Here is a 230,686-nt window from a genome sequence, read left to right as displayed (position 1 = left end):
ACCCCGTCGACGCCGCCTCCGCCCCGCAGGTGCAGGACTGGGTCGACACGATCGCCGACACCCACGGACGCATCGACGCCCTGGTCAACAATGCCGGCATCATCCGCGACAACCGAATCGAGAACATCACTGTCGAGGACTGGCACGCCGTCATCGACGTATCGCTCACCGGATCGTTCCTCTGCGCCCAGGCCGTCCTGCCGCACATGCGCGCCCGCACCTACGGACGGATCGTCTCGTTCAGCTCGATGAGCTGGCGCGGGAACTTCGGATAGGCCAACTATGTCGCCGCCGAGGCCGGCATCGTCGGCCTCACCCGAACCATCGCCCTCGAAGCCGCACGCGACGGCATCACCGCCAACGCCATCGCCCCCGGACTCATCGAAACCCCGATGCTCGCCTGCATGAACGGACCCGCCCGCGACAAACTCGTCTCCAAAGTCCCCCAGAAACGCACCGGCGACCCCACCGACATCGCCGAAGCTGGTAGCGGGCGAAGTTACGTCCGCTGTACCTCCCGTAGGCGTAGTCGCCTTTGAGCTGATACAGCCGCGGCCTCTGCACTGTCGGTTCCCGGGTGAGGGTGTCCCACGCGTCGACCGTGGCGTTGCGGGCAGTGGCCAGCAGATCGGTCCACCCTTTCTCCGCGTCGCGGGTGGCGAACACCAGCTGCCATTCGGTCCGTTTGGCCGGACGAGGAACCGCTCCGCCCTTCCTGCTCACGCGTCGCGGACCGGTTCCGTGACCACCTCGGGAACGTCGAGGTACTCCAGATCAGAGCCGTCGGCGGTCAGGCGCGGGTCGGCATACGCCTCCGCTGTGGCCTGCCATGCCTCGAGCAGAATCGCGAGCCGATCGAAGCTGGCCACCGCGATGCAGGCCCGCGCGATGGCCTGGAACTCGGCGATGAACTCCGCGTGCAACCCCGCCGGCAGCAACCCGATCCACGGCAGAGCCACCGCAAGGCGGGTGGCGACCCGATCGAGCGCCGCCTCGTCCAGGGAAGCAGCGAAGAGCTGCCCGACAACGCCGAGGGTGCTCAATTCCGCGCGGCTCGCCGATTCCTGGGTCAACCGCAAAGCCAGAGCGTTCCGACGCGTCAGCACCACCTCACCATTGTCCTCGAGAACGCCGAGTACCTCCTTCGGTGCCCTCAAGAAGGCGGAGAACGTTGTGGTAACCGGCGACTTGCCCATACCTACCACTACATCAGAACTAGTTCAGATATTCCGCCTCGTCAGGAGTTACCCGGGCCCATCCGTTCGCACGTCAGACCGGCGTCACCGATCCGTACCACCGCGTGTTCAACTATTCGGGCCTATCGATCGTCGACGGGTCCGCAGTGAGCGCAAACCTGGGCGTCAATCCGTCACTGACTATCACCGCACAAGCTGCGCGCGCATTCTCGTTCTGGCCCAACAACGGCGACGCCGACCCGCGGCCGCCACAATCCGAGCCATACCGTCGGCTTGCCCCCATCACACCCCGGTCGCCGGCCGTTCCAGCACACGCCCCGGCAGCGCTGCGCCTGCCACTCACTGCGACCAACGACTCTGCAGGAGGCCGCAGGCTTGATCAACCGCCCAGATGAAAGCGAGTCACTCAGTCAGCGAACTGGCCTTCGCAGCTTCTTGCGCTCGTCCTCGGTGTAACCACCCCAGATGCCATGGCGTTCGGAGGATCCGAGTGCATATTCGAGGCACCGGTCCCGCACGGGGCACCGCCGGCAGACCTGTTTGGCCGCACGCACTCGACGCGCACGGGGTTCGCCTCGTTCGTTGTCGGGGTGAAAGAACACCGCGGGGTCGGTGTCCCGGCAGGCCGCGGACAGCTGCCAGTCCCACTCCTCGGCGATGGGGACGGGCAGCCGCACCGTCAGGGCAGGCAACTGCGTTCCTTCCTCGCTCGCCGGTAGAGACGAATCAGACTGGCGGTGGAGCTGTCCCCGACCTCCGGTGCGCCGCCCTGGTCCCACAAGGCGGGACCCAGTTCAAGAGCCGACGTCTTACCGAGCTCGACTCCCCATTGGTCGAACGAGTCGATTCCCCAGACGACGCCTTGAACGAATACCTGGTGTTCGTACAGGGCGATCAACTGTCCGAGGGTCGATGGCGTGAGCTTTGTGCCCAAAATGGTTGTCGAAGGCCTGTTTCCGGGCATCACCTTGTGTGGGACGAGCTCGGCGGGTGTCCCGTCTTCGGCGATCTCGGCCTCGGTCCTGCCGAACGCGAGAACTTTCGATTGTGCGAGGAGGTTCGCGGTCAGCACATCGTGCATGGATCCGATGCCGTCGAGGGTGGGTAGATCCTCCACCGGCTCCGTGAATCCCACGAAGTCGACGGGGATCAGATGTGTGCCCTGGTGCAGAAGCTGATGGAACGCATGTTGCCCGTTCGTGCCTGGTTCTCCCCAGAAAACCTCGCCGGTGAAGGTGCCGACCGGAGTTCCGTCCGCCCGCACCGATTTGCCATTCGATTCCATGGTCAATTGCTGCAGGTACGCCGGAAACCTGGCCAGGTCGTTCGCGTACGGCAGCACGGCCCGCGAGTCGGCACCGAAGAAACTCGAGTACCACACACCGAGCATGCCGAGGATGACGGGCGCATTCGATTCCAGTGGCGCAGTGCGGAAGTGCTCGTCGATCGCCCGCATCCCGCCGAGGAACTCGGTGAACCGTTCCCGTCCGATCGCGATCATGACAGAAAGCCCGACGGCGGACCCGACCGAGTACCGTCCGCCCACCCATTCCCAGAAGCCGAACATGTTGTCGGCGGTGATGCCGAAGTCCGTGACCCGTGCAGTGTCGGTGGACACCGCGACGAAATGGCGGGGCACCGCATCCTCCCCCAGTGCGCCGGTGATCCAGCGCCGGGCAGCGGATGCGTTCGTCATCGTCTCCAGCGTGGAGAAGGTCTTGGAGACAACGACGAACAGTGTGGTGCGCGGGTCCAGGTCGGTCAGATTCGACAGCAGATCGGTGGGGTCGATATTGGAGACGAACCGCACCTCGGGCCCGTCGACGTAATGGCGCAAGGCGCGATATGCCATGGCCGGACCGAGGTCGGATCCACCGATCCCGATGTTGACCACCGTACGAATGCGCTCGCCGGTGGCCCCGCGCCACACGCCGGACCGGACACGGTCGGTGAACTCACCCATCCGCCCCAGCACCGCGTGCACGTCCTCGATCACGTTCTGTCCGTCGAGGATCAGCTCGCGCTCGGGGTTCGCGCGCAGAGCAGTGTGCAGAACAGCCCGGTCCTCGGAGGTGTTGATATGTTCGCCGGTGAACATCGCCTCACGGTGGTGTTCCACTCCGGCGGCCCGGGCGAGGTCGAGTAGCAGGCCGACCGTCTCGCGCGTGACACGATGCTTGCTGTAATCGATGTAGAGATCGCCGGCCGTGACGTTCAGATCTTCGCCCCGATGTGGGTCGGCGTCGAACAGTTCCCGAAGGTGCGTGGCCGCGACTTCCCAGTGGTGATCGGACAGTTTGTTCCACAGCGGCGTAGTGGTGACGTTGTGTGTCATGCGAGTCCTCGCAACCGCGGGGCAAGGTCTTTCTCGAACAACTCGAGGAACCGCTTCTGGTCGTGTCCGGGCGCGTGGAACACCAGATGATTCAACCCGGCGTCGAGGTACGGCTTGATCTGCGCCACCGCCTCATCCGGATCCGACGCCACGATCCACCGCTTCGCGACCTGCTCGATCGGCAACGCATCCGCCGCCCTCTCCATCTCGATCGGATCATCGATCGAATGCTTCTGCTCCGCCGTCAACGACAACGGCGCCCAGAACCGGGTGTTCTCCAACGCCAACTCCGGATCGGTGTCATACGAAATCTTGATCTCGATCATCTTGTCGATCTCCGCGACATCGCGCTCCGCCTTCGCCGCCCCCCTCCGCCACCGCCGGCAGCAACTTCTCCGTATACAACTCCATACCCTTACCCGACGTACAAATGAACCCGTCCCCACTGCGCCCGGCATACCGGGCCACCACCGGACCACCCGCCGCGATATACACCGGGATCCCGTCCTCGGGCACGTCGTAAATCGACGCCCCCTTCGTGGAGAAAAACTCGCCCTCGAAATCGACCCGATCCCCGAGCCACAGCTCCCGCATCAACCGCACCGACTCCCGCAAGCGCGCGAACCGCTCCTTGAACTCGGGCCACTGCCCCGCAAAACCCGTCGCGATCTCGTTGAGCGCCTCACCGGTACCCACCCCGAGCATCACCCGACCCGGATACAGACACCCCATCGTCGCGAACGCCTGCGCCACCACCGCCGGGTTGTACCGAAACGTCGGCGTCATCACCGACGTCCCCAACTGCAACCGCTCCGTCCGCTCCCCCCACCGCCGTCATCCACGCAATCGAGAACGGCGCATGCCCACCCTCGTGCCGCCACGGCTGGAAATGATCCGACACCGTCGCCGAATCCATCCCGTGCGCCTCCGCCAGCACACCCAGCTCCACCAACTCCCGCGGACCGAACTGCTCCGCCGACGCCTTGTATCCCAGCTTGATCACGACTGAACCGCCTCCATGCTCCGAACCTGATGTCCACCGAATTGTTGCCGCAGAGCCGAAACCGCCTTCATGGCAGGTGAATCCGGCTGGCGGGAGGAGAAACGCGCGAAGAGGGCAGCCGAGATGACCGGGACCGGCACGGCGTGGGAGATGGCCTCTTCGACCGTCCAGCGCCCCTCGCCCGAATCTTCCGTGTATCCGGATATCGAGCTCAATCCCGGGTCCTGCCGAAGCGCAGCGACGAGAAGGTCGAGTAGCCAGGAGCGCACCACGGTGCCCTGCCGCCACGCACCCATCACAGCGTCGGGGGCAGTGATGCGGGGTTCGGCGGCCAGAAGTTCGTATCCCTCGGCGTACGCCTGCATCAATCCATACTCGATACCGTTGTGCACCATCTTGGCGTAGTGGCCGGCGCCGACGGGCCCCGCATGCACGAAACTGTCCTCTCGCTTCCCCTCGGGCGTGAGTGCATCGAAGATTGGCATGGCGCGTGCAACATCGGCGTCGTCACCGCCCACCATCAGCCCGTAGCCCTCGTCCAGGCCCCATACTCCGCCCGATACGCCGCAGTCCAGATAACCGATTCCGCGCTCACCGAGCACAGCGGAGTGGAACTCATCGTCCGAGAAGCGCGAGTTTCCGCCCTCGATCACGAGATCTCCGGGCCCGAGCAGCCCGCTCAGCTCGGCGATCACCGAGCGGGTCGGCTCACCGGCAGGAACCATTACCCACACCACCCTGGGGCCACTGAGGCGAGTGACCAATTCGGCCACCGAGTCGACGTCACGCACGGTGGGATCGAAATCGAAGCCGACGACCTCGTGACCCGCGGCACGAACACGCTCGCGCATGTTTCCGCCCATCCGCCCTAGACCTATCACACCCAACTGCATCGGGAACTCCTTGACGTTTGCTCGACCGCCGACCCAAGCCACAGACCCACGTCTGCACGATATCGCGCAGCAAGTGCGTGCAATCATGCCGTTTGCGCGTTCGGACTGTCAATAACCGCGCATGAGACGGTAGGATCCGGGCAGACCTGATCCGCGAGTGCATCGAGCCGAGTTCCAAGGAGTGTTTCTTGTCCGCAACCACACGACGTGGCGAAATACTCCAACGCCTTCACGTCGACGGCTATGTCGAGGCGAAGGTTCTCTCACGCGAGCTCGGCGTGGACGCGTCGACGATTCGGCGTGACCTCGACACGTTGGTTCGTTCCGGCCAAGCCGAACGAACGCACGGCGGAGCGCGGCCCGTCACAGGCGCATCCTCCGAAATCCCCTACGCGGTAAAGAAAACCGAGCGACGACCCGAGAAAATCGCGATCGCACGGCGCGCAGCGCAGCACGTGGCCGATGGCGACACGGTCATCCTCGACAGCGGGTCGACCACCTACCAGGTCGCTCTGGAGCTTCGTCACAAAGCTGACTTGACGATCATCACCAACGACCTTCGCATCGGCAAGTACGTAGCCACCATCCCCGCCGTCCGCCTGCTGGTCACCGGTGGCGAGCTACTCGGATCCGTCTTCACCCTGGTCGGCGAACGCGCCGTCGACTTCCTCTCCGACTACTCGGCCGACTGGGCCTTCCTCGGAGCAGACGCCATCGATCCGACTGCAGGAATCACCAATACCAACACGCTCGAAGTACCGCTCAAACGAGCGATCATCTCGGCTGCGGCGCGCACCGTCGTCCTCGCGGACAGTTCGAAGTTCGGACACCGTGCTCTCGCCAAAGTCGCAGCGATAGACGAGGTCGAAACGATTCTCACCGACTCCGGGCTTCCGAGCGATCAGGCCGAACAGTACGGCGGCAAAGTCGCCCGAGCGATTGTCGCCGACGACTGACGGTTGCGCGTCCTGACGCTGACAGCATCGGGGTCACCGTGAGAACGGTGCGCGGCTGACGTCAGGCTGCGGATCCGCCTACGACACTGTCGAGGTCGGGGAGCGGACGGCGGCTGACTCCGCGAGCGTCGTCCGGGGTCAACCCGAAGGTGCGCAGCAGGTCTTCGGCGAGTGCGTCGGTGGCCTCGGCGGCGTCACGGTCCGGGCGAGCGTGCAGTAGCTGGCCGAGCCCGATGAGCGCTCCGGCGGTCAGGACCAGCGCCAGTTCCGGGTCACGAACGGTGAAGCGTCCGGTCGCGGTGGCTGCCTCGATGTCGCGAAGGGCACGGGGGGCGAGTCCGCGGTCGGCGGTGATCAGGTCGGGTGCGTTGTTGAGCAGCACGCGGCTGAGGTCGGGCTCCTTGCGAAAGAGGCGGCCGGTGAGCCGAAAAGCCTGCGCGAACGTCTCGGCGGGGTCCTCGAGGTCGCCGGTGAGGTGATCGAGGAGTTGGCCGTGCGCTTCCAGGGCGGCGTCCATCGCTGCCCGGTAGAGCTCTTCCTTGCTGTCGAAGTGGTTGTAGAACGAGCCCATTCCGACGTCGGCGGCCTGGGTGATCTCGAGTACGGGAACACTGAGATTTCCCTCGGCGATGAAGGTTTGTGCCGCACGAATGAGAGCCGCCCGCGTGCGTGCTTTTCGTCGTTCCAGTCGACTCGCTGGTGCATCGTCGGTGGTCAAGGGTCGTGTCACCGCCTCTGTTGTGTGTAGACCCGCCCACGATAACACCGACGCTCAGAAATGATGATTTCGTCAGGATCCTTGACTGACGGTCCACTCATGAGTGACGATATCGTCATTCACTTGAGGAGAGCTCATGAATAGACACATCGACGCTCACGCCGATCTGCACAGCGAACAGGGCGCACGGCGCGGTGAACACCCCGGCCGGGCGCCGAACCCGATCGTCAAGGTGCACGATCTCGCGTGGCTGGAATTCGCGAAACCCGACCTCGACCGGGCCGAAATGTTCGCTCACGCCTTCGGATTCACCACCGCCTCACGGACCCGAGATGAACTGCAGCTACGGGGAACCGACGCTGGAACGCCGTGCGTGATCATTAAGAAGGGCCCCCGTTCCCGATTCCTGGGAGCGGCGTTCCTCGCCGCCGATGACGCGGACGTGCTGCATCTGGCCGAGGCCACCGGCCGTCGTGTCGACCGGCTGCCCGAGAGCCTGGGCGGCATCGTCGTCGAGTTGGCCGACCCGAATGGGAGTTCGGTGCGCGTGGTCTCCGGCGTGCGCCGGTTACCCGCACTGCCCGCGCAGACTCCGGTCACCCTCAACGTCGGACGCACGGCGGAACGGACTAACGCGACGCAGCGCCCACCACGGGAGCCGGTGTCGGTGCAGCGGTTGGGTCACGTGGTGCTGCAGAGCACCACCTACCTCGAGACATTGAATTGGTATCTGCAGCATCTGGGAATGATCGTGAGCGATTTCCAGTACTACCCCGGCCAGCGGCAGCGCGGGCCGGTGATGAGTTTTGTCCGCTGCGACCGTGGCGACACTCCCGCCGATCATCACACCGTGGCTCTCACCCTCGGCCCGTCCAATCGCTACATGCACTCGGCGTACCAGGTCTGCGACCTCGACACCTTGGCTGCAGGCGGCGAATACCTGCGGGAGCGGGGTTACCGTCGCTCGTGGGGGATCGGCCGTCACATCCAGGGCAGCCAGATTTTCGATTACTGGCGCGACCCGGACGGTTTCCTGGTCGAGCATTTCAGTGACGGTGACATGTTCGACGCCGCCCTCGAACCCGGCTGGGCGCCGATGAGCGCCTCCGGTCTGGCGCAGTGGGGCCCGCCGGCGACCAGCGATTTTCTCGGTACCGCTCCCGGCCGGGAGTCCCTACGCGAACTGCGCGCGACAATCTCTTCGCTCCGCGGAGACAACGAGTTCGACCTCCAACGCCTTCGTGGCCTGTTGAAAGTAGCTTCTTCATGAGTATTTCCGTCCTCCGCACCCACGACGGCTGGTGGGTGCAGACCCCGCGCGGCGCCACCCAGGTCGACTCCGCTGCCACCACGACGGCCGCACTTCTCGCCGATCGGGCGGCGATCGAGGCCGCTGCCACGGCCACGGCCACGGTCCCGATCGACACCTTGGAGCTGCTCTCGCCGGTCACCTCTCCGTGCCGAGTGGTGGCGCAGATGACGAATTACGTCTCGCACGTGAAGGATTCGGGAATGAACCCGGATACCGTCCCGTTGACGTTCTTCCGAAAGGCGTCCGGTTCGATCAGTGGCCCGTCCGCGGACGTGATCAAACCCGACCATGTTCGCTTCCTCGACTACGAGGTCGAGGCGGGACTGGTGTTCGGCCGACCCGTTCCGGTGGGTGCCTCGATCGACGAGCACAACATTGCAGACTTCGTCGCCGGTCTCGTCATCGCGAACGACGTGTCGGCCAGGGACGTGCAGCTCCCGAAAACGCAGTTCTACGAAGCGAAGTCGTATCCCACCTTCACCCCGGTCGGCCCGGCTTTGGTGCTGCTGGAGGAGGGCGACTTCAAGCGATTCGATGATCTTCGACTGCAGCTGCGCGTCAACGGCGAGGTCCGGCAGAACATGACGGTCGGGTCGGACATGATCTACCGGCCGGTGCAGGCGCTGCAGGCATTGACCAAGTTTCAGCGACTCGATGCCGGAGACCTGCTGCTCACCGGCACTCCCGGAGGTACCGCTCTGAAGGCGCCGTCCAAGCCGGTCGAGATCATCGGCTCGCTGCTGCCGCCTGCGGTCAAGTGGAAGTTCTTCTTCAAGGCTCAGGCGAAGAACCCCCACTACCTGCAGGACGGCGATGTCATGGAGCTGTCGATCGCCACGGACGACGGTGTCCTGGACCTGGGGATCCAGCGGACCGTGGTCAGGTTCGCCCGGTGAGTGCCCTGGCCTCGGTGACCGGGATCGGCCACATCGGCGCGATCGTCGAGGACGGTTCGGTGGTCGTCACCGTCGCGGCGGCCGCTGGTGCCGCCGTCGGACCCGCGCTCGATCGCTATCCACTGGTCTGGCGGCTGGAGGTGACGGCATGAGCGTGGAGCGGTACCCGGTCGTCGTCGTCGGAGCCGGACCCACGGGAATCACCGCCGCCACCCTGCTGGGGCAGTACGGCGTCGACGTCCTGGTGCTGGACCGGTGGAATGGCGTCTACCCGCAGCCGCGGGCGGTACACCTCGACGATGAGGTCTACCGCATCGTCGCCCGACTCGGGCTGGCCGAGGAGTTTGCCGGCATCTCCCGCCCGGCGCAGGGTTTACGGCTCGTCGACCGCGAGACGAGAACGCTGGCCGAGTTTCGTCGCGACCCGGCAAGCAGCGCGCACGGCTTCCCGCAGGCCAACATGTTCGACCAACCGGAATTCGAACAACTGCTGCGCACCGGGCTGGCCAGGTACGACACCGTGCGCTTGCGCGAAAACAGTGCCGTCACCGTGGTCGTACACGAACGCGACTGTGCGCGAGTGGCATTCACCGACCATCTCACCGGTGAACGTCATTTCGTTCGAGCGGGGTACGTCCTCGGCTGCGACGGCGCGAACAGTGTGGTCCGGTCGTCGATCGGCTCGCGCATGCAGGATCTCGGATTCGAGCAGCGCTGGCTTGTCGTCGACATCGCCACCGACGCCGACCTGCACCAGTGGGAAGGTGTTCATCAGGTGTGCGATCCGGTCCGCGCCGCGACGTACATGCGGATCGGTGGCAACCGCTACCGGTGGGAGTTCCGGCTCCGGCCCGGGGAGAGCGCAGCGGACTTCCAGGACCTGGGGGCACTGCGGCCCCTGATCGCTCCCTGGACCCGGCAAGTCCCTGATACCGACCTCGAACTGGTCCGGGTCACCGACTACACCTTCAAGGCGCAGGTCGCCGACCGGTGGCGCGACCGCCGCGTCTTCCTGCTCGGCGACGCAGCGCACCTGACGCCCCCGTTCGTCGGACAGGGGATGGGGGCCGGACTTCGCGACGCCGCGAACTTGGCCTGGAAGCTCACCGGCGTCCTCGACGGCACCCTTCCCGACAGCTGCCTGAACACCTATGAGCAGGAACGGAAGCCTCACGCCCACCACATGATCCGACTCGCGACTACGATCGGCTGGGCAATGACCGAGGGCGGTCGCGTCGGTAACGTGGTACGAAGGCGCCTCGCTCCCTTGGCCGGACGGGTACCGGGAGTAGCCGCGAAGATCACCGACAGCACCACCCCAGCGCTGCGCCGCTCAGAATTCGTCCACCGGCCCGCGCCCGCATGGGGGCTGGCCGGAAACCTGTGTCCCAACCCAATTCTCGACGGTGACGGCCGTCGACTCGACGACAGCACGCCCGCACGGTTCCTGCTCGTCACCACGATCGAGCCGTCCGCCGGCCAGCGTTACGAGATCGAACGCCGCGGCGCCGTCGTCGTGCCCGCCCCGCCCAACTCCGACCTTGGTCGCTGGCTCGCCGACGGGTACGCGACCGCGGCGATCGTGCGACCCGACCGCACCGTCATGCAGGCCGGGCGATCCCTGGCCGCAATTTACACGGGAATACCGGCTTTCAGGTCGCGCACGTAGAGACCGGGTGCGTCGCCGAGGACGGTGTGCTCGTCGCTGCCCAGGCGTGTACTCGCGGCGATGCGCTCGCCGGCCCGTTCCGAGACCCAATCGGCCCAGGATTCCCACCAGCTGCCGGTCTTCTTCGTCGACGCGGCGAGCCACGCCTCGGGATCGGGTCCCGGCTCTCCGCCTTCCCAGTAGTGGGACTTCGGGTTGCCGGGCGGGTTGACGAGGCTGGCGATGTGTCCGGAGAAGCTGAGCACGAACTTGGTGTCGCCCGACAGCAGTTGGGTTGTGCGGTAACAGTTCTTCCAGGAGGTGAGGTGGTCGGCAATCGCGCCGGAGACGAAGGTGGGGACGGTGATCCTGCCGAGGTCGACGGGCGTGCCGAGCGCGGTCATCGCTCCCGGCGTCGCAAGTGTGTTGTTCTCGAAGATGTCGAGGAACTGGACGTGCAGCGCTCCGGGCAGATTGGTGCCGTCGGCGTTCCAGGAGAGGATGTCGAAGGCCGGCGGCGTCCGTCCCATGAGGTAGTTGTTGACCACGTAGTTGAAGACGAGGTCGTTCGGGCGCATCCACGTGAAGGCGCTGCCCATGTCGCGTGCCGAGATGATGCCGTTTCGCCGGGACCGCCCCTTCACCAGCTGCAGCAGTCTCGGTCCCGAGAACGCCGCGAGGCCGGCCGGGTCCGCGAAGTCGAGCATTGTCACGGCGTACGACATGCTGTGCACGCGGGTGTCCCCGGTGGCGGCGAGGTGGTTGAGCAGGGCGGTGGTGATGAGGCCGCCGGCGCAGAAACCGATCACGTTGACGTCATCACTGCCGGTGATTTCCCGGACCTCGTCGATCGCGTCCGACACACGTTGCGCGTACGTGTCGAGGTCCCAGTCACCCTGTTCTGCTTGCGGATTACGCCACGCCAGCATGAACGTCTGCAGTCCGCGGGACACAGCGTGCTCGACGAAGCTGCGACCGGGGCGCAGGTCGAGGAAGTAGTAGCGGCCGATCGGTGGCGGCACCACGAGTACGGGGCGCTCGTATACGGTCTCCGTGGTCGGCGTGTACTGCAGCACCTCGGCGACCTCGTCGCGGGCGACGACGGCACCCGGCGTCACGGCGAGATCGACGCCGACCGTGAAGGCGTCGGGATCGACCATCCGCGGCATCCCACCGTTGTGGCGCAGGTCGGACACATAGTTGCGGGCGCCACGAACCAGGCTCATCCCACCGGTGTCGAACGCCTCTTTCACCGCCGCCGGGTTGGTGGGCAAGTAGTTCGTCGGTGCGAGCGCGCTGGTGAGGACGGTCGATACGAACGCCGCTTCCCGCGCGTGGCGGTCATCGACCCGTCGGCCCAAGTCTTCGACGACACTTTCGACCGCGTCGACGGATGCAAGGTAGGTCTGTTGCACGCGGCGGTAGATCGGATTGTTCGTCCACGCCTGATCGGTGAACCGCCGATCGCCCGCGGCCGGCCCTACATCCGAGCGGCCCACGGTGATCTTCGTCAGCTCGCGCCCGAGGCGGAGCGACTCCTCGAGGACCACTCGACCCTGCCCAACGACTCCCGTCACTGCGTTCAGCGCGTTCCATGCGCCGAACCCGCCGGCACGGTCCTCCCCCTCAGGGGTGGCGTCGGGTATCACGAGTGCGATCTTCGGCTCCGCCGTCTTGGTCAACGGTTCTCCTTCGTCTGTACCAGGACCAGCACCCCGTAGCGGGGATAAATCCCAGTGTGGACCGCAGCATAAACAGCTTTAATGGTTACTCGCGCGTAATACAGAATTTCGAGCAAGATCATCTTCGACACCGTTGGCACTTGTGTCGAATTCAAGTACTCGAGGCGAGTTTGTGCCCGAATAATGTTCGGCAACGGGCCTTTTCGCGTCGCAAAACACGAATACATGAAACCGCCGGGTACGGGTAAGTATTCGGCGGCGAGTGTTACTGCGCGCTACGCAAAAAGGTATTCCGGAACGCCCCATCACCGATAAGAACCGAGGTGCGGTTTCCGGTACCCGTTTCGATGCTTGCGACGCTCGGCCCGCTCTCGGTCACCCGACGGGCACCTGCGGATGTGCGGGTGCCCGCGCGCAGTGGTGGCGCATTTTTGCGCACCCGGGTAGCGGATCTGGTGATTGACCCGCGCGTACTCGCACCGCATCGTAGATGTATCACCCCTCGCCATCGGAGTTTTCGACGGCGATTCACTGACTTACGTCCTGCCCGACGCATGAACCGTGCTCATGCTGCCCGCGCACGATACAGCTAGGAGACGCCATATGACTTCCACCCAGACCTCCCTCGCGGACCTTCAGATTCCCGAAGCCCGCGACTACCCGATGTTCGTCGACGGGGCGTGGGTGGAAGCTCTCGACGGTCAGTGGAGTGAGGTGACCACTCCTATTCTGCGGAAGCACGTGATCGGCCGTGTGCCGACCTCGAGCGCCGAGGACGTCGACAAGGCCGTCCGTGCTGCCCACAAGGCCTTTCCGCGTTGGAAGTCTCAGCACTTCACCGCCCGCGCCCGGATTCTGTCGAAGATCGCCGACGCCATCGACGCCCGCGCCGAGGAGCTCGCCCGGCTGACCGCCCTCGACACCGGAAACGCGCTGCGCACTCAGGCCCGCCCCGAAGTGCAGACCCTGGCGAATCTGTTCCGCTACTTCGCCGGTGTCGCCGGCGAGATCAAGGGCACGGTCCTGCCCGCTGGGGATGACCAGCTTCAGTACTCCCGCCAGGAGCCGCTCGGCGTCATCGGCTGCATCCTGCCCTGGAACTCCCCGTTGATGATCGCCGGATTCAAGATCCCCGCTGCCCTCGTCGCGGGCAACACCGTCGTGGTCAAGGCCGCCGAAGCAGCCCCGCTGAGCGTGCTGCTCCTCGCCGAGATCTGCGCCGAACACCTGCCGGCCGGTGTCCTCAACGTCATCACTGGAAAGGGCTCTGTGGCGGGCGAAGCGCTGGTCCAGCACCCGGACGTCGACAAGGTTTCCTTCACCGGCTCCACCGAGGTCGGGCGACGCGTCGCCCGTGAAGCGGGTGGCCGCCTCGCACACGTCTCCCTCGAACTCGGCGGTAAGAACCCGTCGATCGTCTTTCCCGACGTCGATATCAACGACGACTTCATCAACCAGCTGCTGCTCTCGACCCGCGTACACAGGCAGGGCCAGAGCTGCACCGCCGGCTCCCGGCTGTTCCTGCACCAGGACATCTACGACAACGTCCTCGACCGGCTCGTCACCACCCTGGCCGGGCTGAAGGTCGGCAACCCGTTGGACGAGGCCACGGACATGGGCGCCATCATCAACGAGGCACAGTTCGCGTCGGTCTGCGGTTTCCTCGACGACGGCCTCAGCTCGAACAAGGTCTCGACGGTCCTCGACGGCTCCCCCGACAAGGTCGGCAAATCCGAGGGCTACTACATGGGCCCGACGGTGTTCTCCGGAGCCGACAACTCCTGGCGCCTGTCCCGGGAGGAAATCTTCGGACCCGCCCTCGTCGCCATCCCGTGGACCGACCACGCCGACGTCGTTGCGATGGCCAACGACTCGCACTACGGGCTCGCCGCCTACGTCTGGACACACAATCTCGATTTGGCGCTGTCCACTGCCCACGCCCTGGAAACCGGGTGGGTGCAGGTCAACCAGGGTGGCGGCCAGATGGTGGGTCAGTCCTACGGCGGCTACAAGCAGAGTGGCCTGGGCCGCGAGGTGTCACTCGAGGGCATGATCGCCGGTTTCACCCAGACCAAGCAGGTCAACGTGCGCCTGCGCACACTCTGACCCCTCGCTTCCTTACTCTGGACTGAACGGAATTCCATGACTGTCGGACCACTGAACGACATCCTCGTGCTCGACCTTTCCCGTGCGCTTGCCGGCCCGATCGCCGCCATGATGCTCGGCGATCTCGGGGCCCGGGTGATCAAGGTCGAAGCCCCCGGCACCGGCGACGACTCCCGCACCTGGGGACCGCCGTTCGTCGGGCCGCAAGACGACCCGCAGTCGTCGTACTTCATGTCGGCGAACCGGAACAAGGAATCGATCGTCCTCGACCTCAAGAGCGAGGACGGGCGCGAGGCGCTGCGCAGGCTGATCCGGCGGGCGGACGTGCTGATCGAGAACCTCCGGCCCGGAGCCTTCGACCGCCTCGGCTTTCCGACCGACGTGCTCGAGGAGCTCAATCCACGGCTGATCACGTTGTCGATCACCGGATTCGGCCACGACGGCCCGGAAGGATCCCGCGCCGGCTACGACCAGATCGCCCAGGGCGAGGCCGGCCTGATGTCCGTGACCGGAACCCCGGACGGCGAGCCCACCCGTATCGGGGTGCCGATCGCGGACGTCCTCGCCGGCGTGCACGGAACCGCGGGGGTGTCGGCGGCGCTGGCATCCCGGGAAAAGACCGGCAAAGGCATGGTGGTGCGCACGTCGCTGCTGGCCGCGGCGGTCAGTGCCCACACCTTCCAGGGCACCAAGTGGACGGTCGGCGGACAGGTCGCGCAGCGGTCCGGCAACCACCACCCCCAGATCGCACCGTACGGCAGCTTCCGGTGCGGCGACGGATACGTGCAGATCGCGGTCGGCAGTGAGGCGATCTGGGCGAAATTCGCTCCCGTCGCCGGGCTGTCGGCGGATGACCCCCGGTTCACCGTCAACCGGGACCGGGTTGCCAACCGCGACACGCTCATCGCCGCTATCGAAGCGGACTTCACCAACCGCACCAGGGCCGAAGTCCTCGCCGCCCTCGAAACAGCCGGTGTGCCTGCGGGATCGATCCGCACCATCGACGAGGTCTACGAATGGGAACAAACCCGTAGCCAGGGACTCCTCCTCGAGGTCGACCACCCAGTGGTCGGGCCGGTGCAATTACCGGGTCCCTCGCTGCGAATGGAAACCGCGGACGGACAGTCATTGGTCCGTACTCAGCACGCTGCCCCTCCGGTTCTCGGTCAGCACACCGAGCAGATCCTCGACTGGATCGGCAGTGGCAGTCTGGTCGACCAGTTCGACTCCGAGGTCACCACGCGGGCGTAACAGATGCGGTAGTCGGTGGGCGGCGTTGCAGGAGACAGTGTCCTGCAACATCGTCCATACGGCGCCCCACCCTGCCACCGATCACGAGGGGGCGCGTGTCACTGCGATGTGTCGGGGCCTGCGGGCTTCGGGTGTCGCGGTTCCGGGAGCAATTCGTCTCGGCGGCTGAGGATCTCTTCTTGGAGTACGCGTCGAACTGCTTGCACGGCCGGATTTGTCAGGCTTGCCCTGCGCGCCGCGATGGAGAAGGAGAGGCGGACGTCGACCAGGTCGGCCATCACCCGGCGAAGGTCGGGATGCTGGTCGGCCATGAATGCGGGAAGCAAACCGATACCGCCGCCGGCGCGTGTTGCCGAAACGTGGGCAAAGATGTTCGTGGACATGAATTTAGCGGTCACGCCGGGCAGGTGCCGCTCGAGGTCGAGGTCTCCCACTTGCAAGAGGGAGTCGACGAAGAAGATCAGCGGGTGGGCTGTCAGCTCGTCCATGGTGGCGGGTTCACCCTGATCACGTAGATATTGTTCGCTGGCGTACAGGCCTAGCGAGTATTGGCAGATACGTTCCGAGACAAGCCGACTGCTGATCGGGGTTCCGACAGCGACGGCAATATCGAATCCCGCCGGTTGCAGATTCAGTTGCCTTGTTGCGGTGATGAGTTCCACAACGAGATTGGGGTGGTTCATGCGAAGTTTAGCCAGGGCCGGGGCGACGAACATCGGTCCGAACCCGTCCGGTGCAGTGACGCGAATTGTGCCGCGGAGCGTATTTTCACTGATACCGGCGACCACATCCGCGGTTTCCTGGACTGCTTCCTCGATGAGCCGGGCCTTTTCTGCGACGGATCGCCCGACGTCGGTCAATTCCCAGCCGTCCGCGCTGCGCTGTAGCAGACGAACTCCTAGAGCCTTCTCCAGTGCATTGACACGCCGCGAGACAGTGGTGTGGTCGACACCCAGGTCCTTTGCCGCCGATCGACGGCGTCCGCTCCGCGCGACCGCGAGCAAATACCGAAGGTCATCGGATCGAATGCCTCTCGCATCGATCGTGACCGGCGGGGCGGCCTCGGCATTGCCCTTCTCCGATGCCTGCTCGTGCCGACCGTCGTGGCCGTCAGCGCTGGTCATCGTGGCCGTTCCCCCGAACGCTCTCGGCGGTGTGAGCCGACGGCGCGGTGCCTTGCCGTGCTTGTGTATGCGAAGTTGCGACAAGCAGCGTGTGCAGGTCGATGCTCAGACGACGCAGCACTTCAGGATCCACGGCGGAGACATCGTCGACGACCCGTGCGGCCGACACCGCCGCAGCCCGCCCACGATCGGTGATGGTCACGAGGGTCTCGCGTCGGTCGACGGGGTTGGTCGAACGGGTGACCAACCCGGTGCGCTCGAGTCCGTCGATCAAGGACGTGATCGTGGTGGGATGCCGGTCCAGGGTGCGGCACAGAAGCGCTGTGGATATGACTCCATTCGGTGCCGCGTCGACCAGCGACAGAACCTCGTACCGTGGAAAGGACAGCTTGAACGGACTGAGGGTGGCATCAAGCTTGCGAACGATCAGTTTTTGCGTCTGCAGGACCGCCGCGATCAGTGCTGTCCCCGAAAATTCCGTTGCATCAGAACAGGATTGCTCTGTTGCTGCCGGTTCCGTAGCGGTCACGAAAGGTCTCCTTTTTCACCAATGCTCGAGTCGACGAACTGCACGCCAGTGGCCGGCAATCGACCCAAATGAGACCAATTGCCCTGCACTCCGACCTCCGGGACGACTTCCCATCCCACACTCGGAGGATCCGGCTTTTCGCCGCCCGTGCCGGACGAGGACTAGCAATGTTCGTGGATGTCCAACTATAGTACTTCCAACTTCTCCGATCTGAAAGGGTCGAATCGTATGTTTACCTTGACCGATGACGAGCGGGCGATCAGTGAGACGGCCCGTGACTTCGCGGCCGAGCATTTGGCGCCGTTTGCCGTGGAGTGGGATCAGTCCAAGCATTTTCCGGTGGATGTGCTGCGTAAGGCGGCGTCGTTGGGGATGGGTGGGATCTACATTCGGGAGGATGTGGGTGGCTCGGAGTTGAGCCGGGTGGACGCGGCCCGGATCTTCGAGCAGCTCGCGAGGGGGTGTCCGTCGATCGCCGCGTATATCTCGATCCACAACATGGTGACGTGGATGATCGACAGGTTCGGCACCGAGGAGCAGCGCCGTGCGTTCGTGCCGGGGTTGTGTGCGATGGATCAGTTGGGTAGTTACTGCCTGACCGAGCCGGGTGCCGGGTCGGATGCGGCGGCGTTGAGCACCCGGGCGGTCCGCGACGGTGACGCTTACGTCCTGAACGGGGTCAAGCAGTTCATTTCCGGGGCGGGGACGTCGGATGTGTATGTGGTGATGGCCCGCACGGGAGACAGCGGGCCGAAGGGGATTTCCGCGTTCATCGTTCCGAAGGAGTCGGCGGGGCTCTCGTTCGGGCCGAACGAGGTGAAGATGGGCTGGAACGCCCAACCGACCCGGCAGGTGATCTTCGAGGATGTGCGGGTGCCGGCGGCGAACCTCCTCGGCACCGAGGGGGGCGGGTTCCGGATCGCGATGGCCGGTTTGAACGGGGGCCGGCTCAACATCGCGGCGTGCTCGGTCGGCGGTGGGCAGGCGGCGCTGGAGAAGGCGGTCGCGTATCTCGCGGACCGGAAGGCGTTCGGTGCGCCGCTGCTCGACTCGCAGGCGTTGCAGTTCCAGCTCGCCGACATGCGCACCGAACTCGAGGCGGCCCGCACCCTGTTGTGGCGGGCCGCGGCCGCCCTCGACGAGGGGGCTCCGGAGGTGGTGGAGCTGTGTGCGATGGCGAAGCGGTTCGCCACCGACACCGGTTTCGAGGTCGCCAACCGGGCGCTGCAACTGCACGGCGGGTATGGCTATCTGGCCGAGTACGGCATCGAGAAGATCGTCCGGGATCTGCGGGTGCACCAGATCCTCGAGGGCAGCAACGAGATCATGCGGGTCGTCATCGCCCGCAGCATCGTCGGAGGCGCCGGACACGGAAAACAAGGAGCGGCATGAGCGAGACAACCACCACGACCCCCGAGGTCCTGATCGACACGAGCGGCGGTGTGGGCCGGATCGTGCTGAATCGGCCCAAGGCGATCAACGCCCTCAACCACTCGATGGTGCGGCAGATCGCGGCAGCCCTGGCCGCATGGTCCGACGATGATCGGTTGCGGGCGGTGCTGCTCACCGGGGCCGGTGAACGGGGCCTGTGCGCGGGCGGCGACATCGTGTCGATCTACCACGACGCCCAAGAGGGCGGCACCGGGTCGCGGGAGTTCTGGCGCGAGGAGTACATCCTGAACGCGGCCATCGCGAACTACCGGAAACCGTATGTGGCGATCATGGACGGCATCGTGATGGGCGGCGGCGTCGGGGTCTCCGCGCACGGCAGCGTCCGGATCGTCACCGAACGGTCGATGATCGGGATGCCCGAGACCGGGATCGGGTTCGTCCCCGACGTCGGCGGCACCTACCTGTTGGCCCGCACCCCCGGGGAGTTGGGCACCCACATCGCGTTGACCACCGCCCGCCTCAGTGCCGGGGACGCGATCGCGTGCGGATTCGCCGACCACTACATCCCCTCGGAGAAGATCGACAGCTTTATCGAGGCACTCGCGCAGACCTCGGTCGACGAGGCCCTCGCCCGGTTCACCGAACCCGCCCCGCCCTCGGAGTTGCTGGGCCAGCAGGGGTGGATCGACGCCGCGTACTCCGCGGGCAGTGTTCCCGAGATCGTCGCCCGCCTGCGCGGCAGCGGGGTGCCCGAGGCTCAGAAGGCGGCCGAGCAGATCCTGTCGAAGTCGCCGACCGCGTGCGCGGTCACCCTACGGTCGTTGCGCCGGGCCCGGGCGGCGGGCAGCCTCGAAGAAGTGCTGAACGAGGAGTTCCGGGTGTCCGTCGCCTGCCTGAGCTCCCCTGATCTCGTCGAGGGCATCCGGGCGCAGGTCGTGGACAAGGACCGCAACCCGCAGTGGTCACCCGCCACGATCGACGAGGTGACCGACGAGGACGTCGACGCGTTCTTCGCCCCGCTCGGGAACCTCGAACTCGGCCTCACCCCACCCACCCCCGCCCCGACAGCCGCAGCCGTCCCGGCAGCGGCTTCGACCAGCGACACGCGTCCAGGAGGGACTGCATCATGAGCACGATCGGATTTCTGGGACTCGGCCACATGGGTGGTCCGATGGCGGCCAACCTCGTCAAGGCGGGGCACACGGTGGTCGGTTTCGATCTCGCGCCCGCCGCCCTCGAGCAGGCCACCAAAGACGGTGTCACCGTCGCCGAGTCGGCCGTCGACGCCGTCCGCGAGGCGGAGGTGGTGATCACGATGCTGCCGAACGGCACACTCGTCCTCGGCCTGTACAAGGAGATTTTACCGGCCGCGAAGCCGGGCACCCTGTTCATCGATTCGTCCACCATCGACGTCGCGGACGCCCGCGCGGCGCACGAGGAGGCCGTCACCGCCGGGCACCGCTCGGTCGACGCCCCCGTCTCCGGTGGCGTCGTGGGCGCGGCCGCGGGCACCCTCGCGTTCATGGTCGGCGGCACGGCGGACGACTTCGAGTCCGCGAGGCCGCTGCTCGAGGTGATGGGCAAGAAGGTTGTGCACTGCGGCAACCCGGGGAACGGTCAGGCCGCGAAGATCTGCAACAACATGATTCTGGGGGTGTCGATGATCGCCATCAGCGAGGCATTCGTCCTCGGCGAGAAGCTGGGACTGAGCAACCAGGCCCTGTTCGACGTCGCGTCCAACGCGTCCGGCCAGTGTTGGGCGCTGACCACCAACTGCCCGGTGCCCGGACCGGTCCCGACCAGCCCGGCCAACAACGACTACCAGCCCGGCTTCGCGGCCGCGCTGATGGACAAGGATCTCGGTCTCGCCGCGAACGCGCTGAAGACCAACGGCGTCGAGGCGGACCTCGGGCTGCGTGCCGCCGAACTGTACAGCCGGTTCCACGCCGCCGGTGGTGGTGGTCAGGACTTCTCGGCCATCATCAACGACATCCGCGACCGTTCTACCAAGGGAGACCAGTGACCGACTTCGAGACCATCCTGCTCGACCGCAAGGGCCGGGTCGGGATCATCACCCTGCACCGTCCGAAGGCGCTCAACGCCCTGAACTCACAGCTGATGCGCGAGGTCGTGTCGGCGGTGGAGGAGTTGGAGAAGGATCCGGAGATCGGGGCCATCCTGATCACCGGATCGGATCGGGCCTTCGCCGCCGGCGCGGACATCAAGGAGATGCAACCCAAGTCGTACATGGACGTCTACCTCGACGACTTCTTCTCCGCCTGGGACAAGGTGGCCGCGGCCCGCAAGCCTACGATCGCCGCGGTCGCCGGGTACGCGCTCGGCGGTGGATGCGAGTTGGCGATGCTCTGCGACATCCTGATCGCCGCCGACACCGCGAAGTTCGGGCAACCCGAGATCAAACTCGGGGTCATTCCCGGGATCGGCGGCTCGCAGCGGCTGACCCGGGCGGTCGGCAAGGCCAAGGCCATGGAACTGTGCCTGACCGGCCGGAACATGGACGCCGAGGAAGCCGAACGCGCCGGACTCGTCTCGAGGATCGTGCCCGCCGCGGACCTACTCGACGAGGCCCTGCAGACCGCGACCACCATCGCCGACATGTCGCTACCGGTCGCGATGATGGCGAAAGAAGCAGTCAACCGGTCCTTCGAAACCACCCTCACCGAAGGAATCCGCTTCGAACGACGAGTCTTCCACTCCACCTTCGCCACCGAAGACCAAAAAGAAGGCATGACCGCGTTCGTCGAAAAACGCCCACCGGTCTTCAAACACCGCTAGTGAGGCGGCTCCGCCGCCCGTGCGTGGTCCGCGAGTGCATAAACTCGTTAACCACTCACGGGCGCGGAGCGCCTATGTTTTACCCATCCTGCGGAAAGGTGACAGCTAATGGAGAATTCCGTTCCCGTCGTGAGGGTCGAATCCGTCGACCTGGTCCGTGACGGTAGGTTCCTCCTGCGCGACGTCACTCTGCAGGTCCGGCGCGGCGAACACTGGGTATTGTTGGGCGCCAACGGTGCAGGCAAGAGCACGTTGCTCTCGCTGCTCGGAGCAACCGCGCACCCCACGGCCGGCACCGTCCACGTTCTCGGTCACCGGCTGGGCCGGGTCGACATGCGGGAATTACGAGCGCACATCGGTCACGTGAATCCGCGCCATATGGTCCGGGCGCCGCTGACCGTGCGGGACGTCGTCCTCACCGGCCTGACCAACACCCCCGAGTTTCCACCGCGGTGGGCACCGACCGACGCGCAGGTTATGCGCGCGGAGGAACTCGTCCACGCCCTTGGGATGGGGTCACGGTTGAATCTGCTGTGGCCGACCCTGTCCCAGGGTGAGCGCGGCCGCGCCCTGATCGCCCGCGCCCTCATGGCCGAGCCCGAACTCTTACTGCTCGACGAGCCGGCGACGGGCCTCGATCTTGCGGCGCGCGAACAGCTTTTGACTTCGCTCGACGATCTGCGCGCCCAGGACCCCGACCGCGCCAGCATTCTTGTCACGCACCACCTCGAGGAAATCCCCACCACGACCACACATGCCGTTCTCGTGCGGGAAGGTGTCATCGTCGCGCAGGGCCCGGTATCGGACGTTCTCACGACCGCCAACATCAGCGACTGCTTCGACCACTCCATCACCATCTCCAACGAGCACGGGCGCTGGGTGGCGCAGACACGGGTTCCCGTAACCGTCGGCTGAGTGGCTGGAACATCGCCGTCGCCGGCGGCCGCTGACGCTACCGCGCCCGGGAGCCGATCCGCGGGACCAGCATCGGCACCCGCGAGCGGTAGGTGCGATAGTCGTCGCCGAACGTATCCACCAGGTCATGCTCCTCGAAGCGCACCGCCACCAGGATGAACCCGGTGGTCCCGACAGCGAACAACAGTCGGCCCCAGGACATCGTCGGCGCCACCCAGAACGCGATCACGAAACCCGCGTACAGCGGGTGCCGGATCACCCGGTACAGCATCGGCGTCCGAAAGGCACTGGGAAGAGCCGACTTACCGCTCTGATTCCGCAGGACCTGGCGCAACCCGAACAGGTCGAAGTGATCGATGGCGAACGTTGCCGCCAGTACGAGAGCCCATCCGCCGAGCGACACCGCATACAGTGCGACGCGGACCGAAGTGTTCTCGACGTTCCAGATCTGCTCGGGCAGCGGACGCCACTGCCACATCAGCAGCGCCAGCGCCGCCGTGGCGAACAATACGTATGTCGAGCGCTCCATCGGCTGTGGGACGATCCTCGTCCAGCGTCTCTTGAACCAGGGCCTGGCCATCACCGAATGTTGCATGGCGAAGACCGTCAATAGCGCCAGGTCGATGACCACGGCGACCACGACGGGGGCGTCGGGACCATCGTCGATCGTGTGAGGCACGACGAGCCCCTCGACCCATCCGATCGCATACACGAACACGATCAGGAATATGGCGTAGACCACCATTCCGTATGCGGTGATCAGGGTGCGGGCGACTCCCCGCGTGTGCGGTGCTCGCGGCTTTTCGACCATCTCGGCCATAGTGTTTCTCCGATCGCTGGATTTTTCCGACGCACCGAAGTCTCCGATTGGGCGAGGAGTGGAACAAGGAACCCTGGGGTGAAAGTCACTGCACCCTGTGGAGGTCTGAAGACAAGCGGAATCTTGGATCGCGCGCTCAAAGATTCTCTCTGCGTTGTTCGACAACCCATGCCGCGATCTGTGTGCGTGAGGTGAACTCCAACTTGGTCAGAATATGTTCAACGTGCCCCTGAGCGGTGCGAGGGGAGATCACCAACCGGGTGGCGATCTCCTTATTCGTCAGTCCCTCGGCGATCAGTTCGGCGACCTCCCGCTCGCGCTTCGTCAGGTGTGCGGCAAGAGCGGAAGGTGGAGGTTCAGCCGGCAGCTGCTCACCTAAGGCGTAGGCGATTGCGTCACCGAAACTCAGACCCGCCCCGTCCCGATGAGCGGCGGCGAACGTCTCCTTGCTCAGAGCATGTCGAGTCGCGCGTTCGCACGCTTCCTGGTACTCGCTCATATTGGGCAAGACGACGATCGGACTTCCCACGGACCGGCTGAGCTTTTCCGAGGCTGCCAGCAGCACGACCGCACGTCGCGCGTTCTGGTCCTCGGCGGCGATCCATGCCATCGCCTGCAGGCTGAAGCTGGCGTTGAGCCGGTCGTTCACCTCGAGGTCGGCCCGCAGTGCCTGTTCGAGTAGTCGGACCGCTCGTTCACGCTCACCGCGTCGCCATACCGCGACCGCCAGCCCCCACAAGCAATACGACCGAAACACCGATTCACCCCGTGCATCGGTGATCACCAGAACGCGCTCATAGCATTCGATGGCGTGTTCGGTGTCGCCGAGGAACTCGTCGGCCAAGCCGAGACCGACGAGCGCTACAACCTCGACGACATCGTTACGGCCGGCGTAGGTTCGGACAGCCTTCTCGAGATAAGCACGTGCGTCGAGAGGTTGTCCACCGAACAGGGCAGCGTAGCCCAGTGCACTGTCGATGTGTGCGCGTACCAACGGATCTCGTGTCCGAGCCTCGAGTTCGTGTGCATCCTCCACCAGGGCGGCCGCCGCCTGCAGGTCGCCCTGGACGCCAGTCATCATGCTGCCGACGTAAAGTGCTTTGGCGTGATCGACGGTCGGCTGGGCCGGTTGACGGGCGAGGAGTCGGTCGAGCCATCGCCTGCCTTCGCTGAGCAAACCCCGGGAAAGCCAGAATGGGTACAAGGCGGCCACGATCCGGAGTCCGGAGGCTGGGCTCTCGGAGACACAGGATTCCAATGCGTCCCGAATATTCGGGTGCTCCCGCACGAGTACGGTGATCAACGCGAGCTCGCGGGAGCTGATCCACTGCGATTCCGTGTCGAGTACCAGGCGCTCGCACCAGTCTCGGTGTCGCTGACGCAGTTCGGCATGCTCGCCGCTCTCCTGCGCCTTTTCTCGGCCGTAATCGCGCACGGTCTCGAGCATGCGGAACCGCATCTCGGCACCGGCCGGCTCCCGTATCAGAATCGACTTGTCGACGAGGTAGGTCACCGTGTCGAGTATTTCCTGCGCGGGCAGATCTGCGCCGCACACTTGTTCGGCGGCGTCGAGGTCGAAACTACCGGCGAAGACCGACAGCTGCGACCACAGCCGCTGCTCAGCCGGTGTACACAGGTCGTAGCTCCAGTCGATGCACATCCGGAGCGTTTGTTGTCTCGACGGCGCATCCCGGCTGCCATGGGTCAACAGTACGTACCGGTCGGTCAAGCGTTGCAGTATTTGTTCCGGCGTCATTGCCCGCAACCGAGCGGCGGCAAGCTCGATGGGTAGCGGGAGCCCGTCCAATCGCTGGCAGATCCGAGCGATGGTGACCTTGTTCTCCTCGGTGACCTCGAATCCCGGGGCGGCCGCGGCTCCTCGTTCGGCGAACAAGGTGATCGCATCGTTGCCCGCCATCCCTCGCGGTAGGTCGTCGGGATCCGGGACGCCGAGCGGCGGCACAAGCAGCACCGCTTCCCCGCTGATGCCGAGTGGTTCGCGACTGGTGGCGAGAATCCGCAGCCGTGGGCATGTGCGAAGCAGGGTCTCGGTGAGCTTGGCGACCGCGGACACCAGTTGCTCACAATTGTCCAGTATCAGCAGCTGTTCGCGCCCGGCGAGGAACTCGACGAGCACCTCGGGTATGGGTCGCGCCGATTGGTCACGTAATCCCAGCGCGTTCGCCACCACACCCGCCAACAGCAACTCGTCACGCAACTCCCCGAGCTCCACCAGGGTGGTGCCATCGGCGAAGTCCCGGCGCACCTTGCCGGCGATACGGAGCGCAAGACGGGTCTTTCCGACCCCACCGGTGCCGGTCAGGGTCAGCAGCCGCGCGTTCGACAACGCGTTCCTCGCCTCGGTCAACTCCGTGTGGCGGTCGACGAAGCTGGTCAACTCCAGCGGGAGTTGACCCCCTCGCCCCGAATCGGCCGACCACGACGGTACAGGCCAACCACCTTTTTCGGGAGGGGCATCGGTCGCGGCTCCCGACTCGGTGGTGTGCAGAGCGATATCCTCGACCGCGAATCCATGCCGTAACTGGGCTTCGCGCAGATGTTGACTCAGCTCCGCGGCAGATGGGCGCGTCTCGGGATCACTGGCCATGGTCTGTTCGATGATTGCACTGACGTCCTCGGGAACGCCGTGCTCGCGGGGGTCCGGTACCGGCTCGGATGTGATCCGCACGAAGTGTGCCATCAATTGCTCGCCGCTGCGGCGTTCGAACGCGGCATGGCCGGTGAGCGCCGCGAACAGGGTGGCGCCGAGCCCGTACACGTCCGCGGACGTGCTCGGAGGGCGTCCGGCTACGACTTCGGGGGCGATGAACGCCGGTGACCCGGTGACGACCCCGGTGGTCGTCTCGAACCCGCCGGTGATGTGTGCGATGCCGAAATCCGTCAATGCCGGCTCGCCGTAATCGGTGAGCAGTATGTTCGCGGGCTTGATGTCGCGATGGAGGATGCCGACCTTGTGCGCGGCGTCCAAGGCAGCGGCCATCTTCACCCCGAGCCGGAGCACATCGGCCAGCGGAAGCGGGCCGTGGCGCCTGATTCGGGCATCGACGGAGCCCCGAGCGCAGTAAGGCATCACAATGAACGGGCGACCGTTGTCGGTCACATCGGCATGGAGAATGTTGACGATGTTGGGATGACCGGTCAACCGGCCCGCCGCCCGCTGCTCTCGCACGAACCGTTCCCGGTTTTCCTGGTCGAGATCCGCAGTCAGGACCTTGACAGCCACCGAACGTTCGAGCGACGCCTGCGTGCACCGGTACACGATCCCGAACCCGCCACGACCGATCTCGACAGCATCCTCGAACCCCGCCGCCGCGAGCTCCGCCGTGACCGCACCGGACACGTCGCGTTGGGTCGCGAATGGATCCACGTTATTCATCGACACATCTCTTCACGGTGCACGTCGACCTGCCCGAGAACCTCTCGAGTAACACCTAAGGATATCGCCAGGCGGCCTCACCGCGGTCGAATCCGATACCGAAAGTGATGAGCTGCGATGACGAACGATGCGCGCTCGAACCACCACGCTCGTCACCGGCGAACCAATCTGGCTGCGCAGAGCCAAGACTGGCGGGAACATGGCACTGTGACCGACCGGACCAGACCCCTTACGAACTGACCATGCTCGCTAACGTGCGCGCTACCTCCGGGATCGCCGCATGTGAAGGCACTGACCCACGTCAGCGTTCTTCGTGGCAGTCAGGTCTCGTCGACTTCACCTGGGAAGGGTGATGCCAGGGGCGCCGTCGAATCAGAAGACTGGGGGCCGTGGGTGCGGAACCCACCACAACCCTTTTTGCGAGGAGTGCCGATGTCCGCCGATTTCGCCGATCGCACCGATTTCGACAATGCCAACCGTGGTCTTGTCGCCGTGCTCGAACCTGCGCAGGTCCGCGCCGATGACGGCCGGGTGGTGTACGACGCCGAGGGCTTTGCCGCGGCGACCACCGGTGACTGTCCCGACACGGTGAACCCGAGCCTCTGGCGCCAAGCACAGTTGACTGCGATCCACGGACTGTTCGAGGTCACCGCGGGGATCTATCAGATCCGTGGCTACGACCTGTCGAACATGACGCTCGTCGAGGGCGAGACCGGGGTGGTTGTGATCGACCCGTTGGTCTCTGCCGAGTGCGCCGCGGCCGGGCTCGCGCTGTATCGCGCGCATCGTGGCGACCGCCCGGTGACCGCTGTCATCTACACCCACTCTCACATCGACCACTTCGGTGGCGTACTCGGTGTCGTCGACGCCGACACCACCGTGCCGATCGTCGCCCCCGAACATTTCTTGGAGCACGCGGTCTCCGAGAACGTCTACGCGGGCGGTGCGATGCTGCGGCGCGGCATGTTCCACACCGGAATCGTGCTGCCCGTCGGCGCGACCGGCACCCTGGGGGCGGGCCTCGGGCCCAGCACATCGAACGGAACCGTGGGACTGCTCGCACCCACGCTCGATATCACCCACACGGGGCAGGAGGAGACGCTCGACGGCGTCCGCATGGTGTTCCAGGTGACGCCGGGAACCGAGGCCCCGTCGGAGATGAACTTCTTCTTCCCCGACCATCGCGCGCTCTGCTTGGCGGAGAACGCGACCCACAATCTGCACAATCTGTTGACGTTGCGGGGCGCGGAGGTGCGCGACGCACGCAACTGGTCGCGGTACCTCACCGAGTCGATCGAGATGTTCGCATACGACTCGGACGTCGCCTTCGCCTCGCACCACTGGCCGACCTGGGGTACCGACGAGCTGATCGGGTACCTCACCGAACAGCGCGACCTCTATGCCTACCTTCATGATCAAACGCTGCGCCGCCTCAACCAGGGGCAGGTGGGCACCGAAATCGCTGAAGACTTTCCGATGCCGCCCGCTCTGGACGCCGCGTGGCACACCCACGGCTACTACGGCTCGGTCAGCCACAATGTGAAGGCGATCTATCAGCGCTACCTCGGTTGGTACGACGGCAACCCGGCGCACCTGTGGCAGCACCCCCCGGAGGCGGCAGGCGCCCGCTACGTCCGTGCGATCGGTGGAATCGATGCCGCCGTTGCGAGGGCCAGGGAGTTCGCTGACGAAGGTGATCTGCGTTTCGCCGCCGAACTCGCGAGCCATGCGGTGTTCGCCGAGCCGAATCACGCCGGTGCCAAAGAAGTGCTCACCGACGTGCTGACCCGACTCGGCTACGGCTCCGAGTGCGCGACGTGGCGGAACAACTTCCTCGTCGGCGCAAGCGAGGTCGATGGCCCGCCGCATCCGGCCGAGGTCAGTGCGGCGGGCATGGCTACCGCGCTCACCATCACGCAGATCTTCGACAGCATCGCGATCCGCATCGACGGTCCGCGGGCCTGGGATGTGTCGGCGACGATCCGCTGGCACTTCACCGACGTGGACGAGACCTACCGCATCGAGTTGTCGAACGGCGTGTTGATCCACTACCCGACAAAGCGGTCCGATCCGGCCGACCTCGTGGTGAAGCTGACGAAGCCACAGTTGCTCGGCCTGCTGGCCGGATCCGGAACCGACACCATCACTATGGACGGCGACGCGACAGCCATCACCAGGATCGTCGAACTGACCGACGCCCCCGACCCGGCATTCACCATCGTCACCCCGTGATCGCGTCGAGTACCACCGATCGATTGCCTGAAGCGCCCGGCGAAAGTCCTCGCCGGGCCGCGGCATACCGTTCGAGCACCTAATTCTCCTGTGGCGCTTGCTCACCAGGTGAAGGTGCGGATCGGTCGGTCACCCACGCGCCCGGTTCGGAAGGCTTGCGGTTCGGTGGTAGTGCCCACGCGACCCGACACCGATCCTCACCGACACAGCGAACAACGGGGCCAACTGTCTTGCTACATCGTCCAACTGGTGGACATACTTGACGTGATGACAATCCCGATTACGTGTGAGAGCCTCCGGAAGGGTGCGATTCCGATGCCAGCGAACCAGCCCGCCTCCTCCCCTGTGCAGCTCTACGCCGACTTCCGCCGCCAACACCCCCACACCGCGATCCCGGCCGACTACGTCGCCGAAAGCGGGTTCCACCTCGGTCGTTGGCAACACCGCCAGAGGGTGGCGCACATGCTCGGCACCCTGCCACCGCACCGCATTGCGGAACTCGATGCGATCGGGTTCGTGTGGAGCGACGACGACACCCCTCTGCCTACCGTGTCCCGGATCGACGGCAAGCGGCGGCGAATGCTCACCGAAATCGCCGCGTACCGCGAAGAGCATGGGAACGCACTGGTTCCCGCGAACTACGTCACGGCGGACGGGGAGCAGGTCGGTCAATGGCTCTATCGGGCGGTGAAGAAGTGGCGGGCCGACGCACTCCCGGACGACGAGCGTGGCCCGCTCGCCGTTCTCGGGGTCTCCCCCCAGTCCGCGCCCGCGGGGGCCGCGCACATCGGCCCAGCGCACCGGATCGGCGGTCCGTCACCCTGGCCGGCGGCCACCAGCGCGGATCTGAGCACCAATCCGGCTGGCCGCACGCACGTTGGCCTGTCACTCCCGTCAGGCGAGGGCGACCGCCGAGCGTCCGTCGATGGCCGATTGCACCAGGTTGCTTTTGGGCAGCGTCGAGTCCGACGTCAGCGCTTCGATCCACTGCGCAGTGGTCGACACTGCGGCGAAGTTCGACTGCAGCAACACCATCAGAGCCGTGTGCAGGGACTGCGCGGAGATCGTGCCGGCCTCGTTGGCCAGATTGATGGCACCCGTGGCGTCGGACAGGATTTCGGTGGCGAACCCGAGCCCTTCGGCCTCCACCGCTGTGGCGAGGTCGCAATTGTTGGTCATGTATCCGACGATCGTGATGGTGTCGATGTTGTGCGCGTGTAGCCATTGCGCCACATCCGTACCGGCGAACACGCTCCCGTACTGCTTGTGCACCCGCTTGGTAGCCGGCTCGATGCGCCGTTCGATCTCCGGATGAAGCGACCACCCCTTCGTGCCCTCGACGAAAACGGGGGGCGCCCTGCGGCATGTGATGCTGGACAACGAGAACCGGAACGTCACGGGCGGTGGCAGTCTCCACAGCGTTCACGATGTTGGCGAGTGACTCCGCACGCGGTGGGTACTGGATCTCGAGTGGTCCCTCGAAGTACTCCTGCTGGACATCGACGACGACAAGGGCACGGCGGGGTGCAGTCATCAGTTGCTCCTTCAGCTTCGTTGATGGCGTCGCGCCGCCATGGTGTGGACGCGACCCGTCCCAGTGTTCGGCACATCGGTTTCCACTACGAGTGGCATGGATGCATACTCTCGATGGAATTAGGCCAACCTCGGAGGCATCATGCGTATCGCTGTCTACGCGTTCGACGACATCACGATGTTTCACCTGGCGGCACCGCTGATGGTGTTCGGCGAGGTGGGCCGCCTCGGGCTTGCACCGGACTGGCAGACGCGACTGTGGTCGGATCGTGCAGGAACCGTTCGCACCATCGAGGGATATCCGATCGGCGAGGTGCAGGGCCGGACACCGTCGAGTGGGCCGACATCGTCGTCATCCCCTCCTGGCCTCAGTCCTCACACCGGTCAACGACGAATTGAAGAACGCGATCACGACCGCGCATGCCCGCGGTGCTGCCATTGTCGGCCTGTGCCTGGGCGCTTTCGCTCTCGCCGACACCGGCCTGCTCGGGACGTTCCGCGGTCACGCACTGGGAGGTGATGCCGATACTCGCTGAACGCAGCATCGGCAGCAAGGTCGACTCGTCGGTGCTCTACATCGATCACGGTGATGTCCTCACCTCCGCGGGAACGGCCTCGGCGATCGACGCCTGCCTACATCTGGTTCGCAACACCTCGGGTCTGCCGTCGCTACCCGGATCGCCCGCAGCCTGGTCGTCGCCCCTCACCGGGAAGGAGGGCAGGCACAGTACATCGATCGCCCCCTGGCTCAACCGGTATCCGACACGACCATGGCCGAAGTGCAGGAGTGGGCACTCAGCCATCTCGACGAGTCGCTCACCGTGGACCGACTCGCCGATCAGGCACGGATGAGCAGACGCAGCTTCGTACGCCACTTCCAGCAATCCACCGGAACGACACCAGCACGCTGGATACTCGAACACCGCCTGCAAGAAGCTCGGGCACTACTCGAAACAACCGACTGGGGAATCGACTCCATCGCCGGGAAATGCGGCTTCGGGAGCAGCGTCACCCTTCGGCAGAGGTTCGCCGCAGCGTTCGCGATTTCCCCCTCGGCGTACCGGCGGCAATTCGCGGACCAGCGCGGCAGCATTGCCGACACGACACCGAAGGGACACCAGATCTGACCTCCCAGTCTTGTGCCCAACTCGCCGTCACACCTGCAGGAACCGTTGCCGCCCGTGCGTGTGGAATTCCTGCTCCAGCGCGCTCTTCTCGCTCTCGGTCATTTCGTGGTATTCGGGAGCGCCGCGTCCGACCCATCGGAAGACCGGATCGTCACACCGCCAACCCTGTTCCTGCAGAGCACGTTTGAGTACCTTGTTCGATCCTGTCACGGGCAGGTCGGTGGACACGCGGATGAAGCGCGGCGCGGACTTCGTCCCCAGGTCGTCCTGGCCGGCGAGGAAGGATGCGAAGTCCGCGGGGTCGAAGTCGCTGGGGTCGGACATCTCGACGGCGGCCATCACCTGGTCGCCCGACCGCGGGTCGGGAACGGCGTAGACGCCGGTGGCAATCACCTTGGGATGGCGTCGCAGAATCCGTTCCACCATCAGTGCGGAGGTGTTCTCCCCGTCCACCCGGATCCAGTCACCCTTGCGGCCCGCGAAGTACAGGAACCCCTCCTCATCGAGGTAGCCGAGGTCACCGGTCCAGTACCAGCCGTGCCTGATGCGGTCAGCGACGGCATCCTCGTTCTTGTAGTAACCCTCGAATCGCCCTGCTCCGGCCTTGTCGACCATCTCACCGATCGCCTCGTCCGGGTTGAGGACGCGGCCGTGTTCGTCGAGCCGGGCCCGGGCTTTCTCCTCGAGGGTGTCGGGATCGACGATGACGATGTTCTCGTGAGCGGGTCTGCCGAGAGCACCCTCGGGGGCGGCGGGGTCGAGCGTCACCGAGCCGGCGCCTTCACTGGAGCCGTACCCCTCGTACAGTTCGGCGCCGAACCGTCGGATGAACTCGGCCTTGTCCTCCGGTGAGGCCTCCGTGCCGAAGCCCCGTACGAGCGTGTTGTCGGAATCGTCCGGCAACTCCGGCGTGGCCATCAGGTACGCCAGCGCCTTGCCCACGTAGGTGAAGAAGGTGGCGCCGAAGAACCGGACGTCGGGCAGGAATCCCGAGGCCGAGAACTTACGCGGCAGACACACGGTGGCCCCGTTGGCGAGTGCGGGCGCCCACAACGCCATCAGGGCGTTGCCGTGGAACAGCGGCATGCAGCAGTAGTCGACGTCCTCCCGCACGTGGCCGTACTTCACCGTGTTGGAGTAGGCGAGGCGCGCCAGGCGACCCTGGCTGCACCGCACGGCTTTCGACGTGCCCGTCGTGCCCGAGGTGAACAGCAGCAGAAACAGCGTCGAGACGTCGATCGCCGGATCCGCTGCGGGGTGCTCCACCCGGCAGGACGCCACCCGATCCGCGTACATCGGATCGTCCACGAGGAGGAATCGGTCTTCGGACAATCCGAGGTCGAGACCGGTGAGCTGCGCCTTGCCCGCGGCATCCGTGACGATCAGCTGGCAGTCGACGTACCGGATCTCGGCCTCGAGTTCGGCCCCGCGGCGGGTGGGATTGATGCCGACGATCGTCGCTCCCCCGAGCGCCGCGCCACCCAGCCAGAACAGGAACTCGGGGGTGTTCTCGAGCAGCACACCGATGTGGAACGTACCGCCGCGCCGCAGCGACGCGGCGAGCGCGGCACGCGCCGCGCTCTCGTGAACCACCGCGTCCCACGTCCAGTCCTGCTCGCGGGTGCGGACTCCCAGCCGTTCGTCACCCAACCGGTCGAGGAGCATCTGGGCGATCGTTCTGCGTTCCAACTCGAGCTCTCCTCTCGACGGCGTGTGCGTGGTCATGGCTTCCGAAGCACGCAATGGGTGCCACCGTAGATCGCCGTCATGCACTTGTTGCAGTGATTGCACAGTCCCGGTCTGTGGGTCTCCGCGGTGATGCGGTTGACCAGATCGGGCTCACGCAGCAGTGCGCGCGCGATCGCCACGAACTGGAAGCCCTCTTCCATGGCGAGATCCATGCTCGCCTTGCCGGTGATACCGCCGAGAAGCACCAGCGGCATGGTGACGGCCGCCCGGATCTGACGGGCGTCGTCGAGCAGGTAGGCGTCGCGATAGGGGTACTCCCTCAGGAAATGCTTGCCGACGAGCTGGATGCCGAGCTTGGTGGGTTGCGGCATGGCGGCCGCGAATTCCCGCAGCGGCGCATCACCTTTGAACAGGTACATCGGATTCAGCAGCGAGCTGCCCGCCGTCAGTTCGAGTGCGTCGAGCGAGCCGTCCTGCTCGAGCCACTGCGCCACCTGGATGGCCTCGTCTACCCAGAAACCGCCCGCCACACCGTCGTCCATGTTCAACTTGGCGAGGATCGCGATCCGATCGCCCACCGCGTCGCGGACAGCCCGCGCGGTCTCACGGGCGAGCCGCGCGCGGTTCTCGAGGCTGCCGCCGTATCGGTCCTTGCGCCGATTGGTCCGGGGGCTCAGGAACGAGCTGATGAAGTAGTTGTGCCCGAAGTGCAGCTCGATCGCATCGAAGCCGGCCTCGATGGCCCGCTTCGATGCGTCGACGTGCTGCGCGGTGATCCGCTCGATGTCGGCGACGGTTGCCGCGCGCGCCAAGGTCTGCGTCGTCAGACGGAACTGGGTGCTCGGCGCCAGCGCGGGGGCGCCGTTGTATTTGGCGCCGGCCACCGGCCCTGCATGCCCGATCTGTGCAGACACCGCCGCCCCCTCCGCATGGATGGCGTCGGTCAGCTTCCGCAGTCCCGGCATCGCGTCGTCACGCCAGGTGATCTGGCCGGGAGCCGTGCGGCCGTCGGCGGCGACGGCGCAATAGGCGACGGTGGTCATGCCGACCCCACCCGCCGCCGGCTGCCGATGAAACTCGATCAGTTCGTCGGTGACCAGACCCTTAGGCGTGAGTCCCTCGTACGTCGCGGCCTTGATGACGCGATTGCGCAGAGTGATCGGCCCGAGCTTGGCCGGCCCGAGTGGATCGACCTTCACGGTGGGCGGGTCGAGATCTATGGTCATTAGGTGTCCCTCCAGCTGCGATTCGCTGACGAACGTAACGGCGCGGAGGCACCGCGGATCGGGCCAGTCTCGGTGAGTGGTAACCGCAACCGAAGCCCTGCCACAGCGTGCCATCTTGTGTCGGTACGAGTGCCCGAGGACGAAAGGCCGGCCCCATGACTGCCCCTACAGATCCACAGCTGCACCTGGATCAGGTGATGTCCCGCCTCACCGGGCCCGGTGGCCGGTTCGAGATCGTCGAGGAGCCCGTACTGGGCACACGCATGCCGGTGATGAAGAACCGCGGACGGGCGGTGGGCGACCTGCTCGCCACTTCGTTGCAGTGGGGGGACCGGGACTACCTGGTGACCGCCGACCGTCGACTGTCGTACACCGAGCACGCGGCGGCGGTGGCGGCACTCGCGACCGCGTTGCGCGATGAGCACGGTGTCCGCAAGGGCGACCGGGTCGCGATCCTCGCCGCCAACACTCCGGAATGGGTGATTGCCTTCTGGGCCACGCAGGTGCTCGGCGCCATCAGCGTGGGGCTCAACGGCTGGTGGGTACCGCGTGAGGTCGAGTACGGGCTGACGCACAGCCGCCCCACTGTCGTCATCGCCGACGCGAAGCGGGCAGAGACGCTCGCCGCAGCCGGAACGGAAATCCCGGTTCTCACCATGGAAGACGATCTGCCCCGGATCTTCGACCGGTACGCGGGCGCCCCGATGCCCCACACGGACGTCGACGAGGACGATCCGGCCGCCATTCTCTACACGAGCGGCACCAGCGGCCGCCCCAAGGGCGCATTACATTCGCAGCGCAACATCCTCGCGGTAGTCGACTACCACCGGTTCAGTGACGCGGTGGTCGCCGAGTTCACGGGGTCTCCCGCCGACCCGGCCGTCCCGAGCCCGCGGCGCTACCTGTTGACGTCCCCGCTGTTCCACATCGCGAGCCTGCACAACCTGGTGGTGCCGCGGCTCGCCACCGGCGGCGCCGTCGTCATGCATCAGGGCGGATTCGACGTGGACGCCGTGCTCGGCCTGATCGAGCGGGAACGGGTCACCAACTGGGGTGCGGTCCCCACCATGGCGTCGAGGTTGGTCGAACACGACAACCTGGAGAAGTACGACCTGTCCTCGCTGACGGCGTTCTCGCTGGCGTCGGCACCGTCGTCGGTAGCTTTCAAGGAACGGCTGCGGGAAAAGGTGCCGTTCGCCCGGGACGCGCTGGTGGACAGCTACGGTCTCACCGAATGCAGTACGGCCATCGCCGTGGCCGCCGGCCCCGAACTCGAGCAGTACCCGGGCACGCTGGGCAGGCCCATCATCACGGTCAGCATGGAGATCCGCGATCCGTACGGGAAGTGGCTCCCGGACGGAGTCGAAGGCGAAGTGTGCGTGCGCAGCCCCTTCGTGATGCTCGGCTACTGGGAGGACGAGGCCGCCACCGCCGCGGCAATCGCACCGGGCCGGTGGTTGCGCACCGGTGACTACGGCGTCGTCGAGAACGGCCGGCTCCGGCTGACGGGACGTCGCTCCGATCTGATCCTGCGCGGCGGCGAGAACGTCTACCCCACCGAGATCGAACAGTGCCTCGACGAACATCCCGGTGTCCTCGAGTGCGCGGTGATCGGCACGCCGCACGAGGATCTGGGACAGGAGGTGTCGGCCGTCGTAGTGCTACGGCCCGGTGCCACGACCACCGAAGCGGAGTTGCGGGACTACGCGGCCGAACGTCTGTCGTACTTCAAGGTCCCGACCCGCTGGCGAATCACCACCGACCTCCTGCCGCGCAACGCGACAGGGAAGATGCTGCGCCGCGACATCGCGGTCTGATCCCCCTCGGGAACGCCGAATGCCCCAGTGGTGCAGCAGAACTGCGCCACTGGGGCATTGGACGATATAGAGATCAGCGAATGAGGTTGCCGAGATCCGCCGGAATCTGAGCACCGGTGATGTATTTCGCTTCGTCGGAGCACACCCACGCCACCACGGCTGCGACGTCCTCGGGCGCGAGGATGGTGTACGGCAGTGAATTCATGTAAATCGGTCCGAGCGTGGGCGCGAACCGGCTGATCAGCGGATGCTGGTCGTTGACCTTCATGCCGGTGTCGACGCCCGCCGGATGCACGGTGATGACGTCGGCACCTAGGAGCGCGAACCGCACCGCCTCGGCCCGGCCCTGACCACGCGCAGCGCCCGTCACGACCTTGTTCTCGAACCGTAGGACTTCGGTCATGTCCTGCATCCTGCCCCTCTCAGCGCGGCCTGGGGACAGTCTTGTCGATGAACAGTCCCTCGACCGACACGCACACTTGCCCGTCCGCGGTCCTGATGTCGCCCACGGTGGAGATTTTCCGCCCGTCGACGCCGATCAATTTCCCGGTCAGGGTGAGCGGTTCGAACAGCGGGGTCGGACGGTGGTACCGCGTGCTCAATTGTGCTGTCATGCCTGATTTTCCGCCCCACGCGTTGGCAACACCGAGCACGTGGTCGAGCAGCAGCGCCGAGACACCACCGTGGACATGCCCGGGTGGACCCTGGTACGGGATGGTCAAGGTGACGGTGCCCTGCACCGAGCCGTCCGCCAGGCCTTCGAGGATTACGGGTGGTGCCAGCGCATTCTCCGGTCCGGTCACCGGATCGTGCCGGGTAACGCCCTCCCCGTTCCACATGTCGATCAGCCGTTCGGCCACCGCGGGTGCGTGCTCCTCGAGGTGCTCGGCGATGCTGTTCAACTCCTCGGCCACTCGCTCGAGGTTGGCGTTGGCCCGGTCGGTGCGCAGCAGGGCGTCGATCACGCGGCGCGCCGCCTCGGTGGCTCGATCGACCGCGGCTCCGTCGGAGGGAGACGTCAACACTGTTCCCGCGGTGCTGTTCTCGAAGGTGGGATGCGTACCGGTGTTCACGGGCGAACCTCCATCGTGGCGTGCGTGAGGACGGGCTGTCCGTTCCGTTCGGGACACGTCGCGCGCAGCGTGAGCACGTCGCCCTCCCGCCAGGTCGCGATATCGATCGTCTCACCCGGATAGAGGGAGCCGGCGAACCGCACCGAGTACGTCCGCACTCGGGTGGGGTCGCCGTCCAGCATCCCGTCGACGACGGCCTTACACACCACTCCGTACGAGGCGAGCCCGTGCAGGATCGGGCGGTCGAACCCTGCAGCGGACGCGAACTGGGGGTCGGCGTGCAACGGGTTCATATCGCCGCTGAGCCGGTACAGCAGCGCCTGTCCCGTTCCGGTGCGTGACGTCAGCACCGTGTCGGGTTTCCGCTCCGGCAGCGTGGCCACCGACTCGGGCCCAGGGGACCCGCCGAACCCGCCCTCATCACGGGCCCAGATCTGCATCCCCGTCGTCCACAACGGGTGACCGTCGTCCGAGTCGGTGGCCGTCTGCTCGAGCACGATGACGGCAGCCTTGCCCTTGTCCCACACATCGGCCACGCGCGAGGACACCCGGGCGGTGCCCGAGGACGGGATCGGCGCGTGCACCATCAGTGTCTGCCCGCCGTGCAGTATCTTGCGCAGATCCACATCGATGCCGGGCATGGTCAGCCCGGCACTCGGCGCCGATCCCGAAGAGATACCCTGCCCGGCCACCAGTGCGAACGTGGGCAGCACCCGCATGTTTTTCTCGTACACCCACCGCAGTTCGGCGGGGTCCACCGCGTTGCCGCCCGCCCCGACGCCGAGGTGATAGAGCAGGACGTCGCGTTCGGTCCACGACGCCTCCCGAACTGCCGGTTCCGCGGTCAAGGCGACGTTCACATCGATACTCATGTCAGGTCACTTTCCGGGCTCGGGGTCGCGGGGCAGACCTAGGAGGCGTTCACCGATGATGTTGAGCTGGACGTTGGTGGTGCCGCCCGCGATCGACATGCATTGCGCGTTCAGGAACATCTGGGTGTCCGACGTGCGGGCGTGCTCGCCGAGCAGGGCGCGTGGTCCCGCCCAGTCCATCGCCACCTCCCACACCTGCTGGATGTGTTCGACGCCGAGCAGTTTCGCGACCGAGGACTCGGCACCCGGCTGCCCACCGGCGATCGAGCGCAGGGTGGTGCGCAGTCCCATCAGGCCACCGGATTGCGCATCGCAGAGCACCTTGCCGAGCACCGTCAGCTGCTCGTCGTCGATCCCACCGGGCAGGTCGGCGGCCAGAGTCAACAGCGCCTCGCCGCCGGATCCGAGGGAGGAGTCGTGCGAGAGCGAGACCCGCTCATTGGCCAGTGTGGTGCGGGCCAGCTTCCAGCCGTCGCCCGGTTCACCCACCAGCAACTCGTCCGGGACGAACACGTTGTCGAGGAAGACCTCGTTGAACAGCGCCTCACCGGTGATCTCCCGCAGCGGCCGGATGTCGAGTCCCTCGCTGGACTTCATGTCGATCAGAAAGTACGACAGTCCCTTGTGTTTCGGCGCATTCGGGGCCGTCCGCGCCAGGCAGATGCCCCAGTGCGCGTCGCGGGCCATCGACGTCCAGACCTTCTGGCCCTGCAGCACCCAGCCACCGTCAACCTTGGTGGCCTTGGTGTTCAGTCCGGCGAGGTCGGACCCGGCGCCCGGCTCCGAGAACAACTGGCACCAGACGAGTTCACCGCGCAACGACGGTGGCACGAATCGCTGCACCTGGTTCTCGTTGCCGTGTGCGATCAGTGTGGGGACCACCCAGTTGCCGATGATCATGTCGTGTGGCTTCACCTGAGCGGCGCGGAGTTCCTCGGCGATCACGAGTTGTTCGACGGCAGCTGCGCCTCTCCCCCACGGTGCAGGGAGATGCGGTGCCGTATAGCCTCTTTCGGCCAGGTAGCGCTTGCGCTCCTGCTCGGCCAGACCGACCGCCGGAGTCAGCTCGGCACGCACATCGGCGCGGATGCGGTCCGCCTCCGGTGGCAGTTCGATCCCGAGCACGCGGCGGCTGCCGTCGAGGGTGGCGCGGGCGACCCGACGCCGCCACGACGCGGTGGACCCGAGCAGGATTCGCAACGACTGCGCCCGTCGCAGATACAGGTGAGCGTCGTGTTCCCAGGTGTAGCCGATGCCGCCGAGCACCTGGATGCAGTCCTTGGTCACCGAGAACGCGGTCTCGGGTGCGGCGGCTCCGGCTACCGCCGCGGCCAGCGACGCCTCGGCGGGATCAGTGTCCGGGCTCATGGCGCGCGCGGCGTCCCAAGCGCACACCCGGGCCTGTTCGGCGAGGGTGAGCATGCGGGCCACCCGGTGCTTGACGCCCTGGAATTGGCCGATGGGTCGGCCGAACTGCTGCCGCGCCTTCGCGTAGTCGGCGGCGGTAGCGACGGCCCAGTCGGCGATGCCCGACGCCTCGGCGGCGAACAGGGTGGCCGCGAGATCGAGGACGCGCCGCGAATCGATCGACAGGACCGCGTCTTTCGCCAGGGTGATGCCGTGTGCGGCGGCGACGGCGTTGCGGCGCACCACGTCGTGGCTCGGCAGGTCGGTGACGTCGAGGTGCTCGCGTGGCAGCACCACGAACATCGTCGTGTCGCCGTCCCGCGCCGCCAGCAGGAACAGATCACCCACCTGACCGCCGAGGACGTACCCCGACTCGCCGTCGAGGATCACCTCGTCGCCGTGGCGGGAGATCCGCAACGAACCCGGTTGCAGGGACACGGCTCCCAGCACCGAACCGTCGGCCAACCCGGACAGCCGGCCGCTGTGGCCGCCTTCGTTCAGGACGGCACTCGTCAACACGGTCGGCAGAAACGGTCCGGGAGCCAGAACCCTGCCGAGCTCTTCGGCGACCACCGCGAGCTCCACCAGGCCGCACCCGGCGCCGCCCACCTCTTCCGGCAGGTGCAGCCCCAGCACGCCCAGACCGGCGAGCGCGTTCCAGAACAGCGGTCGCTGTTCGGTTTTCGCTTCCACCGCTTGCCGCAGCACGTCCGGCGTCACGGTTCGAGCGGCCCATCCCCGCACCGAGTCGCGCAGGTCCCGCTCTTCTTCGGTCAATCCCATTGTCATGTCGGCCTCGTCGAGTTTCTCGGGTGTCAGATGCGTTCGATGATGGTTGCGGTAGACAGCGCCCCGCCCGCGCACATGGTGATCAGGGCGGTGGATTTGTCTGCCCGTTCCAGCTCGTGCAGTGCCGTGGCGATCAGTCGCGCACCGGTCGAGCCCACCGGATGCCCGAGGGCGATCGCACCACCGTTGACGTTCACCTTGGACAGGTCTGCCTCGTGAACCTGCGCCCAGGACAGCACGACCGAGGCGAATGCCTCATTGATCTCGACGAGATCGATGTCTGCCAAGGACATTCCGGCCCGGTCGAGGACCAGTGCGGTCGACTCGATCGGTCCGTCCAGATGAAAATAGGGGTCGGAGCCGACCATGCCCGACGCGACGATCCGGGCGCGTGGACGCAGCCCGAGTTCGCCTGCCCGTTCCTCGCTCATGAGGAGTACGGCCGCGGCGCCGTCACTGATCTGCGAGGAATTGCCTGCGGTGTGGATGTGCCCGTCGATCACCGGCTTCAGTGCTGCCAGAGCCTCGGCCGTCGTCTCTCGCAGTCCCCCGTCCCGGGTGACCACTGCTTTTTCACCCGTGCGCACGCCCTGCTTGTCCACGACGGGCGCGGTAACGGGAACGACCTCGCGGTCGAACCGCCCCTCGGCCCAGGCCTGAGCGGCGCGGCGCTGCGATTCGAGGCCGAACGCGTCGACATCGCGTCGGGTGATGCCACGCCGTTCCGCGATGCGCTGCGCGGACGTGAACTGATCGCCCATGTCGATCGACCAGTCGTCGGGATAGGGGCTTCCCGTCTCGGGGGTCAGCGCCTGACCGAGGAACACCCGGCTCATCGCCTCCACACCGCATCCGATGCCCGCGGTGACCTGCCCCGAGGCAATCAGGCCGGCCACCAGGTGCACGGCCTGCTGCGACGACCCGCACGCACAGTCGATGGAGGTGGCGGCAGTGCCATACGGCAAGCCGGCGTGCAGCCATGCCTGCCGGGTCACGTTGTTGGATTGTTCACCGGCCTGGGTGACGCAGCCACCGACGATCTGACCGATGTTTTCGGCGGGGACTCCCGCCCGCTCGAGGACGCCGCGTTGCGCCGCTCCGAGCAGTTCTGCCGGATGCAGTCCGGACAATGCGCCGCGCCGGCGACCTATCGGTGTCCGGACCGCGTCGACGATGACTGCGTTGCCCATTGTTGGCTCCTTCGCTGAGCCGCCAGGATTCGTGCCAGGCGGCTTTCTGAAACGTATTCTATTTGTGAGGACAGATCAATGCGCTGGCTCGGCACTAGCCGTGCAGACACGTCGAGAATGAATTGCACCCCGTTAGGCGTGGCGGTGCGCGACCCCCGTGCCGAGAACGATCAGCGTCGGGAGAGACCGACGAGCAACAGGTCGCAGCCCTTGCGAATATCCGATTCGGCGTCGGGAATCGAGATCCGGCCGTTGAGGCACGACTGGACCACCCCGAACCACAGCTGCACCACGAGGCGGAGCGCGGTCAGATCACCTTCGGTCGGGTGTTCGATCCCCGCCGCATCGAGCATGATCTGGCGGAAGGCTCGGTCGACCTTCCCGGCATCCGGGACGGTGGCGACATTCGCGGTGCTGGTGGACTGAATCATTGCCGTGGACAGCGCAGGCCGGCGCAGGAGGCCACGAGTTGCCCGCACCAGCACGTTGTAGACGGCGTCCTGGGGAGTGGTGTCCGAAGCGACACCCTTCGAGAATCCGGCGCCCATCTGATCGATCTGGTCGACCATCACCGCGACGAACAGGTGCGTCTTCGACGGGAAGTACCGGTACAGCGTGCCGATGGCGACCCCGGCCCGCTTCGCCACCTCGTGCATCTGGACCCGGGCTAGTTCCTTCTCGGACGCCAGCTCGGCGGCCGCCTCCAGCATGCGCACATGGCGCGCCCGCTGTTCCTCCGAACTGGGTTCGGCAGCGTCCCTGACCTCCGCGATTCTCGGCACCCTCGATCCCCTTCTCCCCGAGCAGCCTCGGATCCAGCCCAATTCTGGCATTCGATCGCGACGGCGCAGAAATGCGTCCGGTGAGTGGGACCAGCGGTGCCTTCCGTCGCCCGAATGCGATTGCGTGGACGCCACGACTGGGCGTCAGTCAACACCCACAGGCATCACCCACCCCAACGGAGGACACGACGATGCAGGACTGGACAACGGAGTGCGACGTTCTTGTAGTCGGCTCGGGCGGCGGCGCGCTGACCGGCGCATATACGGCCGCCGCGCAGGGATTGCGCACCCTCGTCCTCGAGAAGACTCCACTCTTCGGCGGCACCTCCGCCTACTCGGGCGCCGCCGTCTGGCTTCCGGGCACAGCTGTCCAGGAACGCGCCGGCATCGGCGACTCCACCGAGTTGGCTCGCACCTATCTGCGCGCCGTGGTCGGCGACTCCGAGGTCGAACGCCAGGAGGCGTACGTCGCCACCGCCCCTGAGGTCGTCGACTTCCTCGAGCAGAACCCGCACCTCGACTTCGAGTGGCGTCCCTTCCCCGACTACTACAAGGCGCCGGGCCGCATGGACGCCGGCCGCGCGATCAATCCTCTCGATCTGCCCGGCGACGAGATCGGTGACCTCCGTGAGGTCATCCGTCCGGAGGCCGACGTCGATCGCGCCGGGCAGCCGCACCCCGAGGGAACTCTGATCGGCGGCCGCGCGCTGATCGGGCGTCTCCTGATGGCGTTGTACGGAACCGGGCATGCGGAGCTCCGCACCGAGACCGCGGCCCACACACTGATCGTCGAGGACGGTCGTGTCGTGGGTGCCGAGGCCACCGACGCGGCCGGGCAGCCGATCCTCATACGTGCGCGGCGCGGCGTTCTCCTCGCTGCCGGAGGGATCGAGGGCAACGCCGGTCTGCGCACCGAGAACGGCACACCGGGCAGAGCCGAGTGGAGCATGGGACCGCGGGGGGCGAACACCGGCGACCTGCTGACGGCGGCCGTGGAGGTCGGCGCCGACACGGCACTCCTCGACGAGGCCTGGTGGTGCCCGGGTGTCGAACTTCCGGACGGCTCAGGCGCTTTCATGGTGGGTGTGCGAGGCGGAATCCTGGTGGACGACACCGGGGAGCGGTACCTCAACGAGTCGCTGCCGTACGACCAGTTCGGCCGCGCGATGATCGAACACCGGAGTGCGAACTCTTATCTGGTCTTCGATTCCGGGGAGGGCGGCCCCGTTCTGCCGGCCATCTCCATCCCGTCGATTCCGGCGCAGCAGCACCTCGAGGCGGGCACCTGGGTCACCGCCGACACCATCGAGGAACTCGCAGAGAAGATCGGCGTCCCGTCCGACACGCTTCGGCGCAGCGTCGAACAGTTCAACGACTACGCGAAGCACGGTGTCGACGAGGCGTTCCACCGCGGCGAGGATCCCTACGACGCCTTCTTCTGCCCGCCCGGAACGGGTGCCGATGCACCACCGAATCCGGCGCTCGGACCGATCGCGCAGGGGCCGTTCTACGCTGCCCGCATCATCCTCAGCGATCTCGGCACGAAGGGTGGCGTCCGCACCGACGCCGATTCCCGCGTGCTTCGCGCGGACGGCAGCCCGATCGAGGGGCTGTACGCGGCAGGGAACACCAGCGCCTCATTGAGCGGACGCTTCTATCCCGGTCCCGGGGTCCCGTTGGGCACCGCAATGGTGTTCTCCTACCGGGCAGTGCAACACATGCGGAACTGATCAGACGAGGTTGTCCTCCACTGGAAGTCCGAACGCGCCCCTGCCGAACAGTGCAAGGGCGCGTTCGGGTTCGTTGGCCACATGCACGCTGCCCGCGTGAGCGTCGCGCCAGGCCCGTTCGATCGCGTTGCCCCGAGACAACGAGCTGGCCCCGGCCGTCTTGAAGAGCAGGTCGATCGCGTCCAGCGCCCGCTCGGTCGCCCGCACCTGGTCGCGACGGACTCTCAACCGCAGCGCCATCGGAAGTTCCTCACCCGCGACCGCGAGCTCCCACAGTTCACGGACGTTACGGTCCATCTGCAGGATCGCTGCATCAATTTCGGACGACGCCCGGGCCACCGACACCTGGGCGAACTGGTCCTCCACGAAGCGGCCACCCCCGAGGCTCAGACGCACGCGTTCACGCATCACCGTCAGGAACCGCTCGTAGCAGCCGGCCACCACACCCACACCGGGGGCGGTGACGGCCGTGGTGAAGATGGTGGCGAACGGCAAGCGGTAGAGCGGTCCCCGGTTCACCTTCTGCCCCGCTCCCCGTAACTGCGCGGTCTCGAAGTTGCGTTTGGTCCGGTAGTCGGGCACGAAACAGTCGTCGACGGTGATCTCGTTACTGGCCGTCCCCCGCATACCGACCACGTCCCACACGTCGTGGATGCGGTAATCCGACCTCGGTACGAGCACGGTGAGGAAATCGACCGGCTTACCTTCCGTTCCCACCACCATCGCCCCGAGCAGCGCCCACGACGCGTGCTCGCAGCCCGAGGAGAAGTGCCAGTCACCGGACAGCCGATAGCCTCCGTCCACAGGCGTCAGCCGCCCCACGGGGGCGTACGCGGACGACAACAGCACCGAATTGTCGTGTCCCCACACGTCGCGCTGAGCGCGGTCGTCGAACAGCGCCAGGTGCCACGGATGCACACCCAGCACCGACGCGAGCCAACCCGTCGATCCGCAGACCCCCGAGATCGCACGCACCGTCTCGTAGAAGTGAACGGGATTGCACTCCGCACCCCCGTATCGCTTGGGCTGCAGCATCGCGAACATCCCGGCGTCCCCGAGTTCGCGGATCACCTGTTCGGACACGCGTCGCGATTCGTCCACCTTGTCGGCGCGCTCCGCGATCATGGGCAGCAATTCACGGACCGACAGCAGCACCTCGTTGACCATCTGCGGAAGGGTATTGCGCGATCCGGGCACCGTGGACGACCGTCTCGCTCAACGGGAAGCGTGCGCACACCCACCGCACACTAACCGGTCCCGTCCAGTGAGACGTCTCGGATCGGCCTCCGCCCACTGACCTAGCGTGCTGAACACCACAGGTACGAACGAGCAGGAGAGGACGGGACGCATCGTGAGCACCCAGCAGTCCGACAGAGACGAGGTCCGCGAGATCGTTGCGGGCGCTGCACCGACCCGATTCGCCCGCGGCTGGCATTGCCTCGGTTTGTCCCAGGATTTCCGGGACGGCAAGCCGCATTCCCTCGAGGCCTTCGGCACCAAACTGGTGGTCTTTGCCGACAGCGCTGGCGAACTCGCCGTACTCGACGGCTACTGCCGGCACATGGGCGGCGACCTCAGCCAGGGCACCGTGAAGGGTGACGAGGTCGCGTGTCCGTTCCACGACTGGCGCTGGGGCAGCAATGGGCGCTGCAAGAAGATCCCGTATGCCCGCCGCGTACCGCCGCTGGCTCGTACCCGCTCGTGGCACACCCTCGATCAGGACGGGATGCTGTTCGTCTGGAACGACCCGGAGGGTAACCCGCCGCCGGCCGACGTCACGATTCCCCGAATCGAGGGGGCGCTCGACGACGACTGGACGGACTGGGTCTGGTACCGCACCACGGTGAATACGAATTGTCGTGAAGTGGTGGACAACATCGTCGACATGGCGCACTTCTTCTACGTCCATTATTCGTTCCCCACCTATTTCAAGAACGTCTTCGAAGGCCACGTCGCCAGCCAGTTCATGCGCGGCCAGGCCCGCGAGGACATGCGCCCGCACGCCTCCGGACAACCCAAGATGGTGGGAAGTCGTTCGGATGCCACCTATTTCGGCCCGTCGTTCATGGTCGACGACCTCACCTACCAGTACGAGACCCACTACGTCGACTCCGTCCTGATCAACTGCCACTATCCGGTCAGCGCAGACGAGTTCGTGCTGCAGTACGGGATCATCGTCAAGAAGTCGAAAGAACTCGAGGGTGATGCCGCCACCGAGATGGCGAAGAACTTCGGCACCTTCATCGCCAAGGGATTCGAGCAGGACATCGAGATCTGGAAGAACAAGACCCGCATCGAGAACCCGTTGCTGTGCGAGGAAGACGGCCCCGTCTACCAATTGCGCCGGTGGTACGAACAGTTCTACGTCGACGCCGCCAACGTGACACCGCAGATGACCGAACGATTCGAGTTCGAGCTCGACACCACGCGCCCGGTGGAATCGTGGAAGAAGGAAGTGGAAGACAATCTCGCACGAAAGGCGCTGGAATCCGATGCAGCCGCTGCAGTGCGCTGAGTGCGGTGCGCGGGTGCTGGTCCAGAAGAACAGCTGGGAGCACACCTCCGTGCAGTGGGACGACCTCGCTCGCGGCCGGTGCCACCAGATCGCCGGCTCCGGCGACGGCCGTCCCGGGTCTCCCCGGAAGGGCTGTGACGCACTGACCACATCCATCGTCCGAGCGGCGGAGCGGGGCGACATCACGGTGCGCGACCCCGATCCGGTTCCCACCCCTGTCGTCGTCCCCTGAATTTCCTTCGAAAGGACACCCCATGATCGACACCCACCAGTACGGGCCATGGGCCGTGATCGCCGGCGGGTCGGAGGGCGTCGGCGCAGGTTTCGCCGACGAACTGAGCCGCGCCGGAATCAATCTCGTGCTCATCGCCCGCAAGCCGGAACCACTGGAGGAGACGGCCGCGCAGGTTCGCGCGAACGGTGTGGAGGTCCGCACGCTCGCGCTCGACCTCCTCTCGGCGGACGCCTTCGACCGCATCCGCAGCGACACCGACGACGTCGAGGTGGGCCTGCTGATCTTCAACGCCGGGGCCAACAGCTACGGGCACGAATTCGTCAGTGGCGACCTGACCGGATTTCAGGGTGTCATCGACCTGAATATCACGTCGCAACTGCAGCTTTCGCATCACTTCGGCGCGAGAATGAAGGAACGCGGGCGGGGCGGCATCATGTTGGTGGGGTCGCTGGCCGGATATATGGGTTCCGAACACCAGAGCATCTACGCGGCGTCGAAGGCCTTCGGGCGCATCTTCGCGGAAAGCCTGTGGCTCGAACTGGCACCGTTCGGCATCCACGCACTCGAACTGGTCCTGGGCGTCACCCGCACCCCCGCGATGGTGCGGGCCGGACTGAACTTCGACCTCCCCGGCATGAACGTCGCCGAACCCGAAGACGTCGCGCGTGAAGGACTCGCACACCTAGCCGACGGACCCGTCTGGGTGGCGGGCGGCAACTACGAAGCAGCCCAGAAGCGGAGCGGATTCCCCCGCGACACCCTCGTGCAGGGTGCCGCCGCGGGTATGCGGAGGCTGCTGGGTCGCGGGTGATGGTGGGCGCCGACCGAAACGATGCCGGCTGCGCCGCAGACGAGTAGTCTCAGCGACGAAGAGCCCAGGCCACGGCGTTGCCCTCGTACGGCGGTTTCGTCGCGTCGTGCGACAACTCCTGCGGCACGGTTTCATCCTTGACTCGGGAGACGAGTGATGCGACTTCTTCATCGAACTGTCATTGCCGCATGCAACCCTGTAGCGGCCGGACTGTGAATGCATCAGGCCGACCGGCGGCGAACAGCACGGGCCTAGCCCACCGGGTAAAGAAAATGGCCGGCCGTGATCCGCACGAGGAACACCGTGCGGCAACACCGTTGGAGCTGCTGTTCGATCTGACGTTCGTTGTCGCGTTCGGGGTCGCAGGGGATCAGTTCGCGCACCTCGTCGCCGAAGGACACGTCGCTGCCGGACTGGCGGGATTCGCGTTCGCGATGTTCTCGATCATCTGGGCGTGGATCAATTTCTCCTGGTTCGCTTCCGCCTACGACACCGACGACTGGATCTACCGGGTCACGACCATGGTGCAGATGATCGGCGTCGTCATCCTGACACTCGGCATGCCCCCGATGTTCGCGTCGATCGACCGCGGAGTCGAACTCGACAATTCCGTGATGGTGTCCGGGTACATCGTTATGCGAGTCGCCATGGTGTTCCAATGGTTGCGCGCGACCAAACACGATCCCGAGCATCGTTCCGCCGCATTGACATACGTCACGACGCTCGTCCTCGCGCAGATCGGCTGGGTCGGACTGGTGATCGCGCCCCTCACAGTCGAGTACGCGTTCGGCCTCGGCGCGATACTCATCCTGATCGAGCTCAGTGGTCCCGTCATCGCCGAGCGGTACAAGGGCGGAACACCCTGGCACGCACACCACATCGTCGAGCGTCACGGCCTGCTCGTCATCATTGCCCTCGGTGAGGGCGTGATCGGCACGGTGGCCTCTCTGTCCGCCGTCGTGGAGCACCAGGGCTGGACACTGGACGCAATCCTGGTCGCTGGCGCCGGCATCGGACTGACGTTCGGACTGTGGTGGGTTTACTACATTCTGCCGTCGGCCGAGGTGCTCGAGATATACCGCAGCCGATCCTTCGTCTGGGGCTACAGCCACATCGCGCTCTTCGCGTCACTGGCCGCGGTAGGGGCCGGACTTCACGTGGCGGCGTATTACATCGAGGACGTCTCCCACATCGGCGCGACGGCGACGGTGCTCTCCCTTGCCGCGCCCGTCGCGATCTTCCTCGCAGGCGTGTACCTGCTGTACACGTACTTGCTGCGGGTGCCCGACCCATTCCACGTCCTGCTCCTCGCCCTGACCGCGGCCACCATCGCGCTTGCAGTGGTGCTGGCGGCGCAAGGCATGTCGATGGCGTGGTGTCTGATCGTGGTGATGCTGGCACCTGTCATCACCGTAGTTGGGTACGAGTTGCTCGGTCACGCGCACGAAGCCCGTGCGCTCGACATCGCCCTCGGGCACGCAGAGCCCAGTGGCCGCGAGGAGTACTAGGACTGTTCGAACAGCACTCGGCCTGTTATCGCACCAGGCCGAGCGAAGCGATGAGGTCTTCGTGGAATTCGAACCAGACACCGTGGCAGGAGTCGCGATCGGTTGCCGTGATCCACGACGGATCGGTGCCCGCCCGCTCGAGGGGGCCGGCGAACCGCCGGTGATAGCCGGCGAACCGGTTCATGCCCGAGACCAGGCGCGTCTCGAGTTCGGCCAGGGCGTCCGCCGCAGTCTCGAGCCGAGTGATCGTCTCGTCGATGGTCGTAGTCGTCCCGCCGAGACCCATTCCGGCCAACTGCCAGGCGGTACACGCATCCGCAACAGCAGCGTTGTGCGGCAGGAAGTCCTGGTGCACCTGGACCACCTCGTTGCGAAACCCGCACTGATCGAGCTCGGCGGTCAGCACTCGCTCGCCGTGGATCTTTCCGATTTCGGTCAGAGACCAGCCACCGTCCCCGGCGAAGTCGGTATGGGTGACCCACCCGGGCTTCGGCATCGAGCAGGTGCTCTGCGACCAGTTCTACCGGTAAGACGTACCGGGCAGCAATGCGCGCGGTCTCCGCGTAGCCGAGGATCCGCACGGCGTGCAGCACCAGGATGTCCGATGGGGTGCGGTGCGACATCAGTTCCTCCCCGTGTTCTCGGTGACGACACCGACGCGCCCGTGGGTTCCGTCGACGCGAACCAGCCCGCCCTCCGTCAGCGTGGTTCTGGCGCCCGCCGCCGCCAGGACGGCCGGGATGCCGAATTCGCGGGCGACGATCGCGGCGTGCGCGAGCAGACAGCACGTCGTCTTCACGAAAGCGTGCGAAGTCGTCGAGGCTGTCGATGATCCGCGCCGGCCCGACGGCCGGTGCCCGGGCTGGCTGCGACCCCGGTCAGTACCACCTCGCTGGGTGTTGCTCGCACTGGCGGTGCGGTAGCGCCAGCGGTCGTGATCGGCCGGGCCTGCAGGACCCAGATGTCGTCGCCGTCGATCGCCCACTCGATGTCCTGCGGGCGCCCGAACAGTCTCTCGATATCGCGTCCCAAAGTCGCGAGGGTGAGGGCCTGGGCAGTGGTCAGCAGCTGCGCGCCCCGACGCCGCACGACCCGCACCTGCGCACCGTCGACCAGGTACGCCTCCGGAGTGACGGTCCCGGCCACGACTGCCTCGCCCAAGCCCCGTACGGCCTCGATCACCACCTGCTCGGCCCCGGTGACCGGGTGCCGGGTGAACAGAACTCCGGCCGCCGCGGGTCGTGCCATCACCTGCACGATCACCCCGGCCGACGTCGGAGCCTCCCGGTCGGTACGCGCGGCGTAGGCGACCGCTTCGGGCGAGGAGCCCGACGAGGCGCTGCGATACACCGCCTCAATCACCTCGGCGGTGGTAGTGAGCCCGAGCGTCGTGGCCAGTTGTCCCGCGAAGGAGCGCTCGACGCCATCCTCCGCGAGGGCGGATGAGCGCACGGCGAACGGACCCGGATCGAGACGGCGGAGAGCGGCTACGATCTCCCTCTCCCACCCCGGATTTCCGAGCGGGTCGGGTATCACGAATCCGTTGGGCACCCGGAATCCGGCACGCAGCAGCACGCCGAGGTTGCGGGCCTTGGCACCGCAACGCTCCGACGCTTCCGCGAGGGGGACCACCGCTCGAGCATCCGCGTCGCGGTCGTCGGGTGCAGGGTCGTCGATAGTCACCCGTCTACCCCAGGCCATCACCAGCCGGTTGTCACACTTCCTTGGCGGTCGTGGTGTCGAGGCCCGGCATCCTCAGCGGTCCAGGATGCCGTTGACGAAATTCTGCGCGTCCGCCTGCGAAGCCCCGATGGTTGCCCGGTGGTCCGCACCCTCGTACGTCACGTACTCGAGGTCGTTCCCCCTGTCCCGCAACGTCTTCACCATCAGATCTGTCGACGGCTTGGCCACCACCCTGTCACCGGAACTCTGCGTGACCAGGGTCGGAACCTGGAGGAACGCATCGACCGACGTCACGAATTTCCTGGCGCCTGTAGAGACTGAGCGTCCGTACCACGGTGTGTCAGGGCGTGGTTCGCCGTGATTCCACTACCCATGCAGCGATCTGGGCACGCGAGGTGAAGCCCAGCTTGGCAAGAAGGTGTTCGATGTGCCCCTGTGCGGTACGCACAGATATCGTCAAGCGGGACGCTATCTCTCGATTGGTCAACCCCTCGGCGACCAGCTCGGCGACCTCACGCTCCCGCTTAGTCGGTCCGGCCTGTCCAGTGGTCGGTGTGTATGACGCCGGACTTTGCTCACCGAGTGCGTAGGCGACCGCGGACTCCACTCCCAGCTTGCTCCCTTTTCTTTGAGCTGCGGCAAATTCCTTTTCGCTCAGCTCCCTCCGTGTATCCCGTTCATATCTCTCGCGGTACTGGACCAACCCAGAGACGAAGATCGGGGAACTCTCCATGGCATTGCTCAGGTTCTCTGCAGCTGAGGTCAACACTACGGCTCGTTCGAAAGCACCTTCCTCGGCCGCGATCCACGCGAGTGCCTGTAGGCACATGCTGATGACGAGCCGCTCATTGACTTTCCGAGCAGCGCGAAGTGCCTGTTGGAGTAGGTCCTTCGCCCGCTCCGTATTGGCGTGTCGCCACACCACCACGGCCAGGGCCCACAGCAAATACGACCGATGCACTGCTTCACCGCGCTCTTCGGTGACCGCGAGTGCACTCTCGTAACATTCGATGGCGCGCTCCGTGTGATTGAGCAACTCGTACGCGAACCCGAGACCCTGCAACAAGAGGATGTGGAGGGCAAGTGCACTCGGCACGGCGGCGTAGGTTGGTCGTGCGGCTTCGAAATGGACTTGTGCAGAGTCGACGTCGCCGCCGTACAGGGCCCGGTAACCTTCGGCAAGGTCGATGTGCGCCTGCAGCAGAGGATCGGCCGATCGATCGGCGAGCGTCCGTCCGGCGTGGATGAGGATAGTCGAGGCCTGCAGGTCGCCCTGCACTCCCGCCATCACGCTGGCCCAGAGTATTGCTTTAGCGCGGTCAACGCCTACGGTGCGGGGCGACAGAGCCAATAGTCGATCGATCCAGCGCCGTCCTTCGGTCAACAAACCGCGCGATAGCCAGAGAGGGAACAGCGCTGCGGCCATGCCAAGCCCGGACTCGGGGTCTTCGGAGAGACAATATTCGTGTGCCTGTCGTAAATTCGGCAGTTCGGCGACCAATCGTGTCAGCCACTCGAGTTGCCGCGGGCCGACCCAGTCAGCCTCGGCGTCCAGGGACAGCTGCACGTACCAATTTCTGTATCGGATGCGCAGCTCGGAGTAGTCGGCGCCGGAACGGACCTTCTCCCGACCGTAGTCGCGCACCGTCTCGAGCATCCGGAACCGAGCGACCGGAGCCGACTGCTCTCGAATGAGAATCGACTTGTCGACGAGAAAGGTGACGGTGTCCAGGAAATCGTCAACGGTCGGGTCCTGCCCGAAGATCTGCTCGGCCGCATTGAGTTCGAAGCTACCTGCGAACATGGACAGACGAGCCCACATCAGTTGTTCCAGGGGTGTGCACAGGTCATGGCTCCAGTCGATGCACATCCGCAGGGTCTGTTGCCGCGACGGAGCGTCTCTGCGTCCGCGAGTCAGGAACCGGTAGCGGTCGGTGAGTCGCTGCAGAATCTCCTCCGGGGAGATCGCCCGAAGTCGCGCCGCGGCCAGCTCGATCGCCAACGGCAGGCCGTCGAGGCGCTGGCATATCCGGGCGATGGTCACCTTGTTGTCGCCGGTGACCTCAAAGCCGGGCATGACCGCGGCGCCCCGCTCGGCGAACAGTGCCAACGCGTCGTTGCCGGGCAACCGTCTCGGCAGATGGTCGGCGTCGGGTACCGCAAGCGGGGCGATCGGTAGCGCTATTTCGCCGCTGATACCGATCGGCTCCCGGCTGGTCAGCAGCATCCGCAGGCCTGGGCTGGTGCGGAGCAGCGCTTCGGAGAGTTTCGCGACCGCGTCGACCACCTGCTCGCAGTTGTCCAGAACGAGTAGCACTTCGTGCGGGGCAAGGAATTCCGTGAGGACCTCGAGAAGTGGCCTCGCAGCTCGGTCTCGGAGACCCAGCGCATCCGCCACCATGTTGACGACAAGCGAGTCGTCGCGCAGCTCGCCCAGCTCGATCAGGAACACACCATCAGCGAAACGCGATTGCGTTCGATCTGCGACTCGCAGCGCCAGTCGGGTCTTGCCCACCCCTCCCATCCCGGTCAAGGTCACCATGCGGGCCGTCGACAGCAAGCTAGCGACCTTCGCCGTCTCCTCCCGACGGTCGATGAAGCTGGTCAACTCCAGCGGCAGCGCCCCGGTGCGGCCCGGATGCGGGGCTCGCGGCGCATCATCGTGGGATGGTTGCGTTGGTGGCGTGTGACTGGGGGCGCTGTTGTCGGTTTCGTCGTGAAACGTGCGGCCGGCAATGTCGTCGACCGGAAAGCCATGCTCGTGTTGCAGGCGCCGCAGCTGCTGGCCCAGTTCCCCAACGGATGGGCGACCGGCAGGATCAATTGCCATCGCGGCCTCGATCACGGTGCTGACATCGTCGGCGATGCCGTGCTCTCTCGGGTCCGGCGTCGGCGCGGTGGTGATCCGGACGAACTGGGCGACCATTTGCTCACCACTCCGGCGCTCGAACGCAGCATGCCCGGTGGCGGCGGCGAACACGGTCGCGCCCAGACCGTACACATCGGCGGCCGGACTCGGTGCGCCACCGGCAATGACCTCGGGTGCTGTAAAGGCCGGCGATCCGGTCACAACTCCGGCGGTGGTTTCGAACCCGCCCGAGATGTGCGCAATACCGAAGTCGGTCAACGCGGGCTCACCGTAATCGGTGAGCAAGATATTGGCCGGCTTGACGTCGCGATGGAGGATGCCGAGGCCGTGCGCGGCTTCGAGGGCACCGGCGATCTTGACGCCCACGCGCAGCACCTCCTCCAGCGTCAGCGGACCCCGTCTTCGGATGCGTGCATCGAGAGAGTCGGGGGCATAGAAGGGCATGACAATGTACGGCCGGTCGTGTTCGGTGACTCCGACCTGCAGGACGTTGACGACGTTGGGATGGCCGGTCAGCCGGCCCGCGGCACGCTGCTCACGCAGAAATCGCGCACGGCTGTCCTCGTCGAGGTCCCCGGTCAGCACCTTCACGGCCACGGTGCGATCGAGCGCGGGCTGCCGGCAGCGGTACACGACCCCGAAGCCCCCGCGGCCGATTTCCGCGGCGTCGACGAACCCAGCCGCCGCCAAGTCCGCGACGACCGACCCGGCCACATCCGGACGGGTAGCGAAGGGATCAAACTCCATCATGAAGGCCCTCGGATTGCCGAACCGTGTCGATTGTTTGCCCACTCGAAGTTACTCGTCCCAACTTCGACCCGCGCAGAGTTAGGCGACGCCGCACCTCGATGTCGTGAGGACTGAAAGGCCGACAGGACGTTGAAGCTGCGGGTTGATCCCCGGCTTTCGTCGATAAGGATCGCCAAGACCAGCAGGTCAAAAGAACGATCCAGGGCGGGGCGCGGCGCAGCTCGACTCGCGGGGACACCGGGGTGGCCTGGTAACCGCCGGAGGAGGGTACATCGACACGCCACCCCGTCCCGCCATACTGACCCGCAGCTGCGGTCGATCAGTTCGTGTGGCGCGGAAGGGTGTGCGGTTGATCAGTCGGCCTGCGTGTGGCGCCGCGCCTGGCGACGGGCGTGCCGGGCCCACCAACCGCGGTGCGGTGGGCGTCGAGGACCGCGATCTTCTCTTCCAGGTCGGCGCGCACCTCGGGTGGTGCGGTCTCAGCGAGCCGCGTCAGTCGTGCGGCCTTGCGGTGCAGGCGTTGACCTTCCGCTTGCAGGCGGGCCAGCTTGATACCCAGGCCCCGGTCGTCATAGGTGAAGCCCCGGTAATCCGAGACCAACCCGTCCGGGCGTTCGGTGACGATCGCGGCGGCACCGAGGGTGGCCGGTGACCAATCCACTCCCACCGCGGTTGTTGCCGCGTTCAGATCAGCAGTGGGTATCTGTTCTGTGGCAGCGCAGCGCAGCAGCACACCTCGGTGGTCGAGGACGAGAGTCGGCAGATGCCACTCCGTGATTGCTCTGCTGTGCAGGTGCGGTGGGATCGCGGCGATCAACCGGACCCGCCGCCACTGCGCCCGACCTGTCGGGGCCTCATGTGTGGGAAGTTTCAGCGTCAACACCATCACACCGTCTGCGACGGTGATCTGCGAGAGTTGATGATCGGCGGCGGAAAGCCTCGCCATCACCGACGTCCGCGGCGGACTCTGCAGTTCGGTGATCCGCAACCGCGTGGTGGGACCACCCCCGCTTCCAGTGCCGCGCGAGCGCGCAGCAAGCTGCCGTACCACACCGCGCGCGAAACCCGACGGCACACACTCGCCAGCCGTGGTGGGCGGCGTCAGTCGGCCGGTGACGGGGTCGAACCTGGCCGACAGCGACCCGATGGCATTGTCCCGGTACGCCAAGGTACGCAGAGTGCCGACCGCCTGGGCGGTGACCACCCGGGTCACGCGCGAGGGCACGTACACACCGGTCGGGTAGGACGGGTTCCACCCCAGACGCGCCGCAGCGACATGCCCCTGCATCGGGAGCTTCCGGCCTTGGCTGTCACGGCCGGCGGTAAGGGCATCGACGGTGGCCGGTTGCCACAACCGGAACACCAACTCCGATTGCGCGGCGCCGATCAACTCGAGCAGCCACCGCACACGAATATCGATGTCGTCGAGCCCGAGCGAGGCGCCGGTAGCGTCGTCGACCGCCGCGTACGGGCGGGTGGTGTACGAGAACTGACGCGGCACAGTGAATCCGGCCTCGGCAACGGTCACCTCGCCCCGCCGAGTACCACAGTCAGCGATGCGCGCGGTGCCTCATTCTTCCGACAGCAGGAACCCCCCGTTCCGTCGCAAGGTCCAGCGTCCACCCACCGGTCATCGTGGGGGTTCACTCCGACCACCCGCAACTCCGACAGTTCCCCCGCACACAGTTCCTCCGCTGCCGCTCCCTTGCCGAGGTCTTTCGACGCCCGGAACACGATGTCGTCGACGGGGACCATCTCGTCGTCGTTGAGCCGCAGCTTCCCGGCGTCGAGTAGCTGATACACCAGGTCGGTGCGGAGCTTTTCCGCCTGTGCGTCTGTGAGGGGCTGAGCTTTCTTCGCTGCGCTGCGGTGCGGTGCGCGGTGCGCGGTGCGGGCCGCTTTCTCGGCGAGCAGTTCGGCGAACCAGTCCCGCGCTGGTTCGGTGCCACCGACCCCACGCGTGGCGGTCTTGATGTCCAGCGGTGTGGCAGTGTCGTTGGCACGCATCGCAGCAGCGATGTAGTGCCCGCGAATTCCGGGCCAGCCCGCGACCCGCACCCGGCACAGCGCGCGATCGGCGCGGACCACTTCTCTTCGCTGCCGCTTCTGCGTGTCCACCGTCTTCATCGGGTTACCCCGCAAACCGTGCTGCCGCATCGGCCGAGAAGACGGCATTGATTCAGCCTCGACCGCGACTGATAGAACCGGCCCGACAACGACGCCAGCAACGCCATGAAGTCATCGATCAACTCTTCCCCCACCGATGTGTCGCCATGCTCCCGCAGGACCTCGACCGTAACCCCGACCACCGACAAATACCTTTCGATCCACGCGACACCGAACCTGGCCAACCGATCCCCACCACACCACCCGCACCACCGTGAAAGTGACCGTTGGCAGCGTCGTCGAGCATCCGGTCCAACCCTGCCCACGTTTCCCGCACACCCGAACCGCGATCCTTCTACACCCGATACACGACCCCGCAGGCGCTCTCGCGCAACATCTTCTCCTGATTGGCGAGCGAGGACTCCCGCCCAGTCGAGCCGGACACCCGGCAGTACAACGCTTCCACCCGGTCGACCGAAACCTGGTCAGGGGCAGATCGGCCGAGATAGGCGTCGAGGTCAGCGCGATCGAAGACTCATTGACCGGAACCCTGTACCCCGTGAGGGCAAGCGGCCTTCCGACGCGGCCTTGCGAACTCCCACGACTGACACTTCAGCTACACCGCGGCCTCACCCATTCACATGAAACGGAGAGTAGCAGACAGGATTAGGAGGTATCAGAGACTACGTCAACTGTTGAGAGACTACGGCGGGCGGCTCAACTTGCCTGCGAAGAATTTTGCCGGTCGGTCCTTTTGGGAGGCTGGGGACAAACCAAATCTGCCGGGGGTACTTGTACGCGGCGAGCCTGGCGCGAACGAACTCGATTATCTCAGACGGCTCGACCTGCTCTCCGCGTTTGAGTGATACGGCAGCTCCGATTTGTTCCCCGAGATGCGTGTGTTTGATACCTATAACAGCTGCCTCGGCAACAGCTGGATGCTCGTACAAAACCTCTTCCACTTCGCGTGGGTACACGTTGTAACCACCTCGAATAATGATGTCCTTTTTTCGATCAACGATGCTGTAGTAGCCATCGCTATCTCGTGTGGCGATGTCTCCTGTGCGGAACCAGCCGTCGCTTATGGCCTCCGCGGTGGCAGCCGGACGAGCCCAGTATCCCTTCATCACGTTCTCACCGCGGATTTGGATTTCTCCTGCCTCATCACAGCCGACAATTTCGTTGTCGTCGTCGTCGACTAGTCGCAGCGTGCATCCGCGCACGGGAATCCCGATCGTGCCAGCTTTGCGCGGGTATCCGGGTTGGTTGAAGCAAGCAATGGGTGCGGTTTCAGAAAGTCCGTACCCCTCGTATATCTCGCATTCGAACTTTCGTTCGAACGCTTTGAGGACCTCGACAGGCATCGGCGCTCCCCCTACGATGCAGCAGCGGAGATGGGATAGCTCGGCGGAGTCGGCGTCAGGAGAGTTGAGCATCGCGGAGTACATGGTGGGGACCCCTTCGAGGACTGTAACCTCATCTCGAATCAGGACACGCAGGGCTGATTCCGCATCGAACTTGGGGATCAGAGTCAGGAGGGCTCCTGACTTCACCGCGGCATTCAGTCCACAGGTTAGGCCGAACACGTGGAACAGTGGCAGGCACCCCAAGATGACGTCATTGGGCCCGGTTCGAATCAGAGTCTCGGCAGTCGTCGAAGCATTGGTCGACATATTCTCGTGAGTGAGTTCCGCTCCCTTAGGACTTCCCGTCGTCCCAGAGGTATAGAGAAGAACTGCGGTGTCGTCGCGGCTACGCTCCACAGGTTCATTGATCGGGTTCCCGGTCAGATCAGCGTCACTCGGACCACGGTCGTCGACCAAGAGCGCGGGAATCTTCTTTGCTAGTGCGGCTTTCGCAACCAGCTCCCCGCGAGATCGCGAGCCATAGATGAGAGCCATCCCAGAGTCTTCCAAGTAATATGTGATCTCCCGGTCCTTGAGCATGGGGTTGATCGGAACTGCGACGGCGCCCGCCATCAGAATCCCGTAGAAGATGATCGGAAACGCAGGGACGTTCGGCAGTACGATACCGACCCGATCGCCGGATCGAATACCTCGCGAATGCAGGTCGCCCGCCACTGCCGCAGCGGCACGGTGGAACTCTGAGTAATTCAAGGTGGTTTCATCAAGCCGGATCGCGGGTCGATCGCCTAGTTGCCGAGCAGTCTCGACGAGATTGTTTGCGAGATTTGATGACATCGAACGACTTCTCCTGGATTGGCGTGGCGTCAGGAGGCTACGGATGCGCCGGCGCTTCGGGACATGAGGGACCGTCGCGCAAGTGAGCGAACCGACCTGAATTACGAGTTACGAGATACCCCGCGAGCGGGTTGCGCGGGCGTGCCGATGAACATTGCCCGTCGCGGTTCACGTACGTACAATATAGACGATGTGTCGAGTATGATCAACGTGCAGTCGAGATACTTAGCCAGATGTTTGCCTATGTAACGGGGAGGAGGGTCGACGTGGCGCTGTGCCGTCGATGGGTGACGCTCGTGCGGGCCACGAGCCCTGCACGCAAGGCTCATGGGCTGACGTGGGTCGAATCGCGTAATGGGTGCCGCGTCACCAATTTCGCACCAGTCGTCGACTTGCTACATGAACATTAAGTCGGATCGGCATGCCAACTTGGTCAAGACGTACCTGGAAATTCGCCCCGATTGTTTTACCGAACTGCCGTGCAATCCGAGCGGCCGTCTCGGGCGATGCTGCGGTGCATATCGTGTACGGACGTCATGCCCCCGGCTACATTTGCAGGTTGATCTAGCCTAGTCTGTAGCCATGGCGACTTCGTTCTCAAACGGTCTCAACGCATCCGAACCTCGGACTGGTAGGCGCAATCTCAAGGGTGACATGCGCGAGCAAGCAATCCTCGAGGGTGCTTACGAGATTCTGCGCACCGAGCCGTTACGAAACGTGTCGATCGACGACCTTGCCAAGAGGGCGGGGTTGTCGCGTTCATCCTTCTATTTCTATTTCGAATCTAAATGGCAGGTTCTCTCGGCGCTTCTATCGAGTGTGACTGCCGATGTGTTCACTGCATCATCGATGATCTTCGAGCGACCTCCTGGAATTTCTCCAGAGGCTGCCATTGAGCATGCAGTGTCGGAGGTCATGGTCGTGTGGGAGCGGCATGGACATGTACTCCGCGAGGTCGGTGATGCAGCGGCGGCCGAACCCACTTTGCAGGCCCAGTGGGACAAAATACTGGGTCGCTTTATCGATGCCGCGGCCGCTGCGATCGAGCGCGACAGAGCTACGGGTGTGGCTATTGATGGGCCACCGGCTCGTTCACTGGCGGCAGCGCTAATGTGGATGGGCGAACGAAACCTGGGACTTATGAGCATGCGAAGCGAGAATGCAATTCGCACCGAAGACATGGTTGAGACGGTCACCACAGTGTGGCTCAGAACGGTATTTGGTTTGGAATGGAGAGGCCGTTCGAAGAGCGATTAGTTCGGGTCGTTCAGTGCAATCGCAGCGAACTGGTTAAAAGAACCGGTTCGCTGCGATCGATTTGTTCTATTCAGCTTTGTCTCGCATGGAAAATGCGGGCCTTCAGGAAGTGTGTTCTCTTCCAGTTGAAGGTACGTCGAGTTGTTACTGCGGTTGATCGGCGGCCATCTTTGCCATATTCAGTCCTGGCATAAGCATATGGCCACCGTCAACGTGCATCTCGAGTCCGGTTGTCCAACGAGACTCGTCGGACGCGAGCCAAAGCACCGCTTCGCTCATGGCCCGTGGTGGGAGCAACCCGACATCGCGAAGGGTAGACCAGTACTTCGCGCCTTCAAGGTCTTCTTTCACACCCTGACCGGGCCCTTTACCTGCACAGAGATCATATCCGCCCTGCCAGTCGAGGGCTGGAGTATCAGTCGGCCCTGGGAGCAAGATATTGACTCGAATTCCGTACTGACCGAACTCGAGCGCAGCGCTTTTCGCCAGCCCTATAACGCCGTGCTTCGACGCGACATAGTGGGCGTAATGGGGTGATCCCTCCACGCCGTTGCCGGAAGAGGTAACGATGATTGAACCGCCGCCCCGTTCCTTGATCGCCGGCGACACTGCCTTCAAGGTGCGCCACACTCCGGTGATATTGACGTCCAGAACAGCTGTGAACTCGTCTTCAGGGATATCGTGGAACGGGTGTACGGTCCAGATCCCGGCGTTGGCGACCGCAACGTCCAGACCACCGAATGCCTTGACGCCATCAGCAACCAGTTTGTCGAGCGACGACTGCTTCCGGACATCTCCCTCGTGTGCAATGATTCGTCGTCCCAGTGCTTCTACCTCTTTAACTGTGATCTGGAGGTCATCAGCTGATCCGGTCGGGTACGGGAGCCCGGTGTCCGGCGGACAGTCGATGGCGAGGATATTGGCGCCCTCCTCAGCGAGCCGGATTGCGTGCGCCCGTCCCATTCCACGTGCCGCACCTGTTACCAGGGCGACCTTTCCGTCCATGCGTCCCATTGGTCTCTCCTCTTGTGAGTGTGAATCGGATTGGTTGTGCTTCCCGGTCGATCGGCGTACCGGGTGACCGCTTGTGTACATGGAATTGCCAACTCGCGGTGCAGTTCTGGTCCCGGTTTCTCACCCCACATTCACAAATGGTGGAAGGCACTCGGGAGGCAGCGTTCGCAGCGCTATAGTGTGCTTTCGGTCGGGGTTATGAGCTGTAGCAGTACGTCGATTCCAGGTGGCTCCGTCCATACATGCTCTGAGTCGGCGATGAGGAAAGGAGCTCCGATCGGGTCCGGTCGTCCGGGCCCGCGGATCGTGCATCCAGCGAGATCGAGCTCTCGCGCGTTTCCGTCGAACCGCAACGCAATGTGGTCGAGCTTTGCCGAGGCTCGGCCCAGCGCGAGATCGAGAACCTTTGGATCGTCGATGGTGTACAGCTCGATATTGGCCGACGCTATGGCGAGAAACGTCGCGCGGATGGCGAGAGAGGGTGCCTCGAAAGTATGCGCGATGCTGACGTTGAATCTGCTCTGCCAACGAGTGGTGGCCAACTCGAGGTCGCGGACAAGTATCCCCACATGATCCAGCCGCGGAGCGCTTCCTTCCCGAGCATCTTCGGAAGGCGAGGATGGGGAGCGATTGATCATCGTCATTGATGCCTCGCGGCGACGAAATGAGGAGACACGCCCATTCGGGGTTCAGTCCAACGTTGGGTGACCACCTTGGACTTGGTGTAGAAGCGATATGCATCGTAGTTGAGGCCGTCATCGCCAAATCGCGAGTCGCCCCAACCTCCGAATCCGAACCAAGAGATCGGAACTGGAATGGGAACGTTGATCCCAACGCTTCCGGCCTGGACGCTGTGAGCGAACCGGCGACCGGCCACTCCACTTGCGGTGAAGATGGTCGCACCATTGCCATATGGGCTGGCGTTCACAATGCGAAGTGCTTCGTCGAGATCATCGACGCGCACCACACTCAGAATCGGTCCGAACACCTCCTTCTGATAGAGGTCGCTGTCGACGCTTACGTTGTCGACTAAGCTCGGGCCGATAAAATAGCCGGCCTCGGACGTTAGGTTGACACGGCCGTCTACGACGACATTTGCGCCTTGGCTAGGTGCCGCCTCCAACGCACCTCTGACTCGTTCGATGGCGACCTCTGAGATGAGCGGCCCCATGTCGGTGCCTTCCACATTCCCCGGTCCGGTACGGAAGGCTGTGGCCCGCTCAGCGGTCTTGGCAACTAGCTCGTCCGCGACTTCTCCCACCGCTACCGCGATGGGCACGGCCATGCATCGCTGACCGGCGGCGCCGTATGCAGCCGACGCCAGCGCGTCCGCCGCTGCGTCCAGGTCGGCGTCAGGCATGACGACCATATGGTTGTTCGCTCCACCCAGTGCCTGAACCTTCTTGCCGGCAGCGGCGGATCGGCTGTAGATCTCACGCGCAACCGGCGTGGAGCCCACAAAGGAAATGGCAGCGACGTCCGGGTGTTCGATCAACGCGTTCACCGCGTCAACGCCACCGTGCACGACGTTGAAGACACCGTCGGGTAGCTCGGCTTCGGCGAGCAGTTGCGCTAGCCGCACCGAGGCGGATGGCACCCTCTCGCTCGGTTTGAGCACGAACGAGTTACCGCAGGCGATCGCAGCCGCGAACATTGACACCGGCACCATGATGGGGAAGTTGAATGGGGTGATACCAGCACACACTCCGAGCGGCTGGCGGAACGAGTATGTGTCGACTCCTCTGGAGACCTGTTCTGCGTACTCACCTTTGAGGTGCTGTACTACAGATATCGCAACTTCGACAGCTTCGACAGAACGGGCGACCTCCCCTCTCGCGTCTGCGAGGGTTTTCCCCTGCTCCGAGGTGATGATCGATGCAAGCTCTTCACTGTGTTCAAGCATCAGGGCGCGGAAGCGGTGGAGAGTGGTCGCGCGGACGGGGGCCGGGGTCGAAGCCCAGGCCCCCGCAGCGCTTCGGGCGCTGGTGACAGCCGCGTCGACGACAGCAGCGCCTCCCAGCTCAACAAGCCTCAGTACGTGACCCGTGGCTGGATCGACAACCTCCGACCTCCGCCCGTTCGTCGAGCCGGAGGGGGCGCCAGCGATCCAGTGCGGCACCGTTGCAAGATGGACATCGTTTGTAGTCACAGAAACTCCATAGTCACGAAGAGGCGAGTTGATTGCTTTGTGGCCGCTTAAGCTTTGGCGTCCCGGGGGTGCGGCAACTCTGGGAACATCTCCAAGCCATAGTTCGTCTTGAGATTCTCAACCTCTGCGGCTAGCTGTTCCGGAGTGCGCAATTCGCGATCGCGCGCTTCGTAGAAGTACTTGTCGATGCCGCCGCCAGGTTCGAATCCGCTGCTCTCGGGACCCGGAACGAAGATCACAAGAATCCTCGCCTCTTCTCCGACTACCTCGTAGGTATGCCGCTGATCCTTACGCCCCCACACGAATTGACCTGCTCCTGCATTGTAGGACCCGGCTTCGGTGTGGATCTTGATTTCACCGTCCATCACGAAGAAGCCTTCCTCTTCGCGGTGATGGATGTGCCAGACCGGCTCGGTTCCGCGGACCCAGTTGGTCTCGATGATGATCAGCTGACCATTGGTGGTTTCACCGGTCGCATGAATCCAGAAATCCACACCGGTCATGAAGTCGCCGGTCATGTTGAAATGCACATCGCTGCGGTGGGAGACGTAGCTCTCGCCGTCTCGGTTTGTCGTGGGTTGAATCTGGTCGACATCGGACTTCGTGACCATGAGGGTCCCTTTCGTTGCTTGCCGTGGTGATGAGTGACGTCACGGCTCGGACATTTTTGAGATTAGACTCACAGTCGAGAAGAGTCAACACTATGTCGGTTAATCGAAAACCGGCAGCTCAGAGCTGGCGATAGCGGGGCGGGCCAGTGCTGGGAAGACCGCCGGTGCGCATTACTCGACACTATGTTGACGAACGCCAACGCTAAGTGCAGAGTTGACACACCGGCGTGTGCCCCGACTAGTCGAGGGTCGTACGCATCTGACAGCGGCTGTGGAGGAGACGACTGGTGAGTTCGCTACGAGAGCGCGTAGGTGCCGCGACGAACATCTATGCAGGACATTCATGAGTAATCTGCACCCTCAGGTACTCGAGTTGCTGGCATCCCTGTCAACGAACCCGCCGGCGCAGCCGTGGGAAGTATCCATCGCCGCTTACAGGGCGGTCGGCGAAAAGTTGATCGGCTTGGCGGGTGATCTCAATCCACATTGCGATGTGAGGGACTTAGAGATTCCCCTCCGCGGAAGGGTAGTGAAGGCCCGGAGTTACTCTCCGAAAGGCGCAACCACAGCAATGCCGGGTGTCGTGTACTTCCACGGTGGCGGTTTCGTCAGGGGCGGCCTCGAGTCTCATGACCGACTGTGTCGCGAGTTGAGCGTCCAGGGCGCTCTCCGCGTGATCTCGGTGGCGTATCGCCTTGCGCCCGAAAACACCTATCCAAGCGCTCACGCAGATGCGATCGAATCTTTTTGCTGGGTAGCCGATCGTTCTGACGAGCTGAGAATTGATGGCGAGGCGCTGGCCGTTGCTGGAGACTCCTCTGGGGGGATGCTCGCTGCGGCGACCGCAGCGATTCTCAGTGCACGTACTTACGGTGCATCGGTCAAGGCGCAGGGGCTTCTGTGCCCAGTGCTGGATCTGACCTCGAGTAGTGACTCTGTGAACCGATACGGGTCGGCGCCTCTTCTTTCGCGTGCCGCACTCGAATGGTGTATCGATCAGTACGTGCCCGACGTGGGGCTTCGGGAGTCGCCGGAAGTCTCGCCGTTGTTCAGTACGAATCTGAACAACGCCCCGCCTGCGCTCATCGTCAACGCAGAGATTGACCCAGTCTCAGATGATGCCAGTCGATATGCATCTAAATTGCAGGCTTCGGGCGTTGCAGTCGTCCAGCGCGAGTATGCGGGCATGCCTCACAGCTTCTTTCTACTAGCCGGCGTGGTGGATGAGGGAAAGCGTGCTATTACTGGCTTCGCGGAAGGGTTGTCTAGGTTGCTGCGCTAGGTGATCTGAAGCGTGGGGTCGACGGTAGTTATAGCGGACGTTCCATACGACGACGGCCTCTGGTCGTTGGGTTTCGCTGATCCAGTCGCGGGAGTGGAGGAACCCCTCGGGGAGAATCCGGTTGTAGCGCTCGACCTTGCCATTGTGTTGTGGGTGTAGGGCCGGATGAACTGGTGACGGGTACGGGAGATGCCCATTTCGGTAGCGACGTGGGTGATTGGGTGCGTGCGGCAGCTTTCGACGAGTCGGCGTCAGCTTTGACGCAGAGGTGGCTGGGCTGCCGTCTCGCGATCGAACGCCCGGTACCGCCGAGCGACTGTGTGCCCCTTCAGATCGACCAGTCGAGGACTGTTCGGCGGTTGAGGTAGGCGTCATCCATCAGCTCGAGAATGTCCAGAACGGGAGGCGGCCTGCATACCGTTCGAGCAGTGCTGCAGTGACGCGCTCCATCGACCCAACCGTTCCTCGGTGGATCATGACGGGGCGGTGTTCGCCGCCGTCTGCGCCGACATAGGTGAGACCGAATCGTTGGGGCTGATTGAAGTCGAGTTGCACGGTGGCAGTGGTTTCCTCACGGCCGCGTTCGTCCTGAACCTGTAGATCGAGTTTGGGCGTAAAACGCAGCCTCACCCGGGGCTTCGGCCAATTTCAGTCCATGCTCGTCAAGGACAGACTGCCCGGCGGTGCGAAGGTTCTCCTGGGCATGCTCCCTCTGGGCCTCGGTGCCGAGCCATGTCGAGGAGTTGTCTCTCGTCGACAGTCGGACTTAATCGACGGGAAGCCCCAAGAGTTCCTGAGCACGCAGTGCTGCCCGCAGCCCAAGTTCAGCTTAGTGGAGGACCCGGTCCGGTCTGCAGAAGACGTGAGTGTGGTCGAGGTTGATCTGCCGGACGCGACTCAAACCAGATACAACACCGGAACGTCGGCTCGGAACATGGAGGCGAGCTCGTTGAATCCAAGGGGCAGTTCACGATATGAGTGTTGAGTCGATGCATAGATCAACGCGTGATGAGGACAGTTCGCTGGCCGCAGCATCAGCTCGTCGCCGTCCATGCGCATGGCGGGGAACATGTCCTGACTGAATTTGCTCAGATGGCCGGAACGCTCGTACAGCGCCCCCCTTCCCGAGCACCGGCGAGAACACGCCGAGACAGACATCGGCGGACGCAAGTTCCTTGGCCAGCTTCTGCCAAGTCAAGTCCGTCGACGTCCAATACAACGTCATGACCCGCAACAACTAGCTACGCCGTCATCACCCATCACAGCGGCTCGGTTTCGCTAAGAGGCGGCGTGGCTTACTTGGCGGTCAATGCCACGCTTTCCAACTTCGCCCGAGAGCGGCGGGCCGCACCTCACACTTACATGTGATGTGCGGCCCGCCGGCTGCAGTCCCGGTTCCTCCTACTGCAGGCCTACGCGAAAGACCTGAAACTCGATGACGGGTCCGGGTGTAATTCGCCCTTGCCCCACGAAGATAGTCTGGTTGACCCAGCCGTACCTATCGTCCCCGCACTCGAGGCGCGGAGTAGTGACAAAGTAGTGGTCGCCGAAGTTCGTGCTCGAGTCCCCGCCGGTCAAGGCGGCTGCAGCGGCTTCGGTCACCTCAACCAGGCCCTGGTAGCTCATGTAGATGACGGCACCGTCGTCGGTATTGAACTGTGCGCGCACATCCAGCCGTCCGAATCCGTCATCTCCAGCCAGGAGCCAGTCACCGCCGCCGATGGCTGCTGTACCGCTCAGTCGATCACCCGTTACAGTGCCGCCGGTAACGGGGAGGACCTGCCGCACGCCGTACGGCCCAGGACCGACGACCTGCGGCGCAGCGAGTTCTGCGGTGTACGAAAATTCCGGGATGAGCTTCACTTGCTTACCTCCAGGCCTGCGGCTGCCATCACATGGGACATACCCTCCGCAATGACTTCGACGCCGAAGGCTTGTTCGACGATATTTGGATCGAAGTATTCGCGAATCAAGACCACCTTGCCGCCTCTGATTCGCATGTGTGTGCAGTACGTGTTCGCGTACACGTTTCCGTTCTGCCTCACGGTCGCCTCTCCGTGTAGCTCGAGCACAAACAGCTCGGGATCTGTCGTGTCGTGCACCACCAGCGAGTCGATCTTCAGGTCGGGCACGGACTTGAAGAACCAGTCGATGAAGTGGCCGATGAGTTGGCGGCCGGGGACCGACTTCGCGAGCGGCTCAGGGGCGAACGGCATCTCCCAAACAGCATCTTCCGCGAACCAGTCTTTCCAAGCCTCCAGCTCTTTCCCGGTCGGCGGCCCGCTATCGAGGTCGCCCCAAAAACCATTCACTACCTTGCGATTCTCCGCTTGTGTACTCACAGTCGCCTCCTTGGTGGGCTCTGGCGACGACTGATGTGCCAGCCGCCGTAGCCTCAAAGAATGCCCGTCCTGTCGGTGATAGTCAACAGTGTGTCGAACGCTATTCGGCCGACCCTCCACCGCACTGTGGACAGAGTGTTGACTATGATCAACTGTGAGTCTAATCTCAGGGTGGTCGGCCCAATGAGCGACGGGACAGAGTGCCCGCGAAGCCGCATTCCGGCGGGCTCGAGAGGCATTCCGCTTTGGCATTTATGCGCCCCTTAAGGAGATGTGATGAGTACTTTGACCAACCGGCTCTACCGATTGCGGAGTCGTCCGGAGGGGGAAGTAACTGCCGAAAATTTAGAATGGTTGGAAGAGCCGGTTGCCGATATCCTTGATGGGCAAGCGCTGATCCGAACGCACTACTTGTCGGTCGACCCCACAAATCGTGTGTGGATGAGTGCGATGCGTTCCTATATCCCCCCGGTCGAATTGAACGCCGTCATGCGCGGGGCCGGTGTGGGACGGGTCGTCGCCAGCCGACGTGACGATCTTCCTGTCGGCTCGTTTGTTGTGGGATTGACGGGCTGGCAGGACTATTGCGTCGCTGATGCAGCGACTGAGGACATGTCATTCACAGTCCTACCCGATCCGCTACCGGCCCCCCTCCCCGCGTTCGTCGGAGTCATGGGCCACACCGGAATATCGGCGTACCTCGGCGTTGAGTTCGGTGATCCTCGACCGGGAGAGACTTTCTTCGTATCCGCCGCGGCCGGAGCAGTGGGCTCTATTGCAGGTCAGCTCGCAAAGCGTCGGGGTGCCCGAGTGGTCGGTATCGCAGGTGGCGCCGAGAAATGTCGATACCTGGTGGAGGAGTTGGGGTTCGACGCTTGTATTGACCGACATGCTGGTGACTGGCAGAAGCAACTCGACGACGCCACACCTGAAGGTATCGACGTGGACTTCGAAAATGTTGGCGGCGAGATCATGGACCACGTTTTCGGCCGACTGAACATCGGGGCGCGAATCACGCTCTGCGGGCTGGTTTCCGAGTACAACGACTATAATGGAGATAACGCCCAACGCGGCCTACGTAATGTCAGTCAGCTGCTTATGCAGCGGGCAACTTTGCGAGGGTTCATCGTTTTCGATCACGTGGATCGGTACGCAGAGATCATTGGACAGCTGTCGCTGGCTCTCAGTGCCGGCACGCTGCGCTCCGCGGAGACCGTGGTCGACGGTCTGGAGCATGCGAGACATACCCTCAACCGCAGTCTCGCCGGCGAGAACAAAGGGAAGGTCGTGGTCAAGGTGATCACCGACTAACCGAACGACGGTAGATGGCTGGGCGTACCAGTCAAGTCGCGCCTGGCGCGCTTCTCCCTCATCGACTTGCCCGGCGATGCCCTGCTCGGCTGGCGGTTGAGCACTCGAGCCACCCGGCGCCGCTTCGCACCGGTCCTCTTGGACGATCCTCAGTGCGGCAATCGATTACCTCGGCTTCATGGTGTTCTTCCGCTTGCTGGCGCCTCATAGGCTTGACTCGACAAATGGGCCGCGACGCGGTCCATTTGTGGGGTGGCGAACCATCGGGTGGCGGCACGGTCGAAGTCGTCGTGGTATTCGGTGGCACTAGCTCAGGCCGCAACCCCGTCGGGTCATATGAGCCGAGCGGTGAGGCCACGATTATTGCGTACGGGACTGGCCACATACCGGATTCGGGGCCTGCCCATCTCTGCACTGCGTGCCCCGAACCTGCAGTCAACGGTGGGGTCGAGTGCCATGCCGGTGCCCGCGTGGAGTAGTCCACAAAGTACGTTCCGTCGGCGAGGCAAAAGTCGGGGCACTACTGAGGCTGTAGCAAAAGAACTCCCTCCCGCCAACGCCGCCATCAACCAGGGCCTGCCGGAGATAGTGGGAACCGTGTACTGAGACTAACGTCCCATGCGAACACCCCGCCTGGTTCTACTCCCCCTGGGAGTGGACACCCCGACAATGGTCCGTAGGAGTTCCGCCGGGGACGCGGTCGCTTTGTATCGTGCAGGCGGCACTCGTATCTACGGGGCCGTGGCCTCGGACCTCGGCATCAGCGGCGAGACGCTGCGGACCTGGGAAAAGGTGAACAAGGCCACGAACAAGACGTTGACTAATTCGCCTCCCCGAGGGACGACGCAACACATCGGTCGCGCCGACCAGCAGGCTAAGTCACGGTCGCCCTCATTCTCGTTAACGCCGACCGAGATCGACACCACGGAGAACCGAATGGATACCTACGACCATGCGTTGTTGGGCTTCGCCCTACGGTGGAGCGGCTATGGTGGCGGTGACGATTACATCTTCACTGAGTTCGGAATTCCCCCCAGAGTTTTCTACCAACGCGTGCTGTGGATGGTGGAAAAGCGACTCGCCTCCGACCTCGACCTGACCATGAGACAGCAACTTCGGGAACACTGCCTCGCGAAGTTAACGTCGTTTCAAGAACCGCGATGACAGCGTGAAAGCCGACGCAGCAGCATTGTGGCGAACTGGCCGCCTGGCGCCCGCAACGTATGGCGCCCACTGCAACCGCCCGCATCGGCACACCCATAGACCCCAAATCAACCGTGACTGCACGGCAACTCCCGACCAGCTGGGCGGGCAATGGGTGCCGAACCAGGTGGTGTCGGAGAAGGGCAACTGCCCGCAACCGGGAGATCGAGTCTGCAACCGCAGCCGGTAGCGCAGGCAGATCGGAAGCAACGGGGGCTCCCATTCCCGATCGCGAAAACCTACAGAAACCAGCGCCCAACGGCATGACACTGGTTTCGTGCGCGTCGCGGTCGTCGGGGGCAGGGTCGTCGGTAGTCACCCGTCTACCCCCAGGCCATCACCAGCCGGTTGTCAACACTTCCGTGACGGTCGTGGTGTCAAGACCCGGCATCTCAGCGGTCCAGGATGCCGTTGACGAAATCCTGTGCGTCGGCCTGCGAAGCCCCGATGGTTGCCCGGTGGTCCGCACCCTCGTAAGTCACGTACTCGAGTTCATTCCCCCTGTCCCGCAACGTCTTCACCATCAGATCTGTCGACGGCTTGGCCACCACCCTGTCACCGGAGCTCTGCGTGACCAGCGTCGGAACCCGGACGTCCACCTGCGAGGGCTCCTGACGCGTCAGGAACTCCGTGAGCGGCCCCAGATCGGCGTCCGGACGGAAAACCTGCCCGGCGGGTACCGGTGGCACCTTGCGAATGTCGTCGAGGCAGCCGGTCCGCGCGGCGGCGAGCAGGGGCTGGGCCTGCTCGGTCAGCAATGCCGACGGGTCGATGGATGGGTCCGCAGCCTGCGCCCCGAGAAGAATCAGCGGTAGGAACGCCTCCGCCGCTTCGATACCGGGCACACCGGACCGGAAGTACTGAGGTGTCTGGTCGAGGCCGCTGCCCGGCGCGATCGCCACCGCACCCTTCAGCTCGAGTTCCGGTGCCCGCTCCCCGGCCTGGGCGGCAGTGAACAGCGCCGCCTGCCCACCCTGACTGTGCCCGACCACGAACCACTGCGAGCCGACCGACGGATCCAACTCACGCGCGGCCCGCACGATGTCGACGACGGCGTTGACCTCGGTGTCACCGTTGACATACGGATGAATACCCGGCGTACCCAGCCCGTGGTAGTCGGTGCGGACCACGACGAAACCCTGCTCGACCCAGTCGTCGAGGGAGGCGTCGACCTCGGTCAGATAAGCGTGGGTGGGGCCGCCCGGGAAGTCCGCCGACGGCGCGCAGGCGTCGGCCACACCGGTGGTGCCGTGCGCCCAGCTGATCACCGGGTACCCGCCCTCGGGTGCCGGTGTGCGCGGCAATGCGACGGTGCCCGACACCACCACGGGATCACCGTTCACGTCCTGCGAGGTGTAGGTGATCAGCTCGTTGCGGGCGGCCCTCGGCAAGGCCGGAGCATCGGTCACCGCACTGGACGTGAGCAATTGGCCCGCCCGGAGCACATCCGGGTCCGTCGTCGTCTCGGAGGGCTCGGTCGAGCACGCAGCGCCGGTGAGCACGACGAGAGCCGCCACCGCCCCGAACCCGGTACGCGCCGAGTTCATGAGAACGCTGCCAGTGGTTCGGACCCGGACCAGTCGTGGCCCCAGTAGCTGTCGGCGGTGATTTCCTCAGCGGTGTAATATGTTTCGTCCACGAGCATGCCCTCGGTGCCGAACTCGAGGTCCCAACCGCCGGGAGCCCGCACATAGAACGAGACCATCCGATCATTCGTGTGGCGGCCCAGTGTCGAGGAGATCGAGAATCCTAGCTTGCCGAGCCGGTCGAGCGCCTGGCCGACGGCGTCGAGGGTGTCGACCTCCGTCATCAGATGCACCATGCCTGGTTCGCCGCCGTGCGGCGCCGGGCAAAGCGCGAGACTGTGGTGGCGCTGATTGACTCCCATGAACCGGACCCGGCGGGCGGGACCGGGGGCGTCGGGCGGCCCGAGGCGGATGGCACCGCGCGGCAGGAAACCGAGCACCTCGGTGTAGAACGTGTAGGCCTCCTCGAACGCCGGGGTCGGGAGCACCACATGTCCCAGCCCCTGTGCGCCGGTGACGAACCGGCCACCGTGGGGGGTGACCACCGGACTGTGGTCGAGAACCGGCCCGAAGAACACTTCCACCCGCGTCCCGGACGGGTCGTCGAACGCGATGACCTGCTCGGCATCGCGGTACCGTGCCTCGTCCTCGGACAGAACGTCGACGGCGACACCCGACTTCTCGACCTGCTCACGCACCCGTTGCAGGGCGAACTGGTCGCGCACCTCCCACCCCACGGCCAAAGCCTTGTCCTTCTTGCCGGGCAGCACGATCAGTCGGGCACGCCGCTCGTCGAGTCGCAGGTACAGGCCGTCCGGCTCGGGGCCGGAACCCACCGCCATGCCCAGCCCGTCCACCACCAACTCGCGCCAGCGCGGCACGTCCGTCGTCTGGATCCGGAGGTAGCCGAGTCCTCGAATGTCTGTCATGGAGAATCCCTTTCCTGGGGGCGGCTCCGCCACCCGTGAGTGGTTGACGAGTCTCTGGACTCCTTAACCACTCACGGGCGCGGAGCGCCTAGATCATGGAGCGGTGCACACCCTGCGGTTCGCCGCCGAGCTGGGTGAGTGCGGAAGAGTGGTAGATGGACCCCGGCACGTGGATGGCGTGGGAGAGTCCGGCGTGGGCGTCGCGCCAGAATCGCTGCATCGGCGTGCTGAGCTGCAGCGCACCGCCGCCCGAGCGGGCGAAGATTTCGTCGACTGCTCGGACCGCACGCCAGGCGGCCGCTGTCTGGGTGCGCCTGCCGATGGCACGCAGCTCGAACGTGACGTCCTGCCCCTTTTCCGTCATGTCCCAGAACCGGTCGACCGTCTCGAGAACGGCTGCGCGGGACGCCGCGATTTCCGCGGCCGCCTCGCCGATCGCGAACAGTACGTATGGATCTTCTTTGATGGCGGTGCCGGAGACGGTGACGCGTTCGCGTTGCGCGTTGAGGTGGCACGCCAGCGCGCCTTCGGCGATGCCGATCAGCGAGGAGGTGATCCCGAGCGGGAAGATGCACGAGAACGGGAAGTTGTAGAGCGTCTGGGTACGTCCGAACTCCTTCGGCGCGGACCCGTCGAACACCTTGTCCGCCTGCAGCGTCCGGTGCTGCGGAATGAACGTGTCCTTCACGATCAGATCCTTCGACCCGGTGCCGCGCAGGCCCACGACGTTCCAGCTGTCCTGGTCGATGTCGTAGTCCGAGCGGGGCAGGAGCACGTGCAGGATCTTCGGCGGCATCACCCGGTTACCGTCGGCATCACCGACTGCGGCGCCGATCATGATCCAGCCGCAGTGGTCGGTGCCCGACGAGAACGACCAGCGTCCGTTGAGGACGTAGCCACCCTCGGTCGGCACGGCGACACCCATCGGCGCGTACGGGGAGGCCATCCACATGTCGGGGTCTGCGCCCCACACCTCGTCCTGGGCCTTGCGGTCGAAGAACGCCAGTTCCCACGGGTGGACGCCGACGATGCCGCTGACCCACCCGGCTGCGCCGTCGATGGCACCGATCCCCATCGCGGTCTCCGCGAATTCGCGCGGATGGGCTTCGTGGCCGCCGTACTCCTTGGGTTGCAGCATCCGCATCACCCCGGAGTCGCGCAACCGCTTGGCGGAGGTGTCCGACAGGCGCATCAGCTTGTCACCTTCGGCGCCTTCCGCGCGGAGTTCGTCCGCGAACTGTTCGATCCTGTCAAGAACCTGACCCATGATGATCTCGGCTTTCTGGTTTCGGCACCCGGTCAGGCGCCTAGGCGGACTTCTTCTCGGCAACAGCGGCGCTCGCGGCCTGCCGGTCCGCGAGACCGAGCGCGATTTCGATCAGCTGGTCCTCCTGCCCGCCGATCAATTTGCGGCGGCCGGCCTCGATGAGGATTTCCGCACCGGACACCCCGTACCGGCGGGCGTGCGCATCGGCGTGCTTGAGGAAGCTCGAGTAGACGCCCGCGTATCCCATCGTGAGGGACAGCCGGTCGAGAAGGCAATCGTCGTCCATGATCGGCCGCACCACGTCCTCGGCGGCGTCGATGATCTTCAGAGTGTCGATGCCGGTGCGGATTCCGAGCTTCTCGGTGACGGCAGCGAAGGCCTCGACCGGAGTGTTACCCGCGCCTGCGCCGAAGCGCCGGGTGGACCCGTCGATCTGCAACGCGCCGGCTTCGACGGCGAGCACGGAGTTGGCGACGCCGAGGCCGAGGTTCTCATGTCCGTGGAAGCCGACCTGTGCGTCGTCCCCCAGCTCGGACACCAGCGCGGCGACCCGGTCGCTGACACCGTTCATGATGAGCGCACCCGCCGAGTCCACCACGTAGACGCATTGGCAGCCGGCGTCGGCCATGATCCGGGCCTGCATCGCGAGCGCTTCGGGCGGCTGGCTGTGCGACATCATCAGGAAGCCGACGGTTTCGAGCCCGAGGTCGCGGGCGAGCCCGAAGTGCTGGACGGAGATGTCGGCCTCCGTGCAGTGGGTCGCGATGCGGCAGATGCGCGCACCGTTGTCGGCGGCCTCCCGGATGTCGGACTGGACACCCAGCCCGGGGAGCATGAGGAACGCGATCTGGGCCTGCTTCGCCGTCTCCACTGCGGCCTTGATCAGCTCCTGCTCCGGGGTGTGGCTGAAGCCGTAGTTGAACGAGGAACCGCCGAGCCCGTCACCGTGGGTGACCTCGATGACGGGAACGCCGGCGGCATCGAGTGCCCCGACGATGGAGCGGACGTGGTCGACGGTGAACTGGTGCCGCTTGGCATGGGAACCGTCGCGCAGGGACGAGTCCGTCACCCGGATGTCGAGATCGGCGCTGTAAGGCATCGGTATTCCTTCGAAGAGTGAGTGGTAACGGACGCGTTCAGACGCTCGCGCCGAGGATCTGCGTCGCGAAGCTCTCGCCCACCTTGGTGGCGGCGGCGGTCATGATGTCGAGGTTGCCCGAGTACGGCGGCAGGAAGTCGCCGGCGCCCTCCACCTCGAGGAAGATGCCGACCCGGGCGAGCCCACCACTGATCGGTGTCGGGTCGTCGAACTGCGGCTCGGCGCGCAGGCGGTAACCGGGCACGTAGGACTGCACGGACGACACGACGTCGTGGATCGACGCGCTGATCGCGTCCCGGTCGGCGTCGGCGGGAATAGCGCAGAACACGGTGTCCTTCATGAACATCGGCGGCTCGGCCGGATTCAGGATGATGATGGCCTTGCCCTTCTTCGCTCCGCCGATCGTCTCGATGCCCCGACTCGTGGTGATCGTGAATTCATCGATGTTGGCGCGAGTACCCGGTCCGGCGGACGGCGACGCCACGCTGGCGACGATCTCGGCGTAGGCCACCTCGGTGATCCGGGAGACGGCGTACACCATCGGGATGGTGGCCTGGCCGCCGCAGGTGATGAGGTTGACGTTGGGCGCAGTCCGGTGTTCGCCCATGTTGACGGCCGGCACGACCGCGGGACCGAGCGCGGCGGGCGTGAGATCGACCGCCTGGATGCCCAGTTCCCGGTAGCGCGGGGCGTTCACCCGGTGCACGTAGGCGGACGTGGCCTCGAAAACGATGTCGGGGCGCTCGTCCTGGGCGAGCAGCCAGTCGACACCGTCGGCGCTGGCGACCACGCCCCGATCGGCCGCACGCTTCAGTCCCTCACTGTCCGGATCGACACCGATCATCCAACGCGGTTCGATGATGTCCGAACGCAGGAGCTTGTACAGGAGGTCGGTGCCGATGTTGCCGGATCCGACGATCGCGGCGAGAGCCTTGGTCACAATTTCGCCCTTACTTGAATTCTACTGATACGGAGCCGATGTCACTGAAGTCGGCGCGGAATACGTCACCGGGACGGGCATCGATCGCCCGGGTGCACGAGCCGGGCAGGATTACGTGGCCGGCCTCGAGTCGCACTCCGAAACTCGCGACCTTCCGTGCCAGCCAGGCCACGGCCTTCGTCGGGTTGCCGAGCACCGCCGACGCCTCGCCGCCGGCAATCTCCTCGTCACCCTGGAAGAGCACGGCCGAGATGGCGCCGATGTCCACCCTCGACGGCTCCACCCGTCCGGCGCCGAGGATCGCTCCCGCCGATGACGCGTTGTCGGCGATGGTGTCGGCCAGCCCGATCTTCCAGTCCGTGATACGCGAGTCGATGAGTTCGATACTGGGAACGATGTATTCGGTGGCCGCGAGAACGTCCTCCTCGGTGCACCACTCCCCTGGCAGCGTCTCGCCCAGCACGTAACCGATCTCCACCTCGATGCGCGGATAACAGAACCGGGCGGTGTCGATCGGGGTTCCCTCGGCGTACACCATGCTCGACAGCAGGTGTCCGTAGTCGGGCTCGTCGACGCCCATCATCTTCTGCATGACCTCGGAAGACAGCCCGACCTTGTGGCCGTACACCGTCTCCCCCGCCTCGAGTCGCCCGCGGATGTTCAGCAGCGCGATCTCGTAGGCGTCGACCACGTCGATGTCCGGGTAGGTCGCGGTGAGCGGTTCGATGGGTGCCCGGTCCCGTTCGGCGTCCCTCAGCGACCGGGCCGCATCCAGCCTCTGCCGTTCGCTCAGCATCAGGCCACCTCGCCCGCATGTGAGCGAGTCTCTCGCCGCAAGCCACCGGCCTGGGCGGCGTGCTGCGCGGCGATGTAGCCGAACACCATGGCGGGACCGATGGTCGCGCCCGCACCGGCGTATTCGTTGCCCATCACCGAGGCCGAGGTGTTGCCGGTGGCGTACAAGCCGTCAATGGCCGAACCGTTCTCGCGGAGTACCCGCGCGTCGGCGTCGGTGACGAGTCCACCCTTGGTGCCCAGGTCGCCGGCCTCGCAACGGATGGCGTAGAAGGGGCCCTGGGTGATCTCGTCGAGGCACGGGTTCTTCATCGTCGGGTCGCCGTAGTACCGGTCGTACGCGCTGTCACCGCGGCCGAAGTCCTCGTCCCTGCCGGTGCGCGCGAAGCCGTTGAACCGGTCGACCGTCGCCACCAGAGTGTCGGCCTTCACGCCGATCTGATCCGCGAGGTCGCGCAGGGTGTCGGCTTTGTGCACCACACCGGAGTCGTAAAAGCCCTGGGGGAAAGGCACACCCGGCAGAACCTGCGCGAACGGGTAACGCGACTTCGCCTTGGAGTCCATCACGAACCAGGCGGGTACATGGCCGCCGTCGAGCTGATCGTGCACGAAGTTGACATAGGGCGACGACTCGTTGGTGAAGCGTTCGCCGCGGCCGTTCACGATCACGGACGGCGGAATGCACCGCTCGGACACCAGCGGGATCACGGCGCCCATGGGATGCATCACCGACGGCATCCACCACGCATCGTCCATGAGATCAACTGCCGCGCCGAGGTTCTGGCCCGCGAGGATACCGTCGCCGGTGTTCTCCTTGGCTCCGGCGCTTATGTTCGCGACACCGTGCTTGGGCAGGTATTCGGCGCGCATGTCTTCGTTGTGTTCGAAGCCGCCGGTCGCGAGGAGCACCCCGCGTTTTGCACCGATCCGGACGGTATTGCCGTCGCGCTCCGCGACCACTCCCACGACAACGCCGCTGTCGTCGACGATCAGTTCCGTCATCGACGTCTGCAGCCACAGCGGAACACCGGCATCTTTGAGGACCATGCGCATCCTGGCCACCAGTGCGCGTCCACCGGTCGCCATGTGACGACGACGAATCACGTTGGACGCCACTCGCCAGGCCGCCACCAGCGACGCCTTGCGTCCCTTCCAGGTGCGCTTCACCATGGCGAGGTCGTGGTAGTCCTTGGACGTCACCCACAGTCCGAGCGGGCCCTTCATGCTATTCGGCCGCTGGTACCGCTCGTCGTCCTGCAGTGCTCTCGTGTCGAAGGGCTTGCATTCGATGGTCCGCCCGAGGGGTCGGCCGCCGTCGTACTCGGGGTGGTAGTCGGAGTAGCCCTTCACCCAGTAGAGCTTCATGTGCGGACTGCGGTCGAGCAGTTCCATCAGCTCGGGGCCCTTGTCGACGAACGCGTCGAGTCGGTCTGCCGCCACCCGGCCCTCGGTGATGATGTCGAGGTAGCGGCGAATCGACTCGCGGGAGTCGACGACGCCCTTCTCGCGTAGGGTCGGGGCGTTCGGGATCCAGATTCCGCCACCGGAGATCGCGGTGGACCCACCGAACGTCGCGCCCTTGTCGATCACGAGGGTGTCGAGCCCGCGGTGCGCGGCGGTGATCGCGGCGGCCATTCCGCCGCCCCCGCTGCCGACCACGAGGAAATCGACGGTGGTGTCGAAGATCTGCGAGCCGGCGCTCATCGGTCGCCACCTTCCTTGCGGAGCAGGAAGGCGAGGACGGCACTCTCGAACGCCGACTTCTGCTCGATCATCGCCCAGTGCCCGCAGTTCGGCAAGACGTGGAGTTCCGCCTTCGGGATCAACCGCATCGGGATGATCGACATGTCCACGGGGCTCACCCGGTCGTCGCGGCCCCACGTGAGGAGGGTGGGGGCTTTCACCTTGTGCAGCTGCGCCCAGTAGGGCGTGGCGTCGGACTCGAGGGCAGCCCGGGTGTTCGCCTCGAACGCTGCCCGGCTGTACATCTTGCGGGCGCTGGCGAGGGTATCGGGTTCGGTGGCCTGTGTCCAGCGTTCCTCGATGAGTTCCTCGGTGACCATCGCGGGATCGAACACCATCGAATGCAGCCACTCGATCAGCCGTTCCCGGGTGGGGTCGTCCGTGAACTCCATCAGGAGTTTGATGCCCTCACCGGGACCTGGGCTGAAGAGATTCTTGCCGATGCCGCCGATCGTGATCAGTTTGGTGACCCGGTCGGGGTGCGCGATGGCGAACTGGGTGGCGACGATGCCGCCCATCGAGTTCCCGAGGAGTGCGACCTCGTCGATTCCGAGCCCGTCGAGGAATCGGAGGACTGCGTCGGTGGCCGTGAGCATCGGGTGCCCGCCGAAGTCGTCGCTGACCCCGAAGCCGGGGAACTCCAGAATGAAGGTCCGGAAGTGCTCGGCGAAGACGTCGAGGTTGCCGCGAAAGTTGCGCCATCCCGTCACGCCGGGGCCGGAGCCGTGCAGCAGCAGGAGCGGCGGGCCGTCGCCGGCCTCGTGGTAGCGAAGCACGCCGAGGTCGGTGTTCAGCTCCTTCAGGGTGCCCTCGTAACTCGAGTCAGTCGTCATGGTCGATCACGTTGCCAGCGGGTGCACTGCTCGGACAGAAGCGATCCCGGTCAGCGAGACGTCCACCGTCCCGGCGACGCCTCGGCCCGGGGCTTCCACTGATCGAGACGGCAGTTCGTGACCTGCCGACCGCGTCCCTAACCTCGGTGGTGATCACCGAATCAGTCGGTGTCGCAAACGATGTGGAGGTGGTCCGATGCCAACCGAACCGACGTGGCCCGAACTCGGCACGCAGATCGCCGCACCCACCCCCGACGAAATGCGGCGCAATCTCGGCCATTTCGCGAGTGGCGTCACGGTGGTGACCGGACTCGACGCCGACGGTCCGGTCGGATTCACCTGCCAGTCGTTCGCTTCGGTGTCGCTGGCGCCTCCGCTGATCCTGTTCTGCGCCGATCATCGCGGGCGCGCCTGGCCACGAATCCAGGAGTCGGGGCGCTTCACCGTCAATGTTCTGCACGAGAATCAGACCGACGTCTGCATGCGCTTCGGCTCCAGCCGCGGCGAAAAATTCGACGGACTCGACTGGGAGAGGTCGCCGTGGGCGACGCCCTCGCTCCCCGGCGTACTGATGCGCGTGCACGCAGACGTGCAGTCGGTGCACACCGCCGGCGACCACGACATCGTGATCGGGAGGGTCCTCGGCCTCGAATCGGTCAGCGACGAGCGCCCGTTGGTGTTCTTCCGGGGGAGGTTCGGGCTGGGCGCCGTACCCCGTCCCGTGCGCGCGTGACGAGTCTCGAGACTCGTCAACCGCGCACGGGCGCTACAGCCATTGCCCCGATTGCACCGACAGCAGCTGGTCGAGCGCCTCGGTGGACCAGGAGGTTTCCGGTATCTCCGCGGTCCGGCGGGCGCGGCGCGGCGTCACGGGTTCGGGATGCAGAGCCCGCGTGACGGCCCGGGCGGCGTCGACGACGAGGGGCGCCACTCGCTCGAGCTGCACAGTCCGGGCATCTCCGCACAGCGAGATACCGGCGACCGGGCCGTCGGAGCTCCGGACCGCGACACCGACACAGCCCACGCCGCGAACCGCCTCACCGCGCTCGAATGCGAGACCGCGGCGCTGCCGGATTCGGTTGAGTTCCTGATGGAGGGTGGTGAGCTCGCTGATGGTGCGGTCCGTGCTCCGGTCGAGACGCTGCCCGTACAGGCTGTCGACCTCCTCGGGGTCCACCCACGCCAGCATCGCCTTGCCGCCGGCCGTCGTGTAGGCGGGAACCCGCCCGCCCACCTTGGACGGCAGCGCGGCCGCCATTCGGCCGCCGACCTTGTCGAGGTAGAGGCTGTCCCCACCATCCAGCACCGTGAGGTGCACGACCATTCCGGTCTGCATGTGCAGGTCGTGGAGCAGCGGCGCCGCGGCCGCCCGGATCTGGCCGTGCCCGTTGTCGCCGCCGCCCACACCCATCGCTCGACGGCCGAGGCAATAACCGAAGCTGGCGTGATTCACCCAGTCCAGGCGCACCAGCTGGTCGAGGATGCGGTGCACGGTCGATCGCGGCAGCCGGGTCCGGCACGCCACTTCCTCCAGGGTCAGGCGGCAGGTCCGGCCGTCGAACGCGTCGAGGATCAGCGTCATCCGTTCCACCATCGACGGCGGCACCTCCTTCTTCGCGGCAGGTACCGACGGTGCATTGCCTGAATCGATGACAGTCATCGACGCCTCCAAATATCCTGGTCACAAGCGTGCACCAGACTAAAACTGAAATGAATTCTTAAAATACTAACAGCTGTCCGCGGTGCGGGGAAGGAGACCGGCAACGACCCGGGGGTGTGATCACCCAGGGGCCCGCGAGCGGAGTCGGGCGCTACTTCTCTCGTGTTGGACGCCTCGAGACCGGCTTCTCGCGGATTTCCGGTGGGTGCGCGGCACCCTCAGCACAGTGCCAGCCGAACACCTCGAGGCCACAATCTCCGCGCAGCGCGACTCTTCCCGGTCGGTCGTGGTGACCCTGCTTCTGGTCCGGACCGACCACTACACCCGGGCACGGCGAGACTGCTGGGGCGACTACGCCGGCGGGCCCGCACCCGAACTGTCCTTCACCACCGCAGACTGGCTACCCGGCACCGAGATCGCCCGCATCACCCCGATACGTGAGGTCTCGAGGTACGCCCCGACGAATTCGAGTCGCTTTCCAGCCCCATCATCAGGTGGCTATCCCACACATGGGTCTATTCATCGGGGAAATGTGGGACCTTGACGGCCTCACAACGGACTGCGCCGCCGACGGCGTCTACGACTTCTTTCCTCACCGCCGCACCGCTGCCCGTGACCGGGGCGGTCGGAGCCCCGGTCAATCCCATCCGCCAAGTGATCTGAAGAGAATTACAGACCGATGTAACGGGTCACACCACTGGTGGCACCGCGTGGGGTGCCCGTCAGCCCACGCGGATGCCCTTGTCGGCGAGGAACTCGCGGGCACGACCCAGTTGGCGGTCGGTGGCGAAGGCGTACCACTGGTCGGCGAGGCTCGCCTGGTGGACGAGGTCGCGGAACCTGCCGAACGCGCCCTTGCCCTCGATCGCCCGCTCCAGCCGCTCCCGCAGCGCCGCATCGTGCTGCCGCTCGGCGAAGGCCGCCATGTCACGCCAGCCATCCCGCGAGCCTGTCCGGTCGAACCGGAGCCAACGGTCGGGCTCGGCCTCCACGTCAACGGCGGCGTCCTGTCCAACCATCATCCGGTCAGCGCTGCTGGCGTCGTCAACGTCCTCGCCAGATCCACCCTCGAGGCGGTCCTACGGCGCTACCGTATGCCCAGGCCAGGTGACCTTGTCCACGTCGACATCAAAACGCTCAGCCGCATTCCCGACGGTGAGGGACATCGCAAGTTCGCAACAAGAAGCAAGGCCGCGGCTACGCCTTCCTGCATCATGCGGTCGACGACCACTCCCGACTGGCCTCCTCGGGAATCCTCGGCGATCTGTTACAGCTCGCGTGCTTTCGCGCAAGGTGTGATGGTCCTGCAACAAGAGGGTGATCAGCGAAAGCGCGTGGCGCAAGGTCCCGCACTGAGTCAGTCCTGCTGGAACGTTTGACTTGCGGCTGTTCCCTTGACGTCCAGCTGAACCGCCGTCGCAACGGACATGTCGTCCGTTGTGACGGCGGTTTCGTTGTTCGGCCGCAGCCCGTGGTTCGACGTGCCCAGGGGGCAGCCGGGTCAACGAGTGATCAGTCCCCACAGATCATCTCGGGCGTTGAGCGCGGCCTGCGCGACTTGGTCGTCCCAGTGTTGGACGGAGCCGAACTCTGCCCGCCATGTGAGGGCGGGGCGGGTGAAGTGGTGCAGTTGGTGCTCGCGGGTGGTGCCGATCGCGCCGTGCACCTGGTGGGCGTTGCGGACGACGACCGAGGCGCCGTGACCGGTGCAGGAGCGTGCGGTCGCGACAAGGAAGGGAACGTTCGCACCGGCCCAGTCGGTGGCGACCGCGGCGGTGAGCGCGGCTTCGGTGGACGTGCGGGCGAGCGCGGCCTCGGCGGCCATGTCCGCGATGAGGTGTTGCACGGCCTGGAATCGGGACAGCGACCGCCCGAACTGGGTTCGGACGCCGGCGTGGTGCACGGTCAGCTCGAGGGTCTGATCCAAGGCGGCACAGACCTGGATCGCCCGCACCAGCGCCGATTTCAGGCGCAGCCGGTCGATCAGTCCGTCGGGGGCCTCCGTCGCCGCGAGGGTGCTGACGTCCACGGCGATGTCGTCCCGGGGTTCGCCCACGGAGTTCGCGCCCGGCGTGACGTCGAGGTCTCCGACGGGAACGTCCGCGACCAACCATTTTCCGCCGGACTCGAACACGGTCACGACGCAGGCCAGCAGGTCGTGCTCGGCCAGAGGGACGCGGACGGTGTGCCGGACAGCGGCGGAGAGCAGTTCGGCGGCGGTGTGCCAGTCGGCGCCGCTGCCACCGCTCTCCTCGGGGCCGGTGAGTCGTATGAGCCCGAGATCGTCGAGACGGCGCCAGAATTCCCGGTCGAGGGTGGTGTCCGTCGATGTCGGGTGGTGTTCGGCGTAGTCGCCGAACACGTCGTTCATCAAGGTGACCAGGTCTTGGTCGACCTGGCCGGTCGTGATGGTCATCGCAACCCCAATTCTCGGGCGATCACGCCGCGAAGTATCTCGTTGGTTCCGCCCCGGATGGTGAACCCGGGCCGATGGTCGACCGCGGTCTGGACCAGGTCGCGAAACCCCGGGTCCGTGGTGTCGTCACAGTGCAGGTCCGCGAGGTCCGCAATGTCGCCTTCGGTGGTGGTGCCCAGTACCTTCACGACGGCGGCCGCTACGTCGGCGGGAAGATGGCGCTGCAGCTGTCCGGCGACGGCGGCCGACATCTGCCGGGCACCGGTGATGCGCGCGACCAGCCGGCCCAGGGCGGGGTCGGCAGGCAGTTCCCCCCGCCCCATCCGGTCGGCGAGTCCGGCGAGCACCGGGAAGGTGGACAGTGTCCGCTCGGGACCGCTGCGCTCGAATCCGAGCTCGGAGGTCACCTGTTTCCAGCCGTTGCCGATCTCCCCGAAGACACGGTCGTCGGGAACGAAGACCTCGTCGAGGGAGACCTCGTTGAAGTGGTGCTCACCGTTCATCCAGTGAATCGGGCTGATGGTCAGACCGGGACTGTCCAGATCGACGATGAACTGGCTGAGACCGGCGTGCCGGTGCTCCGGGTCCACCGGGGAGGTTCGGGCGAGCAGCATGAGCGCGTGGGAGCGGTGTGCACCCGAGGTCCACACTTTGGTCCCGGTGATCCGCCAGCCGTCCTCGACGCGAACGGCGCGTGTACGCGCACTTGCCAGGTCCGAGCCCGAGTCGGGCTCGCTCATGCCGATCGCGAAGAACCGCTCGCCGCGCACGATGCCCGGCAGGAAAGCGTGGCGTTGCCCTTCGGTGCCGTACTTGAGCAGGGACGGGGCGATCTGGCGGTCTCCGACCCAGTGGGCGGCCACCGGTGCGCCGGCTAGCGCGACATTCGCGCCAGCATCGTTCCCTGATCCCGACACCGAGAAGCGACCGCCACGATCGCAGTAACCGCCCTGGACCGTTCGACGCCCCGATGACCGCCAGCAGAAGAATGAGAGCACCTAGGACCAGGCCCACGCGCAAATCCAGCACCCTGGACAGCAGCCAATCACGGGATTTCGTATTTCCTGTGTCGGTTTTACTCACCGTCAAACCCCTGCGTCACAGCTAATCCACACTAGATGCGCACTACTGGATGTCATTAGGCTTCCCGGAACGCCCGCTCGACCTCGGTGGGAACGCCTCCGCGCGAAGAAATGTCATAGTTCTGTTCGGCCGCCCAGGCGCGGATCTTCCCGGCTTTCCCTTCCGCCGCACCGGGGCGTTCTGGACTACGGGACGATCCGAACCTCGTTTGCGGCCACCGACCCGGGTGGTGTGCTCGATGAAGAATCCGATATGACCGACTCGACAATTGTCGACACCGAGGCCGAGGAATTAGCCGCACCGCTGGACCTGCTGCTGACCGACGCCAACTTGGACTGGCGGGACCGCGAACGCCTGCAATTCGTCCTCGGCAACATCGTCGAGGCCGCATCCCCGAGCAACAACTCACTGCTCAATCCACTCGGATACAAAGCAGTCCTCGGTGTCGCCGTCCGCCTCGATTATGTGGACAACTCACTGGGGTCAATGCGTGACGACACCAAGTTCTGTCCTCGGGCTCGGTAGTGGTATTCGCCCCTACCCATGACCTTTTGGACGAGGTCGTCGGTCTGCGCGCGGTTGGCGTCCCCCGCGCCCGGCTGAAACACCCACCGACCGTTGATGGACGCCTGACACGATGCGGCGGGGCGGCCAGGCCGGCTCTTTGCTGAACCGACCTGGCCTGGACACGACCGGTACTCCGGAATATCGGGCACGTCTAAAGAACGTGGTATCCCAGCGGACAGCGTCCGACACCGCCGGTGAGGGACCGATCCACGCTGAAGTCGGTGGGATCATTCATGGGCGCGATCCCAAGTGCGAACCGAGACTCCAAGGTCCACCACGTGAGAAGCCGGCGACACCTGGCGGGAGCTTGGGCCGCCGATTCGTGCGAGCGCGTCCGAAAGGGGCGGGGTGTCAGTGCAACAGAACAGTCAGCACATCGCCACTGTGTGCCGCGTCGATCGAGCGAACTGCCGATCGGATCGTCACCGGGTAGCCGTACGCATCGATGTGCACGCACGGGTGGTGTTTTCGCGGAACCTGCTTCGGGTACAGGGAACTCCAGCGATGGTCCGCGAAGCCGGACCGAGGCTCTCGCTACATCCGAACTACCAGGAGACACGATGCGCAAGACCATTGTCGCCACCTTTACCGCTACCGCGATCACGTTCGGTGGCGTCGGCGTAGCCCATGCCACCGCTCCCGAAGCCGCACCCAGCACCTCTGTCGTGGCGCAGCAAGCGCAGGACGAGCACAGTGACAGCGACGAAGGCAGCGACAAGACCGGGCTGTGGGGGCTCCTGGGCCTCGCGGGCCTGCTGGGTCTCGCCGGACTCAAGCGTCGAAACGACCCGACCGTGCGCACCAACGTCGGGACCGACCCGACACGCCGCCCCTGAAATTGTGACTGTGACGGGTGCCCCGGCCTCATGGCCGGGGCATCGCGCAAGCCAACTGAATCCCTCGTGAGCAGGGGTTGCGAACGCTCGCGCGAGAACCGTATGTCGAACGCTGACCGGCACGTTCGCGCATACGGCGCCTGCCGAAACTACTGCCTCTGCGCCCCGGCTTTTCGTAAACGGATGATCATTCCGGGGGCAGCTGCAGCATCGCTGTCTCTCTCCTCCCCACCGCGTTCAGCGGAAGTCCGCGCGTGCAGAGCCCACCATGAGCCTCGGCCCGCACCGCCCACCACCCACACCCCACCGGTGTTGTCACCGCCGCGGTCGCCGGGCAGCGGTCAGCGGCCGCGGCTGTGCACGGTCAGCAGCAGGTGATCGACGCGGTGGCGGATCCCGGCCTCGTCAGGGTCGAGGTCGGCAAGGCCGGCGACGAACGATTCGGCGATCGTGCGCAGCCGGGTGTTGGTGTCCTGGGATCGCCAGGCGAGAATGTCGAACGCTCGGTCTGCGGAAATGCCGTAGACCAGCATCAGCGCACCCTTGGCCTGCTCGATCACCGCTCGTGACTGCGCGAGTTCGGCGACCACTTCATCGACCGAGTCCTTCACATCGCTGGTGTGGGAATCGGTGATGTCGATGTAGAACCCGGTCGTGCCGATCACCTGGCCGGTGTCGTCGTGCAGACGGGTACCGACGACGACGACCTGGCGGATCTTGCCGGAGGTATCGACAATGCGGTGTTTACTGCTGAACGGTTCCGCTTCGGTGACCATCCGATCGAGAACCCGGGCGACCTGCGGGTGGTCCTCGGGATGTTTGTGGGAGAGCAACAATTCGGTGGTCGGCTCGACCTCACCGGGTTGGTATCCGTGCATGCGGGCGACGGTGTCGGACCACTCCCACCGCTGGCCGGCGAGAAGGAACCGGAAACTGCCCACCCGCTGCGGCTCACCGCCACCGACTACCTGCTCGGAATTCACGCCTATTTCTAGCGCATCGGTAGCGGGAGGGTTGCAGGGATCCCCGCCGGGGGTTTCGCCGGCCGAGGTACCGAGTACGCCCATACCTGCCAGCACGGGTGTCTGGGGGTCCAGAACGACACCATCACACCAGGCACTGGGTAACAGGAGGACGGGATTTACGGCCAGTCTGGATCGATGTGGGCATTCGTGGCCAGATCAAGGACATGCAACATGTGCCTCGTGTGATCGTTACCGACAAGCTGACCAGCTACAGCACCGCCCACCGCGAGTTACTGGCCTCGGTCGAGCATCGCCGATCCAAGTACTTGAACAACCGGGCAGAGAATTCCCATCAGCCGACCTGACAGTGGGAGCGGGCGATGAAACGCTTCGACAACGTGGGCACCGCCCAGTGCCAGGCCGCGGGCGATCATGGCGCCGATCCCTCGTGAGCCACCGGTTACGACGGCGGTCGTTCCGGCGACAGAGAAGAGGGAGTCGAATTCCGGTCGCACTTCGTAGGTCGTTGCACTATTCATACTATCTACGCTAGGAACGCATTGACGTCATATCTTGGGGGGGCAACGCACTCCCCTTGCACCGCGCGCAGCAAACCATGAGCAGACCCGGCGGGCGGGCCCGGTCCTCACGCTCGAGCCGACCCACGGGTCTGCTGAATCAGTCGTGTTCGGATCCGGCAGAACGTGTGTCGGACGGGCGCTCACCGAAGGCCCGCCGGTACGCATTACTGAAAGTGCTGAGGTCGCCGAATCCTGAGGAGTATGCCACCTGAGTCACGCTCTGGTGGCTCCAGCCACGGTCCTGAAGACGCAACCGGGCCAACGCCAGACGCTCCTCTCGGATGAGGTCCGACGGTGTTGTCCCGATCCGCTGCAATTGGGCCTGAACGTGCCGGAGCGACCAGCCGAGACGCGTCGCGACCACGGCGCCTGTGAGGTTCGGGTCGCGCGCATTCTCTCGAACAAAGCGCCGGATGGCGGTGACCAACCCTTCCTGAACGTCGACGGACGGGCCGGCCGTGTCTGCGTTGTAGGCGAGTGCCACGAGATCGACGATTCGGTCGGCGATCGCGTCGAATTGACCACCGGTGAGCTGGTCCCGCTCCCTGCGCAGACTACGGACCACGTCGACAACGATGCGTCCCAGTCCCGATGTTGCATCGAGCACGGTGCCGGTGTGAGGCAATGTCGGCACCCGCGCCTCGATCCGGTCACGTGGAATCACGAACGCGACAGAGGAAAAGCCATCACCGTGGCGCAGAACGGTCGCGGTGTCCAGCGACGTGAGGGCCATGACCGCCGGTGTGATCGTGGCTTCACGACGATTCTGCTCGAGGATTACTTCACCCTGGACCGGTATGAGCAGTTCGTAGGCGCCGTGTGGATGTCGACGGATGTCGGCTGCCGTGCGGGAAAGGACCTCCGCTTCGCCCCACCAGCGAATTAGCTGGTACGTGTCCGAATGTTGATGCTGAAGGGTTCCCTGGTAGTTGTCCGCGAGGGAGAAGGCCATCGGACAGTGGATCGACGAGACCTGATCGCGCCACCAATCACCGCGCTCGCGCTGGTCGTGCTCGTTGCTGCGCAACGTATCGACGGAATACAAGGCCACCACACCTTCTCACACCGGTATGCAGAAACTGCGACTCGTGCCAGAGTCGACGCTAGCGCGCGCTGGCGCCCACGCCAACGCCAACGCCAACGCCAACGCCAACGGCGTGATCATCGCAGAGCCCGCTTGAGGAGCTTTCCTGTCGCGTTCATCGGTAAGGTGTCCCTGAACTCGACCAGGCGCGGGTACTTGTAAGCCGCCAACCGTTCCCGTGACCAGCCGATCAGATCTTCTTCCTTCAACTCCGACCCGGGCTCGCGGATGACGAAGGCTTTCACTTCCTCACCGATTCGCTCGTCGGGGATTCCGACGACGGCCACGAGGCTGACCTCTGGATGGCCGATGATCACCTCCTCGAGCTCGCGCGGATAGACGTTGAAGCCTCCCCGCACGATCAAGTCCTTGGCGCGATCGACGATGAAGTAGTAGCCATCCTCGTCTCGCGTTGCGATATCGCCCGTGCGGAACCAGCCGTCCCGGATCACCGCCTGTGTCGCCTCGGGCCGCCCCAGGTATCCCTTCATCACGTTGTATCCACGCACGGCGAGTTCTCCTGGCTCACCGGCGGGGACTTCGTTCCACTGATCGTCGATGAGCTTGACCTCTACTCCCCAGATCGGTGTGCCGATCGACCCCGACCGGTTCGGTTGGTCGAGCGGGTTGAACATGACGGTCGGACTGGTTTCGGAGAGTCCGTAGCCCTCCCGGATCCCGACACCGAAGACATCCCTGAACCGCTCCAGCACATCGACGGGCATGGCAGCTGCGCCGGAAAGCGCGATTCGCAGGAGCCCGGCCAGATCGACGTCTATTCCGTCAGCGGCCTTGTTGAGCAGGGCCCAGTACATCGTCGGAACCCCGGCGAAGACCGTTATCCGGTGCTGTGTCATCAATGCCAGGGCCTGAGCTGCGTCGAATCGTGGCAGCAGGACCAGGGTGGCGCCCATTGCGAAACCGGCGTTCAGCTGTACGGTCTGCGCGAACGAGTGGAAGAGCGGAAGAGTGACCAAATGTACGTCGTCGGCTCGGGCGTCGAGCAGTTGGTTATGCCCGATGGCGTTGAGGACCATATTGGCGTGGGTGAGCTCCGCGCCCTTCGGCTGGCCGGTCGTCCCGCTCGTGTACAGGACCACCGCCGTGTCCGTTGCCTCGGTCACCTGCAGGACGTCTTCCGCGGGGTGTTCGGCCACTACGTCCGCCAAGATTGTTCCCACGCCTGGCTCATCGAGCAACGCGGGGCCAAGAGTGACCAGATGCTCGCAGGATTCGACGTCCTGGAAACCGCGCCACGCCTCGTCGCCGAGACCCGGCACGGTACAGAAGTATGCCGTCGCGCCCGAGTCACGGAGGTGGTAGGCAACCTCCTCCCGCTTGAGCATCGTGTTGAGCGGCACGACGGCTCCACCGGCCTTGAGGATGCCGAAGTAGACGATCGGAAACTCGACAACATTCGCGATCGTCAAGGCGACGCGGTCGCCTGGGCGCAATCCCCGTGAGAGAAGAAAACGGGCCACACTGTTCGCAGCCGCATCGATCTCACCGAAGGTAAGGGCGCGGTCCCCTTCGATGACAGCGGTTCTGCTGGGAGTGCGTCGAGCAGTGTCGGCAAGCATGGTGGCCAGGTTGAGCATGATCCTGCTTTCAGATAATGACGTTGTGAATGTGGACTGCCGACTCAGGACCAATCCCAGTCGTACTTCGCTCCCACCCGCTTCGCCAACGGCTTGAACATGCGCTCTTCGTAGGTCGCCATCGTGTCGAGGCCGGGAATGGGCGCAAGGTTCAGGATCTCGGCTAGCCGCTCGACGTCGAGTTCAGGTTTCGGCACGCCCGCAGCAAGCGCGAACCTCTGAAGCTGGTTGGTGAAGCTCTCATTACACGGCGGCTTCCCGAAGTTCACCGGATGCTTCATCGCCTCATCGAGGGTCACGAACTCCACGCCACGCCCGAGGAAGGCCTCGAGGATCGGGGCGAGGGTGTCACGAGAGATCGGGGTGCCGTGTACGAGCCAGATGAGAGGGGCGTCGGCACCGAACAAGGTTCGCGCGGTGTCCGCGTGCTGGTAGAGCATGTCGACCGCGGTCGACACATGCAGGTCGCGTACCTGCTTCTGCACGTCCTTGTCACCAAGAGTCATCGCGCGGAAGTACGGCATGATGAACGCGAAATCACTGAACCAACTCGTGATCGGGGCGGTGCGGTACCCGAGATCTGCGAGGTAATTCTCGACTTCCCCTCGACGTCGTTCCGATCCTGACGACATGTCCATGGGGTACCGGAAGTACTTCGACGGTGCGGCGTCGATCAGATGACCGATGTACTTCTCGGCAGTCTCAAAATCGCGTCGGAATGCCGCGTCGGGCATCCAGCGCAGTGGAGCGTGCTGGTGAGTGTGGTTGCCCAGGTGATGGCCCGCTTCGGCCCACGCCTCGAAGGCCTCGATTTGCTCTGGCTCGTTCTCGAGCCGGTATGTGTGAGAGAAGCCGTAGGTTCCCGCAAGTCCGTAGTCGTTCAGCGTTTTCGCCACAGAACGCGTGATGTCAGTGGGAGTGGTCTCGTCCGGCATGGGAACGCCGTCCCACAGGACGAAGTCATCGATCGTGACCGCAATCTCGAGAGGTCGGTCGGCGCGTGTGTCATTCATTGCGTTGACTCCGGATCTTCCAGGAGGGCTCCTCGGCGCGAAGCCCATTTGTCACCGACCCTATGAAGTGACGGACGTCACGTCTTGGCTGTTTGCGCGCACCTGCTTTCATCAGGCGCACACGCATCCGTCATTGAAATGCGCGCTGTGCGCGCTCGTCGAACCCCGTGCGCATCGGGCCAAGTTTCGCGTTGTCATGACTTCTACCGTCGGTGGTGACGAAGGAGAAGCACACCGTGAATTCATCACAACAGATCGTCCTGGCGCAGCGCCCCCACGGGCACGTGAGCGTGGAAGACTTCCGTGTGGTGGACGTCGCCCTGCCCGAACTCGAGGCCGGCGACGTCGCACTCGAGACCCTCTTCATCTCGATCGATCCGGCCATCAGGGGCTGGCTCGACGACCGACCGAGTTATCTTCCGCCAGTCGCCATCGGAGAGCCAGTACGCGCTTTCGGTCTGGCACGCGTGACCGCCTCACGCAACAGCAACTTCACCGTGGGCGACATTGTGCGTGGCTTCGTCGGCTGGCAACGGCGCCAAGTCGTCAGCTCGCCCGGTACCGACTGGGACCGGATCCCATCACGCGAGGACGTTCCCTTGGAGCACTACCTCGGAATCCTCGGGATGACGGGCCTGACCGCGTGGGCCGGGATATGCGACATCCTGCGGCCGGAACCAGGGCGCACCGTCTTGATCTCCGGCGCCTCTGGCGCAGTCGGAAGCGTGGCCGTCCAGCTCGCGAAGCTGGCGGGCGCTCATGTTGTCGGCATCGCAGGAGGCGCCGAGAAGTGCTCGATGGTCGCCCGACTCGGCGCCGCCGCCGTCATCGATCGCAAGGCCCCTGATTGGAAGGACCAGCTCGAGGCGGCAACACCGGACGGCATCGACCGCCTCTTCGAAAACTCGGGAGGCCGGATGTTCGACGCATCGATCACCCGACTCAACAACCACGCGCACATCGCGTTGTGTGGCCTGATCGACGGCTACAACTTGACCGAGCGACCCGCCGGACCAAGCAATTTCGGACAGCTTCTCACCAAGCGAGTCCTTACACAAGGATTCATCGTGCTCGACTACATGGACCGAGCAGCAGAGGTTGAAGCCACGCTCAGCGAACTGATCAGTTCCGGACAGTTGGAGGCCGTGCAATCGGTATTGCCCGGATTCGAACAGCTGCCGGCCGCCTTCGTGGACTCGTTCTCCAACGGCCAACCAGGCAAGATCATCATCGATCTCACTGCGTAGCCAGCCTCTGAAGCCGGCCTCAGCCCGCAGTCCTATCCCGTCGCTACGCAGCAGGTATCCGGCCTCCACACGCATCCATCACGTCCGAGCACTCCCACCAAAGGATCACTCCCCCAGCCGGATAGCACGCTCCCCTTTCGGGGTATACCCGCTAACTACCCGATCGGGTGGTCGTCGAGGCGTACTGTGCTCAGTCCGCGGCTTCCCGCCTTGGGCGCCCCGACCGCGCAACCAGATTGGATACGAAAAGTGGTTCCTCGCGCCGCGCCTGACCATCAGTCAAGCCGGCCTTTGCGGTCCGGCGGCGCCTGCGGCTCCCGATCTTGGTGGCATGTTCGATGTAGAAGTCCATCGTCTTGAGGAATTCTCGGGCGTTCTTCGTCTCGAGGTCGATCTCGTAGTCGACACCGTTCACCGAGAAGGTGATGTGCTCGCCCTCGCCGGCCTCGATGACAGTGCCGTCGAGGTCGTCGTCCAGCTCCACGACCGTTTTCCGCGCCACGTGTGCACTCCCTTTCTCCGGTTTCAGCCAGGCCGACACTACTGAATCGTCCCGAGTTTGATGCACACCTTCTTTCTTGGGAAGGTGATCCTTATGCCGAATGTCTATCCAGCCGAGGTGCGGGAGAAGGCCGTGCGCCTGGTCCTCGAACACCGTGACGAGTACGCCTCGGAGTACGAGGCGATCCGTACGATCGCCGAGCGGATGTCCCTGAAGACGGAGACGGTGCGGGTGTGGGTCCGCAAGGCCGAGGCGGCGGGTGGCGGCACCCCGGCTGCGTCGGCATCGGAGGCTGAGGCCGAACTGCGGGCTTTGCGGCGGAAGAACGCCGAGCTCGAGAAGACCATCGAAATATTGAAGGCTGCAACGTCTTTCTTCGCGCGGGAGTGCGACCCGCCACGCAAGTGATCTGCCGGTTCATCGCCGAACACCGCGATCAGTTCGGGGTCGTACCGATCTGCCGGGTGCTCACCGAGCACGGGTGCACGATCGCCCCGAGAACCTTCTACGCCTGGCGCAGCCGGCCGTTGTCGAAACGGGCATTGTGGGACGCCACCATCACCGCGGTGCTGGCCTCCTACTACGTCGAGCGGGACGAGCACGGTCGACGCAGGCCGGAGTCGCTGTACGGCTCGTTGAAGATGTGGGCCCACCTGCGCCGTCAGGGCATCGAGGTGGCCCGCTGCACCGTCGAACGGCTCATGCGCGTCAACGGGTGGCGCGGTGCCAGCAGGGCGAAGAGGGTCCGCACCACCGTGCCGGAGCCGTCGGCGCCGCGGCCGCCGGATCTGGTCGACCGGAACTTCCGGGTCGATCGGCCCGACGCGCTCTATGTCGCGGACTTCACGTACGTCCGGATGGTGTCCGGCTTCGCGTACACGGCGTTCGTCATCGATGCGTTCGCCGGCACGATCGTCGGTTGGGAGGTGTCGACGTCGAAGGAGACCGCGTTCGTGCAGCGGGCGGTGAACCAGGCCTGCACCTTGCGGACGATGCAAGGTAACCCATTGCGCGGAAACACTATTCACCACAGCGACGCGGGGTCGCAATATACGGCTCTGCGCTTCGGGGAGACCTTGTTCCTGCAGGGACTGCTGCCGTCGATCGGGTCGGTGGCCGACGCCTTCGACAACGCCCTCGCCGAGACGACGGTCGGGCTCTACAAGGCCGAGTGCATCGCCGACGACTCCCCGTTCCGCATCGGGCCGCTACGCACCGTCAGCGACGTCGAGGAGGCCACCTCGGCGTGGGTGCACTGGTACAACACCGACCGGCTGATGCACCGCCTTGGGCGGATCCCACCCACCGAGTACGAGGCCAGGTACTACGCTGCAGAACGTGCCGATCAACCGGTCGCACACAAATAACAGTGTGTGCATCGGACCCGGGATGGTTCACTACTGCCCCGGCGACGGAAAGCCACCGGCTTCACTGTCACGCAGGAAGACAATCACCATGGATAAGGGCTCGTCGGGGCCGACAATCAGCGGATGGGCGATGCCGAGCCGGGGCTGATTGCGCCGATGTTGGCAACCCTGGCGGAAAAGGGAAGAGGTTTCCTGACACGGCGCTACCGTCATCAGGTGACAGGAATCAATGCCGACCGGCGATGGTCAGAATCCATGCCGGAAGCCTACGAGCAGTACCTCGTGCCGGTCGTCTTCCGGCCCTTCGCCGACGACCTGACCGCCCGGGCGGCCGCACTCCACCCTCGGCGAATCCTCGAACTCGCGGCGGGGACGGGCGTGTTGACAGCGGACCTGCTCGCAGCAGTACCCTCGGCCGAGGTGACGGCCACCGACCTGAACGAGGCCATGGTCGCGTTCGGGTCGACCCGGGCCCCGGGCGCGGTGTGGCGGCAGGCCGACGCGCAACGGCTGCCGTTCCGAGACGGAAGCTTCGACCTGGTGGTCTGCCAGTTCGGCGTGATGTTTTTTCCCGACCGCATCGAGGCCTTCACCGAGGTCCACCGGGTGCTGGCCCCGAACAGCCGGTTCCTGTTCAACACCTGGGGCCCACTCAGGACGCACGCCTTCGAAGTCGCGCTGCAGGCCGGGCTGGAGCGGGCCTTTCCGGCCGATCCGCCACGGTTCTTCCAGACGGTTCCCCACGGCTACGCCGACCCCGCTGTCGTGGCCGCTGATCTGGCAGCCGCCGGGTTCGCCGTCGAGGACGAGCAGGAGCTGACGCTTCAGGGCCGGGCCCCGTCGACCACCGACCTCGCTACCGGATACCTCAGCGGGACACCGGTGCGCGCGGCCGTTGAAGAGCGCGGCGACGGACCGGCCATCCGGGCCACCGTCATCGAGGAGATGACGGCCCGGCTGGGCCCGGGGCCGGTCACCGCCCCGATGACGGCGTACGTCTTCCTCGCGGCCTGAACGCAGCACGCGCCCGCCCTGAGGGATGGGCGAGTCGACCTCGACGGGGCGCCTCGGACGGACCCCTGATGCTCATCAACAAACGTTCGCCCTATGACGACCTTGCATAGCCGTTCGTCGGCGGGATGCTTGTTCCGCCAGATGAGGTAGCGACGGATCACGCTACCCTGCTCTTTGTGGCTGGTGTGATGTGCGGCGGCATCCCGTGCGCGCTGCCAGCCAACCAATTTCGCGCGTCGGTATTTATATTTTGTCAAGTAAAGTACTGCATACGGCATCGTATACATCAGATCGACCGATCCTCCACGGCCATGGACGCGCCACGAACACCACTGTCGCAGAGCGATATCGAGTTCACATCTCCGGCTGGGGGAGCCGGCGCCTGGGTCGGCAGCCGCCGCACCGACCATTGGTTAGGCCGACTGTCGACGGCGCGGGCCGAGCGCATCGAGACCGAGTTCCCCGACTGGCAGTGGAATGTGCTCGACGCCGCGTTTGAGGCCGGCATCACGCACCTTCACCGCTTCGTCGCCGACCACGGCACCAGCAACGCACGTCAACGCGACACCATCGACGGATTCAACATCGGGCAGTGGGGGGCCAACCGCCGCGCCGACTACCGAAGAGGCCGCCTACCGGCCGAGCGGATCGACATGGCGATGAGAATTGAGGTAGCGAGACGCCTAGTGTATGCGGCGGCTACCAAATTCGAGCATGGCGCCCCAGACAGGACACTAGCGTCGAGCTACGCGAAGACCTTCGCTTCCGATACCGCGATGCAAGTGACGGTGGACGCGATCCAGCTGCTTGGTGGTGCCGGATACACACGCGGCTTTCCGGTCGAGCGATTGACGCGCGACGCGAAGATCACCCAGATCTACGAAGGAACCAATCAGATCCAACGCATCGTGATCGCCAAGCAACTCTTGTCGAGATGACATGTCCTGTGACGCCCATTCGAAATCAGGCCGGAGACATCCCTGCGCGACTCTTGTCCAGGTTGCCTCTGGGCGTGTGGAACTCTCCTTGGCCTGAGCAGCACCCATCGCGTCGCTCGCGGCGTGGTGCCCGGGCCAGGCCTTGTCGCAGATGAAGGTCCTCACGCCGTTCGACGGTTCGGTTCTTGGCGAGCGTTAGTCTCAGACGAGGTATGTTTCCCGTGCATGCCGTCGCATCTCCGACGCCGACTGCCCGTAAAGGCGCTTGAGCTGGCGCCCGAGGTGATCAGAATCCAGAATCCCCCACCGGGCGGCGATCGCAGCCACACTTCGGTTACGCAGAGACGCGTCCGTGAGATCACGACTGATTCGATCTAGACGTTCTCGTCGCACCCACGCCACAACTGAGAAGCCCTGTGCTGCACACGCCTTATGTACTTGCCGCGCGGATACGCCCACCGCCCTGGCTATCGATCCCACGCAGAGGTCCGGATCATCGAGATTCGCCAAGCAATATGCACGTATACGTGAGACAAGCCGCTCTTGGGGGATACTCGAAACCGTCGAGGGCTCAGAGAATGCACCAACAGCGAGGCTTGCCAGCGCATCTGCAAGGTGCGCGGCCGAACTTGGAGAGCCAGCCGGGGGGACGAAGCGCAGCGGGTCAAGTCATCGGCAAACAAGGACAGTGATCTGGTTAGCCCTGTCAACGACGGCCGTGCGATAAGCGCCTGAGCGCAGATCGTCCCACTGTCTCGCCCTAGCCGATCCACCGGGATCGCAACGATCACAGCACTCCAGTACCCGCCACCTGCGTCGCACTCGATCTCGTAGGGTGTCCCCGTCCGATAGGCAACAATACTCCCCGGCAACGCCCGGCATGCGCGCTTTCCCTGACGAATCCAACTAGTCCCCGCCCGTTGCCAACTGATCTTGACATAGTCAGTATCAGAGGAGTTGATGAGCTCATCACTCCTGTTCACGGTGACGGCAGAGCTAGAACTCACTCGTGCCACGACGATCTCTTCGACGCTGGTTGCCTCGATCGAATAGCGAAACCGCGACATCGAGTGACTGGGCGAGATTCTCACCGGTGCACACGTTTTGGAGACCGCGGTCTCAAACTCACGTAGCTGAAGCAACGCGCTGTCGAGCTGAGTACCTTGCCAGCATCGCTCCCGATACCTACGGCGGCCGCTTCCGGCACGACCCATCACTCGTGGAGGCGGAGGTAGCCCGCCGCCTGCACCATCCGCCAAGCTGGGCAGGATATGCATTCCAGCTCCTCGCGTCCGGTACCTTCTCCACATTCCCACTCGCATCGCGCATCTCCCAACCGACCTTGATCGTCGCAGGGGACGACGACCCGATCGTCAAGGTCGGAAACCAACACATACTCAAACGCCTGATTCGCAACTCGGACCTGCGAGTCCTGAAGCAGGCAGGCCATCTACTGCTCCTCGACAGTCCGGAGCAGTCCGCCCCGATCATCGAAAAATTTCTGCAAGCATCGGACTGATCCCACGTCACGGCGAACAATAACTCCCTGATGACGGGGCCGATGTCTCCACGTCGTGTTACTCACGAACTGGGCGGACAGGACGATGGGGAAACAGCCGGACGAAGACCGATTGTTGCGTCTATGACGAGAGTGTGAGCAACTGTGAGTCTGTGCGCTGCGAGGACAAAGTGCCTGAAGGAGATCGACTCATCCGTTGAGCAACACTGCTGCGGATCGATACGGTGGAGTTCGATTTGAGAGAGACGATGGGTTATCGAGCGTCGCACGATGCTTCGGTCAGGAGAAAATTCTGGAGGCATGGCTGACCACACCGCGCGAATGCCCGACATGTCCAACCGAAAGGTCCTATTTCAGTGGGATCTCTCAACGACAGACGTTGGACCCGGAGTTGTGCGGAATGCCGGCATCTATCAACGCGCGCGCTGCGCGCGCATTCGACCGTTGCTCTGTTGCTTTTCGCAGAAGAAGCGTCGCTCGCGGCCAGTTGACGATGAAGCCGCCGACAAGGCGCTGTTCTTCGTCGGAGTACAGGACGGCCACCTTCGTGTGGGCTCCGTTGAATTCTCCGACAATCTCACTTCGACAGCAATGTCTGGGCTGGCCGACTATCTGGATCTTCCAGTCATGAAGATCGCTCCAGACATAATCCACGTGCCGATCTGTGTCTTCGATCGAATTGCCACAGAGTCGCCGACTCACCAAGTTAGCCTGCTCCACCGCACGGGTCCAGTGCTCGCCCCGGCGTGAAGCGAGCGCCTGGGGCATAGTCCAGCAAGCCACATCGCCGACAGCAGAGATGTCGGGTCTGCCGCTTGCCCGCCCTTGTTCGTCACACATCACTCCATCGCCGAGTGTGAGACCTGAGTCCTTGAGCCACTCCACATTCGGCGTTGCGCCGATTCCCACCACGACCGAAGTTGCGGACAACTCTGTACCGTTGTCGAGCTGTACGTGGATTCCGTCTGTGGACGAAGTCAGAGATGAGACCGCGCAGCCGAAATATGTCTCCACGGAGTGACGCTGATGAAGCTCGGTCAACTTCATTCCCACCTCAGGACCCAGACTTTGAACCAGCGGGGCGGCAGAAGGAGCCACGATCGAGACTCTCAGGTTGAGCGCCCGTGCCGCCGCCGCCACCTCGGAACCGATGAACCCTGCTCCAATGACAACCAGATGACCGGAGCCGGCCGAGGCATCGCCGTGAAGCGCCTTTCTCAGCCCCAGGCAGTCGTCGAGCCCACGCAACACGTGAAGTCCAGGCATCTGCCCCCACGGTGATGGACGCGCCGAAGCCCCGGTTGCGATGATCAAATGGTCGTAGGGCACCTCTCGATGATCCTCTAGCGCAACTCGTTTCGCAGTCGTGTCCAGACCGACTGCTGGTGTACCGAGCAAGAGTTCGATGTTGTCCGACGTCGCTTCGTGCTTGGTCAGCAGTGGTGTGGGCGAGATTTCAGTACGATCGGTCAACATATGTTTCGACAGTGGTGGCCGATCGTACGGCAGGTGGGGTTCGCCGCCTACGACGATGATGCGGCCGAGCCAACCCTCCGTGCGGAGCGACTGAGCCGTGCGAATGCCCGCCACGGAGGAACCAACGATCAGCGCCTTGCCGCTCATCTGTCCACCCGTAACGCATTCACCGGACATGCACGTGCGGCGCTCTCCGCTTTCCCGACATCGACCTCGTCGACTCGTTCCCTTATCACTACGACCACCCCATCGTCATCCAGATCGACGAGTTCGGGAGCGGCCATCACACAGTTTCCGTAACCCTCGCACTTTTCTCTGTCCGCGCGTATCTGAGGCATTTCCTGATCCTTTCTGAAGCTCATTGATGGACCACAACCGGTAACCGGTCGAGAGAGCGCGTGATGTTTGTGAATCTCCGTCGCGGTTCCCCTGCGGATTCCCATGTTCTGACGCGTCGGGTGAGTGACTCCAGGACCGCGTGAGCTTCCATCCGTGCAAGACCCTGGCCCGGGCACGCGTGGGTTCCTAGACCGAACGCGACATGGTCGACATTTTCGCGCCGGACATCGAATCGATCGGGGTCAGGGTATTTCCGCTCATCCCGGTTCGCGGCGCCGTAGAGGACGACTACTCGGACGTTCTCAGGTATTGAAAAGCCCTCTGTTGCGTAGGTTCGCCGGGTGACCCGGGAGAACGCTTGAATCGGGGACTCCAACCGAATCACCTCATTGAACGCACCGGGAATTAGTGCCGGATTCTCGCGTAGTGCTTCCCATTGGTCCGGGTTTTCGACAAACAGCTGAACTGCACTGCCGATGGCGCTGATGGTGGTGTCCATGGCCGGCAGTGCGTAGCTAGACATGAGTGGGACTACCGCGTCTTCAGGGATATCGCCGCGCTCGGCGGCTTCGTGAATGGTAGTGGCAAAACCCCCAGGGATCATCCGGTCGCGAGTGCAGGTGGTCGCCAACCAACCGAAGAGCTCATCTACCGCGGGTAGAGCTGCGCGCATCCGTTCGTTGGCGGGACCGTTGATGTCACCGAAACGTTCGGCCCACCCCAACAGTTGATCGCGTCCTTCCTGAGGGAACCCCAACAAGTCCAGGACAACTGCGACCGGTACTGCGCGTGCCAAGTCCGCGATCGCGTCGAAAGAGCCTCGTGACACCAGGTCCGCGACGTATTCGTCCACCCTGGTCACGACGTCGGTCTTCAGCTCGCGAAGCGACCGGGGTGCGAGACGTTCGGCCAGAACCGCTCGCCACCGAGTGTGCTCCGGAGGGTCGGATCCGATGAGGGTGTTTTGAAAAGCGCTGTTCGACAAGTCATTCAGCCCAACGCCATCCGCCGATGAGAAAGTCTGTGAGTCAGTGAGGGCGTCCACCACTTGCGCGTGGCGGGATAGCGCGACAACACCGTGTTGAGTCAATTCGACGAGCGGCCCCAGGTCCCGGAGTTGTTTGTAGACCGGATACGGGTCGGCGAGTGCCTCGTCCGAGAAGGGATCGATATCAGTAGACGGCAGAGCCAGGTCGGTAATAGTCACAGACGCTCTTTCTGTACGTAGGTCAGTGACGTGCACGGAGTAGGCACGTCCTGCGATGTGGCGGAACACGGCGTGCGCGTCGGCCCGGTCGATGCGAGAACGCCGTTCCGCGGCAGTGGATCTGAGCCGGAATCGGGCAAATCACGAGGGACTCACCCAATGCGCATGTGCCATTACATTCACATTTTTCCTACAGAGTGTCAAGCGTCACAGTTCACGAAGCTAGCCTCGAACAGACGACGGGTCTCGAACACCCGGCCGCCGCCCAGGCGGCGAACCCTCGGTGCCCTAGGAACGGTGACCCCGAACGCCGGCGGCAGATGCCGCCACGCACATCCACTGGTCAGCACGTACACGATCGCGGTGAACACCGTCCGATCATCCACCGGTGCACTGCCACCTCCCTGCGGCCGCGCGGGATCTCCAACAACGCATCCGGCACCAACCGCAGTGACGACCCATTTAACGCGTCACGATATATCCCACGGGTCACTTCATCCACACGAGACAAGCTCATAGAAGAGGGCGACAAATTCACGCTGGTCGGCTGAGGGCCGGGTGGTTAGCAATGTCGATTCCAGGCATGCGCCGCCCTTGTCTGAGACGGACATCACGGTGTCCGAGGACAGACGCGTTCGTCCCCGACGGCCCCTCGCCCTGATCTCTGCAGTGGACTCGAACCTGAAGCCGTTCGACAAGGGCGGGACCTCGACAGGAAGGCAGGACGATGACCGCAGTGGCACACGCTCCGTCCGAGCATCTGGACAGGCGAGGACGCCTGCACGTCAGCGACCGGTTCGACGAGATGATGGCGCGACTGGATTCGATCGAGGAGACGGTCCGAGCGAATGGTGCACAGCATGACATCGAGGGACGACTTGCCCCCAGCACGATCGAGGCGCTCAAATCGGCTCGCGTTTTCGACATTGGTGTGCCGGTCGAGGTCGGCGGTTTGGAGTTCTCGCCGCGCCAGGTTGTCGCCGTGATCGAACGCATCACCGAGATGGACGCCGCAACTGGATGGGTTGTCATGGTTCTGCAGATGATCACCGGCACGACCGCCGCATACCTAGGGGACGAGGCCACCCGGGAGCTGTTCTCCGGTTCCGATTATCCGTTGATGGCAGGGCAGGGAACCAAGTTCGGTCAGGCGAGAAAGGTTGAGGGCGGCTACCGGCTCAGTGGCCAGTGGCATTTCGCGTCCGGTTCGCAGCTCGCCGACATGATCCACACAGCAGCTGTTGACGAGATGGGTCGCCCGCTCATCTTTACGCTGCCGAAGTCCGAGTGCACGATGGTCGACAACTGGGATGTGATGGGACTTCGGGCCACCAGCTCCGATGACTACACCGTCGAGGACGTGTTTGTTCCCGACGCCTACGTCTACGAGGTGACCACGAAGACGCCGCTCCACGGCGGCGCGATCTACGAGGTCGGCCTGGCGAATATGTCGGGCATCCAGCACGGGGGTTGGGCGCTCGGGATGGGAAAACGCTTGCTCGAGGAGATGCGAAAGCTGGCCAAGGTGAAGTCGCAGCGCGCTGGAGACGGGACGACGACGGACCAGTTCTACGCAGAGTACGCGCAGGCGGAGGCCAAACTCCGGGGTGCTCGGGCTTTTCTCATGCAGACTTGGGCCGACAATGAGGAAACCATCAACCGTGGTGAGCCGCTCTCGACACACCAGGAGAGTCTGACCCGACTGTCGCTCAACAACGCTACGTGGACCGCACACGACGTCTGTATGACCGTGTACAAGTGGGCGGGAACGACTGCCTTGCGCGAGGGGGACCTGCAGCGGTACTTCCGTGACATGCATGCAGGTACCCAACACATGAGCTCCGGCCCCGGAGTGCTTCAGCAGTGTGGTCGACAACTCGCGGGCCTCGCCGAGGGTTCACGGTGGGTCTTCTTCTCGCTCGTAGAATCGGCTCCGACGCAGTGAATGCACTCGTGGACCAGCCGATCCGTGTCGGTGAGGCCTGCCAAGCATGAATTCGGAAAGGGCCGCGCCGATGCAGTTCACCCACGAGTCCCGCGCGCAGAGGGTGACGTTCGCAGCTCACCATGCCTGCGCTGCGGTCGCCGAAGAACTCGCGGCGATCGGCGCCACTAAAGTCATGCTGATCGCCTCCGCCCGGGAGCGCTCGCTCGCGGACGCGATCACCCAGCAGGCGCCGGTAGTGCATCATCACGAGGAGGTGGTGATGCATGTGCCCGTCGAGGTGGCCGAGCGTGCCCGGGAAGCGGCCGTGGCAGCTGGTGCCGACGCGTTGGTGTCGGTCGGGGGAGGGTCGGCGGTCGGACTGGCCAAAGCGGTGGCGCTGACGATCGGTCTACCGATCGTCGCGGTGCCCACGACGTACGCGGGCTCGGAGGCCACACATGTCTGGGGAATAACGGAGGGAACCGCGAAAACCACCGGTGTCGACGCCCGAGTGCTTCCTCGCGCTGTCGTGTACGACGCCGCATTGCTCGCCACCATGCCTGGGCCCATGGCGGTGGCCAGCGGACTGAACGCCCTCGCCCACGGAGTCGACTCGATGTGGGGACCGAACGCGGATCCAATCGACCGTGCCCTGGCGCAGGAGGGTATCCGTGGACTCGCAGCAGGGCTTCCCCTGGTGGCTTCGGACTCGGGCAGCATCGAGGGAATCGAGCAGACTCTCTACGGCGCGTACCTCGCCGCGGTGTCCTTCGCCTCGGCAGGCTCGGGAATGCACCACAAGATCTGTCACGTGCTGGGTGGCATGTTCAATCTGCCGCACGCGCAGACTCACGCTGTGGTGCTCCCACATGTGTTGGCCTTCAATTCGCCCCACGCGCCCGACGCTGACGACCGGGTCGCCACTGCGCTGGACAGCAAGACGGCCGTCGTGGGCCTGGCTCACCTGTATGCCTCGCTGGACGCGCCGAGAGCGCTGCGCGACTACGGCATGCCGCAGGATGGAATTGCCGAAGCTGCGGCCAGGATCCTCGAGGTGATCCCGACGAATAACCCGGCCCCCGTTACCGAGGAAGGCCTCACAGCCTTGCTCGACGCGGCCTGGGCCGGCGACCAGTCGGCCTGAGCAGCATCAGAGACCGAAAAGAAGGAAGATCGAGATGCCCAGAAGCTTTGTCAACGACGCTGCGCGCGGCAACATCGAGCGCGACGTCACCCCGGAGCAGCGGGCCGTCGAGGACACATTGGTCGAGAAGGTCGTGCAGTCCTTCGACCGCACACCGGATCCCCGACTCAAACAGGTCATGGTCTCGCTGGTTAAGCATCTGCATTCATTCATCCGCGACGTGCGTCTGACCGAGGCAGAGTGGGGTGCGGCGATCGATTTCCTTACCCAGGCGGGCCACATAACCGATGATGTTCGTCAGGAGTTCGTACTGCTCTCCGACGTTCTCGGCGCCTCGATGCAGACGATCAACATCAACAACACGGCGTACCAAGACGCCACCGAGGCGACCGTGTTCGGTCCCTTCTTCGTCGAGGACAGTCCGCGCGTCGAACTCGGCGGAGACGTCGCCTTCGGTGCCCCGGGTGAGGCCTGCTGGGTCGAAGGAAGTGTCACCGACACCGGCGGGCTACCGGTGCCCGGCGCGCGCATCGAGGTCTGGGAGGCCGATGAGGAGGGCCTCTACGACGTTCAGTACGACGCCGGCAAAAGGTCCGGCCGCGGCCATCTGTACACCGACACGAATGGTGACTACCGGTTCTGGGCCCTGACTCCGACGCCGTATCCGATCCCTGATGACGGGCCCGTCGGACAAATGCTTGCCACGGTCGGCCGTTCTCCTCTGCGGGCCTCGCACCTGCACTTCATGGTCGCGCATGAGGGTTGGCGCACACTGGTAACCCACATCTTCCCCGCCGGCGACGCAATCTTGTGGGACGATTCGGTGTTCGGTGTCAAGCAGTCCCTTATCAAGGAGTTCGAGCAGCAGCCCGTCGGTACACCTACTCCCGATGGCCGAACAATTGATGGCACCTGGAGCCGGGTCCGTTTCGACATCGTCCTCGCCCCGACGGAAGCGTGACGACACCGAACGGCGCCCTGGAAGAGGTGCCCGGTGTGGATCGCGCGTCACTGTGGTGAATGGTGTTTCCGCGCGATGGGTTACCTGCATAGCCCGCAAGGTGCAGGCCTTGTTCACCGCCCGCGCCGCGATCGCGGTCTCCTTCGGCGTCGACACCTCCCAACCGACGATCGTGCCGGCGAACCCATCGATGGCGAACGCCGTGTACGCGAAGCCGGACACAATCCGGACGTACGTGAGGTCCACAACATAGAACGCGTCGGGCCGGTCGACCCGGAAGTTCCGGTCGATCAGATCCGGCGGCCGCGGCGCCGACGGTTCCGGCACGGTGGGGCGGACCCTCTTCGCCCTGCTGGTACCGCGCGACCCGTTGACGCGCACGAGCCGTTCGCCGGTGTAGCGGGCCACCTCGATGCCCTGACGGCGCAGGGGGCCCACATCTTCGACGAGCCGTATAGCGGACTCCGGGTGCGTCGACCGTGCTCGTCCCGCTCGACCAAGTAGGAGGCCGGCACCGCGGTGATGGTGACGTCCCACAATGCCCGTTTCGACAACGGCCGGCTGCGCCAGGTGTCGAAGGTTCTCGGGGCGATCGTGTACCCGTGCTCGGTGAGCACCCGGCAGATCGGTACGACCGAAGAACTGATCGCGGTGTTCGGCGATGAACCGGCAGATCACTTGCGTGGCGGGTCGCACTCCCGCGCGAAGAAAGACGTTGCAGCGATAAATATTTCGATGGTCTTCTCGAGCTCGGCGTTCTTCCGCCGCAAAGCCCGCAGTTCGGCCTCAGCCTCCGATGCCGCCGCAGCCGGGGGTGCCGCCACCCGCCGCCTCGGCCTTACGGACCCACACCCGCACCGTCTCCGTCTTCAGCGACATCCGCTCGGCGATCGTACGGATCGCCTCGTACTCCGAGGCGTACTCGTCACGGTGTTCGACACCAGCGCACGGCCTTCTCCCGCACCTCGGCTGGATAGACATCGGCATAAGGATCACCTTCCCGAGAAAGAAGGTGCGCATCAAACCGGGACGATTCAAGTTGCCGCGAGCCTGGACCGTCAGGCACCTGTGGCGCCGGTTCGGCGGTTGTGCGGGTACGCGCTCGCCAGAATGCGAATTTCGTCTTGGACACAGTTCGATTCAGGGATGACCTGCCACAATCGCTCGATGAACCGGCGCGTTGTCATTCCGAAGCGCACGAGCACTTCCTCCTCGGTAGCGCCTCCAAATGGCGCCCACCTGATGGCGAACTCGATGAGATGCTCAACTTCGGTGTCAGGATGCTTGCGGTGAGCTTCGATCCAAGCGGCGCGACGCCTATGGCGCCAGCGCCGATATTCACAAGATTTCATCGGAATTCCCATCTAATCGGGACTATGGAAGCCGTGGAAGTTTCCTCGCCGAAGCGAGAGAAATACGTGGAGAGCCAGACGCTCTCGCCCTGACCGTCAACTAATTACGTCACGCCGCACTAGGTGGGGTGATGTCGCCGGCAGTCGACTTAAACAGACCGAGCAGGTGCCTCGCGATCCCACATCCATGTCTTGGGCGGAGATGCCCGTCGGCTGGAGCTCTCGCGCTCGCCCGGTTACATCTCAGTCGGCCGTCGGCAGCGATCCGGCACGGCGGTCCTCGGTCGGCGTAACGCCGAAGTAGGCACGGAAAGCCTTGGAGAAGTGCGATGGCGAACTGAAGCCGCAGCGACGCCCGACCTCAGCCACCCCCATGTGACAGCTCTCCGGTGAGACCAGGAGCCGGCGGGCGTGCTGCAGACGCAGCTTTTGGATGTGTCGGGCAACGGTGGTCTCGCGTGCGGCGAAGATGCGGCCGAGATGTCGCTGACTCAGGCTCAGCGTGTGCGCGATGTCCGCGATCGAGAGCCTCGGGTCGTCAAAGTGGCTCTCAATGAATGCCGTAGCGGCGGTGAAGTAGTGATAGCTGGTTTGCGTCGGCTGCACGGACAACCGTCGGAGCGTCCGTAGAGCGTTCGCGAGAAGGGTGTCGTCGAACTCGTGGACGTCGACGTCGACTGGCCGCTCGAAGGCGCCCCGCAGAACGTCGAGTAGGTCGCGCGCCATCTCCGTCTCCACGCCGGTACCGGCATGACGTATCACCTTGAGTCGACGGAAGCAGTCCTGCATCCCGATATCTACGAGATGGTGGCGCGGCACACTGGCCACGACCGCGTGCATCGCCTCGGTGAATCCGAGCATGAAAGGGCTGTCGGAGTCGTAGATCGCCACTTCTCCCTGTTTCACCAGCACGGGAGGCGACGTTCCGTTGAAATGAAACGACTCCCCGGAGAGGACGAACGTGAACATCACCGAATCGATCGGTAACTGGTCGGCCATGGTAGGTGTGCGCTCCACGGTATGAGCGTTGCCGGTGATGTCGGCGATCGACATTCCGTTGACGACGGCGCTACGCATCGTGCCGACCAGCCCGGACGGCGTTGGCGACCCTGCCCTGAGGCCTATCAGGTGACTCCGGTTGCGGGCCTCCCACACCGCGTTGCGGAGATTGGGCCGTACGTCGAGCGTGCTGATGATCTCCGTACCGTGTTCGTCGTAGCGGAGAGCGTCTTCGAGTTCGGAGTCGATCTTGGGGTGACTCATCATCTTCGGGTTTGCCTCTGCCGAGCCGCAGCTTGTGTCAACGACAGGGATGCACACATCGTCTTCGGTGTGCTGAGGACACTGGTGACCGTGCGAGTGATCGGACATCCGCGCGCCGCCGGGAGACCGTGCACCGAGGACGTCATGGCCTCTGCTCGCTCAACCCGAGGGCACGTGCCGATTGCTCCCGCATCTCGACCTTGCGGATCTTGCCAGTGATTGTCATCGGGAAATCGTCGACTACCAGGACATAGCGTGGAATCTTGTAGTGCGCCAATCTCCCCGTTGCGAACCCACGGACCGCCTCAGCGGTCAGGGGGGCCGCACCTGCGCGGATCTTGATCCATGCGCACAGCTCCTCGCCGAATTTCTGGTCCGGGACTCCGACCACGTGAACATCCTCGATGTCGGGGTGGGTGTAGAGGAATTCCTCGATCTCGCGGGGGTAGATGTTCTCGCCTCCGCGGATGGCCATGTCCTTGATCCGCCCGACGATCGTGCAGTACCCGTCTTCCCGCATCGTGGCGAGGTCACCGGTGTGCATCCAGCCCTCGTCGTCGATCGCCTCGGCGGTCTTCTCCGGATCTTCCCAGTATCCCCGCATCACTGAATAGCCTCGGGTGCAGAACTCTCCCGGCTCGCCGCGTTCGACGGTCTCACCGGTATTCGGGTCGACGATCTTGATCTCCAGGTGTGGGTGGACGCGCCCGATGGTGGCCGTGCGCCGATCCAGGTCGTCCTCTGCGCGGGTCTGACAGGAGACAGGCGACGTTTCGGTCATGCCGTATGCGATGGACACCTCCGACATGTGCATGTCGGTGACGCAGCGCTTCATCACCTCGACCGGACATGGGGACCCGGCCATGATGCCGGTTCGTAGGGAGGTCAAGTCGAATGACGGGAAGTCCGCGTGGTTTTGCATGGCGATGAACATTGTCGGGACGCCGTACACGCCCGTGCAGCGCTCGGCCTCGATGGTGCGCAGGGTGATGCCGGGGTCGAAGCCCGGCGCAGGAATGATCATCGTGGTGCCGTGGGAGGTGCAGCCCAGATTGGCCATGACCATCCCGAAGCAATGGTAGAAGGGCACCGGGATGCAGAGCCGGTCATCTTGGGTCAGGTTGATCAGCTCCGTGGTCAAGAACCCGTTGTTCAAGATGTTGTGGTGGGTGAGCGTGGCGCCTTTGGGGCTGCCGGTGGTGCCGGAGGTGTACTGGATGTTGATGGGGTCCGACGGGTGCAAAGCTGCCATCTTGTCTGCGAGGGTCTGTGGCGGTAGCTGTTCTCCCTGGGCAAGCAGGCCGGCCCAGTCGTCGGTGTCGAGATAGATGACCTGCCTCAATGAGGGGCAGTCCTGGCGGGTCTGCTCGACCATGTCGCGGTAGTTCGATGTCTTGAAGCCGGTGGCTGCCACGAGCAGCGACACCGAGCTCTGATTGATGGCGAAACTGAACTCGTGCGTCCGATAAGCCGGATTGAGGTTTACAAGGATCGCACCGATCTTAGCGGTGGCGTACTGGGTGAGCGTCCATTCCGCGCAGTTCGGCGACCACATCCCCACACGGTCGCCTTTCCCGACGCCTACGGCAACCAAGCCACGGGCGACCCGGTTGACGTCGGCGTCGAACTCCGCCCACGTCCATCGCCGGCCGGTCGCGACTTCAACCAGCGCTTCGCGATCGGGGTGCCTCGCCACAGTGCGTTCAAGGTTCGCGCCGATCGTCTCTTCGAGGAGCTCCGGTTGTGTTTCCCCCGAGGCGAAAGAGAGCATTTTTTACCTCCGATTCCAGCTTTCGACAGGACAGGGGGGCTGGTTCTGAACGTCTGGGTCGCCAGGTCATGAAGGACCTGTCGACCCGGACGTTCACGAACAAGCCGCGCAAAGTTCGACGGTCATCGTCATTGGTTCGAAAGGAACTCAGACACCAGCGCCAGCGTCTCTTCCATCTGCTCGACCTGCGGAATATGCCCGGACTTGGGCAGCACGTGCACTGCGCTGCCCGGTACCCGAGCGCCGTACTCGGCCGCATAGGAGGACGGGATGATTCGATCGTCCTCACCCCAGACGACGAGGACCGGGGCGGTGATCCGATGCAGGCGTCGCGAGAGTCCGCGGTCGGGAACGGGCCACAGGAACTTGGCACCGCAGCCCTGGATCCACACGAGGTGCGCCAGCGCATCCACGGCCGCCTTCGGGTCGTCGGGAAGCGCCAACATGGCACGAGGACGATCGGCTGAGGGGTCGCTGAACAGGAGGTTCGGTGCCTCCGACGGCGGCGCGGTCAGGATGTCGAGCGTCCAGGGCTTGTCCTCGAACCACAGTCCCGCCGGACCGAGCAGAGCCACCTTCTCGAAGAGGTCCGGGAAGAATGATGCGAGTTCGGCAGCCAGCATGCCGCCGAAGGACTGCCCGATGGCCGGCGCTCCTCTAAGGCCGAGCTTGCCGAATGCCTCCTCGTAGATCAGCACGAGTTCGGGAATATCGTTGACCTTGTGGATCGCGAACGGGTCGTCCTCACTGGTTCCCGGCAATTCTGGTGCGTAGATCGTGTGGGTGCGGGCGAGGTCGTCGAGAAAGTCGTCGCGGACGAATCCCCCGAGCGGGTGCAGGTAGACGAGAGCGGGCCCGGTCCCGAAAACCTTGAACTGCAGCGTGATCTGGTCGCCCCAGACGCTGACGTTCTGGGTTTCCATCGTGATCTGAGATGTCATTTGAGTCGCGCTCCTGTCGTGTCCGCTTGCTTGTTGGATGCCGGCTGACCACCGAGAGCGACGGGCCACCAGCGATTGTCATCGTCGTACTCCGACCAGAGAGGTCGCAGATGCGGCGCCACTTCACTGGCGAACAGGTCGATGTTGTGTTTGGTGAGTGCGATCGGCATCGAGCCGACCTGTAGGAAGACCATAAGCTGGCCGATCCTGAAGCTGCGTGCGTAGTCCGCGAGCGTCTCGCGCACAGTGGCTGGGCTTCCGGCAACGACCAGACCCGAGCGCACCGCCTCGGCGTAGGAGGGTGCTGGCAGGTTCGCGGGCGGCGCCGGCTGTGCCAGCAGCGCTTTCAGTCCCTGAGGGCTGATTCCGCCGGGTAGCGCAAAGCGGTTCATCGGAATATGTCCGATCCCCCGTGACAGGCTGTACTCGAGGTGTTGGGCGTAGAGTCTCTCCGCGTCTTGGTCCGTCTCGCCGACCAACACCGTGACTGCCATCGCGGCCCGATAGGGGTTGGCGTCGATCCCCATGTCAGCGGCCATCGACCACATGCTGTCGAAGATCGGTGCGGCGGCGATCTTCGGGTCGCTGCCCAGAGCGACGACGTTGAATCCGAGGTCACGCTCGAGCGCAAAACGGGTCGTCGCGGGATTTCCGATGCCGGTGATACTGACGGGCGGGTGCGGATCCTGGTACGGCCGAGGCCAGATGTTCACACCCATTGATTGCGAATATCGGCCGTTCCAGGCGAAGGGTTCACGCTCCGTCCACGCCCGCAGGATCAGCTCGAGGTTCTCGTCGTAGCGGCTCCTGGTCTCGATGGGAGGAACGCCCGCGTTGACGTTGGCGTCGTACGGGAGGCCCACCGGGAACCCGGCCAGCAGTCGACCGCCACTGATGGAGTCGATCCACGCCAGTTCTTCGGCGACACGCAGAGGTTCGCGGCTCTTGCCCAACGACCGCCCGAGCGTGTAAATGCCGACCCGCAGGCCCTCGGCCTCGGTCGCGTAGGCCAGCGCGGCGGCGCCGAGGTCGGGATTGGGATTGATGTCGTAGGAGCTGGATCCGTGCTCGGTCATTCCTACTGCGTCGAATCCGGCGCGGGCGGCATGCATCGATTCGTCGAGAGCGCCGCGCAGGTCGGTGTGCATGAGATCTCGGTCGACGAGCTCGTGGAACGAGTTCGTCACCACGGACTCGACGTGTCTGTCGGCGAAATCGTCCGGCAGATGCCGATACGGAAGGTGCTGGATGTATGTGAGTTTCATCGTTTCCTCTGCTCTCAGACGGGGACAATGTGGGTGGTGGAACCGGCGTCGCTCCAACGTTCGAGGTCACGGCGGAGGTCGAGACTGTCTATCGGAGACGGCGGCCGCCAACGGGGGCTCGAAGGCTTGTCGGTGCGGAAGGCGCCGGCGTGGAAGATCAGCGGGTCGGAGGGATGGTGTCCGTGAGCGACGACCTCCCCGATGAACAAGACGTGATCTCCGGCTTCGACACTGCGCCACGGCGCGCACTGCAACCATGCAGCGCATTCCCGCAGACGTGGCACCTCTGCGTCCTGCTGCCAGGGGACGCGAAGACACTCGTTGGGGCGGCCCGCGAAATGCATGGCGACATCGCACTGATGAGTTCCGAGAACATTGACAGCGAACGAGACGTTATCCAAACCTTCGCGTGAGCGGGCGGTCTTGGCGATGGACACCAGGATGAGCGCTGGGTCCAGCGATACCGATACGAACGAGTTGACGGTGGCTCCTCGCGGGCCTTCGGGACTGGCGTAGGTGATCACCGCGACGCCTGTGGGAAAGGATCCGAGGCATTTGCGCAGAGCGAGTTGCTCGGGGCTAGGGGGTGATTTGGGGGACATGGCACTGCTCCTGACTGCCGTGCTCGTGGCCGTTACCGACAGGGCGCCTAACCGGTGGGCCCTCGGCCTAAATGCGAATGTTCCATTACATTCGCATATGTCCCGCGCTGTGTCAACGGTCACACCACGATGTCTCGCTAGAGTTGGTAAATGACCTCATCAGTTCCTGACGTACCTCCCGCGACGCAGGAGCGCAGCAGGCGAACGCTCGAGCGGATATACCTCGCGGGCACCCACGTCCTCGAGAAACAGGGGCCCAGCGCTCTCACGATCGCGAACGTCGCTGCCGCAGCAGGCGTCTCGACAGGCAGCGTGTACCGGCGGTTCGGTTCGAAGGACCAATTGCTCACCGTCATCCAGCACGAGTTCGTCGAGGACTTCAAGGCTGAAATGGCGGCCAGGCTCAACGGCGAGCACTTGCAGCCGGATGCGTCGTTGAGCGACGTCGTGCACGTCGCGGTTCAGGGATTTGCCGAAACCTTCGAAGCTCGCCAGCGTCTCCTGCGGGAGCTGATGCTGGTCTCGACGGAAAACCCAGCCGTGTTGGAAGTGGGTTCTCGCGGAGCGATCGAATGCGGCGCCATGTTCCGAGAGCTGTTGCTGGGCGTCGCAGACAAGATCACGCGCCCGCGGCCGGAGGAGGCCATCGATTACGCCTATCGCCTGCTCTACTCGGTGTGCGCCTTTCGGGCGCTCTTCGGGGAGAACGTCGAGTCCAGCCGTCCGGCGCCATGGACTGCGCTCATCGAGGAGACGGCTGCGGCTCTGTGCGCCTATTTGGGCGCAGGCGGCTAGAGATGCTGTTCAGGGCGTAGTGCATTAATCACGGCGATCCGCCGCCAGCGTGCGGAGTCATGCCCGAGACGGACATCGAGTGGTCGGCCTCGGACACATACCCGACCACGCCCGCGGACTCGGCCTGGTTGCTTTTTACTTGGCCACATCCAGACGCCGCCCGCCTCGAACGATGCAGCCGACACACCTGCACCCTGTTGCGGCGATGACATCGAGAGAGCACGAAAGGCTCGTCATGAAAGCCGCACGACTGCACACCTTCGGCGCCGAATTCGTCATCGAGGAAGTACCCACACCGGTTCCTGGGCCGGGACAAGTACTGATCCGGATCGCCGGCGCGGGCGCGTGCCATTCCGATCTGCACATCGCGTCGGGTGAAACACAAGGCATCGCCCTACCGCACACCCTCGGACATGAAAATGCCGGCTGGGTCGAGACGTTCGGCCACGGCGCTGAAGGACAAGGTCTGGAAGTCGGGGACGCGGTCGTGGTCTTCGGCGGCTGGGGCTGTGGACACTGCAGTTTCTGCCTCGGTGGCAAAGAACAGATGTGCGACACGTTCCTGTGGGGTGGGATGGGGCCAGAAGGCGGCTATGCCGAGTACCTCCTGGTTCCCTCGACTCGGCACCTCCTGCCGACCGGAGGCCTTGACCCGGTCCTGGCCGCGCCTCTCACTGACGCTGCGCTCACGCCCTATGCAGCGGTAAAAAAGACGCTGCCCCATCTCACCGCAGGAAGGAGCGCCGTACTGATCGGAGCCGGCGGGCTCGGCCAGTACGGGGTGCAGTTCCTCAAGCTTCTCTCGCCGGCCAAGGTCGTGGTAGTCGAGTCCGACCCTGGCAAGCGGGCGCTGGCACAGACACTGGGTGCAGACGTGGCCATCGACCCGCTGCGTGAAAACGCACTGGCAGAAATCCAGGAGGAAAGCGGCAAGAACGGTGCAGCCGTCGTACTCGACTTCGTCGGAGTCGACTCAACCATGACACTCGGTTCGGCCGTCCTCGGTCGCGGCGGCCTGTTCGTGCTCGTAGGCCTGGCAGGCGGGTCGGTGCCGTTCTCATTCTTGGGGCTCGCTCCAGAAGCAATGCTGACGTCGAGCAACTGGGGGTCGCGCAACGAGCTGGCGGAGGTGCTGGCGCTTGCGCGTAGCGGCGATCTGGTCTCGACGATCGAACAGTTTCCGTTGTCGGAGATCAACGAGGTCTTCGACCGGTTGGGCCGCGGTCGCATCAACGGGCGAGCTGTTCTCGTCCCCTGAGCTCACACGCAGAGGCGCCTCGTACCCGAATCCACCAACGGTCGTCGGATCCACTAAGGCAGAGGCATGATCGCGCCGGCAAGCTCTGACGGGTCAGGAAGCACTAGGTGCGGTCGCTCACATTCTTGTCATCACTGATTAAAGGAGGTCGCTCGTGTACTCAAAGGCTCTCGATCCCGCGATCATGAAAACCATGCTCGATGCGGATTTCCCCGCAGAAAGCCTCAGCCAGCCGCAGTATGCCGTCATCGTGGAGAAGGACGTGATGATGACGATGCGCGATGGAACACTCATCGCGTGCAACGTGTACCGCCCCGATATCCCGGGAGAGTTCCCCGCCCTGCACGCAGCCGACTCGTATCAGAAGGATCTCGTCGACCTTCCACTGCTGCCCATCTTCCACATGCGGGAGACGAACGACATCGAGTTCTTCGTCAGCCGGGGATACGTGTTCATACACTCGGACTCGCGTGGCACCGGGCACTCCACCTCCGGGCAGTGGGACCTGTTCGGCGAAGAGATGCAGAACGACCTCTATGACATGACTGAATGGATCGCAGAACAGGATTGGTGCGACGGCAACGTCGGGATGCTCGGCGAATCCCTGCTGGCGTGGAGTCAGTGGTTCACCGCCGTGCAGCAGCCCCCGAGCCTGAAGTGCATACTGCCTTGGGACGCCGGCGCAGACATGTACAGAGACGTCGCCTGGCACGGCGGCATGATGGCCGTCGGCTTCCCGACCGCGTGGAACATGTGGGAGATCCGGGGTCACTACCACCTCGGCTGGTCTGACCGCGACCCCGGCTTCGTGCCGGCGAATCCCGAGATGGGGCGCTGGGACATGGTGTGGAACGTCATGCAGCATCCCACTTACGACGATTTCTGGAAGACACGCAACCCCGACTTCCGCCGCATCCAGGTGCCCGTCTTCGTGGTGGGAGCCCTGCACAAGGTCGGCCTGCATCTGCGTGGCGTGGTGCGAGGCTTCGAAGAGCTCACGACGCCCAAGAAAATGATGCTGGTGCATGGCGAACTCGACGGCGACGAGATGGCGATCTACAACACGCTCGAGATGCAGCTGCTCATGCTGCGCTGGTACGACCACTGGCTCAAAGGCATCGACACCGGGTTCATGGACGAGCCTGCCGTCTCAATGTTCGTCCGCGGGGCGGACGAGTATAAACCCGCCGCCGACTGGCCGCTGCCCGAGACCGAGTACCGAAAGCTGTACTTCAACGACAGCCTCAGCGGGGCAGTCGAGTCGCTGAACGACGGCTCCCTGTCATGGGAGGCTCCCACCGTCTCGGACAGCTCGTTCACCTACCACTACCCTGACCAAGACTGGACGCATTTCTCCGGCGGCGGAACCGCCGCGATCGAGAACGGCGTCCCTTTCGGCCAGCGCCGTATTCCGACCTTCACGAGCGCGCCCCTCGAGGAAGATCTGGAGATCGCAGGCAACATCGTGCTCGTCCTCTACGCGTCCACCGACCAGCGCAACACCGACTTCTTCGTGAGGCTGACGGATCAGTGGCCAGATGATGAGCAGATCCCCGAGGTGCCGCCCAAGGACCTCATTCTCACTCGCGGCTGGCTCAAGGCATCCCACGCCGGCACGAAGAGCGAGGAGCTCTCTCGACCTGACCGCCCCTACTACCTGCACGACAAGGCGGAAGCCGTGGTGCCAGGCGAGATCAACAAGTACGAGATCGAGATCTGGCCGACCACCAACGTGTTCAAGAAGGGGCACCGCATTCGGATCGATGTCGCGGTCGGCGACTCCCCCGCGCTCGACTTCGGCGGTCACTACTACGGGATCAAGGTCGGTAACGACACGTACTACCACGATGCCGAACGTCCCTCCCACGTCATCTTGCCCGTCATCCCATCAGCGGCACAGAACAGCTGACCCGCCTGATGCACCGGTGCGCCTCGAACATGACAGGGCGCACCGGTCGTCAAGGCATCGACCTGCGTCTCAGGCATCCCGCGAGCGCTAGAGGAGCCAGATGAAGTACGGGGCTCCGATGAGCGCCACGACGAGTCCGACCGGAGACTGCGCCGACTGAATGACGGTGTTCCCCGTTGCCGGCGACCCAGTCGGTGATCTGTTTCTCGTACCCGAGCCGCTGCTCCTACGATGCTTCGTGCCCGTGTGGGCGTCCGGCCGGACCGTCTCGACGACCGCCCCGATCAACTGCGCCTTTGCAGTTCGGGATGAGCCGCGAAGTCGATCGCCGTGGTCCGGGTTGTCGCGGTGGCGGTCGTCGTGCACGTGGCCGACGAGCTGCCGTGAGCTGGCTCCTCCTCGCCTGCGGGTACCGGGGCAGGGGTGTTCTCCGGTACGCCGAAGCCGGGCATGTCCCACATCTGAGCCGCGGACTTCGTGATCCCGTCGTACGGCCACAGCCGGATCCGCCACACGTCGCCGGGTGTCGTCGATCCCGGCCACCCGTAGTTGACGAATCCCCGGCCGGAGATTTCCACGGTGTACCGGCCGGCAGGAACCGTGACGTCCACCGGCTCGGTCGTCGGTGATGACAAGGTCAGCACCCCGCGGCCGTCGACTTCCAGTCGCCCTTCGCTGACCTGTTGCCACTGATCCCGGTCCGCGGGTGGCCGTGACTGCCACCCCTGCACGGTCACCGACATCTGGAAGTTGTTCTGGTGGGGGCACAGCACCAGCAGCATGGCCCCGTTGCCGGCGCTGGGTTGGTCGGCCTGGGCTCGCTCCAGAAGTACGAGGTCGGCGTTCGGGGCGCATCCGTTACATCCCGTCTCGATGTTATTGCACCACAATAGTTTTCGATTGCCGATAATTTGTATTATGTGAACTAATAGATATTGAATCGCGTAATCTGCGAACTCGAACCCCTCAGGGACACGCCCCGGCGCCCCGACCTCGGCATCGCGAACGCGCCTGAGACCAGGCGGAACTGAGTGTACTGACCGCCGCGGCAACCGGCCCGATCGGAACTGTCGCGGGCACTCCGCGGCCCACGACGAAAGCGGTGACTCAAGCCGGCGGCACTACCTGGCATTTTTGACGCTGTTCGCATTTTCTGCGAGGATTTCGCAAAATATGCGACCTCAGGAGGTCTCCGTCTTGGCCCACGACCGATCGGTGCCACCAGGTTCAGCAAACCTCCATCTGGCGCACAATGTTCCACTTCTCCATCCGGAGGAACTGGTGTTCCAGGCAATGCTGTCGGGTTGGGAACGCCAACAACTCGCCCGCAACCTATCGCTTGGAACAATTCAGAGCAGAATCCGGGTCATCAATCGATTTCGGGATTTCTGCGACGGCGCCGGCCCATGGGTGTGGACGGCGGTCCAGGCCGACGATTGGTCAGCTGAACTCCGTTCGATCACTGGCAGCGCCCATAACACGGTACTGGGGTACGAGGGAGCCATCCGTCAGTTCATGGCCTATCTGCTCGACCCCGCTTATGGGTGGGCGGACGAGTGCATGAACAGATTCGATACACACCCGGTGCAAATTTTCCACGAGGGAAACACGGCCAGACACGTTCAGGACGCCAACTCCGATCCCCGGAAACGTGCTTTCACCGTCGACGAGCTCCAGGACTTGTGTGATGTCGCGGATGACCAGGTGGCGCTCAAGGTTGCGGCGGGCCGAAAAGGATGGACCGCAGCTTTTCGCACGGCCACGATCGCCAAACTCGCGTATGCATGGGGCCTGAGGAGGAACGAAGTGCGGATGCTCGACCTTACCGACTTCGGCCACAATCCCAATGCTAAGACGTTCGGACAGTTCGGCGTCTGCTACGTGCGATACGGGAAGGCAAGCCACGGTTCAGCTCCGAAACGACGCAGCGTGCTGACGGTCCCCGAATATGAATGGGTCGTCGACTGTCTCAGACAGTGGATCGAGGACATTCGTCCGATGATCGCCGAGCCGGGAAACCCTGCACTCTTTCCCACCGAGCGATCCGATCGCATATCCAAGGTCACGATCTCCTCGAATTTCAGCCATCTCTGCGACCTGGCTGACCTCTCAGATCCGGGTTTGGACTTCCATTCACTGCGGCGATCTTATGTTTCGCACCTTGTCGAGCATGGTTACGATGCCCGGTTCGTCCAAGAGCAGGCCGGCCACGAGCACGCATCGACGACATCCCTCTACACCCACGTCTCATCCGACTATCGGACTCGTGTGGTCTCTAATGCCTTGAACAAGATGACCTCTCAGGTCGCCAAGAATCTCAAAGCCGGAGGTTCATCGTGAACCGTCGAATCAAGTACGACTGGAACTTGAGGACGATTATGGCCGCGCGAGGGATGAACAACGTTTCTGATCTCATGCCGCCCCTTCAGGAGTTGGGCATCGACCTGTCCGCCTCGCAGCTCTACCGACTGCTCGGGCGGAAGCCGGAGCGTTTACCACTCCCCTTGCTCGGGGCTATTTGCGCCGTCCTGGAATGCACGGTCGAAGATCTGTGCGCATTCCGAGTCGAGGCAACCTCTTCGCGTCGCGCGGCCGCGGCGGGGCAGGTCGTCGGACTGGATCGGTCTGTTCGCCCAAAGCGGGCCCACATCCGTCGGCCTGGCGAATGACACCACGGACGCCGTGTGCCCGGTGCAAGCAACACGTTACTCGACGAGGAGTTACCTGGCCGGAGGGCTTCGTCTGTCGTCGTTGCTACCAGCGAGCGACAAGAATTCGCGGTCGCTGTTCCGGATGTTCGACGGAACGACTGCTGCCCGGTCGCGACAGTCTCGGCCAAAGTATCTGCACCACTTGTGCGGGAATTCCCCAGGATCTGCGCTGCTCGCGCTGCGGTGATGAGGATGAACCTTTCCGTCGTGGATTGTGCGCTCGCTGCTGCCTGAAAGATGAGCTTTCAGAACTGCTCGCCGACCGAACCGGTGATATTCACCCCCGCCTGAAACCGATATTCGATGGCCTCACGACCCAAAACAACCCTCGCAGCGCCATAATATGGCTGCGCAATCCCCATGTTCTCCGACTTCTCGGCGGTTTCGCCGACGGCAGCCTGCCGATCAGCCACGAGACATTCCAGTCCTACCCATCGCAACGGACGGCCACGCACCTGCGTGACTTGTTCGCGAAGCACGGCATTCTTGCACCGGTTGACAAATATATGGTCGCCTTCGAGCAATGGCTTGAGAATAAGCTGGCCGACGGACCATCATACGATCCATTGGGGCTTCTCAAGAAGTTTTCTGTTTGGCATCACCTGAAGAGACTTCGAGCAATTTCGGAGAACAGGCCCCTGCCAGAGGGAACCATGGCTGCCGCAAGACAAGAGATAACGGTAGCGGCGAACTTCCTTGAATGGCTGCATATTCAGGGGAAAGCGGCCGGTGAATGTCAGCAGGCGGACATCGACCTCTGGCTGAGCACTGGTCCGACAACCCGCAGCCTCGCGCGGACGTTCGTCCGTTGGTGTATCAGCAAACAGCACATACCCTCGGTGAATTTTCCTTACCGTATTGCACGCACAACGCCGATGCTCAGCAACGATCAGAGAATAACCCATCTCCGGAAACTCCTCGAATCATCAGACATTGATCTTTACATCTGTGTCGCTGCCGTCCTCCTTCTCCTCTACGCTCAGCCGGTTACCCGGATATGCTCGATCCGAATGGACGAGGTGTCAATATCCGTCGACGGTCTCGAAATCAGGTTCGGTAAGGATTGGGTACCTGTCCCCGAACCGTTTGCGGAGCTGATCCGCGAATATGCCTCCAACAGACCGAATATGAACACTGCATCGAATCCACATTCCAATTGGTTGTTTCCCGGATACGCGCCCGGAAAGCATATGCATGCACAATCCGTAATGAGGGGACTGCGGAAAATCGGAATCAATCTCCAAGGGGCCCGCAACAGCGCTTTACGTGAGCTCGTCCTCGAGGTTCCGCCTGCCGTCGTGGCCGAGATGTTCAGCTACCACGCCGCAACAGCCGAGAGGCACGCCCAGGCTGCTGGTGCCACCTGGTCGTCGTACCCAGCGCTGCGCGACGACGGGTAAGAACTCAAGACCAGGCAATACGAGACCTCACCGGTAAACCCCTCCATATTTCATCGGATGCATCATTAGCTTCGCGGGGGCACCTGAACTGGATGATGAACGGCGAAGAACTCTTCAAACCCGTGACGTCCGTGCTTTCTTCCTGGCGTGATCAATACGCCGCGAGGGTCCTGTCTTCATCACAAGCGAACTCATCGATGCCTCGGACGTGTACCAAGATCCCTACCAAAGCTGTGTAACACCGCTCGAGAATCAGAAACCCTTACCCGGGTTGAGGATTCCGAGCGGATCGAACGAAGCCTTGATCGATCGGTGCAGTTGCATGCTGTCCTCGCCGAGTTCGAGTGACAGCCAGCGACGCTTCAAGGTGCCGACGCCGTGCTCTCCGGTCAGAGTTCCGCCGAGTTCGAGGGCGTAGCGGAACACTTCACACCCGTGCAGCGTGACGACCTCCCACGAGGTGCCACCGAACCAGATGCGAACGCCGGGGCGTAGCTCAATAATGCCCGTCATGGCGATCCCTCCGCGCAGGTCAGCACCGACTTTCCGGACAACGGTATCGATAGATCCACCGTCCACATCCCGGACCACAACTTCGCGAGCACAGCAATGCGGGCCCGCGGACTATTCACTGCCGTGACCACCTCGTCGATCGTCATTCCGGTCGCGGCGACCGCCTCGAGGTTCGCCGCGGTCTCGGCGTCAATCGAGCCAGTTCTGCGCGCGGCGCCAATGGTCCGGATGTTCGACAGAATCACCGGGTCCGACCCAGTCCACACTTCGTACGACCACCCTCGGGCCCCGCACACCCGTCCGGTCCACGAGAACACCTGCGCCACTTCGTCGCGACGGGCGAACTGTTCCGGTTTGACGTCGACCACTGTGAACCTGCCATCGGCATGCGCGAGTAGTAGGTCCGGAACGTGCCGACGCCGTCGCTTCCCATCCAATCCGCACAGCCACATCGGCTGCGCGGCGATCCGAACCACCGGCGCCGCGAAGTCCGCGACCCACAGCCGATCCAGCTCCAGACGACTCTCGTACGGCACGTGGCCATGATTGGTGGCTGACCAGAACATTCCCGCGTAGTGGCGGCGACGGTGATGACTCTGCACTCGTCGGACCGGCAATCCGTGAACAACGTGATGCAAATCTACGGCAGCGATCGTTGTCGCGACAGGACCGCCGTCGTCCTGCACGTACCTGACCTCGACCTCGCTGGTCCTGGGCACATATCCAGTGTTGTCCCGAGTGACACGAAACCTGGAAAGTGACACGCGAGTGACATGAAATTTGGAAAGTGACACCGCGTCGCGGAACCTACATCACAGGACTCCCGGCCCTTTCCGTGGCATCGCTCCGTGTCACTCATGGTTTGTGCGCACTAGGTCGCGATAATTTCAGTTATCGCAGCTATCCTCCGAAACTGCGAGGTCACCGCGTTTTTGCTCTGCAGAGTGTCTGTGCGGCCAGTTAACTGCGTCAGCGACGATCGAACCGGTGAACGAGGCCGTGAACGGCCCCGGTAGCAGCACCCGCGCGCAGAATGCTGCCCGGACACCTCGAAGTATCCGGTCTGCAACCACGACGAAGTGGTCCGATGAGCCGATGAGGAGAGGTCACGACCTGACCCCGGTACTCATCTGCGATCTGCGTGTGGCGTGGAAGTGCGGTGCGATGAGGGTGTCCCGATCGGCACCATCGCAGGCAGGAAGGTCAGTGGCTTCTGCAGCACACCACCGAACCCCGTCTCCCGCCGCGGTTTCGACCTCCCGGGAGCGGTCCCGGTTGATGGCGCTTTGTTACCTGTGTGACTGATGCGCGCTCGAGTCGCCGGTACCCCGACAATGGCCCGCATCGTTACCCGCCACAACCGAACACCCCGACCGGGCACCGCGTCCGGTCACCGGGAATGGCCCCGACCCCGCGCCGGAACCTCCACTACAACGGTGAGGACACCGATCCTCTACAACCACCGATTTTCTACAGCGGAGTACCGAAACAGATGCACATAGGAATCGCGCCGCCCATCGTCGTCCAGCATCCCGCCGTCGTAGCGGAGTGGGAGGCCGGCGCCGGGATCGAGGATTTGACCCGGATAGCCGAAACGGCGGACCGCCTCGGCTATCACCATCTCACCTGCAGCGAGCACGTGGCCGTGCCCACCGATGTTGCGGCCGAGCGCGGCGCCACGTACTGGGACCCGCTCGCCACTCTCGGCTTTCTCGCCGCGCGGACGAGCGGCATCCGGCTCGCCACACAGGTCCTGGTGCTCGGTTATCACCACCCACTCGAGATCGCCAAGCGGTACGGCACGCTCGACGCCGTCAGCGGGGGCCGCCTGGTTCTCGGCCTCGGCGTAGGCAGCCTGCGTGAGGAGTTCGCCCTGCTCGGCGCCCACTTCGACGACCGCGGACCCCGCGCCGACGACGCCCTCGCCGCCCTGCGCGCGTCGCTGTCCCGTTCCCGGCCGGAGTATCACGGCTCCTTCTACGATTTCGAAAACGTAGTCGTGGAACCGCACGCCGTGCAACCACGGGTCCCCCTGTGGGTGGGCGGGCGCACGCTCCGCTCTCTGCGGCGCGCGGTCGCCTTCGGTGACGGCTGGGTCCCGTTCGGTCTCTCGCTCGACGAACTGTGCGCACTCCTCGGCAAGGTCGAACTACCCGGCGGCTTCGAGGTGATTCTGAGCGCGGGGGCACCACTCGACCCGATCGGTAACCCCGACACCGTGCGCCGCGCCCTCGAACGACGCCGCGATGCCGGCACCACGATCGTCAGCGCGACCCTCGCCTCCACCGGCGCCGGACATTACTGCGAGCAACTGGGCGCCCTCCGGCAGCTCGGCGACGAGCTCGGCCTCACTTTTCGAAGTACATCCTCCGACGACAGGACACAGCGGTGACCGATACCGAAAAACAACTTCTCCAGTCTCTCCTCGGGCGGGTCGCCGTGCTCGAAGACAAGCTCGCGATCCTCGAATTGATGACCGCCTACGGTCCCGCCATCGACAGCGGCTCAGCCGAGGCGGTGGCCCGGCTGTGGACCGAGGACGGTGTGTACGACGTAGACACCGGCGTGCTGCGCGGACACGCAGCCATCACTGCGATGGTGCAGTCGCAGGCACACCAGGGCTGGATCGGCGGCGGTTGCGCGCACATGCTCGAGCCCGGACACATCCGGGTCGATGGGGACACCGCGGTGGCGACCTGCAAGTCGCAGTTGATCATTCGCGACGAAGACGGATTCCGTGTACACCGGATCACGGCCAACCGCTGGGAGCTCGCCAAGATCGACGGCGTGTGGAAGGTGACCCGCCGGACCAATCGGCTCCTCGACGGCCGTGAGGAGGCACGGGCCCTGCTCGCCGGCGGCGTCCTCAGCTGATCCAAACGACAGCGGGGCCCGCACAAAGTGCGGGCCCCGCTGTCGGTGGGAGGATCAGGCCACCATCTCGGACTTCGGTACCGCGACGTCGGTGGGACGGTCGATCCTGTTGCGGGTCAGCAGGAGTCCCATGACTCCGGCGAGCACACCCGCGACGGCGAGGGTGAAGAAGGCGTACACGAAGCCCTGTTCCGGGAAGTGCGAGGCACGACCCACGAGCATCACTCCGGGGATCGCGAGGATGGTGATCATCACCTGGCTGCCGATCGCGCTGCCGAGCGAACCGGACAGGTTGAGCATCCCGCCGGCGATACCCTGGGTCTCGGCGGGCACGGTGCGCATGATGAGGTTGGGGAGCGTCGCCGACGCGGAGCCCAGCCCGAGTCCGATGACCAACTGCCCGAACATCAGCTGAAGCGTCGAATCATGCAGCGTCGCAAGTAGGAATGAGCCGAGGGCGAGCGCAAATCCGCCGAACACCAGAACCGGAGCCGGGCCGATGCGACGCGTGAAGTACCCGCCCACCGGTCCCGCGATCATCGACACCACGCCGGTGGGCACCGTGTAAATCGCGACGGCAAGTGCGGTCGCGCCGAATCCGTACCCCAGCCCCAGGTCGGGGTCGGTCATCACGAACATCGGGATCAGCATCGAATGGCTGACCAGGACGAACTGGACGAAACCGCTGGCGGCCAGCGTCTTCGCGACGGGCGGGTGCCGAAGCATCTGCAGATCGATGAGCGGCTCCTTCGGGGTGCGCTCGTAGACCAGCCAACCGGCCAGGACGGCGAGGCCACCGCCGAGGAAGAGCAGCGTCTGCGGCGAGGTGTATCCCCAGGTGGACGCCTTACCGATGCCGAACAGCAGCAGAAACGCGCCGGTTCCCAGAATGAGCGCCCCGAGCACGTCCAGCTTGGAGCGCGTCCGCAGCGTGGTCTCGGGAACGAAGATTGCGACCGCAATACCCACCACGGCGACGTGGAGCAGCTGCGCCCAGAACACGCCGGTGTAACCGAAGTCATCGATGAGGTAGCCGCCGATGATGGGTCCGAGGATGGTGCTGGCACCCATGCCCGTAGCGATGAAGCCGACCGCCACGGGAATGATTGCGGGCGGCAGAATGTCGCGGATCAAGCCATAGGCCAGGACGAGAATGGCCATGCCCGCGCCCTGGAGCCCACGGCCGACCAGGAAGAGTTCGAAGTTCGGAGCCAGAGCGCCCAACAACGACCCGGCACCGAACACCGCGGCCGACACGAGCATCATCCGCTTCTTGCCGTAGATGTCACCGAGCTTGCCTACGAGCGGGGTGGACGCGGCGAGCATGAGCGTGACGATCGTGATCACCCAGCCGACGTTCGCAGTCCCGAAGTGCTTCGAGATCTCGGGCAGTGCCGGGGTGACGAAGTTGTAGGCGAGGGGGATGACTTCGACCAGGAGAATGATCAAGGCCAGGAGGGCGTACGACTTCCCGCGCGAGAGCGGTGCGCGCTCCGCCTCGCCTGGGGACAGGGGAATGTGATTCATATGAGGCTCCGGTGTTTCGAGAGGATCAGCACGCTCAACCTGACATGCGCGCCAGTGACCTCGACCACAATTCCCACTCAGCGAGACCTCGCGGAAAGTAGAAAACATTCTTGTCAGAACTTCGCTTCGAGTACTGGCTTGTGGGGATGCCATACGCTAGAACTAGAATGAAATCTAATTTTCTACTCGAGGAGTACGCATGACGGAATCGCTGAACCTGGCTGGACGCACTGCCGTCGTCACCGGCGCCGGTGCGGGACTCGGCCGCGCCGAAGCCCTCGCCCTCGCCGCAGCCGGGGCCGCCGTCGTCGTCAACGACATGGGCGACAATGCACGCACCGTGGCGGACGAAATCACGGCCGCCGGAGGACAGGCGACGGCGGTCACGGGCGACGTCTCCGACTGGTCGCTGGGCGAACGCCTCGTCCAGGAAGCAGTCAGCACTTTCGGATCTATGGACATCCTCGTCAACAACGCCGGGATCCTTCGCGACAAGATGATCTTCAACCTGTCCGAATCCGACTGGGACGACGTCATTCGCGTTCACCTCAAAGGCCATGCCGCCACATCGCGCGCGGCCTCGGTGCACTGGCGCGAGGCGAGCAAAGCCGCGGGAGGGCCCGTGTACGGACGGGTGATCAACACGTCGTCCGAGGCCTTCCTCTTCGGTTCGGCCGGCCAACCCAACTATTCGGCGGCCAAGGCCGGAATCACCGCGCTCACCCTGTCGACGGCGCAGGGGCTCTCGCGATATGGAGTGCGCGCCAACGCCATCTGCCCGCGCGCCCGGACTGCGATGACGGCCGACGCCTTCGGGGCGAATACCGCCGCGGACGCCGGACCCGATCCCCTCTCGCCCGAACGCGTCGCCACACTCGTCCACTACCTGGCCTCCCCCGCCTCGGACGAGATCAACGGGCAGGTCTTCGTCGTCTACGGCAAGATGGTCGCATTGATGGCGGCACCCACAGTCGAGAACCGTTTCGATGCAGCGGGATCCGCGTTCTCACCCGAGGAACTCGAAGGACTTCTGACTCCCTATTTCGCAGGCCGCGGACCGTACGAGAACTACGCCGCGTTCAGCGTCGCGGAACTCGAGAAGGCGGCGCTGGCCACCGCCGCGACCGTATGCGTCTGACCCGAACGCGCAAAGGAACATCATGAGACTGCAGGGAAAGACAGCAATCGTGACCGGCGGGGCGGGCGGGATCGGGCGAGCCATCACCCGGGTGTTCGTCCGTGAGGGCGCCAACGTTCTCTTCGTGGACATCGACGACGAACGCGGCACGGCTCTCGAGAAAGAACTCGGCGCGGCCACCCGCTTCCTGAACGTCGACATCTCCCGGCGCGAGTCCGCCGACCAGATCCGCGACGCCGCAGTCGACGCGTTCGGATCCGTGGACGTACTGGTCAACAACGCGCACGCGTCGCGCCAGGCACTGCTGGTCGACCACACCCAAGACATGTTCGACCTGTCTTTCCAGACCGGGTTCTATCCCGTGGTGCACCTGATGCAGGCCTGCTACCCGCAACTGAAGTCGGCGAAAGGTTCGGTGATCAACTTTGCGTCCGGGTCCGGGCTGGACGGCATGCCCACCCAGACGTCGTACGCCGCGGCGAAAGAAGCGATCCGGGGCGTGAGCCGCGTGGCCGCCAACGAGTGGGCGGCCGACGGGATTCGGGTGAACGTCATCTGCCCGTTCGCGGCCACCGAAGGAGTCCTCGCGTGGCAGGCCGCGTTCCCCGAACGCGCGGCGGCCTCCGTGGCGAAGGTTCCCCTACAGCGCATCGGCGATCCCGAGACGGACATCGCGCCCGTGGCGGTGTTTCTCGCTACCGACGATTCGCGGTACATGACCGGCCAGACATTGATGGCGGACGGCGGCAGCATCAAGCTGCGGTAGTGCGTCCGGACAAGGAGACAACGATGGATCGATTCGATGGCCGAGTCGCCCTGATCACCGGCGGAGCCCGCGGCCAGGGCCGTAGCCACGCGGTGGCGTTTGCCGAACGCGGCGCAGACATCGTCCTGTGCGATCGGTGCGCAGACAGCCCGGTGGTCGGCTACCCCCTCGCCACCGAGGCCGACCTCGACGAGACCGCGGAACTGGTGCGGTCGACCGGACGTCGCTGCATCACAGCGACACTGGATACCGCCGACCGAGGCGCCATGGACGCCCTCGTCGCACGAGCCGAATCCGAACTGGGACGAATCGACATTGCTGTGGCGAATGCCGGCGTGTCCGTGGCCGCACCCGTCCAGTCCCTCACCCAGGAGCAGTGGTCCGAGGCCATCGGTTCCAACCTGACCGGCGTCTTCAACACCGTCGGAGCGGTGGCCCCGGGGATGATCCGCCGGGGATACGGGCGCATCGTCACCGTCTCCTCCATGCTGGGGCGGGCCGGGAATGCCAACATGGCCGCCTACGCCGCATCCAAATGGGGCGTCATCGGACTCACCAAGAGTGCGGCGCTCGACCTCGCACCACACGGGATCACCGTCAATGCGGTTGCCCCCGGAAATATCTCGACTCCCATGATCCACAACGATTCCCTGTACCGGATGATGCGGCCCGACCTCGACAATCCCGGATCCGACGACGTCGCACCGGTCTTCCGCAGCCTGCACGCCCAGCCCGTTGCGTGGCTCGACCCCGTCGAGATCACCCGCGTCGTCCTGTTCCTCACCGCCGAGGGCAGCGAACACATCAGCGGCATCGTCCTGCCCGTCGACGCCGGGAACGCAGCGCGCGTCACAGGTTGACCGCCGACGGCGCGACAGCACACACGGCACCCCGCGAGCGTAGTCAGCTCACGGGGTGCCGTATGCGGTTCGGCTGAGATTCAGGCGAGGTCGAACCGGTCGAGATTCATCACCTTGTTCCACGCAGCGACGAAGTCCTGCACGAACTTCTGCTGCGCGTCGGCGGCGGCATAGACCTCGGCGAGAGCACGCAGCTGCGAGTTGGAACCGAAGACGAGGTCGACGGCGGTCGCGGTCCACTTGGTCTCACCGGTGACCCGGTCACTGCCCTCGTAGACGTTCTCGGTCGAGGCCGATCCCTTCCACTCGGTACCCATGTCGAGGAGGTTGACGAAGAAGTCGTTGGTCAACACCTCGGGCCGGTCGGTGAAGACTCCGAGCTCGGTTCGGCCGAAGTTCGCGTTCAGGGCCCGCAACCCACCGACGAGAACCGTCATCTCCGGAGCGGTCAGATTCAACATGTAAGCCCGGTCGACCAGGAGGGCCTCTGCCGGCAACTTCTCGCCCGCTCGCAGGTAGTTGCGGAACCCGTCTGCCCTCGGCTCGAGCACAGTGAACGTTTCCGCGTCGGTCTGTTCCTGCGACGCATCCGTGCGCCCGGGGGTGAACGGGACCGTGATGTCGTGGCCGGCGGCCTTGGCCGCTTTCTCCACAGCCGCGGTACCGGCCAGGACGATCAGGTCCGCGAGTGACACCTTCACCCCGCCCGACTGCGACGAGTTGAAGTCCTGCTGGATCTGCTCGAGGGTCTGCAGGATCGTGGACAACTCGGTGGGGTTGTTCACCTCCCAATTCTTCTGCGGCTCGAGCCGGATCCGCGCTCCGTTGGCGCCGCCCCGCATATCGGTGCCGCGGAAGGTGGCCGCCGACGCCCAGGCGGTGGACACCAGCTGGGAAACGGACAGCCCCGAATCGAGGATCTTGCCCTTCAGCGAAGCGATCTCGCTGTCACCGACGAGCGGGTGATCGACCGCGGGGACCGGATCCTGCCACAGCTGCGCCTCCGGAACCCAGGGGCCGAGGTAGCGCGTGACAGGTCCCATGTCGCGGTGCAGCAACTTATACCACGCCTTGGCGAACGCCTCGGCGAACTCCTCCGGGTGATCGAGCCAACGCCGAGTGATCTTCTCGTAGGTCGGGTCCATGCGCAACGAGAGATCCGTGGTGAGCATCGTGGGGTTGCGTCCCGCCGACGAGTCGAACGGGTCGGGGATCGTGCCCGCACCCGCGCCGTCCTTGGCGGTCCACTGCCAGGCACCAGCGGGGCTCTTGGTGAGCTCCCACTCGAAGCCGTACAGCGTCTCCAGGAAGCTGTTGTCCCACTTGGTCGGGGTGGGGGTCCACACGACTTCGAGGCCGCTGGTGATCGCGTCCTTGCCGACGCCGGTGCCGAATGCGCTCTTCCAACCCAGGCCCTGCTGCTCGATCGGGGCGCCCTCCGGCTCCGGGCCGACCAGGTCGGCGTCGCCTGCGCCGTGCGTCTTACCGAAGGTGTGGCCGCCGGCAATGAGCGCGGCCGTCTCCACGTCGTTCATCGCCATGCGCGCGAACGTCTCCCGAATGTCACGGGCGGCAGCCAGCGGATCCGGCTGCCCGTTCGGTCCCTCCGGGTTCACGTAGATCAAACCCATCTGCACGGCCCCGAGCGGACCGGACAATTCACGTTCACCGCTGTAGCGCTCGTCGCCGAGCCAGGTGTCTTCCGGACCCCAGAAAATTTCTTCGGGTTCCCAGACGTCTTCGCGGCCGAAGCCGAATCCGAAAGTCTTGAACCCCATCGACTCGAGGGCACAGTTGCCGGCGAAGACGAGCAGGTCCGCCCAGGAAATCTGCTTGCCGTACTTTTGCTTGACCGGCCACAGCAACCGGCGCGCCTTGTCGAGGCTCGCGTTGTCGGGCCAGCTGTTGAGCGGGGCGAAGCGCTGGGCACCCTGCCCGCCACCGCCGCGACCGTCGGCGATGCGGTAGGTGCCGGCAGCGTGCCAGCTCATTCGGATGAAGAGCCCACCGTAGTGGCCGTAGTCGGCAGGCCACCAGTCCTGCGAGGTCGTCATCAGATCGATGACGTCTCGCTTGAGCGCCTCGACGTCGAGCTTGGCGAACTCCTCGGCGTAGTCGAAGTCGGCGCCCATCGGATTGGATTTCGACGAGTGTGCATGCAGCACTGACAGTTCCGGCTGGTTGGGCCACCAGTCGCGGTTCGTCCTCGGACGATGTTCTTTCACCGTGGGGGACGGGATTGCGGGGTTTTCACTTTCACTGGTGCTCTGAGTGTTGCCGTCATGAGCGACCGGGCAGCTATCGGACACAGCATTCCTTCCAGGAGCGAGTAGATCGGGCCGTTATCGCGGTTTTTTTCGCGAAGTGTGTGATGTCGAGCAGTCGGGGCACAGACCCCAATAGATGACCTCGGCCTCCTCGACGACGAAACCGTCATCGCCGGACACAGTCAGGCAGGGTGCCTCGCCGACGGTGCCGTCGACGTCGGCGATAACCCCGCACGCCCGGCACACGACGTGATGGTGATTGTCACCGACACGCAACTCGTAGCGTGCGACGGAGCCGGACGGCTCGATCCGCCGCACCAAGCCCACGTCCGTGAGCACATGCAGAACGTCGTACACAGTTTGCCGGGAAACTCCTGGTAGGTGCATTCGCACGGCGTCGAAAATCGTTTCCGTGTCGGCGTGCGGATGCTCGCGGACGCCATCCAGCACCGCCAGGCGAGGGCGAGTCACGCGTAGCTGGGCTGCACGCAACTGCACTTCGCAATCCCGCGTCGAGGGCACCTCACTACTATGACGCACTTTTCTGGAATCAGTCACGATTTTGAATAACCAGATGCACTACTTCTCCGGAACAGCGACTACTTCGCCTCGATCTCGGCCGCCGCTCGTCAATGCGCTGCGTCGAAAGCTTCCTGCACCTCTGCGGGAATGCGGCCTCGCGAGGAAATGTCGTACCCGTTCTCCGCCGCCCACTCGCGGACCGTACTCGCCTGGGCGCGGCCGCGCGGCTTCGCGCTCGAGGTGGACCGGCCCTTCCGCTCATCGACCCGGGTGGCGTGCTCGATATAGAAGTCCATGGTGCGCAGGAACTCTCTGGCGTTCTTCGTCTTCAGGTCGATCTCGTAGTCGACGCCGTTGACCGAGAAGGTGATGTGCTCGCCCTTCCCGACCTCGATCAGACTCCCGTCGATGTCGTCGACCAATTCCACGACCACTTTCTTCGCCACCCTGAACTCCTTTTGATCTGGTTACAGCCCACAAGACACTACTGCCCACACGCGGTTTCCCGGCCCGGCTTCGTCCCGGTTCGAGGAATTGGTCCCCCGCGTATCTCCCGGCTGAGGGCGTGGCAGGCACAGGGCGGGGGTCGACGGGATCTTCAGGAGACTCACCCCCTGTGCCGGAGCGACGGAAAGAATAGAACCTGTGTCAACTCTATCGTCTCGCGCGCCGTTCGCTGTAGCATTCGGGAATGAGCCGAGTGGGTAGCTACAGCGACGATGACCTGGCCGGTTGGTTGTCGGCTTCACCGGAGCTGGGTAAGGCACTGGGCGGCTTCACCGATGCCGTATACAACCGGAACCGGTTACCGTTGCGCGTACGGGAGATTGCACGGATGGCGATTGCCGTGGCGAACGAGTGCGCGGTGTGCCGCGGGGCCCGGGACGGCGGTGGGCCGGACGCCGGTATCGACGAGCACTTCTACGATCACGTCCTCGAGTGGGAGTCGTGGCCGGGATACGGCGAGCGGGAGCGGACGGCGGCCGAGTTCGCCTACCGATTCGCCACCGACCACACCGCGCTACGCGAAGACGAGGATTTCTGGCAGCGATGTCATGCACACTTCTCCGACGAACTTCTCACCGACCTCGCCTTGTCGTGCGCGCTGTGGTTGGGAACCGGCCGCGTGCTGCGCGTGCTCGACATAGGTCAGAGCTGCCGGCTCACGCTCTGATCTGTCAATTCCATTCATGCTGGGGCAGAACGTCGTTCATTATCCGCTGCAGTGCGGGGTTGCGGTTGTCCGCGCGCCAGGCGGCGTTCATCTGCACCGGCCGATCCCGCACCGAAGTGACCGGCCGGAACACCACATCCTCGGGATGCATTGTCTGCGCAGATTCCGGCACCAGCGCCATCCCCAGACCGGAACGCACGAGGACGAGCATCGTATGAACCTGCGTCACATACTGCACGTACCGCGGCGACGCTCCGACGATGGTGAAGGTGCTGATCAGCAATTCGTGAAAATACCGCGCATCGACGGGTGAATACATGACCACGGGTTGATCGTCGAAGTCCTCCACGGTCAGATGGTCCTGCTCGGCCAGCGGGTGTCCCTGCGGGAGCGCGGCGACGAGGTTCTCGTGGTGAATGGGCCGGGTGTCTATTCCGGGCCGCGTGAGAATGGGCCGGATCAGTCCGAGGTCCAATTCACCGCTGGTGAGAGCATCGATCTGCACCGATGTCACCATTTCACGGAGATCGATCTTTACATCGGGAAGAGTGTCGCGGGCAGCCTCGAGCAGTCGCGGTAGTACCGCGTGGGCCGAGGCGCCGGTGAACCCGACGACCACAGTTCCCAGATCACCCGCGGGTACCCGCCGCACCGTCAGTACCGCGCTCTCCGACAGGGAGAGGATGCGGCGCGCGTCGGGCAGGAACGCCGTTCCCGCAGCGGTCAGCGTGACCGATCGGCTGGTGCGGTCGATCAGCTGCACGCCCAGTTCACTTTCGAGCTGCTGAATTTGCCGGCTCAGCGGAGGCTGAGTCATGTGGAGTCGCTCCGCGGCCCGCCCGAAATGCAACTCCTCCGCGACCGCGATGAAGCACGACAGCCGCGCAAGGGAAAACATCGACCTACTCCTCTGCCGTCGAGCCGGGGCGCTCGTCCGAACAATGTAGCGGACCTGCGCACGCGCACCCCGGATCGACGGCCACCCGGTTCACCAGCGTGGGCAGGTGTTCTCGAAAGCCGGATCGATCGACTGCATGTATCCCGTGTCGTCGCGGTCGCGGACCCCGCAGTCGAGGTACTGCTCGTGCAGCGCGCCGAGCGCGTCCTCGTCGATCTCGACGCCCAATCCCGGCGTCGTCGGCACCGCGACCGCGCCGTCGACGAACGTCAGCACGCCGGGCTTGACCACGTCCTCCGTCTTCCACGGCCAATGCGTGTCGCAGGCGTACGTGAGGTTCGGCGTGGCGCCTGCGAGGTGCACCATCGCGGCCAGGCTGATGCCCAGGTGCGAGTTCGAATGCATCGACAGTCCCAGGCCGAAGTTGTCGCAGATGCCGGCGAGCAACCGCGACCGCTGGAGGCCACCCCAGTAATGATGGTCCGACAACACGACCTGAACGGAGTCTTTCAGCACAGCAGGTTTGAGCTGATCGAATGCGACGACGCACATGTTCGTGGCCAACGGCATCTTCGCCTCACGCGCGACCTCGGCCATGCCGTCGAGTCCAGGCGTCGGGTCCTCGAGGTATTCGACGATGCCGTCGAGTTCCGACGCGACCCGGATCGAGGTGTCGACGGTCCAGGCCGCGTTGGGGTCGAGCCGTAATGGAAGGTCCGGGAACGCGGCGCGCAACGCCTTGATGCCGGCGGTCTCCTCCTCGGGAGAGAACACCCCACCCTTGACCTTGATCGCCTTGAAACCGTACTCGCCGATCATCTTCTGCGCCTGACGCACCAGTCCGTCCGGGTCCAGCGCCTCACCCCACTCGTCCGGGTGGGCCCCGGGGTGCCCGGCCCACTTGTAGAAGAGGTAGGCACTGAAGGGCACTGTGTCGCGCACCTTGCCGCCGAGCAGATCGGACACCGGCCGGCCGAGCGCCTTGCCCTGCACGTCGAGGCAGGCCACCTCGAACGGCGAGAACACCCGATCGGTCGTACTGGCGGTGGTGATCATCCCGGCGACTCCGTCACCGCCGGTGATCGACAGGGTGGCAATCTTCGCGTCGATCACCGCCCGAATGGTGTTCAGCGAGAACACGTCGAGTCCGGTAATGAACTCCGCGGCCGCCTGGAGTCGAGCGAGGTGCGCGGTATCCGCGTAGGTCTCACCCAACCCGACGAGGCCGCTGTCCGTGTCGAGTTGGATGATCGCACGGAGCGCATACGGTTGATGCACGCCGACCGTGTTGAGTAGCGGCGGATCCACGAAGGCGACCGGTGTGATGCGGGCACCGGTGATGCGGATGGGTTCCGAGGACATCAGCGCACCGCGTGAACCGCGAGAGCGTCGGCAAGCGCTGCCCGTCCGGCAGCGGTGATCTGGGCCAGTTCCCGCTTGTGAGCCTCGCTCGGTTGCACGAGCGGCGGGCGCACCGGCCCGGCTTCGAGGCCCTCCATGGTGACGCCGAACTTGACGAGGGACACCGCATAACCCGGCACCTGATCGCGCAGGCGGACCAGAGGATGGAAGAAGCTGCGGAGCAGCGCGTCGGTGAGGTCCTCGTTGCCCGATTCGAGTGCATCGTAGAAACCGAGAGCCAGTTCTGGTGCAAACGCGAAGGTCGCCGACGAGTACAGCGTGACACCGATGGCCCGGTACGCCTGCTGGGAGATCTCTGCCGTGGGCATGCCGTTGAAGAACAGGAACTGCTTACCCGACGGTGCGAGCGCATCCTTCACGGCGCGGACGATACGCGCGACCTTGTCCAGGTCACCGGTACCGTCCTTCAGTCCGATGACGGTGGGGAACTGGGCCACCGCGACGGCGGACGCCTCGTCGAAGCGGGCGTTGCTGCGGTTGTAGACGATGAGGGGCAGGTCGGTGGTGTCGGCGACCGCGCGGGTGTACTCCACCAACCCGGCCTGCGGCATCGTCACGAGGTAGGGCGGGAGCAACAGGATGCCGTCGGCGCCGTTGGCCTTGGCGCTCGTCGCAAATTCCTTGGCCTGCGCGATCGAGCCGCCCGCACCGGCGAACACCGGGACCCGTCCCGCGACGGCCTCGACGGCCGTGGCCACGATCCGGCCGAACTCCTCGAGTCCGAGGGCGTGGAATTCGCCGGTGCCGCAGGCGATGAAGACGCCACCGGGTCCGGCGTCCACCCCCTTGGCGACGTGCTCGGCGAGCCGGTCGTAGTCGACGTCACCGGATTCGGTGAACGGTGTGACGGGGAAGAACAGGACTCCGTCGAGCATGGGTTTCTCCTTCACGAGTGAATATCAGTCTTGGGTGAGGCGGCCGTCGATACGACGCCACAACTGTTCGGGGTTGCCGTCGGCGACGGCGGTGGGCAGAAGCGACGGCGGAACATCCTGGTAGGCAACGGGTCGCAGGAAGCGTTCGATCGCCAGCGATCCCACCGACGTGGTGCGCGAGTCGGACGTCGCGGGGTAGGGACCACCGTGCACCATCGCGTGTCCGACCTCCACCCCGGTAGGCCAGCCGTCGAACAGGATTCGGCCGGCCTTGAGTTCGAGAACGCTCAGCAGGTGTCCGGCCTCGTCCAGGTCTTCCTCGTCTGCGTGGACGGTCGCGGTCAGTTGACCTTCGAGCCTCGCCGCCACGGCGCGCACCTGCTCGGCATCGCGGCACTTGACGACCAGGCTGGAGGCCCCGAACACCTCCTGCTGCAACACGTCCGAGCCCAGGAACGTGTCGGCGTCGCTGCTGAAGAGTGCCGCCCGACACGAATTGGGTGCGTCCGACTCGGCGCCGCGGGCCTCCACGGTGGCCACGCCCTCGAGGGCGGCAACCCCGTCGGCGTAGGAGCCGGCGATGACCGGGGTGAGCATCGGCGTCGGCACAGTCTCGGCGACGGCAGCATTCGCGGCCGAGACGAACGCGGCCAGGCCGGGACCGTCGACGGCGATGACGAGACCGGGGTTGGTGCAGAACTGACCGGAGCCGAGCGTCAGCGACGCGACGAATGCACGACCGAGGTCGGCGCCGCGGGTGGCGAGTGCGCTCTCGAGGAGGAACACCGGGTTGATCGAGCTCATCTCCGCGTACACCGGGATCGGTTCCGGTCGTCCGGCGGCCGCCGCCACCAGAGCGGTTCCCCCGGAGCGAGATCCGGTGAACCCGACCGCCTTGATCCGGGAGTCCTTCACCAGTGCCGTGCCGAGCTCGGGACCGGCACCGTAGAGCAGCGAGAAGGTTCCCGCCGGCATACCGGTGCTCGCGACGGCGTCCGCGATGGCCCGTCCGACCAGTTCGGAGGTACCCGGGTGTGCGTCGTGGGCTTTGACGACGACGGGGCAGCCCGCCGCCAGCGCGGACGCGGTGTCGCCGCCGGCGACGGAGAACGCCAAGGGAAAGTTGCTCGCGCCGAACACCGCAACGGGTCCGAGCGGGATCTTGCGCTGGCGGATATCGGCCCGGGGCAGCGGGCTCCGGTCGGGCTGGGCGGGGTCGATGCGGGCACCGTTCCAGCCACCGTCACGGAGGACGCCGGCGAACAACCGCAGCTGTCCGGACGTGCGGCCCACCTCACCGGTGATGCGACCCTGTGGAAGTCCGGATTCGGCACACGCCCGTGCGACGAGGGTGTCGCCGAGGGCCTCGATGTTGTCGGCAATTGCCTCGAGGAACCGGGCGCGGTCCTCGCTGCTCGTTGCGCGGTAGGGCGCGAACGCCTCGTCGGCCGCTGCGCAGGCTGCCTCGACGTCCGGCTCGGTCCCGTGCGCGAAACCCGGTTCCAGCCGCTCGCCGGCGGCGGGGTTGATGCCGTGGATTGTCGGGCCCGAACCCCGCACGGGCTTGCCTGCGATGATCATCTGTCCGGTCACGTCGGTCCGGTTCACCGTTGCTGTCATGATGTGGGTCCTCTAGTTCTCTGCGTTTCGTATGTGCCGGTGAGAGGTCATTTGGCAGCCACGGTTGGCTCGTCGGAGCCCACCTCTGCCAGGTTCGCGACGTCGTCGATGTCTTCCTTGTCGCGCCGGAAGTACGTCACCGCCGCGGCAGCGGCCAGTGCGAAGAGCGACAACACGACAAGGCCCATCGTCACGGTGCCGGTCTGCTCCTTGATCACCCCGAAGCCGAACGGGGCGACGAAGCCACCCAGGTTGCCGAGCGAGTTGATGATCGCGATCGCCGGTGCCAGCACCATCGGGTGCAGCGTGCGCTGCGGAATCGACCAGAACAGCGGGCTCGCGCTCTTGAATCCCATCGTCGCAACGCACAGCAGCGGAAGCGCCAGCCATGGGGTGACGAACGCGGCGGCCATCGTGCCGACACCGCCGATGAGCAGCGCGGCGACGAGGTAGGGCTTGTGCCTTCCGGTGCGGTCGGCCGAGCGGTTGGAGAAGTACATCGCGAAGACCGCGCAGATCCAGGGCAGCGACGACAGCAGCCCGACGGTCACATCGTTGGTGCCCGGAATACGGCGGATGATCGACGGAAGCCAGAACGTGTTGGCATAGATCGCCATGGTGATCGCGAAGAAGATGCCGCAGCACACCAGGATCCGCGGCTGCAGAAGCAGCTTCCAGCGCGAACCCGACTCGCCACGTTTCACCGACGCCTCACTGCGCAGCACGTCCTCCTCGGCGATGACGGCCTGCAGATCGTGCTTCTCCACGCCGGTGAGCCACTTCGCGTCGTCGATCTTCGAGTCGAGCAACCGGTAGGCGATGCACCCGACGACCACCGACAACAGTCCCTCCAGCGCGAACATCCACTGCCAGCCGTGATGCCCACCGAGCCCGTCGAGGGACAGCAGCGGTCCGGACAGCGGTCCCGAGATCGCGGCAGCGATGGAGGACCCCGCAATGAACAGTGCCGTAGCGCGGCTGCGGTGGTTGTTCGGCAGCCAGCGGGTGAAGTAGAAGATGATCGCCGGGAAGAAGCCGGCCTCGGCGACACCGAGGAGGAACCGCAGGACGTAGAACATCTCCGGGCCGTTGACGAACGCCATCGCCGCCGACACCAGGCCCCACGACAACATGATGCGGGTGAGCCACACCTTGGCGCCGAACTTCTCCATCAGCACGTTCGACGGCAGTTCGAAGATCGCATAGGCAATGAAGAAGACACCCGCACCGAAACCGTAAGCCGCGGCCCCGATGCCGACATCGGCCTCGAGGTGGGTCTGCGCATAGCCGATGTTCGACCGGTTGAGCTGATTGCAGATCAGCATCACGATGAACAACGGCACGACGCGGCGGAAGATCTTCGATACCGCACTGTCGACCGCCGGTGAGACGGCGAGGGGGAGGGTCATCTGTGACTCCTCTCGGATTCTGGTGTAACGACTGGGCTACCCGGTGCACGCTGGTTCACCGGCGTGACCTGAGTCATAAAGCCACGCTAGAGCCGCGTTCGATACATGTCCAAGTCAAAAAAAGTCGTGATCAATGCTCATATTGAACTGATGTCGGGACATCCTCCACGCGCTCGATGAGCTGGTTGCCGTGCAATCCCCACACGCGTAGCGTATCCAATCGGATACATATGGCGATAGTTGCGGCTGGAAGGACGGAAACGCAGCATGAAAGGAGCAGCACTTCTCGAACGCGTTCGCAGGGCCGCCGGCCTGAGCCAGGACGAACTCGCCCGCCGCGCCCACACCTCACGACCGACCCTTTCGGCCTACGAAAACGGGCGCAAGTCGCCGTCCCTGGAAACGGCGTCACGACTCCTCAACGAAGCCGGCTACGACCTCGACGCCACCCCGCACATCACCTTCCATCCGGTCCCCGGGGCGCGCGGCCGGAACTACCTCGTCCCGGATCGTCTTCCACGCTTGCCTATTGAGCGAGCGATGGCGACAGTCGAGTTGCCCCTGGCCTTGAACTGGTCCGATCCCGGGCGCTCGTTTCGGCTGTCCGACCGGTCCGAGCGATCGCGGGTGTACGAGATCGTCCTGCGCGAAGGCACCCCCGACCACGTGCTGACCTACATCGACGGAGCACTACTGATCGACCTCTGGTCCGAGCTCGTCGTGCCTCGTGACCTGCGCATCGCCTGGACACCGGTGATCGAACAGATTCTCCCCACCCGATGAGCACAGCGGAGCTATCCCGGCACCACCGGACATCGTCGTGCTGACCGAGTTCCAGATCGAGGTTGCCCAGCTCTTCTTCACTCTGCCGGCCAGCAAGGGCTTCCTCCTGGCCGGCGGCGCAGCACTGATCGCCCAGCAACTGAGCACCCGCCCGACACAAGACCTCGATTTCTTCACCGGCCCCGACCGCGGCGACGTCACCAGGGCTCGTGACGAGTTCGAGCAGGCCGCCGACACCCGCGGCTGGCGAATCGATCGCATCCATGACGGGACCACGTTCTGTCGCTTACTCATCCACGGACCCGAACAACTCCTGGTCGACCTGGCGCTGGACTCCGCCCCGGGACTACCGGCAACCGCGAGTGTGGCGGGACCGACCTACGCGCCCGAAGAACTCGCCGGCCGCAAACTCATCGCCCTCTTCGACCGCGCCGAAGCCCGCGACTTCTCCGACATCTACGCACTCTCGGCCATCTACGACAAACAAACACTGCTGACGCGGGCAGCCGAGATCGACGCCGGGTTCGACCCACAGATACTCGCCACGATGTTCGACAGCCTCCAGCGATTCCCCGACCACGCGATCCCTACCGCCGCCGCCGAGATACCCCAACTTCGTGCCTTCTTCGCCGCCTGGGCACAACAACTCCGACACTGACCACGAAACCCGAGAACGCCCCTCGAATCTGCGAGGGGCGTTCACCGTACGCGGATGGGCGCGCAAGGCTGGGGCATTAGATGGCGCCCAGCGCCGCTTGGACCGGGCATACCGGCACGTATGGGCGTTATTCACCGACCAGTGCCGCCGCCGACATCCAGCCGGCACCGGCCGACCCGGTCACCCGTGGCCATGTTCCTCGCCGAAACCCGGTGCAGCCGCAGCGAACTCGTCCGCGCCGTACTCGAGGCCGCCCGTTCGGTGCGCGAGAACGGGCCGCCCACGCGGTCCCCGACCAAGTAGCGTCGCCTGCGTGGCCGACTCCGACTTCGAGTTTCTCCGTACGACCCGGGACCATTTCCCCCAGCTGCAGAAGTGGCTACGTGAACCCCACGTCGCGCGGTTCTGGAACCACGAGACATCGGACGCCGATATCGAGCGGGACTTCGGGGGAAGTATCGACGGCACCGAACCGTGTGAGGACTTCCTGGTTGTGCGCGGTGGCCGCCCTCTCGGGTTCATCCAGCGGTATCGACTCGCCGACTACCCGGAAGACGTCGCACTGCTCACCGCACACGTCGAGGTACCGGACGGGAGCTTGTCGATCGACTACTTCATCGGCGACCCGGAACACATCGGCCGCGGCTTAGGCACTGCCATGATCAGGGCTTTCGTGGACAAGTGCCGCGCGGACTCACCCGACGCGACAGCAATAATCGTTCCCGTCGTCGTACCGAATCGTGCGTCCTGGCGGGCATTGGAGAAGGCCGGTTTCCGCCGGGTCGGTGCGGGCTATCTCCCGCCCGACAACCCCATCGACGACGGGGCCCACTACATCAGCAGGCTCGATTTGCGCTCGGTATGAGGGCTGCGGCGACCGCGGAATGTCTTGCGGTAGGCCGACGGTGGGACACCGAGGACGGCGCCCATGTGCTGGCGCAAGGACGCCGTCGTCCCGAAACCGACCTCCCGGGCGATGACGTCGACGGACAGGTCGGTGGTCTCGAGGAGTTGCCGGGCGCGGTCGACCCGGCGGGTGATCAGCCAGCGGTTGGGGGTGGTGCCGACCTCTTCGCCGAACCGCCGGGTGAAGGTGCGAACGCTCATGTTCGAGTGCGCAGCCATCCGGGTCAGCGTCAACGATTCCCCGAGCCGCTCCAAAGCCCAGTTCCGGGTGGCCGCGGTGGACTCCGCACCGGCAGCCGGAATCGGCCTCTCGATGTACTGCGCCTGGCCGCCGTCGCGCCACGGCGGGACGACGCATCGGCGCGCCACCTGGTTGGCCAGGTCGGAGCCGTGGTCGCGGCGCACGATGTGGAGGCAGAGGTCGAGTCCGGCGGCAACGCCCGCCGAGGTGAGGATCTGTCCCTCGTCGACGAACAGGACGTCGGGATCGACCCGGACCTGCGGGTACGTCCGTTGGAAGTGCTCGGTGTTGCGCCAGTGGGTGGTGGCGCGCAGACCGTCGAGGAGACCCGCCGCGGCGAGGATGTAGGAGCCGGTGCAGATGGAGACGTACCGCGTGCCGGGCCGGACGAACGCGAGTGCCGCCTCGATATTCGGCGGCAGATGGCCGTCGTCGTAGGCGGGGCCGAGTTCGTACGACGCGGGGATCACGACCGTGTCGGCCTCGGCCAGCAGCTCTGGCCCGTGATCGACGGATATCGAGAAGTCGGCGTCCGACCGCACCGGTCGGCCGTCGGCCGTGCACGTCTGTACCTCGTACAGCGAATTGCCATCCGTGTCGTGCGCCCGGCCGAAGACGCGCGAGGGGATGCCGAGTTCGAATGGGATCACACCGTCCAAGGCGAGCACTACCACCCGATGACGTTCGACCATGGCCAGATTCTTTCACATGTTGGCATTCCGGCAACTTTTCCGGCGGGACGCCGTCCCGCAGACTTACCGTCGTGACGTCCGACATCGCGCCACCGGCACCTCCGGCCCGAATAGCCCCGCCCCGCCTGCACTACGCCTGGCTGGTGGCGATGGTCGCTTTCCTCGCTCTGGTGGGGGCGGCAAGTTTCCGTGCTGCGCCGTCGATCCTCATCGACCCGTTGCACGAGGATTTCGGCTGGTCGCGGGCAAGCATCTCTTCGGCGGTGTCGATCAATCTGGTGCTGTACGGGTTGACGTCGCCGTTTGCCGCAGCGCTGATGGAGCGGTTCGGCATGCGCCGGGTGGTGGCGGCGGCGCTCGTCCTCGTGTCTACCGGGAGTGGGCTGACCATTTTCATGACCGCCACCTGGCAGCTGGTGCTGCTGTGGGGTGTGCTCGTCGGTTTAGGCACCGGTTCGATGGCGCTCGCGTTCGTCGCCACCGTGGTCGATCGCTGGTTCGTGGCGCGGCGCGGTCTGGTCACGGGCATTCTCACCGCCGGCAGCGCGGCGGGACAGCTGGTGTTCCTGCCGATCCTCGCCGTGCTCGCCGAGCGATACAACTGGCAGACGGTGGCACTGACGGTGTCGTTCGCGGCCCTCGCCGTCGTCCCGCTGGTGCTGGTGTTTCTCCGCAACCGGCCATCGGATGTCGGTACGGTGCCGTACGGCGCCGGGCCCGACTACCTCGCGGAACCACCCGCACCGACCGGACGCGGTGGCGCTGCGGGCCGGGCCGTCACCGTGTTGCTCTCCGCAGCCCGCACTCGGGTCTTCTGGCTGTTGGCGGGCACCTTCGCGATCTGTGGTGCAAGCACCAATGGTCTGGTCGGCACCCATTTCGTGCCCGCCGCACACGATCACGGCATGCCGACCACCGCGGCGGCGAGCCTGCTCGCCGTCATCGGAATCTTCGACGTCGTCGGGACCATCGCGTCGGGGTGGTTCACCGACCGGTTCGATTCGCGCAAGCTGCTCGGCATCTATTACCTGTTGCGCGGCATCTCTTTGATGCTGTTGCCAATCCTCTTCGCGGGCACCGTTCACCCGCCGATGATCGCGTTCGTCATCTTCTACGGCCTCGACTGGGTGGCCACGGTGCCCCCGACAGTTGCTCTCTGCCGCAAACACTTCGGCGCCGATGCGCCGATCGTGTTCGGCTGGGTGCTGGCCTCGCACCAAATCGGGGCCGGCATCGTCGCGTTTCTGGCAGGTTTGGTGCGCGACGAGTTCGGTCGATACGACGCCGCGTTCTACGTGGCCGGGGGTCTGTGTGCGATCGCCGCTGTCATGTCGCTGGCCATCGTCGCGAAGGCGCCGCGCGCGATCGCCTGAGGTCACGGTTGCGCGGCCTGGGCGAATCCGCCTCCTCGATGCCGCCTCGCTTCCTAAGATCCATGTATGGCAGCTCAACGCGCATCGGACGAGGTCGTCGACCAGTCCAAGATCGAGAATCGGGCCCCGTCGGTGGCCGCAATGTTCATCAATCGGGTAGCCACATCGCCGAGTCACGAGGCGTTCCGCTACATCCGACCCGGGAATGGCGACGAGTGGGTGAGCGTCACCTGGTCCGAGGCCGGTGATCGTGTGCGCAACCTCGCCGCCGGCCTGATCTCGCTCGGGGTGCAGGCCGAGCAGCGCGTGGCGCTGGCTTCCGCCACCCGCTACGAATGGGTGCTGGCCGACCTCGCGGTGATGTGCGCCGGCGCCGCCACCACCACGGTGTATCCCACGACGACCGCTCCCGATGTGGCCTACATCGTCGCCAACTCGGGGAGCCGTGTCGTCATCGCCGAGGACGACACGCAGCTGGCGAAGCTGCGGGACAATCGCACTGAGCTCACGGATGTCGAGAAGGTCGTTTTGATCGACGGCACACCCGGCGAAGGCGACGACTGGGTGATCACGTTCGAGCAGTTACACGACCTCGGCGCCGAATTGCTGGCCGAGAAGCCGGATGCGGTGAACGAGCGGATCGATGCGATCAAGCCGGATGATCTGGCCACCCTCATCTACACGTCCGGGACCACCGGAAAGCCGAAAGGCGTGCGTCTTCCGCATTCGGCGTGGACGTATGTGGCGGCCGCGATCGACTCCACCGGTCTGCTCGATCCCGACGACCTGCAGTATCTGTGGCTACCCCTCTCGCACGTCTTCGGGAAGGTGCTGCTCGTCCTGCCACTGCAGATCGGCTTCGCCACCGCGGTCGACGGACGGGTCGACAAAATCGTCGAGAATCTTGCGGTCGTGCGCCCGACCTTCATGGGCGCTGCCCCCCGGATCTTCGAAAAGGCCTATGCCCGGATCGTCTCCACCGTCCATGAAGAGGGCGGTGTGAAAGCGAAGATCTTCGACTGGGCAATCGGGGTCGGACTCGCGGTGTCCAGGGCCAAACAGGCAGGAAAGAGCCCATCCCTTCTCGAGTCGGTGCAGCATGCACTCGCAGACCGGTTGGTGTACAGCACGATTCGCGAGCGGTTCGGTGGACGCCTGAAATTCTTCATCTCCGGATCCGCTGCGCTCAATCGTGATGTCGCCCAATGGTTCGACGCCGTCGGTATCAAGGTTCTCGAAGGTTACGGACTGAGCGAGACCAGCGCGGCATCCTTCGTCAACCGGCCGTCGGCCTACCGCTTCGGAACTGTCGGCTGGGCTATCCCCGGAACCGAGACGAAGATCGGCGAAGACGGTGAAATTCTGATCAAGGGCCCCGGCGTGATGAGCGGCTATCACGAGAACCCGGAGGCGACTGCGGAGGCGTTGACCGAGGACGGCTGGTTCCGCACCGGTGACATCGGTGAGATCGACGAAGACGGCTACCTGCGGATCACCGACCGCAAGAAGGACATGTTCAAGACGTCCAACGGCAAGTACGTGGCACCCTCCGCGGTGGCCTCCACCTTCAAGGGGATCTGCCCCTACGTCGGCGAGCTGATCGTCGACGGCGAGGGCAAGTCGTACTGTGTCGCGCTCATCTCCCTCGACGCCGAGGCCATCGGCGAGTGGGCGAAACATCACGGTATGGGCGACAAGTCGTTCTCCGAGATCGCGCAGGCCCAGGAGACACGCAACCTGATCGGCGGCTATGTCGAAGAGCTCAACGGCGGACTCAACCGGTGGGAGCAGATCAAGAAGTTCCGGATTCTCGATCGCGAACTGACCGTCGAGAACGGCGAAATCACGCCGAGCATGAAACTCAAGCGCAAGGTTGTGATGAACAACTTCTCCGACGAACTCCAGGATCTCTACAGCTGACTTGACCCTCACGCGACGTCAGGCCCCACGGTAGAGACGTGAGCGAGAAACACACGGTAGGCGTCGTCGCCAAGCTGGTCGGAGTGAGTGTGCGCACGCTGCATCACTACGACGAGATCGGCCTGGTGACGCCGTCGGACCGCACACCCAGCGGGTACCGCAGCTACTCGGATGCAGACGTCGAACGTCTTCACCGCGTCCTGACGTACCGGGCGCTGGGGTTCCCTCTCGAGGAGATCGCAGCCCTTCTCGACGACCCGGACGTGGATGCCCTCGCGCATCTGCGGCGACAGCACGAACTGCTGAGCGAACGGATCGATCGCTTACACGAGATGGCTGCCGCCGTGGAGAAGATGATGGAGGCGAAAAGTATGGGCATTCAGCTCACCCCGGAAGAGCAGAACGAAATTTTCGGTGCCGACTGGCCGGGCGAAGAATATGCCGCAGAGGCCGAGGAACGATGGGGCGACAACGACGCATGGAAGCAATCACAGCAGCGCACGGCCAAGTACGACAAGAACGACTGGCAGCGCATCAAGGCCGAGGGCGACGCTCTCGAGGCGAAGCTCGCCGAAGCGATGGCGGAGGGCGTCGAACCCGGCTCGGATCGTGCGAACGCCCTGGCGGAGGAACACCGCGCCGGAATCGCGAAGTTCTACGACTGTGACCACCCGATGCAGGTGAATCTCGCCGAGATGTACGTCGCGGACGATCGTTTTCGCCAGCATTACGACGACATCGCGCCCGGGTTGGCGCAGTTCGTTCGCGACATCATCGTCGCGAACGCCGAGCAGCAATGACGGGATGGGGTGCGTTTCACGCACCCTAGGGCATCTAGTTCCGAATGCGATTGGAGGCCAATCTAAATGGGCCCCACAACCCGACCCCGGAGGTATCGCATGCCCCACTTGAAGATCCGTACCGCAGTTGCCGTCGCCGCGGCGGCACTCGCTGTCACAGCTGCGGCGGCAGGACCTGCCTTCGCGGCCGGCCCCGTGTCCCAGGCAAGCCCCGCCCACACCTTGCCGATTGCCCCGCAACCACAGCCGCAGCCGAAGCCGGACTGTCCGCAGGTAGTCAGGGCTGCCGTGCCGCTCGCCAGCTCCGCACCGAACACCGGCACGGGTCCCACGATGCCGAAGCCCTGCCCCGGTCGTCCCGGGGGCGGAACAGGTGGCGGAACGGGAACCGGCGGTGGGACTGGCGGCGGGACAGGCGGAGGTGGTGGGCCCAAGTAACTCGCGCAGCTGACGGACCGAACGGAGCGAACTCGACGGCACACTGCCGTCGAGTTCGCTTCCGCATGTCGGCACTATTCTGAAACCCATGGCCGATCCGCAGCGTCCCAGTCCCAGCCAGTACGTCGGGTATCTGTTCGGTCGCACACTTCCGGACTCCATGCAGGAATGGGTCCGCAACGACCTCGTGGGTCCCGGTGCCTCCGTGCGGTACGTCCTTCGGTTCATGCTTCCCGTCGTCGCAGTACTGTTGCTGTTCCTTCTCATACCCGGTCCGATCTGGGTCCCCTTGGCCATGATGGCGCTGCTCTTGCTCCCGCTGTTGTACTTCGCGGTCGCGTTGATGAACATCTACCGTCGGCACCGTCTTCTCAGTCACGGACTCGACCCCGACCTCCTCACGGCGAAGGCTCAGCGCCGGGCCGACCGCACCCGAGAGGACTATGAAAAGCGCCATGGCCGTGGGGTGGAGTGACGCAGCACACGTGAGCGATCGATAAGTAGTGCGTTAAAGTGGCGACGTCCGAGTGGTAGCCCCACGAGCCGCGCACCCCTGAGGGTGACCGCAGGTTCCGACAGCCTCGACGGGAAGCAGTTCTAGATGACAGTCACAGATTCGGCGGTCACGCCCGATATTCACACGACCGCGGGAAAGCTCGCCGACCTGCGTAATCGTCAGGTCGAGGCGCAGCACCCCAGCGGTGAAGCAGCGGTCGAGAAGGTCCACGCGAAGGGCAAGCTCACCGCCCGCGAACGCATCACCGCATTGTTGGACGACGGCAGCTTCGTCGAACTCGACGCCCTCGCCCGCCACCGCAGCGTGAACTTCGGCCTCGCCGACAACCGCCCCGTCGGCGACGGCGTCGTCACCGGCTACGGCACCATCGACGGCCGCGACGTGTGCGTCTTCTCCCAGGACGCCACCGTCTTCGGCGGCTCCCTCGGCGAAATCTACGGCGAAAAAATCGTCAAGGTCATGGACCTCGCCCTCAAGACCGGCCGCCCCCTGATCGGCATCAACGAAGGCGCCGGCGCCCGCATCCAGGAAGGCGTCGTCTCCCTCGGGTTGTACGGCGAAATCTTCCACCGCAACGTCCAGGCCTCCGGCGTGATCCCCCAGATCTCGCTGATCATGGGCCCCGCCGCCGGCGGCCACGTCTACTCCCCCGCCCTCACCGACTTCGTCGTGATGGTCGATAAAACCTCCCAGATGTTCGTCACCGGCCCCGACGTGATCAAAACCGTCACCGGCGAAGACGTCACCATGGAAGATTTGGGCGGCGCGCACACCCACATGGTCAAATCCGGCGTCGCCCACTACGTCGCCTCCGGCGAACAAGACGCATTGGACTACGTCAAGGACCTGCTGTCCTACCTACCCAGCAACAACCAGGCCGCCGCCCCCCGCACCCAGCCCACCGACCCGATCCCGGCGCCATCGAAGACTTCCTCACCGACGAGGACCTCGAACTCGACACCCTGATCCCGGACTCGGCGAACCAACCGTACGACATGCACGAGGTGATCCGCCGGATCCTCGACGACGACGAATTCCTCGAGGTCCAGGCCGAACGCGCCGGCAACATCGTCGTCGGCTTCGGCCGCGTCGACGGCCGCTCCGTCGGGATCGTCGCGAACCAGCCCACCGTCTTCGCCGGCTGCCTCGACATCGACGCCTCCGAAAAAGCCGCCCGCTTCGTGCGCACCTGCGACGCGTTCAACGTCCCGATCATCACCCTCGTCGACGTCCCGGGCTTTCTGCCCGGCACCGACCAGGAGTTCAACGGCATCATCCGCCGCGGCGCGAAACTGCTCTACGCCTACGGTGAGGCCACCGTCGGGAAGATCACCGTGATCACCCGCAAGGCCTACGGCGGCGCCTACGACGTGATGGGCTCCAAACACATGGGCGCCGACGTCAACCTCGCCTGGCCCACCGCCCAGATCGCCGTCATGGGCGCCTCCGGCGCCGTCGGCTTCGTCTACCGCAAACGCCTCCTCGAGGCCGCGAAGAACGGCGACGACGTCGACGCACTGCGCCTGCAACTGCAACGCGAATACGAAGACACCCTCGTCAACCCCTACGTCGCCGCCGAACGCGGCTACGTCGACGCCGTCATCCCGCCCTCCCACACCCGCGGACAGATCGTGGCCGCCCTGCGCCTCCTCGAACGCAAAATGGTCACCCTCCCGCCCAAGAAGCATGGGAACATCCCGCTATGAGCGGCGGCGAATCATTCGGCACGATGACGGCCGAGCTTGTGGTCGACGAGGTGTTCGACGAGATCGCGTCGGGAGTCGCGATGACCGAACAGGCACCGGCGGCGCCGGTCGTGACGTTCCGGGGGAACCCGAGCGATACGGACATCGCCGCGGTGCTGGCGGTCTTCGCGGCACTCGCCTCGGCGGGCTCCACGGCGGACGCTCCCGTTTCCGACGAAGACCCGTGGGGCACACCAGCTCTCATCCTGCGCCGACAGGTGGCCGCCGCCGCGGTACTGGTCAATGCAGGCTACTGACACTTGCAGAAAAGGGAAGACATTTCGATGAGTAGTGCACGTATTTCCAAGGTGCTCGTCGCGAACCGCGGTGAGATTGCAGTGCGGGTGATCCGGGCCGCCGCCGATGCCGGGTACACCAGTGTCGCGGTCTACGCCGAACCCGACGCCGATGCCCCGTTCGTGCGCCTGGCCGACGAAGCATTCGCGTTGGGTGGGCAGACCTCCGCCGAATCGTATCTGGTGTTCGACAAAATCCTCGACGCCGCCGCCAAGTCCGGCGCCGACGCCATCCACCCCGGCTACGGCTTCCTCTCCGAGAACGCCGACTTCGCCCAGGCCGTGATCGACGCCGGCCTGATCTGGATCGGCCCCTCCCCGCAATCGATCCGCGACCTCGGCGACAAGGTCACCGCCCGCCACATCGCCGAAAAGGCGAAGGCCCCGATGGCCGCCGGCACCAAGGACCCGGTCAAGAACGCCGACGAGGTCGTCGCGTTCGCCAAGGAATACGGGGTTCCGGTCGCGATCAAGGCCGCGTTCGGCGGCGGCGGCCGCGGGATGAAGGTCGCGCACACCATCGAGGAAATCCCCGAACTGTTCGACTCCGCCACCCGCGAGGCCGTCGCCGCGTTCGGCCGCGGTGAATGCTTCGTCGAACAATATCTGGACAAGGCCCGCCACGTCGAAGCCCAGGTCATCGCCGACCAGCACGGCAACGTCATCGTCGCCGGCACCCGCGACTGCTCCCTGCAACGCCGCTTCCAGAAACTCGTCGAGGAGGCCCCCGCCCCCTTCCTCACCGACGACCAACGCAACCGGATCCACACCTCCGCCAAGGCCATCTGCAAAGAGGCCGGCTACTACGGCGCCGGCACCGTCGAATACCTGGTCCAGGGCGACACCGTCTCCTTCCTCGAGGTCAACACCCGCCTGCAGGTCGAACACCCCGTCACCGAGGAAACCGCCGGCATCGACCTGGTACTGCAACAGTTCAAGATCGCCAACGGCGAGAAACTCGACATCCTCGAGGACCCCACCCCCCGCGGGCACGCCTTCGAGTTCCGGATCAACGGTGAGGACGCCGGCCGCGGGTTCCTGCCCGCCCCCGGCCCGGTCACCAAGTTCGTCCCGCCCACCGGCCCCGGGGTGCGGATGGACTCCGGCGTGGAAACCGGATCGGTGATCGGCGGCCAGTTCGACTCGATGCTCGCCAAACTCATCGTCACCGGCGCCACCCGCGACGAGGCCCTCGCCCGCGCCCGCCGCGCCCTCGCCGAATTCCAGGTCGAGGGGCTGGCCACGGTCATCCCGTTCCACCGGGCCATCGTCTCCGATCCCGCCTTCATCGGTGACGGCACCTCATTCGACGTCTACACCAAGTGGATCGAAACCGAGTGGAACAACCAGATCGAACCGTTCACCGGCGGCCAACCGGTCGACGAGGACGACTCACTGCCCCGGCAGAACGTGGTCGTCGAGGTCGGCGGCCGCCGCGTCGAGGTGTCCCTGCCCGGCCAGTTCAGCCTCGGCGCCCCCACCACCGGCGGTAACGGTGCCGTCCGGAAGAAGCCGAAGGCCCGCACCCGCGGCGGCGCCGGCGGGGGTGCCGCGTCCGGTGACGCCGTCACCGCCCCGATGCAGGGCACCGTCGTCAAGGTCGCCGTCGAGGAAGGCCAGGAAGTCGCCGAGGGCGACCTCATCGCCGTCCTCGAGGCCATGAAGATGGAAAACCCGGTCAACGCCCACAAGGCCGGCATCGTCACCGGACTGACCGTCGAACCCGGCGCCGCCATCACCCAAGGCACCGTCCTCGCCGAGCTGAAATAGCTTGTGAGTACTTCTCAACCGCCCGTTGTTGAGAAGTACTCACGGGTGGCGGCCGTGGACAGCGGCCGCCACCCCGGTACAAGGTCGCGAAAGCGGACACCTTCCCCGAACGCACCCTCTGCAGCGCACTCTGGGTATGGGGAGCGCGGATACCGCCTCACGTTCAAGAGTTTTCGGGTGCGGTGGTCCGGAAACTCCTGCGGTCGAACTGTTCTCGAACACGCGGTGAAGATCCATCGACTCACCCCTTCCCTGCCGTAACGTGACTGCGGTCTGAGACGCCGTTGACAGGAAGGGATCGTGCATGAACTTCTCGCGAGCGACCATGACCATTGCCGCGTTGGCCGGTGCGGCCGCGGTGGGGCTGGCTCCCACAGCAACCGCAGCCACCGCATACCAGATCAACGTTCTGCCCCCGATCGGTACCGTTTACGCCAACAACCTCGTGACGCTCGGCGTACTCGTGATGCCGACACCGACCGGCGAAGACGGCACCACACCGGTCCTTCTCGAACTCACGGAACCGGACGGTGACGTGACGACCCGGACCCTTCCTCTCACACTCGGTGGCGCCACGGTTGCAACCCGCGTCCATGAGGCCGGCCGATACGTCGCCGAGTTCACCTACGACCCACCCAACAGCGACGAACCGGCCACCACTACAACAGAATTCGACGTCGTCGAGGGACCGAGTCTGGGTTCGTAGACCGGATTCGCGCCGAAGCCAGGCGCACCGCCCGTCACACTTCGGCGGTGCGCCTGCGCTTCGGTTTGGCGGGGGCCACCGTGGATCCGACGGTCTTCATGGCGATCTCTACATACTTGCGGGCCACGGCGTCCGGGGTCAGCTTGCCTTCGGCGTGGTACCAACGCGGGATCGACTGGCACATCCCGAGCAGCGCCCGCGTGGTCTCCGCGGCATCGGCGACGTCGAAGAGCTCCCGCTTCCTGCCTTCCTTGACGATCTCGAGGACCAGTTCTTCGACACCCTTGCGGACCGTGCTGTACCGCTGCCGGTTCTCCGGGCTCAGGTAGCGCACCTCGCTTTCGAGCGCCGCCAGACGGGATCGCATGGTCATCCGCAGCACGATTGCCTCGATGACATTCGCGAGTCGCTGAACGGGGTCGTCGCCGCCGTCGGCACTGGCCGCGTGCGCCCGTTCCAAAACGTCGCTGGTGGACAGCTCCAGGAGAGCGAGGAGAACGGCTTCCTTGTTTTCGTGGTGGTAGTAGAGAGCGGGTACCGTGACACCGACTCGGCGGGCGATGTCGCGTACCGAGGTGCCGTGGAAGCCGTGTTCGTAGAATGCGTCGAGGGAGGCGCTGAGGATCGGCGTCAACTTCGTGGGTTCGAGGCGGCGCCAGTCTGCTGCATTGCCGACCACGGTGGGCGTCGAACCCTTGGATGAGCTGACCATGATGACCTATCTACCGCTCGCTATGCCAGGACGCGTCAAGTGTAGCTGTTGCGGTACTACGCCAAGGGCTGCAGCGAGGGAGCCCGGTGGTGCCTGCCACGGCAATGGTCACGGCACGCGCTCGCCGCAGAGTCGTCCCACTATCCTGACGCCTATGACTGAACCCGTGGCAACCGCAGACCTGGCAGACGAGATCGGCCCCGACATCCGGAGCTGCGACACGCAGTTCCTCCAGTTCGGTGGGCGCGACGTGTTCTCGGGACCGATCACCACGATCAAGTGCTTCCAGGACAACCTGCTGGTCAAGCAGACGCTCAGCGAGCCCGGCAACGGTGGAGTGCTGGTCGTCGACGGCGGCGCCAGCATCCATACGGCACTGGTCGGAGACATCATCGCCGGCCGCGGCGTCGACAACGGCTGGGCCGGGGTGATCGTCAACGGTGCGGTTCGCGACTCGGCGATCCTGAAGACGCTCGACATCGGCGTGAAGGCGCTGGGCACTAATCCCCGCAAGAGCACGCAGACCGGATCCGGCGAGAAGAACGTTCCCCTCGAAATCGGCGGAGTGACCTTCAACCCCGGCGAGACGGTGTACAGCGATCAGGACGGTGTCGTCGTTCGCTGACCGGCCGCTGGTCGCGCGAGTGACCGGCCCTGACGTAGAGACCCATCCCCGAGGAGGCGTTGATGTCGGACGACATTCGTACCAAGGTCGCGGAGCTGATGCCCACGGCCCGGAACGAACTGGCGGCGCTCGTCGCCGTGCGTTCGGTGGCCGATCCACGGCAATTCCCGCCCGAGGAGTGCCGCCGCGCGGCCGAATGGGTGAGAGACGCGTTTCTCGGGGCCGGGGTGGGGTCCGTCGATCTCCTGGAGACATCCGACGGATCCCTCGCCGTGGTGGGCCACGAGCCGGCGCCTCCGGGCGCACCCACCGTCCTGCTGTACTGCCACTACGATGTTCAGCCGCCCGGCGACGAGACACTTTGGCACAGCGAGCCGTTCACACTGACCGAACGTGACGGCCGCTGGTACGGGCGCGGCGCCGCGGACTGCAAGGGCAACCTCGTCATGCACCTACTGGCGCTGCGGGCACTCGGCACCCCCTTCCCGGTCGGGATCCGCATCGTCGCCGAAGGTTCCGAGGAAATGGGCACCGGCGGGCTGGAGAATCTCGTCGAAGCGCGGCCGGAGTTGTTCGACGCCGACATGATCCTCATCGGCGACACCGGCAATTCCGAAGCCGGAAATCCCACCGTCACCACCACCCTGCGCGGAATAGCGAACGTCGTCGTGCACGTGGAAACCCTGGCCGGTGAAGTCCATTCGGGGATGTTCGGTGGTCCCGCCCCCGACGCGGTGGCTGCGCTCGTCCAGATGCTGTCGACGCTGCGCGACCGGGACGGGAACACGGTGGTCGACGGCCTCGCATCGGACCAGACCTGGACAGGAGTGGACTACCCCGCCGAGCGGTTCCGTGCCGACGCCGGCGTCTTGGACGGGGTCGGGCTCGCCGGCACGGGCTCGGTCGCCGACGCGGTGTGGGCGAGACCCGCGCTGACCGTGCTCGGCATCGACTGCCCACCGGTGGTCGGATCGGCTGCAGCCGTCGCGCCCCGGGCTTCGGCCCGGCTGAACCTGCGAGTGCCGCCCGGAATGGATCCCCTGGTAGCGCAGGACGCCCTGGTCAAGCACCTCGAGAACGCCGCGCCGTGGGGTGCGCGAGTGACGGTGGAACGTGAAGCTGTGGGCTCGCCGTTCCGGGCAACGACCGACGGCCCCGGCTACGCCGCCCTCGGCAAGGCGATGGAAGAAGCCTTCGGCAAGCCGATGGGATCCGTCGGGCAAGGCGGCTCGATCCCCTTGTGCAACGTCTTGGCCGACATAGTCCCGAACGCCGAGATCGCCCTCATCGGGGTCGAGGAACCGCGCAGCCGGATCCACGCGCCCGACGAGAGCGTCGATCCCGGCGAGATCGAGAAACTCGCCGTCGCCGAAGCGACGTTCCTGCAGCGGTTCGCGGCCGACACCGCCCGGCGTCAGGCCTGAGAACTCACCTGCGCCGTCATCCCCCCGATCGCGACGACGTCACCGTCACGAAGCTGCCGCCCGCGGCGGACCTCGACTTCGCCGTTCACCGACACCAGACCGTCAGCGATCACCTCTTTGGCCTCGGCCCCCGACTCGATGAGGTTGGCGAGCTTGAGGAACTGGCCCAGACGAATGGATTCGTCGCGGATCGGCACGGCTTCATGAATGTCGGACATGCCTCTATCTTCCCTCTTCACCACGAACAGCGGTCCGACGCATCACACTAGGACACAGCACACCTGTCCGCAGTGATCAGTACGCATCTCGTGCCGGGAAGGAACGCTCGATGTCAGCTAGCACCGAGACCACGTCCGAGGTTGTCCCCGCCCCACCGCGGGCCCGTCCCGCCCCGGGTTCCGCGAACCGCCGCCTGCATCAGGTTCCGCACGTCGCGGGACTGATTCTGGGTGTCTTCTCGGTGCTGGTGTTCCTGTGGAGTCTTTCGCCGGTATTGCGCTACTACGTGCACGTGCCGCGCGAGTACGTAGACAGCTACTACTTCGATGCTCCCGACACGAGCCTGTCCTGGGCCCTGGTGGTGGGTTTGCTCGCCGCCGCGCTCGCCAGCCGCAAACGCATCGCCTGGTGGTTGCTCACGCTGTACCTGAGCCTGTTCATGGTGGCGAACATCGTGGTCGCGATCACCGACCGCAACTGGAACGCCGGAGTCGCGGCCGCCGTGCAACTCGCAGTGATCGGGATTCTGGTCGCTGCCCGTTCGGAGTTCTACACCCGCGTCCGCCGCGGCGCCGGGTGGAAAGCCCTGGGCGTCCTGGTCGTCGGCCTGACCGTGGGCACACTCGTCGGGTGGGGGCTGGTCGAACTCTTCCCCGGCACCCTCCCACCCGGGGAACGCTTCCTGTGGTCCCTCAACCGGGTGACCGCGCTCGCCGCCGTCGACAACGAGCAGTTCACCGGCAGGCCACACGGTTTCGTCAACACCCTTCTCGGCTTGTTCGGGGCCGCCGCCCTGCTGGCCGCCGTGGTGACCTTGTTCCGCGCCCAGCGCTCCCACAACGCCCTCACCGGAAACGACGAGTCGGCGCTGCGCGGACTGCTGCTTCAGTACAGCGCCGACGACTCCCTCGGTTACTTCGCCACACGCCGCGACAAGGCGGTGGTGTTCGCTCCCAGCGGCAAAGCGGCGATCACCTATCGGGTGGAAATCGGTGTCTGTCTCGCCAGCGGCGACCCCATCGGCGACCCCGAGGCCTGGCCCCATGCGATCGAGGCGTGGCAGGCCCTCGCGTCCCGATACGGGTGGGCCACCGCCGTCATGGGAGCGGGCGAAACCGGCGCGACCGCCTACGCCAAGGCCGGTCTCACCGTGCTGCAACTCGGCGACGAGGCCATTCTCCGCACCCGCGAGTTCAACCTCAGCGGGCGCGACATGCGGCAGGTACGCCAGGCCGTCACCCGCGTGCGGCGCCAAGGCGTCACGGTGCGGATTCGCAGGCACCGAGACGTTCCCGCCGAGGAGATGGCCGAAACGATCCGGCTCGCCGACGCCTGGCGCGACACCGAAACCGAACGCGGCTTCTCCATGGCCCTCGGACGGCTCGGTGACCGCCTCGACGGTGACTGCCTTCTGGTGCAGGCCATCGATGCGGACGACGACATCGTCGGGATCCTGTCCCTCGTACCGTGGGGTCCGTCCGGAGTCTCGCTCGACCTGATGCGTCGCAAACCCACCTCTCCCAACGGAGTCGTGGAGTTGATGGTGACCGAACTGGCCACCAACTCCGACCAATTCGGCATCACCAAGGTGTCCCTGAACTTCGCCGTGTTCCGGTCGGTGTTCGAGGAGGGATCACGCATCGGTGCCGGGCCGATCCTGCGGATCTGGCGGTCGATCCTCGTCTTCTTCTCCCGGTGGTGGCAGCTCGAGGCCCTCTACCGTTCCAACGTGAAGTACCAACCCGAATGGGTCCCGCGCTACCTGTGCTTCGAGGACAACCGGGAATTGCTGCGCGTCGGATTCGCGTCGGCGATCGCCGAGGGCTTCGTCACCTTGCCGAGATTCGGGCGTTCGACAGCGGGCGACGCCGTCAAGCACACCGGAACTCACGCGGCCGTGCCCGCAGGTCTGGTCGCCGCCGAGGGGTTGCACGCGGACGGCAGCGCCCCCGGTGACGGTAGTCCGGCGGCGAGTCTGGGACCGAAACGCCCCGAACAGGTTCGGGTCCGGCTCGACAAGTTGGCGACACTCGCGCAGGAGGGAATCGACCCCTACCCGGTCGCGTATCCACCCACTCATACGGTGGCCGCCGCGGCGGAATCCCCCGAAGGAACGACCGTCCGCATCGCCGGTCGCGTACTCCGCCTGCGGGACTACGGCGGTGTGGTGTTCGCGTCGGTCCGGGACTGGTCCGGAGACATCCAGGTCCTCGTCGACGAAGCCCGGGTGGGGACCGAACGCATCCGGGCGTTCGCCGCCGAATTCGACCTCGGCGACCTCGTCGAGGTTGCCGGTGTCATCGGCTACAGCCGCCGGGGAGCGCTGTCGGTACTGGCGAACGAATGGCGGATGACCGGTAAATGCCTGCACCCGCTTCCCGACAAGTGGAAAGGTCTGTCTGACCCGGAAACCCGGGTGCGCCAGCGATACGTGGACCTGATGATCAACACCGACGCCCGGCGGCTTCTCGAGGCCCGCAGCGCCGTCGTGAAGTCGTTGCGTGATTCGCTGGGTGAGCGTGGCTTCCTGGAGGTGGAGACACCGATCCTGCAGCAGGTACACGGCGGCGCCAACGCGGCGCCCTTCCTCACGCACATCAACGCCTACAACCTGGACCTGTACCTGCGGATCGCCCCGGAGCTCTACCTCAAGCGGCTCTGCGTCGCCGGGATGGAGAAGGTCTTCGAAATCGGCCGGGTCTTCCGCAACGAGGGTGTCGACTTCAAGCACAATCCCGAATTCACCATCCTCGAGGCATACGAGGCGCACAGCGACTACGAAAAGATGATGGTGCTGTGCCGTCAGCTCATCCAAACGGCGGCGATCGCGGCCCACGGACGGGAAGTCATCATGCGCCCGGGACCCGACGGCACCATGGTGGAGATCGACATCTCCGGGGAATGGCCCGTGAAGACGATGCATCAGGCCGTGGCCGAGAAACTCGGGGTCGATGTTTCGCCCGAGACACCGCTCGTGGATCTGCAACGGCTGTGCGACGATCACGACATTCCGTACCAGTCGACATGGGACGCCGGGGCCGTGGCCCAGGAGATGTACGAGCACCTGGTGGAGGACTACACCGAGTTCCCCACCTTCTACACCAACTTCCCGACGTCGATGTCGCCGCTCACGCGCCCGCATCCCACCATTCCCGGAGTCGCGGCCAAGTGGGACCTGGTGGCGTGGGGCGTCGAACTCGGTACCGCGTACAGCGAACTCACCGACCCGGTCGACCAGCGGAACCGCCTCACCGAGCAGTCGATGCTCGCCGCCGGCGGCGACGAGGAGGCGATGGAACTCGATGAAGACTTCCTGCAGTCGCTCGAACACGCCATGCCCCCGACCGGAGGACTCGGCGTGGGCGTCGACCGCGTGGTCATGCTGATCACCGGCGGCAGTATCCGGGAGACCCTCGCCTTTCCGTTGGCCAAACCGAAGCAGTGACCTCCCGTGGCCGCGTTGCTGTGGCCGCCCTGTTGATCGTCGGAGCGGTGGCCTACTCGTCGTGGCTGCTGGAGTTCGTCGTGGACACCGAGATCGACCCGCTGCGCGGTTTCGCGAGCGAACTCGCGGCCACCGACCAGCGTTACGGTGCCCTGTTCCGTACGGGCGACCTGGTGGCGGGTTGCACCGTCGCGGTCGCGGGCGTCCTCGGACTGTGGCGGTACTCGGAAGGGTGGGCGACCGCGATCGGGTGGTTCGCGTTGTGCGTGTTCGGGGTCGCCACCGCCCTCGATTCGCGGATGCCGATGAGCTGTGCGGTCACCTCGGATCCCCTCTGCGCTGCCCGCGAGGATTCGGGTCAGTTGCCGCTGTCGCATGAACTGCATGCCGTCACCAGTACGTCTGCGTCGACGGGCGGTGTGGTGTCGGCGCTCACTTTCGCGCTGGCGGCCTGTCTCTACGGTTGGCCACGCTGGTTGACGCTGACCGGGGCGGCAGTTTCAGCGGTGGTCGTCGTGGGCACCGCCTGGACCTTGGCAGCGGCCGCGATTCGCGGCGAGCACGACGTGTGGCTGGGACTGGGCCAGCGTGTGCAGCTGCTCGCTTTCAGCGGGTGGCTGATCTTCGTATCACTCAGCGTGCTTCACGTCACCGGCGAAAATGATGGTTCCACGTGAAACGTCCTGGGGAAATGGTCGCGGGAGTGCACGTCGTCGTCGATGGTGCCGGACCCCCCGTCGTGCTCTACGGCGGTCTCGGCGGCAACTGGTTCGACTGGGATGACGTCGCCGCACTGCTTGCCGATTCTTGCCTCGTCATACGGATCGATCGACCCGGGTACGGGCTCAGCCCCGCCTCATCCACACCACCCACGGCCCGCGGTGAAGCGGAAAGGATCGTCGCGGTACTCGACGCGCTCGGCTGTACTGCACCGGCCGTCGTGGTGGGGCACTCGCTCGGCGGTATCTACGCCGAGGCCTTCGCTCGGCTGTTTCCCCAGCGCACGGGCGGTGTGATGCTGCTCGACGCGACCATCACTCTGCGACCCCACCGCGTCATTCCGACCCGTTGGCGGGTGGCAACCGGCCGGTGGGTGGCCCGCGCGTCGAGCCGGCTCGGGCTGCAGCGACTGCTGGGCCCGACCGTTCGAGCAGTGCTGAACCAGTCGACGCCGCCGGGTGGAATAACGTACGAGACTCGGCAGTGGGTGGCCCGCATCTACCGCGAGCCCGCGTATCTGGAGTCGTCGGTGGTCGAGAACGCGTCGTATCCGGCCCTCGCCGAGGAGATTGCCGCCCTACGCGCCGCCGTCACGATGCCCGTCCCCATACTCGTGGCCGCCGCACACACCGGTCATCGGACCCCGTGGGGGTGGGAGTGGGTTCGGCGCCAACGACAGTTCGCCGAGCGTCTCGGCGCCGCCTTCCGCGTCGTGCAACCCGCCCGTCACCACGCCATGATCGATCAACCCGGCCAGGTCGCGGCACTGATCCGGGAACTGGCAAGCTGATCGTCGTGCAACTGCTATTGATCCGACATGCGCTACCGGAGCTCGTGACCACGTCCGAGGGACGAGCCGATCCTGCCCTGACCGAGGACGGGCAGGCTCAGGCCAAGCGACTGCCTGCCGCATTGGGTCCCTACCGCATCGCCCGGATCGTGAGCAGCCCGCAGCGCCGCGCCCTGGAGACGGCCGCGCCACTCGCCGAGGCGCTCAACCTTCGCGTCACTCAGGACCAGGGGCTGGCTGAGTACGACTACGACCTCGACCACTACATCCCGTTCCACGAAGCCGAGGCGCGGGCGCCCGAAGCGTACGCCCGCATCCGCGCGGGCGAGCTTCCCGCGGGGATCGACGCCGACGCCTTCCGCACACGGGTGTTCGATGCGCTCGGCCGGGTCGTCCAGGAGTCCGACCACCGCGACACCGTCGCGATATTCGCCCACGGCGGCGTCATCAACGTGTACCTGCAGGAGCTGCTAGGCCTCGACCGTCCCCTCGTGTTCCCCATCGAGTACGTCTCGGTCACCCGCGTCCTCGTCTCGCGCAGCGGCGAGCGACGGGTGGCCTCGGTGAACGAGACCGGTCACGTCCGGGACATGCTGCGGCGTTAGTTGCGACGTGTGAGGCTCGGCCACCGGGCGTTCGGCGACTAGAGACCCGGAATTCGCGGTAGCTCGGGTAGCGGGGCCGGCGGCGGGAGAACAGGCAGCTGAAGCTGCGGTAGGCCGGGGATGAGCGGCGGTGGGGACGGGGCCGGTGCCGGCTCGTTCCTGCTCACATCGGTTTGCGTCCCGCTGTCGGGCCGCGCGGCGGTCGGGGGCTGCACATACGGGGTATAGGCCTCGGTTCGGGCAACGCCCGTCGTAGGCGCCTCTGCTTCGGTATCCACCTGCGGCGGCACGGGCGACGGAAGGTCGGCGGCCGTGGCCGACGTCGTTGCGGGTGGTGTCGCGTTCTCGATGACTGGGGCCGGAGCTTCCGGCTCGGTCGGGTCCGGCTGCGGATCCTTTTCCGACCCCTCCAAGACGTCGCCACCCACCCCGAGGACGAGCCCGAGGGCCGCTACCGCCGCGAGGGCCCCACCGGCGAGGACGGCGCCGCGGCGGCGGGATTTCGGGGGCTCGGGCATTGCGACCGACTCGGCGGGTGCCTGCTGGGCCAACAGGGCGGCACCTTCGGCCGCCACCAGTTCTGGCTGCTCCGGAACGATCACCGGAATTTTCAGCCACGACTCCATCACCGAGGTGACGAGCGGAATGTAGGCGCCACCACCGATGAGGACCGCGGCGTCGGGCATACGCCCGGACCGGTGGATCACGTCGCGAGTGATCCGAGCGGAAGTCTCTACCGGTCCCTGGATGAGCGACTCGAAGGTGTCCTGCGACAGCAGCAGCAGCCCCCCGTCACCAGGCACGCACACCGCGCCTGTGCTGGAGAGCTGCTCCTTCGCGAGGCGACACCGGGCGTCGAGTTCGAGAGCGGCAGCTTGGTCGGCGGGCTGCGCGATCTTCTGCAGTTCGAGTTGCTGGTCGCGAATCAGGCGGTCGACGAGGTCACCGCTGATCTCGTCCGTGCGGGCACTGTCGAGGACCGTCCCGGTGGAGCGCTCGACGACGGTAATGGTGAGTCCGGAACTGCCGAGGTCGTAGAACACCAGCGTCGAATGGTTTTCGAGGTCACCCGACATTTCGAGCATCTCGAGTGCGGCGGTCACTTCAGGCACGAGATGGACGTTGCCGATGTGTTCGCGGGCCAAGGCGGCCTCGACGGCGTCGGCCTGGGCCTCGTCCTGGTAGGCCACGCCGATGGCCTGTACCTCGCCCAGGTCTTCGCCGTCTCCCAGGGCAGTTCCGATGGATTCGGCAGCCACGTCCTCTGGCCGTTCGAGGGTTGCGGCTACCGCCGTCGAGCGGAAGATCGGCCCGGTCGCGTCAACCGAGTCGGCTGCGTCACGGCACGCGACGCGCACAGCGCTGGCACCGACCGACACACCCAGAACCGAAGTCATGAGACCGACTATAACGGTTCGGTCACGAGCCGCGCTGAGGTAGAGGGGTGTTCGCAGGTCAGGCCGGCCTCTTCCCGGTGATGCACAGCGGGTTTCCCGTGTCTGCACTCACCTCGAACCCCTTTCGCCGCAGAACCTGGGTCACAGCGTTCACGATGCGTTGCGACTTCGCGTCGTCGTACATCGCTTCGGTGCCGTCGTAGACGAGGTGCAGGATGCCGCCGGGGCGCAGGGCTTCCCACAGAATCCGGACCTCTTCGGTCGCGTCGTGTGTCCAGAAGGCATTGACGTTGACAGCGAAGGCCTTGTCGAACGACGCATCGGCGCAGCGGAATCCGGCCAGTTCGGTCTTCTGGAGTTCCACTCTGCCGCGCGCCGACAGGGCCTCGCTACGCTGCTGAGCTCGTGCTATCGCGGCGGCGGACCGGTCGATTGCCGTGATCCGGCCCTCGAGAAGTTTGTCGGCCACGAGAGAAACTGCCACGCCGGGTCCGCAGCCCACCTCTAGGATCCGATCGGACGGATCCACCCTCAACCGCTCGACGACACAACGGATCCGGGCAGGAATCTTCGGAACTGCCATCTGACCACCCTTCGACGGCTACCACAGTAAGGACATGATGCGCGCACTCACCTACTTCGTCGGCATTACCATCGACGGTTTCATCGCCGCCCCGGACGGCGATGTCGGCTTCTTTCCGATGCTCGACGACATTATCGGTTTCATGGCACAGGATTACCCGGAAACGATTCCGACCCACCTACGGGAGCAGTTCGCAGTCGACGGGGCCAACAAGCATTTCGACACCGTGATCCAGGGCCGCTCGACGTACGAGCCGGCGCTCGCAGCGGGAATCACCAGTCCGTACGCGCACCTGCGCCAGTACGTCGTCTCACGCACGCTCGACGCCAGTTCCGACCCCGCCGTCGAAGTGATTACCGACCCCCTCGCAAAGGTCCGGCAGCTCAAGGCCGAGGACAGCACACTCGGTGTCTGGCTCGCTGGAGGCGGAAAGCTTGCGGGCGCTCTGCTTCCGGAGATCGACGAGCTGGTGATCAAGCAATATCCGGTGGTGGCCGGTCGCGGAACGCCCATGTTCGACACCGACTTCGAGCCGACGGCCTTCGAGCTCGCCGACCGGAAGGGCTACCCGAGCGGGGCCACGGTCAGCCGATTCCGCCGCTGCTGACCTGTAGGTGGGTGCCGAACCAGTCGACTGTCCGCGACCATGCGTCCCGGGCGGCTGCCTCGTTGTAGACGGCCGGGCGGTCGTTGCAGTTGAATCCGTGCTCGGCGTCGGGGTACCGCACGATCTCCGTGTCCACCGGTACCTGCGACAGTGCGTTCCGCAACTCCTCGACCTGCTCGGACGGAATCCCCGTGTCACGATCACCGAACAGCCCCAGCCAGGGAGTCGACAGCTGTCCAGCGGCCTCGATCTGCGAGGGGTAACCGAACCGTCCCTTCTCGACGCCGCCACCGTAGAAGCTCACCGCGGCGCCGAGTTTCAGGCGCGCCGCGGTGTGGAACGCGACCGTGCCGCCCATGCAGAAGCCGACGATCGCCGTGTTCCCCGCGCCGATCCCGGCAGCCGACAGAGCGGTGGCAGCGGCATCGACGTCCTCGTCGATCTGTGCCGACGTGAGCGTGCCCAGCAGCGGCATGGCCGTTTTCAGGTCGTCATAGCCGAGCACCGGGTCGCCGGCCCGGTGGAACAGATGGGGCGCCACAGCGTGGTAACCGGCGTCGGCGAATCGGGAGCAGACGTCGACGATGTGTTGTGTGATCCCGAAGGCCTCCTGGATGACGATGACGCCTCCACGACTACCGCCTTCGGGAACAACACTGGTCAGGGGTGTGGTCACCGAACGGACTCTAGGACACCGGCTTCAGCGGATGGATTGCGGGTGCGCCCGCGAGATGCTCACCGAAAACGGCGACCGCGGACTGGAAGTGCGGCGACTTCATATGCGCGTCGACGGCCTCCTGGTTCGCCCACACCTCGACGGTGACGAAGGTCCCGGGCTGCGCGGCAGATTCGAACAACTCGTACGAGACGCAGCCCTCCTCCTTGCGGCTCTCCGCCGCGAGGGAGGACAGGCCGTCTCGCACCGTGTCCTCGGAGCCCGGCTTGGCAGGAATGGTCGCTACGACATGCAGATCGGACATCGGCTTCCTTTCGTGACGGCCACCGGATGTGGCCCGTATCACGTAAGCACACTTGTGGTTGCTAGGAAACCCGGAGCCGCGTCAGATAATCCTCGACGCGCGGATCATCCCAGCCGTGGCCCTCACGAAGCCCGTCCGCAATGGTCGCGAGGTAGGCGGGGGCCGGCGCGTTCCGGGTGACCACGTCACCCCGAGCGCGGGTGGTGAACGTGCACATGACGATGCCGTCGCGAGTTCCCAGAGGAACCAGCCGGTCGTAACAGGCTGGTTCCTGGGCGTGAATGTCCTCGAACTGTTCCTGCGTCACGAGGAAGGCGCGGGCCGCGACCGTCCCGGGCGCATCCGGATCGTAGAAAGCGCGGCCGCCGCCCCAAATGCGCGACTCCCCCGCGAAGAACACCGAGCCGGGGATCACGACAGGGATCGATTCGCGAGGTTCGCTCGTGTCCCGCGCACCGCGATGAGAGTGGTTGCCGCCGGGCGGGCAACCACCGCGCAGGTAGCAGGCGAGGCGAGTCGTCGCCATGTTCGACCCATAACTGACGTACCAGATCAGCACACGATCGACGGTACTCGGACAAGATGGTTCCATGAGTCTTCTCAGTGAGGTCAAGGGTTGGCGTACCGGTTCGCGAAAGCACCGTCGACTGCGTGATCTCGACGGCATGCTCGTCGTCGTCACCGGTGGCGGTAGCGGAATCGGCCGCGAAACCGCACTCGCGTTCGCCGCCGAGGGTGCGGTGGTCGTGGTCGGTGACCTCGACCTCGAATCGGCGCAGCACACAGCGGACCTCATCAATTCGGCGCAGATGAAGGGGGGCGGCGCCGTCGCGATCTTCGGTGGTGGCTCGCATGCCTACCGGGTCAATGTGGCGGTGGAAGAGGAGGTGCGGCGGTTCGCCGAGGAGGTGCAGTCACAGCACGGCACCCCCGACGTCGTGGTCAACAATGCGGGAATCGGCTACTCCGGCACTTTCACCTCGACGCCGCAGAGCGAATTCGAGCGCGTGATGGACGTCAACTTCTGGGGAGTCGTGTACGGCTGCCGGGTCTTCGCGGAGCAGATGATCGAGCGCGGAACGGGCGGACACATCGTCAATCTGTCCTCGGCGGCGGCCTTCACCCCGCAGAAGCGACTCACCGCATACGCCACCAGCAAGGCTGCCGTCTACATGCTCTCGGATTGTCTCCGCGCCGAACTGGTGGACCACGGCATCGGCGTCAGCACCATCTGCCCCGGCATCGTCCACACCAACATCGTCAAGAACACCGACTTCGCCGGGACCACCCCCGAGAAACAAGAAGAGATGCGGTCCCGATCCGACACGTTCTACCGCAAGCGTGGATTCACACCCGATCGGGTGGCCACGCAGATCCTGAAAGCCGTCAGGTCGAACAGGGCCGTCGTCCCGGTCACCCCCGAGGCCAAGTTCGGCCGCGCGTTGAGCCGGCTGGCGCCCGGCAGCATGCGACTCGGTGCGCGTTTCGACTTGGGCTGATCCTCACGTGATGCGGTTCCCACACGGTCACGCCGCCGCGCGTAACGCCCAGTGGGCACTCGCGCTCTGCACTGTCACGCACGGGACCAGCGGGTGAGGTACTCGCGCTCGGTGGGAGTGATACGCCGCAACCGCTGCGCGTCGACGTCGGCGACGGCCATCTGGGTGGTGGCGGTGACGGCGGGCGGATCGGTACGACCGGCGCGCGCACCCCGGACCTCGTAACCGATGGTGAAGTCGACGGCCCGGTGCTTCGCGATCCACATGGTGATCCGCAACGGACTCTCCGAGTGTGTGAGCTGAGCCCGGTACTTGACGTGGATGTCGGCGATGAACGCACTGGTGATGAGAGACGAATTCTCGGCGCCCTCACTGAGCAGCCAGTCGATCCTCGCCTCTTCGAGCAACGTCACCATCCTGGCGTGGTTGATGTGCTGAAAGGCGTCCATATCGGACCACCGGACGGTGACGAAAGCGTCGTAACCGGGCGCGGCAGGAGTGTCCGTCATCGGATCATCTTCTCCTGCCGCGCCCGGCTCGACCTACGCCACGTCGCGCAACCAGTTCCTGAGCCAGTTGGTGGCCGACGTCCCGGCACCGTCGACCGCGTACCGCGTGTAATCCTGGTGGGCCTGCGACTTGTAGAACTGCTCGAGCTCGTCGATCCGCCTCTGGTTGGCCGATTCGTCCAACTGAGCCATCAGGGTGGGGACACCACCGGCGTCGAGGAGGTCACGCCAAATGGCTTCGGCCTCCGCCTGGTACCGGCCTAGCAGCGACGGCGACGGGTCCGACGTCTGCGCGAGGAAACCGGCGAGCCGGGTCACGAAGTCTTCCTTCGGGGTGGAGCAGTACAGGTCGCCGTATGCGCAGAAGGTTCGGGTGTTCTGGCTGACCCAGCCGAAACCGCCGATGCGAGGTCCGCCGGCGCCCCCACCGGCGACGGGAGGACCGACCAGCGCGTCGGTGGGCGAACGACGGGGATCGGACACGAGCCCGACGGCAGCGATCTTGTCGGCAGGCACCGCGCCGAGGCCCGTGCCGATCTCGGCCGCGAGGTCACCCGCAGCATCAGCGCCTTGGCTGTAGCCGATGAGCGCAAGCTTGGTTCCGGCGCATTGCTGAGACATGTTGACGAGCATCCCGCGGGCGTTGTCTACCGCCTGAGCCTTCGAGCGCCCGTACACATCGCCTTCCCACGGGAAGGCAGTGGCGGCGTAGGTCACATAGTCGGTGCGGATATTGGACGGTAACCCGTTCGTGACCGCAGACAGCAGGCCGGGGGTGGGCCGGACATTCTCCTTGGTGGACGTTTCCCACGTTCCCGGAATCGCCACCACGTACAGGCTCGGGCACGGGTCTGCGTTCGCTACCGCGCTGGTGCCGACCACGCCCGAGACCACCGGAATGGCCACCGCTGCAGCCGTTGCGGTCAAAGTTGCGATAACCCGTTTCATTGCCATGGCCCTCAACTCTTCTTCTCCCCTTCGTCGACCTGCAGACGGGATGCTGCCAGGCCGACGTGACCTGAAGATGCACGATCGGTAAATAAACGTTACCGAGCAAAACCGACCGGCGCACCCGAAACCAGCACCCCGGCGAAAATATAACGCCGGGGTGCTGGTGGATAACGAACTGAACTAGCGCTGGGGTGCGCTGGTGGTCTCGACCGGAGACGGCAGGGCCGTCTCACCCTCGAGGTAGGCATCGACCGCCGCAGCGGCCGAGCGACCCTCGGCAATTGCCCACACGATGAGCGACTGTCCACGTCCCATGTCGCCGGCCACGAAGACGCCGTCGACGTTGGTGGCCCACTTCGCAGAGCGGGCGACGTTGCCGCGCTCGTTGAGGTCGACACCGAGATCGGTAAGCAGTCCCGGCTTTTCGGGGCCGACGAAGCCCATGGCCAACAGCACGAGATCGGCCTCGAGCTCGAAATCCGAGCCCTCCACCTTCTCGAAGCGGCCCGACTTCATCTCGACCTCGTGGGCGTGCAGCGCCGTCACCTTGCCGTCGACACCGACGAACTTCTCGGTGTTGACGGAGAACAGGCGCTCGCCGCCTTCCTCGTGCGCGGACGCGACCCGGTACATCAGCGGGTACGTCGGCCACGGGGTTTGCTCGGCCCTGGTCTCGGGCGGACGCGGCATGATCTCGAACTGGTGAACACTGACCGCACCCTGACGGTGTGAGGTGCCCAGGCAGTCCGCGCCGGTGTCGCCGCCGCCGATGATGACAACTTTCTTGCCCTCGGCGGTGATGGTGGGCTCTTCGAGGTCGCCCAACTGCACACGGTTGGCGATGGGCAGGTACTCCATCGCCTGATGGATGCCGTCCAGTTCGCGCCCGGGAATCGGCAGGTCACGAGCCGCGGTGGCACCGCCCGCCAGCACCACGGCGTCGAACTGCTCGCGCAGCTCGTCGGCGGAGATGTCGACGCCCACGTTCACATTCGTCTTGAAGACGGTGCCCTCGGCCTCCATCTGATCCAGACGGCGGTCGATGTGGCGCTTCTCCATCTTGAACTCGGGGATGCCGTAGCGGAGGAGACCGCCGATACGGTCGGCCCGCTCGAACACGGTGACCAGGTGACCGGCACGCGTCAGCTGCTGCGCTGCAGCCAGACCCGCAGGACCGGAACCGACGACCGCCACCCTCTTGCCCGTCGACCGGGTGGGATGCACCGGCGTGACCCAGCCCTCGTCGAATGCGTGATCGATGATCTCGACCTCGACCTGCTTGATGGTGACCGGATCCTGGTTGATGCCCAGGACGCACGACGCCTCACAGGGTGCGGGGCACAGCCGCCCGGTGAATTCCGGGAAGTTGTTGGTGGCGTGCAGCCGCTCGATGCCGTCGTGCCAACGGTCCCGGTACACCAGGTCGTTCCACTCGGGAATCAGATTCCCGAGGGGGCAGCCGTTGTGGCAGAACGGAATACCGCAGTCCATGCACCGGCTCGCCTGGGTGCGGAGGTTTTCCTTCGGGAACTCCTCGTACACCTCGTTCCAGTCGAGCAGACGCAACGGCACCGGACGGCGAACGGGCAGTTCGCGTGACGGGTGCTTCAGAAAGCCGCTTGGATCAGCCACGAGCTGCCTCCATTACTGCCTCGTCCACGTTCTTTCCATCCTTCTTCGCGGCCTCGATGGCCAAGAGCACCTTCTTGTAATCGCGGGGCATCACCTTTGCGAAGTGATTGACCTGCTGTGACCAGTCGGACAGGATGCGCGCGGCAACCTCCGAACCGGTTTCGTCGCGGTGACGCTCGATAGCGGCTTTCAGCCAGGTGAAGTCGTCACCCGTCAGATCCTCGAGGTCTACCAGTTCGGTGTTGAGGTTGTCCTCGAACGCCTTGTCGGGGTTGAAGACGTAGGCCACGCCACCGGACATGCCGGCGCCGAAGTTGCGTCCCGTCGCGCCGAGGATGACGACCTTGCCGCCCGTCATGTACTCGCAGCCGTGGTCGCCGACTCCCTCGACCACCGCAGTGGCACCGGAGTTACGTACCGCGAACCGCTCACCCACGACACCGCGCAGCAAAGCCTCACCGCTGGTCGCGCCGAACAGGATCACGTTGCCGCCGATGATGTTGTCCTCGGCGACGAACCCGGCCGCGGTTTCCAGCGGAGGACGGACCACGATGCGTCCACCCGACAGACCCTTGCCGACGAAGTCGTTGGCGTCGCCATGCAGCCGCAGGGTCATACCCTTGGGCACGAAAGCACCGAAGCTGTTACCGGCCGAGCCGGTGAACGTGATGTCGATCGTGTTGTCGGGCAGGCCCTCACCGCCGTACGCCTTGGTCACCTCATGGCCCAGCATGGTGCCGACCGTCCGGTTGACGTTGGTGATCGGCGACTCGAACGACACCTTGGCGCCCTTGTCGAGAGCATCGCGGCTCTGGGCGATCAGCTGCTGATCGAGCGCCTTGTCGAGGCCGTGGTCCTGGGTACCTGTGCAGTACAGGTCCTGATCCATGAACGCGGACTCGGCCTGGTGCAGGATCGGCGACAGGTCGAGATTGCCAGCCTTGCTGCCCTTCCAGTGCTCGAGCGCCTTGGTGGTGTCGAGCACGTCGACCTGGCCGACGGCCTCGTCGAGTGTCCGGAAGCCGAGCTCGGCCATGAGTTCGCGGACCTCTTCAGCGATGAAGAGGAAGAAATTCTCCACGAACTCCGGCTTGCCGTTGAACCGCTTGCGCAGCACCGGGTTCTGCGTCGCGACACCGACAGGGCAGGTGTCGAGGTGGCAGACCCGCATCATGATGCAGCCCGACACCACCAGCGGAGCGGTCGCGAAACCGAACTCCTCGCCGCCGAGCAGCGCGGCGACCATGACGTCACGGCCGGTCTTGAGCTGTCCGTCGACCTGCACCACGATGCGGTCGCGCAGGCCGTTGAGCAGCAACGTCTGCTGGGTCTCGGCGAGGCCGAGCTCCCACGGAGCGCCGGCGTGCTTGACCGAGGTCAGTGGGGTGGCACCGGTGCCACCGTCGTGACCGGAAATCAGGACGACATCCGCGTGCGCCTTCGAGACACCCGCGGCGACCGTGCCGACACCCACCTCGGACACCAGCTTGACGTGCACCCGCGCCTGCGGGTTCGCGTTCTTCAGGTCGTGGATCAGCTGTGCGAGATCCTCGATCGAGTAGATGTCGTGGTGCGGGGGCGGCGAGATCAGGCCGACACCGGGTGTGGAGTGCCGGACCTCGGCCACCCACGGGTACACCTTGTGCGCCGGCAGCTGGCCGCCCTCACCGGGCTTGGCTCCCTGCGCCATCTTGATCTGGATGTCGGAGCAGTTGGTCAGGTAGTGCGACGTGACGCCGAAGCGTCCCGACGCGACCTGCTTGATCGCGGACCGGCGCCAGTCACCGTTCTCGTCCGGCTCGAAGCGCGACGGATGCTCGCCGCCCTCACCGGAGTTGGAACGGCCACCGAGGCGGTTCATGGCGATGGCCAGGGTCTCGTGCGCCTCGGCGGAGATGGAGCCGTAGCTCATCGCACCGGTCGAGAAGCGCTTGACGATCTCGGTGGCCGGCTCGACCTCGTCCAGCGGGACGGGCTCGCGCACACCCTTCTTGAACTCGAAGAGGCCGCGCAGCGCTGCGAGGCGCTCGGACTGGTCGTCGACCAGCTTCGTGTACTCCTTGAACACCTCGTACTGCCCGGTGCGCGTGGAATGCTGGAGCTTGAACACCGTGTCCGGGTTGAACAGGTGGTATTCGCCCTCACGACGCCACTGGTACTCGCCGCCCACCTCGAGCTCGCGGTGCGCGCGCTCTTCGGGGCGGTCGAGGTACGCGTTGGAGTGCCGGACCGCGACGTCGGCGGCGATCTCGTCGAGACCGATACCACCGAGGCTCGAGTTCAGGCCCGTGAAGTACTCGTCCACCAAATCCTGCGACAGGCCGATCACCTGGAACAGCTGAGCACCGGTGTACGAGGCGAGGGTCGAGATGCCCATCTTGGACATCACCTTGAGCACACCCTTGCCCGCGGCCTTGATGTAGTTCTGGATGGCCTTGTCGAGGCTCAGTCCCTGCAGTTCGTTGCCGCGGAACAGCTCGTCGACCGTCTCGAACGCCATGTACGGGTTGACGGCCGCTGCACCGAAGCCGATGAGGAGCGCCATGTGGTGCACCTCGCGGGCGTCGCCCGATTCCACGACGAGACCGACCTTGGTGCGGGTCTTCTCGCGCACCAGGTGGTGGTGCACGGCCGACGTCAGCAGCAACGACGGGATGGGTGCGTACGTCTCGTTCGACTCACGGTCGGACAGGACGATGAGGCGCGCACCACCGGCGATGGCCTCGGAGACCTGGTAGCGAACGTCGTCGAGCGCCTTGCGTAGACCCGCACCGCCCTCGGCCACCGGGTACAGACCGCGGACGATGACGCTGCGGAAGCTCGGGAATCCGCCGTCGTCGTTGACGTGGATGAGCTTCGACAGATCGTCGTTGTGCAGGATCGGCTGCGGCAAGTAGATCTGCCTGCAGGACTCCGCCGTGGGGTGCAGCAGATCGTGCTCGGGGCCGATCGTTCCGCCGAGGCTGGTGACGACCTCCTCGCGGATGGCGTCGAGCGGCGGGTTGGTGACCTGCGCGAAGAGCTGCGAGAAGTAGTCGAACAGCATCCGCGAACGGGAGGACAGCACCGCGATCGGGGTGTCCGTACCCATCGAGCCGAGTGCTTCCGCACCGGAAGCCGCCATCGGCTTGACGAGGACGTTGACCTCTTCGTTGGTGAACCCGAACATCTGCTGACGCAGCACCACACGCTCGTGCGACATGTAGGTGTACGGGCGCTCCGGCAGGTCGTCCATATGGGTCAGGCCCTGGTCGAGCCATTCCTGGTACGGGTGCTCGGCGGCAAGCTCCGACTTGATTTCGTCGTCGCTGATGATGCGGCCCTGGTCGGTGTCGACCAGGAACATGCGGCCGGGCTGGAGCCGGATCTTCTTCACGACCGTGGCCGGATCGATCGGCAGAACGCCGACCTCGGAGGCCATGACGACCAGGCCGTCCTCGGTGACCCACAGCCGCGAGGGACGCAGCCCGTTGCGGTCGAGGACCGCGCCGATGACGGTGCCGTCGGTGAAGCAGACGGACGCCGGGCCGTCCCACGGCTCCATGAGCGTGGAGTGGTACTGGTAGAACGCCCGACGCTCGGGGTCCATGCTCTCGTGATGCTCCCACGCCTCGGGGATCATCATCAGGACCGCGTGCGGAAGGCTACGACCACCGAGGTGCAGCATCTCGAGCACCTCGTCGAAGCGCGCGGTGTCGCTGGCCCCGTTGGTGCAGACCGGGAAGATCTTCTCGAGGTTTTCGCGACCACCGAAGACGTCGCTGTCGATGAGCGCCTCGCGGGCACGCATCCAGTTCTCGTTGCCGGTGACGGTGTTGATCTCACCGTTGTGCGCGACGCGCCGGAACGGGTGAGCCAGCGGCCACGACGGGAACGTGTTGGTGGAGAAGCGGGAGTGGACCAGCCCGAGTGCCGACTCCACGCGCTCGTCCTGCAGGTCGAGGTAGAAACCCTTGAGCTGCGGGGTGGTGAGCATGCCCTTGTAGACGAACGTCTGGCTCGACAGGCTCGGGAAGTAGACGGTCTCGCGACCCGGCCCGTCCTTGCCGGCGCCTTCACTACCCAGCTCGTGCTCGGTGCGCTTGCGGACGACGTACGCCCTGCGCTCGAGGTCCAGACCGGTGAGGGAGTCACCTTCGCTGCCGATGAAGATCTGCCGGAACGTCGGCATCGCGTCGCGTGCCAGGGCGCCGAGCGACGAGTCGTCGGTCGCGACCTCGCGCCAGCCGAGGACCTTCAGGCCCTCACTCTCGACGATCTTCTCGACGGCGTCGGATGCACGCTGCGCGTCGGCCTTGCTCTGCGGCAGGAATGCGATGCCCGTGGCATAGGTGCCCGCGGCGGGCAGCGGGAAGTCGACCACAGCGCGGAAGAACGCATCCGGAACCTGGATCAGGATGCCGGCGCCGTCACCCGTATTGGGTTCGGAGCCCGCGGCACCACGGTGCTCGAGGTTGACCAGAGCGGTGATCGCCTTCTCGACGATGTCCCTGCTGCGGCGACCCTTCATGTCCACGACGAACGCGACGCCACAGGAGTCGTGCTCGTTCGCCGGGTGGTACAGCCCCTGGGGGCCTGGAAGTTGCTTCATACCTAGCCTTCGTATGCCAAAAGATGCACCGACGACCAGCAGCGCTGATGGCCATCACCTTGCAATGCAAGTACCGTCAGGATGTGATCGGCACCACCGATCGGCTATCGCCCTTTGCAGCACGCTGGGTGTGGTCCTCGCACCAGGCGACGTGGCTTTTCGGTCGGGTCGGACTTTCGTGGGTCCAACGTGTAACGAAAACGATAATTCAGACCCCCCGAAGAAACACAACTTAGGTTGGCCTATTCATCCCGTGAACAGGCCTTTTCTCGAGGGCAGACCTCGGCCGAGAACGTCCAGTACATATTAAGTGAGTGCGCCGAGTACTGCTGTGATTCCGGGAGTCGGGTCGAAATCGGGGTCGGGAACGGTCAGCTGATGCAGGATCACTCCATCCAGATAGTCGGTGACAACCACTGCGTCGGCTGCTGGATTCCTCGATCCGGCGAGGTCCAGCATGCTCGCGCCCCATTCTACGAGTCCGGCGCGAGCAGAGCCGATGATCTCCCCGAGGGCCGGGACCGCCGAGGCCTCCATGAAAAGGGCGTAGCGGGCGCTCGAGCGGATCCGGTCGGGTCCCGCAGCGTACCGGGTGAACGCGGCCAGGGCCTCCACCAGCGCCTCCATCCCGTCCGGCCGGAGGTCCGCAAATTTCTCCCAGTCGTCTACGTCACGTGCCGCGAGACGGGTGACCATTCCCTCGAGGAGGGCGCCGCGGGTGCGGAAGTAGTTGGAGGTGGAGCCCTGCGGCATCCCCGCCGATTCGTCGACCGCTCGATGAGTGAGGGCGCGCGCCCCCTTCCGGCCGAGCACGTCGATAGCTGCGTCGAGCAGCTGTTCTCGCCTCCCTGTCATGCACTCCACACTACAGCCGTAGTAATTCCCACTACAGGCGTAGTAGCGTTGAGGCCATGACGCACTCGGCAGCAGTCCTCGGCGGCGGCATCGGCGGCCTCGCCATCGCCCGTTTCCTGTTCCGCGCCGGCTGGCACGTCGAGGTCTTCGAGCGCTCCGCGGACCTTCCGACGTCGGGTACCGCCCTCGGCATGTGGCCCCAGGCCGTCGACGCGCTCGACACGATCGGACTCGGCGACCGGGTCCGCGCTCTCGGATCTCCGCAGCATCGAGGGTCGTTCCTGCGACCGGACGGGTCCGTCATCGGCACCGTCGACAGCTCCGCGCGCACCGCCTACCTGCTGTCGCGGCCTGCCCTCCTTGCCGAGCTCGCCACATCGTTGCCCGAGGGGATGGTCTCGTTCGGCACCCCGGCCCCTCCCGCGGACGCCCTCTCCGACTACGACGTCGTGATCGGCGCGGACGGCCTACGCAGCGCCACCCGGCGTCGCTTGTTCGGCGACGGATTCGAGCCCGTCTACACGGGCGCCACCGCGTGGCGGGGATGGGTGCCCGGACGGCGCGACACGGTGAGCGAAACCTGGGACGCCGGAGCGCTTTTCGGAATCACACCGCGCGAGGGCAACCTCGTCAACTGGTTCGCGTGCGTCCGCACCGACCCCGGATCCGAGGACGGACTCGACTACCTGCGGTGGCGGTTCGGGGGCTGGCACGCCGACGTCCGGGCCGTCCTCGATGCGATCACCCCCGACGCCCTGCTTCATCACGACCTCTACGAGTCACCCGCCCTGCCCTCGTATGTGTCGGGCCACACGGCGCTGATCGGCGACGCCGCCCACGCGATGGCCCCCAATCTCGGACGTGGCGCATGCGAGGCCCTCGTCGACGCGGTCACGCTCGGACGATTCCTGGCCTCGCAGAACGATATTCGCGAGTCGCTGCGACAGTATGACCGCGCACGCCGTCGGGTGACGCAGCGACTGGTTCTCGGATCACGTGCCATGGCGTCGATCGCGATGACCAGGCATCTGCGTCCGGTCCGCGATCGGACGATGAAACTGGCCGCGGCCCTGGCCTGACGAGAATCCGGGTGCGCAGCAATGCCTGCCCATCTGGTACTTTCCCGCAATAGGGGGACGAGACGAACCGGGGGCGGTCATGGGGGCGGTGGACGACGGCTGCAGTAATGCGGTCGGCAGAACCGAAAATCTTCATCGGGGGAATACCAGATCCACCTCGTCGGTGGTGAAACCTTTCTCTGCAGCGGAGGCGTACTGTCCTGCCGCCGGCGTGCACCTTTTCCATTCGCGGTACCCCTGATCTGCATCGATCTCTGCTCTTCGGATGCGGCACCTGCCTGCATCCACTTTCACTCGACATCAGGAGTATCCACGTGAAGATCCGCATGCACGCAGTGGCAGCCGCACTATCGGTATCCGCTGCAGCAGTGCTCGGCGCCGCGACCGCACACGCCGCTCCGAGCACCGCCCCGTCGACGTCGCAGCCCGGCGTCACCGACCGGTCGACGCCACCCACCACGTCCCAGCCGGGAGTGACGAATCCGGCCGCGCCGCCCACGACGTCACAGCCCGGCGTCACGGGCCCCGCAGCCCCCACGACACCCGCGCCCCCGCAGGCGCCTCTCGCCGTACCCGGAGGCGACGCGGCCACCCCCGGCCCGGCAGCGAGCGGTGACACCCCGCCGCCCGCCGCCCCGGATGCCGTCGAGGCGGCCCCTGCCCAGCCCGCTGCGGTGTGGATCGATCCGGACGACATGCCGAGAACCGATCAGGCACCCGTCGCCCCGACGCTGCCCGTGCCCAAGCCGGTGGTCGAGGTGAACGCCGCCGCCGACACCCTGATCGGTGCCCTTCCGGTTGCTGTCAACGGTCGCCAGTACGGCAATCCCGAGGGATACGCCGGCACCGTCGGCTGGCGCATCGGTGACGCCACCGGCACCGCGGGCATCGCGATCGACCCCTCCTCCCCCACCGCCGCCGCCGTGTCGGCGTTCGTCGCGGATTCCCAGGCCGAGCATCCGATCAACTGGTCTGCGCCGGTCGACGTCACACCTAGTGCTGCCGCCATCTCGGATGCAGCAGACCGGTACCCGGCCTTCGGCTCGCTCGTCGACGCGGTCGCCGCCCTGCCGGCACCGCAGCTACCGCAGCTGCAGTCGACGGACAGCGGGCCGAGTGCCGTCACGATCGGTGGCGTCAACGTGCGCAGCCAGGCAACGCTCCACGTTTGATCGGTGATCGTCCGGGCGGCGCCGGCTACAGGGCCGGCTCCGCCCGGCGGAATGAGGTGTGGAGGATTCACCTGTGACAGAACCGCCCCCCAGGAACGACGACAGCGCTACCCGCGATCGCTTCGCACATTGGTTCCCGCCCTTCACACCTACCCCCGCGTCTACACGTGTTGCGGAATCGACCGAGGAAGTTCGGGATTCACAGCTCGAGCTACCGCCGCCTGTCCCCACCTGGCTGGCGCCGAGCGACCACCATGACACCACGCCCGTCGTCCGCGGCAGGCGCGGAAAACCGAGGCTCGCTCTCGCCGGCGCCGCTGCGGCCCTCGGAGCAGTAGTCGTCGGTGTCGTCGTCGTTTCGAGTTTCGGGTCCTCGAACGAGGACGGGAGTCCCGTCGCGGCCGTGGATCCGGACTGGTGCGTCGAATCCCGGAACGACGGCGCGGTCACCGGCAACGGTCCCGGCGGTACGGCGGACGGTACCGAGGTGATTCTGGCTTTCGACCACGCCTACTACGTGGAGCGGAGCGGAGCGAAGGCCCGCGACGTGGTCACCGCCGATGCGCCGATGGGGTCGGCCGAGACGATTCAGCGGGGTATCGACTCGTTGCCGGAGGGCACCGAACATTGCCTCACGATCAGCCCCACCGAATCCGGCCGCTATGCCGTCACACTCACGGAGCAGCGACCGGACGGGTCGACCCATCAGTATCGGCAGGTCGTGACCACCACCGACCGCGACGGCCGCACCTACATCACATCCATTGGAGACGCTCAATGACATACCGAACCGGCTGGAGCACAACATCTTCCACGCTCGTCCTGGGCGCGTGCGGAGGCGCGGGCGCCACAACGACGGCCCTCGGACTCGCCAACACCGCGGCGGTACACGGGAATGCAGTGGTCGCAGTCGACGCAACTCCGGCTGGTGGTGACATCGCCGAGCGCGGCGCCGACCTCGTGCTCTCCGTGAGCGGGCTCGAACACGTGGTGACAGTGGCAGCGTCCGGAGCCGTCCCGGACGACGTCTTCGACGGGTATTGCTCGCGCACGACGGTGGACGCCCGGATCCTGAATCGGCTCGGCACTCAGACGGCCACCGACAGCGAAATGTCCTTGCTCGCAGAAGCTCTCCGTGCGCGCGGGGCGAGCTCCGTGTACGACCTGGGCCACCGATTGCGCGCTTCCTACCTGTCACCGTTGCTGGCCGCACCGACCCCGATCATCCTCGTCGTGCCCTGCCGTGCCGACGCGTTCAACCGACTACGCGCCGCACTGCAGTCGATCGGCGACACACTCGGTGAACCCGGTCTGTCCCGGACAGTCGTCACCGTGTCGAATCAGGACAACACCGGATGGCAGGTGGACGTCGATCTGCTGCGCGACTACCTCGGCGGGCAGGTGTGGGGTGTGGAGACCATCCCGTACGACGAGCACCTCGGCATGGGGGTCGTCATCAGCCACGATCGCCTCGCCGCCGACACCCGCGCGGCATACGAGCGGCTCCTCGCCATCGCCTCGGCGGTCCCCGGCGGGCGCCGCGAACCGGTGCCCGCGCCGGTGTCGGAGTAATCCAGTACTGTCCCCGCACGGGGCGGAATTCGATATCCGGGGGGATTCATGAGTAGATCAGTCGGTAACTGCAATGCGCTGCTCACCGAGATGGATGCGTTCCGTCAAGGGTTCGGGCAACCGGCGGCGTTGTCCGAATCCCTTCGCTCGGCGACACTACTCATACCGATCACCGAGGACGACCGGGTGCTCACCAGCCCGTTCGGAGGGCTTCACTGGATCTGCGCGTTCACCAGTGAGCGGGAATATGCCCGGTACTCGCTCGCCCGCGAACAGCACCCGAGTGCCTGTCGTTTTCACACGATCTTCGGATGGCGTCTGATGGACGTCCTCATCCCGGCCTTGACCCGACCGACCGGAGTGGTGATCGACGTCGCCGGAGACAACCCGATCGCTTTTCCGCCCGCGCTCGACGAGGCCGCGTAAATGGGGGAACAACTCGAAGTCGACCCTGCGGTGCTAGTCCAGGCCGCGCAGGGAATCAACGCGATTACCGAATCCCTGGCGGGCCTGGGCATCGGTGAGACCGCAGCCGTCGGGCGGGGGTTCTCCCTCCTCGCACTGTCGCCCATGGAAGCCGGGAAGCAGGAAGTGCAGTCGAGCCTGGAAGAGTTCGCGGAGCGGTGGTCGTGGGGGGTGCGCTACCTCGTTCAGGCGGCTAATGACATCGCCCGAAACCTCGACCTGGCCGCAGGCCGCTACCACGCCACCGAACAGGCATACTCGAACGCGCTGAAAACGATGTGGACCAACACCGTCGGCAATCCCCACCTCAGTGGTGAGGAGATCAGCGAACGGACTTGGGGCGAGACGCTCGCCGACAACCCGGTCAACCAGACCCTCAACCCCGATTACAGTCTCGAGTCGTTCGCGGCGGCAGATCGGACCATCGCCACCAACAATGAGGTGATCTCCGCCGTCGGCCCGCAGGCGCTCGCCAATGTGTCGCCGCTGGGGGACATGCTGGACTCCGAATCGACCGCCGCATGGAACACGGACGGTGCCGACGAGGCCGCGGCCATCATGTCGGCAGGCGGACCGTCGTGAGCTGGCTCAGCGACACCTGGGAAGACGCGAAGGGTGTGGTCGACGACGTCGGGGACGCGGCCGAGGACGCCATCGAAAGCACCGTGGAGAATGCCGGGCAGACACTGGACTCGGGATTCGACGCCGCAGCCGGGCTTGCAGACAGGGTAGGCGCCGACGGCTTGTCCGATGCTCTCACCGATCTCGGTGACGAGATCGCCAGCGCGACCGGTGGGCCTGTCGACGAACTGGACCTGGGGCAGACGGAAGAGCCGAAGGAACTGATCCGCGGCGAACCGTCAGCCATCACCGAGGCCACAAACAGGCTCACCGATTTAGCTACCGGCATCGGATCCACCGGTGCCGCCCTCCGTACCGTCGATGCAGCCGACTGGACGGGCAGTGCAGCAGACAGATTCAACGAAGTCTTCGACAAGCAACCGGGGCTGTGGCACGACGCCGCCGATGCGATGACCACGGCCGCGCAGACGCTGACGACGTGGAGTCACACCGTCGAGGCGGCCCAGGCCAGGGCAGCCGACGCAGTGGCGAAGTGGAAGCAAGCCGAGGCCGAGGAACGGACGAAGAAGACTGCGTTCAACGCACTCAGCGGAGCCGAACAGGACGCGAGCCCGCTGGTCGACACGTGGACCGCGTTGCGCGAAGAAGCCCGCGACATCCTCCGAGGCGCGCGAGCCGAACGCGACGGAGTCGCCGGACAAGTCTCCGGTGCGCTCGACGCGGCAACCGCGTCCGCGCCCGCCGAACCGCCCTTCACGCAACGGTGGATGAACAACGCCACCGACGCGATGGACGGTACGCATCTCGCCATCGCGAACTTCTACTCCGGACTAGGAACCGGTCTCACCGGGATCGTCCAGTTCGTTCGGCAGGTCAACCCATACGAGACTTACAACACGACTCACCCGGCCGAGTACCGAGCGAGCATGTCCAACCTCGCCACCGGACTCGTCGTCGCGGCGGCCGACCCCGGCGCGATGGTGTCCGGCGTGGTCAGCGACATCAGAAAGAACCCCTTCGAGTTCGCCGGAAGCCTCACCGGCGACGCCCTCCTGACCGCCGCGACCGGCGGTGCGGGTGCCGGCGTCGCAGGCGCTCGCACGGCAGTGCGTCTCGTCGACGAAGCCGGCGACTTCGGCAGCGGCGCCCGGCTACTCGACGACGTCGCGGATGTCAGCCACAATCCGACGCCCGACACCCCGCACGCCGACTCGCCGGCTCAGCACGCGGGTACGAATCCGACGAGCACCGAACCGGCGCCCGTCGAGCACACTCCACCGCGGACCGACCCGGCATCGCCCGAGCCCAGTCCCGGCCCTGCCGAGCATGCGGACGCCGATGCCGGTGCGAACGAGGCAGCGCGGGAGGCCGGCACCGACTCCGACCGCACCACCGAGAACACGTGTGAAGACCGAGACCCGGTAGACATCGCAACGGGTGAGTTCCTGCTCCCCGAGGTCGATTTGACACTTCCCGGTGTGTTGCCGCTTGTAATCGGCCGTCGACATCGCTCCGGATATCGGTTCGGACGATGGTTCGGCCCGGGCTGGTCCTCCACTGTGGACATGCGTGTGGTGGTCGAAGAAGCCGGGGTCACGCTGCTCGCCGAAGACGGTGTGATGCTCACGTACCCGCATCCCGAGGTGGGGACTCCTGTGATGCCGGAGTCGGGCCAGCGATGGACACTGTCCCGCACCGACACCGGCGCCTACCGAGTGCACGATCCCGACCGGGGACTCACCTGGCATTTCGCACCCAAACCGGAACTGGACGGTCTCGACTCCGCGCTGGGCAACCTCGCGATCAGTGCAATCACCGACCGCCACCGCAATCGCATCCTCTTCCGCCACGACGCTTCCGGTGCTCCTGTCGAGGTGTCGCACTCGGGTGGCTACCGGGTTTTCATCAACACCCGGTTCGGCCGGATCGTGGGGTTGTCCGTCGTTGACGGAGACACTGCGGCGCCGGTGCGCGACTTCGAGTACACCGCAGGGCGTTTGACAGCGGTGGTCAAACCCGGAGGCGGATCGACCCGTTACCGCTACGACGCGGAAGGTCGCATGCTGTCGTGGACCGACGGCAACGGCAACCGCATGGTGAACACCTACGACGAGGCGGGTCGCGTCGTCCAGCAGAAGGGCACGGCCGGCGTCCTCGACTCCACATTCGACTACCGCACCAACCCGGACTCCCCCGGCTCGGTCACCGTCCTCACCGACTCCACCGGTGCGACCACAATCCACGGCTTCGACTCCGACCTCCGGCTGCGAGACCTCGTCGACGCCGCCGGTTCACGCACCCACACCGACTACAACGCCCGTCGCGAACCTCTGCGGGTAGTCGGCCCCGACGGTGCGACGACCAGCTACCTCTACACCGCCGACGGAGACGTTGCCCGAATCACCCGACCCGACGGCAACGTCATCGCCATCGACTACGCGGGCCCCCGCCAACCGGTGACGATCCACCATGCCGACGGCACGATGTCGCGGCAGGAATGGGATGAGCAGGGAAACCTCGTCACCGTCGTCGATGCGGCCGGTGCACGCACCCGGTATGAATACGACGGGTCGGGAAGCCTCACATCGATCACCGACGCGGCCGGGGGTCGCACCTTCGTCGATTGTGACCAGGCCGGATTGCCCGAGGCGGTCACGGACCCGAACGGCGCGGTCACCCGCATCACCCGGGACGGGTTCGGCCGACCCACCACCGTCACCGATCCCACTGGGATGACCACCACCTACCGATGGTCGGCGGACGGTCAGCTCGTCGAGCGCACGCACCCCGACGGCGCGGTCGAAACCTGGGCGTACGACGGGGAGGGCAACCTCCTGGTCCACACGGACGCGGTCGGCGCCACCACCATCTACGAGTACGGCGCGTTCGACCTCCTCGCCGCCCGCACCGACCCCGACGGCACCACCACCACGTACGGCTGGGACACCGAGCGGAGATTGACCTCCGTCACCAATTCCCTCGGCGCCACGTGGTCGTACCGGTACGACGCGGTCGGCCGGCTCGCCAAGGAAACCGATTTCATCGGTGCCACAACTAGTTACACGTACGACGCGGCGGGTCGCGTCGCATCGGTCACCCCCGCCACCGGGATCACTCGCCGGCATACGTACGACATCCTCGGCAACGTCACCGACGTCCGCGCAGACACCGGCGAACATCTCCACTACGAGCACGACCAAGCGGGACGCGTCACCACCGCCGTCGTCGGCACAGGAGACCAGGCGGTCCATTCCCTCGAGTTCACCTACAGCCCGACCGGGGAGTTGGTCAGTGAGACGGTCGACGGCAACCCGGCTTTGCGGTTCGAATACGACGCGGTCGGTCGGCGCACGACGAGGCACAGCCCCAGCGGAAGCGATACTAGTTGGCAGTGGGATCCCACCGGGCATCTCCTGGGACTCACCACCGACGGTCACCACCTGACATTCGGTCACGACGCCATCGGCCGATTGACCGACTGGCGCGTCGGTGAACTCGCAGTGCGTCGCAACCACACCGCGCGCGGCCAGCTCGCCAACCAGGACGTGATCGCCCATCCCGCATCCACTCTGAACCTGGGTCTCGCACCGGGCCTCGAGCCTCGGGCGCTGAGACAGGACAGTTACGCGTACCGGCCGGACGGATACCTCGTCGACCACACCACCCAGCGGGACGCGTCCAGGGTGGTCCGCCGCGGTTTCGACCTCGACCCGGCAGGCCGGATCACCGCTGTCGTGCAGGACGGTCATGTAGCCGAGCAGTATCGCTACGACCCGCTCGGCAACATCACAGATTCCGGTTCGGAACGTCGCGAGTATCTCGGCAACCTGCTGGTCCGCGACGGCCGCACCCGATTTCACTACGACGCCGTGGGACGCCTGATCCGGAAGACCACCACCCGTCTCTCACGTGCACCGGACGTGTGGCACTACCGCTACAACGCGTTCGATCAGCTCACCGACGTCACCACCCCCGACGGTCAGCACTGGCAGTACACCTACGACGCCCTCAGCCGACGCACCACCAAACAACGACTCGACAGCGACGGCACCGTCGCTGACCTCACCCGATACACGTGGGACGGCACGCACCTGCTCGAGCAGCACTCCGGCGGCACCACCACCCGATGGAACTACCAGCACGGCAGCTACACACCACTCACCCAGGCCGTCACCCGAACCGTGGACACCGACCGGCTTTCGGATCAGCGGGCTGTCGACAACGAGTTCTACGCAATCATCACCGACCTCGTCGGAACGCCGGTCGAACTCGTCGACCCCCACAACGCCGACCGCGTCGCCGACGCCACCACCAACCTGTGGGGCAACACCACCTGGCACGGCGCCGCTGACACACCCCTCCGCTTCCCCGGCCAGTACCACGACCCGGAAACCGGACTCCACTACAACCTGCATCGTTACTACAACCCCGCCACCGCCCGATACCTCACCCAGGACCCACTCGGACTCGCACCCTCACCCAACCCGAACACCTATCCCCACAACCCCACCGGATGGACCGACCCACTCGGCCTGGTGCCGACGGCGTGTGAAGAAGGAAGCGACAGGGCTTTCGACCATGGCTACGACTACCACCCGAGGATTCGTGAGCGTGGCCTAGAAGATCCCACGGGTCACAATTTCCCTTACTCATTCGACGATCAAATTCTGAGACATGAGCCGACCGTCCAGCGCGATGGATCATTGCTGTACCGCGCGGACGGCTTTCTCAACGGCAAGCCGGGATATTATGAGATTGCGGTCAACGTCGATCGGAACCTAATATTTCACCGAACATGGAGGTCCGGAAGTTGAAATACATAAGGCTTTCTGCAGACTACCTCGAGCCGTCCATAATTGATCAGCAGGAAGGACGCACTAGTCCCCAGTCCCTTAGCCTGTCCAGTGAACTACAAGATGTATTGGAAGATTGGAATCTCCACTATCAATCGATAATCCAATTAAGCATGAAAGAACGCTCCTCTGGGCAAGTAAAATCTGAGATTGATCGCCTTGACTCGGAGGGGATGGTAATCGCGCAGAAGATCGCCACCGAATTGGGCGATTGTGCAAAGGTTGAATACTACAGTGAAGGCCTCCTGAAGCGGATCAACACCTGAGCATACGGCCGAGAATGGATTTTCTGTGCGCGGAGTGAGACGGCACAGAGTTCGAATCATAGTAAAGTGCTCAGTGTCTCGATCGATCTTCGGCGTCAACGAGCGGCAGTGGAGGACGAAGTCGACGTTAAGACTTTTCTAGCGCTGCCGCTGGATCAGCAGTCACTTATCCTCTTGACAGGCCGGAAGTTCTCTGGTCATCTAATTCGCATCTTCTAACTATAGGCACGGAAAGGCCTTTGCAATCCAGTATTTCGCCGGTCAAGTGGCACGCCACCAAGGCCATCTGAGGCAAGCCCATAGGGCACCTCTTGGACACTCTCGCTACTGCTACGCTTCGTTCATCGTGAGCGGTAAATTTCGTTGCCAGGAGCAATATCGAATCGACGAGGCGATGAATGCAGCGTCTCGAGGCGGTAAGCTGCCATGCTCAACCGGGGAAACCGCGGGAATACCACCCAGCGATCTCATAGTTGCGCAGGGAATCGCCACTTGCGAGCGGAATCAACCGCGCAAAGAACTGATTCGTCCGCAAACAGCCACCTGGTGGGCTGCCGCGGCCACGCAACGAAGAGTCGTCGGCCCCAGCGCCCGCGTTGCAGGATGCGGCGAACAGCATGCCCGACTCATACTCGATCCCGGGGAAACCGCGGAACACCCACCTAACGGAACACCCACTCCACAGATGCGCACGTATTCGCCAACTGCGCACCAAATTCGGAATTTCCTGTGCAACGGACTAATTGGTGCGCAAACAGGCACCTGGTGAGTTGCCTCCCCGTCGCCCGCAGCCCAGCGCCCACGTATCACCCGTTGTCGGCGCCGCCGGCGTGCTGTGCCTCGATTTTTGCCCATTCCCTGCCGCGGTGGTTGGCGAGGCGCAGCTCTTCGGCTTCGTCGAAGGTGTACCACTCGGTGCTGGGGCGGTCGGGTAGGACGCCTCGCAGGTATTCGCCGAGGTAGTGCAGTGGTCCTTCCCATCCCGTTCCGACGCCGTAGCAGCCGGTGTCTGGATCGTTGCGGAACACGTCGGCGACAGAGGCGTGCTCCAACACCAGCCACGTGGCGTCGGGGCCGTCGGGAGTCAGCCGGACCTCGACCTGGTCGCTGTAGCCACGATCGCCGGGCGGTGTCCACTCGAGCCGCAGCAGATGCGGGGGGTCACAGACGAGAATTTTCCCACTGGCCTGCCCCTCGAACGCATAGGAACCACCCGCGCGCAGGTCGCCGCTGACCGGGAGGAAAAAACGGTTCACACGGTCTGGGGTCGTGATGGCGTCCCACACATCCTTGATGGGCGCTTCGTATCGACGCTCGAGCACCGCCGTTCGCGCTGGGCCTTCAGCAATTTCTCGGTTGCCCATTGCCCGTTTCACAGCCGTCAGGCTGGTGTCTTGGCTGGCGATCTCATTCACTGTCGGTCTCCTTCATTGGATGAGTCGGGATGTGACGGTCGGCTCATTCGGCGCTCGCGACGTCCGCGAGCGAGTTCGGTGGCCAACGCGTCGAGCGGTCCGGTCCAGAACCGCCGGAACCCTTCGAGCCACTGATCGATTTCTTGCAGCGGCGCCGGCTCGACCGCGTAGAGGCGTCTCGTGCCTTCGCGCCGGACCGTGGCGAACCCGTTCTCCCGGAGAACCCGCAGGTGTCCCGACACCGTCGGCTGGGAGATACCGAACTCGGCTGCAGCAACCTCGGTCACCTGGCCGGCCGAGCACTCCCCCTCGGACAAGAGCTCCAGAATCCGCCGCCGGACGGGGTCGCCGAGAACATCGAACGCGTGCACCATCCCTTTATATCGGTATCAACCAATATAGGCAAGAGCCGATGAAGCGCGCCGGCTCACCGCTCCAGCAGCCCCTTCAACCGCTGCAGGTCCGCGGCGACGGCCGAGGCGTCGGCGGTGAACTCGTCGACGCCCATCCCTTCTCTTCGTCGGAGGGTGAAGACGACTTCGCTGTGTTCGCCGTCGGGGATGACGCGAACCGGGTTGTAGACGGTGCCTCCGCCCGGGAGCGTGACGTGGTGGTCGAGCACTCCGAAGTCGTTGGGTGGCGCGAAGGCGACGAACACCTGCCCCATCGGCGAGTCGGCGACCCAGTGATCGCCCTCGCGGGCAATGCTGCTGCTCAAACCGGCCGCCCAGGCCGGCAGATTGGCTGGGTCGCTCGCATAGGCGTAGACGTCGGCGGCACTGCGAGCGATGAACACACTGACATGGGTGGATTCGCGAGTCATGGCTCCAGCATCCCCGTTGTTCCGCGAACCTGATTGAAGGTATCGGACGGGGCGCGTCGGCGTCGATGTCTGAAATCTTCTATTTCCACGACGTCGTCCGAAGCTAGCTTTACAGCATGACGATTCCTGCTTTTACCGCCATCGAACTGGTGGTTCACGACCTCGCCGCATCATTGGCGTTCTACCGTCGCATCGGCCTCGACATCCCGGCCGGGTCTGAGGAAGCGCCACATGTCGAGTTCGAACTCCCGGGCGGAATACGACTGCTGTGGGACACCGTCGAGACCATCCGGTCGTTCGAGCCGGACTGGACGACACCTCAGGGTGGACATCGGGTGGCACTCGGGTTCGACTGCGGTAGTCCGGATGTCGTGGACAAGGTATTCACTGACCTGACCGACGCCGGCTACCGCGAGAGACATGCCCCTTGGGACGCGCCCTGGGGCCAGCGTTACGCCACGATCGACGACCCGGATGGCAATCCGGTCGACCTGTTCGCGCCACTCACGACGACGTGACCAATCGGCCGAAGGAGCGGCCGGTCAACTCGTTCGACTCGCGGATCAAGTGAGCTTGGTCGGCGAACCCCGCCAAGCTTGCCGCCTCCGCGGCAGACATCGACCCCACCAACTCCCTGGCCCGCTGCAGCCGGAGAATGCGCGCCAGCATCTTCGGCCCGTATCCGAACTCCCGCCGACACAGCCGGTGCAGTTGGCGTTCGCTCATACCGACACGATCCGCCACCTCCCGGACGGGGCACTGACGTGCAAGCAGGCTCACGGTCACCGCGATTCTGCGGTCCGGCCTCGCAATCAGCCGGCGACGGGCGGCGAACTTCTCGAGTTGAGTGGCGGGGTCACCGTGCTCGGCGATCGAGGACAGAAGCCTGGCGGTGTCGTCGTCGTAGAGCACGTCGGCGAGCGGCACCCGCGCGTTCGCCAACGCCTCCGCCGGCGTCCCGAGCAACGCCGGCAGGGTGCCGGGCGCACATCGCAGTCCCGCAAGGTAATCGCCGGGGCGAGTGCGTGCAATGTAGGGACGAGAATCCGGCCCCGCCACGACGACGTCGCCGTTCATCCAGATGAGATCCATGCATCCGTCGGGGAGAATCGCGCCGTCACCGTCCGCTGCGGTCTTTTCCCACACCACCGCGCCGGCGAAGGTAGAGCTCCGCTCCGAGTACATGCGCTCATGCTAGGCAGTGGGTCCGACCCGGACTATTCCTCGAAGAATCCCCGCACGAGTCTCGGTGCAGGCTGGACCCCGTGGTGGAGTTCTTGGAGCGCCCGCAGACGCAGATCGCCGACCGCGGGCCCCCTGGACGCCCCGGGCACCCACTCACCGAGATCGGCGACCGCTTCGACGACGCGGTCGGCACATCGGGTGGCCTCCGGCACCCGGCCGATCCCGAGGCCCTCGATGATCACCACGTTCCCGTCCGTGAGTCCGCGTACTCCGACCGACCACCCGAAGTGGCGGTTCCAGGCCAGAACGACCTTCCGTCCCGGGTAACAGGGGATTTCCGAGGACAGTGTCAGGACCGCGTCGAATGCGGGTATCTGCCACCACTCCACCGTGTCCGCTTCCACCGTCGCAGCAACGGACCGGATGTACTCGACGACATGCGTAGCACCGGCAACCCGGAGCGCTTCGTTCATGATTCGACCCACCTTCGACGAATCCGGCGGCACAGAGGCCGGCGAAGTCGTGCGCCTCAGCCTTCAGTTACCCGCTGCGCTGCTGAGCGGGGACGGAACCCGCCGAACGGGTCCCTCTCGTCAGGTATTCGGCGCAGAACCGGCTGCGGACGGGATCGACTTCCGCCGGGAACGACGAAAGCCACGAACTCGTTTCGAGTTCGTGGCTTTCGTTGTCGCGGTCCGAAAACCGCTGTGGTGGGCGAAGGGGGACTTGAACCCCCACGTCCCGAAGGACACTGGCACCTGAAGCCAGCGCGTCTGCCATTCCGCCACTCGCCCGAGCGACTGGAGAACATTATCACGAGGCCATCGGAAGTCGCGATTCGTGCAGGTCAAGTCCGGAAATGCCCACACAAACCCTCGCCCGGACAAAGACCGATATCATGCTAGTGCGTAGACCCGTGTCGCGGCTCGATGCAGTGACAGTACCGTGGGGTTTATGCATGGAAGTGTCGCGACACGAACGGGGTCACGGCACGACCGACACCGCGCCGAACATGTCGCAGGCCGACGAGCGAGACACTGTAAGGAGGTTCCGATGGGGATAGTGCAACGTTTCGAGCGGAAGCTCCAGGGAGCAGTGGGTGACGCGTTCGCACGGGTCTTCGGCGGCGGCGTGGTGCCGCAGGAAGTGGAGGCGGCACTTCAGCAGGAGGCCGCCGATCGTATTCAGGAGCTCGAGGGCGGACACCTGCTTGCTCCGAACAGCTACGTCATCGCCATCAACAACTCGGACCACGAAGGCCTTGCCGCTGACAGAGACCTGACTGTCAAAGCCTTCTCCCGTCACCTCGAAGACTTCATTCGCGACCAGGGCTGGCAGACGTATGGTCCCATTCATGTCGCGTTCGAACCATCGCCTTCACTGCACACCGGGCAGTTCCGCACCCGGGGTTCGGTGGATCCGGATGCGGGTCGCCCGGGCGCGACCCCACCGGGGCGACCCGAACCGCCGCGCGGTCCCGCACCGCGACCACAGGCACCGTTTGTACCCGTCACGTCGAATCCAGGAGCTGGCCCCATGACGCAGAACTCAGGCTACGACCCCAGCCGCGAACCAGCGGGCAACCGTAAGCCCGATCCGCAGTACGCGCGCAACGGTCACGCCCATGCGAGCCAGGACCAGGGATACCCGCCTGGTTACCAGAACGGTTACGACCGGGGCGGCTACCCGCAGGGCGGCTACGACCAGCAGCAGCCTTACCCCGAGGCGCCGCGTGGTGGGTACCCGCAGGATCAGCAGGCCTACGGCCAGGCCTACGAGCAGGCACCGCAGGCGCCCGGCTACGAGCAGCCCGCCGACGAGGGCTACGACTACCGCGAGGCCGGATACGCCCAGGACTACCGGGGTGGCTACGACCAGGGCGCTCCTGCGCGCTACCCGGACGGCACCTACGCCGAAGCCGGTTACCAGCAGCCGCAGGCGTACGACCGTGGCGGCTACCAGCAGGGTGGCTACGACCAGCAGGCGTACGACCAGGGCTACTCGGACTACGACCAGGGCGGCTACAACCAGCAGGCCTACCCGCCCGAGGGGCACACGTACACCGCCACGCTGCAGCTCGAAGACGGCAGTGGACGCCACTTCCAGCTGCGCGAGGGCAACAACATCATCGGTCGCGGCCAGGAGGCACAGTTCCGTCTGCCCGACACCGGGGTGTCGCGTCGCCATATCGACATCCGCTGGGACGGTCAGGTCGCAATGCTGTCCGACCTGGGATCCACCAACGGGACCACGGTCAACGGTGCGCCGGTCCAGGATTGGCAGCTCGCGGACGGCGACATCATCCGGGCGGGGCACTCGGAGATCCTGGTTCGAATCCTCTGAGGCGCAGCCGACCGGAGACCCAGAGGCGCAGCCGACCGGACACCCTGAGGCGAAGCCGACACAACTTATCCGGACCGCCTGCCGAGACCCTTTCGAGACGCGTTCGATGCTCGACCGACACCCCGTCGGAGGCCGTGTCGGAGGTAACACGGTGGCGACTCCGTATCGTTGGGGGCTGTCCGTATCCTGATCGCAGGGTGCGGATTGCCCCTATGATGCTGCGAGAAAAAGACGCCGGAGACTCGACCGTTTCGGCAACAGAAGGAGGTGGACTGCCGTGCAAGGTTTGATTCTGCAACTCACGCGAGCAGGCTTTCTGCTTCTGCTGTGGCTCTTCGTGTGGTCTGTACTCAGAGCGCTCCGTGGTGACATCTACGCAGGTTCCGGCGTCCGGGTTCCCCCCAGGTACTCGCGCACCGGCAACGTCCTCCCTTCCCTGGGTAAGACGAAGACGGCCAAGTATCTCGTGGTCACACAGGGTGGCCTGGCGGGCACTCGCATCACCTTGGGTACTCAGCCGGTTCTGATCGGGCGGGCCGACGACTCCACCCTCGTACTCACCGACGACTACGCGTCCACCCGGCACGCCCGGCTCTCTCCGCGGGGCGCCGACTGGTACGTCGAAGACCTCGGCTCCACCAACGGCACCTACCTCGACCGCGCCAAGGTCACCACATCTGTCCGCGTGCCGCTCGGTACTCCCGTACGCGTCGGCAAGACGGTAATCGAGTTGCGCCCGTGACCCTCGTACTCCGCTATGCCGCCCGCAGCGACCGTGGCCTCGTCCGATCCAACAACGAAGACTCTGTCTACGCCGGTGCGCGACTGCTGGCGCTGGCGGACGGTATGGGTGGTCATGCGGCAGGTGAGGTCGCGTCGCAGTTGATGATTGCGGCGCTTGCGCATCTCGACGACGACGAGCCGGGCGAAGACCTTCTGGGCAAGCTCGAGGCGGCCACGCGTGAGGGCAACGACTCCATCGCCGACCACGTCGAGGAGGATCCGGAGCTCGACGGCATGGGCACCACGCTCACCGCGATCCTCTTCTCCGGGAGCAAACTCGGGCTGGTCCACATCGGCGACTCCCGCGCCTACCTTCTGCGCGACAACACCCTGACGCAGATCACGCGCGACGACACGTTCGTGCAGTCCCTCGTCGACGAGGGACGGATCACGGCGGAACAGGCGCACACCCACCCGCAACGTTCCCTCATCATGCGGGCGCTCACCGGCAACGAGATCGAGCCCACCCTCACGGTCCGGGAGGCCCGCGCCGGCGACCGTTATCTGCTGTGTTCCGACGGGCTTTCAGATGTGGTGAGTGACGAGACCATCGAGAACACGATGCGTGAGGGCAGCCAGGACGAATGCGCCGACCGGCTCATCGAACTCGCGTTGCGCAGCGGTGGTCCCGACAACGTGACGGTTGTGGTCGCCGATGTCATCGATCTCGACTACGGGCAGAGCCACCCGATCGTGGCCGGGGCAGCATCCGCCGACGACGACGATGACTCCCCGCCGCCGAACACCGCCGCAGGCCGTGCCGCAGCGATGCGGCCGCCGCGCGCGACCCCCAAACGCGTCGTCCCGCAGGTCGAGGAAGCACCGACGAAGAAGACGCGCCACCGTATGTGGTGGGCAGCGCTGGCGCTCGGTCTCATCGTCGTCGTCGCCGTCGCTGCCTTCGTAGGGCGGGCTCTGATCCGCAACAACTACTACGTCGGCGCCGACGGCGAACGTGTGACCGTACTGCGTGGCGTCCCGGGTTCGGTGCTCGGTTACTCGCTCCAGGAGGCCAACCTCGTCGGCTGTGTCACCGACACCGGTTCGCTCACGCTGATGTCGCCCACCGACTCCCCGAACGGGTGCACCATTCTCCAGGTCGACGACCTGCAGCCGTCGGCCCGCGAACAGGTCCGCGCCGGTTTGCCGTCGGGCAAGCTCGACGACGTCCGCAACCAGATGGCACGGCTTGCCGACAACGATCTCCTGCCCGTCTGCGGATCGCAGCCGGCCACCACTAGCCCTGTCCCGGTGCCGTCACCCACTCCGGAGCCTCCCCCGGCGCCCACTCCCGAGACGGCTGTACCACCGACCCCGACCACGACCCCGACGCCGACCACGACCCAGGTCCCCGGTCAGAACTGCAGGACGGCTAGCTGATGTCCGTCGCAAGTGCTTCACCGGGGGCGCAGTTTCCCAGTCCACCGGGCGGGTTCGCACCAGCCCCCGTCCAATCGACGCGTCGCAACACCGAGCTGATGCTCATCGGTCTCGCGATTCTGATCACGACCCTGTCACTGGTGTTGGTCGAGGCCAGCCAGGAACAGAGCATCACCTGGGATCTCGGCAAGTACGCCGCAGCGTACGCAGCGCTGTTTCTGATCGCGCACCTCGCGGTCCGGCGGTTCGCGCCGTATGCCGATCCGCTGATCCTTCCCATCGTCGCGCTGCTCAACGGCCTCGGGCTGGTGTTGATTCACCGCCTCGATCTGGCCGACGCCCAGTCGGCCCAGTACTTCGGGCTGCCCGTCCCCTCGCCCGACGCCAACCAGCAGGTGCTGTGGACGACCCTGGCCATCGCGGGTTTCGTCGCTGTCCTGGTGTTACTGAAGGACTATCGACTGCTCGCCCGCTACAGCTACACGCTGGGTCTTGCGGGACTGGTCTTCCTCGCCATACCGGCTATCCTTCCGTCGAGCTTCTCCGAGGTGAACGGCGCAAAAATCTGGATCCGGCTTCCCGGCTTCAGTATTCAGCCAGGCGAGTTCGCCAAAATTCTGCTGATCATCTTCTTCGCGTCCGTCCTGGTCGCGAAGCGTGACCTGTTCACCACCGCCGGCAAGCACATCTTCGGGATGGATCTGCCCCGTGCCCGTGACCTCGGCCCGATCCTCCTCGCCTGGATGGTGTCGGTGGGCGTGCTGGTGTTCGAAAAGGATCTCGGCACGTCACTGCTGTTGTTCAGCACCGTTCTGGTGATGCTGTACATCGCCACCGAACGCGTCGGCTGGCTGCTCATCGGCGGTGGCCTCCTCGCGATCGGTTTCTTCTTCGCCTATCAAATGTTCGGTCACGTACGGGTCCGCGTCAGCACGTGGCTCGACCCGCTGGCCGATTACAACAACACCGGATACCAGATCTCGCAGTCGTTGTTCGGGCTCGCTACGGGTGGTGTCGCGGGAACCGGACTCGGCAGCGGCCGGCCGGCGCAGGTGCCGTTCGCGAAGACCGACTTCATCGTGGCCACGATCGGCGAGGAACTGGGCCTGATCGGCCTCGCCGCCGTACTGATGCTGTTCCTGATCCTCGTCATCCGCGGCCTCCGCACGGCGCTCGCAGTACGGGACAGCTTCGGCAAGCTCCTCGCCGCCGGACTGTCGTTCACCATCGCCGTGCAGGTGTTCGTCGTCGTCGGCGGCGTCACCAAGTTGATTCCCCTCACCGGGCTGACCACGCCGTTCATGTCGTACGGTGGGTCGTCGCTGCTGGCCAACTACCTTTTGCTCGCCATTCTGATCAAGATCTCGGACGCCGCCCGCGAGCCGGCCGTCCCGAAGAAGAAGGGTCCCGCCCCCATCGCCGACGCTCCCACCGAAATGGTGCCGCGCACATGAACACACCACTGCGCCGCGTCGCGATCGCTGTCATGGTCATGGTGGTCGCCCTCCTCGCCAACGCCACCTACGTGCAGGTCATCAAGGCGGACGACCTTCGAGCCGATCCGCGGAACTCGCGCGTCCTCCTCGACGAGTACTCCCGCCAGCGCGGTCAGATCTCCGCCGCGGGACAGGTGCTCGCGGCGTCCGTGCCCACCGAGGACCGCTACAAGTACCTGCGGACCTACCCGCCGAACCCGGCGGCGCCGTCGAGCCCGCTGGCCAACGCACCCGTCACCGGCTTCTACTCCATGCAGTACGGCAGCACGGGTCTCGAGCGTGCCGAGGACCCGGTACTCAACGGTTCGGACAACCGGCTGTTCGGCCGCCGGTTCTTCGACCTGGTGTCGGGGCGTGATCCGCGCGGCGGCAACGTCGTGAGCACGATCAATCCGGTGATGCAACAGGTCGCCTACGACCAGCTGACGTCGAAGGGCTACACGGGATCCGTCGTGGCCATCGAGCCGAGCACTGGCCGGATCCTGACGATGGTGAGCACCCCGAGTTACGACCCGAACGTCCTCGCGAGCCACGACGGCACCGAGACCACGCAGGCGTGGGAGGCTCTCAACGCCGACCCCGGCAAGCCTCTGCTGAATCGCGCCGTCTCGCAGACCTACCCGCCGGGCTCCACGTTCAAGGTGGTCGTCACCGCGGCCGCGCTCGGCGCCGGAGCCACCCCGGAAGACCAGTTGACGGCAGCGCCGCAGATCACCCTCCCCGATACTGCGACGACACTCGAGAACTACAACGGTTCCACCTGCGGCGGCGCCCCGACGGCGTCGTTGCGTGAGGCACTCGCCAGGTCGTGCAACACGGCGTTCGTCGAACTCGGCATCAAGACGGGGGCCGACGCCCTCACCGATCAGGCGGCGGCGCTCGGCGTCGGCGGTCAGATGCCGGGTGTCCCGTTCCCGGTCGCGGACAGCACGGTGGGGTCGATTCCCGACGACGCCGCACTCGGTCAGAGCAGCATCGGCCAGCGCGATGTGGCGCTGACACCTCTGCAGAACGCGATGATCGCCGCTACCGTGGCCAACGGCGGGGTGCGCATGCAGCCGCAGCTGGTATCGGAACTGCAGGGACCCGACCTGTCCAACCTCGCGACGACCAACCCGGTGTCCGAGGGTCAGGCGATGTCGCCGCAGGTGGCCGCCACCCTGACAGACCTGATGATCGGCTCCGAGAACAACACCAGCGGTACAGGCAAGATCCCCGGAGTGCAGATCGCGTCGAAGACGGGAACTGCGGAGCACGGAACCGACCCGCGCAACACACCGCCTCACGCCTGGTACATCGCTTTTGCACCCGCACAGAACCCGACGGTCGCCATCGCGGTGATCGTCGAGGACGGCGGAGATCGAGCACTGGCCGCAACCGGCGGCTCGGTGGCTGCACCTATCGGCCGTGCCGTCATCGCAGCCGGATTACAAGGGGGCTGATTGTGGCACTGAACAACGGCGCGCTGATCGCCAATAGATATCGCCTGATCCGCCTCATCGCGACGGGCGGAATGGGACAGGTCTGGGAGGCGACGGACAACCGGCTCAACCGGCGCGTAGCCGTCAAGGTCCTCAAGTCCGAGTTTTCGTCGGACCCCGAATTCCTCGAACGTTTCCGCTTCGAGGCGCGAACCACGGCGCAGCTGAACCATTCCGGAATCGCCGGTATCTACGACTACGGCGAGGTACGGGACAGCTCCGGTGATTCGACCGCTTACCTGGTGATGGAACTCGTCAACGGTGAACCGCTCAATGCCGTCCTGGCGCGGGTCGGCCGGCTCGCGGTCCCCCATGCGCTGGACATGCTCGAGCAGACGGGCCGTTCACTGCAGGTGGCGCACGACGCAGGGGTCGTGCACCGTGACGTGAAGCCGGGCAACATCCTGATCACCCCCACCGGTCAGGTGAAGATCACCGACTTCGGTATCGCCAAGGCCGTCGAGAACTCGCCGGTGACCCGCACCGGCATGGTGATGGGCACCGCCCAATACATCGCTCCGGAGCAGGCGCTCGGGCAGGACGCGACTGCGGCGAGTGACGTGTATTCGCTCGGCATCGTCGGCTACGAGGCCCTATCGGGGCGGCGTCCGTTCATCGGGGACGGCGCCATCACCGTGGCGATGAAGCACGTGCAGGAGGCTCCGGCACCGCTGCCGGCAGACCTGCCGCCGAACATTCGCGAATTGATCGAGATCACCATCGCGAAGGACCCGACGGTCCGCTATTCCAGTGGCGGCGAGTTCGCGGACGCGGTCGCTGCTGTGCGGGCGGGCCGGCGTCCGCCGCCGCCCGGCGCGGTGGCTGGTGGAACGGCACGCGTGCTGCCGCCTCCTCCTCTGACGGGGGCCACCCAGATGATGCCCCCTTCGCAGGCGGCGTACCTGGGCCCGGTCACCGGGCAGGTTCCCGACCCGGACGACGACGACCGAAAGCGCGGCGGCCTGACCAACGGTCAGAAGGCGGTGGCCTGGGGCGCCGGCGGCATTCTGTTGCTGGCGGCGATCATCGCCCTGGCAATGATCTTGTTCGACGGCGGTGACACGAAGGATCCGACGGTTCCGGCGGTCACCTCGTCGCTGCGGACGATCACGACGACACCCCGTCCCACGACGACGACCACCACCGAACCGCCCACCACGACCACCACGGAACCGCCGACGACGACCACGACGACGGAACCGCCCACCACAACGACGACGACCACCACCGAACCGCCCACCACGACCACCACGACCACCACCACCGAACCGACGACGACCACGACGACCACGTCGGAGGAGTCAGCTACTTCGACTTCACAAGGATTGCCATGACGACACCGCGTAACCTCTCCTCACGCTACGAGCTGGGTGAGATTCTCGGCTTCGGTGGCATGTCCGAGGTCCATCTCGCTCGTGACGTTCGCCTCAGCCGCGACGTGGCGATCAAGGTGCTGCGCGCCGACCTTGCCCGCGACCCCACGTTCTACCTCCGGTTCCGCCGTGAGGCGCAGAACGCGGCCGCGCTCAACCATCCTGCGATCGTGGCCGTCTACGACACCGGTGAGGCCGAGACCGAAGCGGGGCCGCTGCCGTACATCGTGATGGAGTACGTGGACGGCGACACATTGCGCGACATCGTCCGCAGTGAGGGTCCGATGGCCCCGCGCCGCGCGATGGAAATCATTTCCGACGTGTGCGCCGCTCTGGACTTCAGTCATCGCAACGGCATCGTGCACCGCGACGTGAAGCCCGCCAATGTGATGATCAACCGTGCGGGCGCGGTGAAGGTGATGGACTTCGGCATCGCCCGCGCGATCTCCGACGCCTCCAGCCCGATGACGCAAACCGCCGCGGTGATCGGCACGGCCCAGTACCTGTCGCCGGAGCAGGCCCGCGGTGAGCAGGTGGATGCCCGTTCCGACGTGTACTCACTCGGCTGCGTCCTGTTCGAGATCCTGACCGGGCAGCCGCCGTTCAAGGGCGACTCACCTGTCGCGGTGGCGTACCAGCATGTGCGGGAGGATCCGCAGACACCGTCCGAGATCAACCCGGACATTCCGCGCGAGCTCGACTCGGTGATCCTCAAGGCGATGAGCAAGAATCCGGCGAACCGCTACCAGACGGCCGCCGATATGCGCAGCGACCTGGTCCGGGTCCTCGGCGGGCAGCGTCCCAGCGCACCGATGGTGATGAGCGACGAAGATCGCACTACCATCCTCGGTGCCGTCGACACCGGCGCCGGGCACTACCGCCGCCCGCCCGCACCGGTACCGGGTCCCGCCACGAGGAGTGAGCCGGCCGAACCGGAGAAGAAGAACAATGCGCTGCGCATGGCACTGCTCGCGTTGGCAGGCCTGATCGTCGTCGGCATCGTCGGCGCCTTCCTGTGGTCCGTCGGACCGGGTTCGGAGGCCGACCAGGTGACCATGCCGGATGTGACGAATCAGAACGCGGACGAGGCGGAGACGACTCTGCAGAACCTCGGCTTCCGTGTAGCGAGGCAGCAGAAACCGGACGCTGTCGTGGCGACCGGCAACGTCATCACCACCCGTCCCGTCGGCGGCGTCCAGGTGGACGAGGGCAGCACGATCACACTCGAGGTGTCGAGCGGTCCCGAACAGGTGAAGGTGCCGCGGCTCGCCGGCCTGAGCCAGCAGGAAGCGCAGCAGGAACTCAACGCGGTCGGGCTCCGCCTCGATACCGCGGTAGCCCGTGCACCGTCGTCGCCGTCGGAGATCGACACGGTGATCGACCAGAACCCGTCCTCGGGGGCGAGCATCGCACTCGACTCCGTGGTGGCAATCACCCTCGGCAGCGGGCCGGAGCAGATTCGGATTCCCGACGTGACCGGACAGAAGGTCGAGGTGGCGCAGGCCAACATCGAGGGCGCCGGATTCACCGCGGTCATCCAGCAGATCGACTCCGGTCAACCCAAGGGCGAAGTGGTGTCCACGGATCCCGTCGGCGGCTCGACCGCGGCCAAGGGCGACACCATCACGATTCGCGTGTCGAACGGTGACAACATCGCGATGCCCGACCTCACGGGCAAGACGGTGTCGCAGGCGCTGGCCACTCTCCGCAGTGCGGGCTGGAGCGGCTCGTCGAGCTCACTGGCCCAGACGCAGACGTCGACGCTCGACCCCGACATGGTCGGGAAGGTTCTCACTCAGCAGCAGCCGCCGGGATCCGAAATCGCCAAGGACGCTGTCGTGTCCGTCGGTGTGGGCACGCTCGGCATCCCGCGATAGGCGGCTCCGCCGCCTGTGAGTGGTTGAGGAGTCTCCGCACTCGTTAACCACTCACAGGGGCTACGCCCCCAACGCCTCCGCGACCTCGGCCTCGAGGGTGTCGACCAGCGAGTCCTGCGGGGCGTCGCCGCACACGGTGAGCCAGTTGGCCAGCATCCGGTGCCCACCCTGCGTGAGCACGGACTCCGGGTGGAACTGCACACCGTGGATGGGAAGCTCCCGGTGTCGCATGGCCATGACGATGCCGCTGTCCGTGTGGGCCGTCACCTCGAGTTCGTCCGGGATGGTGTCCTCGAGAACGGTGAGTGAGTGATAGCGCGTGGCGGTGAACGGATCGGGCAGGCCGGCCAGGACACCGTTCCCACTGTGGTGGACGACGCTGGTCTTGCCGTGCAGCAGTTCCGGTGCCCGGTCCACGGTGGCACCGAACGCGGCTCCGATGGCTTGATGGCCGAGGCAGACTCCGAGCAGCGGGGTGCCGGAGTCGGCGCAGGCCTTCACGAGGTCCATCGTGGCGCCCGCCCGCTGCGGTGTGCCGGGTCCGGGGCTGAGCAGGATGCCGTCGAAGTCGGCTGCTGCGGCCGCTATTGCCTCCGGCCCGGTGAGGTTCGGATCGTCGTTGCGCCAGACCACGGCCCGTGTTCCCAGCTGCCCGAGGTACTGGACCAGGTTGAACACGAAGCTGTCGTAGTTGTCGACGACGAGAATCCTCATGGGACCAGGGTATTCTGCGCCGTTCGTTCGGTACGCACCCGGGACCGCTGAAACTCAGTGCCCCGCGTATCCGGGCACGGTCAACTGGCCGGACACTGTCTGCGAATAGCCGAGGCCGAACCGCGCGGCGTACTGCTTGAACACCCGGATGCCCGGCTCGTTGGCCAATGCCGCCTCGAGGCGGGCCGGGTCGCCGATCGCCGACATCACGTACGGCGGACTGTAGGTGCGTCCGTGCAGCAATAGCGTGTTGCCGATACACCGTGGCGCCGACGTGTTGACGATCCGCTGGTCCTGCATGCCGACGGCCTCGGCACCGCCCACCCACAGGGCGTTCAGCACACTCTGGACATCCTGCTGGTGCACGACGAGATCGTCCGGTGCTGCGTCCACCGGATACTTCCCGTCCGCGTCGCGGGGGGCGTCGGTGAGAGTGACGGTGACTCCGGGCCCGGTCATCGGGGTGAGCCCGGCGTCCGTGGCAAGGGCTTTGGTGTCGGCGAGCACCTGCGCGACCCCGGTGTCGGAGGCGGCGGCCTCCTGCTGCAGCGACTCCACCTCGGCTGCCAGCCGGTCGCGGGTCTCGGCCACGTCGTCCGTCTCGGCCTGGGCGTTGCGGACCAGGTCGGACAGTCGAGTGGAGTCCCCGGCGCGAATTTCGTTGCCGTGCGACACCTCCCTGGTGGTGGCAACCAGCAATCCGGCAACCAGACACACCACCAGCACGGCGATCCGCCATAAGTTGGACCTGGTCACCGGTGTTTCCGTCCCCTCGTCCTCGCCCTGTGAATCTCGGCTACGTTAGCGTGTACAGCAACGCAGGTAGTTCGAATCTACCTGCACACATTCCTGTAGAACCGCACGAACGAGGACGTCATGCCGAAGTCGAAGGTCCGGAAGAAGACCGATTACACGATCAACCCTGCGAGCCGCACACCGGTGAAGGTGAAGGCAGGTCCGTCGAGCACCCTGTACGTCTCGGTGATGCTGGGCTTCATGCTGGTCGGGCTGGTCTGGCTGCTGGTCTACTACCTCGCCGCCGATCAGCTCACCTGGATGAACGACCTCGGGGCCTACAACTTCCTCATCGGGTTCGGCTTCATGGTGGTGGGTTTGATCATGACGATGCGCTGGCGCTGAGACAGCCAATTACACCGATGTCATTCATCCCCAATGTGGACAACCCCTGTGGATAACCGCAGGTCGGCCGACCATGACTGAAGACGCGCCGTTGCAGTGGTCCACTCCGCTCAGCGCGGTTGCCGCCCTCGCGATCGGCGGAGTGGCGCTGGGCGCCGCGGGCCTGTTGGTGTCGACGGAACCGGCGGGGCGACTTCTCGTGTCCGTGGCAGCCCTCGGCCTCCTCCTGACGGCGGCGTCTGCGGGACGCCAGCGACCCCGGCTCGCAGTAGATCGGAATGCGGGCCGCATCGTGGTGGGCCGTCTGAGTGGTCGCCGCACGTACCACCGGTCTGACATCGAGCGCGCGCGAATCGTCCGCTACCCGCGGCTGGGACGCCGGGTACCGATGCTCGAGATCGACGTCCGGGCCCCCGACGGCACCGAACGCCTGCTCATCTTCGGGCGGTGGGATCTGGGTACCAATCCGGAAGATGTGTTCGATGCCCTGTCCGTTCACCGCCTGGTAGGCCCGGAGTCCCGTCAGTAGCCGAGTTGGGCGCGCAGCTGCACGATGCGCATGGCGATCACGCCGAGCGTCGCAATAAGGACCGCGCCGAGGCAGAGCCAGCCGACGGTGACGGCGCGTTCCCGGTTGTTGCCGACACCGAGCACCTGCGGACCGTAGAGAATCCCGGCGGTGGCGAGAGCGCCGGCGACCAGGCCGCCGAGGTGCCCCCAGAACGAGATTCCGGGGATCGACAGGCTGATGATCACGTTGATGGCGATCACCGACACGATCGGGGCGGGGCTGCGACGCAAGCGGAGCAAGATGATGGCCTCGGCACCCATCAGGCCGAAGATTGCGCCGGATGCGCCGGCGGTCCAACTCAATCCGCCACCCGAAGAGAAGACGGATTGAAACGCCATCACGGACGCCGACCCGCCCAGAAGCGACACGAGGTACACCGCCGTGTAGCGGGCGCGACCGAGGATCAGTTCGGTATCGCGGCCCAAGATGTAGAGGGCGAACATATTGACGGCCAGATGGATCAGACCGAAGTGAAGGAAGCCGCTGCCGATCAACCGGATCCATTGGCCGTCGGCCACCAATCCGGGATTGAGCGCCCAGTCGGAGAACAGCGGCGACGGACTCTCGTTGTGCAGGATGCTGCGTGACTGCGCCGCAGTTGCGAGGAATGCGAGAACGTTGAGGCCCATCAGCGTGTACGTGACGCTCGGCGTCACACGGCCGGGCACCACCGTGTTGCCGGCGACGCCCCGTACGGGCCGGACGTCGCGCCGGCCGGCGGCGACACAGTCGACGCAGTGATAACCGACCGCGGCCTCACGCAGACAGTCGGGGCATGACGGGCGGCCACACCGATTGCAGGACAACGCGGTGGGACGGTCGGGATGCCGGACGCACCGCGGCTGGGGCGGGGTGCCCTCGTTCGCAGCACCGCCCCAGCCGGGGTTGGTCATGTCTGGTGTTCCTTACGCGATGGAAACGCTGTTGATCACGACCGGCTCCAGCGGGCGGTCGGACCGGTCGGTGGCGGTGGAGGAGATGGCGTCGACGACCTTCTTCGACTCCTCGTCGACAACCTCACCGAAGATGGTGTGGCGACGGTTGAGGTGCGGCGTCGGGCCCGTGGTGATGAAGAACTGCGAGCCGTTGGTGCCGGGGCCGGCGTTGGCCATGGCCAGCAGGTAGGCGCGGTCGAACTGCAGCTCGGGGTGGAACTCGTCGCCGAACTTGTAGCCCGGACCACCGGCGCCGGTGCCCGTGGGGTCACCGCCCTGGATCATGAAGCCGTCGATGACGCGGTGGAAGACGGCGCCGTCGTAGAACGGGCCGGAGTTGGTGCCGCCTGCGTTGGCGGTGGTGTACTCCTTCGACCCCTGCGCGAGGCCGACGAAGTTCTCGACGGTCTTCGGAGCGTGGTTGCCGAAGAGCGCGATCTTGATGTCGCCGCGGTTGGTGTGCAGCGTTGCGGTTGCGGTCTGATGTGGTGAAGTCACCCCACCATCGTGCCATTGTGCAGTTGCCGCTGGTTCCTCCGCGGTGGGATCGGGCGCCTTCGATCCGTTCGCGGGCCCCCGTCTTGTGACAAAGTGGGGACATGACACGAGCGACGGAGTACTCGACGAAATCAGAGGCTGTCGATCAGGCCCTGCGTGTGGCACGTTCGGCCGCTCTCACCGCGGCCACCGGAACCGGAACGGCCGGCCTGTTCCTGGGCCGCCAGGGCGTTTCGTTGGCGAAGAAGGGCTACACCCGCGCGCGGACCACCCCGGTGAAGAAGGCAGCGCAGGGCGTCGTGGGGTCGCTGACCCCCGGAGACTCGACGGCGACGCGAACGAAGTCGACGCGTGGACGTCGCCTCGCGATCGGTGTCCTCATCGGTTCCCTCATCGCAGGCGGCGCAGTGCTCTTCAAGATCAGCCGCCGCGAGCATCCGCCCATCGCTACCGCTCCGCCGCGCCTCGAAGATCTCGAAGAGCAGAACTCGGCCAAGCTCGCCTCCCCCGACATCACGTCGGCACCCACCACGAACTGACGCGTCACTCGCCGACCACCACCGCGCGTATCCGGTGGAGGTCGGCGGGACTCCAGTGGGCGGCTGAAGGATCGGACCACCTTTCGGGCAACCCTGTTTCATGCGTTGTACCAGGGGTATCCCCAAGCGAATCATCCGCGAGGACCGTTCCGAGGAGTCGCCATGACCGTCGCACGTTTCGTCCACCGCATCGCCGCCATCACCTTTCCGGTCGCCGCCTGCGCCACCGTGTTGTCCGCCGGAACCGCTGCGGCCGACCCGCCTCATCCGTTCGGTGGTCCCGCCCTCACGATCGGGTGCCCGAATCAGGGCAGCTTGATGTCGCTCACGGCGCTCACGGGGCAGTCCGGACCGGAGGCGTCGCCGCCGATCGCCGACGGCGACATCCGTTTCGAGTCGCGGCCGGCGGCTCCTCCGATTCCCGCCGCCGCGCAGATCACCGTCGCCTGGGTGAACACGGACAACGGCCGCTCCGGGATCGTCGATCTGCGTGGCGTGTACCCGTTCCTGTCGGCCACGGTGAACACCGGCGTGGGCAACGTGATCGCGACGGCATTCGGCTCGATCAACTTCGGCAGCAGCCCGATCTGTCAGGCTAATCCGGCGATCGGAACGTTCATCGCGTGACGGGCTGACGGGCGCCGATCTACCGAAACGGCTGTGTAGGCCCCAGTTACGGTGCCACCGGACCGCAGAGGGAGACGAGTGCACGCGCCAACGTCGCTTGGTGCAGCGGGCTGAGAATCTGCCCGACTGCACCAGCGGCGTCGAGAAGTGCGGGTAGCCAGCCGGTTTCGGCCAGCACTGCTTGTTGCTCCCGCATCTGATCGAGAATCTGCGTGTTCTGCCGGTCGATCACCGGACGCACGTGCGACAGGTCGGGGCCGATCGCGGGCGCCGAACCGGGTGAGACACTCCACCACGCGAACAGAGCCCGCTGCACGTCCTTGTTGGCCTCTATCTGGTCCCGGAATATCTGGTGCACTCGGGCTGCGTCGAGACCCTCGTCGAGAGCCTGCGCCGCGACCGACGCAAGGACCTGCTCCTCGCGGGCCGGATCGTCGATGGGCGCATCGCTTCGCCACTTGGACGCGGCCACCGTGTCCGCTGTCGTCAGGCGCAGAGCAACGGCCTCCACGATCGGCTGGAGCGGACGGCCCTCTTACGGCGACCAGGTTCTCAATCCCCTTAGGATTGCCATGCCTGACAGTACGATCATCGCGAGGGCCAGGCGCGGTCCGGCGTACACACAGGACGGATGGATGTCATGAGAAAGCAGATCCGACTGATGGCGGGGATCGCGTTCGCCACCGCCGCGATGATGGCAGTGTCAGCGTGCTCTGATTCCGGCTCGGAGTCCTCGTCCGACGCCGACACGCTCACTGTCTACAACGCGCAGCACGAGTCGCTGACTCAGGAATGGGCTGACGCGTTCACTGCCGAGACCGGCATCGAGGTGGAACTCCGCAACGGGAGCGATACCGAACTCGGCAACCAGCTGGTCGCGGAGGGGGATCAATCGCCGGCCGACGTGTTCCTCACCGAGAACTCACCGGCAATGACCCTCGTGGAGAACGCCGGCCTGTTCGCCGGCGTGAACCAGGACGTCCTCGATCAGGTGCCGAGCCAGTACCGGCCGTCGAGCGGTGCCTGGACCGGTATCGCCGCGCGGTCCACGGTCTTCGCGTACAACAAGGACCAACTGCCTCAGGACCAGCTCCCGAAGTCGCTGCTCGACCTGCAGGACCCCGCGTGGAAAGACCGCTGGGCGGCGTCGCCGTCGGGGGCCGACTTCCAGGCCATCGTCAGTGCGCTACTCGAACTGAGGGGCGAGGATGCCACCCGTCAGTGGCTCGCCGCGATGAAGGAGAACGTCCGCACCTACAAGGGCAACAACACGGTGATGAAAGCCGTCAATGCCGGAGAAATCCCGGGCGGAGTGATCTACCACTACTACTGGTTCGGCGACCAGGCCAAGACCGGGGAGAACAGCAACAACGTCGCTCTGCACTACTTCAGGAATCAGGATCCGGGTGCATTCGTCAGCGTCTCGGGCGGTGGAGTTCTGAAGTCCAGTCCGAATCAGGATGCTGCGCAGCAGTTCTTGAAGTTCGTCACGGGTAAGTCGGGGCAGGAAGTATTGCAGACCGGAACATCGTTCGAGTACACGGTGGCCAGTGACGTGCCCGCCAACCCCGAGCTGGTTCCGCTGGCAGACCTGCAGGCCCCGGCGGTCGACCCCGCGAAGCTCAACAGCCCGAAGGTCACCGAACTGATGACGGAAGCCGGTCTGCTCTGAACCTTGCACCGATCGGCCGAGCGCAGGCGGGAGACCCGGACACGAGGCGGCGTCCGACTGCCCGTTCCGGCCGGCCCTCGATCCCCCTCGCCCTCGCTGCGCTCGTCGTCGTCGCCGTGTCGCTCGTCCCGCTCGGTTACGTGATCGCGCAGAGCATCGACACCGGCTGGGCGACCGCGTCGGCACTGCTGTTTCGACCGCGGGTACGCGAATTGCTCGGTAACACCGTGCTTCTGGTGGTGGCGACGGTGCCGATCTGCATCGCCGTCGGCGTCCTCGCAGCGTGGCTCGTCGAGCGCACGCGGGTGTCGGGGGCGAAGGTGTGGGCAGTGCTCCTGGCGGCACCGCTGGCAGTTCCGGCTTTCGTCAACAGTTACTCCTGGGTGACGGCAATTCCGTCGCTCGGCGGGCTACCCGGCGGCGTTCTCATCGCCACCCTGTCCTATTTTCCGTTGGTCTACATCCCTACTGCGGCGATCCTCCGCAGGCTGGACCCTGCCGTCGAGGAGTCCGCGCGTGCACTCGGGCTCGGACCGTGGGCGGTGTTCTTCCGAGTGGTGGTGCCGCAGCTGCGACTGGCCATCGCGGGCGGAGCGCTCTTGGTGTCCCTGCACCTGCTCGCCGAGTACGGCGCTTTCGTCTTCATCCGGTTCGACACCTTCACGACGGCCATCTTCGAGCAGTACCAATCGACCTTCAACGGCGCCGCGGCGACGATGCTGGCGGGGGTTCTCGTGTTGCTCTGCCTCACGTTGCTGGTGATCGAAGCTGTCGTCCGGGGCAGCGCCCGATATGCCCGGGTGGGAGCGGGTGCGCCGCGTGCAATGGTGCCCGCCGACCTCGGCTTCCGCTACGAGCCCTTTGCCCTGTTATTCCTCGGGATGGTGATCGCGCTGTCTCTGGGGGTGCCCGTCATCAGTGTCGTGCGCTGGCTCGTCGTCGGCGGTGCCGCCGTATGGGAGCTGGACGCCATTGTGTCGGCGCTGGCGCAGACGCTCGCATTCGGGGTAACCGGCGCCGTCGTCACGTGCGTGCTGGCCTTTCCCATCGCCTGGATCTCGATTCGCTACCGCGGAGGGTTCAGCAGGTTCCTCGAGGGCAGCGCGTACATTTCCAGTTCCCTGCCGGGCATCGTGGTGGCGCTGGCGTTCATCACGATCGCGATCCACTATTTCCGTCCCCTGTACCAAACCGTGGCAGTCGTGATCGCGGCGTACACGCTGTTGTTCCTGCCGCGCGCCCTGGTCAATGTGCGGGCGGGCCTCGCCCAGGCCCCGGTCGGGCTCGAGGAGGCATCACGGTCTTTGGGCGTCTCACCGTTGGGGACATTCCTGCGCGTGACGTTGCGGCTGGCTGCGCCGGCAACCGCGGCGGGCGGGGCACTGGTGTTTCTGGGTGTGGTGAACGAGCTGACTGCCACTCTCCTGCTCGCGCCCACCGGAACTCGCACCCTGTCCATGCAGTTCTGGTCGCTGAGCAGCGAGATCGACTATGCGGGCGCAGCACCGTACGCGCTGCTCATGATCGTTCTGTCGCTGCCCGTGACGTATGTGCTCTTCGCTCAGTCGAAAAAGGTTGCCGGGCTATGACATACGCGCTCGAGGTAAACGGACTCGACAAGTCGTTCGGCTCCACGAACGTCCTCCGGCACATCGCCTTTTCGGTGGAGGCAGGATCAACGACGGCAATCGTAGGTCCGTCCGGCTGCGGTAAGACCACGTTGCTCCGCCTCGTCGCGGGGTTCGAAAGACCCGACGCCGGCACCATCACCCTGGGTGGCCGGGTTGTTGCGGGCGCCGAGTGGATTCCCGCGCATAGACGGTCGGTCGGGTACGTGGCCCAGGACGGCGCACTGTTCCCGCACGCCACGGTGGCGGTCAATGTCGGGTTCGGGTTGCCCCGGCGCGCCCGCACCCGAGCCAGAATCACCGAATTGCTCGAGATGGTGTCGCTGGACTACTCGTACGCATCCCGGCGCCCCGACCAGCTGTCCGGCGGACAACAGCAACGGGTGGCGCTCGCGCGGGCATTGGCACGCGAACCGGAACTCATGCTGCTCGACGAGCCGTTCTCCGCGCTCGATGCCGGCCTGCGCGCAAATACCCGGAGGATCGTCGCCGATGTGCTCGCCAAGGCCGGCATCACCACCATCCTCGTCACCCACGACCAGCCCGAGGCGCTCTCGTTCGCCGACCGGGTGGCGGTGATGAGCGACGGCCGGCTCGCGCAGGTGGGCACTCCCCGGGAAATCTATTCCGCGCCGATCGATGTTCCCACCGCCGAGTTCATCGGTGACGCCGTCGTCCTGTCCGCGCACGTCGAGGGCGAGCGAGCCCGTTGCGCGCTGGGTGACGTGGCCGTGATCGCGAACGGTGTACAGGGCGAGGCTCGCGTCATGTTGCGGCCGGAGCAGATCGAAGTGACCGCGGACGGTGCCGGCGTGGCCGGGTCGGTCGTCGATGTGGAGTATCTGGGCTCGGAGATGCTGCTCGGTATCCGCCTCGACACCGCGGACGGGGTCGTCTCCGAACGGGTCACGGTGCGCCGCTTCGGTGCCACCGCACTCACGCCTGGCGAGCGCGTCGGAATACGGGTTCTCGGTACGGGAGTGGCTTACCAGCAGTGAATGGCCGAGCCTTCTATCGAGCCGTGTTCGGCGTCGACATCGTCGGAATAGGTGGTCTCTCCCATCGCAGTAGCCGACGTCCTGCCGACCAGAGGGCGGCGCGGCGGTCCCGCTGAAGCACGAAGGTGACCACCTGCCAGTACAGGACGCCGACGAGCAACGAGAGCACCAGCGCCGGCCAGGGGTGGTCGTCGCGAAGCGGGAGGTACACCTGGAAATGCGTCACGTAGATGTAGAGGGAGGCGCTCGCCAGGATCCCGGCCACTCGGCTCAGCACTGTCGGGCAGCGCACAGACCGTAGCCACACCAGCAGGCACAGCCCGCCGATGACGATGATCTCGCGCCTGGTGTCGCCGAAGAAGAATCCGGGCACCGTTGCCACGATCGCCGCGGTCACGCAGATGCGGTGCCACATGGTCGTCGCCTTGGCGGCAGCCCAGCCCAGCGCGAAGAACCAGAAAACGACCGAAGCGGTGAGGATGCGGTTGCGGGTGTCGTCGATGTCGATTACTCCGTACCGGGTGAGCAGGCCGACCGCGACGAGTCCCATCGGGAAGAGGAACGGATAGGTGCGCTCGGTGCGGTCCACCACCGGAATACAGAGCAGCACGACGACGGCGAGGAGGATGTATACGATCGCCTCGACGAACCAGTATCGCCACTCGATCGTCCAGCCGGGCGGACCGAGAATTCCATTGAGCAAGAATGCGCTGGTGATGCGGTATTCCCCGGTCAGGGCTATGACACACCCGAGCCACACCATGCTCGGAACGGCGATCCGGCCGACGCTCACGAGAGTATGGCGTAGCCGCTCGTTCCGCCCCGCCGAACTCAGGTGGAACCGGGCGAAGTTGTAACCGGCAACGCCGAGGAGCACGTGCGCCCCACCGAGAAGCGTGAACAGATGAATGTGCGAGCCGGCGATAAGAACGATCGCGACCGCGCGGAGCAGAACATTGGTCTCCACTGAGGGTCGTCGGCGTCCGCGGCGCGGTGTGAAGTCGCGGATCCGTGTGGTGTGCCAGTTCTCGGGGAGGTAGCCGAGCAACTGCTCGAGCCGCAACGACATGCGAACGTAGGAGAGCGAGTCTCCACCCAAGCTGACGAACGAGCTGTCATCCGTCACGTTCGGGCAGCCGAGGACTTCGGTATACAGCGCGCGCAGTGCGTCCGCATCGGCGCGTCCATCCGGGCAGGCACGCTGGGTCGGCTCCGGCCGCCGCGCCAGCGCGGTCACCGCCGAATAGTCGGGCTTGCCCGTGGCGGTTCGCGGCAGTTCGTCGACGGCGCACACACGGACCGCTCCGACCGGCAACCCGGCGGCCCGCGCAGCGACCTGCCTCGCGCCCTCCAGGTCACCACCGGATTCGACGGCCGCGATCAGTTCTTCCGCCCCGCCGACACAGCACGAGCGGTGGCCGTGCTCGGCCAGTGTCGACTCGACCAGCGCAAGATCGATCCGCAGCCCGTAGACCTTGGCGAAGCGGCTGCGCCGCCCGACCACCTCGTACAACCCGTCGCGGCGACAGCGGGCGAGGTCACCCGTGCGCAGTTCGCCACCGAGTACGTCGCCGAGACGTAGGTCCTCGGGACCCTCTGCATAGCCGAGCATTACGTTGGGGCCCGAATAGACCAGCTCGCCGATGTCTTCGGGGGCGTCGGTGACGGCCTCGATCCGAAAGGATCCGCCGGGGATCGCCCGGCCGATGGTGTGCGGGTGGGTCGTGGCGAGCTCCGGCGGCAGATACGCCATCCGGGCAGTCGCCTCCGTCTGCCCGTACATGACGAAGAACTCCCAGCCGCGGCGCCGACCCAATTCGGCGTACTTCCGCACGCGGTCCGGCGCGAGGCGGCCACCGGCCTGCGTCACATATCGCAGGCCGGGCAGATCCAGTGCGTCGAACCCGACACGGTCCAGCAGGTCGAAGGTGTAGGGCACGCCCGCGAAATTCGTGCCGCCGTGCGTGCGGAACAGCTCCCAGAAATCGGCGTCGGCCACCGACAGCGACGTCAATACCAGGGCGGCACCGCGCAGCAGATGACTGTGAATGACCGACAGGCCATAGCAATAGTGCATGGGAAGGGTTGTCACCGCACGATCGCCCGACCTGATGTCGAGATACTCGGCGATCGACTCCGCATTGCTCTGCACATTGCTGTGGGAAAGGCGGACGAGTTTCGGCGACCCGGTCGAACCGGAGGTGCTCAGCAACAACGCGAGGTCGGGGTGCAGCACGTGCGCGGACCCAGCATGGACTTCCTCGACAGCCATCCGACCGCTGCAGTCCCTGCGTACGACGACGTCGGGTCGGTAGGCGGCGATCAACGCGTCGACGCCGGCCGCTTTGTCGCCCGGCGCGAGCAGGACGGGATGGCCGGCTGCCAAGGCCGCGAGGTATGTGGCAATCGTCTCGACGTCGTTGGCACCGCAGATCAACACCAGGCGCCGGATACCGCCCAGCTGACGAGCCCGAGCTTCGACCCGCGCGGCGAGCTCGCCGTACGTGACCGTGCCGTCCGGCGTGATGAGTGCCGGGGCGTCGCCATACTCGTCCAGGCGACGTGCGAAGAGCACGCCGGGACGTTCCATACGGTCGAACGGACTCGGCACCGACCCAGTGTAGAAGCGCTGCCCTGCCTCACCCGTGAAGAGGTACGCAGCAGGCGGGACCCGGTGCAGGCCGTGATGCACGAAAGCCACCTACCCGGATTCGGGAGGTGGCTTTACGTGCATTCTTTCTGTGGAGCCTAGGAGATTCGAACTCCTGACATCTGCCTTGCAAAGGCAGCGCTCTACCAACTGAGCTAAGGCCCCGTTACCTCGTGCCACACCTCGTTGCTGCGCAGCAACTTGGTGAGTCCTATCGTCACCAGCACTCCGGCTCCCACGATCAGGAGGACCTTCATGCGAATGACCTTTCACCGGCACCAGGAGTGGGCCTAGGAGGACTTGAACCTCCGACCTCTTCGTTATCAGCGAAGCGCTCTAACCGCCTGAGCTATAGGCCCCTGAAGTCTGGAAACCAGTCTTGCGCAGTTCCCTGAACCGAGTCGGAAGATTACCCCACCGGACCGGCAGATACCAAAACCGGTCCGGTGAGACGGCCTTTTCCCAGTTCAGTCTCGATCGGCGAGGGTCACTTCGACACCGCCGACGAGGTCGGAACAGAGGTTGTAGATGAACGCCCCGATGGTGGCGAGCGCCGTGAACAACACCATGTTCGCGAGTCCGATGACGGCGGCGTAACCGAAGACCTGGCCGGCCGTCACGAGCCCCTCCGAGCTCGACTCCGCCACGATGTCGGTGAACGCGTTGTTCAGCCGGTCCCAGACGCCCATACCGTCCAGCACGACGTACAGCAGACCGACCGCGACCATCCACACGAAGAACAGCGACACCGAGATGACCGAGGAGATCTTCAGCGTGGACCACGGGTCGACCTTGCGAATCTGCACCGTCGCCCGCAGAGCCTCGCCCTCTTCGACGCGCTGGGGGGCGGCGGCCACCTTCGGCTGCTGCCCGGTGGCCGCTGCCGCAGGCAGCGGGTGCTTCGCCTCGGAGAGGTCGGGCATGTCCTTGGGGAGCACGTCACGATTGATGTGCCGGGTCGGCCCGTCGATCGCGGACGCCTTGGCCTTGGCCGATTCCCGCTGCGACACCGCGGCCGCAGCAGCGGTACCGGTGACACCGGCGGCAGCGGCAGCAGCGCTGGACGGCCGCCCCTGGGTGGGAGCGGGCTGCCCCTTCGGCGCGGCCGGGGGTCCCTTCTGTACTGGAACGGCCTGAGTCGGTGCCCCCGGCGGCGTGGTGGTGGGCGCCGTGGACGGCTTCTGCGCACCCGGCGCCCCTGCTGCGGCAGCAGCGGCACCCGTAGCAGGGGCAGCGGACGACGGGGAGTCGGGACGCGGGCGCTGCTGGGAACCGGGCTGCCCCGGCTGTCCCTGCAGCGGCCGCTTCAGGTTGGTCTGCGGCTCTCGTTGCATACCCCGCTGCCACGGCGGTGCCTGACTTCCCCGAACGGGCTGTGCACCGTCGACGGGAGCGCCGGACGCAGGTGCCCGGTTGCCTGCCGGATCGGCCGGAGCCGTATTACCGGGAGCAGGGTTGCCGGGCGGTTGGCTGCGGGCGGGCGCCTGGTTGCCGGCGGCACGGTCGGCAGGCCCCTGTTGAGGCGGTCCCTGACGGCCGGGAGCACCCGCAGCGGGCCGTCCCTGCTGAGGCGGCAAGGGCCGACTCTGGGGGGCCTGCGTGTGGGGAGCCTGGGTACGAGGCCCCTGATGTTGCGGCGGCGCCGCGCCGGGCCGGGCAGCGGGACCTGCCGCGGGGCCGGGCCCACGACCCGCAGGCGCCTGACCTGGGGTCGAACCCGAGGTGGGGTTCGACCGGGCAGAGCCGTTCTCGGGCGTGCGGGTGGCGTGCTGCTCGGAGGCCGCCGACCCGGCAGAACCCGCGCTCGGCTTGTCACCGCCTGGCTGGTTGGGAGTGCTCACTAGGACTCCTTAGCTCCTTTGCCGCTGCTCTCGGCGTTGTCTTCGGGCTCGTCCGGTTCGTCGGCGTTGCGCGCGATCGCGAGCAGGGTGTCGCCTTCCCCGAGGTTCATCAACCGAACGCCCTTGGTCTGCCGACCGGCCCTGCGGACTTGCTTGGCGGCGGTGCGGATGACGCCACCGCCCGAGGTGATCGCGTAGAGCTCGTCGTCATCGTTCACGATGAGCGCTCCGACCAGGGTGCCACGTTTCGGGTCGTACTGGATCGTGAGTACGCCCTTTCCGCCCCGTCCCTGTGGCACGTAATCCTCGATCGGGGTGCGCTTGCTGTATCCGCCCGACGTCGCGACCAGCAGATAGGTGCCTTCGCGCACGACGTTGAGCGACAGCAGCTCGTCGTCCTCGTTGAACCGCATGCCCTGGACACCGGACGTGGCGCGGCCCATCGGGCGCAGCACCTCGTCGGTGGCCGAGAAACGGATCGACTGCCCCTTCGCCGACACCAGCAGAAGGTCTTCGTTGGCGGAACACAGCACGGCGCCCACCAGTTCGTCCTCACCGCGCAGGTTGACGGCGACGATGCCGCCGGACCGGTTGGAGTCGAAATCGGTGAGTTTCGACTTCTTGACCAGGCCGTTGCGGGTGGCGAGGACGAGATACGGCGCGTCCTCGTAGGTCTTGATCTTGATGACGCTCTGGATCCGCTCGTCCGGCTGGAAGGCCAGCAGGTTGGCCACGTGCTGGCCGCGCGCCGTGCGGCTCGCTTCCGGAAGCTCGTAGGCCTTGGCCCGGTACACGCGGCCCTTCGTCGTGAAGAACAGCAGCCAGTCGTGCGTGGAGCTGACGAAGAAGTGCGACACGATGTCGTCCTGCTTGAGGCCGGCGCCCTGCACACCCTTGCCGCCACGCTTCTGCGAGCGGTACAGGTCGGTCTTGGTGCGCTTGGCGTAGCCGGTCTCGGTGATGGTGACGACGACGTCTTCGCGGGCGATGAGGTCTTCGTCGGCCACGTCACCGTCGGCCGCGACGATGCGGGTGCGTCGATCGTCACCGTGCTTGTCGACGATCTCCTTCAGCTCGTCCCGCACGATCGCACGCTGGCGTTCGGGCTTGGCGAGGATGTCCTGCAGGTCGGCGATCTCACGTTCGATCTCGGCGAGTTCGTCGACGATCTTCTGACGCTCGAGAGCCGCGAGACGACGCAGCTGCATGGCGAGGATCGCATCGGCCTGGATCTCGTCGACGTCGAGGAGTTCCATCAGGCCGGCGCGCGCGATGTCGACCGTCTGCGAGGCGCGGATCAGGGCGATGACCTCGTCGAGGGCGTCGAGCGCCTTGACGAGTCCACGCAGGATGTGCGCGCGTTCTTCGGCCTTGCGGAGCAGGTACTCGGTACGACGGCGGATGACCTCGACCTGGTGGACGACGTAGTGCCGGATCATCTGGTCCAGGCGCAGCGTGCGGGGCACACCGTCGACGATGGACAGCATGTTGCACCCGAAGCTGGTCTGCAGCTGAGTGTGCTTGTACAGGTTGTTGAGGACGACCTTCGCGACCGCGTCACGCTTGACGGTGACGACGATGCGCATACCCGCGCGGTCCGAGGACTCGTCGTGAATGTCGGAGATGCCGGCGATCTTGGCATCGCGGACCTGTTCGGCGATCGACGTGATCAGGTTGTCCGGGTTGACCTGGAACGGCAGTTCGGTGATGACGATCGTGGTGCGCCCCTTGGCGTCTTCCTCGATCTCCACCACACCGCGCATCCGGACCGATCCGCGACCCGTGGTGTACGCGTCATGGATGCCCTGACCACCGACGATCAGACCGTGTGTCGGGAAGTCGGGTCCCTTGACCCGTTCCATGACGGCCGTGAGGGTGGACTCCTCGTCGGCTTCCCAGTTCTCAAGAGCCCAGTAGATCGCCTCGGCCACCTCGCGCAGGTTGTGCGGCGGGATGTTGGTGGCCATACCGACGGCAATGCCACCGGAACCATTGATCAACAGGTTGGGGATACGGCTGGGGAGAACTGTCGGCTCTTGCGTCCGGCCGTCGTAGTTCGGAGCAAAATCGACAGTCTCGTGGTCGATCTCGCGCAGCATTTCCATGGCCAGCGGAGTCAGGCGGCACTCCGTGTACCGCATGGCTGCGGCGCCGTCGTTACCGCGGGAACCGAAGTTGCCCTGACCGTCGACGAGCGGGTAGCGCAGCGACCACGGCTGCGCCATGCGCACGAGAGTGTCGTAGATGGAAGCGTCACCGTGGGGGTGGTAGTTACCCATGGTCTCGGCCACCGGTCGCGCAGACTTCACATAACCGCGGTCGGGCCGGTAACCGTTGTCGTACATTGCGTACAGGACACGCCGGTGCACCGGCTTGAGGCCGTCCCGCACGTCGGGCAGCGCGCGGCCCACGATCACGCTCATGGCGTAATCGATGTAGCTGCTCTGCATCTCCTGCTGAATGTCGACGGGCTCGATGCGGTCGTGCCCCGGTCCCTCCGGCGGCAACGTTGTGTCAGTCATGAGCTCCTTCTTCTACTCGGCTTGACGTCTCCTCGCGGACGAGTGGTCCTGCACGACGTCACGCAACCACCCGAGTCTATAGGTGCAGGTCAGCTGGAACGGTGAAGGACTCGGATGCACTCCTGAACAGGGCGGGTTCCGCGTGTCCGCTACCGCAGTTCCAGTTCCCTACCGCGGCTTTCGGCCGCGAGCGATTCGGCGGCCAGCATGTCGGCCTCGAGTTCGAGTTCGGCGGCCACCCGGTCGGGCGCCATCAGCAGCGCCGTGATCGGGATCGTCACTACCAGCATGCCCAGCACGAAGACCGGGAACAGGATGGAGAACACCTCGAGACCGTCGGGGCGCGGCGCCTCCGGATCGACCGTCACGCTCAGCCCGAACACACCCGTGTAGTGCATGGCCACCAGGGCGGCCGCCACCACCAGCGACGCGACCAGACGCAGCGCCCGCGAATCGAGAATCGAGATCGACCACATGATCGCGGCACCGAGGACCAGGCCGATTACCGCTGCCACACCCGTCAGCACCGGGTCGAAACTCACGGATCCCTGGATCACGAGCGAGGAGACGATGGCCAGGTGCATGCCGGCGAGACCGAGACCGAGGATCGCGGCAGCTGCGGCCAGCCGGCTGATCTCCACCGAGGTGGTCGGCCGCCGATGCTTACTCGGCGGCGGACTGATGATCAGCAACGCCACGCCGGCTGCGAGCACAGGTACCGCGAACGACCCCACGATCCACAGGGCGTCGTAACGCAGGGTGCTTCCCACGACCTCGAACCCGACCATTGCGATGTAGTGCGGCAGCCACGCCCCGATGCCACCGATCGACAACGCACCCCACGCCAGCCAGAGATAGCGCTGACGCGGGCTCGTCGCCGTCATCGCCTTGCGGCCACTGGCAATACCGACGAAGAGGCCGATGAACGCGGTGACCACGGCAAGACCGACCACCCACGTGCCCATGGAGAACTGCTGTAACTCGTCCGACATTGTTCGAATCCTCAGTACACGGCCGTGTGAAGCTTGGTCAGTGCATATTCGGTGATCGCCACGAGCGCCTGCTTCGCCGACTCACGATCGCGGGCATCGATGGGAATGATCGGCACATCCTCCGATATCGCGAGCGCTGCGCGGATGTCCTCGATCGGATAACGCGGCGCGTCGTCGAACTCATTGATCGCGACCAGGAACGGCAGGCGACGGGCCTCGAAGAAATCGACCGCCGCGAAGCTCTCGTCCAGTCGGCGGGTGTCGATCAGGACGATCGCCCCGATCGCGCCGCGGATGAGGTCGTCCCACATGAACCAGAACCGGTGCTGCCCCGGCGTTCCGAACAGGTAGAGGACCAGGTCGTCGGCCAGGCTGATGCGACCGAAGTCCATCGCGACCGTGGTCGTGCCCTTCTGCGGGGTGGCAGCCAGGTTGTCGACGCCGTCGCTCGCGTTGGTGACGAGCGCCTCGGTCCGCAGGGGGACGATCTCGGAGACAGCACCGACCAGCGTGGTCTTGCCGACGCCGAACCCACCGGCGATCACGATCTTGGTCGAGGTCACCCGGTTGCGGGGTTCAGATTTCGCGAAGTCCACTGAGGACCCTTTCGATGAGTTCACGACGTTCGGAGTCGGTCGAATCTTCCTTCAGGGTTGCCAGGATCTGCAGATGACCAGCCTCGACGAGGTCGGCCACCAGGACGCGGGCCACCCCCAAGGGCACCCCGACCCGGGCGGCGATCTCGGCGACCGACGGCGACTGCTGACACAACGCGACGATGGCCGCGTTGACATCGTCGAGTTCCCATTGCCGGTCCACCGACTGCGGCAACGCCTGGATCAAAGCTTCGAGAGCGAGCTCGACCGCCGGCCGGGTTCGCCCCGACGTCAGCGAGTACGGGCGAACGATATTCGGTCCCGGATGCTCGAAGTGCTGGTCGTCCATGGCCATCTCGAAGTCAGAGGCCCTGCGGAGTGCGCGGCGTCGCCTCGACCGACGCGCCGACGCGATCGACGAGGATGGCCATCTCGTACCCGACCTGCCCGATGTCGCATTCGGCGTCCGTGAGGGTGGCGAGATGGGATCCGTCACCGACGCTCATCAACAGCAGGTAACCGTGCTGCATCTCCACCACCGACTGGAGCACTCCACCACCTTCGAAGAGGCGTGACACCCCCGCCGACAGGCTGGCGAGCCCGGAGGTCACCGCGGCGAGCTGCTCGGCCCGGTCGATCGGCAGGTGGGCGCTGGCCGCCATGAGGAGGCCGTCCGCCGACACGAGCACGGCATGGGAGACGCCGGGTACGTCGCTGGCGAAGTTGGACACCAACCAGTCGAGAGGTCGCGTGACGTCGGATCCATGAGCGGTGTTCATTGGTCTCCTTCAATGATGTTGCGTTCCGCGAGGCTGTTGCGTTGCGCGAGCTTCGTGGCCCTGCCGTTTCGGATGCCCTGTTGGTGACGGCTGAGATTGGCGCGAATTGTCTCAGGATCGCGCACGCGTCGCAGCGTCCCCGTATTGTGCGCGCCCTCGACCGTGCCGGGAAGCAGGCGTTCGCCGGGCCGACGTTTCGGCAGGCCGATCTCGGGGTCCACCTCGACGGGGGCCGACGTGACACGCTCGACGGCGGACCAGCCCGCGTCACCGGCGGACTGCCAGACACCGGGGGCGCCTTCGTCTCCCGTCGGATCGGTGAGCCAGTCGGACACCATGTCGGCGAAGATCGGAGTACCTCCGCCAGGCCGCTGCACTGCCTCCGCCGGAGGCGGATCGATTCGAGACTGGAAGAACGACGCCGTCTTGGCCGGATCGGTGCGGTAGCGGTGCCGCACGGGTGCCTGATCCGCGGATGCGGGGGGCGGCGGCGTAGACGCCGAGCGGTCCGGCACCGGCCGGTCTTCGCGCCGCGGGAGCTGCGGCAACCGAGGTCCGGCAGCCGGCGTTTCGGGGGCAGCCGGCGTTGTTGGGGTAGCCGCCTGCGGTCGTCGCACGGGCAGTTTCGGCATGGCGCCGGTTCCGCGGACGTTCACGGTGTCCGGCGACTGACCGTTCGGTGCCGCGGCCGGCGTACCTGGGTCGCCGGCGATACCGCTCGCGCCGGGCTGACGACGAGGCAGGCTCGTCCCCGACGCCGTGGTGACGGCGGGTACGGCGGTGGTGGTGGGTGTCGGGTCCGGCCGAGACTGCGGCGTGCGGGTGGGCAGACCGCCCCGGGTAGAGGGCTGCTGCGCGTCGTCCCGCCGGGGCGCGGGCGCCGGGATGGCCGCTCGGACGGGCGCCTGGTTGATCTTGCGCTGCGAGCCGGTGTCCTGGCGAGCTGCTTGCGACACGATCAGTGCGTTGGGAATGTGAATACTCACGGTCACGCCGGGGTTGCGTGCGGTGTCGAAAGTGGACCGCAGCCGCACCGTGAGACCGTGCCGCTTGGCGAGCCGGCTCACCACGAACAGACCCATGTGGCGTGCCGTCTCCGGACCGACCTCGCCGCCGGATGCGAGCCGCTCGTTGATGTCCCGCATGTCGTCGGCCGGGATACCGATGCCGCGGTCGGCGATCTCGAGGAGCACCCCGCCGTCGACCGCCCGGGCAAAGCTGAACGTGACCACCGTGTCGGGTGGTGAGGCCCGCAGCGAGTTGTCGACGAGTTCGGCGAGAAGGTGGACGACGTCGGTGACGACGGCACCGCTGAGGGCACCTTCCGGTGTCGCTCCCATCTGGACGCGCTGATAGTCCTCCACCTCGGAGATCGCGGCACGCAGAACGTCGCCGAGAGCAATCGGCGCCGCCTGGGAACGACGCACCCGGGTACCGGCCAGGATGAGGAGGTTCTCACCGTTTCGGCGCATACGCGCGGCCAGGTGGTCGAGCCGGAAGAGGCTCTCGAGTCGCTTCGGGTCCTTTTCCTCGAACTCGAGGTTTTCGATGAGTCCGAGCTGCTGGTCGACCAGCGACTTGCTCCGGCGGGCGAGGGTTTCGAACATGTCGTTGATCTGGAGGCGCAGTTGCGCCTGCTCACCGGCGAGTTTGAGGGCCTGACCGTGGATGTCGTCGACGGCGCGGGCGAGCTGTCCGATCTCCTCCGTCGAATGCACGGCCACCGGATCGAATGACAGATCTCTCGGATCGTCGCTGGACCTGATCTGCTCGATCGCCTCCGGCAGGTCGCGGCGGGCCGCCTTCAGGGCGCCATACCGCAGTCGTCGAATCGGGCCGATCAGCGACCGCGACACGAGGAGTGCCAGGACGAGAGCGGCGAGCAGTGTGCCGAGGACGATGGCGGTATCGCGCAGCGCGGCGGACCGAGTCTCTGCTGCCCGCGTCTGCACCGTGGCGGCGATGTCCTGCGCAGCCTCGCTCGTCAGCTCCTGGTAGACGTCACGGCTGCCGATCAGCGAGGAACGCAGCTGCAGGATGGGGAGGACCCCGCCCCGCGCTGCATCGGCAAGACCCTGATCGATGAGCGCGTTGCGGGCGGCGATGTTGTCGCGCAGGGTCGTGAGCCGAGCATCGTCCTTCGGGTAGTACCTGTTCAGAACGTCGAGAAGGCTGGATTCGGCACCGGCCGCGGCGACCACGGACGACATGGGAAGGTCGCCGTTTCGCGCCTTCTCCCGGCCCTGCGGGCCCGCGTAGGCGTCCTTGACCGCGATGAGACCCATAGCCTGATCGAACAACCTGCGCTGCGCCTGCCACGCGCTGGACAGCAGGTATCCCTTGTCGACCACTTCGCTGTCGTCGATCGGCCGCACGATGTTATCCACGACACCAATGAAATCCTTTGCGAACACTTGGTTTCGTTCCGCGATCAGGTCAGCGCTGACCCCTGGGGAGTCCATCAGGTTCAGAAGTGCACGCCCATCCGACACCGTCTGGCGGATCGACGAGGCAACGGTCGGTTGAAGTTCTGGGTTGCGGGCCTGCTCGGACACCTCAGCCATCAGTGTCTCCGTAGTTTCCCGGTCTTCCTTGGTGAGCGTGCCGGATGCATAACCGCTGGCGACGGTGCCCATCGCTGCCTCGAGGGCCACGATGCCGGGGACGCCGACGATCTGGTCGGCGGCCTCGGTGAAGTGAACGGCGTTACTCAGTTCGCTCTGCACTCGGAGCCCACCGAGCACCATGGCGACCGTGACGGGGACCGCGAGGACTGCAGTGACCTTCCATCGCAGCCCCCAGCCCTCGATATCCCAGAACTTTGCCCGGGGCGGCGAATCGTCGCTCATCCCACGCTTCCTTTCCACCCATTCATCGATCGCGGGTCGGTGTTCGAAACCACGCCCGCGGCAGCAGACGGTCGGCCGCGACGACACGTGACGACGGAGGGAAGTGATCGATCAGTTGCGCGCCGTGCGGCGCTGCCCGGCGCACCCATCTCCGAATGTAACGAGTTCATCACGTCCCCACGGGGAACGTTCTACCACAGAACTTCACCGACTCTTACTTTCGAGTAACATGCGCACCACTGATCTCGTACGTTCCCGTTTCTGCGGGTTGATCAGCGGCCCAGGCTACACAGAACCGCGCGGCGCAGTCGAGATCGTCGCGGAGTCGAGGCATCGGTCACCCGTATACGGCGCAGCCACCGGGGGCTCTGCCCGCCGGTGGCTGCAACGACTTCGGTGTGGATCTGCGCCCGATACCTACACGTCGAGGAAGCGAACGTCCTTGGCGTTACGGGTGATGAAGCTACGCCGGGCCTCCACGTCCTCGCCCATGAGGACGCTGAACAGTTCATCGGCGGCGGCGGCGTCGTCGAGGGTGACGAGACGCAGCACACGCACCGTCGGATCCATGGTGGTCTCCCACAGTTCCTTGGCGTTCATCTCGCCGAGACCCTTGTACCGCTGGATGCCGTCGTCCTTGTTGATCTTCTTGCCGGACTCGAGACCGGCCTTCACCAGGACGTCCCGCTCGCGGTCGGAGTACGCGAACTCCGGGTCGCTGCGCTGCCACTTCAACTTGTACAGCGGGGGCTGTGCCAGGTAGACGTGACCGTGCTCGACGAGCGGGCGCATGAAGCGGAACAGCAGCGTGAGCAGCAGCGTTGCGATGTGCTGGCCGTCGACGTCGGCGTCGGCCATCAGCACGATCTTGTGGTATCGGAGCTTGGCGATGTCGAACTCGTCGTGAATTCCGGTGCCGAACGCAGTGATGATCGACTGGACTTCGGTGTTCTTCAGGACACGGTCGATGCGCGCCTTCTCGACGTTGATGATCTTTCCGCGCAGCGGCAGGATCGCCTGGTACATCGAGTCACGCCCCGACTTGGCCGAGCCGCCTGCGGAGTCACCCTCCACGATGTAGATCTCGGATTTGCTGGGGTCGTTGGACCGGCAGTCGGCGAGCTTGCCCGGTAGACCACCGAGGTCGGTGGCGCTCTTGCGACGCACGAGCTCGCGCGCCTTACGTGCCGCCACACGCGCCTGCGCCGAGGACACCGCCTTGTTGACGATGGTCTTCGCGTCTGCGGGGTTGGCCTCGAACCAGTGCGACAGGTGCTCGTTACACGCCTTCTGCACGAAGGACCTGACCTCGGTGTTGCCGAGCTTGGTCTTGGTCTGTCCTTCGAACTGCGGCTCGGACACCTTCACCGAGATGATGGCCGCGAGACCTTCACGAATGTCGTCACCGGTCAGCTTGGGGTCTTTCTCCTTGAGGAGCTTCTTGTCGAGCGCGTACTTGTTGACCGTTGCGGTCAGCGCCGACCGGAAACCCTCCTCATGGGTGCCGCCTTCGTGGGTGTTGATCGTGTTGGCGAACGTGTGCACCGACTCCGAGTAACCGGAGTTCCACTGCATTGCCACCTCGAGCTCGTGGCCGGTGCCCTTGGCGGTGAACCCGACGACGGAGTTGTGGATCGGCTGCTTCGTGCGGTTGATGTGCCGCACGTAGTCTTCGAGACCGCCCGGGTAGTGGTAGATGCGGGTCTTGACCTTGTGGACGGCGGGGGACTGCGCCTCGGCGGACTCGTCCTCCGCGGTCTTCGGCGCTTCCGCGACCTGGCTGACGACCTCCTCGGTGACCTCGGCGTCGCTGACGCGCTCGTCGGTGAGCGTGATCGTCAGGCCCTTGTTCAGGAATGCCATTTCCTGAAGGCGCCGCGCGACCGTCTCGAAGCTGTAGGTGGTGGTCTCGAAGATGTTCGAGTCGGCCCAGAACCGGACGGTCGTTCCAGTTTCCTTGGTGGGGTCGCCCTTGACGAGCTCGCCGGGCTTGGAATCCGTGTAGGTCTGGGTCCAGCGGAAGCCGTCGCGCTTGATGTCGACCTCGAGGGTGGTGGACAGCGCGTTCACCACGGAGATACCGACACCGTGCAGACCACCGGAGACGGCGTACGAGTCGGAGTCGAACTTTCCGCCGGCGTGCAGCTGGGTGAGGACCACCTCGACGGTGGGAACTCCGGACGCGTGCATTCCGACCGGAATGCCACGACCGTCGTCGACGACCTGGACTCCGCCGTCCTCGAGAAGGGTGATCTCGACCTTGCTGGCGTAGCCGGCCATGGCCTCGTCGACCGAGTTGTCGACGACTTCCCAGATCAGGTGGTGCAGACCGCGTTCACCGGTGGAACCGATGTACATACCCGGTCGCTTACGAACTGCTTCGAGTCCTTCGAGGACGGTGATGGAAGAAGCGCCGTAGTCCTTGCTGGAGGTGCTTTTGTCTGACTTCTGGGCAGCCACGGGTGGGTAGCTCTCCTTCTCCGTCCACTACCCGGCACACGCGTCCGCCGCCCTGTCCGGGCCTGCGGAGAACGAGAGTCGGGAATCTTGCCGCTAGTTACCTCGGCCATCATACTGGTACGCCACGGCCACAAGAGGGCTATGACACCCCTGAGCGGCCCGTAGGCGAATTTTCAGGATGGTTCGGGGGTGAAAACCTAGGCCGAACGGCCCTGAGATTCGTCAGGCGCCGCGCTCCTCGACATCGCGGAACGCCCGCTCGTCGAGATCGAGGACGAACTCCGCCGTGAGCTGGGCAATGTCCTCCGCGTGCGAGATCGGTGACCAGTGTCCGGCGTCGATGTGACGACGTCGCAGGTCGGGCGCCCATTTCTCGGTGTCCTCGTAGCCCACCGGGCGCACTGCCTTGTCTCTGGCGTTGAGAATAAGCTGAACCGGCACGTCCGTGTAGCGGTCGCGGGGCCTGCCGAGACACGTCCTGATATTCGCCCGGTAGAGCTTCAGACCGTTCACCATGTCGTCCGCCAGCGTCGGGCCGGGCTGCACGAGCGCGGGGTCGAGTCCGTCGAAGAATTTCAGGAATGCCGGCCAGTGACGCGAGAACCACAGCCGAAGCGGCAGTGTGGCCAGCCCGGGAATCTGGAACAGAACCGTGTAGGCCGACGCCACCGCCTGGGCGAGCGGTCCACCGAAGCTGCGGTCCGATATCCGGCGGCGCATCCACTTGCCCAGGTGATCGAGGTTGGGCCCGGACACCGACGTGAAGGACGCGATCCGCTCGGCGGCCCCCTGCTCACAGACGGCTTCCCACGCCTCCACCGACCCCCAGTCGTGGGCGAGGACGTGAACCGGCTTACCCGGGCTCACCGCGTCGATGACCGCGAACAGGTCACCCGCCAGCTCGGGCAGTCGATAGTCCGCCACGCGGGTGGGCACGGTGCTGTCCCCTGCCCCGCGACTGTCGTAGCTGATCACCCGGAAACGCTCCGCCAGGAAGGGCACCACGCGTTGCCACAACTCATGGGTGTCCGGCCAGCCGTGTACCAGGACGATGGTGTCGCCGGCAGGATTGCCCTGTTCGAACACCGCGAGTTCCACGGGTCCGTTGGAAATCCGCACGGCAGTGCCGGGGATGTGTGCACTCATGAAGGGTCCTCGACTCTTTCGAAGCTTTGGTGTCGTCGGTGTCGTCGGTGTCGTCGGTTCACAGGTCGAGGACGAGACGACCGCCCTCGGAACGGGAGACACAGATGAGCATTTCGTCCTGTTGTTCGGTGTCGGTGAGCCGGTTCTCACGGTGTTCCGCCTTGCCCGCTAGCACCTTTACCCGGCAGGTACCGCAGAAACCCTGTTGGCACGAATATCCGACACCGGGCAGCCTGTCCTTGATCACGCTCAGCGCCGACTCGTCGGCGGGAACGGTGAGCACCTCGCCGGTGCTCACCAGTTGTACTTCGAACTCGCGGCCGTCGAGTACCGGTGGTGCACCGAATCGTTCGAAATGCAGCGCCGCGGCGGGACTCGACGCAAATCCGCGCCGAACCGATTCGAGCATCGGGGTGGGCCCGCAACAGTAGACCGCACCGCCGGGGACCGCACGCTCGAGCAGGTCGGTCGAGCTCGGCAGTCCGAACTCGTCGTCGGGCCGGATGAACACGCGTGAGGTGTCGAAGGTTTCGATTTCGTCGAGGAACGGCATCGATTCGCGCGAACGCCCGGAATAGACGAACTGCCAATCCATTCCGAGTTCTCGAGCCGCCCTCACCATCGCCAGGATGGGAGTGATTCCGATACCGCCTGCGACGAACAGCGCGCTGCCCTCACCGACGAACGGAAACCCGTTGCGGGGACCGCGGACCGTCACCGAGGACCCGGGCTCGAGCGCGTGCATCTCGACGGAGCCGCCGCCCCCGTCCGGGATTCGCCGGACGGCGACACTGTAACCGTGTCGATCGGACGGATCGCCGCACAACGAGTACTGGCGCCGAAGACCGGAGGGCAGGTGGAAGTCGAGATGTGACCCGGGGTGCCACTCGGGAAGGGCCGCACCGTCTTCCGACTCGAACCGGAGCAACACCACGTTGGCATCGCGGGCCACGACTTGGCGATGCGACACGACGAGCGTCATCGCACTGTCGGGATTGTGCCCGGCAACCACCGGGTTGTACTCGTAGGCCGTGAGTACACGGAGGTACTTCTCGGCGACGGCCTCGGTGATACGCATGGCGCGGTCCGGTCGTTCTCGACCCTTGATGTCCGGCGGTGCGTCGTAGCGAGTAAGGCCCTTGGCTTTCAGGACGTTTCGCATGGAAGCGAGTTTCATCGTTGCGCCGCCTGTGCCGCCGGCGACGACGCCAGGTACTTCACCGCCTGCGCCGTCGACCCCTCGTTCGAGGGGTGGTACGACCGAGTGAAATACGTCGACATTCTTTTCGTCAGTTCCCATGCCGTGGGCAAGGTTCCACGCTTACCCGCCGCGAAGAAGTCGGACAGATGCGGCTTACGCCGATGTTCCGACCACGGGGCGAGTTCAGGATCGTTACGCATGAGGAAACGGGTTCCCCGCACCCACAGCCATACGATCACCGGCGTCACGATCAGCTGGGTACGAATGCGCCGGGATTCACGCTTGTCGAAGTACCGCATGACGTCATAGGCGACGGAGCGATGTTCTACCTCCTCGGCACCGTGCCACCGCAGCAGGTCGAGCATGGTCGGGTGCACGCCCGCGCGATCGAGACCCTCGGCATTGAGCACCCAGTCACCGAGGAATGCAGTGATGTGCTCGATGGCGGCGATGACGGCGAGGCGCTCGATCAAGTGGTTCTTTTCCCGCAACCCGGTCAGTGGGCGCGGTCCCAGAATCTTCTTGAAGGTCCATTCCATCTGATCGGTGAAGGGCGTGGGATCGAGGCCCTTCTCCTTCAGATGAATCAACACCCCTGAGTGGGCGTTGGAGTGCATTGCCTCCTGGCCGATGAAGCCCACGACGTCGTCACGCAGTTGCTCGTCCTCGATCAGGGGCAGCGCCTCCTTGAACGTGTCGACGAACCACTCCTCTCCTGCGGGGAGGAGAAGGTGCAGAACGTTCAGAACGTGCGTGCTGAATGGATCGCCCGGGATCCAGTGCATAGGGAGGTTCGACCAGTCGAACTCGACGTTTCTGGCCTGCAACAGGATGTGATCCGGTTCCGGAATCGCCGTTCGGTTACGCGGTGCAGTCGGGGCGGACATTCGGTTACTCCTTCGTGCCGACCACTGAGCCACGCGGATTCGATGTGGCACAGTTCACTCAACAACTCGAGATAACTGTAACATCGGGTATCAGATACGGCCAGGGCCTGTCACCGAATCAGCTCAGCCGTAGGTGTCCCTCGGCCCGCGCCCGCGCACGTGTCGCTCACCCTTTCGCCAGCTCGGAGCAGAGGGGCCGGTGATACGCAGTGACTTCACGACGCCGTCACCGACGGCCGCGGCAATCTTCGCGAGTATCTGTGATTGCATCATTCGCAGCTGGGTAGCCCACGCAGTCGACTCCGCGGACACACTCAAGATTCCGTCACGAAGCCCGGTCGGCTCGGCGTGCGAGGCAATGTCCTCACCGACAACCTGCGTCCACCGGCCCAGAACCGTCCCCTCGGACACCTTGGGTGCCCAGCCTCGTTGTTTCGCGAGTGCGCTCGTCAGCGCACCGAACGGCTGCGGATCACGATCGTCGGGCCCCGGACCCGACCACCCACGCCGGCGACGGGCACGCAGGCTCCGAACCCCCGTTCCGGAACGCCGACCCTGGCCCACAGATTTACCGCTCGCCTTTGCGGCGGCCCGTGCCTCCTCGAGGGCGCGCCGGGCGAGGTCGACACCCTTCAACTCCGGTTCCGGAGTCTCCGCGGGGGTGGGGTCATGACCCTCCGTCATCAGGCAGCTCCTCACTCTTGTCCGTAATCTGCGAGATGCGTCCTCGATCCGTGTCGCGGGCCTCCACACCGAACCGGACGGCATCGAGTTCTGCGGGAACGTCCTCCGGCACCGCTGCGGTGATGAGTACCTGTTCGGCGTCCACGGCGACGCGGGCGAGCGCACTGCGACGACGCCGGTCCAGCTCCGCGAATACGTCGTCCAGCATCAGAACCGGATCACTGCCGTCTGCTCGCAGCAACGCGAACGCCCCCAGTCGCAGAGACAAGGCGAACGACCAGGACTCCCCGTGGCTCGCGAACCCCTTGGCAGGTGTGTCGCCGAGCTGCAATTCGAGATCGTCGCGATGAGGTCCGACCAGGCACACCCCCCGCTCGATCTCCTTCGACCTCATCACCGACAACTCGTGAAGGAATCGCTCCTCGAGAAAGGCGACGTCATCCTGCGCGGGATTCCGTGACGGGTCGGAGAATTCCGGCGGGAGGGACGAGCCGAGGCTCGAGCGGTAACGGATACTTGCCGGTCTGGATTCGGGAGCGAGTGATCGGTACGACTCCGCCAGATGAGGGGCGAGGTCGTGGACGAGTTGTAGCCGCCCGGCGAGCAGTTGAGCACCGTGCGCGGCCAGATGCCCATCCCACACCTCGAGGGTCGCCAGAGCGCTTGCGCCGTCCTCACTGGCGGAAGCGCCGCTGCGCGAGACCCGCCGCAACGCACCACCGGCCGTCTTCAGCAGCGCCGACCGCTGCCGTAGGACACGGTCGTAGTCCGCACGCACCGCTGCCATCCGCGGGATCCGGGAAGTGAGGAGTTCATCGAGGTAGCGACGCCGATCTCCCGGGTCGCCGCGAACCAAGGACAGATCCTCGGGGGCGAACAACACCGTCTGCAAGATCCCCAGAATCTCGCGCGGACGACGAGTCGGCGATCGATTGATCCGGGCCTTGTTGGACTTACCCTCGATCAGTTCGACGTCCACCGTCAGTTCCCGACCGGCATTGACGACGGTCGCGCCCGCGAAGGCCTGTCCGGTACCCGTCCTGATCAGCGGAGCATCCGAACTGACTCGATGCGACGACAGGGTGGACAGATATCCCAGCGCCTCGAGCACGTTCGTCTTGCCGTGCCCGTTGGGACCGACGAAGACGGTGCACCCCGGACGCAGGTCGAGGCTCAGTGCGTCCCAGGACCGAAAGTCTCTGAGCGAGAATGCGCGGACGAACACCTATGTTCCAGAGCCGGTTTCCGGCTCGCCCACGGCCTTCTTCACAGCGTGTCCACCGAACTGGTTGCGTAGCGCGGACACCGCCTTCATGGCCGGGGAATCGTCCTGCCGCGAGGCGAAACGCGCGAACAGCGCCGCCGAGATCACGGGCGCCGGAACGGCATGGTTGATCGCTTCCTGCACCGTCCAGCGGCCCTCACCGGAATCCTCTGTGTACCCGGAGATTTCCGCGAAATTTGGGTCGTCACCCAGCGCCTTGACCAGAAGTTCGAGCAGCCACGACCGCACGACGGTGCCCTTGGTCCACGCGCGGAGAACACCGTGAACGTCGGTAACGAGCTCTTCGGCCTCGAGTAATTCGTATCCCTCGGCGTACGCCTGCATCAGGCCGTATTCGATGCCGTTGTGAATCATCTTCGCGTAGTGGCCGGCTCCGATCGGACCTGCGTGGACGAAGCCGTCCGCCCGCTCTCCCTCGGGGCGAAGCGCATCGAAGATCGGAAGTGCCCGTGCGACATCGGCTTCCGCGCCACCGACCATCAGCCCGTAACCGTTCTCGAGTCCCCAGACTCCGCCGGACACACCGCAGTCCAGGTAACCGATATTCCGGGACGCCAGCATCTCGCCGTGCACACGGTCGTCGGTATATCTCGAGTTTCCACCGTCGATGACCAGGTCCCCGGACTCGAGCACGGTCGACAGCTCCGACACGGTGTCCTGGGTGATCTTCCCCGCCGGAACCATCACCCACACGACTCGCGGAGACTCGAGTCGCTGCGCGAGTTCCGTCAGGGATGCCACGTCGGTGACCTCGGGACGAGGGTCGTAGCCGACTACCTCGTGACCGTGCGCGCGCAGACGCTCACGCATGTTGAATCCCATTTTCCCGAGTCCGACCAACCCGACCTGCATCGTGATCTCCGTCCGCTCGTGAGACTTCTTCCGACAGTGACCCTTTCGCTTCCAGCGACGCGTCAGCCGGGGAGGCGGACCGGCATCAGCAGGTAGGTGTACGCGCTCTCGGGCGCCGAGAAGTTACCCGAATCGTCCGGCTCGATCTCTTCTTCGGTGGCGGGGCGCAGCACGGCGGGACGGCTCGGGGTGGTGAAACCGAACAGCACCTCCTCGCTGTGGAGCGAGGAGAGTCCGTCGATCAGATAACCCGGGTTGAAGGCAATGGTCAGGGGCTCGCCGCGGAAAACCGCGTTGAGGCCTTCCTCGGCCCGGCCCGCGTCGTCACCCCCGGCCGAGAGGAGGAGTCCCTCGGCAGAGAACTGGAGGCGGACCTGTGCGCCACGCTCCGCGACCAGCGCCACACGCTTGATGGCCTCGATGAGCGGGGCAATCGGGGCGGTCGCCATGGCGGTGTGCTCGGACGGCAGGAGCTGGCGGAACTTCGGGAACTCGGCGTCGAGGAGTCGGGTGGTGGTGCGGCGTCCGTCGTTGACGATGCCGAGAAGTCCGTCGTTGCCGACGGCGGAGCCGGAACCCAGAGCGAGCTCGACGGGCGAAGTAGCATCTCCGGCAAGAGTTTTGGCCGACTCGGACAAGGTCTTGGCAGGGATGAGGACGGCAGCCGACGTGTCGGGGTTGGTGGGCGACCACTCGAGTTGCCGCACGGCGAGACGGAACCTGTCGGTAGCGGCGAGCACGATCGTGCTCTTCTCGATCTCGACACGAATGCCCGTCAGCATCGGCAGAGTGTCGTCTCGGCCTGCAGCGACCGCCACCTGACTGATTGCCTCGGAGAAGAGGTCAGCGGGGATGGAACCAGTTTGCTGGGGCAGCTGCGGGAGCTGGGGGTAGTCCTCGACCGGCATGGTGGGCAGCGAGAACTTGGCACTTCCACAGGCGATCAGAACGCGTGTGCCTTCGAGGGTCACATCGACCGGCTTGTTCGGGAGGGCCTTCGTGATGTCAGCCAGCAGCTTGCCGGACACCAGGACCTGTCCCGTACTGCCGACCTCTGCCGCAACCCGCACCTGGGCCGACACCTCGTAGTCGAATCCGGAAACCGTCAACCCTTGTTCGGTTGCGTCAAGGAGAACCCCGCCGAGAACCGGGACAGGGGGTCGCGACGGCAGACTGCGGGCGACCCATGCCACTGAATCAGCGAATTCTTCCCGGGAGACGCGAAACTTCAGGCTTCCAAGCTCCATCGCCGGGTTGTTCCTCTCGGTAGCACGGTTGGTCGGCACGGTCGAGCCGTGACCACTGGCACTGCAGTCTTTCACAGAGCGGCGATGCATAACCGTAAGCCCTCGAGGACGAACTTGAAAGCGGAACGCCCCGGTCCTCGAGTCCCCGGCGGGGGCCTGTGAACCGACTCGATCCCCAAGCCTGTTTTGAAAGAGTTTCTTAGAAGAAATATTCAGAAGTACTATTAGGTCCTGTGGAATCTGTGGACGAACGGCCTTAGGCGCTGGTCGGTCCGCCCGGCCCCATGGGGAATTCTCGAGGACAAACTCGAGGACCAATCAGGCACCCGTGTGGACTACTCGAGGTTGTTCAAAGTTCTGCACGTTCTGTCCACAGAGATTCCCCGTCATCCCCACACTTATCCACAGGTGTGAATGCTTTTCCCCAGGTCTCGGCGTCGGCGTGTTGCACCGGTGTGTCGCGCGCCCGCTCGGTGCGCCCACCCTCGAGTACCCCCTCGAGCCGACGCTCGAGCAACCCCTCGAGGGCGACCTCGAGGAAAGGGCTCGAGGAGGCCCTCGAGGGACGGCTCGAGCCACCCGCCGTCGCCGGCCACACCCCTCACGACGACTCGTGCCCCGGCAATCGAACTACCGGGGCACGAGGAGGCAGGGCGACGATCTACCGCTTGGAGCGCTGCTTGATGCGGGCTGTGAGCTCCTGGACCTGGTCGTAGACCTTCCGGCGTTCCGTCATCTCCTTGCGGATCTTCTTGTCCGCGTACATGACGGTGGTGTGGTCGCGGCCGAATGTCTGACCGATCTTCGGCAACGAGAGGTCCGTCAGCTCACGGCACAGGTACATGGAGATCTGCCGCGCCTGCGCCAGCGGACGGGCCTTGCCCGGGCCACACAGGTCGTCGATCGACATGTTGAAGTACTCAGCCGTCACGGCCATGATCGTGGCCGCATTGATCTCGAGACTCGACGAATCCGGCATCAGATCACGCAGGACTACCTCGGCCAGCGTGAGGTCCAGGGGCTGCCTGTTCAGGGAGGCGAAAGCGGTCACCCGGATGAGCGCACCCTCGAGTTCCCGGATGTTCCGCTCGATCCGGCTGGCGATCAACTCGAGGACGTCGTCCGGCACCTCGAGCCGGTCCATGCGGGCCTTCTTGCTGAGGATCGCAATGCGGGTCTCGAGTTCGGGCGGCTGGACGTCGGTGATCAGGCCCCATTCGAAGCGGGTGCGGAGGCGTTCCTCCAGCGTGGCGAGCTGCTTCGGCGGTCGGTCGGAGGACACGACGATCTGCTTGTTCGCATTGTGAAGCGTATTGAAGGTGTGGAAGAACTCCTCCTGGATACCCTCTTTACCCTCGATGAACTGAATGTCGTCGACCAGCAGCACGTCGGTCTCACGGTAGCGACGCTTGAACGCCACTTTCCGGTCGTCCCGGAGGCTGTTGATGAAGTCGTTGGTGAACTCCTCGGTGGATACGTACTTCACCCGCATCCCTGGGAAGAGACGTTGCGCATAGTGACCGGCCGCATGTAACAGGTGGGTCTTGCCGAGGCCCGACGCGCCCCACACGAACAGCGGGTTGTAGGCGCGGGCAGGAGCCTCGGCGATGGCGACGGCGGCCGCGTGCGCGAAGCGGTTCGACGAGCCGATGACGAAAGTGTCGAAGGTGTACTTCGCGTTCAGGCTGTTGCCGCCCGTCGCTGTGGGCGCCGGTCCCGTCGGTGGCTTCGTGAAGTAGGACGGCCACGACTCGTGGACACTCGCGAGCGCCTCACTGTCGTCGTCGACCTCTTCGAAGTCTGTGGTGTCGGAGTAGGGCTGGTCTTCACCGGAGCCGAATCGGCGACGGCGATAGGTGCCCGCACTGGTGGCCGACGGCTCGAGATGCCGGGGAGTGTGCCGGTGGTCGGGTTCGGGTCGGTGGTCCCGGGGAGGAGGATCGGAGTCGGGTTCGTTGTCGACCGGGGCTGCGATTCGAACGCCGAGACCCTCCACTTGTTCACCGAGGTGCCGGCCCAGCGCGTGGAGGATCGGTTCACGAAGATCCCGTTCGATCGCTTCCTGCGCGAAAGGCGACGGAACCGAGAGCAGAGCGAAACCCTGGGCCAGTGTCAACGGTTTGACGAGTGCCAACCATGCCTTCTGGCCACGCGTCAACGGCGGCAGATCGCCACCGGGTGAATCGGACGTGAGGTCAGCGACGACGTCGATCCAGATCCGTGCGAGCGCATTCGGATCCTCGTTCAC

General features: G+C 65.1%; 200 protein-coding genes, 3 tRNA genes, 17 pseudogenes and 1 other annotated feature (1 of these 221 cut by a window edge). Of the genes and pseudogenes, 94 read left to right on the top strand and 126 right to left on the bottom strand.

What is annotated here, in order from left to right; all coding sequences use genetic code 11:
* Positions 1–539 (top strand): annotated as a pseudogene (locus tag CBI38_RS01125) (SDR family oxidoreductase) (it extends 139 nt beyond the left edge of the window).
* Between the two features lie 180 nt (positions 540–719).
* Here CBI38_RS01125 and CBI38_RS01115 read toward each other — a convergent pair.
* Complete coding sequence (locus CBI38_RS01115; protein ID WP_109334785.1) at positions 720–1,157, bottom strand: hypothetical protein; 438 nt, start codon at positions 1,155–1,157, stop codon at positions 720–722.
* Between the two features lie 113 nt (positions 1,158–1,270).
* Between CBI38_RS01115 and CBI38_RS01110 the strand changes: the two are divergent.
* Positions 1,271–1,591 (top strand): annotated as a pseudogene (locus tag CBI38_RS01110) (GMC oxidoreductase); the annotation flags it as partial.
* A 15-nt stretch (positions 1,592–1,606) separates the two neighbouring features.
* Here CBI38_RS01110 and CBI38_RS01105 read toward each other — a convergent pair.
* From CBI38_RS01105 to gnd (CBI38_RS01090), 4 genes and pseudogenes are all read right to left on the bottom strand, one after another.
* Complete coding sequence (locus CBI38_RS01105) at positions 1,607–1,888, bottom strand: WhiB family transcriptional regulator (protein WP_109325669.1); 282 nt, start codon at positions 1,886–1,888, stop codon at positions 1,607–1,609.
* Positions 1,876–3,531, bottom strand: a complete 1,656-nt coding sequence (gene pgi / locus CBI38_RS01100) for a glucose-6-phosphate isomerase (RefSeq protein WP_109325668.1) — start codon at positions 3,529–3,531, stop codon at positions 1,876–1,878. The genes CBI38_RS01105 and pgi overlap by 13 nt, the downstream gene beginning before the upstream one ends.
* Positions 3,528–4,534: pseudogene (fgd, locus tag CBI38_RS01095) on the bottom strand (glucose-6-phosphate dehydrogenase (coenzyme-F420)). The gene pgi and the pseudogene fgd overlap by 4 nt, the downstream one beginning before the upstream one ends.
* Positions 4,531–5,427, bottom strand: a complete 897-nt coding sequence (gene gnd, locus CBI38_RS01090; RefSeq protein WP_109325667.1) for a phosphogluconate dehydrogenase (NAD(+)-dependent, decarboxylating) — start codon at positions 5,425–5,427, stop codon at positions 4,531–4,533. Before gnd (CBI38_RS01090) ends, fgd begins: the two are co-directional and overlap by 4 nt.
* Before the next feature lie 188 nt (positions 5,428–5,615).
* Here gnd (CBI38_RS01090) and CBI38_RS01085 point away from each other — a divergent pair, with 188 nt between their 5' ends.
* Entirely contained in the window at positions 5,616–6,383 is a 768-nt protein-coding gene (locus CBI38_RS01085; protein ID WP_109325666.1) for a DeoR/GlpR family DNA-binding transcription regulator, read from the top strand.
* 61 nt (positions 6,384–6,444) lie between these two features.
* Here the strand turns inward: CBI38_RS01085 and CBI38_RS01080 are convergent, their stop codons facing one another.
* Positions 6,445–7,101 carry a TetR/AcrR family transcriptional regulator gene (locus CBI38_RS01080; RefSeq protein ID WP_418328303.1) on the bottom strand — a complete coding sequence of 219 codons (657 nt, stop codon included), beginning with the start codon at positions 7,099–7,101 and terminating at the stop codon, positions 6,445–6,447.
* A 136-nt stretch (positions 7,102–7,237) separates the two neighbouring features.
* On the opposite strand from CBI38_RS01080, the gene CBI38_RS01075 reads away from it, so the two are divergent.
* Genes CBI38_RS01075 through mhpA form a run of 4 tightly spaced genes read left to right on the top strand, consistent with a single transcriptional unit; the run spans position 7,238 to position 10,978 of the window.
* Positions 7,238–8,371 carry a VOC family protein gene (locus tag CBI38_RS01075; protein WP_109325664.1) on the top strand — a complete coding sequence of 378 codons (1,134 nt, stop codon included), beginning with the start codon at positions 7,238–7,240 and terminating at the stop codon, positions 8,369–8,371.
* A complete protein-coding gene (locus CBI38_RS01070; protein ID WP_109325663.1) occupies positions 8,368–9,309 on the top strand; it encodes a fumarylacetoacetate hydrolase family protein in 942 nt (313 codons plus the stop codon). Before CBI38_RS01075 ends, CBI38_RS01070 begins: the two co-directional genes overlap by 4 nt.
* Entirely contained in the window at positions 9,306–9,461 is a 156-nt protein-coding gene (locus CBI38_RS37695) for a hypothetical protein (RefSeq protein WP_162603171.1), read from the top strand. Before CBI38_RS01070 ends, CBI38_RS37695 begins: the two co-directional genes overlap by 4 nt.
* Positions 9,458–10,978, top strand: a complete 1,521-nt coding sequence (gene mhpA, locus CBI38_RS01065; protein ID WP_109325662.1) for a bifunctional 3-(3-hydroxy-phenyl)propionate/3-hydroxycinnamic acid hydroxylase MhpA — start codon at positions 9,458–9,460, stop codon at positions 10,976–10,978. The genes CBI38_RS37695 and mhpA overlap by 4 nt, the downstream gene beginning before the upstream one ends.
* Here mhpA and CBI38_RS01060 read toward each other — a convergent pair.
* On the bottom strand, positions 10,942–12,639 hold the full coding sequence (locus tag CBI38_RS01060) for a PHA/PHB synthase family protein (protein WP_109325661.1): 1,698 nt from the start codon (positions 12,637–12,639) through the stop codon (positions 10,942–10,944). The genes mhpA and CBI38_RS01060 overlap by 37 nt on opposite strands.
* A 603-nt stretch (positions 12,640–13,242) precedes the next feature.
* Between CBI38_RS01060 and CBI38_RS01055 the strand changes: the two genes are divergently transcribed.
* On the top strand, positions 13,243–14,745 hold the full coding sequence (locus CBI38_RS01055) for an aldehyde dehydrogenase family protein (protein ID WP_109325652.1): 1,503 nt from the start codon (positions 13,243–13,245) through the stop codon (positions 14,743–14,745).
* Positions 14,746–14,781: 36 nt separating this feature from the next.
* On the top strand, positions 14,782–15,996 hold the full coding sequence (locus CBI38_RS01050) for a CaiB/BaiF CoA transferase family protein (protein WP_109325651.1): 1,215 nt from the start codon (positions 14,782–14,784) through the stop codon (positions 15,994–15,996).
* Positions 15,997–16,094: 98 nt separating this feature from the next.
* Here the strand turns inward: CBI38_RS01050 and CBI38_RS01045 are convergent, their stop codons facing one another.
* Positions 16,095–17,120: a LysR family transcriptional regulator gene (locus tag CBI38_RS01045; protein ID WP_109325650.1), complete on the bottom strand. Its 1,026-nt coding sequence runs from the start codon at positions 17,118–17,120 to the stop codon at positions 16,095–16,097.
* Positions 17,107–17,649: a MarR family winged helix-turn-helix transcriptional regulator gene (locus tag CBI38_RS01040; RefSeq protein ID WP_109325649.1), complete on the bottom strand. Its 543-nt coding sequence runs from the start codon at positions 17,647–17,649 to the stop codon at positions 17,107–17,109. Before CBI38_RS01040 ends, CBI38_RS01045 begins: the two co-directional genes overlap by 14 nt.
* 228 nt (positions 17,650–17,877) lie before the next feature.
* Between CBI38_RS01040 and CBI38_RS01035 the strand changes: the two genes are divergently transcribed.
* From CBI38_RS01035 to CBI38_RS01015, 5 genes are all read left to right on the top strand, one after another.
* Positions 17,878–19,041 carry an isobutyryl-CoA dehydrogenase gene (locus CBI38_RS01035; protein WP_109325645.1) on the top strand — a complete coding sequence of 388 codons (1,164 nt, stop codon included), beginning with the start codon at positions 17,878–17,880 and terminating at the stop codon, positions 19,039–19,041.
* On the top strand, positions 19,038–20,171 hold the full coding sequence (locus tag CBI38_RS01030; protein WP_109325644.1) for an enoyl-CoA hydratase/isomerase family protein: 1,134 nt from the start codon (positions 19,038–19,040) through the stop codon (positions 20,169–20,171). The genes CBI38_RS01035 and CBI38_RS01030 overlap by 4 nt, the downstream gene beginning before the upstream one ends.
* Positions 20,168–21,064 (top strand): 3-hydroxyisobutyrate dehydrogenase, encoded by an 897-nt coding sequence (mmsB, locus tag CBI38_RS01025; protein WP_109325643.1) that lies wholly within the window; start codon positions 20,168–20,170, stop codon positions 21,062–21,064. Before CBI38_RS01030 ends, mmsB begins: the two co-directional genes overlap by 4 nt.
* Positions 21,061–21,837, top strand: a complete 777-nt coding sequence (locus CBI38_RS01020; RefSeq protein ID WP_109325642.1) for an enoyl-CoA hydratase — start codon at positions 21,061–21,063, stop codon at positions 21,835–21,837. Before mmsB ends, CBI38_RS01020 begins: the two co-directional genes overlap by 4 nt.
* Positions 21,838–21,945: 108 nt before the next feature.
* Positions 21,946–22,752: an ABC transporter ATP-binding protein gene (locus tag CBI38_RS01015; protein WP_109325640.1), complete on the top strand. Its 807-nt coding sequence runs from the start codon at positions 21,946–21,948 to the stop codon at positions 22,750–22,752.
* Between the two features lie 37 nt (positions 22,753–22,789).
* Here CBI38_RS01015 and mddA read toward each other — a convergent pair whose 3' ends face one another.
* Positions 22,790–23,572: a methanethiol S-methyltransferase gene (gene mddA / locus CBI38_RS01010; protein ID WP_109325639.1), complete on the bottom strand. Its 783-nt coding sequence runs from the start codon at positions 23,570–23,572 to the stop codon at positions 22,790–22,792.
* 136 nt (positions 23,573–23,708) lie between these two features.
* Positions 23,709–26,969, bottom strand: coding sequence for a protein kinase domain-containing protein (locus CBI38_RS01005; RefSeq protein WP_109334784.1), 3,261 nt, complete (start codon positions 26,967–26,969; stop codon positions 23,709–23,711).
* A gap of 432 nt (positions 26,970–27,401) precedes the next feature.
* On the opposite strand from CBI38_RS01005, the gene CBI38_RS01000 reads away from it, so the two are divergent.
* A complete protein-coding gene (locus tag CBI38_RS01000) occupies positions 27,402–29,201 on the top strand; it encodes an alkyl/aryl-sulfatase (RefSeq protein WP_109325638.1) in 1,800 nt (599 codons plus the stop codon).
* Positions 29,202–29,516: 315 nt separating this feature from the next.
* A pseudogene (locus CBI38_RS00995) lies at positions 29,517–30,051 on the top strand (helicase associated domain-containing protein).
* Positions 30,052–30,095: 44 nt separating this feature from the next.
* Here the strand turns inward: CBI38_RS00995 and CBI38_RS00990 are convergent.
* Positions 30,096–30,735 (bottom strand): annotated as a pseudogene (locus CBI38_RS00990) (isochorismatase family protein).
* Between the two features lie 367 nt (positions 30,736–31,102).
* Entirely contained in the window at positions 31,103–31,288 is a 186-nt protein-coding gene (locus CBI38_RS40235) for a hypothetical protein (RefSeq protein WP_335743611.1), read from the bottom strand.
* Between the two features lie 216 nt (positions 31,289–31,504).
* Between CBI38_RS40235 and CBI38_RS40230 the strand changes: the two genes are divergently transcribed.
* Entirely contained in the window at positions 31,505–31,861 is a 357-nt protein-coding gene (locus CBI38_RS40230) for a helix-turn-helix domain-containing protein (RefSeq protein WP_335743610.1), read from the top strand.
* A gap of 27 nt (positions 31,862–31,888) precedes the next feature.
* Here CBI38_RS40230 and casI read toward each other — a convergent pair whose 3' ends face one another.
* Together casI and CBI38_RS00975 are read right to left on the bottom strand one after the other, a co-directional pair.
* On the bottom strand, positions 31,889–33,586 hold the full coding sequence (gene casI, locus CBI38_RS00980; protein ID WP_109325635.1) for a steroid-22-oyl-CoA synthetase: 1,698 nt from the start codon (positions 33,584–33,586) through the stop codon (positions 31,889–31,891).
* Positions 33,583–34,776 (bottom strand): NADH:flavin oxidoreductase, encoded by a 1,194-nt coding sequence (locus CBI38_RS00975; RefSeq protein ID WP_109325634.1) that lies wholly within the window; start codon positions 34,774–34,776, stop codon positions 33,583–33,585. Before CBI38_RS00975 ends, casI begins: the two co-directional genes overlap by 4 nt.
* Positions 34,777–34,931: 155 nt before the next feature.
* Here CBI38_RS00975 and casG point away from each other — a divergent pair, with 155 nt between their 5' ends.
* A complete protein-coding gene (gene casG, locus CBI38_RS00970; RefSeq protein ID WP_109325631.1) occupies positions 34,932–36,593 on the top strand; it encodes a steroid-24-oyl-CoA synthetase in 1,662 nt (553 codons plus the stop codon).
* Positions 36,594–36,666: 73 nt separating this feature from the next.
* Here the strand turns inward: casG and CBI38_RS00965 are convergent, their stop codons facing one another.
* The 6 genes from CBI38_RS00965 to CBI38_RS00940 all read right to left on the bottom strand — a co-directional run bounded on the left by CBI38_RS00965 (position 36,667) and on the right by CBI38_RS00940 (position 42,706).
* Complete coding sequence (locus CBI38_RS00965; RefSeq protein WP_230990044.1) at positions 36,667–36,996, bottom strand: SDR family oxidoreductase; 330 nt, start codon at positions 36,994–36,996, stop codon at positions 36,667–36,669.
* A 19-nt stretch (positions 36,997–37,015) separates the two neighbouring features.
* Complete coding sequence (locus tag CBI38_RS00960; RefSeq protein ID WP_109325626.1) at positions 37,016–37,666, bottom strand: PaaI family thioesterase; 651 nt, start codon at positions 37,664–37,666, stop codon at positions 37,016–37,018.
* Positions 37,663–38,538 (bottom strand): MaoC/PaaZ C-terminal domain-containing protein, encoded by an 876-nt coding sequence (locus CBI38_RS00955; protein WP_109325625.1) that lies wholly within the window; start codon positions 38,536–38,538, stop codon positions 37,663–37,665. Before CBI38_RS00955 ends, CBI38_RS00960 begins: the two co-directional genes overlap by 4 nt.
* Positions 38,539–38,544: 6 nt before the next feature.
* Positions 38,545–40,734, bottom strand: coding sequence for an acyl-CoA dehydrogenase (locus CBI38_RS00950; RefSeq protein ID WP_109334783.1), 2,190 nt, complete (start codon positions 40,732–40,734; stop codon positions 38,545–38,547).
* A gap of 26 nt (positions 40,735–40,760) precedes the next feature.
* Complete coding sequence (locus CBI38_RS00945; RefSeq protein ID WP_109325624.1) at positions 40,761–41,924, bottom strand: steroid 3-ketoacyl-CoA thiolase; 1,164 nt, start codon at positions 41,922–41,924, stop codon at positions 40,761–40,763.
* A gap of 170 nt (positions 41,925–42,094) precedes the next feature.
* Positions 42,095–42,706 carry a TetR/AcrR family transcriptional regulator gene (locus CBI38_RS00940; RefSeq protein ID WP_201453489.1) on the bottom strand — a complete coding sequence of 204 codons (612 nt, stop codon included), beginning with the start codon at positions 42,704–42,706 and terminating at the stop codon, positions 42,095–42,097.
* Between the two features lie 191 nt (positions 42,707–42,897).
* Here CBI38_RS00940 and CBI38_RS00935 point away from each other — a divergent pair, with 191 nt between their 5' ends.
* Positions 42,898–44,436: an FAD-dependent oxidoreductase gene (locus CBI38_RS00935; RefSeq protein ID WP_109325618.1), complete on the top strand. Its 1,539-nt coding sequence runs from the start codon at positions 42,898–42,900 to the stop codon at positions 44,434–44,436.
* Here CBI38_RS00935 and hsaA read toward each other — a convergent pair whose 3' ends face one another.
* Positions 44,437–45,603 (bottom strand): 3-hydroxy-9,10-secoandrosta-1,3,5(10)-triene-9,17-dione monooxygenase oxygenase subunit, encoded by a 1,167-nt coding sequence (hsaA, locus tag CBI38_RS00930; protein ID WP_109325617.1) that lies wholly within the window; start codon positions 45,601–45,603, stop codon positions 44,437–44,439.
* Positions 45,604–45,787: 184 nt separating this feature from the next.
* On the opposite strand from hsaA, the gene CBI38_RS00925 reads away from it, so the two are divergent.
* The 4 genes from CBI38_RS00925 (at position 45,788) to CBI38_RS00910 (ending at position 49,505) form a co-directional block, all read left to right on the top strand.
* Complete coding sequence (locus CBI38_RS00925; RefSeq protein WP_109334782.1) at positions 45,788–46,951, top strand: Rieske 2Fe-2S domain-containing protein; 1,164 nt, start codon at positions 45,788–45,790, stop codon at positions 46,949–46,951.
* Positions 46,929–47,183, top strand: a complete 255-nt coding sequence (locus CBI38_RS00920) for a hypothetical protein (protein WP_109325616.1) — start codon at positions 46,929–46,931, stop codon at positions 47,181–47,183. Before CBI38_RS00925 ends, CBI38_RS00920 begins: the two co-directional genes overlap by 23 nt.
* A 22-nt stretch (positions 47,184–47,205) precedes the next feature.
* Positions 47,206–47,997 (top strand): SDR family NAD(P)-dependent oxidoreductase, encoded by a 792-nt coding sequence (locus tag CBI38_RS00915; protein ID WP_109325615.1) that lies wholly within the window; start codon positions 47,206–47,208, stop codon positions 47,995–47,997.
* A 272-nt stretch (positions 47,998–48,269) separates the two neighbouring features.
* Entirely contained in the window at positions 48,270–49,505 is a 1,236-nt protein-coding gene (locus tag CBI38_RS00910) for a low temperature requirement protein A (RefSeq protein ID WP_109325614.1), read from the top strand.
* Positions 49,506–49,530: 25 nt separating this feature from the next.
* Here CBI38_RS00910 and CBI38_RS38315 read toward each other — a convergent pair whose 3' ends face one another.
* The 8 genes and pseudogenes from CBI38_RS38315 to CBI38_RS00865 form a co-directional block, all read right to left on the bottom strand.
* Positions 49,531–50,001 carry a hypothetical protein gene (locus CBI38_RS38315; RefSeq protein WP_230990043.1) on the bottom strand — a complete coding sequence of 157 codons (471 nt, stop codon included), beginning with the start codon at positions 49,999–50,001 and terminating at the stop codon, positions 49,531–49,533.
* Positions 50,002–50,127: 126 nt separating this feature from the next.
* Positions 50,128–50,304 carry a PEP-utilizing enzyme gene (locus CBI38_RS38735; protein WP_230990042.1) on the bottom strand — a complete coding sequence of 59 codons (177 nt, stop codon included), beginning with the start codon at positions 50,302–50,304 and terminating at the stop codon, positions 50,128–50,130.
* Positions 50,301–51,188, bottom strand: a complete 888-nt coding sequence (locus CBI38_RS00900) for a PEP/pyruvate-binding domain-containing protein (protein WP_230990041.1) — start codon at positions 51,186–51,188, stop codon at positions 50,301–50,303. Before CBI38_RS00900 ends, CBI38_RS38735 begins: the two co-directional genes overlap by 4 nt.
* 72 nt (positions 51,189–51,260) lie before the next feature.
* Positions 51,261–51,461 (bottom strand): annotated as a pseudogene (locus CBI38_RS00895) (alpha/beta hydrolase family protein); the annotation flags it as partial.
* 67 nt (positions 51,462–51,528) lie between these two features.
* Complete coding sequence (locus CBI38_RS00890) at positions 51,529–54,807, bottom strand: protein kinase domain-containing protein (RefSeq protein ID WP_109334780.1); 3,279 nt, start codon at positions 54,805–54,807, stop codon at positions 51,529–51,531.
* Positions 54,808–55,210: 403 nt separating this feature from the next.
* Positions 55,211–56,335, bottom strand: a pseudogene (locus tag CBI38_RS00885) (transposase); the annotation flags it as partial.
* Positions 56,332–56,982, bottom strand: a complete 651-nt coding sequence (locus CBI38_RS00880) for a hypothetical protein (RefSeq protein WP_162603170.1) — start codon at positions 56,980–56,982, stop codon at positions 56,332–56,334. The gene CBI38_RS00880 and the pseudogene CBI38_RS00885, both read right to left, overlap by 4 nt.
* A gap of 614 nt (positions 56,983–57,596) precedes the next feature.
* Complete coding sequence (locus CBI38_RS00865) at positions 57,597–59,114, bottom strand: long-chain-fatty-acid--CoA ligase (protein WP_109325611.1); 1,518 nt, start codon at positions 59,112–59,114, stop codon at positions 57,597–57,599.
* A 582-nt stretch (positions 59,115–59,696) separates the two neighbouring features.
* On the opposite strand from CBI38_RS00865, the gene CBI38_RS00860 reads away from it, so the two are divergent.
* Positions 59,697–60,371 (top strand): TetR/AcrR family transcriptional regulator, encoded by a 675-nt coding sequence (locus CBI38_RS00860; protein ID WP_109325610.1) that lies wholly within the window; start codon positions 59,697–59,699, stop codon positions 60,369–60,371.
* A gap of 144 nt (positions 60,372–60,515) precedes the next feature.
* Here the strand turns inward: CBI38_RS00860 and CBI38_RS00855 are convergent, their stop codons facing one another.
* From CBI38_RS00855 to CBI38_RS00840, 4 genes are all read right to left on the bottom strand, one after another.
* Positions 60,516–61,385, bottom strand: a complete 870-nt coding sequence (locus CBI38_RS00855; protein WP_109325609.1) for a mycofactocin-coupled SDR family oxidoreductase — start codon at positions 61,383–61,385, stop codon at positions 60,516–60,518.
* Positions 61,386–61,558: 173 nt separating this feature from the next.
* The gene (locus tag CBI38_RS00850; RefSeq protein ID WP_230990038.1) at positions 61,559–62,029 is read right to left on the bottom strand and encodes a VOC family protein; all 471 of its coding nucleotides are present in this window, start codon (positions 62,027–62,029) and stop codon (positions 61,559–61,561) included.
* Positions 62,026–63,534 (bottom strand): CoA-acylating methylmalonate-semialdehyde dehydrogenase, encoded by a 1,509-nt coding sequence (locus CBI38_RS00845; RefSeq protein WP_109325607.1) that lies wholly within the window; start codon positions 63,532–63,534, stop codon positions 62,026–62,028. Before CBI38_RS00845 ends, CBI38_RS00850 begins: the two co-directional genes overlap by 4 nt.
* Before the next feature lie 47 nt (positions 63,535–63,581).
* Positions 63,582–64,052: a cupin domain-containing protein gene (locus CBI38_RS00840; protein ID WP_230990037.1), complete on the bottom strand. Its 471-nt coding sequence runs from the start codon at positions 64,050–64,052 to the stop codon at positions 63,582–63,584.
* Between the two features lie 436 nt (positions 64,053–64,488).
* On the opposite strand from CBI38_RS00840, the gene CBI38_RS00835 reads away from it, so the two are divergent.
* On the top strand, positions 64,489–65,427 hold the full coding sequence (locus CBI38_RS00835) for an alpha/beta hydrolase (protein ID WP_109325605.1): 939 nt from the start codon (positions 64,489–64,491) through the stop codon (positions 65,425–65,427).
* A gap of 6 nt (positions 65,428–65,433) precedes the next feature.
* On the opposite strand, the pseudogene CBI38_RS38730 reads toward CBI38_RS00835, so the two are convergent.
* The 4 genes and pseudogenes from CBI38_RS38730 to CBI38_RS00815 all read right to left on the bottom strand — a co-directional run.
* A pseudogene (locus CBI38_RS38730) lies at positions 65,434–65,606 on the bottom strand (integrase core domain-containing protein); the annotation flags it as partial.
* 199 nt (positions 65,607–65,805) lie between these two features.
* Complete coding sequence (locus CBI38_RS38310) at positions 65,806–66,057, bottom strand: aminoacyl--tRNA ligase-related protein (RefSeq protein ID WP_204164859.1); 252 nt, start codon at positions 66,055–66,057, stop codon at positions 65,806–65,808.
* Between the two features lie 771 nt (positions 66,058–66,828).
* Positions 66,829–67,290 (bottom strand): DUF3237 domain-containing protein, encoded by a 462-nt coding sequence (locus CBI38_RS00820; RefSeq protein WP_109325603.1) that lies wholly within the window; start codon positions 67,288–67,290, stop codon positions 66,829–66,831.
* Complete coding sequence (locus CBI38_RS00815) at positions 67,287–67,769, bottom strand: nuclear transport factor 2 family protein (protein WP_109325598.1); 483 nt, start codon at positions 67,767–67,769, stop codon at positions 67,287–67,289. Before CBI38_RS00815 ends, CBI38_RS00820 begins: the two co-directional genes overlap by 4 nt.
* A gap of 276 nt (positions 67,770–68,045) precedes the next feature.
* Between CBI38_RS00815 and CBI38_RS00810 the strand changes: the two genes are divergently transcribed.
* Positions 68,046–69,080, top strand: coding sequence for an NADP-dependent oxidoreductase (locus tag CBI38_RS00810; protein WP_109325597.1), 1,035 nt, complete (start codon positions 68,046–68,048; stop codon positions 69,078–69,080).
* A gap of 741 nt (positions 69,081–69,821) precedes the next feature.
* The gene (locus tag CBI38_RS38725) at positions 69,822–70,244 is read left to right on the top strand and encodes a ubiquitin family protein (RefSeq protein WP_230990304.1); all 423 of its coding nucleotides are present in this window, start codon (positions 69,822–69,824) and stop codon (positions 70,242–70,244) included.
* A 431-nt stretch (positions 70,245–70,675) separates the two neighbouring features.
* On the opposite strand, the gene CBI38_RS00800 is transcribed toward CBI38_RS38725, so the two are convergent.
* The 8 genes from CBI38_RS00800 to CBI38_RS00765 form a co-directional block, all read right to left on the bottom strand.
* On the bottom strand, positions 70,676–71,830 hold the full coding sequence (locus CBI38_RS00800) for an alpha/beta hydrolase family protein (protein WP_109325596.1): 1,155 nt from the start codon (positions 71,828–71,830) through the stop codon (positions 70,676–70,678).
* Positions 71,827–72,738 carry a biphenyl-2,3-diol 1,2-dioxygenase gene (gene bphC, locus CBI38_RS00795; protein WP_109325589.1) on the bottom strand — a complete coding sequence of 304 codons (912 nt, stop codon included), beginning with the start codon at positions 72,736–72,738 and terminating at the stop codon, positions 71,827–71,829. The genes CBI38_RS00800 and bphC overlap by 4 nt, the downstream gene beginning before the upstream one ends.
* Before the next feature lie 88 nt (positions 72,739–72,826).
* A complete protein-coding gene (locus tag CBI38_RS00790; RefSeq protein WP_109325588.1) occupies positions 72,827–74,005 on the bottom strand; it encodes an acyl-CoA dehydrogenase family protein in 1,179 nt (392 codons plus the stop codon).
* Between the two features lie 40 nt (positions 74,006–74,045).
* On the bottom strand, positions 74,046–75,104 hold the full coding sequence (gene dmpG, locus CBI38_RS00785; protein ID WP_109325586.1) for a 4-hydroxy-2-oxovalerate aldolase: 1,059 nt from the start codon (positions 75,102–75,104) through the stop codon (positions 74,046–74,048).
* A gap of 37 nt (positions 75,105–75,141) precedes the next feature.
* Positions 75,142–76,047: an acetaldehyde dehydrogenase (acetylating) gene (locus tag CBI38_RS00780; RefSeq protein WP_204164937.1), complete on the bottom strand. Its 906-nt coding sequence runs from the start codon at positions 76,045–76,047 to the stop codon at positions 75,142–75,144.
* A gap of 7 nt (positions 76,048–76,054) precedes the next feature.
* On the bottom strand, positions 76,055–76,840 hold the full coding sequence (locus CBI38_RS00775; protein WP_109325584.1) for a 2-keto-4-pentenoate hydratase: 786 nt from the start codon (positions 76,838–76,840) through the stop codon (positions 76,055–76,057).
* Entirely contained in the window at positions 76,840–78,543 is a 1,704-nt protein-coding gene (locus tag CBI38_RS00770) for an FAD-binding protein (RefSeq protein ID WP_109325583.1), read from the bottom strand. Before CBI38_RS00770 ends, CBI38_RS00775 begins: the two co-directional genes overlap by 1 nt.
* On the bottom strand, positions 78,540–79,415 hold the full coding sequence (locus tag CBI38_RS00765; protein WP_109325581.1) for an alpha/beta fold hydrolase: 876 nt from the start codon (positions 79,413–79,415) through the stop codon (positions 78,540–78,542). Before CBI38_RS00765 ends, CBI38_RS00770 begins: the two co-directional genes overlap by 4 nt.
* Positions 79,416–79,611: 196 nt before the next feature.
* Between CBI38_RS00765 and CBI38_RS00760 the strand changes: the two genes are divergently transcribed.
* The gene (locus CBI38_RS00760) at positions 79,612–80,148 is read left to right on the top strand and encodes a flavin reductase family protein (RefSeq protein ID WP_109325580.1); all 537 of its coding nucleotides are present in this window, start codon (positions 79,612–79,614) and stop codon (positions 80,146–80,148) included.
* Between the two features lie 33 nt (positions 80,149–80,181).
* Here CBI38_RS00760 and CBI38_RS00755 read toward each other — a convergent pair whose 3' ends face one another.
* Entirely contained in the window at positions 80,182–81,075 is an 894-nt protein-coding gene (locus tag CBI38_RS00755; RefSeq protein WP_109325579.1) for an IclR family transcriptional regulator, read from the bottom strand.
* 722 nt (positions 81,076–81,797) lie between these two features.
* Positions 81,798–82,097, bottom strand: a complete 300-nt coding sequence (locus CBI38_RS00745; RefSeq protein WP_240006036.1) for a UPF0158 family protein — start codon at positions 82,095–82,097, stop codon at positions 81,798–81,800.
* 30 nt (positions 82,098–82,127) lie between these two features.
* On the opposite strand from CBI38_RS00745, the pseudogene CBI38_RS00740 reads away from it, so the two are divergent.
* Positions 82,128–82,339, top strand: a pseudogene (locus CBI38_RS00740) (IS481 family transposase); the annotation flags it as partial.
* Positions 82,340–82,576: 237 nt separating this feature from the next.
* On the opposite strand, the gene CBI38_RS00735 reads toward CBI38_RS00740, so the two are convergent.
* From CBI38_RS00735 to CBI38_RS00725, 3 genes and pseudogenes are all read right to left on the bottom strand, one after another.
* Positions 82,577–83,491: an acyl-CoA dehydrogenase family protein gene (locus CBI38_RS00735; protein WP_109325576.1), complete on the bottom strand. Its 915-nt coding sequence runs from the start codon at positions 83,489–83,491 to the stop codon at positions 82,577–82,579.
* Positions 83,488–84,366, bottom strand: a pseudogene (locus CBI38_RS00730) (acyl-CoA dehydrogenase family protein); the annotation flags it as partial. The pseudogene CBI38_RS00730 and the gene CBI38_RS00735, both read right to left, overlap by 4 nt.
* 263 nt (positions 84,367–84,629) lie before the next feature.
* Complete coding sequence (locus tag CBI38_RS00725; protein WP_230990036.1) at positions 84,630–84,875, bottom strand: Lsr2 family DNA-binding protein; 246 nt, start codon at positions 84,873–84,875, stop codon at positions 84,630–84,632.
* Here CBI38_RS00725 and CBI38_RS00720 point away from each other — a divergent pair.
* Both CBI38_RS00720 and CBI38_RS00715 read left to right on the top strand, forming a co-directional pair.
* Positions 84,827–85,099: a hypothetical protein gene (locus CBI38_RS00720; RefSeq protein ID WP_204164858.1), complete on the top strand. Its 273-nt coding sequence runs from the start codon at positions 84,827–84,829 to the stop codon at positions 85,097–85,099. The two genes, CBI38_RS00725 and CBI38_RS00720, sit on opposite strands and share 49 nt — an antisense overlap.
* A gap of 602 nt (positions 85,100–85,701) precedes the next feature.
* Positions 85,702–85,977 (top strand): WGxxGxxG family protein, encoded by a 276-nt coding sequence (locus tag CBI38_RS00715; RefSeq protein WP_109325574.1) that lies wholly within the window; start codon positions 85,702–85,704, stop codon positions 85,975–85,977.
* Positions 85,978–86,318: 341 nt separating this feature from the next.
* Here the strand turns inward: CBI38_RS00715 and CBI38_RS00710 are convergent, their stop codons facing one another.
* Entirely contained in the window at positions 86,319–86,960 is a 642-nt protein-coding gene (locus CBI38_RS00710; RefSeq protein ID WP_204164857.1) for a PAS and ANTAR domain-containing protein, read from the bottom strand.
* Positions 86,961–87,169: 209 nt separating this feature from the next.
* Here CBI38_RS00710 and CBI38_RS00705 point away from each other — a divergent pair.
* Positions 87,170–87,304: pseudogene (locus CBI38_RS00705) on the top strand (DDE-type integrase/transposase/recombinase); the annotation flags it as partial.
* Positions 87,305–87,334: 30 nt separating this feature from the next.
* Here CBI38_RS00705 and CBI38_RS40225 read toward each other — a convergent pair.
* The 4 genes and pseudogenes from CBI38_RS40225 to CBI38_RS00685 all read right to left on the bottom strand — a co-directional run.
* Positions 87,335–87,481, bottom strand: a pseudogene (locus tag CBI38_RS40225) (3-oxoacyl-ACP reductase); the annotation flags it as partial.
* Positions 87,482–87,620: 139 nt separating this feature from the next.
* Positions 87,621–88,574 (bottom strand): AraC family transcriptional regulator, encoded by a 954-nt coding sequence (locus CBI38_RS00695; RefSeq protein WP_230990035.1) that lies wholly within the window; start codon positions 88,572–88,574, stop codon positions 87,621–87,623.
* 110 nt (positions 88,575–88,684) lie between these two features.
* Complete coding sequence (locus tag CBI38_RS00690) at positions 88,685–90,205, bottom strand: long-chain-fatty-acid--CoA ligase (protein ID WP_109325572.1); 1,521 nt, start codon at positions 90,203–90,205, stop codon at positions 88,685–88,687.
* Positions 90,206–90,249: 44 nt separating this feature from the next.
* Complete coding sequence (locus CBI38_RS00685) at positions 90,250–91,218, bottom strand: polysaccharide deacetylase family protein (RefSeq protein ID WP_109325571.1); 969 nt, start codon at positions 91,216–91,218, stop codon at positions 90,250–90,252.
* Between the two features lie 236 nt (positions 91,219–91,454).
* On the opposite strand from CBI38_RS00685, the gene CBI38_RS00680 reads away from it, so the two are divergent.
* Positions 91,455–92,465: an NADP-dependent oxidoreductase gene (locus CBI38_RS00680; protein WP_230990034.1), complete on the top strand. Its 1,011-nt coding sequence runs from the start codon at positions 91,455–91,457 to the stop codon at positions 92,463–92,465.
* Positions 92,466–92,655: 190 nt separating this feature from the next.
* On the opposite strand, the gene CBI38_RS00675 is transcribed toward CBI38_RS00680, so the two are convergent.
* Positions 92,656–92,967 (bottom strand): Lsr2 dimerization domain-containing protein, encoded by a 312-nt coding sequence (locus tag CBI38_RS00675; RefSeq protein WP_109334776.1) that lies wholly within the window; start codon positions 92,965–92,967, stop codon positions 92,656–92,658.
* Between the two features lie 93 nt (positions 92,968–93,060).
* Between CBI38_RS00675 and CBI38_RS00670 the strand changes: the two genes are divergently transcribed.
* The 4 genes and pseudogenes from CBI38_RS00670 to CBI38_RS38715 all read left to right on the top strand — a co-directional run.
* Positions 93,061–94,334 (top strand): IS3 family transposase gene (locus CBI38_RS00670; protein ID WP_109325563.1). Its coding sequence is split into 2 segments (ribosomal slippage): positions 93,061–93,337 and positions 93,337–94,334, totalling 1,275 coding nucleotides; the frame shifts between segments, so codons are not numbered across the junction.
* Positions 93,333–93,464, top strand: a sequence feature (AL1L pseudoknot). It overlaps the preceding gene by 132 nt.
* A 123-nt stretch (positions 94,335–94,457) precedes the next feature.
* Entirely contained in the window at positions 94,458–95,348 is an 891-nt protein-coding gene (locus tag CBI38_RS00665) for a class I SAM-dependent methyltransferase (RefSeq protein ID WP_204164856.1), read from the top strand.
* A 125-nt stretch (positions 95,349–95,473) separates the two neighbouring features.
* Positions 95,474–95,989: pseudogene (locus tag CBI38_RS40220) on the top strand (helicase associated domain-containing protein); the annotation flags it as partial.
* 9 nt (positions 95,990–95,998) lie between these two features.
* Positions 95,999–96,286: pseudogene (locus CBI38_RS38715) on the top strand (acyl-CoA dehydrogenase family protein); the annotation flags it as partial.
* Positions 96,287–96,487: 201 nt separating this feature from the next.
* Here CBI38_RS38715 and CBI38_RS40495 read toward each other — a convergent pair.
* Positions 96,488–96,745: a helix-turn-helix domain-containing protein gene (locus tag CBI38_RS40495; protein ID WP_162603167.1), complete on the bottom strand. Its 258-nt coding sequence runs from the start codon at positions 96,743–96,745 to the stop codon at positions 96,488–96,490.
* An 8-nt stretch (positions 96,746–96,753) separates the two neighbouring features.
* Entirely contained in the window at positions 96,754–97,500 is a 747-nt protein-coding gene (locus tag CBI38_RS40490; protein ID WP_418328300.1) for an AraC-like ligand-binding domain-containing protein, read from the bottom strand.
* A 5-nt stretch (positions 97,501–97,505) separates the two neighbouring features.
* Between CBI38_RS40490 and CBI38_RS37680 the strand changes: the two genes are divergently transcribed.
* On the top strand, positions 97,506–97,805 hold the full coding sequence (locus tag CBI38_RS37680) for an alpha/beta fold hydrolase (RefSeq protein WP_162603165.1): 300 nt from the start codon (positions 97,506–97,508) through the stop codon (positions 97,803–97,805).
* A 366-nt stretch (positions 97,806–98,171) separates the two neighbouring features.
* On the opposite strand, the gene CBI38_RS00635 is transcribed toward CBI38_RS37680, so the two are convergent.
* The 4 genes and pseudogenes from CBI38_RS00635 to CBI38_RS00620 form a co-directional block, all read right to left on the bottom strand.
* Positions 98,172–99,428 carry an NAD(P)/FAD-dependent oxidoreductase gene (locus tag CBI38_RS00635; protein WP_162603164.1) on the bottom strand — a complete coding sequence of 419 codons (1,257 nt, stop codon included), beginning with the start codon at positions 99,426–99,428 and terminating at the stop codon, positions 98,172–98,174.
* Complete coding sequence (locus CBI38_RS00630; RefSeq protein ID WP_109334773.1) at positions 99,425–99,619, bottom strand: ferredoxin; 195 nt, start codon at positions 99,617–99,619, stop codon at positions 99,425–99,427. The genes CBI38_RS00635 and CBI38_RS00630 overlap by 4 nt, the downstream gene beginning before the upstream one ends.
* Positions 99,620–99,639: 20 nt before the next feature.
* Complete coding sequence (locus tag CBI38_RS40485; protein ID WP_204164854.1) at positions 99,640–100,119, bottom strand: cytochrome P450; 480 nt, start codon at positions 100,117–100,119, stop codon at positions 99,640–99,642.
* A gap of 961 nt (positions 100,120–101,080) precedes the next feature.
* Positions 101,081–101,344: pseudogene (locus CBI38_RS00620) on the bottom strand (transposase); the annotation flags it as partial.
* A gap of 210 nt (positions 101,345–101,554) precedes the next feature.
* Here CBI38_RS00620 and CBI38_RS00615 point away from each other — a divergent pair.
* From CBI38_RS00615 to CBI38_RS00605, 3 genes are all read left to right on the top strand, one after another.
* A complete protein-coding gene (locus CBI38_RS00615; protein ID WP_109325555.1) occupies positions 101,555–102,772 on the top strand; it encodes an acyl-CoA dehydrogenase family protein in 1,218 nt (405 codons plus the stop codon).
* Between the two features lie 70 nt (positions 102,773–102,842).
* Positions 102,843–103,898, top strand: coding sequence for a maleylacetate reductase (locus tag CBI38_RS00610; protein ID WP_109334772.1), 1,056 nt, complete (start codon positions 102,843–102,845; stop codon positions 103,896–103,898).
* 34 nt (positions 103,899–103,932) lie between these two features.
* Positions 103,933–104,859: a dioxygenase family protein gene (locus CBI38_RS00605; RefSeq protein WP_109325554.1), complete on the top strand. Its 927-nt coding sequence runs from the start codon at positions 103,933–103,935 to the stop codon at positions 104,857–104,859.
* A 786-nt stretch (positions 104,860–105,645) separates the two neighbouring features.
* On the opposite strand, the gene CBI38_RS00595 is transcribed toward CBI38_RS00605, so the two are convergent.
* From CBI38_RS00595 to CBI38_RS00565, 7 genes are all read right to left on the bottom strand, one after another.
* Positions 105,646–105,846 carry a hypothetical protein gene (locus tag CBI38_RS00595; RefSeq protein WP_162603163.1) on the bottom strand — a complete coding sequence of 67 codons (201 nt, stop codon included), beginning with the start codon at positions 105,844–105,846 and terminating at the stop codon, positions 105,646–105,648.
* Positions 105,847–105,917: 71 nt separating this feature from the next.
* Positions 105,918–106,211 (bottom strand): hypothetical protein, encoded by a 294-nt coding sequence (locus CBI38_RS38710; protein ID WP_109334771.1) that lies wholly within the window; start codon positions 106,209–106,211, stop codon positions 105,918–105,920.
* A gap of 243 nt (positions 106,212–106,454) precedes the next feature.
* Entirely contained in the window at positions 106,455–107,477 is a 1,023-nt protein-coding gene (locus CBI38_RS00585; protein WP_162603162.1) for an AraC family transcriptional regulator, read from the bottom strand.
* Positions 107,478–107,616: 139 nt separating this feature from the next.
* Positions 107,617–109,245 carry an AMP-binding protein gene (locus CBI38_RS00580; protein ID WP_109325544.1) on the bottom strand — a complete coding sequence of 543 codons (1,629 nt, stop codon included), beginning with the start codon at positions 109,243–109,245 and terminating at the stop codon, positions 107,617–107,619.
* 128 nt (positions 109,246–109,373) lie between these two features.
* Positions 109,374–110,186, bottom strand: a complete 813-nt coding sequence (locus CBI38_RS00575; RefSeq protein WP_109325543.1) for an alpha/beta fold hydrolase — start codon at positions 110,184–110,186, stop codon at positions 109,374–109,376.
* On the bottom strand, positions 110,183–111,451 hold the full coding sequence (locus tag CBI38_RS00570; protein WP_109325540.1) for an LLM class flavin-dependent oxidoreductase: 1,269 nt from the start codon (positions 111,449–111,451) through the stop codon (positions 110,183–110,185). The genes CBI38_RS00575 and CBI38_RS00570 overlap by 4 nt, the downstream gene beginning before the upstream one ends.
* 14 nt (positions 111,452–111,465) lie before the next feature.
* A complete protein-coding gene (locus tag CBI38_RS00565; RefSeq protein ID WP_109325539.1) occupies positions 111,466–112,053 on the bottom strand; it encodes a flavin reductase family protein in 588 nt (195 codons plus the stop codon).
* A gap of 150 nt (positions 112,054–112,203) precedes the next feature.
* On the opposite strand from CBI38_RS00565, the gene CBI38_RS00560 reads away from it, so the two are divergent.
* The 3 genes from CBI38_RS00560 to CBI38_RS00550 all read left to right on the top strand — a co-directional run bounded on the left by CBI38_RS00560 (position 112,204) and on the right by CBI38_RS00550 (position 116,015).
* Positions 112,204–112,848 carry a TetR/AcrR family transcriptional regulator gene (locus CBI38_RS00560; RefSeq protein WP_109325538.1) on the top strand — a complete coding sequence of 215 codons (645 nt, stop codon included), beginning with the start codon at positions 112,204–112,206 and terminating at the stop codon, positions 112,846–112,848.
* Positions 112,849–113,083: 235 nt separating this feature from the next.
* The gene (locus CBI38_RS00555) at positions 113,084–114,106 is read left to right on the top strand and encodes an NAD(P)-dependent alcohol dehydrogenase (RefSeq protein ID WP_109325537.1); all 1,023 of its coding nucleotides are present in this window, start codon (positions 113,084–113,086) and stop codon (positions 114,104–114,106) included.
* 154 nt (positions 114,107–114,260) lie between these two features.
* Positions 114,261–116,015 carry a CocE/NonD family hydrolase gene (locus tag CBI38_RS00550; protein WP_109325536.1) on the top strand — a complete coding sequence of 585 codons (1,755 nt, stop codon included), beginning with the start codon at positions 114,261–114,263 and terminating at the stop codon, positions 116,013–116,015.
* 284 nt (positions 116,016–116,299) lie between these two features.
* Here CBI38_RS00550 and CBI38_RS00540 read toward each other — a convergent pair whose 3' ends face one another.
* Positions 116,300–116,905, bottom strand: coding sequence for a hypothetical protein (locus CBI38_RS00540; RefSeq protein WP_230990033.1), 606 nt, complete (start codon positions 116,903–116,905; stop codon positions 116,300–116,302).
* 307 nt (positions 116,906–117,212) lie between these two features.
* Here CBI38_RS00540 and CBI38_RS00535 point away from each other — a divergent pair, with 307 nt between their 5' ends.
* Positions 117,213–118,355 carry a tyrosine-type recombinase/integrase gene (locus CBI38_RS00535; protein ID WP_230990032.1) on the top strand — a complete coding sequence of 381 codons (1,143 nt, stop codon included), beginning with the start codon at positions 117,213–117,215 and terminating at the stop codon, positions 118,353–118,355.
* The gene (locus CBI38_RS00530) at positions 118,352–118,684 is read left to right on the top strand and encodes a helix-turn-helix domain-containing protein (RefSeq protein WP_109325533.1); all 333 of its coding nucleotides are present in this window, start codon (positions 118,352–118,354) and stop codon (positions 118,682–118,684) included. Before CBI38_RS00535 ends, CBI38_RS00530 begins: the two co-directional genes overlap by 4 nt.
* A gap of 287 nt (positions 118,685–118,971) precedes the next feature.
* On the opposite strand, the gene CBI38_RS37675 is transcribed toward CBI38_RS00530, so the two are convergent.
* Complete coding sequence (locus CBI38_RS37675) at positions 118,972–119,139, bottom strand: hypothetical protein (protein WP_156682112.1); 168 nt, start codon at positions 119,137–119,139, stop codon at positions 118,972–118,974.
* A gap of 93 nt (positions 119,140–119,232) precedes the next feature.
* Between CBI38_RS37675 and CBI38_RS37670 the strand changes: the two genes are divergently transcribed.
* Positions 119,233–120,126 carry a site-specific integrase gene (locus CBI38_RS37670; RefSeq protein WP_204164853.1) on the top strand — a complete coding sequence of 298 codons (894 nt, stop codon included), beginning with the start codon at positions 119,233–119,235 and terminating at the stop codon, positions 120,124–120,126.
* 252 nt (positions 120,127–120,378) lie between these two features.
* Here CBI38_RS37670 and CBI38_RS00520 read toward each other — a convergent pair.
* Positions 120,379–120,555 (bottom strand): annotated as a pseudogene (locus CBI38_RS00520) (FAD-binding oxidoreductase); the annotation flags it as partial.
* Positions 120,556–120,635: 80 nt separating this feature from the next.
* Positions 120,636–121,358 (bottom strand): TnsA-like heteromeric transposase endonuclease subunit, encoded by a 723-nt coding sequence (locus CBI38_RS00515; RefSeq protein ID WP_109325528.1) that lies wholly within the window; start codon positions 121,356–121,358, stop codon positions 120,636–120,638.
* A gap of 773 nt (positions 121,359–122,131) precedes the next feature.
* Between CBI38_RS00515 and CBI38_RS00510 the strand changes: the two genes are divergently transcribed.
* Together CBI38_RS00510 and CBI38_RS00505 are read left to right on the top strand one after the other, a co-directional pair.
* A complete protein-coding gene (locus CBI38_RS00510; RefSeq protein ID WP_109334770.1) occupies positions 122,132–123,031 on the top strand; it encodes a TIGR03619 family F420-dependent LLM class oxidoreductase in 900 nt (299 codons plus the stop codon).
* A complete protein-coding gene (locus CBI38_RS00505; RefSeq protein WP_109325523.1) occupies positions 123,028–123,513 on the top strand; it encodes a nuclear transport factor 2 family protein in 486 nt (161 codons plus the stop codon). Before CBI38_RS00510 ends, CBI38_RS00505 begins: the two co-directional genes overlap by 4 nt.
* Before the next feature lie 54 nt (positions 123,514–123,567).
* On the opposite strand, the gene CBI38_RS00500 is transcribed toward CBI38_RS00505, so the two are convergent.
* On the bottom strand, positions 123,568–125,040 hold the full coding sequence (locus CBI38_RS00500) for an MFS transporter (RefSeq protein ID WP_109325522.1): 1,473 nt from the start codon (positions 125,038–125,040) through the stop codon (positions 123,568–123,570).
* Positions 125,041–125,239: 199 nt separating this feature from the next.
* Here CBI38_RS00500 and CBI38_RS00495 point away from each other — a divergent pair, with 199 nt between their 5' ends.
* From CBI38_RS00495 to CBI38_RS00485, 3 genes are read left to right on the top strand one after another with little or no spacing between them, the layout of a single operon-like run.
* Positions 125,240–126,178 carry a 3-oxoacyl-ACP reductase gene (locus CBI38_RS00495; protein ID WP_109325521.1) on the top strand — a complete coding sequence of 313 codons (939 nt, stop codon included), beginning with the start codon at positions 125,240–125,242 and terminating at the stop codon, positions 126,176–126,178.
* Between the two features lie 22 nt (positions 126,179–126,200).
* Positions 126,201–126,944: an SDR family NAD(P)-dependent oxidoreductase gene (locus CBI38_RS00490; protein WP_109325520.1), complete on the top strand. Its 744-nt coding sequence runs from the start codon at positions 126,201–126,203 to the stop codon at positions 126,942–126,944.
* Between the two features lie 23 nt (positions 126,945–126,967).
* Complete coding sequence (locus CBI38_RS00485; RefSeq protein ID WP_109325519.1) at positions 126,968–127,804, top strand: mycofactocin-coupled SDR family oxidoreductase; 837 nt, start codon at positions 126,968–126,970, stop codon at positions 127,802–127,804.
* An 80-nt stretch (positions 127,805–127,884) separates the two neighbouring features.
* Here CBI38_RS00485 and katG read toward each other — a convergent pair whose 3' ends face one another.
* The 3 genes from katG to CBI38_RS00470 all read right to left on the bottom strand — a co-directional run bounded on the left by katG (position 127,885) and on the right by CBI38_RS00470 (position 131,039).
* Positions 127,885–130,113, bottom strand: coding sequence for a catalase/peroxidase HPI (gene katG / locus CBI38_RS00480; protein ID WP_109325518.1), 2,229 nt, complete (start codon positions 130,111–130,113; stop codon positions 127,885–127,887).
* A 33-nt stretch (positions 130,114–130,146) separates the two neighbouring features.
* Complete coding sequence (locus CBI38_RS00475; protein WP_109325517.1) at positions 130,147–130,593, bottom strand: Fur family transcriptional regulator; 447 nt, start codon at positions 130,591–130,593, stop codon at positions 130,147–130,149.
* 107 nt (positions 130,594–130,700) lie between these two features.
* Positions 130,701–131,039: a histone-like nucleoid-structuring protein Lsr2 gene (locus CBI38_RS00470; protein WP_109325516.1), complete on the bottom strand. Its 339-nt coding sequence runs from the start codon at positions 131,037–131,039 to the stop codon at positions 130,701–130,703.
* A gap of 245 nt (positions 131,040–131,284) precedes the next feature.
* On the opposite strand from CBI38_RS00470, the gene CBI38_RS00465 reads away from it, so the two are divergent.
* Complete coding sequence (locus tag CBI38_RS00465; RefSeq protein ID WP_109325512.1) at positions 131,285–131,767, top strand: carboxymuconolactone decarboxylase family protein; 483 nt, start codon at positions 131,285–131,287, stop codon at positions 131,765–131,767.
* 4 nt (positions 131,768–131,771) lie between these two features.
* Here CBI38_RS00465 and CBI38_RS00460 read toward each other — a convergent pair whose 3' ends face one another.
* From CBI38_RS00460 to CBI38_RS00440, 5 genes are all read right to left on the bottom strand, one after another.
* The gene (locus CBI38_RS00460) at positions 131,772–132,665 is read right to left on the bottom strand and encodes a LysR family transcriptional regulator (RefSeq protein ID WP_109325511.1); all 894 of its coding nucleotides are present in this window, start codon (positions 132,663–132,665) and stop codon (positions 131,772–131,774) included.
* Between the two features lie 90 nt (positions 132,666–132,755).
* On the bottom strand, positions 132,756–134,027 hold the full coding sequence (locus tag CBI38_RS00455) for a glucarate dehydratase family protein (protein WP_109325510.1): 1,272 nt from the start codon (positions 134,025–134,027) through the stop codon (positions 132,756–132,758).
* Entirely contained in the window at positions 134,027–134,962 is a 936-nt protein-coding gene (locus tag CBI38_RS00450) for a 5-dehydro-4-deoxyglucarate dehydratase (RefSeq protein WP_109325509.1), read from the bottom strand. The genes CBI38_RS00455 and CBI38_RS00450 overlap by 1 nt, the downstream gene beginning before the upstream one ends.
* Positions 134,963–134,986: 24 nt before the next feature.
* Positions 134,987–136,582: an aldehyde dehydrogenase (NADP(+)) gene (locus CBI38_RS00445; RefSeq protein WP_109325500.1), complete on the bottom strand. Its 1,596-nt coding sequence runs from the start codon at positions 136,580–136,582 to the stop codon at positions 134,987–134,989.
* Between the two features lie 47 nt (positions 136,583–136,629).
* Positions 136,630–137,991 (bottom strand): MFS transporter, encoded by a 1,362-nt coding sequence (locus CBI38_RS00440; protein ID WP_109325499.1) that lies wholly within the window; start codon positions 137,989–137,991, stop codon positions 136,630–136,632.
* 267 nt (positions 137,992–138,258) lie between these two features.
* On the opposite strand from CBI38_RS00440, the gene CBI38_RS00435 reads away from it, so the two are divergent.
* The 3 genes from CBI38_RS00435 to CBI38_RS00425 all read left to right on the top strand — a co-directional run bounded on the left by CBI38_RS00435 (position 138,259) and on the right by CBI38_RS00425 (position 140,297).
* A complete protein-coding gene (locus CBI38_RS00435; RefSeq protein WP_109325488.1) occupies positions 138,259–138,774 on the top strand; it encodes a helix-turn-helix transcriptional regulator in 516 nt (171 codons plus the stop codon).
* A 37-nt stretch (positions 138,775–138,811) separates the two neighbouring features.
* Positions 138,812–139,432 carry a nucleotidyl transferase AbiEii/AbiGii toxin family protein gene (locus CBI38_RS00430; protein ID WP_204164852.1) on the top strand — a complete coding sequence of 207 codons (621 nt, stop codon included), beginning with the start codon at positions 138,812–138,814 and terminating at the stop codon, positions 139,430–139,432.
* Between the two features lie 313 nt (positions 139,433–139,745).
* Positions 139,746–140,297: a GNAT family N-acetyltransferase gene (locus tag CBI38_RS00425; protein WP_109325485.1), complete on the top strand. Its 552-nt coding sequence runs from the start codon at positions 139,746–139,748 to the stop codon at positions 140,295–140,297.
* On the opposite strand, the gene CBI38_RS00420 is transcribed toward CBI38_RS00425, so the two are convergent.
* Complete coding sequence (locus CBI38_RS00420) at positions 140,264–141,271, bottom strand: GlxA family transcriptional regulator (RefSeq protein WP_109325483.1); 1,008 nt, start codon at positions 141,269–141,271, stop codon at positions 140,264–140,266. The two genes, CBI38_RS00425 and CBI38_RS00420, sit on opposite strands and share 34 nt — an antisense overlap.
* Positions 141,272–141,342: 71 nt before the next feature.
* On the opposite strand from CBI38_RS00420, the gene CBI38_RS00415 reads away from it, so the two are divergent.
* From CBI38_RS00415 to CBI38_RS00380, 8 genes and pseudogenes are all read left to right on the top strand, one after another.
* Positions 141,343–142,644, top strand: a complete 1,302-nt coding sequence (locus CBI38_RS00415; RefSeq protein WP_109325481.1) for an MFS transporter — start codon at positions 141,343–141,345, stop codon at positions 142,642–142,644.
* A 66-nt stretch (positions 142,645–142,710) separates the two neighbouring features.
* Positions 142,711–144,564: an AMP-dependent synthetase/ligase gene (locus tag CBI38_RS00410; RefSeq protein WP_109325475.1), complete on the top strand. Its 1,854-nt coding sequence runs from the start codon at positions 142,711–142,713 to the stop codon at positions 144,562–144,564.
* Positions 144,565–144,602: 38 nt separating this feature from the next.
* Positions 144,603–145,364 (top strand): MerR family transcriptional regulator, encoded by a 762-nt coding sequence (locus CBI38_RS00405; protein WP_109325473.1) that lies wholly within the window; start codon positions 144,603–144,605, stop codon positions 145,362–145,364.
* Positions 145,365–145,890: 526 nt separating this feature from the next.
* Positions 145,891–146,277 carry a DUF5313 family protein gene (locus CBI38_RS00400; RefSeq protein WP_109325471.1) on the top strand — a complete coding sequence of 129 codons (387 nt, stop codon included), beginning with the start codon at positions 145,891–145,893 and terminating at the stop codon, positions 146,275–146,277.
* A gap of 126 nt (positions 146,278–146,403) precedes the next feature.
* Positions 146,404–148,025 (top strand): annotated as a pseudogene (locus CBI38_RS00395) (acyl-CoA carboxylase subunit beta).
* Positions 148,022–148,321 carry an acyl-CoA carboxylase epsilon subunit gene (locus CBI38_RS00390; protein ID WP_109325469.1) on the top strand — a complete coding sequence of 100 codons (300 nt, stop codon included), beginning with the start codon at positions 148,022–148,024 and terminating at the stop codon, positions 148,319–148,321. Before CBI38_RS00395 ends, CBI38_RS00390 begins: the two are co-directional and overlap by 4 nt.
* A gap of 27 nt (positions 148,322–148,348) precedes the next feature.
* On the top strand, positions 148,349–150,130 hold the full coding sequence (locus tag CBI38_RS00385) for an acetyl/propionyl/methylcrotonyl-CoA carboxylase subunit alpha (protein ID WP_109325467.1): 1,782 nt from the start codon (positions 148,349–148,351) through the stop codon (positions 150,128–150,130).
* A gap of 304 nt (positions 150,131–150,434) precedes the next feature.
* Positions 150,435–150,836, top strand: coding sequence for a hypothetical protein (locus CBI38_RS00380; RefSeq protein WP_109325465.1), 402 nt, complete (start codon positions 150,435–150,437; stop codon positions 150,834–150,836).
* A 34-nt stretch (positions 150,837–150,870) separates the two neighbouring features.
* On the opposite strand, the gene CBI38_RS00375 is transcribed toward CBI38_RS00380, so the two are convergent.
* A complete protein-coding gene (locus tag CBI38_RS00375; RefSeq protein ID WP_109325461.1) occupies positions 150,871–151,548 on the bottom strand; it encodes a TetR/AcrR family transcriptional regulator in 678 nt (225 codons plus the stop codon).
* 154 nt (positions 151,549–151,702) lie between these two features.
* Between CBI38_RS00375 and rraA the strand changes: the two genes are divergently transcribed.
* Complete coding sequence (gene rraA, locus CBI38_RS00370) at positions 151,703–152,173, top strand: ribonuclease E activity regulator RraA (protein ID WP_109325459.1); 471 nt, start codon at positions 151,703–151,705, stop codon at positions 152,171–152,173.
* A gap of 62 nt (positions 152,174–152,235) precedes the next feature.
* Positions 152,236–153,597 carry a dipeptidase gene (locus CBI38_RS00365; RefSeq protein ID WP_109325457.1) on the top strand — a complete coding sequence of 454 codons (1,362 nt, stop codon included), beginning with the start codon at positions 152,236–152,238 and terminating at the stop codon, positions 153,595–153,597.
* Here the strand turns inward: CBI38_RS00365 and CBI38_RS00360 are convergent.
* Positions 153,588–153,815 (bottom strand): RNA-binding S4 domain-containing protein, encoded by a 228-nt coding sequence (locus CBI38_RS00360; protein WP_109325455.1) that lies wholly within the window; start codon positions 153,813–153,815, stop codon positions 153,588–153,590. The two genes, CBI38_RS00365 and CBI38_RS00360, sit on opposite strands and share 10 nt — an antisense overlap.
* 110 nt (positions 153,816–153,925) lie before the next feature.
* Between CBI38_RS00360 and lysX the strand changes: the two genes are divergently transcribed.
* The 4 genes from lysX to CBI38_RS00340 are packed head-to-tail and all read left to right on the top strand — an operon-like array spanning position 153,926 to position 159,376.
* Positions 153,926–157,261 (top strand): bifunctional lysylphosphatidylglycerol synthetase/lysine--tRNA ligase LysX, encoded by a 3,336-nt coding sequence (lysX, locus tag CBI38_RS00355; RefSeq protein WP_109325453.1) that lies wholly within the window; start codon positions 153,926–153,928, stop codon positions 157,259–157,261.
* Positions 157,258–157,938: a DUF998 domain-containing protein gene (locus tag CBI38_RS00350; RefSeq protein WP_109325451.1), complete on the top strand. Its 681-nt coding sequence runs from the start codon at positions 157,258–157,260 to the stop codon at positions 157,936–157,938. Before lysX ends, CBI38_RS00350 begins: the two co-directional genes overlap by 4 nt.
* A complete protein-coding gene (locus CBI38_RS00345; RefSeq protein WP_230990030.1) occupies positions 157,935–158,771 on the top strand; it encodes an alpha/beta fold hydrolase in 837 nt (278 codons plus the stop codon). The genes CBI38_RS00350 and CBI38_RS00345 overlap by 4 nt, the downstream gene beginning before the upstream one ends.
* 5 nt (positions 158,772–158,776) lie before the next feature.
* Complete coding sequence (locus CBI38_RS00340) at positions 158,777–159,376, top strand: histidine phosphatase family protein (protein ID WP_109325447.1); 600 nt, start codon at positions 158,777–158,779, stop codon at positions 159,374–159,376.
* A 38-nt stretch (positions 159,377–159,414) separates the two neighbouring features.
* On the opposite strand, the gene CBI38_RS00335 is transcribed toward CBI38_RS00340, so the two are convergent.
* Both CBI38_RS00335 and CBI38_RS00330 read right to left on the bottom strand, forming a co-directional pair.
* Entirely contained in the window at positions 159,415–160,773 is a 1,359-nt protein-coding gene (locus CBI38_RS00335) for a DUF7159 family protein (RefSeq protein WP_109325445.1), read from the bottom strand.
* 58 nt (positions 160,774–160,831) lie between these two features.
* Positions 160,832–161,356: a class I SAM-dependent methyltransferase gene (locus CBI38_RS00330; RefSeq protein ID WP_109325442.1), complete on the bottom strand. Its 525-nt coding sequence runs from the start codon at positions 161,354–161,356 to the stop codon at positions 160,832–160,834.
* Between the two features lie 37 nt (positions 161,357–161,393).
* Here CBI38_RS00330 and CBI38_RS00325 point away from each other — a divergent pair, with 37 nt between their 5' ends.
* Positions 161,394–161,963, top strand: a complete 570-nt coding sequence (locus tag CBI38_RS00325) for a dihydrofolate reductase family protein (RefSeq protein ID WP_109334768.1) — start codon at positions 161,394–161,396, stop codon at positions 161,961–161,963.
* Here the strand turns inward: CBI38_RS00325 and CBI38_RS00320 are convergent.
* The 3 genes from CBI38_RS00320 to CBI38_RS00310 form a co-directional block, all read right to left on the bottom strand.
* A complete protein-coding gene (locus CBI38_RS00320; RefSeq protein WP_109325440.1) occupies positions 161,941–162,639 on the bottom strand; it encodes a dienelactone hydrolase family protein in 699 nt (232 codons plus the stop codon). The two genes, CBI38_RS00325 and CBI38_RS00320, sit on opposite strands and share 23 nt — an antisense overlap.
* Before the next feature lie 10 nt (positions 162,640–162,649).
* Positions 162,650–162,943, bottom strand: a complete 294-nt coding sequence (locus CBI38_RS00315; RefSeq protein ID WP_109325438.1) for a putative quinol monooxygenase — start codon at positions 162,941–162,943, stop codon at positions 162,650–162,652.
* Between the two features lie 61 nt (positions 162,944–163,004).
* On the bottom strand, positions 163,005–163,502 hold the full coding sequence (locus CBI38_RS00310) for a hypothetical protein (RefSeq protein ID WP_109325434.1): 498 nt from the start codon (positions 163,500–163,502) through the stop codon (positions 163,005–163,007).
* 31 nt (positions 163,503–163,533) lie between these two features.
* Between CBI38_RS00310 and CBI38_RS00305 the strand changes: the two genes are divergently transcribed.
* Complete coding sequence (locus tag CBI38_RS00305) at positions 163,534–164,442, top strand: SDR family NAD(P)-dependent oxidoreductase (protein ID WP_109325432.1); 909 nt, start codon at positions 163,534–163,536, stop codon at positions 164,440–164,442.
* A gap of 74 nt (positions 164,443–164,516) precedes the next feature.
* Here CBI38_RS00305 and CBI38_RS00300 read toward each other — a convergent pair whose 3' ends face one another.
* From CBI38_RS00300 to CBI38_RS00275, 5 genes are all read right to left on the bottom strand, one after another.
* Positions 164,517–164,951, bottom strand: a complete 435-nt coding sequence (locus tag CBI38_RS00300; protein WP_109325424.1) for an acyl-CoA thioesterase — start codon at positions 164,949–164,951, stop codon at positions 164,517–164,519.
* 33 nt (positions 164,952–164,984) lie between these two features.
* A complete protein-coding gene (locus CBI38_RS00295; protein WP_109325422.1) occupies positions 164,985–165,899 on the bottom strand; it encodes a cutinase family protein in 915 nt (304 codons plus the stop codon).
* Positions 165,900–166,082: 183 nt separating this feature from the next.
* Positions 166,083–167,534, bottom strand: a complete 1,452-nt coding sequence (locus CBI38_RS00290) for a glutamate synthase subunit beta (protein ID WP_109325420.1) — start codon at positions 167,532–167,534, stop codon at positions 166,083–166,085.
* Complete coding sequence (gene gltB / locus CBI38_RS00285; protein WP_109325418.1) at positions 167,527–172,125, bottom strand: glutamate synthase large subunit; 4,599 nt, start codon at positions 172,123–172,125, stop codon at positions 167,527–167,529. The genes CBI38_RS00290 and gltB overlap by 8 nt, the downstream gene beginning before the upstream one ends.
* Before the next feature lie 306 nt (positions 172,126–172,431).
* Positions 172,432–172,980 carry a TetR/AcrR family transcriptional regulator gene (locus CBI38_RS00275; protein ID WP_109325416.1) on the bottom strand — a complete coding sequence of 183 codons (549 nt, stop codon included), beginning with the start codon at positions 172,978–172,980 and terminating at the stop codon, positions 172,432–172,434.
* A 56-nt stretch (positions 172,981–173,036) separates the two neighbouring features.
* Between CBI38_RS00275 and CBI38_RS00270 the strand changes: the two genes are divergently transcribed.
* From CBI38_RS00270 to CBI38_RS00240, 7 genes are all read left to right on the top strand, one after another.
* Positions 173,037–174,059: an FAD-dependent monooxygenase gene (locus tag CBI38_RS00270; RefSeq protein WP_109325414.1), complete on the top strand. Its 1,023-nt coding sequence runs from the start codon at positions 173,037–173,039 to the stop codon at positions 174,057–174,059.
* Positions 174,060–174,385: 326 nt separating this feature from the next.
* Positions 174,386–175,231, top strand: a complete 846-nt coding sequence (locus CBI38_RS00265) for a glycoprotein (protein WP_109334767.1) — start codon at positions 174,386–174,388, stop codon at positions 175,229–175,231.
* A 73-nt stretch (positions 175,232–175,304) separates the two neighbouring features.
* Entirely contained in the window at positions 175,305–176,012 is a 708-nt protein-coding gene (locus CBI38_RS00260; protein WP_109325412.1) for a DUF8176 domain-containing protein, read from the top strand.
* Positions 176,009–176,803 carry a hypothetical protein gene (locus tag CBI38_RS00255; protein WP_109325410.1) on the top strand — a complete coding sequence of 265 codons (795 nt, stop codon included), beginning with the start codon at positions 176,009–176,011 and terminating at the stop codon, positions 176,801–176,803. The genes CBI38_RS00260 and CBI38_RS00255 overlap by 4 nt, the downstream gene beginning before the upstream one ends.
* 48 nt (positions 176,804–176,851) lie before the next feature.
* Complete coding sequence (locus tag CBI38_RS00250) at positions 176,852–177,229, top strand: SseB family protein (protein ID WP_109325392.1); 378 nt, start codon at positions 176,852–176,854, stop codon at positions 177,227–177,229.
* A complete protein-coding gene (locus CBI38_RS00245; RefSeq protein ID WP_109325381.1) occupies positions 177,230–177,850 on the top strand; it encodes a type VII secretion target in 621 nt (206 codons plus the stop codon).
* Entirely contained in the window at positions 177,847–182,664 is a 4,818-nt protein-coding gene (locus CBI38_RS00240; RefSeq protein WP_109325373.1) for a putative T7SS-secreted protein, read from the top strand. The genes CBI38_RS00245 and CBI38_RS00240 overlap by 4 nt, the downstream gene beginning before the upstream one ends.
* 1,111 nt (positions 182,665–183,775) lie before the next feature.
* On the opposite strand, the gene CBI38_RS00230 is transcribed toward CBI38_RS00240, so the two are convergent.
* Genes CBI38_RS00230 through CBI38_RS00220 form a run of 3 tightly spaced genes read right to left on the bottom strand, consistent with a single transcriptional unit; the run spans position 183,776 to position 185,207 of the window.
* Positions 183,776–184,384: an SRPBCC family protein gene (locus CBI38_RS00230; RefSeq protein ID WP_109325371.1), complete on the bottom strand. Its 609-nt coding sequence runs from the start codon at positions 184,382–184,384 to the stop codon at positions 183,776–183,778.
* The gene (locus tag CBI38_RS00225) at positions 184,381–184,755 is read right to left on the bottom strand and encodes an ArsR/SmtB family transcription factor (RefSeq protein ID WP_109334766.1); all 375 of its coding nucleotides are present in this window, start codon (positions 184,753–184,755) and stop codon (positions 184,381–184,383) included. The genes CBI38_RS00230 and CBI38_RS00225 overlap by 4 nt, the downstream gene beginning before the upstream one ends.
* Positions 184,756–184,811: 56 nt before the next feature.
* On the bottom strand, positions 184,812–185,207 hold the full coding sequence (locus tag CBI38_RS00220) for an SRPBCC family protein (RefSeq protein WP_109325370.1): 396 nt from the start codon (positions 185,205–185,207) through the stop codon (positions 184,812–184,814).
* Between the two features lie 116 nt (positions 185,208–185,323).
* On the opposite strand from CBI38_RS00220, the gene CBI38_RS00215 reads away from it, so the two are divergent.
* Complete coding sequence (locus tag CBI38_RS00215) at positions 185,324–185,725, top strand: VOC family protein (protein ID WP_109325369.1); 402 nt, start codon at positions 185,324–185,326, stop codon at positions 185,723–185,725.
* On the opposite strand, the gene CBI38_RS00210 is transcribed toward CBI38_RS00215, so the two are convergent.
* The 3 genes from CBI38_RS00210 to CBI38_RS00200 form a co-directional block, all read right to left on the bottom strand.
* Entirely contained in the window at positions 185,712–186,392 is a 681-nt protein-coding gene (locus CBI38_RS00210) for a helix-turn-helix domain-containing protein (RefSeq protein ID WP_109325368.1), read from the bottom strand. The genes CBI38_RS00215 and CBI38_RS00210 overlap by 14 nt on opposite strands.
* Positions 186,393–186,424: 32 nt before the next feature.
* Positions 186,425–186,865 (bottom strand): DUF6292 family protein, encoded by a 441-nt coding sequence (locus tag CBI38_RS00205; RefSeq protein ID WP_230990027.1) that lies wholly within the window; start codon positions 186,863–186,865, stop codon positions 186,425–186,427.
* Between the two features lie 235 nt (positions 186,866–187,100).
* Positions 187,101–187,186, bottom strand: a tRNA-Leu gene (locus CBI38_RS00200).
* Positions 187,187–187,445: 259 nt separating this feature from the next.
* On the opposite strand from CBI38_RS00200, the gene CBI38_RS00195 reads away from it, so the two are divergent.
* From CBI38_RS00195 to pknB, 7 genes are all read left to right on the top strand, one after another.
* On the top strand, positions 187,446–188,735 hold the full coding sequence (locus CBI38_RS00195) for a DUF3662 and FHA domain-containing protein (RefSeq protein WP_109325367.1): 1,290 nt from the start codon (positions 187,446–187,448) through the stop codon (positions 188,733–188,735).
* Positions 188,736–189,012: 277 nt separating this feature from the next.
* Positions 189,013–189,477, top strand: a complete 465-nt coding sequence (locus tag CBI38_RS00185; RefSeq protein ID WP_109325356.1) for an FHA domain-containing protein FhaB/FipA — start codon at positions 189,013–189,015, stop codon at positions 189,475–189,477.
* Positions 189,474–190,898, top strand: a complete 1,425-nt coding sequence (locus CBI38_RS00180) for a PP2C family protein-serine/threonine phosphatase (RefSeq protein WP_109325354.1) — start codon at positions 189,474–189,476, stop codon at positions 190,896–190,898. Before CBI38_RS00185 ends, CBI38_RS00180 begins: the two co-directional genes overlap by 4 nt.
* The gene (locus tag CBI38_RS00175; RefSeq protein ID WP_109325353.1) at positions 190,898–192,352 is read left to right on the top strand and encodes an FtsW/RodA/SpoVE family cell cycle protein; all 1,455 of its coding nucleotides are present in this window, start codon (positions 190,898–190,900) and stop codon (positions 192,350–192,352) included. Before CBI38_RS00180 ends, CBI38_RS00175 begins: the two co-directional genes overlap by 1 nt.
* Positions 192,349–193,836, top strand: a complete 1,488-nt coding sequence (locus CBI38_RS00170) for a penicillin-binding transpeptidase domain-containing protein (protein ID WP_109325352.1) — start codon at positions 192,349–192,351, stop codon at positions 193,834–193,836. The genes CBI38_RS00175 and CBI38_RS00170 overlap by 4 nt, the downstream gene beginning before the upstream one ends.
* A 2-nt stretch (positions 193,837–193,838) precedes the next feature.
* A complete protein-coding gene (locus tag CBI38_RS00165; protein WP_109325351.1) occupies positions 193,839–195,209 on the top strand; it encodes a serine/threonine-protein kinase in 1,371 nt (456 codons plus the stop codon).
* Positions 195,206–197,125, top strand: coding sequence for a Stk1 family PASTA domain-containing Ser/Thr kinase (gene pknB / locus CBI38_RS00160; RefSeq protein ID WP_109325350.1), 1,920 nt, complete (start codon positions 195,206–195,208; stop codon positions 197,123–197,125). The genes CBI38_RS00165 and pknB overlap by 4 nt, the downstream gene beginning before the upstream one ends.
* A gap of 60 nt (positions 197,126–197,185) precedes the next feature.
* On the opposite strand, the gene CBI38_RS00155 is transcribed toward pknB, so the two are convergent.
* Both CBI38_RS00155 and CBI38_RS00150 read right to left on the bottom strand, forming a co-directional pair.
* Positions 197,186–197,839: an aminodeoxychorismate/anthranilate synthase component II gene (locus CBI38_RS00155; protein WP_109325349.1), complete on the bottom strand. Its 654-nt coding sequence runs from the start codon at positions 197,837–197,839 to the stop codon at positions 197,186–197,188.
* 54 nt (positions 197,840–197,893) lie between these two features.
* Positions 197,894–198,595 (bottom strand): DUF881 domain-containing protein, encoded by a 702-nt coding sequence (locus CBI38_RS00150; RefSeq protein WP_109325347.1) that lies wholly within the window; start codon positions 198,593–198,595, stop codon positions 197,894–197,896.
* 120 nt (positions 198,596–198,715) lie between these two features.
* Between CBI38_RS00150 and crgA the strand changes: the two genes are divergently transcribed.
* Positions 198,716–198,979 carry a cell division protein CrgA gene (gene crgA, locus CBI38_RS00145; RefSeq protein ID WP_109325346.1) on the top strand — a complete coding sequence of 88 codons (264 nt, stop codon included), beginning with the start codon at positions 198,716–198,718 and terminating at the stop codon, positions 198,977–198,979.
* Positions 198,980–199,052: 73 nt separating this feature from the next.
* A complete protein-coding gene (locus tag CBI38_RS00140) occupies positions 199,053–199,508 on the top strand; it encodes a PH domain-containing protein (protein ID WP_109325335.1) in 456 nt (151 codons plus the stop codon).
* On the opposite strand, the gene CBI38_RS00135 is transcribed toward CBI38_RS00140, so the two are convergent.
* Positions 199,502–200,443, bottom strand: a complete 942-nt coding sequence (locus CBI38_RS00135; protein WP_109325334.1) for a rhomboid family intramembrane serine protease — start codon at positions 200,441–200,443, stop codon at positions 199,502–199,504. The genes CBI38_RS00140 and CBI38_RS00135 overlap by 7 nt on opposite strands.
* 12 nt (positions 200,444–200,455) lie before the next feature.
* Positions 200,456–200,983 (bottom strand): peptidylprolyl isomerase, encoded by a 528-nt coding sequence (locus CBI38_RS00130; RefSeq protein ID WP_109325333.1) that lies wholly within the window; start codon positions 200,981–200,983, stop codon positions 200,456–200,458.
* A 101-nt stretch (positions 200,984–201,084) separates the two neighbouring features.
* Between CBI38_RS00130 and CBI38_RS00125 the strand changes: the two genes are divergently transcribed.
* Positions 201,085–201,522, top strand: a complete 438-nt coding sequence (locus tag CBI38_RS00125; RefSeq protein ID WP_162603158.1) for a hypothetical protein — start codon at positions 201,085–201,087, stop codon at positions 201,520–201,522.
* Positions 201,523–201,684: 162 nt separating this feature from the next.
* Positions 201,685–202,149: a hypothetical protein gene (locus tag CBI38_RS00120; protein ID WP_109325329.1), complete on the top strand. Its 465-nt coding sequence runs from the start codon at positions 201,685–201,687 to the stop codon at positions 202,147–202,149.
* A 46-nt stretch (positions 202,150–202,195) separates the two neighbouring features.
* Here the strand turns inward: CBI38_RS00120 and aroQ are convergent, their stop codons facing one another.
* Positions 202,196–202,663 (bottom strand): gamma subclass chorismate mutase AroQ, encoded by a 468-nt coding sequence (gene aroQ, locus CBI38_RS00115; RefSeq protein WP_109325328.1) that lies wholly within the window; start codon positions 202,661–202,663, stop codon positions 202,196–202,198.
* A 126-nt stretch (positions 202,664–202,789) separates the two neighbouring features.
* Here aroQ and CBI38_RS00110 point away from each other — a divergent pair, with 126 nt between their 5' ends.
* From CBI38_RS00110 to CBI38_RS00100, 3 genes are all read left to right on the top strand, one after another.
* Positions 202,790–203,821, top strand: coding sequence for an iron ABC transporter substrate-binding protein (locus CBI38_RS00110; RefSeq protein ID WP_109334765.1), 1,032 nt, complete (start codon positions 202,790–202,792; stop codon positions 203,819–203,821).
* Positions 203,822–203,901: 80 nt separating this feature from the next.
* Entirely contained in the window at positions 203,902–205,410 is a 1,509-nt protein-coding gene (locus tag CBI38_RS00105) for an ABC transporter permease (protein WP_230990293.1), read from the top strand.
* Entirely contained in the window at positions 205,407–206,447 is a 1,041-nt protein-coding gene (locus CBI38_RS00100; protein WP_109325326.1) for an ABC transporter ATP-binding protein, read from the top strand. The genes CBI38_RS00105 and CBI38_RS00100 overlap by 4 nt, the downstream gene beginning before the upstream one ends.
* A gap of 13 nt (positions 206,448–206,460) precedes the next feature.
* Here CBI38_RS00100 and CBI38_RS00095 read toward each other — a convergent pair whose 3' ends face one another.
* The 19 genes from CBI38_RS00095 to dnaA form a co-directional block, all read right to left on the bottom strand.
* Positions 206,461–209,037: an AMP-binding protein gene (locus CBI38_RS00095; protein ID WP_109334764.1), complete on the bottom strand. Its 2,577-nt coding sequence runs from the start codon at positions 209,035–209,037 to the stop codon at positions 206,461–206,463.
* A gap of 152 nt (positions 209,038–209,189) precedes the next feature.
* A tRNA-Ala gene (locus CBI38_RS00090) sits at positions 209,190–209,262 on the bottom strand.
* 120 nt (positions 209,263–209,382) lie between these two features.
* Positions 209,383–209,456, bottom strand: a tRNA-Ile gene (locus tag CBI38_RS00085).
* A gap of 108 nt (positions 209,457–209,564) precedes the next feature.
* Positions 209,565–210,938, bottom strand: a complete 1,374-nt coding sequence (locus tag CBI38_RS00080; protein ID WP_109325325.1) for a DUF3566 domain-containing protein — start codon at positions 210,936–210,938, stop codon at positions 209,565–209,567.
* Positions 210,938–213,460 carry a DNA gyrase subunit A gene (gene gyrA / locus CBI38_RS00075; protein WP_109325324.1) on the bottom strand — a complete coding sequence of 841 codons (2,523 nt, stop codon included), beginning with the start codon at positions 213,458–213,460 and terminating at the stop codon, positions 210,938–210,940. The genes CBI38_RS00080 and gyrA overlap by 1 nt, the downstream gene beginning before the upstream one ends.
* A 149-nt stretch (positions 213,461–213,609) precedes the next feature.
* Entirely contained in the window at positions 213,610–214,452 is an 843-nt protein-coding gene (locus CBI38_RS00070) for an MHYT domain-containing protein (protein WP_109325323.1), read from the bottom strand.
* 11 nt (positions 214,453–214,463) lie between these two features.
* Entirely contained in the window at positions 214,464–215,015 is a 552-nt protein-coding gene (locus CBI38_RS00065) for a GTP-binding protein (protein WP_109334763.1), read from the bottom strand.
* 13 nt (positions 215,016–215,028) lie between these two features.
* The gene (locus CBI38_RS00060; protein WP_109325322.1) at positions 215,029–215,403 is read right to left on the bottom strand and encodes a DUF742 domain-containing protein; all 375 of its coding nucleotides are present in this window, start codon (positions 215,401–215,403) and stop codon (positions 215,029–215,031) included.
* Positions 215,404–215,410: 7 nt separating this feature from the next.
* Positions 215,411–215,827 (bottom strand): roadblock/LC7 domain-containing protein, encoded by a 417-nt coding sequence (locus CBI38_RS00055; RefSeq protein ID WP_109325319.1) that lies wholly within the window; start codon positions 215,825–215,827, stop codon positions 215,411–215,413.
* On the bottom strand, positions 215,824–218,676 hold the full coding sequence (locus CBI38_RS00050; protein WP_109325318.1) for a sensor histidine kinase: 2,853 nt from the start codon (positions 218,674–218,676) through the stop codon (positions 215,824–215,826). Before CBI38_RS00050 ends, CBI38_RS00055 begins: the two co-directional genes overlap by 4 nt.
* Positions 218,677–219,093: 417 nt before the next feature.
* Complete coding sequence (gene gyrB, locus CBI38_RS00045; RefSeq protein ID WP_109325317.1) at positions 219,094–221,136, bottom strand: DNA topoisomerase (ATP-hydrolyzing) subunit B; 2,043 nt, start codon at positions 221,134–221,136, stop codon at positions 219,094–219,096.
* Between the two features lie 222 nt (positions 221,137–221,358).
* Positions 221,359–222,282 (bottom strand): alpha/beta fold hydrolase, encoded by a 924-nt coding sequence (locus CBI38_RS00040; protein ID WP_109325316.1) that lies wholly within the window; start codon positions 222,280–222,282, stop codon positions 221,359–221,361.
* A 58-nt stretch (positions 222,283–222,340) separates the two neighbouring features.
* Entirely contained in the window at positions 222,341–223,459 is a 1,119-nt protein-coding gene (locus CBI38_RS00035) for a PDR/VanB family oxidoreductase (RefSeq protein ID WP_109325314.1), read from the bottom strand.
* Entirely contained in the window at positions 223,456–224,370 is a 915-nt protein-coding gene (locus tag CBI38_RS00030; RefSeq protein ID WP_109325313.1) for a metal-dependent hydrolase, read from the bottom strand. The genes CBI38_RS00035 and CBI38_RS00030 overlap by 4 nt, the downstream gene beginning before the upstream one ends.
* Before the next feature lie 123 nt (positions 224,371–224,493).
* The gene (locus tag CBI38_RS00025; protein ID WP_109325312.1) at positions 224,494–225,054 is read right to left on the bottom strand and encodes a DUF721 family protein; all 561 of its coding nucleotides are present in this window, start codon (positions 225,052–225,054) and stop codon (positions 224,494–224,496) included.
* Positions 225,038–226,279, bottom strand: a complete 1,242-nt coding sequence (gene recF / locus CBI38_RS00020; RefSeq protein WP_109325311.1) for a DNA replication/repair protein RecF — start codon at positions 226,277–226,279, stop codon at positions 225,038–225,040. The genes CBI38_RS00025 and recF overlap by 17 nt, the downstream gene beginning before the upstream one ends.
* A complete protein-coding gene (gene gnd, locus CBI38_RS00015; RefSeq protein WP_257792494.1) occupies positions 226,280–227,257 on the bottom strand; it encodes a phosphogluconate dehydrogenase (NAD(+)-dependent, decarboxylating) in 978 nt (325 codons plus the stop codon). It abuts the gene before it with no gap.
* On the bottom strand, positions 227,254–228,438 hold the full coding sequence (dnaN, locus tag CBI38_RS00010; protein ID WP_109325305.1) for a DNA polymerase III subunit beta: 1,185 nt from the start codon (positions 228,436–228,438) through the stop codon (positions 227,254–227,256). The genes gnd (CBI38_RS00015) and dnaN overlap by 4 nt, the downstream gene beginning before the upstream one ends.
* Positions 228,439–229,099: 661 nt before the next feature.
* A complete protein-coding gene (gene dnaA, locus CBI38_RS00005; protein WP_109325304.1) occupies positions 229,100–230,686 on the bottom strand; it encodes a chromosomal replication initiator protein DnaA in 1,587 nt (528 codons plus the stop codon).

It is taken from the genome of Rhodococcus oxybenzonivorans, from assembly GCF_003130705.1.
GTDB classification, from domain to species: domain Bacteria; phylum Actinomycetota; class Actinomycetes; order Mycobacteriales; family Mycobacteriaceae; genus Rhodococcus_F; species Rhodococcus_F oxybenzonivorans.
This window is presented reverse-complemented; position numbering and strand designations above follow the sequence as displayed.

Excerpts from the sequence above, each read along its gene's own strand:
- pgi (WP_109325668.1), bottom strand. The coding sequence starts at position 3,531 with ATGACACACAACGTCACCACTACGCCGCTGTGGAACAAACTGTCCGAT.
- gnd (WP_109325667.1), bottom strand. The coding sequence starts at position 5,427 with ATGCAGTTGGGTGTGATAGGTCTAGGGCGGATGGGCGGAAACATGCGC.
- CBI38_RS01075 (WP_109325664.1), top strand. The coding sequence starts at position 7,238 with ATGAATAGACACATCGACGCTCACGCCGATCTGCACAGCGAACAGGGC.
- CBI38_RS01070 (WP_109325663.1), top strand. The coding sequence starts at position 8,368 with ATGAGTATTTCCGTCCTCCGCACCCACGACGGCTGGTGGGTGCAGACC.
- mhpA (WP_109325662.1), top strand. The coding sequence starts at position 9,458 with ATGAGCGTGGAGCGGTACCCGGTCGTCGTCGTCGGAGCCGGACCCACG.
- CBI38_RS01055 (WP_109325652.1), top strand. The coding sequence starts at position 13,243 with ATGACTTCCACCCAGACCTCCCTCGCGGACCTTCAGATTCCCGAAGCC.
- CBI38_RS01050 (WP_109325651.1), top strand. The coding sequence starts at position 14,782 with ATGACTGTCGGACCACTGAACGACATCCTCGTGCTCGACCTTTCCCGT.
- CBI38_RS01045 (WP_109325650.1), bottom strand. The coding sequence starts at position 17,120 with ATGACCAGCGCTGACGGCCACGACGGTCGGCACGAGCAGGCATCGGAG.
- CBI38_RS01035 (WP_109325645.1), top strand. The coding sequence starts at position 17,878 with ATGTTTACCTTGACCGATGACGAGCGGGCGATCAGTGAGACGGCCCGT.
- CBI38_RS01030 (WP_109325644.1), top strand. The coding sequence starts at position 19,038 with ATGAGCGAGACAACCACCACGACCCCCGAGGTCCTGATCGACACGAGC.
- mmsB (WP_109325643.1), top strand. The coding sequence starts at position 20,168 with ATGAGCACGATCGGATTTCTGGGACTCGGCCACATGGGTGGTCCGATG.
- CBI38_RS01015 (WP_109325640.1), top strand. The coding sequence starts at position 21,946 with ATGGAGAATTCCGTTCCCGTCGTGAGGGTCGAATCCGTCGACCTGGTC.
- mddA (WP_109325639.1), bottom strand. The coding sequence starts at position 23,572 with ATGGCCGAGATGGTCGAAAAGCCGCGAGCACCGCACACGCGGGGAGTC.
- CBI38_RS01005 (WP_109334784.1), bottom strand. The coding sequence starts at position 26,969 with ATGAATAACGTGGATCCATTCGCGACCCAACGCGACGTGTCCGGTGCG.
- CBI38_RS01000 (WP_109325638.1), top strand. The coding sequence starts at position 27,402 with ATGTCCGCCGATTTCGCCGATCGCACCGATTTCGACAATGCCAACCGT.
- CBI38_RS40230 (WP_335743610.1), top strand. The coding sequence starts at position 31,505 with ATGGCCGAAGTGCAGGAGTGGGCACTCAGCCATCTCGACGAGTCGCTC.
- casI (WP_109325635.1), bottom strand. The coding sequence starts at position 33,586 with ATGACCACGCACACGCCGTCGAGAGGAGAGCTCGAGTTGGAACGCAGA.
- CBI38_RS00975 (WP_109325634.1), bottom strand. The coding sequence starts at position 34,776 with ATGACCATAGATCTCGACCCGCCCACCGTGAAGGTCGATCCACTCGGG.
- casG (WP_109325631.1), top strand. The coding sequence starts at position 34,932 with ATGACTGCCCCTACAGATCCACAGCTGCACCTGGATCAGGTGATGTCC.
- CBI38_RS00965 (WP_230990044.1), bottom strand. The coding sequence starts at position 36,996 with ATGACCGAAGTCCTACGGTTCGAGAACAAGGTCGTGACGGGCGCTGCG.
- CBI38_RS00955 (WP_109325625.1), bottom strand. The coding sequence starts at position 38,538 with ATGAGTATCGATGTGAACGTCGCCTTGACCGCGGAACCGGCAGTTCGG.
- CBI38_RS00950 (WP_109334783.1), bottom strand. The coding sequence starts at position 40,734 with ATGACAATGGGATTGACCGAAGAAGAGCGGGACCTGCGCGACTCGGTG.
- CBI38_RS00945 (WP_109325624.1), bottom strand. The coding sequence starts at position 41,924 with ATGGGCAACGCAGTCATCGTCGACGCGGTCCGGACACCGATAGGTCGC.
- CBI38_RS00935 (WP_109325618.1), top strand. The coding sequence starts at position 42,898 with ATGCAGGACTGGACAACGGAGTGCGACGTTCTTGTAGTCGGCTCGGGC.
- hsaA (WP_109325617.1), bottom strand. The coding sequence starts at position 45,603 with ATGGTCAACGAGGTGCTGCTGTCGGTCCGTGAATTGCTGCCCATGATC.
- CBI38_RS00920 (WP_109325616.1), top strand. The coding sequence starts at position 46,929 with ATGCAGCCGCTGCAGTGCGCTGAGTGCGGTGCGCGGGTGCTGGTCCAG.
- CBI38_RS00915 (WP_109325615.1), top strand. The coding sequence starts at position 47,206 with ATGATCGACACCCACCAGTACGGGCCATGGGCCGTGATCGCCGGCGGG.
- CBI38_RS00910 (WP_109325614.1), top strand. The coding sequence starts at position 48,270 with ATGGCCGGCCGTGATCCGCACGAGGAACACCGTGCGGCAACACCGTTG.
- CBI38_RS38315 (WP_230990043.1), bottom strand. The coding sequence starts at position 50,001 with ATGCCGAAGCCCGGGTGGGTCACCCATACCGACTTCGCCGGGGACGGT.
- CBI38_RS00890 (WP_109334780.1), bottom strand. The coding sequence starts at position 54,807 with ATGATGGAGTTTGATCCCTTCGCTACCCGTCCGGATGTGGCCGGGTCG.
- CBI38_RS00880 (WP_162603170.1), bottom strand. The coding sequence starts at position 56,982 with ATGCCGTCTTCTCGGCCGATGCGGCAGCACGGTTTGCGGGGTAACCCG.
- CBI38_RS00865 (WP_109325611.1), bottom strand. The coding sequence starts at position 59,114 with ATGTCATCAAATCTCGCAAACAATCTCGTCGAGACTGCTCGGCAACTA.
- CBI38_RS00860 (WP_109325610.1), top strand. The coding sequence starts at position 59,697 with ATGGCGACTTCGTTCTCAAACGGTCTCAACGCATCCGAACCTCGGACT.
- CBI38_RS00855 (WP_109325609.1), bottom strand. The coding sequence starts at position 61,385 with ATGGGACGCATGGACGGAAAGGTCGCCCTGGTAACAGGTGCGGCACGT.
- CBI38_RS00850 (WP_230990038.1), bottom strand. The coding sequence starts at position 62,029 with ATGACGATGATCAATCGCTCCCCATCCTCGCCTTCCGAAGATGCTCGG.
- CBI38_RS00840 (WP_230990037.1), bottom strand. The coding sequence starts at position 64,052 with ATGACCGGCGACTTCATGACCGGTGTGGATTTCTGGATTCATGCGACC.
- CBI38_RS00835 (WP_109325605.1), top strand. The coding sequence starts at position 64,489 with ATGAGTAATCTGCACCCTCAGGTACTCGAGTTGCTGGCATCCCTGTCA.
- CBI38_RS00810 (WP_109325597.1), top strand. The coding sequence starts at position 68,046 with ATGAGTACTTTGACCAACCGGCTCTACCGATTGCGGAGTCGTCCGGAG.
- CBI38_RS00800 (WP_109325596.1), bottom strand. The coding sequence starts at position 71,830 with ATGAACTCGGCGCGTACCGGGTTCGGGGCGGTGGCGGCTCTCGTCGTG.
- bphC (WP_109325589.1), bottom strand. The coding sequence starts at position 72,738 with ATGACAGACATTCGAGGACTCGGCTACCTCCGGATCCAGACGACGGAC.
- CBI38_RS00790 (WP_109325588.1), bottom strand. The coding sequence starts at position 74,005 with ATGGGTCAGGTTCTTGACAGGATCGAACAGTTCGCGGACGAACTCCGC.
- dmpG (WP_109325586.1), bottom strand. The coding sequence starts at position 75,104 with ATGCCTTACAGCGCCGATCTCGACATCCGGGTGACGGACTCGTCCCTG.
- CBI38_RS00775 (WP_109325584.1), bottom strand. The coding sequence starts at position 76,840 with ATGCTGAGCGAACGGCAGAGGCTGGATGCGGCCCGGTCGCTGAGGGAC.
- CBI38_RS00770 (WP_109325583.1), bottom strand. The coding sequence starts at position 78,543 with ATGAGCGCCGGCTCGCAGATCTTCGACACCACCGTCGATTTCCTCGTG.
- CBI38_RS00765 (WP_109325581.1), bottom strand. The coding sequence starts at position 79,415 with ATGACGACTGACTCGAGTTACGAGGGCACCCTGAAGGAGCTGAACACC.
- CBI38_RS00760 (WP_109325580.1), top strand. The coding sequence starts at position 79,612 with ATGCCAACCGAACCGACGTGGCCCGAACTCGGCACGCAGATCGCCGCA.
- CBI38_RS00755 (WP_109325579.1), bottom strand. The coding sequence starts at position 81,075 with ATGACTGTCATCGATTCAGGCAATGCACCGTCGGTACCTGCCGCGAAG.
- CBI38_RS00745 (WP_240006036.1), bottom strand. The coding sequence starts at position 82,097 with ATGATGGTTGGACAGGACGCCGCCGTTGACGTGGAGGCCGAGCCCGAC.
- CBI38_RS00735 (WP_109325576.1), bottom strand. The coding sequence starts at position 83,491 with ATGACCATCACGACCGGCCAGGTCGACCAAGACCTGGTCACCTTGATG.
- CBI38_RS00720 (WP_204164858.1), top strand. The coding sequence starts at position 84,827 with ATGACCGACTCGACAATTGTCGACACCGAGGCCGAGGAATTAGCCGCA.
- CBI38_RS00715 (WP_109325574.1), top strand. The coding sequence starts at position 85,702 with ATGCGCAAGACCATTGTCGCCACCTTTACCGCTACCGCGATCACGTTC.
- CBI38_RS00690 (WP_109325572.1), bottom strand. The coding sequence starts at position 90,205 with ATGCTCAACCTGGCCACCATGCTTGCCGACACTGCTCGACGCACTCCC.
- CBI38_RS00685 (WP_109325571.1), bottom strand. The coding sequence starts at position 91,218 with ATGAATGACACACGCGCCGACCGACCTCTCGAGATTGCGGTCACGATC.
- CBI38_RS00665 (WP_204164856.1), top strand. The coding sequence starts at position 94,458 with ATGGGCGATGCCGAGCCGGGGCTGATTGCGCCGATGTTGGCAACCCTG.
- CBI38_RS40490 (WP_418328300.1), bottom strand. The coding sequence starts at position 97,500 with ATGGGTCGTGCCGGAAGCGGCCGCCGTAGGTATCGGGAGCGATGCTGG.
- CBI38_RS00635 (WP_162603164.1), bottom strand. The coding sequence starts at position 99,428 with ATGAGCGGCAAGGCGCTGATCGTTGGTTCCTCCGTGGCGGGCATTCGC.
- CBI38_RS00630 (WP_109334773.1), bottom strand. The coding sequence starts at position 99,619 with ATGCCTCAGATACGCGCGGACAGAGAAAAGTGCGAGGGTTACGGAAAC.
- CBI38_RS40485 (WP_204164854.1), bottom strand. The coding sequence starts at position 100,119 with ATGGACACCACCATCAGCGCCATCGGCAGTGCAGTTCAGCTGTTTGTC.
- CBI38_RS00615 (WP_109325555.1), top strand. The coding sequence starts at position 101,555 with ATGACCGCAGTGGCACACGCTCCGTCCGAGCATCTGGACAGGCGAGGA.
- CBI38_RS00610 (WP_109334772.1), top strand. The coding sequence starts at position 102,843 with ATGCAGTTCACCCACGAGTCCCGCGCGCAGAGGGTGACGTTCGCAGCT.
- CBI38_RS00605 (WP_109325554.1), top strand. The coding sequence starts at position 103,933 with ATGCCCAGAAGCTTTGTCAACGACGCTGCGCGCGGCAACATCGAGCGC.
- CBI38_RS00595 (WP_162603163.1), bottom strand. The coding sequence starts at position 105,846 with ATGCCGATGTCTATCCAGCCGAGGTGCGGGAGAAGGCCGTGCGCTGGT.
- CBI38_RS38710 (WP_109334771.1), bottom strand. The coding sequence starts at position 106,211 with ATGAAATCTTGTGAATATCGGCGCTGGCGCCATAGGCGTCGCGCCGCT.
- CBI38_RS00585 (WP_162603162.1), bottom strand. The coding sequence starts at position 107,477 with ATGATGAGTCACCCCAAGATCGACTCCGAACTCGAAGACGCTCTCCGC.
- CBI38_RS00580 (WP_109325544.1), bottom strand. The coding sequence starts at position 109,245 with ATGCTCTCTTTCGCCTCGGGGGAAACACAACCGGAGCTCCTCGAAGAG.
- CBI38_RS00575 (WP_109325543.1), bottom strand. The coding sequence starts at position 110,186 with ATGACATCTCAGATCACGATGGAAACCCAGAACGTCAGCGTCTGGGGC.
- CBI38_RS00570 (WP_109325540.1), bottom strand. The coding sequence starts at position 111,451 with ATGAAACTCACATACATCCAGCACCTTCCGTATCGGCATCTGCCGGAC.
- CBI38_RS00565 (WP_109325539.1), bottom strand. The coding sequence starts at position 112,053 with ATGTCCCCCAAATCACCCCCTAGCCCCGAGCAACTCGCTCTGCGCAAA.
- CBI38_RS00560 (WP_109325538.1), top strand. The coding sequence starts at position 112,204 with ATGACCTCATCAGTTCCTGACGTACCTCCCGCGACGCAGGAGCGCAGC.
- CBI38_RS00555 (WP_109325537.1), top strand. The coding sequence starts at position 113,084 with ATGAAAGCCGCACGACTGCACACCTTCGGCGCCGAATTCGTCATCGAG.
- CBI38_RS37670 (WP_204164853.1), top strand. The coding sequence starts at position 119,233 with ATGGTCGCCTTCGAGCAATGGCTTGAGAATAAGCTGGCCGACGGACCA.
- CBI38_RS00510 (WP_109334770.1), top strand. The coding sequence starts at position 122,132 with ATGCACATAGGAATCGCGCCGCCCATCGTCGTCCAGCATCCCGCCGTC.
- CBI38_RS00500 (WP_109325522.1), bottom strand. The coding sequence starts at position 125,040 with ATGAATCACATTCCCCTGTCCCCAGGCGAGGCGGAGCGCGCACCGCTC.
- CBI38_RS00495 (WP_109325521.1), top strand. The coding sequence starts at position 125,240 with ATGACGGAATCGCTGAACCTGGCTGGACGCACTGCCGTCGTCACCGGC.
- CBI38_RS00490 (WP_109325520.1), top strand. The coding sequence starts at position 126,201 with ATGAGACTGCAGGGAAAGACAGCAATCGTGACCGGCGGGGCGGGCGGG.
- CBI38_RS00485 (WP_109325519.1), top strand. The coding sequence starts at position 126,968 with ATGGATCGATTCGATGGCCGAGTCGCCCTGATCACCGGCGGAGCCCGC.
- CBI38_RS00465 (WP_109325512.1), top strand. The coding sequence starts at position 131,285 with ATGAGCCGAGTGGGTAGCTACAGCGACGATGACCTGGCCGGTTGGTTG.
- CBI38_RS00460 (WP_109325511.1), bottom strand. The coding sequence starts at position 132,665 with ATGTTTTCCCTTGCGCGGCTGTCGTGCTTCATCGCGGTCGCGGAGGAG.
- CBI38_RS00455 (WP_109325510.1), bottom strand. The coding sequence starts at position 134,027 with ATGTCCTCGGAACCCATCCGCATCACCGGTGCCCGCATCACACCGGTC.
- CBI38_RS00450 (WP_109325509.1), bottom strand. The coding sequence starts at position 134,962 with ATGCTCGACGGAGTCCTGTTCTTCCCCGTCACACCGTTCACCGAATCC.
- CBI38_RS00445 (WP_109325500.1), bottom strand. The coding sequence starts at position 136,582 with ATGACAGCAACGGTGAACCGGACCGACGTGACCGGACAGATGATCATC.
- CBI38_RS00440 (WP_109325499.1), bottom strand. The coding sequence starts at position 137,991 with ATGACCCTCCCCCTCGCCGTCTCACCGGCGGTCGACAGTGCGGTATCG.
- CBI38_RS00435 (WP_109325488.1), top strand. The coding sequence starts at position 138,259 with ATGAAAGGAGCAGCACTTCTCGAACGCGTTCGCAGGGCCGCCGGCCTG.
- CBI38_RS00420 (WP_109325483.1), bottom strand. The coding sequence starts at position 141,271 with ATGGTCGAACGTCATCGGGTGGTAGTGCTCGCCTTGGACGGTGTGATC.
- CBI38_RS00410 (WP_109325475.1), top strand. The coding sequence starts at position 142,711 with ATGGCAGCTCAACGCGCATCGGACGAGGTCGTCGACCAGTCCAAGATC.
- CBI38_RS00400 (WP_109325471.1), top strand. The coding sequence starts at position 145,891 with ATGGCCGATCCGCAGCGTCCCAGTCCCAGCCAGTACGTCGGGTATCTG.
- CBI38_RS00390 (WP_109325469.1), top strand. The coding sequence starts at position 148,022 with ATGAGCGGCGGCGAATCATTCGGCACGATGACGGCCGAGCTTGTGGTC.
- CBI38_RS00385 (WP_109325467.1), top strand. The coding sequence starts at position 148,349 with ATGAGTAGTGCACGTATTTCCAAGGTGCTCGTCGCGAACCGCGGTGAG.
- CBI38_RS00380 (WP_109325465.1), top strand. The coding sequence starts at position 150,435 with ATGAACTTCTCGCGAGCGACCATGACCATTGCCGCGTTGGCCGGTGCG.
- CBI38_RS00375 (WP_109325461.1), bottom strand. The coding sequence starts at position 151,548 with ATGGTCAGCTCATCCAAGGGTTCGACGCCCACCGTGGTCGGCAATGCA.
- rraA (WP_109325459.1), top strand. The coding sequence starts at position 151,703 with ATGACTGAACCCGTGGCAACCGCAGACCTGGCAGACGAGATCGGCCCC.
- CBI38_RS00365 (WP_109325457.1), top strand. The coding sequence starts at position 152,236 with ATGTCGGACGACATTCGTACCAAGGTCGCGGAGCTGATGCCCACGGCC.
- CBI38_RS00360 (WP_109325455.1), bottom strand. The coding sequence starts at position 153,815 with ATGTCCGACATTCATGAAGCCGTGCCGATCCGCGACGAATCCATTCGT.
- lysX (WP_109325453.1), top strand. The coding sequence starts at position 153,926 with ATGTCAGCTAGCACCGAGACCACGTCCGAGGTTGTCCCCGCCCCACCG.
- CBI38_RS00335 (WP_109325445.1), bottom strand. The coding sequence starts at position 160,773 with ATGACTTCGGTTCTGGGTGTGTCGGTCGGTGCCAGCGCTGTGCGCGTC.
- CBI38_RS00330 (WP_109325442.1), bottom strand. The coding sequence starts at position 161,356 with ATGGCAGTTCCGAAGATTCCTGCCCGGATCCGTTGTGTCGTCGAGCGG.
- CBI38_RS00325 (WP_109334768.1), top strand. The coding sequence starts at position 161,394 with ATGCGCGCACTCACCTACTTCGTCGGCATTACCATCGACGGTTTCATC.
- CBI38_RS00315 (WP_109325438.1), bottom strand. The coding sequence starts at position 162,943 with ATGTCCGATCTGCATGTCGTAGCGACCATTCCTGCCAAGCCGGGCTCC.
- CBI38_RS00305 (WP_109325432.1), top strand. The coding sequence starts at position 163,534 with ATGAGTCTTCTCAGTGAGGTCAAGGGTTGGCGTACCGGTTCGCGAAAG.
- CBI38_RS00300 (WP_109325424.1), bottom strand. The coding sequence starts at position 164,951 with ATGACGGACACTCCTGCCGCGCCCGGTTACGACGCTTTCGTCACCGTC.
- CBI38_RS00295 (WP_109325422.1), bottom strand. The coding sequence starts at position 165,899 with ATGAAACGGGTTATCGCAACTTTGACCGCAACGGCTGCAGCGGTGGCC.
- gltB (WP_109325418.1), bottom strand. The coding sequence starts at position 172,125 with ATGAAGCAACTTCCAGGCCCCCAGGGGCTGTACCACCCGGCGAACGAG.
- CBI38_RS00275 (WP_109325416.1), bottom strand. The coding sequence starts at position 172,980 with ATGACAGGGAGGCGAGAACAGCTGCTCGACGCAGCTATCGACGTGCTC.
- CBI38_RS00270 (WP_109325414.1), top strand. The coding sequence starts at position 173,037 with ATGACGCACTCGGCAGCAGTCCTCGGCGGCGGCATCGGCGGCCTCGCC.
- CBI38_RS00265 (WP_109334767.1), top strand. The coding sequence starts at position 174,386 with ATGCACGCAGTGGCAGCCGCACTATCGGTATCCGCTGCAGCAGTGCTC.
- CBI38_RS00255 (WP_109325410.1), top strand. The coding sequence starts at position 176,009 with ATGACATACCGAACCGGCTGGAGCACAACATCTTCCACGCTCGTCCTG.
- CBI38_RS00250 (WP_109325392.1), top strand. The coding sequence starts at position 176,852 with ATGAGTAGATCAGTCGGTAACTGCAATGCGCTGCTCACCGAGATGGAT.
- CBI38_RS00245 (WP_109325381.1), top strand. The coding sequence starts at position 177,230 with ATGGGGGAACAACTCGAAGTCGACCCTGCGGTGCTAGTCCAGGCCGCG.
- CBI38_RS00220 (WP_109325370.1), bottom strand. The coding sequence starts at position 185,207 with ATGACTCGCGAATCCACCCATGTCAGTGTGTTCATCGCTCGCAGTGCC.
- CBI38_RS00215 (WP_109325369.1), top strand. The coding sequence starts at position 185,324 with ATGACGATTCCTGCTTTTACCGCCATCGAACTGGTGGTTCACGACCTC.
- CBI38_RS00210 (WP_109325368.1), bottom strand. The coding sequence starts at position 186,392 with ATGTACTCGGAGCGGAGCTCTACCTTCGCCGGCGCGGTGGTGTGGGAA.
- CBI38_RS00205 (WP_230990027.1), bottom strand. The coding sequence starts at position 186,865 with ATGAACGAAGCGCTCCGGGTTGCCGGTGCTACGCATGTCGTCGAGTAC.
- CBI38_RS00195 (WP_109325367.1), top strand. The coding sequence starts at position 187,446 with ATGGGGATAGTGCAACGTTTCGAGCGGAAGCTCCAGGGAGCAGTGGGT.
- CBI38_RS00175 (WP_109325353.1), top strand. The coding sequence starts at position 190,898 with ATGTCCGTCGCAAGTGCTTCACCGGGGGCGCAGTTTCCCAGTCCACCG.
- CBI38_RS00170 (WP_109325352.1), top strand. The coding sequence starts at position 192,349 with ATGAACACACCACTGCGCCGCGTCGCGATCGCTGTCATGGTCATGGTG.
- pknB (WP_109325350.1), top strand. The coding sequence starts at position 195,206 with ATGACGACACCGCGTAACCTCTCCTCACGCTACGAGCTGGGTGAGATT.
- CBI38_RS00155 (WP_109325349.1), bottom strand. The coding sequence starts at position 197,839 with ATGAGGATTCTCGTCGTCGACAACTACGACAGCTTCGTGTTCAACCTG.
- crgA (WP_109325346.1), top strand. The coding sequence starts at position 198,716 with ATGCCGAAGTCGAAGGTCCGGAAGAAGACCGATTACACGATCAACCCT.
- CBI38_RS00140 (WP_109325335.1), top strand. The coding sequence starts at position 199,053 with ATGACTGAAGACGCGCCGTTGCAGTGGTCCACTCCGCTCAGCGCGGTT.
- CBI38_RS00135 (WP_109325334.1), bottom strand. The coding sequence starts at position 200,443 with ATGACCAACCCCGGCTGGGGCGGTGCTGCGAACGAGGGCACCCCGCCC.
- CBI38_RS00125 (WP_162603158.1), top strand. The coding sequence starts at position 201,085 with ATGACACGAGCGACGGAGTACTCGACGAAATCAGAGGCTGTCGATCAG.
- CBI38_RS00120 (WP_109325329.1), top strand. The coding sequence starts at position 201,685 with ATGACCGTCGCACGTTTCGTCCACCGCATCGCCGCCATCACCTTTCCG.
- CBI38_RS00110 (WP_109334765.1), top strand. The coding sequence starts at position 202,790 with ATGAGAAAGCAGATCCGACTGATGGCGGGGATCGCGTTCGCCACCGCC.
- CBI38_RS00100 (WP_109325326.1), top strand. The coding sequence starts at position 205,407 with ATGACATACGCGCTCGAGGTAAACGGACTCGACAAGTCGTTCGGCTCC.
- CBI38_RS00095 (WP_109334764.1), bottom strand. The coding sequence starts at position 209,037 with ATGGAACGTCCCGGCGTGCTCTTCGCACGTCGCCTGGACGAGTATGGC.
- gyrA (WP_109325324.1), bottom strand. The coding sequence starts at position 213,460 with ATGACTGACACAACGTTGCCGCCGGAGGGACCGGGGCACGACCGCATC.
- CBI38_RS00070 (WP_109325323.1), bottom strand. The coding sequence starts at position 214,452 with ATGTCGGACGAGTTACAGCAGTTCTCCATGGGCACGTGGGTGGTCGGT.
- CBI38_RS00060 (WP_109325322.1), bottom strand. The coding sequence starts at position 215,403 with ATGGCCATGGACGACCAGCACTTCGAGCATCCGGGACCGAATATCGTT.
- CBI38_RS00055 (WP_109325319.1), bottom strand. The coding sequence starts at position 215,827 with ATGAACACCGCTCATGGATCCGACGTCACGCGACCTCTCGACTGGTTG.
- CBI38_RS00050 (WP_109325318.1), bottom strand. The coding sequence starts at position 218,676 with ATGAGCGACGATTCGCCGCCCCGGGCAAAGTTCTGGGATATCGAGGGC.
- CBI38_RS00040 (WP_109325316.1), bottom strand. The coding sequence starts at position 222,282 with ATGAGTGCACACATCCCCGGCACTGCCGTGCGGATTTCCAACGGACCC.
- CBI38_RS00035 (WP_109325314.1), bottom strand. The coding sequence starts at position 223,459 with ATGAAACTCGCTTCCATGCGAAACGTCCTGAAAGCCAAGGGCCTTACT.
- CBI38_RS00030 (WP_109325313.1), bottom strand. The coding sequence starts at position 224,370 with ATGTCCGCCCCGACTGCACCGCGTAACCGAACGGCGATTCCGGAACCG.
- CBI38_RS00025 (WP_109325312.1), bottom strand. The coding sequence starts at position 225,054 with ATGACGGAGGGTCATGACCCCACCCCCGCGGAGACTCCGGAACCGGAG.
- dnaN (WP_109325305.1), bottom strand. The coding sequence starts at position 228,438 with ATGGAGCTTGGAAGCCTGAAGTTTCGCGTCTCCCGGGAAGAATTCGCT.